Source organism: Pseudoalteromonas sp. NEC-BIFX-2020_015 (assembly GCF_012952265.1).
Taxonomy (GTDB): domain Bacteria; phylum Pseudomonadota; class Gammaproteobacteria; order Enterobacterales; family Alteromonadaceae; genus Pseudoalteromonas; species Pseudoalteromonas neustonica.
On record NZ_JABCJL010000006.1, the window covers coordinates 1 to 194,118 of the forward strand.

At 39.8% G+C, this 194,118-nt stretch carries 157 protein-coding genes, 28 tRNA genes and 2 pseudogenes; 90 read left to right on the top strand and 97 right to left on the bottom strand.

Going from position 1 to position 194,118, the window contains the following annotated elements:
- Window positions 1–29: 29 nt before the first annotated feature.
- From HH219_RS05825 to HH219_RS05840, 4 genes are all read right to left on the bottom strand, one after another.
- Window positions 30–105, bottom strand: a tRNA-Glu gene (locus HH219_RS05825).
- Between the two features lie 92 nt (window positions 106–197).
- Window positions 198–273, bottom strand: a tRNA-Glu gene (locus HH219_RS05830).
- 144 nt (window positions 274–417) lie between these two features.
- Window positions 418–493: transfer RNA gene (locus HH219_RS05835), tRNA-Glu, on the bottom strand.
- Window positions 494–532: 39 nt separating this feature from the next.
- Window positions 533–608, bottom strand: a tRNA-Ala gene (locus tag HH219_RS05840).
- An 836-nt stretch (window positions 609–1,444) separates the two neighbouring features.
- On the opposite strand from HH219_RS05840, the gene HH219_RS05845 reads away from it, so the two are divergent.
- From HH219_RS05845 to HH219_RS05890, 10 genes are all read left to right on the top strand, one after another.
- Window positions 1,445–1,520, top strand: a tRNA-Val gene (locus HH219_RS05845).
- 131 nt (window positions 1,521–1,651) lie between these two features.
- Window positions 1,652–1,727, top strand: a tRNA-Val gene (locus tag HH219_RS05850).
- A gap of 50 nt (window positions 1,728–1,777) precedes the next feature.
- A tRNA-Val gene (locus HH219_RS05855) sits at window positions 1,778–1,853 on the top strand.
- 35 nt (window positions 1,854–1,888) lie between these two features.
- Window positions 1,889–1,964 (top strand) — tRNA-Val (locus HH219_RS05860).
- A 19-nt stretch (window positions 1,965–1,983) separates the two neighbouring features.
- Window positions 1,984–2,059: transfer RNA gene (locus HH219_RS05865), tRNA-Val, on the top strand.
- A 43-nt stretch (window positions 2,060–2,102) separates the two neighbouring features.
- Window positions 2,103–2,178: transfer RNA gene (locus tag HH219_RS05870), tRNA-Val, on the top strand.
- A gap of 20 nt (window positions 2,179–2,198) precedes the next feature.
- Window positions 2,199–2,274 (top strand) — tRNA-Val (locus HH219_RS05875).
- A 296-nt stretch (window positions 2,275–2,570) separates the two neighbouring features.
- Window positions 2,571–4,208, top strand: coding sequence for a response regulator (locus tag HH219_RS05880; RefSeq protein ID WP_169326904.1), 1,638 nt, complete (start codon window positions 2,571–2,573; stop codon window positions 4,206–4,208).
- Between the two features lie 103 nt (window positions 4,209–4,311).
- Window positions 4,312–5,643, top strand: a complete 1,332-nt coding sequence (locus tag HH219_RS05885) for an extracellular solute-binding protein (RefSeq protein WP_211842020.1) — start codon at window positions 4,312–4,314, stop codon at window positions 5,641–5,643.
- Between the two features lie 3 nt (window positions 5,644–5,646).
- Complete coding sequence (locus tag HH219_RS05890; RefSeq protein WP_169326906.1) at window positions 5,647–7,602, top strand: ATP-binding protein; 1,956 nt, start codon at window positions 5,647–5,649, stop codon at window positions 7,600–7,602.
- Between the two features lie 91 nt (window positions 7,603–7,693).
- On the opposite strand, the gene msrB is transcribed toward HH219_RS05890, so the two are convergent.
- The 8 genes from msrB to HH219_RS05930 all read right to left on the bottom strand — a co-directional run bounded on the left by msrB (window position 7,694) and on the right by HH219_RS05930 (window position 17,164).
- Complete coding sequence (gene msrB / locus HH219_RS05895; RefSeq protein ID WP_054206433.1) at window positions 7,694–8,134, bottom strand: peptide-methionine (R)-S-oxide reductase MsrB; 441 nt, start codon at window positions 8,132–8,134, stop codon at window positions 7,694–7,696.
- Window positions 8,135–8,565: 431 nt separating this feature from the next.
- A complete protein-coding gene (locus HH219_RS05900) occupies window positions 8,566–8,916 on the bottom strand; it encodes a peptide-methionine (S)-S-oxide reductase (RefSeq protein WP_169326907.1) in 351 nt (116 codons plus the stop codon).
- A 66-nt stretch (window positions 8,917–8,982) separates the two neighbouring features.
- A complete protein-coding gene (locus tag HH219_RS05905; RefSeq protein ID WP_169326908.1) occupies window positions 8,983–9,423 on the bottom strand; it encodes a hypothetical protein in 441 nt (146 codons plus the stop codon).
- A gap of 28 nt (window positions 9,424–9,451) precedes the next feature.
- Window positions 9,452–9,949, bottom strand: a complete 498-nt coding sequence (locus tag HH219_RS05910; protein ID WP_054455365.1) for a DUF2919 domain-containing protein — start codon at window positions 9,947–9,949, stop codon at window positions 9,452–9,454.
- 96 nt (window positions 9,950–10,045) lie between these two features.
- Window positions 10,046–12,067 (bottom strand): NAD-dependent DNA ligase LigA, encoded by a 2,022-nt coding sequence (ligA, locus tag HH219_RS05915; protein ID WP_054455367.1) that lies wholly within the window; start codon window positions 12,065–12,067, stop codon window positions 10,046–10,048.
- A 91-nt stretch (window positions 12,068–12,158) separates the two neighbouring features.
- Window positions 12,159–12,917 carry a cell division protein ZipA gene (zipA, locus tag HH219_RS05920; RefSeq protein WP_169326909.1) on the bottom strand — a complete coding sequence of 253 codons (759 nt, stop codon included), beginning with the start codon at window positions 12,915–12,917 and terminating at the stop codon, window positions 12,159–12,161.
- Between the two features lie 39 nt (window positions 12,918–12,956).
- Entirely contained in the window at window positions 12,957–16,352 is a 3,396-nt protein-coding gene (locus tag HH219_RS05925) for an AAA family ATPase (protein ID WP_169326910.1), read from the bottom strand.
- A gap of 80 nt (window positions 16,353–16,432) precedes the next feature.
- Entirely contained in the window at window positions 16,433–17,164 is a 732-nt protein-coding gene (locus HH219_RS05930; protein ID WP_054206439.1) for an RNA methyltransferase, read from the bottom strand.
- Window positions 17,165–17,363: 199 nt separating this feature from the next.
- On the opposite strand from HH219_RS05930, the gene HH219_RS05935 reads away from it, so the two are divergent.
- On the top strand, window positions 17,364–18,452 hold the full coding sequence (locus tag HH219_RS05935) for a YjgN family protein (protein ID WP_169326911.1): 1,089 nt from the start codon (window positions 17,364–17,366) through the stop codon (window positions 18,450–18,452).
- A complete protein-coding gene (locus HH219_RS05940; RefSeq protein ID WP_169326912.1) occupies window positions 18,452–19,489 on the top strand; it encodes a M48 family metallopeptidase in 1,038 nt (345 codons plus the stop codon). Before HH219_RS05935 ends, HH219_RS05940 begins: the two co-directional genes overlap by 1 nt.
- Window positions 19,490–19,696: 207 nt before the next feature.
- On the opposite strand, the gene speB is transcribed toward HH219_RS05940, so the two are convergent.
- The 3 genes from speB to HH219_RS05955 all read right to left on the bottom strand — a co-directional run bounded on the left by speB (window position 19,697) and on the right by HH219_RS05955 (window position 23,633).
- Window positions 19,697–20,620 (bottom strand): agmatinase, encoded by a 924-nt coding sequence (gene speB, locus HH219_RS05945; protein ID WP_169326913.1) that lies wholly within the window; start codon window positions 20,618–20,620, stop codon window positions 19,697–19,699.
- A 1-nt stretch (window position 20,621) separates the two neighbouring features.
- Window positions 20,622–22,538 (bottom strand): biosynthetic arginine decarboxylase, encoded by a 1,917-nt coding sequence (speA, locus tag HH219_RS05950; protein ID WP_169326914.1) that lies wholly within the window; start codon window positions 22,536–22,538, stop codon window positions 20,622–20,624.
- 627 nt (window positions 22,539–23,165) lie between these two features.
- Window positions 23,166–23,633: a GNAT family N-acetyltransferase gene (locus tag HH219_RS05955; protein WP_169326915.1), complete on the bottom strand. Its 468-nt coding sequence runs from the start codon at window positions 23,631–23,633 to the stop codon at window positions 23,166–23,168.
- Between the two features lie 253 nt (window positions 23,634–23,886).
- On the opposite strand from HH219_RS05955, the gene HH219_RS05960 reads away from it, so the two are divergent.
- Complete coding sequence (locus HH219_RS05960; RefSeq protein ID WP_169326916.1) at window positions 23,887–25,269, top strand: hypothetical protein; 1,383 nt, start codon at window positions 23,887–23,889, stop codon at window positions 25,267–25,269.
- Between the two features lie 11 nt (window positions 25,270–25,280).
- Here the strand turns inward: HH219_RS05960 and HH219_RS05965 are convergent, their stop codons facing one another.
- From HH219_RS05965 to HH219_RS05990, 6 genes are all read right to left on the bottom strand, one after another.
- Window positions 25,281–25,901, bottom strand: coding sequence for a sulfotransferase (locus HH219_RS05965; RefSeq protein ID WP_169326917.1), 621 nt, complete (start codon window positions 25,899–25,901; stop codon window positions 25,281–25,283).
- A 92-nt stretch (window positions 25,902–25,993) separates the two neighbouring features.
- Window positions 25,994–26,146, bottom strand: coding sequence for a hypothetical protein (locus HH219_RS05970; RefSeq protein ID WP_169326918.1), 153 nt, complete (start codon window positions 26,144–26,146; stop codon window positions 25,994–25,996).
- Window positions 26,147–26,368: 222 nt separating this feature from the next.
- A complete protein-coding gene (locus HH219_RS05975; RefSeq protein ID WP_169326919.1) occupies window positions 26,369–27,343 on the bottom strand; it encodes a transposase in 975 nt (324 codons plus the stop codon).
- Between the two features lie 150 nt (window positions 27,344–27,493).
- Window positions 27,494–27,691 (bottom strand): hypothetical protein, encoded by a 198-nt coding sequence (locus tag HH219_RS05980; RefSeq protein WP_169326920.1) that lies wholly within the window; start codon window positions 27,689–27,691, stop codon window positions 27,494–27,496.
- Window positions 27,675–28,085 (bottom strand): SMI1/KNR4 family protein, encoded by a 411-nt coding sequence (locus HH219_RS05985; protein ID WP_169326921.1) that lies wholly within the window; start codon window positions 28,083–28,085, stop codon window positions 27,675–27,677. The genes HH219_RS05980 and HH219_RS05985 overlap by 17 nt, the downstream gene beginning before the upstream one ends.
- Window positions 28,086–28,087: 2 nt before the next feature.
- The gene (locus HH219_RS05990) at window positions 28,088–34,924 is read right to left on the bottom strand and encodes an RHS repeat-associated core domain-containing protein (RefSeq protein ID WP_169326922.1); all 6,837 of its coding nucleotides are present in this window, start codon (window positions 34,922–34,924) and stop codon (window positions 28,088–28,090) included.
- 228 nt (window positions 34,925–35,152) lie between these two features.
- On the opposite strand from HH219_RS05990, the gene cysZ reads away from it, so the two are divergent.
- Window positions 35,153–35,878 (top strand): sulfate transporter CysZ, encoded by a 726-nt coding sequence (gene cysZ, locus HH219_RS05995; protein WP_054206449.1) that lies wholly within the window; start codon window positions 35,153–35,155, stop codon window positions 35,876–35,878.
- 44 nt (window positions 35,879–35,922) lie between these two features.
- Here the strand turns inward: cysZ and HH219_RS06000 are convergent, their stop codons facing one another.
- The 13 genes from HH219_RS06000 to hemA all read right to left on the bottom strand — a co-directional run bounded on the left by HH219_RS06000 (window position 35,923) and on the right by hemA (window position 48,269).
- Window positions 35,923–36,276 carry a YkgJ family cysteine cluster protein gene (locus tag HH219_RS06000; protein ID WP_169326923.1) on the bottom strand — a complete coding sequence of 118 codons (354 nt, stop codon included), beginning with the start codon at window positions 36,274–36,276 and terminating at the stop codon, window positions 35,923–35,925.
- Between the two features lie 177 nt (window positions 36,277–36,453).
- Window positions 36,454–37,539: a 23S rRNA (cytidine(2498)-2'-O)-methyltransferase RlmM gene (rlmM, locus tag HH219_RS06005; protein ID WP_054206451.1), complete on the bottom strand. Its 1,086-nt coding sequence runs from the start codon at window positions 37,537–37,539 to the stop codon at window positions 36,454–36,456.
- 64 nt (window positions 37,540–37,603) lie between these two features.
- Window positions 37,604–37,972, bottom strand: a complete 369-nt coding sequence (locus HH219_RS06010; protein ID WP_169326924.1) for a DUF423 domain-containing protein — start codon at window positions 37,970–37,972, stop codon at window positions 37,604–37,606.
- 33 nt (window positions 37,973–38,005) lie between these two features.
- Window positions 38,006–38,641, bottom strand: coding sequence for an alpha/beta family hydrolase (locus HH219_RS06015; RefSeq protein ID WP_169326925.1), 636 nt, complete (start codon window positions 38,639–38,641; stop codon window positions 38,006–38,008).
- A 1-nt stretch (window position 38,642) separates the two neighbouring features.
- Window positions 38,643–39,539: a transcriptional regulator GcvA gene (locus HH219_RS06020; protein WP_054206454.1), complete on the bottom strand. Its 897-nt coding sequence runs from the start codon at window positions 39,537–39,539 to the stop codon at window positions 38,643–38,645.
- A 121-nt stretch (window positions 39,540–39,660) separates the two neighbouring features.
- A complete protein-coding gene (gene kdsA, locus HH219_RS06025; RefSeq protein WP_054206455.1) occupies window positions 39,661–40,515 on the bottom strand; it encodes a 3-deoxy-8-phosphooctulonate synthase in 855 nt (284 codons plus the stop codon).
- 9 nt (window positions 40,516–40,524) lie between these two features.
- Window positions 40,525–41,778, bottom strand: coding sequence for a DUF819 family protein (locus tag HH219_RS06030; RefSeq protein ID WP_054206456.1), 1,254 nt, complete (start codon window positions 41,776–41,778; stop codon window positions 40,525–40,527).
- Between the two features lie 15 nt (window positions 41,779–41,793).
- Window positions 41,794–42,621, bottom strand: a complete 828-nt coding sequence (locus HH219_RS06035; protein WP_054206457.1) for a tetratricopeptide repeat protein — start codon at window positions 42,619–42,621, stop codon at window positions 41,794–41,796.
- A 176-nt stretch (window positions 42,622–42,797) separates the two neighbouring features.
- On the bottom strand, window positions 42,798–43,172 hold the full coding sequence (locus tag HH219_RS06040; protein ID WP_054206458.1) for a SirB2 family protein: 375 nt from the start codon (window positions 43,170–43,172) through the stop codon (window positions 42,798–42,800).
- Between the two features lie 310 nt (window positions 43,173–43,482).
- Entirely contained in the window at window positions 43,483–45,021 is a 1,539-nt protein-coding gene (locus tag HH219_RS06045; RefSeq protein WP_054206459.1) for a response regulator, read from the bottom strand.
- A 53-nt stretch (window positions 45,022–45,074) separates the two neighbouring features.
- Window positions 45,075–45,917: a peptide chain release factor N(5)-glutamine methyltransferase gene (gene prmC, locus HH219_RS06050; RefSeq protein ID WP_169326926.1), complete on the bottom strand. Its 843-nt coding sequence runs from the start codon at window positions 45,915–45,917 to the stop codon at window positions 45,075–45,077.
- A 2-nt stretch (window positions 45,918–45,919) separates the two neighbouring features.
- Window positions 45,920–47,005 (bottom strand): peptide chain release factor 1, encoded by a 1,086-nt coding sequence (prfA, locus tag HH219_RS06055; RefSeq protein ID WP_169326927.1) that lies wholly within the window; start codon window positions 47,003–47,005, stop codon window positions 45,920–45,922.
- Between the two features lie 7 nt (window positions 47,006–47,012).
- Window positions 47,013–48,269, bottom strand: coding sequence for a glutamyl-tRNA reductase (gene hemA, locus HH219_RS06060; RefSeq protein WP_054206462.1), 1,257 nt, complete (start codon window positions 48,267–48,269; stop codon window positions 47,013–47,015).
- A gap of 83 nt (window positions 48,270–48,352) precedes the next feature.
- On the opposite strand from hemA, the gene lolB reads away from it, so the two are divergent.
- The 16 genes from lolB (at window position 48,353) to HH219_RS06140 (ending at window position 54,950) form a co-directional block, all read left to right on the top strand.
- Window positions 48,353–48,940, top strand: coding sequence for a lipoprotein insertase outer membrane protein LolB (gene lolB / locus HH219_RS06065; RefSeq protein WP_169326928.1), 588 nt, complete (start codon window positions 48,353–48,355; stop codon window positions 48,938–48,940).
- A 1-nt stretch (window position 48,941) separates the two neighbouring features.
- The gene (gene ispE / locus HH219_RS06070; RefSeq protein WP_249118464.1) at window positions 48,942–49,799 is read left to right on the top strand and encodes a 4-(cytidine 5'-diphospho)-2-C-methyl-D-erythritol kinase; all 858 of its coding nucleotides are present in this window, start codon (window positions 48,942–48,944) and stop codon (window positions 49,797–49,799) included.
- 99 nt (window positions 49,800–49,898) lie between these two features.
- The gene (locus HH219_RS06075) at window positions 49,899–50,846 is read left to right on the top strand and encodes a ribose-phosphate pyrophosphokinase (RefSeq protein ID WP_054206464.1); all 948 of its coding nucleotides are present in this window, start codon (window positions 49,899–49,901) and stop codon (window positions 50,844–50,846) included.
- Window positions 50,847–51,006: 160 nt separating this feature from the next.
- The gene (locus tag HH219_RS06080; protein WP_054206465.1) at window positions 51,007–51,612 is read left to right on the top strand and encodes a 50S ribosomal protein L25/general stress protein Ctc; all 606 of its coding nucleotides are present in this window, start codon (window positions 51,007–51,009) and stop codon (window positions 51,610–51,612) included.
- Between the two features lie 16 nt (window positions 51,613–51,628).
- Window positions 51,629–52,213 (top strand): aminoacyl-tRNA hydrolase, encoded by a 585-nt coding sequence (gene pth / locus HH219_RS06085; RefSeq protein ID WP_054206466.1) that lies wholly within the window; start codon window positions 51,629–51,631, stop codon window positions 52,211–52,213.
- A gap of 54 nt (window positions 52,214–52,267) precedes the next feature.
- Window positions 52,268–53,359, top strand: a complete 1,092-nt coding sequence (gene ychF, locus HH219_RS06090; RefSeq protein WP_169326929.1) for a redox-regulated ATPase YchF — start codon at window positions 52,268–52,270, stop codon at window positions 53,357–53,359.
- 399 nt (window positions 53,360–53,758) lie between these two features.
- Window positions 53,759–53,835 (top strand) — tRNA-Met (locus HH219_RS06095).
- 64 nt (window positions 53,836–53,899) lie between these two features.
- Window positions 53,900–53,984, top strand: a tRNA-Leu gene (locus tag HH219_RS06100).
- Between the two features lie 38 nt (window positions 53,985–54,022).
- Window positions 54,023–54,097, top strand: a tRNA-Gln gene (locus HH219_RS06105).
- A 5-nt stretch (window positions 54,098–54,102) separates the two neighbouring features.
- Window positions 54,103–54,179, top strand: a tRNA-Met gene (locus HH219_RS06110).
- Between the two features lie 87 nt (window positions 54,180–54,266).
- Window positions 54,267–54,351: transfer RNA gene (locus tag HH219_RS06115), tRNA-Leu, on the top strand.
- A 40-nt stretch (window positions 54,352–54,391) separates the two neighbouring features.
- Window positions 54,392–54,466, top strand: a tRNA-Gln gene (locus HH219_RS06120).
- 44 nt (window positions 54,467–54,510) lie between these two features.
- Window positions 54,511–54,595, top strand: a tRNA-Leu gene (locus HH219_RS06125).
- Between the two features lie 40 nt (window positions 54,596–54,635).
- A tRNA-Gln gene (locus tag HH219_RS06130) sits at window positions 54,636–54,710 on the top strand.
- Between the two features lie 42 nt (window positions 54,711–54,752).
- Window positions 54,753–54,837, top strand: a tRNA-Leu gene (locus HH219_RS06135).
- Between the two features lie 38 nt (window positions 54,838–54,875).
- Window positions 54,876–54,950: transfer RNA gene (locus tag HH219_RS06140), tRNA-Gln, on the top strand.
- A 23-nt stretch (window positions 54,951–54,973) separates the two neighbouring features.
- On the opposite strand, the gene HH219_RS06145 is transcribed toward HH219_RS06140, so the two are convergent.
- Both HH219_RS06145 and HH219_RS06150 read right to left on the bottom strand, forming a co-directional pair.
- Complete coding sequence (locus HH219_RS06145) at window positions 54,974–56,542, bottom strand: bifunctional diguanylate cyclase/phosphodiesterase (protein ID WP_169326930.1); 1,569 nt, start codon at window positions 56,540–56,542, stop codon at window positions 54,974–54,976.
- 226 nt (window positions 56,543–56,768) lie between these two features.
- A complete protein-coding gene (locus HH219_RS06150) occupies window positions 56,769–57,938 on the bottom strand; it encodes an FAD-dependent oxidoreductase (RefSeq protein ID WP_169326931.1) in 1,170 nt (389 codons plus the stop codon).
- 268 nt (window positions 57,939–58,206) lie between these two features.
- Here HH219_RS06150 and miaB point away from each other — a divergent pair, with 268 nt between their 5' ends.
- From miaB to lnt, 5 genes are read left to right on the top strand one after another with little or no spacing between them, the layout of a single operon-like run.
- Window positions 58,207–59,652, top strand: coding sequence for a tRNA (N6-isopentenyl adenosine(37)-C2)-methylthiotransferase MiaB (miaB, locus tag HH219_RS06155; RefSeq protein WP_169326932.1), 1,446 nt, complete (start codon window positions 58,207–58,209; stop codon window positions 59,650–59,652).
- Between the two features lie 49 nt (window positions 59,653–59,701).
- Window positions 59,702–60,763: a PhoH family protein gene (locus HH219_RS06160; protein WP_169326933.1), complete on the top strand. Its 1,062-nt coding sequence runs from the start codon at window positions 59,702–59,704 to the stop codon at window positions 60,761–60,763.
- Between the two features lie 4 nt (window positions 60,764–60,767).
- Entirely contained in the window at window positions 60,768–61,226 is a 459-nt protein-coding gene (gene ybeY / locus HH219_RS06165; RefSeq protein ID WP_054206472.1) for an rRNA maturation RNase YbeY, read from the top strand.
- Window positions 61,227–61,248: 22 nt separating this feature from the next.
- A complete protein-coding gene (gene corC, locus HH219_RS06170) occupies window positions 61,249–62,133 on the top strand; it encodes a CNNM family magnesium/cobalt transport protein CorC (RefSeq protein ID WP_054206473.1) in 885 nt (294 codons plus the stop codon).
- Window positions 62,114–63,703 carry an apolipoprotein N-acyltransferase gene (gene lnt, locus HH219_RS06175; RefSeq protein ID WP_169326934.1) on the top strand — a complete coding sequence of 530 codons (1,590 nt, stop codon included), beginning with the start codon at window positions 62,114–62,116 and terminating at the stop codon, window positions 63,701–63,703. The genes corC and lnt overlap by 20 nt, the downstream gene beginning before the upstream one ends.
- A 49-nt stretch (window positions 63,704–63,752) precedes the next feature.
- Here lnt and HH219_RS06180 read toward each other — a convergent pair whose 3' ends face one another.
- Window positions 63,753–64,016 (bottom strand): hypothetical protein, encoded by a 264-nt coding sequence (locus HH219_RS06180; RefSeq protein ID WP_169326935.1) that lies wholly within the window; start codon window positions 64,014–64,016, stop codon window positions 63,753–63,755.
- Window positions 64,017–64,195: 179 nt separating this feature from the next.
- Window positions 64,196–64,912 carry an enoyl-CoA hydratase/isomerase family protein gene (locus HH219_RS06185; RefSeq protein ID WP_169326936.1) on the bottom strand — a complete coding sequence of 239 codons (717 nt, stop codon included), beginning with the start codon at window positions 64,910–64,912 and terminating at the stop codon, window positions 64,196–64,198.
- A 233-nt stretch (window positions 64,913–65,145) separates the two neighbouring features.
- On the opposite strand from HH219_RS06185, the gene HH219_RS06190 reads away from it, so the two are divergent.
- The 4 genes from HH219_RS06190 (at window position 65,146) to HH219_RS06205 (ending at window position 68,103) form a co-directional block, all read left to right on the top strand.
- Complete coding sequence (locus tag HH219_RS06190; RefSeq protein WP_169326937.1) at window positions 65,146–65,730, top strand: MalM family protein; 585 nt, start codon at window positions 65,146–65,148, stop codon at window positions 65,728–65,730.
- A gap of 27 nt (window positions 65,731–65,757) precedes the next feature.
- Complete coding sequence (locus tag HH219_RS06195) at window positions 65,758–66,501, top strand: hypothetical protein (RefSeq protein WP_249118465.1); 744 nt, start codon at window positions 65,758–65,760, stop codon at window positions 66,499–66,501.
- On the top strand, window positions 66,498–67,166 hold the full coding sequence (locus HH219_RS06200; RefSeq protein ID WP_169326938.1) for a hypothetical protein: 669 nt from the start codon (window positions 66,498–66,500) through the stop codon (window positions 67,164–67,166). The genes HH219_RS06195 and HH219_RS06200 overlap by 4 nt, the downstream gene beginning before the upstream one ends.
- Before the next feature lie 283 nt (window positions 67,167–67,449).
- Window positions 67,450–68,103 carry an NAD(P)H-binding protein gene (locus tag HH219_RS06205; RefSeq protein WP_169326939.1) on the top strand — a complete coding sequence of 218 codons (654 nt, stop codon included), beginning with the start codon at window positions 67,450–67,452 and terminating at the stop codon, window positions 68,101–68,103.
- A gap of 216 nt (window positions 68,104–68,319) precedes the next feature.
- On the opposite strand, the gene HH219_RS06210 is transcribed toward HH219_RS06205, so the two are convergent.
- Together HH219_RS06210 and HH219_RS06215 are read right to left on the bottom strand one after the other, a co-directional pair.
- Entirely contained in the window at window positions 68,320–71,565 is a 3,246-nt protein-coding gene (locus tag HH219_RS06210; RefSeq protein ID WP_169326940.1) for a S41 family peptidase, read from the bottom strand.
- 114 nt (window positions 71,566–71,679) lie between these two features.
- On the bottom strand, window positions 71,680–72,387 hold the full coding sequence (locus HH219_RS06215) for a hypothetical protein (protein WP_169326941.1): 708 nt from the start codon (window positions 72,385–72,387) through the stop codon (window positions 71,680–71,682).
- 127 nt (window positions 72,388–72,514) lie between these two features.
- On the opposite strand from HH219_RS06215, the gene HH219_RS06220 reads away from it, so the two are divergent.
- Window positions 72,515–73,042, top strand: a complete 528-nt coding sequence (locus tag HH219_RS06220; protein ID WP_054206480.1) for a CIA30 family protein — start codon at window positions 72,515–72,517, stop codon at window positions 73,040–73,042.
- 545 nt (window positions 73,043–73,587) lie between these two features.
- On the opposite strand, the gene HH219_RS06230 is transcribed toward HH219_RS06220, so the two are convergent.
- Window positions 73,588–75,096, bottom strand: coding sequence for a serine hydrolase domain-containing protein (locus HH219_RS06230; RefSeq protein WP_169326942.1), 1,509 nt, complete (start codon window positions 75,094–75,096; stop codon window positions 73,588–73,590).
- A gap of 53 nt (window positions 75,097–75,149) precedes the next feature.
- A complete protein-coding gene (locus HH219_RS06235; RefSeq protein ID WP_054206482.1) occupies window positions 75,150–75,983 on the bottom strand; it encodes an AraC family transcriptional regulator in 834 nt (277 codons plus the stop codon).
- A 562-nt stretch (window positions 75,984–76,545) separates the two neighbouring features.
- Here HH219_RS06235 and HH219_RS06240 point away from each other — a divergent pair.
- From HH219_RS06240 to HH219_RS06260, 5 genes are all read left to right on the top strand, one after another.
- A complete protein-coding gene (locus HH219_RS06240; protein ID WP_249118466.1) occupies window positions 76,546–78,012 on the top strand; it encodes a basic secretory protein-like protein in 1,467 nt (488 codons plus the stop codon).
- Between the two features lie 367 nt (window positions 78,013–78,379).
- A complete protein-coding gene (locus HH219_RS06245) occupies window positions 78,380–81,211 on the top strand; it encodes a TonB-dependent receptor (protein WP_064435952.1) in 2,832 nt (943 codons plus the stop codon).
- A 61-nt stretch (window positions 81,212–81,272) separates the two neighbouring features.
- A complete protein-coding gene (locus HH219_RS06250) occupies window positions 81,273–83,348 on the top strand; it encodes a basic secretory protein-like protein (protein WP_054206485.1) in 2,076 nt (691 codons plus the stop codon).
- Window positions 83,349–83,777: 429 nt separating this feature from the next.
- Window positions 83,778–84,896 (top strand): AAA family ATPase, encoded by a 1,119-nt coding sequence (locus HH219_RS06255; protein ID WP_169326943.1) that lies wholly within the window; start codon window positions 83,778–83,780, stop codon window positions 84,894–84,896.
- The gene (locus HH219_RS06260; protein ID WP_169326944.1) at window positions 84,886–85,617 is read left to right on the top strand and encodes a hypothetical protein; all 732 of its coding nucleotides are present in this window, start codon (window positions 84,886–84,888) and stop codon (window positions 85,615–85,617) included. Before HH219_RS06255 ends, HH219_RS06260 begins: the two co-directional genes overlap by 11 nt.
- Before the next feature lie 773 nt (window positions 85,618–86,390).
- Here the strand turns inward: HH219_RS06260 and HH219_RS22400 are convergent.
- The 5 genes and pseudogenes from HH219_RS22400 to HH219_RS06280 all read right to left on the bottom strand — a co-directional run.
- Window positions 86,391–86,626: pseudogene (locus tag HH219_RS22400) on the bottom strand (hypothetical protein); the annotation flags it as partial.
- A 412-nt stretch (window positions 86,627–87,038) separates the two neighbouring features.
- On the bottom strand, window positions 87,039–87,551 hold the full coding sequence (locus HH219_RS06265) for a hypothetical protein (RefSeq protein WP_054206347.1): 513 nt from the start codon (window positions 87,549–87,551) through the stop codon (window positions 87,039–87,041).
- Window positions 87,552–87,684: 133 nt separating this feature from the next.
- On the bottom strand, window positions 87,685–88,161 hold the full coding sequence (locus tag HH219_RS06270; RefSeq protein WP_169326945.1) for an FKBP-type peptidyl-prolyl cis-trans isomerase: 477 nt from the start codon (window positions 88,159–88,161) through the stop codon (window positions 87,685–87,687).
- Window positions 88,158–90,572 carry an AAA family ATPase gene (locus HH219_RS06275; protein WP_169326946.1) on the bottom strand — a complete coding sequence of 805 codons (2,415 nt, stop codon included), beginning with the start codon at window positions 90,570–90,572 and terminating at the stop codon, window positions 88,158–88,160. Before HH219_RS06275 ends, HH219_RS06270 begins: the two co-directional genes overlap by 4 nt.
- Before the next feature lie 79 nt (window positions 90,573–90,651).
- Complete coding sequence (locus HH219_RS06280) at window positions 90,652–91,110, bottom strand: hypothetical protein (RefSeq protein WP_054206344.1); 459 nt, start codon at window positions 91,108–91,110, stop codon at window positions 90,652–90,654.
- Window positions 91,111–91,294: 184 nt separating this feature from the next.
- On the opposite strand from HH219_RS06280, the gene leuS reads away from it, so the two are divergent.
- From leuS to lipA, 13 genes are all read left to right on the top strand, one after another.
- Window positions 91,295–93,883, top strand: a complete 2,589-nt coding sequence (leuS, locus tag HH219_RS06285) for a leucine--tRNA ligase (protein WP_054206343.1) — start codon at window positions 91,295–91,297, stop codon at window positions 93,881–93,883.
- Between the two features lie 2 nt (window positions 93,884–93,885).
- The gene (gene lptE, locus HH219_RS06290; RefSeq protein ID WP_169326947.1) at window positions 93,886–94,380 is read left to right on the top strand and encodes an LPS assembly lipoprotein LptE; all 495 of its coding nucleotides are present in this window, start codon (window positions 93,886–93,888) and stop codon (window positions 94,378–94,380) included.
- On the top strand, window positions 94,380–95,417 hold the full coding sequence (gene holA / locus HH219_RS06295) for a DNA polymerase III subunit delta (RefSeq protein ID WP_169326948.1): 1,038 nt from the start codon (window positions 94,380–94,382) through the stop codon (window positions 95,415–95,417). Before lptE ends, holA begins: the two co-directional genes overlap by 1 nt.
- A 16-nt stretch (window positions 95,418–95,433) precedes the next feature.
- Entirely contained in the window at window positions 95,434–96,069 is a 636-nt protein-coding gene (nadD, locus tag HH219_RS06300; RefSeq protein WP_054206340.1) for a nicotinate-nucleotide adenylyltransferase, read from the top strand.
- 53 nt (window positions 96,070–96,122) lie between these two features.
- The gene (rsfS, locus tag HH219_RS06305) at window positions 96,123–96,440 is read left to right on the top strand and encodes a ribosome silencing factor (RefSeq protein WP_054206339.1); all 318 of its coding nucleotides are present in this window, start codon (window positions 96,123–96,125) and stop codon (window positions 96,438–96,440) included.
- A gap of 36 nt (window positions 96,441–96,476) precedes the next feature.
- Window positions 96,477–96,947: a 23S rRNA (pseudouridine(1915)-N(3))-methyltransferase RlmH gene (gene rlmH, locus HH219_RS06310; RefSeq protein ID WP_169326949.1), complete on the top strand. Its 471-nt coding sequence runs from the start codon at window positions 96,477–96,479 to the stop codon at window positions 96,945–96,947.
- A gap of 9 nt (window positions 96,948–96,956) precedes the next feature.
- Entirely contained in the window at window positions 96,957–98,840 is a 1,884-nt protein-coding gene (gene mrdA / locus HH219_RS06315) for a penicillin-binding protein 2 (RefSeq protein ID WP_169326950.1), read from the top strand.
- On the top strand, window positions 98,837–99,940 hold the full coding sequence (rodA, locus tag HH219_RS06320; protein WP_054206336.1) for a rod shape-determining protein RodA: 1,104 nt from the start codon (window positions 98,837–98,839) through the stop codon (window positions 99,938–99,940). Before mrdA ends, rodA begins: the two co-directional genes overlap by 4 nt.
- Window positions 99,940–100,719: a septal ring lytic transglycosylase RlpA family protein gene (locus HH219_RS06325; RefSeq protein ID WP_169326951.1), complete on the top strand. Its 780-nt coding sequence runs from the start codon at window positions 99,940–99,942 to the stop codon at window positions 100,717–100,719. Before rodA ends, HH219_RS06325 begins: the two co-directional genes overlap by 1 nt.
- 52 nt (window positions 100,720–100,771) lie before the next feature.
- On the top strand, window positions 100,772–101,932 hold the full coding sequence (locus HH219_RS06330; RefSeq protein ID WP_054206334.1) for a serine hydrolase: 1,161 nt from the start codon (window positions 100,772–100,774) through the stop codon (window positions 101,930–101,932).
- A gap of 338 nt (window positions 101,933–102,270) precedes the next feature.
- Window positions 102,271–102,549, top strand: a complete 279-nt coding sequence (ybeD, locus tag HH219_RS06335) for a DUF493 family protein YbeD (protein ID WP_054206333.1) — start codon at window positions 102,271–102,273, stop codon at window positions 102,547–102,549.
- A 19-nt stretch (window positions 102,550–102,568) separates the two neighbouring features.
- Window positions 102,569–103,222 carry a lipoyl(octanoyl) transferase LipB gene (lipB, locus tag HH219_RS06340; protein WP_169326952.1) on the top strand — a complete coding sequence of 218 codons (654 nt, stop codon included), beginning with the start codon at window positions 102,569–102,571 and terminating at the stop codon, window positions 103,220–103,222.
- On the top strand, window positions 103,219–104,184 hold the full coding sequence (gene lipA, locus HH219_RS06345; RefSeq protein ID WP_054206332.1) for a lipoyl synthase: 966 nt from the start codon (window positions 103,219–103,221) through the stop codon (window positions 104,182–104,184). The genes lipB and lipA overlap by 4 nt, the downstream gene beginning before the upstream one ends.
- A gap of 45 nt (window positions 104,185–104,229) precedes the next feature.
- On the opposite strand, the gene HH219_RS06350 is transcribed toward lipA, so the two are convergent.
- The gene (locus HH219_RS06350) at window positions 104,230–104,772 is read right to left on the bottom strand and encodes a YdcF family protein (protein ID WP_211842026.1); all 543 of its coding nucleotides are present in this window, start codon (window positions 104,770–104,772) and stop codon (window positions 104,230–104,232) included.
- Window positions 104,773–104,907: 135 nt separating this feature from the next.
- Between HH219_RS06350 and HH219_RS06355 the strand changes: the two genes are divergently transcribed.
- A complete protein-coding gene (locus HH219_RS06355; RefSeq protein ID WP_054206331.1) occupies window positions 104,908–105,147 on the top strand; it encodes an RNA recognition motif containing protein in 240 nt (79 codons plus the stop codon).
- 81 nt (window positions 105,148–105,228) lie between these two features.
- Here the strand turns inward: HH219_RS06355 and HH219_RS06360 are convergent, their stop codons facing one another.
- The 3 genes from HH219_RS06360 to HH219_RS06370 form a co-directional block, all read right to left on the bottom strand.
- The gene (locus HH219_RS06360; protein WP_349251609.1) at window positions 105,229–105,828 is read right to left on the bottom strand and encodes a hypothetical protein; all 600 of its coding nucleotides are present in this window, start codon (window positions 105,826–105,828) and stop codon (window positions 105,229–105,231) included.
- 104 nt (window positions 105,829–105,932) lie between these two features.
- Window positions 105,933–106,250, bottom strand: a complete 318-nt coding sequence (locus HH219_RS06365; RefSeq protein ID WP_054206330.1) for a DUF6172 family protein — start codon at window positions 106,248–106,250, stop codon at window positions 105,933–105,935.
- Between the two features lie 146 nt (window positions 106,251–106,396).
- Window positions 106,397–106,918, bottom strand: a complete 522-nt coding sequence (locus tag HH219_RS06370) for a VC2046/SO_2500 family protein (RefSeq protein WP_054206329.1) — start codon at window positions 106,916–106,918, stop codon at window positions 106,397–106,399.
- Between the two features lie 112 nt (window positions 106,919–107,030).
- Between HH219_RS06370 and HH219_RS06375 the strand changes: the two genes are divergently transcribed.
- A tRNA-Tyr gene (locus HH219_RS06375) sits at window positions 107,031–107,115 on the top strand.
- Window positions 107,116–107,164: 49 nt separating this feature from the next.
- Window positions 107,165–107,249: transfer RNA gene (locus HH219_RS06380), tRNA-Tyr, on the top strand.
- Window positions 107,250–107,304: 55 nt separating this feature from the next.
- Here the strand turns inward: HH219_RS06380 and HH219_RS06385 are convergent.
- On the bottom strand, window positions 107,305–108,006 hold the full coding sequence (locus HH219_RS06385; RefSeq protein ID WP_169326953.1) for a SprT family zinc-dependent metalloprotease: 702 nt from the start codon (window positions 108,004–108,006) through the stop codon (window positions 107,305–107,307).
- 115 nt (window positions 108,007–108,121) lie between these two features.
- On the opposite strand from HH219_RS06385, the gene HH219_RS06390 reads away from it, so the two are divergent.
- From HH219_RS06390 to HH219_RS06400, 3 genes are all read left to right on the top strand, one after another.
- A complete protein-coding gene (locus tag HH219_RS06390; protein WP_054454944.1) occupies window positions 108,122–109,102 on the top strand; it encodes a pentapeptide repeat-containing protein in 981 nt (326 codons plus the stop codon).
- Window positions 109,103–109,288: 186 nt separating this feature from the next.
- On the top strand, window positions 109,289–112,630 hold the full coding sequence (locus HH219_RS06395) for an MHYT domain-containing protein (protein ID WP_169326954.1): 3,342 nt from the start codon (window positions 109,289–109,291) through the stop codon (window positions 112,628–112,630).
- Window positions 112,630–113,619, top strand: coding sequence for a two-component system response regulator (locus HH219_RS06400; RefSeq protein WP_169326994.1), 990 nt, complete (start codon window positions 112,630–112,632; stop codon window positions 113,617–113,619). The genes HH219_RS06395 and HH219_RS06400 overlap by 1 nt, the downstream gene beginning before the upstream one ends.
- Here HH219_RS06400 and HH219_RS06405 read toward each other — a convergent pair.
- The gene (locus HH219_RS06405; protein WP_169326955.1) at window positions 113,616–114,011 is read right to left on the bottom strand and encodes a VOC family protein; all 396 of its coding nucleotides are present in this window, start codon (window positions 114,009–114,011) and stop codon (window positions 113,616–113,618) included. The two genes, HH219_RS06400 and HH219_RS06405, sit on opposite strands and share 4 nt — an antisense overlap.
- Window positions 114,008–114,673: an HD domain-containing protein gene (locus HH219_RS06410; RefSeq protein ID WP_169326956.1), complete on the bottom strand. Its 666-nt coding sequence runs from the start codon at window positions 114,671–114,673 to the stop codon at window positions 114,008–114,010. The genes HH219_RS06405 and HH219_RS06410 overlap by 4 nt, the downstream gene beginning before the upstream one ends.
- Before the next feature lie 138 nt (window positions 114,674–114,811).
- Between HH219_RS06410 and HH219_RS06415 the strand changes: the two genes are divergently transcribed.
- Entirely contained in the window at window positions 114,812–116,002 is a 1,191-nt protein-coding gene (locus tag HH219_RS06415) for a class I SAM-dependent methyltransferase (protein ID WP_054206322.1), read from the top strand.
- Between the two features lie 3 nt (window positions 116,003–116,005).
- Here the strand turns inward: HH219_RS06415 and HH219_RS06420 are convergent, their stop codons facing one another.
- From HH219_RS06420 to hrpA, 3 genes are all read right to left on the bottom strand, one after another.
- A complete protein-coding gene (locus HH219_RS06420; RefSeq protein ID WP_169326957.1) occupies window positions 116,006–116,302 on the bottom strand; it encodes a PilZ domain-containing protein in 297 nt (98 codons plus the stop codon).
- A gap of 9 nt (window positions 116,303–116,311) precedes the next feature.
- Window positions 116,312–116,710 (bottom strand): response regulator, encoded by a 399-nt coding sequence (locus tag HH219_RS06425; protein WP_235575787.1) that lies wholly within the window; start codon window positions 116,708–116,710, stop codon window positions 116,312–116,314.
- 67 nt (window positions 116,711–116,777) lie between these two features.
- Window positions 116,778–120,665 (bottom strand): ATP-dependent RNA helicase HrpA, encoded by a 3,888-nt coding sequence (hrpA, locus tag HH219_RS06430; RefSeq protein ID WP_169326958.1) that lies wholly within the window; start codon window positions 120,663–120,665, stop codon window positions 116,778–116,780.
- A gap of 951 nt (window positions 120,666–121,616) precedes the next feature.
- Here hrpA and HH219_RS06435 point away from each other — a divergent pair.
- Entirely contained in the window at window positions 121,617–121,910 is a 294-nt protein-coding gene (locus HH219_RS06435; protein ID WP_169326959.1) for a hypothetical protein, read from the top strand.
- Between the two features lie 56 nt (window positions 121,911–121,966).
- Here the strand turns inward: HH219_RS06435 and HH219_RS06440 are convergent, their stop codons facing one another.
- The 8 genes from HH219_RS06440 to pspA all read right to left on the bottom strand — a co-directional run bounded on the left by HH219_RS06440 (window position 121,967) and on the right by pspA (window position 128,498).
- Window positions 121,967–122,311 carry a 4a-hydroxytetrahydrobiopterin dehydratase gene (locus tag HH219_RS06440; protein WP_169326960.1) on the bottom strand — a complete coding sequence of 115 codons (345 nt, stop codon included), beginning with the start codon at window positions 122,309–122,311 and terminating at the stop codon, window positions 121,967–121,969.
- A 9-nt stretch (window positions 122,312–122,320) separates the two neighbouring features.
- The gene (gene phhA, locus HH219_RS06445; RefSeq protein ID WP_054206317.1) at window positions 122,321–123,118 is read right to left on the bottom strand and encodes a phenylalanine 4-monooxygenase; all 798 of its coding nucleotides are present in this window, start codon (window positions 123,116–123,118) and stop codon (window positions 122,321–122,323) included.
- A gap of 202 nt (window positions 123,119–123,320) precedes the next feature.
- Window positions 123,321–124,502, bottom strand: coding sequence for a methionine gamma-lyase (megL, locus tag HH219_RS06450; protein WP_169326961.1), 1,182 nt, complete (start codon window positions 124,500–124,502; stop codon window positions 123,321–123,323).
- A gap of 147 nt (window positions 124,503–124,649) precedes the next feature.
- Window positions 124,650–125,675 (bottom strand): TIGR01620 family protein, encoded by a 1,026-nt coding sequence (locus tag HH219_RS06455; protein ID WP_169326962.1) that lies wholly within the window; start codon window positions 125,673–125,675, stop codon window positions 124,650–124,652.
- Window positions 125,672–127,087 (bottom strand): YcjX family protein, encoded by a 1,416-nt coding sequence (locus tag HH219_RS06460; protein ID WP_197279086.1) that lies wholly within the window; start codon window positions 127,085–127,087, stop codon window positions 125,672–125,674. The genes HH219_RS06455 and HH219_RS06460 overlap by 4 nt, the downstream gene beginning before the upstream one ends.
- Before the next feature lie 57 nt (window positions 127,088–127,144).
- A complete protein-coding gene (pspC, locus tag HH219_RS06465; protein ID WP_169326963.1) occupies window positions 127,145–127,546 on the bottom strand; it encodes an envelope stress response membrane protein PspC in 402 nt (133 codons plus the stop codon).
- A complete protein-coding gene (gene pspB, locus HH219_RS06470) occupies window positions 127,543–127,776 on the bottom strand; it encodes an envelope stress response membrane protein PspB (RefSeq protein WP_054206313.1) in 234 nt (77 codons plus the stop codon). Before pspB ends, pspC begins: the two co-directional genes overlap by 4 nt.
- 62 nt (window positions 127,777–127,838) lie before the next feature.
- The gene (gene pspA / locus HH219_RS06475) at window positions 127,839–128,498 is read right to left on the bottom strand and encodes a phage shock protein PspA (protein WP_054206312.1); all 660 of its coding nucleotides are present in this window, start codon (window positions 128,496–128,498) and stop codon (window positions 127,839–127,841) included.
- A 187-nt stretch (window positions 128,499–128,685) separates the two neighbouring features.
- Between pspA and pspF the strand changes: the two genes are divergently transcribed.
- The 6 genes from pspF to HH219_RS06505 are packed head-to-tail and all read left to right on the top strand — an operon-like array spanning window position 128,686 to window position 135,035.
- Window positions 128,686–129,744, top strand: a complete 1,059-nt coding sequence (gene pspF / locus HH219_RS06480) for a phage shock protein operon transcriptional activator (RefSeq protein WP_169326964.1) — start codon at window positions 128,686–128,688, stop codon at window positions 129,742–129,744.
- A 15-nt stretch (window positions 129,745–129,759) separates the two neighbouring features.
- Entirely contained in the window at window positions 129,760–131,367 is a 1,608-nt protein-coding gene (locus tag HH219_RS06485; RefSeq protein WP_169326965.1) for an ABC transporter substrate-binding protein, read from the top strand.
- Entirely contained in the window at window positions 131,367–132,401 is a 1,035-nt protein-coding gene (locus HH219_RS06490) for an ABC transporter permease (protein WP_054206309.1), read from the top strand. Before HH219_RS06485 ends, HH219_RS06490 begins: the two co-directional genes overlap by 1 nt.
- Window positions 132,388–133,281: an ABC transporter permease subunit gene (locus HH219_RS06495; protein ID WP_054206308.1), complete on the top strand. Its 894-nt coding sequence runs from the start codon at window positions 132,388–132,390 to the stop codon at window positions 133,279–133,281. Before HH219_RS06490 ends, HH219_RS06495 begins: the two co-directional genes overlap by 14 nt.
- Window positions 133,282–134,274 (top strand): oligopeptide/dipeptide ABC transporter ATP-binding protein, encoded by a 993-nt coding sequence (locus HH219_RS06500; RefSeq protein WP_054206307.1) that lies wholly within the window; start codon window positions 133,282–133,284, stop codon window positions 134,272–134,274.
- The gene (locus HH219_RS06505; protein WP_054206306.1) at window positions 134,274–135,035 is read left to right on the top strand and encodes an ABC transporter ATP-binding protein; all 762 of its coding nucleotides are present in this window, start codon (window positions 134,274–134,276) and stop codon (window positions 135,033–135,035) included. The genes HH219_RS06500 and HH219_RS06505 overlap by 1 nt, the downstream gene beginning before the upstream one ends.
- Before the next feature lie 44 nt (window positions 135,036–135,079).
- Here the strand turns inward: HH219_RS06505 and HH219_RS06510 are convergent, their stop codons facing one another.
- From HH219_RS06510 to HH219_RS06565, 12 genes are all read right to left on the bottom strand, one after another.
- Window positions 135,080–135,481 (bottom strand): hypothetical protein, encoded by a 402-nt coding sequence (locus HH219_RS06510; RefSeq protein WP_169326966.1) that lies wholly within the window; start codon window positions 135,479–135,481, stop codon window positions 135,080–135,082.
- 635 nt (window positions 135,482–136,116) lie between these two features.
- Window positions 136,117–138,021, bottom strand: coding sequence for a SurA N-terminal domain-containing protein (locus HH219_RS06515; RefSeq protein WP_169326967.1), 1,905 nt, complete (start codon window positions 138,019–138,021; stop codon window positions 136,117–136,119).
- Window positions 138,022–138,189: 168 nt separating this feature from the next.
- Window positions 138,190–138,492 (bottom strand): HU family DNA-binding protein, encoded by a 303-nt coding sequence (locus HH219_RS06520; protein ID WP_305777735.1) that lies wholly within the window; start codon window positions 138,490–138,492, stop codon window positions 138,190–138,192.
- Between the two features lie 185 nt (window positions 138,493–138,677).
- Complete coding sequence (lon, locus tag HH219_RS06525) at window positions 138,678–141,038, bottom strand: endopeptidase La (RefSeq protein WP_054206304.1); 2,361 nt, start codon at window positions 141,036–141,038, stop codon at window positions 138,678–138,680.
- 148 nt (window positions 141,039–141,186) lie between these two features.
- A complete protein-coding gene (clpX, locus tag HH219_RS06530) occupies window positions 141,187–142,470 on the bottom strand; it encodes an ATP-dependent protease ATP-binding subunit ClpX (RefSeq protein ID WP_054206303.1) in 1,284 nt (427 codons plus the stop codon).
- Between the two features lie 134 nt (window positions 142,471–142,604).
- Window positions 142,605–143,222 carry an ATP-dependent Clp endopeptidase proteolytic subunit ClpP gene (clpP, locus tag HH219_RS06535; protein WP_054206302.1) on the bottom strand — a complete coding sequence of 206 codons (618 nt, stop codon included), beginning with the start codon at window positions 143,220–143,222 and terminating at the stop codon, window positions 142,605–142,607.
- 164 nt (window positions 143,223–143,386) lie between these two features.
- Window positions 143,387–144,691 carry a trigger factor gene (gene tig / locus HH219_RS06540; RefSeq protein WP_169326968.1) on the bottom strand — a complete coding sequence of 435 codons (1,305 nt, stop codon included), beginning with the start codon at window positions 144,689–144,691 and terminating at the stop codon, window positions 143,387–143,389.
- 415 nt (window positions 144,692–145,106) lie between these two features.
- Window positions 145,107–145,183, bottom strand: a tRNA-Pro gene (locus tag HH219_RS06545).
- A gap of 73 nt (window positions 145,184–145,256) precedes the next feature.
- Window positions 145,257–145,333, bottom strand: a tRNA-Pro gene (locus HH219_RS06550).
- Window positions 145,334–145,350: 17 nt separating this feature from the next.
- Window positions 145,351–145,426, bottom strand: a tRNA-His gene (locus tag HH219_RS06555).
- Window positions 145,427–145,449: 23 nt separating this feature from the next.
- Window positions 145,450–145,526 (bottom strand) — tRNA-Arg (locus HH219_RS06560).
- A 125-nt stretch (window positions 145,527–145,651) separates the two neighbouring features.
- Window positions 145,652–145,728: transfer RNA gene (locus HH219_RS06565), tRNA-Pro, on the bottom strand.
- A gap of 350 nt (window positions 145,729–146,078) precedes the next feature.
- Here HH219_RS06565 and folD point away from each other — a divergent pair.
- Window positions 146,079–146,933: a bifunctional methylenetetrahydrofolate dehydrogenase/methenyltetrahydrofolate cyclohydrolase FolD gene (folD, locus tag HH219_RS06570; protein WP_169326969.1), complete on the top strand. Its 855-nt coding sequence runs from the start codon at window positions 146,079–146,081 to the stop codon at window positions 146,931–146,933.
- Between the two features lie 339 nt (window positions 146,934–147,272).
- Here folD and cysS read toward each other — a convergent pair whose 3' ends face one another.
- Entirely contained in the window at window positions 147,273–148,652 is a 1,380-nt protein-coding gene (gene cysS / locus HH219_RS06575; protein ID WP_054206299.1) for a cysteine--tRNA ligase, read from the bottom strand.
- A gap of 150 nt (window positions 148,653–148,802) precedes the next feature.
- Between cysS and HH219_RS06580 the strand changes: the two genes are divergently transcribed.
- Window positions 148,803–149,294 carry a peptidylprolyl isomerase gene (locus HH219_RS06580; protein WP_054206298.1) on the top strand — a complete coding sequence of 164 codons (492 nt, stop codon included), beginning with the start codon at window positions 148,803–148,805 and terminating at the stop codon, window positions 149,292–149,294.
- A gap of 66 nt (window positions 149,295–149,360) precedes the next feature.
- The gene (locus HH219_RS06585) at window positions 149,361–150,101 is read left to right on the top strand and encodes a UDP-2,3-diacylglucosamine diphosphatase (protein ID WP_054206297.1); all 741 of its coding nucleotides are present in this window, start codon (window positions 149,361–149,363) and stop codon (window positions 150,099–150,101) included.
- Between the two features lie 28 nt (window positions 150,102–150,129).
- Here HH219_RS06585 and miaE read toward each other — a convergent pair whose 3' ends face one another.
- A complete protein-coding gene (gene miaE / locus HH219_RS06590) occupies window positions 150,130–150,903 on the bottom strand; it encodes a tRNA isopentenyl-2-thiomethyl-A-37 hydroxylase MiaE (protein ID WP_169326970.1) in 774 nt (257 codons plus the stop codon).
- Window positions 150,904–151,512: 609 nt separating this feature from the next.
- Here miaE and HH219_RS06595 point away from each other — a divergent pair.
- Together HH219_RS06595 and HH219_RS06600 are read left to right on the top strand one after the other, a co-directional pair.
- Complete coding sequence (locus HH219_RS06595) at window positions 151,513–152,241, top strand: transporter substrate-binding domain-containing protein (protein ID WP_169326971.1); 729 nt, start codon at window positions 151,513–151,515, stop codon at window positions 152,239–152,241.
- A 160-nt stretch (window positions 152,242–152,401) separates the two neighbouring features.
- On the top strand, window positions 152,402–153,001 hold the full coding sequence (locus HH219_RS06600; RefSeq protein ID WP_054206294.1) for a Yip1 family protein: 600 nt from the start codon (window positions 152,402–152,404) through the stop codon (window positions 152,999–153,001).
- Between the two features lie 142 nt (window positions 153,002–153,143).
- On the opposite strand, the gene purF is transcribed toward HH219_RS06600, so the two are convergent.
- The 10 genes from purF to fabB form a co-directional block, all read right to left on the bottom strand.
- Window positions 153,144–154,670: an amidophosphoribosyltransferase gene (gene purF / locus HH219_RS06605; protein ID WP_054206293.1), complete on the bottom strand. Its 1,527-nt coding sequence runs from the start codon at window positions 154,668–154,670 to the stop codon at window positions 153,144–153,146.
- Between the two features lie 18 nt (window positions 154,671–154,688).
- Window positions 154,689–155,183 carry a CvpA family protein gene (locus tag HH219_RS06610; protein ID WP_054206292.1) on the bottom strand — a complete coding sequence of 165 codons (495 nt, stop codon included), beginning with the start codon at window positions 155,181–155,183 and terminating at the stop codon, window positions 154,689–154,691.
- A 61-nt stretch (window positions 155,184–155,244) separates the two neighbouring features.
- Entirely contained in the window at window positions 155,245–155,922 is a 678-nt protein-coding gene (locus HH219_RS06615) for an SPOR domain-containing protein (RefSeq protein WP_169326972.1), read from the bottom strand.
- An 11-nt stretch (window positions 155,923–155,933) separates the two neighbouring features.
- The gene (gene folC, locus HH219_RS06620) at window positions 155,934–157,199 is read right to left on the bottom strand and encodes a bifunctional tetrahydrofolate synthase/dihydrofolate synthase (protein ID WP_169326973.1); all 1,266 of its coding nucleotides are present in this window, start codon (window positions 157,197–157,199) and stop codon (window positions 155,934–155,936) included.
- Window positions 157,200–157,222: 23 nt separating this feature from the next.
- Entirely contained in the window at window positions 157,223–158,098 is an 876-nt protein-coding gene (accD, locus tag HH219_RS06625) for an acetyl-CoA carboxylase, carboxyltransferase subunit beta (protein WP_054206289.1), read from the bottom strand.
- A 159-nt stretch (window positions 158,099–158,257) separates the two neighbouring features.
- Window positions 158,258–159,052: a tRNA pseudouridine(38-40) synthase TruA gene (gene truA / locus HH219_RS06630; RefSeq protein WP_169326974.1), complete on the bottom strand. Its 795-nt coding sequence runs from the start codon at window positions 159,050–159,052 to the stop codon at window positions 158,258–158,260.
- A 345-nt stretch (window positions 159,053–159,397) separates the two neighbouring features.
- Entirely contained in the window at window positions 159,398–163,831 is a 4,434-nt protein-coding gene (locus HH219_RS06635; protein WP_169326975.1) for a FimV/HubP family polar landmark protein, read from the bottom strand.
- Between the two features lie 318 nt (window positions 163,832–164,149).
- Window positions 164,150–165,166 (bottom strand): aspartate-semialdehyde dehydrogenase, encoded by a 1,017-nt coding sequence (locus HH219_RS06640; protein WP_054203196.1) that lies wholly within the window; start codon window positions 165,164–165,166, stop codon window positions 164,150–164,152.
- A gap of 44 nt (window positions 165,167–165,210) precedes the next feature.
- Window positions 165,211–166,329: a 4-phosphoerythronate dehydrogenase gene (locus tag HH219_RS06645; RefSeq protein ID WP_169326976.1), complete on the bottom strand. Its 1,119-nt coding sequence runs from the start codon at window positions 166,327–166,329 to the stop codon at window positions 165,211–165,213.
- Window positions 166,330–166,440: 111 nt separating this feature from the next.
- The gene (gene fabB / locus HH219_RS06650; protein WP_169326977.1) at window positions 166,441–167,652 is read right to left on the bottom strand and encodes a beta-ketoacyl-ACP synthase I; all 1,212 of its coding nucleotides are present in this window, start codon (window positions 167,650–167,652) and stop codon (window positions 166,441–166,443) included.
- A gap of 177 nt (window positions 167,653–167,829) precedes the next feature.
- Here fabB and mnmC point away from each other — a divergent pair, with 177 nt between their 5' ends.
- Both mnmC and HH219_RS06660 read left to right on the top strand, forming a co-directional pair.
- Window positions 167,830–169,854, top strand: coding sequence for a bifunctional tRNA (5-methylaminomethyl-2-thiouridine)(34)-methyltransferase MnmD/FAD-dependent 5-carboxymethylaminomethyl-2-thiouridine(34) oxidoreductase MnmC (mnmC, locus tag HH219_RS06655; RefSeq protein WP_169326978.1), 2,025 nt, complete (start codon window positions 167,830–167,832; stop codon window positions 169,852–169,854).
- 71 nt (window positions 169,855–169,925) lie between these two features.
- The gene (locus HH219_RS06660; RefSeq protein ID WP_054203200.1) at window positions 169,926–170,264 is read left to right on the top strand and encodes a hypothetical protein; all 339 of its coding nucleotides are present in this window, start codon (window positions 169,926–169,928) and stop codon (window positions 170,262–170,264) included.
- Window positions 170,265–170,277: 13 nt separating this feature from the next.
- On the opposite strand, the gene HH219_RS06665 is transcribed toward HH219_RS06660, so the two are convergent.
- From HH219_RS06665 to fadI, 3 genes are all read right to left on the bottom strand, one after another.
- Window positions 170,278–172,050, bottom strand: a complete 1,773-nt coding sequence (locus HH219_RS06665) for a GGDEF domain-containing phosphodiesterase (protein ID WP_054203201.1) — start codon at window positions 172,048–172,050, stop codon at window positions 170,278–170,280.
- Window positions 172,051–172,521: 471 nt separating this feature from the next.
- Window positions 172,522–174,819, bottom strand: a complete 2,298-nt coding sequence (fadJ, locus tag HH219_RS06670; RefSeq protein WP_169326979.1) for a fatty acid oxidation complex subunit alpha FadJ — start codon at window positions 174,817–174,819, stop codon at window positions 172,522–172,524.
- Window positions 174,819–176,129, bottom strand: coding sequence for an acetyl-CoA C-acyltransferase FadI (fadI, locus tag HH219_RS06675; RefSeq protein ID WP_054203203.1), 1,311 nt, complete (start codon window positions 176,127–176,129; stop codon window positions 174,819–174,821). Before fadI ends, fadJ begins: the two co-directional genes overlap by 1 nt.
- A gap of 285 nt (window positions 176,130–176,414) precedes the next feature.
- Between fadI and HH219_RS06680 the strand changes: the two genes are divergently transcribed.
- The 9 genes from HH219_RS06680 (at window position 176,415) to HH219_RS06720 (ending at window position 185,760) form a co-directional block, all read left to right on the top strand.
- Window positions 176,415–177,371 carry a MoxR family ATPase gene (locus tag HH219_RS06680; RefSeq protein WP_054203204.1) on the top strand — a complete coding sequence of 319 codons (957 nt, stop codon included), beginning with the start codon at window positions 176,415–176,417 and terminating at the stop codon, window positions 177,369–177,371.
- Window positions 177,372–177,374: 3 nt separating this feature from the next.
- Window positions 177,375–178,319, top strand: a complete 945-nt coding sequence (locus HH219_RS06685) for a DUF58 domain-containing protein (protein ID WP_169326980.1) — start codon at window positions 177,375–177,377, stop codon at window positions 178,317–178,319.
- Window position 178,320: 1 nt separating this feature from the next.
- Window positions 178,321–178,758: a DUF4381 domain-containing protein gene (locus HH219_RS06690; protein WP_054203206.1), complete on the top strand. Its 438-nt coding sequence runs from the start codon at window positions 178,321–178,323 to the stop codon at window positions 178,756–178,758.
- The gene (locus HH219_RS06695) at window positions 178,751–179,737 is read left to right on the top strand and encodes a VWA domain-containing protein (RefSeq protein ID WP_169326981.1); all 987 of its coding nucleotides are present in this window, start codon (window positions 178,751–178,753) and stop codon (window positions 179,735–179,737) included. Before HH219_RS06690 ends, HH219_RS06695 begins: the two co-directional genes overlap by 8 nt.
- The gene (locus tag HH219_RS06700) at window positions 179,737–181,659 is read left to right on the top strand and encodes a VWA domain-containing protein (protein ID WP_169326982.1); all 1,923 of its coding nucleotides are present in this window, start codon (window positions 179,737–179,739) and stop codon (window positions 181,657–181,659) included. The genes HH219_RS06695 and HH219_RS06700 overlap by 1 nt, the downstream gene beginning before the upstream one ends.
- The gene (locus HH219_RS06705; protein WP_169326983.1) at window positions 181,653–183,293 is read left to right on the top strand and encodes a BatD family protein; all 1,641 of its coding nucleotides are present in this window, start codon (window positions 181,653–181,655) and stop codon (window positions 183,291–183,293) included. Before HH219_RS06700 ends, HH219_RS06705 begins: the two co-directional genes overlap by 7 nt.
- A 64-nt stretch (window positions 183,294–183,357) precedes the next feature.
- Window positions 183,358–183,915 (top strand): sigma-70 family RNA polymerase sigma factor, encoded by a 558-nt coding sequence (locus tag HH219_RS06710; RefSeq protein ID WP_054454983.1) that lies wholly within the window; start codon window positions 183,358–183,360, stop codon window positions 183,913–183,915.
- Window positions 183,915–184,715, top strand: a complete 801-nt coding sequence (locus tag HH219_RS06715) for a DUF3379 family protein (RefSeq protein ID WP_169326984.1) — start codon at window positions 183,915–183,917, stop codon at window positions 184,713–184,715. Before HH219_RS06710 ends, HH219_RS06715 begins: the two co-directional genes overlap by 1 nt.
- 205 nt (window positions 184,716–184,920) lie before the next feature.
- On the top strand, window positions 184,921–185,760 hold the full coding sequence (locus HH219_RS06720; protein WP_169326985.1) for a Tim44-like domain-containing protein: 840 nt from the start codon (window positions 184,921–184,923) through the stop codon (window positions 185,758–185,760).
- Window positions 185,761–185,862: 102 nt separating this feature from the next.
- On the opposite strand, the gene HH219_RS06725 is transcribed toward HH219_RS06720, so the two are convergent.
- From HH219_RS06725 to HH219_RS06740, 4 genes are all read right to left on the bottom strand, one after another.
- Entirely contained in the window at window positions 185,863–187,053 is a 1,191-nt protein-coding gene (locus tag HH219_RS06725) for an amino acid aminotransferase (RefSeq protein ID WP_054205179.1), read from the bottom strand.
- A 79-nt stretch (window positions 187,054–187,132) separates the two neighbouring features.
- Window positions 187,133–187,798 carry a GAF domain-containing protein gene (locus HH219_RS06730; RefSeq protein ID WP_054205178.1) on the bottom strand — a complete coding sequence of 222 codons (666 nt, stop codon included), beginning with the start codon at window positions 187,796–187,798 and terminating at the stop codon, window positions 187,133–187,135.
- Between the two features lie 53 nt (window positions 187,799–187,851).
- Window positions 187,852–189,513, bottom strand: coding sequence for a fused response regulator/phosphatase (locus HH219_RS06735; RefSeq protein WP_170174112.1), 1,662 nt, complete (start codon window positions 189,511–189,513; stop codon window positions 187,852–187,854).
- Window positions 189,513–189,818, bottom strand: a complete 306-nt coding sequence (locus HH219_RS06740; RefSeq protein WP_054205177.1) for an STAS domain-containing protein — start codon at window positions 189,816–189,818, stop codon at window positions 189,513–189,515. Before HH219_RS06740 ends, HH219_RS06735 begins: the two co-directional genes overlap by 1 nt.
- Before the next feature lie 155 nt (window positions 189,819–189,973).
- Here HH219_RS06740 and HH219_RS06745 point away from each other — a divergent pair, with 155 nt between their 5' ends.
- On the top strand, window positions 189,974–190,303 hold the full coding sequence (locus HH219_RS06745; RefSeq protein ID WP_169326986.1) for a stress response translation initiation inhibitor YciH: 330 nt from the start codon (window positions 189,974–189,976) through the stop codon (window positions 190,301–190,303).
- A gap of 1,315 nt (window positions 190,304–191,618) precedes the next feature.
- A pseudogene (locus tag HH219_RS06750) lies at window positions 191,619–192,206 on the top strand (transposase); the annotation flags it as partial.
- A 304-nt stretch (window positions 192,207–192,510) separates the two neighbouring features.
- Here HH219_RS06750 and HH219_RS06755 read toward each other — a convergent pair.
- Window positions 192,511–193,488, bottom strand: a complete 978-nt coding sequence (locus HH219_RS06755) for an alpha/beta fold hydrolase (protein WP_169326988.1) — start codon at window positions 193,486–193,488, stop codon at window positions 192,511–192,513.
- Window positions 193,489–194,118 lie beyond the last annotated feature (630 nt).

A 194,118-nucleotide genomic window follows, 5' to 3' on the forward strand; every position in this document is an offset into this window, starting at 1 on the left:
CACTGCACTTCCCTATTAAAATAAGTAAGTGGCGTCCCCAAGGGGATTCGAACCCCTGTTACCGCCGTGAAAGGGCGGTGTCCTAGGCCTCTAGACGATGGGGACACATAAATGTGTCACTAGGACAACTGAATAGTTAAACTCGTTTCAGGCGAGCTTTCTTAATAACACTGCACTTCCCTATTAAAATAAGTAAGTGGCGTCCCCAAGGGGATTCGAACCCCTGTTACCGCCGTGAAAGGGCGGTGTCCTAGGCCTCTAGACGATGGGGACACATAAATGTGTCACTAGGACAGTTGATTAGTTAAACTCACATCCTGAGCTGTTTAAGGTATTGCGATATATACAAATTAAGACTCGAGCTTAATCTGTTCGCTATTCTCTCGGTAAAACCGCCTTTAACTAATAAAAGCTAAGTGGCGTCCCCAAGGGGATTCGAACCCCTGTTACCGCCGTGAAAGGGCGGTGTCCTAGGCCTCTAGACGATGGGGACACAGAAAACTGCTACCCTAGGACATACACTAAAATAAATTGGTGGAGCTATGCGGGATCGAACCGCAGACCTCTTCACTGCCAGCGAAGCGCTCTCCCAGCTGAGCTATAGCCCCAATTTATTCTGCTAAACACTTACTCGGTAAACCGTGTGGTGTATTGCTTAGTGCGGGGCGCATTCTATGCAGCACCCCAAATAAAGTCAACAGTTTTTTATGTAACTTTATTTAAATGATTTAAATTTCAACAAACTGGATACTGAATAAACAACAGATTCAAATATACAATACATTTTCCCTTAAAACGCGTTTAAATCATAAATAAACGAGCGCTAAAGAGAAAGGATTGCCGTTAAATAATCATAATGACTCTAACTTATAGGGTATACATCTATATGCAAATCAAATTATGAAAGAATCACTCTTGCAATTAAGATCCTGCTGATATTTTTTATATTGAATAAATAAACCAAGCACACGTTATTAGAGCTCACTAAACTTCAAGGCCCCCTCACTTTCGTATCGCAATGAAATAACCATTCTAAAAATGGCTGTTCTGCAACGTAAAAAAGTGCAATTACACCACGGTGTGTTGGGTGATTATTAGATCACGCATACCTGCTGTTTATAATTACAATAAAATAGCTTCCCTGCCTGGCCATTATTTAATAATTAGCTAATATTATTTCGGCTCATTAAGGACAAGGGTAATTTATTGGCCTTTACCTGGTTAATAAACCAATCATTTAGCTTATGCACTAATGAGTTATGCGAGTAACTTTACGTAAACACGGCTTCAAATACAGAGGAATGTTTATTTATTAGCCTCAAAAACGATTGTTTGCTTATAAAACCCGCATCTAAAACATTTTTCACATTCAAGTGTTGACACATTTGGAACTCTATCTATAATAGCGCCCCACAACAACGCAGCAATGTGTTGTATTAGATGTGGGTGATTAGCTCAGTTGGGAGAGCATCGCCCTTACAAGGCGAGGGTCACTGGTTCAAGTCCAGTATCACCCACCACATCTAATTCTATATGAGTTGTTAGCTCAATTAGAAAAAAAGAGCATCACCGCTATTTAGAAATAACGGCGAAGTTCACTGGTTAAAGTCCAGTACTATTTATTTTGATAGTAGCGTTTTAATTTATATGTGGGTGATTAGCTCAGTTGGGAGAGCATCGCCCTTACAAGGCGAGGGTCACTGGTTCAAGTCCAGTATCACCCACCACATATAAAACCTATTATTTTATTAATAGTCGCGTTTTAAAATTGTAATATGGGTCGTTAGCTCAGTTGGGAGAGCATCGCCCTTACAAGGCGAGGGTCACTGGTTCAAGTCCAGTACGACCCACCATTTTTTAAATGGTGCATATTACAATATATCTAAATGGGTGATTAGCTCAGTTGGGAGAGCATCGCCCTTACAAGGCGAGGGTCACTGGTTCAAGTCCAGTATCACCCACCATTTAGATATAAAACTTTACGGGTCGTTAGCTCAGTTGGGAGAGCATCGCCCTTACAAGGCGAGGGTCACTGGTTCAAGTCCAGTACGACCCACCATTTATAAAATGGTTATCGTAAAGTTTAGTTAATTGATTATTTGGGGTCGTTAGCTCAGTTGGGAGAGCATCGCCCTTACAAGGCGAGGGTCACTGGTTCAAGTCCAGTACGACCCACCATTTAATCAAAAATTATATGTGGGTGATTAGCTCAGTTGGGAGAGCATCGCCCTTACAAGGCGAGGGTCACTGGTTCAAGTCCAGTATCACCCACCACATATAATTCAATTCAATTCAATTCAATTAAAAGTATCACCACCTCCATACAAACATATAAATAGGTTAAAAATTTTAATTACTTATTCATACACGTTAAGAGTTTTATCTTTATGATATCTAAGACAAACTAACTACTAAACAGTTTATATAATACGTAACGATTACTTATTGCTCGTATTTTCTTATATATCCGAAATAAACCCACTACTTACAATGATTAAATTTTAAATTCCCTTGTCAGCGACTAGACTGTTTATTATAGTCACTGATACGTTTAATTGGTCGCAAGTTTAATGCCAACAAAGATTTTTTCTAAAGCCAAAATACTCATAGTTGAAGAGCAACCACTTGCCCAAAGCTATATGAAGCAATCTCTCGAAAAACTTGGCTTTGAGCAACTTAGCTTTGCTGAGCATGCTAGCTCGGCTAAAGAACAGTGCCTCTCAGAATCATTTGACCTTATAGTATGTTCTTTTAATTTAAGTAAAAATCAAGATGGCTACCAGCTATATGAAGAACTGCGTGTAAAAAGATTAATTAAGCACTCTACTGGTTTTATATTCATTTCAGCTGAAACAACAGGATCTTTAGTTCATAGTATGCTTGAACTACAGCCTGATGACTTTCTTGTGAAACCTTTCACTATTCACGAACTAAAAACACGAATAGAACGGATTTTATTGAGAAAGCATAAACTACAAAAAATTTATAGCCTAATAGATGATAATAACGATTCTAAGGCGCTCAAGTTCATTAATGCTGCTTTAAATGAAAAAGGCAGCGCTAATAGCGCAATTTTACTAAGGTTAAAAGGTGATCTTTTAATTCGATTAAAAAGAAATGAAGAAGCAAAAAGCTACTTTAAATCGGTTTTAAATATTCAAAAGTTCACATGGGCTAAAGTAGGTTTAGTAGAAGCCCTTATTGCTAACAATGAGCATATTTTGGCTCAACGTATGCTTAAAACAATGCTAGAACGACATGAAACTAGGCTAGTGGCATTAGATTTACTTGGCCGCTTAGAAATAAAACTAAATAAATTTGAACAAGCACAAGATTTTTTAAGTAAAGCAGTAGAGATTGCACCGCGAAATATCGATCGTCAAAAATCATTAAGTCATGTCACACAGTTAAATCACGATTATGAAAAAAACTACGCAACACAAAAAGATATTGCAAACTTTGCAAAGCACTCCATACACGATCATCCCGATATATATTTAAATGCAGCGCGAGCTGGTATTGATTTCGCCCTGACTACAGATCAAAGCGATCAGGTTCAACGTATTTCGAGACAAACAAATAAATATTTAAACGACTTAAAAAGTCAATTTCCAAATAGCCATAACCAAGCACAAATTGATGTATTAAATGCTCGTTTACATTACCTTAAAGATGAGCACCAAAAAGCTAAAAAACTTATAGAACAGCTTGATGTCGATGACACTCAAATTCGCTCCGTCGACGGTGCACTCGACAAAGCGAAAGCATTTCATGAACTCGGGTTTCATCACAAGGCACAATCATTATTCTCCCAAATTATTACACATTGCGAACGTCACCCAAACATCAGTGATCCTATTTATCTGCAATATATCCAACAGCAGCAAAGAGAACGCCGAGATATTAAAATGGGGCCTAAAGAACTAAATAATCATGCTGTTACACAATTTAACCGTGGACAACTCAATACGGCCCTGGAAGCTTTCACACAGGCATTTAGGATCATGCCTCGCAATGCTAGCATTGCTTTAAATTTATTACAGTGTCAGTTTGATAACAGCAAAGAAAGTAGCCAAACAATGAATCTATCAATCGCTAAAAAATGCTTTGCACTTCTGTCTTCGACACAATTAGATGATGAGCAACAACAGCGGTTTGAAAAAATATCACAGCAAGCGAATGCCATGGGGTTAATTTTAACTAAATAAAAATAATTTCCCTATTTACGCGCTAGCGCATTCTATACTCGTATAAACCATCAATAAGGAAGTCCTATTGCAACATATTGCCTCTCACTTAATATATTTGTTAATGGCTAGCCTATCATTGAGCTTTACGTGTGCTTTAGCAGCTAAAACTAAGCTCTCAAACTGGCAAGAAGCTGATATTGATTGGCGTGCCTTTGAGGGTACGCATATTAATGTTTTGGCAGATCAACAGCCTGCATTCATGGCTTTAAAACCGTACTTGCCTGTTTTTAAAGAATTAACAGGTATTAATGTTGGCTTTCATGCATTAGAACAGTCAAAAATGCGCCGCAGACGAAGTAAAGACTTAGAGAAAGGATTAGGCTTATATGATGTATTACCCATGGGTGTTACATTTTTAGGTCAAGCATATGAAAAAAATTATATCGACCCCATTGCCCCTTACATAAATAATCCCGCCTTAACCGATAAAAATTGGTATAAAATTGATGATATTAGCCCTAACAGCTTAGCGTTGTGTCAGATAAACGGTACATTATTATCACTGCCCTTTGACTTTTCGGCACCAATATTTTTTTACCGTAAAGACCTCTTCGATAAGTTTGAATTACAAGTGCCCAATACTTATGAAGAACTTATACAAACCAAAATTGCACTTCAAAAAGCAATTGATTTAAACCCTGAGTTAGCAGGAATGAGTGCATTCGCATCTCGTACATTACCAGGCGCTGGATTAAATACTTGGACTGTTTTACCTGTGATGCGCGCATATGGCGCGCAAATATTAACACAAGAAGGAGAAGCGCTTAGTAACTCGCGTGAGGCTCAAAAAGGTATTAAAGCCTATCGAGATCTAGTTGTTGGCTATGGTAATCCATCAAATAGCCGTACATTACATTTTTATGATATTAGAAAGCTATTTAAAGAAGGTAAATTGGCATCAGCTTTTATCGCATCTCATTTTTATAATGAAATAGATACACCTAAAGAGTCAGACATATGGGATAAATGGGAGGCAGCCCCCTTACCTAAGGGTCCACAAGCACGTGAGACCTCTCCTTGGGCGTGGGCATTTGCTATTAATTCAAAATCATCTAAAAAATCTGCGGCTTGGCTTTTTATTCAATGGGCAACAAGTGCCCAAACAGCGAGTTTATTAAGTACCGGAGGCTCACCACCACGGCAACAAATATGGCAAGAACAGCTTTTTACGCTGGTAAATAAGCCCGGATTTAACGCGACAATGCTGTGGGTTTTTGAACACGCAACACCTGCTCACATTCAATCTGGGATCGCGCAATTTCCAGCCATTGGTGAAATTATATCTCATGCCTATAGCCAAATTTTTTATGGTGCAGATATTCACCAAACGTTAAATAATAGCAACGATAAAATTACCGTTGTACTTGAGACTAATAATTTAAAGCAGAAGTAGCCTATGTATATAAGCATTGCTCATAAAATACTATTAATTATCGGCTTTACTATCAGCTTAGTATTAGGTGTTAGTACAGCTTTGCATGTTATTGAACTAAAAAATCAAACTTTATTAAATATGAGTGAGAAAGCATCTGCGATCGTCTCACCGATGCTAGGTGAAATAAAAAAATTAAGCAAAGATGGTAATGTTGGTAACTGGGTGATGCAAATTCAAACCATCGCGATTGACCAGCTACTAGAGCAAAATAGCTTTAATGACCTCACTAATGTTTTTTTTATAGATAACGAAGCACATATAGTGGCGCATCACGATATTGAACAAGTATCGAGTGATGTTATTAATCAAACATTGTTACAAGCCCTCGATCAACAACAAAGTATTATTATCAATGATGATAATATTTATCACGTTGTTATTCCCGTTAAAGGACATCAAAATGACAATCTAGGCTTTGTTGTTGTTAGCTTTTCTGATGATGGACTCGCTGAAAAAATTGCCTCTATTATCACCAATGCCGTCTCATTATTTGCATTATATTTATTAGCCGCACTCGTAATTGCTTATATCGTTATTCGTAAAATAATCCTGCAACCTATTGAGCAACTCGTTGAATTTTCACACTCGATCACCACAGGCGATCTTGATTGCCCCATTAATATTGCTAGTCAAGATGAAATTGGTACACTTGCAAGTGGTTTTAAAATGATGCGAGCAGCAGTGCGACAACAAATAAACAACATGCATCAGCAACAGTCTATTTTAGAAGAAATGGTCGCAACACGCACACAAGAATATTTAGCAGCCAAAGATCAGGCTGAACATTCAAATCAAGCTAAAAGTGTTTTCTTAGCTAATATGTCCCATGAACTAAGAACACCGCTTAATGCAGTGCTTGGTTTTAGTCAATTGCTGCAAGACAGCGAGTATGACAAAACAAAGCTTCGATATCTGGAGGCTATTTCCGTTTCAGGTAACTCTTTATTAGGTATTTTGAATGGTATTTTAGACCTATCGAAAATTGATGCGGGAAAAATGCAGCTTGAGCTCGAAGACGCTGATTTAAATTTAATGTGTAATGAATTATCGATGATGTTTATGCAGCAATGTGCGCAAAAAGATCTAGCACTGACAATTCGATGCTCTGAGCTCATTCACACCGCCCTACACCTTGATGGTAATAAATTACGACAAGTAATGATCAACCTAATTAGTAATGCCATAAAGTTTACTGAGCAAGGTCACGTGTGTGCATTGTTTGATTGTGAGCAAGGCTCAACAAATCAACATATCAATTTAGTGATCAGTGTCCAAGACTCCGGCAAAGGGATCCCAGATGATCAACAAAAATGTATTTTTAATGCGTTTGAGCAAGTGGAAGGACAAAAAAGTTCTGAGTTTGGCGGTACTGGATTAGGTTTGGCTATCTCACTAAAATTCATTAAGTTAATGGGTGGCACATTACAAGTAAATAGTTGTGAAGGTCAAGGCAGTGAATTTATTGTTCGTATCCCCGACATTAAATTAACTCATTCAATCAGAAGGACTAAAAAAGCCTATTATCCCCCTATTAATAGTTACCAATTTAATCCTGCTCGAATATTAATTGTTGATGACATTGCTTATAACCGAGATTTTTTAATTTCATTTTTATCTCGTTGGTCTTTTGACATTGAAACGGCTGAAAATGGTCAAACAGCAATAAAAAGTGTCAGTCAAAAAATCCCAGATTTAATCATAATGGATATGAAGATGCCAATTATGGGAGGCCTTGAAACAACTCAGTTTCTACGCAATGACGCTAAATATAAACATATTCCAATCATTGCGGTAACAGCCTCAGCCCTGCAAAATGAAAAAATGAAATTCACACAATTAACTGATTACTGCATAACAAAGCCTATTTGCAGAGAGCATTTAATTTTTGCTATTGCACAATTTATTGACCCAATTTAGCGTATCTATAAACCATACTTAATGCCTATGTAACCACTTTAAGTCAGCTTTTATAAAGTGGTTATGGCGTTCGTTTTTTACATAAAGCTGCTTACAGCTTTTTCAGGGATACCGCATTGATACAATAACGCAGTCCACTGGGCATTGGCCCATCAGGGAATACGTGACCTAAGTGCGCATCGCATACATTACAAACCGTTTCAACTCTTTGCATACCGTGGGTTTTGTCACCATTGTAAGCGATGGAATTTATCTCTGCTGGTTGCGTGAACGATGGCCAACCGGTGCCACTATCAAATTTCTCGTCGCCATCAAATAATAAGTTATCACAGCATATACAGGCATACTTTCCAGGTTCAAACAACGTGCAACTATCTGAGCTATGTGGGCGCTCAGTGCCTTTATTACGCGTCACATAAAATGCCTCTTCTGATAGCATCTCTTGCCATTGTTGCATGGTTTTCTCTACTTTACGGCTTGGCTCTGGGTTACCTTTACTGGCAAAATTTAAAATATCATTCCAGTTCAACATAATTGACCTCATTTATACAAGATGGGTTAATTTACTGCTATCCACATTATCATGGTAGTGCGTTAATAACATTGCGAGTTTTGGATTTATCCGTACCTCACAAAATGGTTTGTTAGGATTTGAAAAATAGTAATTTTGATACTGGCTCGGTGAATGTTTAAACTCCCCTGCCAGTAAAATTTGTGTAATTAATGGCTTGTTATAATCTGCTTGCTTTAAATCTAACGCGTGCTGTGCAGCTTTACATTGCGCGCTCGTATACCCAAACCACCTCAAGATGCGAGTTTCAGTTGGAATTAAAAGCGATTTAGGCAAGGCATTGATTGCAAGTAATAGTGGTTCTATTATTAAAATCAATAACGCAGTATAAATCGCTTTTAAACCAACCCGTTGGGCGTTTCACAGAGACTTACTCTCATCGTTGTTCCTTCTTAAAAGGGATGGCCATTCCTACAAAGTAACGCCTTGATATTAAGCCTCTGTGAAACGCTGAATTCTGCATCTTGAGGTGGCTTGGGTATATAAGCATAAATTGCAGAACGATATTTCTCACGCATGCTATGTTCACTCGTTGCACTGTGGGTATCGATATGGATTGCAATTAAATCAGTTAAGCTTATTTTATGAGGATCAAAGCGCAATCGAATCGCTTCACTAAATTGGCTGCTGTTCTCTGAGCTTTTAAACCAACCTTGCTCAACACTCTCAACACCTTTTAATGAACTGAAAATAGCTTCGGTGCACCAATGGCAGCTTCCACCTAAACCGATCTGTTGTTTCATGATACCTCCAAAAAGCAACGACTAACTTGATGCGTTTAAGTATACCGCTGTTTTAAAGGTTATATTTCATTGTATCAAAATAGATTGCTTTTCACGGGCAGTAAAAAGTGAATCTAAATACGCTAAAATCTCAGCTTTCGTTGCCGGCAAGCTGACAGATAATTGTCGCTCTTTACTAGAGTAAACATACAATAAATCATCATGGCATTGTATTTTTTCAATCGTATTTATAACCAGCCATTGCGGTCCGTGTGTGCGATCAAAAAAGCCTGTCAGTGTAAATAATAATAAGTTTTCTTGATCGCGTTGGATGAATTTATCAAGGCTATTACGTGTTTTAAAAAATGACGTTAACCGATAGCAGCACGAGCTAAATACGAACACCCATAAAGCTATTAAAAATACAAACCAAGGCTGCTGAAATAGCCCAGTAAATAAGCTCAGCAATAATAGTACGCTGCCAAAACAAGCGACGATCAGCGCCAGTCGTTGATTAATTTTTTGCATTGATAGTCCTTACTAACCAAGATTGATGTTAGTGCTTCTTGTCATCCGTTTCAGGATCGGGCCAGTCATTAAAAAATACCGTTAAATAACGGCTTTTGGCTAAATACAGAAGCACCCATAACACTGTTACCATTTGTAGCGCTAAAAACATCGAAAATTGATAATAACTATGTGCTGCTTGAATAACTAACCAAGCTAAATCAGCGGCTGCGCAAACAAGTAATGGCCAGCGCATGAAGCGCCAAATTCGTGCTAATTTCGCAGCACCAGCAGTGCTTTTTTGTGGCCTGCGTAAACAAAATATAACCGCTGGAATAATTGCAATTGCGCCGATGGCCAAAGCACTAAAAAAATCATTTTTTGATCTAAAAACCAACGACATTATATCCAATTCAGGGCGACGGCTTAGTGCTGCAATAATCCAAATAAAATAAGCACGTAATAATACAAGTAAACTCAAATGAAATGCGATTGGCGTACGGTATGTACCGTATTTATCCCAATACTCCGGTCCGTAACGCATCAGCATTTCCTATCTTTATTAAACTCACTATAAGTACAGCGGCACTTATAGTGATCAATAATGGACTGCTGTTGAGCTTTAACTGCATTGGCAGTTAAGTTACCCATTATGCTGCGCCAAAAGTGCAATTAAATCATCTTCGGTTAGTATCTCAATGCCTAAATCTTGCGCTTTAGTGAGCTTAGAACCTGCTTTTTCGCCCGCGATCAACGCATCTGTTTTAGCTGACACACTACCTGACACTTTCGCGCCTAATTGCTGTAGTCGTGCTTTCGCATCATTACGATTAAGTACACTTAAAGTACCTGTTAGTACATAGGTTAAACCTGCCAATGGCTGCGATTCTTCACTCGGTGGTATTAGTTCAGGCCAATGTATTCCTTGTGCAATTAATGCTTCTACTACGTCTAAATTGTGCTGCTCTGCAAAAAAACCTCGCACATGTTTTGCAACGATCTCACCAACATCACTTACCTCAACTAAGGCTTCTGCCGTTGCTGTTGTCACCATTTCAAGTGTTAAAAAATGGTTCGCTAAATTTTGCGCCGTTGCTTCGCCAACTTCGCGAATACCGAGCGAATATAAAAACTTAGCAAGCGTTGTTTGCTTTGCATCATCAAGCGCTGCAACAAGGTTTTTAGCTGACTTAGGTCCCATGCGCTCTAATGACTCAAAATGCCCTTGTTTTAAAATAAACAAATCTGCAGGCGTTTTAATAAGCTCTCTGTCCACCAGCTGCTCTACAATTTTATCGCCAAGCCCATCAATATCAAATGCTTTGCGAGAGGCAAAATGTTTAATCGCTTCTTTACGTTGTGCTTGGCATACTAAGCCTCCTGTACAACGCGCTACAGCCTCGCCTTCAATACGCTCTACATGCGAGTCACAGATTGGGCAAGTCGCTGGAAACTCAATATCCTTTGCATCAGCTGGACGGCGATCTAGCACCACTTGAGTAATTTGTGGGATCACATCACCTGCACGGCGAATAATGACTGTATCGCCTACTTTTACGCCTAATCGCTCTATTTCATCGCGATTATGCAGTGTTGCATTTGATACTGTTACGCCACCAACAAATACAGGCTCTAAACGTGCAACAGGTGTAATTGCACCAGTACGCCCTACTTGAAATTCAACGTCGAGTAATTGGGTTATTTCTTCTTGAGCAGGAAACTTATAAGCAATTGCCCATCGCGGTGCTCGTGCAACAAAGCCTAAACGTTCTTGCATGGCTTTATTATTTATTTTTATTACAACGCCATCTATTTCATATTTTAAGTTGCTGCGCCGCTGTAAAATATCGTGATAATACTCAAGCGCGGCTTGCTGGCCTTCAACTAACTTAGTTTCTGGACACAGCGGCAAGCCCCAATCTGTTAATTTAGCAAGCTGTTGATAATGATCGCTAGGAAGCTCGCCGTCCGCAACCATGCCTGTGCTGTATGCATAAAACATCAATGGGCGCTTAGCTGTTATTTTAGAATCGAGCTGGCGTAAGCTGCCGGCAGCGGCATTACGCGGGTTTACAAATACTTTTTCGCCACGCTTTTCGGCTTCAACATTAAGCTTGTCAAACCCTGCGCTATCCATAAAAACTTCACCACGAATTTCAATTTCGCCGGGGTAATCATCACCACGTAATTTTAATGGCACATTACGAATTGTTTTTACATTCTCTGTGATATTCTCGCCAGTATGCCCGTCACCGCGAGTAGCAGCCTGCACTAATACACCATTACGATATAAAATAGACACAGCTAAGCCATCAAGCTTTGGTTCGCAGCAAAAGGTCAGTTCGTTGGTGTCCATTAAACGTTCTTTAACACGGCGGTTAAATGCGGTAAATTCATCTTCGCTAAAAGCATTATCTAACGACAGCATCGGCACTTGGTGGGCTACTTGCTCAAATTTAGCAAGCGCAGCCCCGCCTACCTTTTGTGTTGGTGAATCCGCGCTTGCATACTGCGGGTTTTCGCTCTCTAAAGCACTTAGCTGTTGTAATAAACGGTCATATTCCGCATCAGGGATACTAGGGTTATCGAGTACATAATAGTTGTGATTATGATCTTCTAATTGCTGACGTAGCTGCGTTATTTGCGCAAGCACTAAAGTGGACATACTGACCTCAAAAATATAAAAAGCCACTTAAACGAATCATCGCCAAGTGGCTTATAAAAATCTTAACTAATTAATTTTACATAGCAGGTAATTAAACTGAAAAACGTCTCACTTTTTCAACGTAATCACGTACGCTATCAACCGTCATCTCTTCGCGCTGTGAGTCTAATATAGCGGCGCCAAATTCATCCGCCAGTTTCTTCGCTGCGCTATGGAGCATATTAAATGCGGCAAGCCCATCGCCATCACAGGGTAAGGTCATAAATAAACTAATCCCTGCAGTACTAAATTGTTCCATGTTATCAACATCGAACGTTCCAGGGTTGTACATATTCACTAACCTAAACAGTACTGGACCATGGCCAGCAGGGTCTAAGTGGCGATTAAAAAAGCCTTCTTCAGAATATTTAAAACCAAGCGTATTTACAGCGGGTAGTAATTTACTACCTTCCATTGTTAAGCCTTCAGGCATTTGGATGTGCACAATAATAAAATCTTCTGCTGCTGGCGCTTCATCAATTGTTTTTGTGCATTCTTCGCTATGTGTATCTTCTTGCAGTTCAGATTGCTCAGCCACTGTACTCTCAACTACATCATCTAGCTTAGGCTGCTCATCTGATGCGCTAAAACTAAGATCACCAAACTGCGGCTCATCACGCTGCGAGGTATGTGTTGCTGTTGGTTCTGATATTGGTTGGCGTTGCACTGGGGGCTGCTCAGTTGGTTCAACCCGCTCATTTGTTGCAATAGGTGCATCTTTTTTACGAACTGACCACAGGCCATGTATTAATAATCCACCAATGACAACTACACTGATAATGATTAAAACCCATCTTAATTCTTCGGCCATCCCCTCACCTTTATTATTTATCTACTTAACTATTAATAATTATGCATGTGCCATTTGCACTGCTTGTTCGATATCAACAGCAACCATACGCGATACGCCTGGCTCTGCCATTGTAACACCCGTTAACCTTCCCGCCATTTCCATGGCAATCTTGTTATGACTGATATAAATAAATTGCACCGATTGTGACATTTCCTCCACTAATCGGCAAAACCTGCCAACATTCGCATCATCAAGTGGTGCATCTACTTCATCCAGCATACAGAAAGGAGCTGGATTGAGCCTGAATATTGAAAACACTAATGATAATGCGGTCAGCGCTTTTTCTCCACCACTTAAAAGGTGAATTGTTGAATTTTTCTTACCTGGTGGTCGTGCCATTATACTAACACCACTTTCTAGTAAGTCATCACTGGTTAATTCAAGATATGCACTGCCTCCACCAAATACTTTAGGGAATAACTCACCAAAATCATGGTTTACCTGATCAAATGTCGTTTTAAAACGATTTTTTGTTTCTCGGTCGATTTTTGCAATGGCACCCTCTAGGGTTGATAACGCTTTAGTTAAATCTTCAAGTTGCTGCTCTAAATACTGACTGCGTTGCTGAGCTTGTTCAAATTCATCAATCGCGGCTAAATTTACGGCTCCTAATTCACTTAAACTTTGTGTAACTTTATTTAAATGTCCCTGATACGTTGTTGCATTGGCCTGCTCTGGTAATTGCGCCAAAATATCTTTCAGGTTTTGCTGCAACTCATCTAGCGGCTCTAACGCCAGCTGTGCTTTAACTAACAAGCTTTGCTCTTCCAGAGCATGTTGTTGCAACTGTTCTTGTAAAATAACAAGTTCTTCTTGCGAACCTTTAAGCATCACTTGTTTATCTGCTAAAGCTGTTTTAGCCTCACCTAATGCTATTTGCAAGTTTTTAAGTTCAATTTCACCTTGCTGATTTTGCTTTAATAACAATACTATTTGTTCTGCGGCCTCTTCTAATGGCATGACCAAATCTTCTAATTGTATTGTTAATTCAGTTACAGCTTCACTCGCAGTGTCACAGGCTGTAATGGCATGCTGTAATTTAGCAACACTGAGCTGACAATCACCGCGCGCTTTTTGCTCAGCCAAAGTCGCTTGATTTGAAATAGTTTTGTAGCGTTCAAGTTCAGCGTTAATGTGTTTAAATTGCTCATCACTTTGCTGCTGAACTATTTTTGCCTGTTCAAGCCTTGCACTTATTAATGCCTTTTGCTTCGTTAAATCAATTATGAGCTGTTCTTGTAACGTAACTTTACCTGCCACAACACTAAATTCATCATCCAATAATTGCAACTTCCCTTGTAACTTATGCTGTTGATTTTTAAAATGCAATTGTTGTTCTTTTAGCATATCTCTACGCGTACTCGCCGCAGCTATTTGCTGTGCCAACTGATGCACTGCGCCTTTAAGCTCTTCCATTTGAGCGCAAAGTTGATCGCATGTTTGTTGCTGCGTGTTTAATACATCGCTGTGACTAATTAAATCAGCCGTTAATTTTGATTCTAATAACTGAGCGTCAGCAAGTTGCTTATGTTTAATCAGTAATGAATTATCAGCATTCTTATTCGTATTTTGGTGCCAGTTACGGCCATACATATTACCTTGCGCATCTATAACAGCTAACCAAAAATCATCGATTAAATCATCTACTGTAAAACTATTTTTATAAGCAATACGGTGTAATAATTCAGGGTAAACACCATTTTCGATTAATGCAGCTAATGAGCCTTTGCGCGCGACTAACGAAATAGGCCAAACGGCATTGCTTTGAGCACCCTTCGTCACATTTAAATGTTCAAGCCCCTGCAAAGCATGCTCAATTAAATGCTCATAACCCGTTTTGACACACAGCTGAGCAAGCATATTATGCTTACTTTGCGCATCGTCACCAACTAGCATTGAGTTTAAGCCAACTACTTTGGCTTTATTCTCATTTAATTGCTGAGTAATGTCGTCATGTCTTTGTTGGCTGTCGGCTAAACTGGCTTTAGCCTGCTGCAAACTAACGTGTACTTTATTTAACGTCGTTTGTTTTGAGGCAAGCTCTTGCGTGAGGGACTGCATTAATTGCTGTTGCTGCGCCACTTGTTGCTCAACTGGGTTGGTGCTCAACTCGACCAACTCGATTTTAAGGGTATCTTGCTGCTTTTTTATATATTGCTGGCTTTGAATATGTTGAGTGAGTACATTTTGCTGATTATTGTGATCGGTGTTTATCGATTGAAATTGCTCATAAATACTTTGCCACGCACTGCTACTTTGCGCTTTACTCTTATCTAACAGCGCAACTTGCGACGCCACTTCGTTCACCTGCTCGGTGCATAGTAACGTGTGTTCAATCGCGCTTTGCAGTACGTTTTCCAGCTCTTGCGCATGATTGCTTTGATATCGCTGTGATTCCTGGCTTTGCAGTTGTATTTGTTGTTGTTTGATCAGGTTTTGGCTTAAAACCTGCTGTTGCTGTTTTAACCCTATTTGTTGCTGCTCAACACGTGTAAGTGTTGTATGAATTTGATGCTGCTTTTGTTGGGCTTCGTTGAGGCGCTCAATACGCAATTGGACTTGGCTTTCAAGGGTTGCCAATACATCATCATGACCTGAGTGAGCCGTTTTAAAAAAACTAATTTGCTCATTCAATTTAGCCATTTTATAGGCTTTAGTCACTTGTTGCTGATGCAGTTTTTGCCATTTCAAAACAGCAAGTTGACCTTTTAATGTGCGTTCTTGCGTTTTTAACTCGCGATATTTTTTGGCCTCAACTGATTGCACTGCCAGCTTATCAACCTGTGCTTGCAGCTCTTTTCGTACATCAAGTAAACGTTCTAAGTTTTCGCGGGTACTTTTAATACGAGTTTGCGTTTCACGGCGGCGCTCTTTGTATTTAGACACACCAGCAGCTTCTTCTAAAAACACGCGCAAATCAGCCGGTTTACTCTCGATTAAACGTGAGATCATGCCCTGCTCTATAATTGCGTAACTGCGCGGGCCAAGGCCTGTGCCTAAAAATATATCAGTGATATCACGTTTACGGCATTTACTGCCATTGAGAAAATACAACGATTGCCCGTCGCGTGTTACTAAGCGTTTAATTGCCACTTGGTTACGATCAGCAAAGGTATTAGGTAAATGGCCTTGAGTGTTATCAAAAATCAGTTCAACTGATGCTTGCGAAATAGGTTTACGATTAGTTGAGCCATTAAAAATAACATCCGTCATGGCATCGCCACGCAGATTTTTGGCCGAGCTTTCGCCAAGCACCCAACGCACGGCATCAATCACATTGGATTTACCGCAACCGTTCGGGCCAACGACACAAGTCATTTGATCAGGAAATGGAATTTTAGTCGGCTCTACAAAGGATTTAAAGCCCGCTAATTTTATGGTGCTCAAACGCATCTAGTTGGTTTACCGACTCTTATTGTTATAGCTTCAGTATTTAATTTAACCGTTATGGGCGGCAAAAGTAAGTACAAAGGTTACGCTTGGCGTTTAAAGTTATCTAAAATAATACCCGTTGCCATGGCTACATTTAACGATTCAGCCTCGCCAAATGCCGGAATAGTTATTTTATTAGTGACCAACGCTGCACATTGGGTGCGAATACCATGAGATTCACTGCCCATCAATAACACGCCTGATTGGGCTAATTTAGTATGGTGCAAATTTTCACCTTCTAAAAAAGCACCATAAATAGGTAGGTTAAGCGCAACTAAATAATCAGCTAAATCAACTTGGCTGACAGCAACACGTACAAATGAACCCATTGTCGCGCTAATGGTTTTTGGATTGTAAGGATCGGCGCTATCAAGACTGGTTACTATATGTTTAATACCGTACCAGTCAGCAACGCGGATAATTGTGCCTAAATTACCGGGGTCTGACACACCGTCCAACGCTAAAATTAATCCCTCAGCTTTGGGGGCATTTACCTGTGGCATTTCAACAATCGCAATTGCGGCATTATTTGAAACTAGCGTACTGGCTTTAGTGAGGCTTTCTTCATCGGCTGGCGTTACTTTTACGTAACCAATTTGCTGTTGATACTGCTCAATAAAAGCGGGGGTAGCAAACAGCTCTACCATTGTTAAACCACTTGCCAATAACTCAAGTACGTTTTTTTCACCCTGTACAAGGTATTGATTATGTTGCTTTCGGTATTTTTTTTGACCTAATGCACGAATTAACTTGAGTTGGTTTTTTGAAATCATAGCTGCCCCATAAAATGATGGCCAGAGTATAGCAGATTTAATCCTAAATCCTGAACTTGAAAAAAACAGAAAAACATTAAAACACCTTTATAAACATCTATATTTAATATGAACATGGGATGACTGTGTCGTGTTTTTTATTGCTTAATATAGCGGAATTTAGTAAATTCCAGTCTAATTTAGGAAAACGGAATTTCATATGGAACCCACAATACAGACTACACCACCATCAACTGATAACATTCTTTTCAAAGGAAAAATACAATTTAACGGTAAAGCCGGAGAGTTTTTTGGCATTTGGATCGTTAATATTGTGTTAAGTATTTTAACCCTTGGTATTTACTCTGCTTGGGCAAAAGTACGTACTTATCGTTACTTTTATGGCAACACACATGTCGATAACCATAGCTTTGATTATTTAGCAACACCTATGCAAATACTCAAAGGCCGTATTTTAGCGGTAATAGTTTTTATTATTTATAGCTTAGTCGTACAATTTTTGCCTGTCATCGGGTTATTATTTGCACTCGGTTTTTTGTTTTTAATGCCATGGATAATCAATCAAGGCCTGCGCTTTAATATGCGTATGACGCGCCATCGTAATGTACGCTTTGCCTTTTCTGGTAACTACGGCGATGCCTTAATTAACTTTGTATTACTCCCTATTGCAAGTGTATTCACACTGTACTTATTAATGCCTTATGCATTAAAGCGCATTGATCAATACATACATGAGAATATCAGCTATGGTGGCAAACCATTATCTGTAAATCTTAAAGGCGAAACTTATTATATGGCTGCATTGATTACCATCGGTGTTACCTTTGCTGGTTTAATTGGCTTTGGTATTTTAGCTGGGATTGCAGGTGTAGCGATGAGTTTTAATGGTTTAGATACCAACAGCTTGAATTTTTCCACTTTACTTTTCCCTGTGCTAATGGCTGTAATGTATATTGGGATGCTCACGTTAGTTAGCGGAATTTATCAATCTATTATTCGTAACCATATTTTGAATAGTAGCGAGTTTGAAGACATAGCCAGTTTCAAATCAGACCTTAAACCCGCAGCTTACGGTTTCCTTTTATTTACTAATGCAGTAGCAATTATTTTCACTTTAGGCCTTGCTTATCCGTGGACAAAAATACGTAAAGCACATTTACTTGCCGCTGCCACAGAGGTCACTATTTATACAGGCGCGCTTACGCTTATGGATACTGTACAACAGCAGCAATCATCATTTGCTGAAGAAGCCGCAAATGTGTTTGACATCGATATTTCACTCACTTGATGAAAGCACTTCATGTAACAGGCTGCTATTACTTCCCCAATAGCAGCCAGCATCAATATTGCACGGCTCAAGTCAATAATGAGCAAGTGCAACTGCTTAATCAAAATAATGACTTAATCCATAGCGCATCAACCATAGATTGCATATTAGAAAGCGCGATCCCGGGGGTAGCGGCACAACTTAGTTTTTGTAATGGCGGGCGCTTTATTCCTGATGATGTGGATTTTCGTTGGCCGTTTGGCAATAAAGTATATTCAATCAGTGAGCGTTTAGAGAAAAATAAACTCCTTATTTTGCTCAGCGTTGTTGTCGCACCTTTATTGCTTTGGCTTATTCTCTATAGAGGGATCCCTGCAATTGCCGTATACAGCGTTAATGTAGCATCTCCTGCGGTGGTTGAAAGTATGGGCGAGCAAAGCCTTGCTGTGATTGAAAAAATAGCGCTAGAGCCAACTCAACTTTCAATAGATCAACAAGCTGATTTACAAAGTAAATGGGCCCAAATGCTCACAGCACTCGAATTAGACAACACAAAGTTCAGGCTGTCATTTTATCAATCTGATTATCTTGCAGCGAATGCATTTGCCCTACCACATGGCCGAGTAGTTGTTACTGATGAGCTCGTTACGTTACTGGCAGATAAACCCGATGCACTACGCGCTATTTTATTACATGAAATTGGCCATGTTGAGCATCATCATGGTGTGCGCCTATCTGCGCAAGCGGTTGCAAGTACCGTTGTCTTGGCTGTAATTTTTGGTGACTTGGAAGGTATTACAGAAGTAGTACTTGGCTCTGGTTCTTCATTTTTGCAACAAGCATTTTCACGCGATATGGAAAGAGAAGCCGATAATTATGCAATTGAAAAGCTGGTTAAATTGGGCTATTCCAATCACGATTTTGCAGATGCTATTGAAGCATTACAACAAAGCTTAGAAGAACAACATGCTGAACTTGAAGATAATTGGTTGAAGTATTTATCAACCCACCCAAGCAGCCAAGAACGAATTGAGCATGCAAGGCAATATAAACCATGACCCCTACTGATCTTAGCTATCACGGTCATCAGCCTAGGATATGGTTTTATTTACCCACGCTTTGCTGGGAATGACTTTAAAAAAGTATCAATGCAAGATTTATTTGCCACTGGGGTGACTTTACTTATCGCTGATAGCCTGTTTCCATAATTTATCGACAACGACAAAAAAGCGCCTAGATGGCGCTTTTTATTTTACATGAAAATATCAGTACTTATGCTTTAACGTCCATAAGTGCAATAATTCACTGGCAATGGTTGCTGCAGCGATTGCTGTTAATTCACTTTGATCGTACGAGGGAGATACTTCAACCACGTCCATACCAATCATATTTATGCCCTTAATCGCACGTAATATTTTAAGCACTTTGTCGCTGGTTAAACCGCCACACACAGGCGTACCAGTACCTGGGGCAAACGCGGGATCTAAACAATCTATATCAAAGGTGATATACACAGGTAAATCACCCACGCGCGCTAAAATTTGCTCAGCAATGCTTTGCGCTGATAAATCATTAGCCGCCATAGCATCAATCACGGCAAACTCATGTTTACTTTGATCAAAATCAGTACGTATACCAATTTGAATACTATGATCAACATCAATCAGTCCTTCCATCGGTGCATGATAAAACATGGTACCGTGGTCATAGCGTGAACCATTACTATAAGTATCTGTATGAGCATCAAAATGTACTAGCGCCATTTTACCAAAGCGTTTAGCATGCGCTCGTAATAACGGTAAGGTGACAAAATGATCGCCACCTAGACCTAAAATAGCTTTACCTTGGTTTAAAATGCCCGCAGCTGCCTGTTCAAGCTTTGCAGTAAAATATTCAGCATCGCCGACTGGGTACGTAAAATCCCCAGCATCCGCTAACTTTAAACGTTCAAACAACTTGAATGTCCATGGGTATTTAGTCTCTTCCCATGCTAAATGCACTGATGCTCTGCGAATAGCATCTGGGCCTAAACGAGCGCCCGGGCGCCCTGAGGTTGCCATATCAAATGGCAATCCCAGTACGACAACATCAGCATTAATGTCTGTGATATTTTGTACCATTGGCTGACGTAAAAACGTCATGCCATTGGAATACAATGAGTGATCAGGGTGATCAAACAAAGTGGTCATATTAAAGCTCTTCTAAATAAGTATAACCGTCTAAACCCGCTTGTAATTCATCAAGCACGCTTTGTTGCTCAGCCTGTGGTAATTTTGCAGTCACCAGCTGTGCATATGAAGATTGAAAACCTTCTACATCAAGATGAACATAACGCATCATGTCGGCTACCGTGTCACCTTGGTTTATTTCTACAATACTTGCCTCACCTTGCTCGTCCATGTGCACCATAGCGCTGTGAGTGTCGCCAAACAGGTTATGCATGTCACCTAAAATTTCTTGGTACGCACCCACTAAGAAAAAGCCCATCAAATAAGGTGTGTCAGCACTAAATTCAGGCACTGGTAACGTACTTTCAATACCTTGGCCATCAACATAATGATCAAGCGCGCCGTCTGAATCACACGTAATATCTAACAATACAGCACGCTTTTTAGGTGCCTCTGTTAAGCCGCTTAATGGCAATACCGGAAACACTTGATCAATACCCCATGCATCAGGCAATGACTGAAACAAAGAGAAATTAACAAAAAATTTATCCGCTAAACGAGCATTTAGTTCATCAATAATCGGGCGATGAAAACGATTTTTGTTATCCATGTGTTTATTAAGTTCATAACATACACGTAAATTTATTTGCTCAGCCCATGCGCGTTGCGTTAAATCAAGTAAACCCATTGCAAACTGGTTATGCGCTTCAGCTAAGTCACCTTGGCTGTCGTGATAAATTTCAATTAATGCACGATCATCCGTTAATACATGAAGTTGCTGCCACGACATCCACATATTTTTCAAAAGGATTGGTGCATCTTCTGCCGGTGCTTGAATATCTTCAGGCACGTAGCTTTCTGTACCAATAACATTTGAAATAAGCACTGCATGATGCGCAGTTAACGCACGCCCTGACTCTGAAATAATCGTCGGGAATGGCTGCTCGTATTGCTTACAAATATCACCAATGGTGTAAACAATATTATTTGCGTATTCTGCCAAGCTGTAATTCATTGAGTTATGTGATTGGCTGCGTGTGCCATCATAATCAACCGCTAAACCGCCGCCTACGTCAAGACAATCAATTTGTGCACCTAATTTACGTAACTCACAGTAAAAGCGCGCAGCTTCGCTTACACCTAGACGGACATCGCGAATATTAGCCATTTGCGAGCCTAAGTGAAAATGCACCAACTCAATTAAATCAAGTTGATCGGTTTCTTTTAAACGATTTACTACATGTAATACTTGTGACGCTGATAAACCAAATTTTGACTTTTCGCCGCCACTCGCTTGCCATTTACCTTTACCTTGTGATGCTAAACGCACACGTATACCAATACGCGGTTTTACGTTTAGCTCTTTAGCTTGGCTAAGTACCATATCCAGCTCAGAGAGTTTCTCAAGCACGATATACACTTTATGACCTAGCTTTTCGCCAATCAGTGCTAAGCGCACATATTCTTTATCTTTATAGCCATTACAGACAATCACTGCACTGGTTTTTTCAGCTAATGCTAATACGGTCAATAACTCAGGTTTACTACCAGCTTCTAAGCCAAGCTGTTTCTTTTCTATATTCGCTTGACTGGCAACTATCTCTTCTACAACTTCACGCTGTTGATTTACTTTAATTGGGTAGACTAATAAATAGTCTTTTGGATACCCATAGCTTTCTATTGCGGTATTAAATGCAGCACATAAACTGTGAACGCGATGATGCAATATTTGCGGAAAACGTACCAAAGCAGGTAAGCTCAAGCCTTTATCTTCAAGTTGTTTAGCGATATCTATAAGTGCGATGGTTTGCTCTGGGGCATCAGCCTTTGGCGCAACATACACATCACCTTGATCATTAATACCAAAAAAACCTTGGCTCCAATGACGAACATTGTAACTCGTACGAGCTTGTTCTAGTGATGATGTTGTCTCTTTCATTTATCTTTCTCTTTTATTTAATGAGTGCCGTATCGGCTAATTGCGCGCATTAAAAGAAAAATAAGCCCCTAAGTCCAACAAGTATTTTTACTCGTAACGAATAAATTTTAATATCAATAATTTTAGGTCGAGCAACATGGCATACAAGACGATAATTATGAGCTAAAAATCATTAATAATGCGGTGTTTTACTCATCGGTAGCGTGGTGATATTCGGTATTTGCAGGAAGTATACCCAAACCACCTCAAGATACGAGTTTCAGTTGGAATTAAAAGCGATTTAGGCAAGGCATGGATTGCAGGTAATGGTTATTCCCTTATCAAAATCAATAACGCAGTATAAATCGCTTTTAAACCAACCCGTTGGGCGTTTCACAGGCACTTACTCTCTGCGTTGTTACTTCTTAAAAGGGACCGCCATTATTGCCAAGTAACGCCCTTGATATTAAGCCCCTGTGGAACGCTGAATCCTGCATTTTGAGGTGGCTTGGGTATATTTGTGTAGTTTTACAGATAAAATCAATGTCAGACTTATGAAGCGTTTTCACTGCATCTTGTCGAGGCGACCTATAATAGGGTAGATAGATCGTCTTTGTTATTAAGTTATCTTAATAAAAATTTCATATTTTAGGAAGATTGACTAAGCCCTAATTCCATAAATAAACTTTGTGGATTATCTTTATATTTACCAAAGCTTAAACAGCGTTGAAACCCTAGATTTTCATACAAGCTGATTGACTCAGCTTGTTTAGGGCCTGTTTCTAATCTGATCAATGGAATTTCTTCTTCTCCTGCATGATGCAATAAAATTTGCATAATACGACGAGATAAACCCTTTCCACGATAACTTGGTTTAACATATAAGCGTCTAATTTCACCATAAACCTTATCGTCAAATTGTTTTACAATGGCACCACACGCTACTATCCCGTCCTCGTTTTTTAATCCAATGGCATAAACATTGGGTTTATTTAAATCATTTACCGTAAGGGACTGAGCAGTTGCAATGGGGTACAAAGTGTTCATTAGTCGGTCGATATCAGCAAAAACATTAATCACATCCTGGTCATTTGGTTTTAAATCAACTAACTGCATAGAACATCTCAATTTATATTAATAATTTGTTGGCAAACTATACCGAATTGTAACAAATGAACAACCGCGTTTAGCCTATTTTTAATGTATTTAAACTTTTATATGCGTATCAGCCACTATTTTACGGGTAAAAATCTTTTAAAAATTCACTCTTTATTTGTGTACTACCACTCACTTTGCTCTGTTTGACCTAAAGATCTGTCATTACAGGTCGATATATAAACAAGTGCATTGGCAATGTTAAGGAGCAACAGTGAAAATACCAAGCCTACCCCAAGCTCAGCGTCTATTTACGCAACCGATAAAACCCCACCTAGGGGATAAATTTAAAGCCGCTATTGAGGTCTTTACCTCTTCACCTGTAAACAAAGAACTAAACACGATAGAAAATGCCCCTGTTATTGCTGTTGATGACCCATTTAAAGGTCGAAAGCTTAATCATGATGATCTCCCTCATTACTTTGGTATGGACCTTTATGGGCTAAGCAGTAGTGCTATAGAAATGAATAAGCCATTTACAGAGCGAACCTATCGCTATGGCGAGTTTACTGATCCCGACGATATTAATGCTTTTTTGGATCAACTAGACAGGCTCGACGGCGAGCATCGAAGAATGTTTCAACATATAAAACCCACACAAGAACTACTCGATTTAGCACAAAAGATGAGTGATGAAGAATTAAGCCAGTTCGCTGAGTTTGCAGTCACAACATCAAGCCTACGGTTTGGTATGCAAAACAAAGATATTAGCGAGCAGTTAATTTCATCATTAAGTAAGCTCTCTGATGAGGCGTTAAGCAGTACCGTTAACACGATGGCGGCAATACTTAAACAAGGCGATGATTATAAAAAACCAACGTCCCCCATTGGCGATGACATCAATGGCAATGAGCCATTAGTAATGCAAAGCAGCGACGAAAATATCGATTGGTTTAAATCAAACTATAAAGCCAACAATGAAAAGACTGAGTTGGCAATAAGCTACGCGAATTTATTGATGAATAAAAACCAAAGTGATGAACAACTAACGCAACTAAATTCCCATTTAGCTGATACAAACCTGCAACAAAGCAGCGGTATTATCGATATGATGAGCCTTATAAAAACACATCAAAACGATGAAATGTTAGCTATGTTGAGTGAAGTAGACAAAGATAATCAAAATGATGTATTTACTTACCTTGCACAACAAACTAATTACCAAGCAAATAAGCAGTATTATCAACTTGGTAATGGTAAACATGTTGCTCAACAAGACAATATTAGTGATCCATCAAGTCGCCGAATACTCTATGATAATATTTTAGAAGCATACAATGACATAGGCTTGGGCTGGATAAACGATACCCTAGACGAGATAAAAGAATCACCTGCCCAAATACAAAACCAAATATGGGAAAAGCTTTTAGCCGATAAAGAAAAATCACCTGATCAATTCATTCATTCTGACTCCGTACAAAAGTGGGTTACAACGAATTTACCGAGTATGCAAATGAACTTTCACACACAACAAATAAATAAAATTTATGATTATAATAGTGAACGACTAATACCTGATTTAATCGCCAAACTCAGTTTTTTTAGTAGTGGTAATATTCACAGTTCAGCTGATAGTAAAGAGCCCAAAACTGACTAATTCTAAATCAATCAACTGTAGTCAAAGAACTTGCGATGCTCTGCTCCGGCTAAGTTGGCATTCACCTTATTAGGGTGTTTATACTCACGCCAGTTTGCCACATTACGGCCAACATTTAATTTCGCAAAATTAGTATCGCCATCTGTCGGCATACCCAAAAACTGCTTTAGTGTAAAAAGGGCGCCCTGCTCGCTTACATCAAGGGATAAAAAATCATCACGATCTTTAAAATACTCCAATACTGCCTGTTGATGTTGTGTATAACAAGCAGTCAATTCACACTCATTCAGAGGGTGAATATTAGGAAAAGTTTGTTGAAAGCTGCGTTTTAATACTGGATTAAAATGGCCTGTTTTAAGACACAGATGCGGCGCCATTTTTTCAAGCAACATGGTGATGGATGGCAACCATGCTTTTAGGTCCCGGTTTAAATAAATAAATTTCGCATTGGGGAATAAAACATCTAACTGTTTATAATCGCTAAAACATGGCGCGTCTGATACAGCGTCAGCTACCTCAAATGCTTTTTTAGTAAACGCGGTATGCGCAACGAGCAAGCCCATGTCTAATAGGGCAACACTAATGCTGGTAGTGCCCGTTCTTGGTAAGCCAATAATAAAAATCTTAGACATTACAAACGCTCATGTAAAAAGGCTGGTTAGTATACCTCAATAACATCACCACCACGCCCTTTTAGTGCAAAACAAACTGCCTGCGTTTTAAGTTATTTGCTGCCTGTATTGCCGCGGTGTCCGTAACTTAATACTCGGGTAATTTCTAATTTATCGCCTAAATCATGCCAAAGCATAACAAAGTCGGCTTTTCCTTCACATTTATTTGCATTGCTTTGGCAAAAGGTGTGTGTACCTTTAGTCATTACACCAAAGTCTTTGATAAAGAAATAAACTAGACAGCCACTTTAATTAGTAAATAAAACTGTGCTACTTAGTTAACTTTTTTGAACTAAAAACTTATCTCTTTTTCTATCATCACTTGCACATTATTCCTTAAGCGAGCGTTTATTAATGTTAAACCTAAATTACACGCATAAAAATAACTGCATGATGTAGTTTTAACTATTTACTGAGGAACTTTATTTTTATGCAAGTAACTTTTCGCTGTTGCTGACGTTGCTAGGTCGTTTTCTGTTCAAGCTTTCACAGTAACTCTCTTGTGAGATCGTCCTACCTACTGCACCATGAAATACGCGCGTAAATTGCGTGGTCAGTTTTAACCAGTTTTCTGGGGATATATTTACTCTTTCTAGTAAAGGTAAATGTGTGCTTTCAATATACCCGCGTTTGCCTTCTCGTATACAACGTCCTTTTAATTCAACCAGTTCAAGGTAGGATTTAAGTTCAAACGGTAATGCTTTTGGCATAATTTGACGTGGCATACCGGCAAAACGCAATAGTTTTTTTGGTTGCTTGCCTTCTGTTGCGCTTTCTAATCGTGTTTGCACACTCGTATATGATGACTCTTCTCGCGTGTTTGCCATTTTAGCCCTGATAGGATTTAAATCAACGTATGCCATACAGGCTGCCAATGCCGCTTCATCAAGAAGCGCTTGTGACTTGAACCTTCCTTCCCAGAACCTGCCTGTGCAGTTATCTTCTTTATTCGCTTGACGAGCAATATCTTCATTTAATAGCCGCATAAACCAGCTAATACTTGCTAACCGTTCACGATATTGCTTGACTGTTTGATTAAAAAAGAGAAGCTCTGCTTTACTTAGCTTCTCACCTTGTAAGTATCTTTGCGTAAGTACGGTGCCTTTACACAGCTTGTGCCAGCGAATAACAATCGCTTTATCATTTAGCCGATCCGCTTTTTTATCATCTACATACAGCACTAAATGAGTGTGGTTACTCATTACGGCAAAAGCACACACATCAATACAAAATACCTTGGCTAAATCTATCAGTTTATCTTCAACCCAGCCCCTGCGGTGCTCGTAGGATTGACCAGTAAAGTGATCTTCTCCACATAAAAATGCACGGCGAACGCAACGTGAGATACAGTGATAGTATTTTGTATCAGCCAAACTTACTTGACGCTTTCTTGCAATTGCCATGTGACACCCTGATTATATTTTTCACTAATTAAAAGTTAGTGCAAAATATAAAAAATACAAACATTAGGATGGGTGTCTTCTTTAATTGTCCTCAAGATGCGAGCGTCGTTGGAATTAAAAGCGATTTAGGCAAGGCATTGATCGCTACAATTACTTCTGTTGGGTTCGAAGCTCTCTAATTACGTTATTCCAATAACGGCACGCTTCAATATGTTGCTGGCGAGTTAACAATGTTTTGTTCTCAGGATCTTCAGGACTCCCTCCAACAATAACTGGAGTTATCTCAAATATTTCTAGCCCAGTAAGCTTGTCTCGCTCTTGCTTTCTGATATCAAAATAACGAGCCATCAGACACCTTCATCCTTTCTAACAAATGCGTGAAGCTCTCAGCCACAAGAGTTGCATACTGGAGATCCATCCCGATAAATGGAATTTCAACAATTTTATATGGTTTACTTCGAGTATCAAATCCAAATCCTTCACCACCTCCATTTGATCCAAACAAAAATATTCCCGGCGCATATTTATCGACCTCGTATTCGATATTGAAAGGTAATAATTCTTCAGCTTTCCAAAGAATTAAATATTCTTCTCCGACAAAACCTTCACCACCATTTAACTCATCAAAAATAGATAGAAAATCATCTGATAAGCCGAGATACTCTAACTCGGCAAGTGTATCCTTTGATGCACCTCCATCAAAGGAAAAGTCATCAAGTACAGCTTTTAAGTTTTCATTCATAGTTATTTATCCCCAACATCTTTCTGTAATTTATTCCAAAATGGGGTTACTTGCTGTCTATGTAGGGTTCTATCAAGAATTACCTTATTCGCAGCATCAGTTGGTGAACCACCAAACTTCACAGGTTGTACTTCATGAACATCAACTGATTGACCAATGAGGTTGTTTTGTTGTCGTATATTCCTATTCGCTGCATTAGCCGTTTTTCTTGCGGCTTTATACTCATCACCTTCAATCAATCTGACTGGAGCATTAGGTTTCGGAACCTCATTAGGATAGCCTTTCCAGTCAACAATATTAAATTCGCCAAGCTTTACATTCTTTGTAATATCTGAAACAGCATCTGAAATATTTTCGCCTACTTTCGCTACTGCTTTTATTTTCTTAGTGGCAATACCTGCAATTGCTACTACGGATTCAGTATAATTACCTTTTGACAATTCAGTCAACCCATCAACTAATGGAGGTATTGGGTTTATTGCATCAACAATAAAGTCTCGAGCATCATCTAAAGGACTATGTAACAAGTTTGGGATTGATTTTCCTTGCGCCCCATCCGCACTATTTATTTTATTATTACTTGCATTGGCGCTGTCAACTTCTGCATTCGCTGAATTTCCTGCATTCCCTGTCGAAGCTGCTGCGGTTTCTTTTTGTAACTTATCCATTGCCGCAGCACACACTGGGGCATTTTCATTTACACAATCATACCCTGTTGGATCGGTATAACTTAACGGGTTGTTAAATACATAAGAGTAACGGTTAATGCTTTGTGCATCACGTACATCCTGAATAATTGGATCTGCTTGCATAAAACGGCCAAGCTCAGGGTCATATATTCGCCCTCCCATATGAATTACATTGGCGTGGTCTACTTGAACATGCCCTGTAAAGCCTTTTTGGGTGATCTCCCTTAACTGAGCAAGATCGCTTAGTTGTGTATATGGCGCTTGATAACTCGCCCATGTTAATGCATTTCGTCGTTTGCCAAATGCATCAAAGCTCATTTTTGCCTTAATATTGCCACGTTCATCGGTAATAATATTACCTGAGCCTAAATGGTCTTTAAAGGTGTATAATAATTCTTCAGTCCCTGTGCTTTTTATACTATGTATGGCAATGTCTTTAATATAGCGTTTGATTTCACTGGTATTATCAGAATGAAAAATAATTTCTTGCCCGCCCACATAATAGGTTGTTGTGGTTTTACCTGATTCTTTATCAACACGCTTATATCGCGAATTAGTGGCATCATAATTAAATGCACTCTCGCCATTTTTTGACCAAATGCGTACTGCTTTATCAAAGAGTGAGTACTCTATATCTCTAGTAAGTAGTGAACCTTGGTACTCTTTTACTTGGTTGCCTTTAACATCATAGCAATAACGCCTGTTGCCTACAGAGCTAACAGCATGTGCCCCCGGTGTTGTACTGCAACCTGACACTTTCGTACCATAACCATAGAGGCTATTGTTTCCCACATTAGTCTTTTGTTTAATATTACCATTTTCATAATAACGGATTGATTGGGTATTAATGCCGTTAAAATATACTTCCGTTAAGCGATTTAAGTCATCATACCTAAACGTTTCAGTAAGCGTTTCAGTAGCACCATGATAATTAGTACGATGCCGTAAATTACCTAACTGGTCATAGCCATATGTTTCATTTTGAATAAGCCCATGTGCAGCATGAAGTGATTTTAATCGACCCGTAATAGCCTCATAACTTTTTTCTATATCGATATTTTTAGCCACACTCGCTTTAACTACATTTTGATGTGCATCCATTTTACTTGCACGGTAATATGCTTTACCTGTTGCTACTTCAAAAAGACGATTAAAATGACCATATGCGTATTGATATTGTAACCCTCTGCCATACCCGCTTATATCCATTTCTCTAAAAACTCGGCCAACATCATCATAAAAAATTTGGCTCTCCCATATTTTACCGTCCAGTTGGTACGCTGTTTTTTCTAAGCGATTAAATGAATCATAAAAAAATGTTTTGCTGGTATTTTGACTTACTTCGGATTTTAGCAAGGCGCCGTCATAATTGAATCGATTCGTTATGACTTGCGCACTTTTTTTATATGTAGTTTTTACTATTTGGCCAGCAGAATTTCGGTAGTCACTCTTCACAGTGTTATCTGGCAACGTCTTTGTGATTTCTTCACCTAATGCATTAACACCATAGCGTATATCACCTTTATCCACATCCAAGAGTCTTGTACGACGACCTAACGTATCATATTCAATCACCGTATCATGATTATCAACACTCGTTACTTTGGCAATTAAATTAAGTGCATTATAGTGATACGTTGTAGAGTTATTATCCGGGTCGATTGTTTCAATTATTTCTGCAAAACCGTTGCGAACTTCACTTCTTGTTCTGCTCATATCTGCGGTTACTTCACCGTAGTACGTACCTGTTGTTTCTTGCGAAATACTGCCTTGTTGGTAATCAAATTGCGTAATTAATCCGTGCGAATTGTTCACTTTAACCTTTCTATCAAATACATCCATTTGCGTGATAGTCCACCCTGGGATGTTTTGCCCAGTTTTGTAAGGAGCAGACATTTTAAAAGCACGTCCACGATTATCATAAATCGTATCCGTGTTGGTCCACGAACCATCTAATAATTGACTTATAACCCTGATTTGGTTACCTGAAAAATCATAATACGTGATTTCTTTTGGCTTATCTGTGTGGCTTATTTCAATTAAATAACTTGCGTTATTTGGGCAATCTGAACGACTTGAGTCACATTTGTATTTTGTAATTGTGCTGCTGGCACCACTATTTTGATATGTGTAGTATAACTGACCGAATGCATCATAACGCAGTGTTTGCTTTTTACCTGTTTGAGATGCCGACGAGTAGTTATCATATATCTCTTGTGCTTGCCCCAGTGAGTTATACGTTTGATACTGATTAATATTGAACACACCATTATTCGTGCTTAATAAGTAACGTTGATTTGCATCGTACTCATATTTCATTATCCTTATGAAATTTGATAAATTATTGTTTGTATCTGGTGGGGTATCCGTCCGATGACACAAACTTTTACTACCGAAAGAGCAAAGCGTTTCTTGGGCTACATTACCCACATTGTCATACTTATAGTGCTTTTGTAAGTACAGTGATTTATCATCTGAATTAGGCTCAATGATTTCAGTTTCTTTTGCGCCTGTATTTTCATAATAACTAAAGCTTGTTGTTTGAGTTACTTGATCTGAGTTCGTTCTATTGAACACTTTAACTACATTAGTTGGCCTTTTTATAAACCAACCATCTAAGTTCTCATCATCATAACTATATGTTTTAGTTAAAGATTGAGTCGTACTATCTAGTTTATCTCTACTCGTGACTGTTTTTGCATTTAATATTGGGTAACCACCATAACTCAAAGAGTAGTCATTCACCTGCGTTTCTTCTAGCGATAAAGTACTATTTATAAAATGACCATTTATAGTATTGGGAAAATATGTTTTTGTTATGGTCTGCTTAGGAAGGACTACACGGCTTTTTCCGCTATTAACGTTAAAGTTATACCATTGTGTGATATTTCTTTCAGAGAGGTTGATACCATCTTTTGACGTGCGCAATGACTGTAATTGACCATTATATGGAGCATCTTGCCTAAATTGCTTTTCAGTCTTAATTCCAGTGCTCGATTGGATTGAAACAACACGTTTAAAACCAAGAGTGCCTCGGCCACCAGCTTGTGACTTTAGACCTTCGTATTGGTAAGATGTCGTATCGTATAGAGTAGAGCCAGTTTCACTTAATGCTATAGATTCTTTATATTCAGCAACAACAGCCATCGATGAAGTAATGTCTCTAACTTTTGACCCATTACCCCAGCTTTTAGTATTAGCATCATTAGCTGGTGTGTAAACGCTAGGATCATTTAAACGCTTATAATTAAATTCATACGTTTTACCCAAGCCTGTAGAAACATTAGTTAGTTTATCTTGTACAACATTGTGAGTATTTGCATCAAATCTCACCCGTACTTTTTGAGCCGCAGAATCATAATAAATTAATTCAGGTTGCTCATCACCATCAATATCAGCATATTGATACTTCGCATTTTCGCTAAAACTTCCCCAATTAACAAAAGAAGCTAACCTCTCATACCCTGCAAAAGAGTCTTTTAATGATCTGTTCCAGTATAAATTCTTTCCTACAGCGTATACAGCATCACTTTTACCATCACCATTTAGGTCACTCCACCCAAAAAAACGTCGATTTTTATTGGTAGAGTACAAGCTTGTAGACGAGTAATTATGTTTTAAAAAAGAGATCCCTTTACCAGTATTCAGACGCTCATCATCAACATATTTAATTGCATATTCAGTCAAACCATCACCATTAATATCACCTGGTGTAGTCCATTTACCTATACTTTTAAAAATGCCAAGCTCATTAAATTTATCTGTACTTGTTCCAGATGGTTGGTTTGGTGGAGACAATACATCAGCTGAAAATGTATCATTCTCAGACCTATTTACTTCTAAAAGCCAATAGGTTGCGCCAAACTCTACGGCTGAATCACCATCTCCCGTATTCCTCTCAATCCATGTCCCCATAGGAACTAATCTATCTATTAAGCCATCTTGGTTAAAATCAATTAACGTATCAGTAGTATATGGGCCTGAATGCGCTTTAAGTTCAATATCAACATAATTATTTATAGGATATGTATAAGCACTCTCATAAGCACTAACGCCTGATGAATTAAATGGCCGCAGTTCGTCAATACCATCGCCATCCCAATCATAATATTGCTTTCTTCCACTCAATATTTCAAAGTGTCCGTCTCCATTTAGATCTGCTAAATACCAAGGGTATTCTCTCTGGATCATCTGACCTACACCATTTTTATTATAGATAGCCCCATTTAAATTACTCAAGCGACTGTTATATTCAAAAGTATTCTCTTTATACTCAAATACAAGTGCTTTGCCAGTTTTATTTCCTTTTCGTGTAGATACGATGATATCTCTTGAACCATCATTATTCATATCTACTACTTTTAATGCATAAACTAAACAATTATTGTCCCCATTATATTTAGGACAATCACCCCACCCATCAACGTTAGTATAATCACTTAGCTTGATCATATGCTCAATACTGCTAAAGCCAACAACATCGCTGTCAGAATACTCAAACTCAGTTAATAAAGCACACAGCCCAGAGGTAGAGCCATCACACATTTCTACTTTTTCTAGTAGATCTTTATCACTAAATCGACTTTGGCGATAGCCCAAGTGATAACTTTTAATACTCAAACCCTGATGATTTTTAATCGTAATTTCATTTAAACGATAAGAATCATCACGCCTGTTACCCATTGAGTATTTTAAATATTGATGCTTTCTTAGCTCATAATCAAGAATTACACGATTTCCTCCATAATTGATCTCATTTAACAAAGGCACATGATTCGAGAAATGGCTATAACCATAAACAATCGATTGTGAAAATTGATTACTCCTCTCTGACAGCAACCAACTTATAGGCTGGTTATAATTACTATCAATTATTTTGGTATTATTTGTTTTCCCAAAAAAGCTAATTCGGCCATCGCCATGGCGCATTTCAAAATAGCTATAACGATTGCTATTATGCTGAATCACAATTACATTGGGAGCCTGTTCAAGTCTGTACTCTGCACCTGCCGACAAATTGTTACCGGCAACAAGCCTCAATCTCTGGTCTCCATAACAAAGTAAATCTTCGTTATTGAATTCAATACCTTTGAATTGCCCATCAATTTCTAAAGAACCTTTACATCGATTTATAAATCCTGCTCCATTTAAGCTCCAACCAAAGCCAGCTAAGTTTGATGTTGATAAACTTGAATATGTCAACCCCAATTCTGGTTTTTGATTTGCATAGCCGTTAGGCAAGTCAAGAGGAATTAAATAAGTAGCCGCCCCTTGATGAGTTATAGAAGCCTCACCTTTAATTGTTGTTAACTCAGCTGAACTCTTAACTGCACTTGGTATTGAAATCGGTCTAATTAATGCTCGCTCTGGTATAAAGTCTGAATCTGGGTCAAATTTATTCGTTATACTGTAATCTTTAAATACAACTTCACTTTCTCGCCAACCGCTTCGTGTTGCTTTAGTACATAAACGCTTATCTGAATTAATTGTTACGGGCGAGTTGTAGCTAAGCCATGATGAATTTGTACAGCTGCTACCCTTGTTGATTAATTTGTATTTTATCGCGGCTCCAGATGATGCAGAAATAGAAATAGCAGTGCCTTTAAGAATATCTTGCTGTGTATTTGATAACACAGGTTTAGCTAATTTAGAGCTGACAGTTATCAAAGGGCTGACAATCGCCAAGCTATAAGCATAAGCGTTATAACCAACCTCCTCTCGCGTTTTTACTCTAAACTTATAAGATGTAGCATAGGTTAAATTATACTTGTAACTTTGGCTGAATGCGGGACCAACTAAGCGATAGGGGGTGTTGTTTTCTGATACCTCAATAATAAAATCGACACTTGGAGTATTAAACGTTGTACAGTCAACACAGCAAGTCGTTCCGGAACGAACTGACATAAGACCTGAGTCACATCCCCCTTGCGAAGGCGCATTCCACTGCCAAGAAATTGTAATTGTAGCTGAATCTTTTTGGTAACTTAAATTATAAGGGGGAGCAGGGCTGAGACTAATAGCACCTCCACCTGGCGACACACTTCCATTTATACTGCTCAGAGCAAAACTCGTACTAGAGGTTAAAAGTACCATTAAATAAATTAAAGCACCTAAAATTTTCAGTCCTTTGGAAAATTGCGCTGCACTCATATTGGTCATTCCTTAAACTATTGCGTACCTATAATTATCTAACAATTTGAAAATAAAACCATCCTCCAATAGCATGAATTTCACATCGCAAACCTTAATAATTTACAATACCTACACTTTTTAAACTTTATTCGTTATTACAAAAACACTTTGTTACCTAAAAATGCTGTTCAAAATACCTGAGCAATTTATACTAAAACCAATATAGCTAGGATCTGAGGTTTTAACGTGCAGTTTACGCAAGGTATGGAATATTTTTTTTCGGGTTTTAAATTGATCACGCAAAAAGGCTTAAAGCGTTTTGTATTTATTCCTTTGTTAATCAATATAGTGCTTTTTGGTAGTTCATTGTTTTTTTTATACGGCTGGCTGACTGATGGGTTTGCATATTTAAATAACCTATTACCTACATGGTTAAGTTGGCTCGAGTGGCTAATGTGGCCGATAGCAGTATTAGTCATTTTATTTAGTTACAGCATGCTCTTTACAGTAATAACTAATTTTATTGCAGCGCCCTTTAATGGTTTACTCAGTGAGAAAGTGGAACTGTACCTTACTGGCCAAACAGTCAATGATGATGGCTTAATGGATACACTAAAAGATGTTCCTCGTATGCTCTCTCGTGAATGGATTAAACTGTGTTACTTTTTACCCCGCGCAATTGGCTTTTTTATTCTTTTGTGGGTACTCCCAGTGATTGGGCAGCTAATCTGGGTGATGTTCACCTGTTGGATGTACGCAGTGCAATATAAAGATTATGCTTTTGATAATCATAAAATTTGTTTTAAACAAATGAGGCAAGATCTGAAGCAAAAACAAGGTCTGTCGTATGGGTTTGGTTTTGCGGTAATGTTACTGACGGCCATACCAGTGGTAAATTTAATCGTTATGCCAGTTGCTGTTTGTGGGGCAACCCGCTTATGGGTAGATAACTACCGCCCTAACTATCGCTAATACTCAATGGGGAGCTCAATACACACTGTTATTAACTCCCCTTTTTATACTAATACTTGGCGTGTATTGGCAATAAAATGATGTACTTCACGCTCAATCTTAGGATCTACAGGTTCTTCTGGCGCACGATCGTTCGGACAAGGCATTCGCGGAGTAGTACCAAAAAGGCGGCAAATCAATGGGCGCTCGTCATACACAGTGCAGCCCTTTGGACCAAGATGCACACAATTAAATTCATTTAACGCCGCTTCATGTTCTGCATCTGTTTTTACCGGTAACCGCGACATTTCTTCAGATGATGTTGTCACCGGCCCGCAGCAATCATGGCAACCTTCAACACATTTAAATGATGGAATATTAGTCCGCAATCGCAATATGACTTTTTGATTTTTATACATCTATATCTACTCTTTATTTTTCAGTGCGCTTATACAGCAACTTCACTCATTCCCTATTAACCGTATGTTACGTGTTATACGCAGCAATTTGCAAGGTTACGTTAGTGCTTATTTACGCCATAGTAGCTAAAAGCACAGCAAATACTGTGCTTTTTAATCACTGTAATTTACAAACTTTTAGCTATATAAGTTTTGTGGCACTTTAGTCACGTTTAAGTGCACCGTCACTTCTTCACGATCGTGGTATAAGTGCTTTGCTTGAAGCTCATAACTAATACCATACTTTGCAAGCTCTTCTCTGATCATGGTTAAACACTCATACACACTGTCAAAGCGTTTTTTCATCGGTAACTTTAGGTTGAAGATCAGCTCAGTTGCATAAGCATTAACCGCCCAATCAATCATTAGGCTAGTAACTTTAGTTGGTTTTTCAACCATGTCACAGACTAACCATTGAATATTGCGCTTTTCTGGGCGGTATTTAAAACCATCGGCTCTAAAGTGCTTAACTTGCCCCGTTTCCATTAAATCATCGTTCATTGGGCCATTATCAATCGCGCTTACAAACATACCGCGGCGAACTAATTGATACGTCCAACCACCTGGACACGCGCCAAGATCAACGCTGCGCATTCCAGCTTGAACACGGCTTTCGCGCTCTTTTTCTGGGATAAACACATTAAACGCTTCATCAAGTTTAAGTGTTGAACGACTCGGCGCATCGCTTGGCATACGCAAACGTAAAATACCCATAAAAAATGGCGAATTATTATAGCTATACGAGTGGCCAACATAAGCCGTATTGTTGGTTAAAAACATGATATGCATTACTGGGCGATTTGCTTTTGGCTCACGTAAAACCGTATTTTGTTTTTCAAGTGCTTTTTTAAGCGGCGTTGATATTTTTTTGCAAAAGGTTAAAAGCTCTTTACCTTCATTTGTATCTGGCGTTTCTACTCGTAGCTCTGAGCATAAAGGAAAATCGATAGCGGCTTTAACTATCTCACCGACGCGATCTTCAACGGGCATATTTTCAAGTAAAGTACCCGCAAACCATTGGCGAGCAAACACCATATTTTTAAAATCGACTTTTTTAATAATTTCGTCACTGTGTGATGCATCAAAGCATTCATAAATAACATAGCCGGTGTTAGGCTTTGCTTTTACATACCCTGCAAAACCTTGCTCTGCGGCATGGAAAGTTATTTCAGCAGCGGCATCATTTTCAAAACCACTACGACAGTAAATTACTACACTTGACATAAAAACCCTTTGATAGCTTACTTTTAATCCAAACTGAAGAACGCAAAGCTAAGCTTATTCATTATTAAAATTTAAATCGTGCAACTTGCACTAAAACAATAGCCCAGGCGACGATAAAACACACGCCACCAATAGGTGTAATTGGTCCAAGCCACTTAAAGCCTGTTATTGCTAATAAATACAAACTACCACTGAATAACACCGTACCTGCGATAAAAAACCAACCAGCAACGGTTAAATTTAGCCCCCATTTAATTAAAATGGCCGTGGCTATCAGTGCTAAGCCATGCATCATTTGATAATCAGCAGCTGTTTTAAACACCCCAAGCGCATACTCTGATAATCGGCTTTTTAAACCATGTGCTGCAAAAGCCCCCAGTACAACCGACAACATACAAAATAAACTGCCAGCCATTAAAAATAATTTAATCATGTATTCCCCTTAGAAAAACGACTACACCAAAATTTACTGTACAGCGAGTTTGATCATAAAGTTTGCAGCGTTTTCTGCCGCTTCACTTAAGTTTTGTTCAACAGTGAAACCGCTACGCTTACGCGGATTTAAAGAATGATCTCCATCATTTAACCACACAAATTCTGGGCGCTTTGCAAGCTCAAGTGTTGCGAGCTCTTCACGTGTGCCAAAGGTGTCTCGCTCACCTTGCAGTACTATAAATGGGCATGCAATATCCCCAAAATGATCTATGCGTAACTTTTCAGGCTTACCTGGGGGATGAAATGGGTAACCAAATGCGACTACACCGAGAATTGGCTCTTTGCTTTGGCATGCAAGCATTGAAGCCATCCGTCCACCCATTGACTTGCCACCGATAAATAAAGGTAAGTTTGGCTGCGCTAGGGTCAGTATATGTGCATAATAATCGAGTAATTTAGGGGCGCGATCAGGTGGCCTGCGCTTATTCGTTTGCTTCGCTATTTGCATGTATTCAAAATCAAATAACCCAACATCAATCCCTTTTTTACCAAGTAATGCCGCCATATGCTGCATAAACTCGGAGTCACTGCCAGCACCCGCTCCATGCGCAAATATAAATTGTGCCTGTGCAGGCTGCTGCGTACTTTTAAACCATTGTATTGTCATATTAGTATTCTTGCTCTTGTTCTACTAAGCTAAGCATCCACTGTTTAAAGGAGACAATTTTACCCAGTTCTGATTGTGACTCTCGGCTTACTAAATAATAAGCATTTTTACTCTCTAGGCTGTGGTTAAAAGGGATCACTAATCGCCCCGCATCAATATCTGGCTTTGCCAATACGCTGTTACCTATTGCCACGCCCTGCCCATGTACTGCCGCTTGTAAGACCATCGATGAGTGACTAAAAATAGGCCCTTGGTTTACCTGTATATTACGCACGCCAGCTGTTTTCATCCATGTTTTCCAATTTTTTCGCGTTGTATCATGCAATAACGTGTGATTGGCTAAATCACTCGGCTGGTTAAGTGGTTTTAAACCCGTAAGTAACATGGGGCTACATAACGGCACTAAGTATTCAGTATGAAGCTTATGTGTTTGCACACCACTCCAATGACCACGACCATAATAAATAGCAACATCAACGTCATCGGTAAGCGAGTTTTCATCTTGATCTTGGGCTTTTATTCGCACATCGATTTCAGGGTGTAACTCATTAAACAAACTTAATCGTGGCACAAGCCATTGAATTGCAAAACTTGGGGTTAAACTTACCGTTAATGAGCCCTTAGCACCTCGGGCTAATAGCTTTTCGGTTGCATCAATAAGCTGTGTAAAAATTTCTTTAATATCGAGGAAGTAACCTTGCCCTTCTTCGGTTAACAATAACGAGCGATTTTTACGTAAAAACAACTTCAACCCTAAATGTTCTTCAAGTGTTTTTATTTGATGGCTGACAGCCGCTTGCGTTACATAAAGCTCTTCTGCTGCTTTTGTAAAACTTAAATGACGCGCAGCCGCTTCAAAAGCTTTTAGTGCGTTTAATGGAGGTACCCGTCTTGACATGATAACCAAGCTTAGAATTAGTTTTTCTTATGCGGTGAATTATATACCTATGCTAAGAAAGAGTATATTTAAGGCGTAAAAAAAGCGACCTTAGTCGCTTTTTAAATATAGACGTCGCTAATTATAAATCGCTTGCACTGGTATCCAGTGGTGCAAAGCTTTTAATTAAATCATCAACCGCTTTCATTTGGCTCAAGTAGCCTTCAAGTTTACTCAATGCTAACGCGCATGGGCCGTCACATCTAGCTTCGTTTGGATTAGGGTGAGCTTCAATAAATAGTCCTGCAAGCCCGAGCGCCATTCCACTGCGAGCAAGTTCTGCCGCTTGAGCACGGCGTCCATCAGCAGAGTCTGCACGTCCACCAGGGCGTTGTAATGCATGGGTTGCATCAAAAATAACAGGAGCCATTGGCTTCATGTCATCCATACCAAGCATATCGACAACAAGATTATTATAACCAAAACTAGAACCACGCTCACACAACGCTATGTTGTTATTACCCGCTTCATTAAATTTAGTAATGATATGGCGCATTTCGTGTGGAGCTAAAAACTGTGGTTTTTTAACATTAATAACAGCGCCCGTTTTAGCCATTGCTACAACGAGATCCGTTTGACGTGCTAAAAATGCAGGTAGTTGGATAACATCAACGACTTCAGCCACAGGCGCAGCTTGATGAGGTTCATGAACGTCTGTGATAAGCGGAACATTAAACGTTTTTTTGATCTCTTCAAAAATTCTCAGCCCTTCTTCCATACCTGGTCCACGGTATGAATTTATTGATGATCGGTTTGCTTTATCAAATGACGCTTTAAATACATAAGGAATATTAAGCTTGCTGGTCACTTCCACGTAATGCTCAGCAATTCGCATCGCCAGATCGCGAGACTCAAGTACATTCATGCCACCGAACAACACAAACGGTTTATCATTGGCCAGTTCAATATTACTAATTTTAATCAAATGGTTATTCATTATTATTCCTCAAGGTGCAACTGCTTGCATCATTAATCCACAAATATACGCCATGTACGTACCTACTCCGTAGCCCATAACCGCCAATAGCACACCAACGGGCGCAAGCGATGGGTGAAAAGCAGATGCCACAACAGGGGCAGATGCGGCGCCGCCGACGTTAGCCTGAGAACCAACGGCCATATAAAATAGCGGCGCTTTTATAATTTTAGCCACAATTAGCATTAAACTAGCATGCGTTAACATCCAGATTAAACCAATTACAAAATACATAGGCGACTCAAAAATAGCCGTTATATTCATATGTAAGCCAATCGATGCCACTAAGATATACAAGAAACTTGACGCAACCTTCGACGCGCCAAACGCTTCAATATGTCGCACTTTGGTAAATGACAGGCTAATGCCGATCGTGGTAGAAATAACGATTAACCAAAAAAACTTGCTGTTTAAGCTGTACTCTTGCGCCCATGGGAAATTAGCCCCAAAGAAAGGCCCTAAAAAGTCAGCGCAAAAATGCGCAAGGCCTGTAATACCAAAGGCGATTGCGATTATCATCATATAATCGTTTAACGTGGGTGTGCGCGCATGCTCAGCTTGGTATTTTTCAACACGATTTTTTAAGTCTTCGATTGCACTGGTATCTGCGCCCGTTTTTGCATCAATCGCTTTATGATTGGCGGCCATTAATAACAACACAGCCATCCACAAATTAGCGACAATCACATCAACGGTTACCATAGCAGAGAAAATATCACCGCCGACTTCAAACATTTCTTTCATAGACGCCTGGTTTGCACCACCGCCAATCCAACTACCTGCGATTGTTGTCATTCCGCGCCATACGGCATCAGGACCATGACCACCGACAGCTTCTGGATACACCGCACTCATGATCAAAATAGCTAAAGGGCCACCAATCACAATACCCACTGTCCCCGTCAAAAACATAATGAGTGCTTTGGGGCCAAGATTAATAATGGCACGTAAATCAATACTGATTGTCAGTAAAATTAAACACGCTGGTAGTAAATAGCGCGACGCCACATAATAAACATTAGAGGCGCTGCCATCGACAATACCAAATGTATTAAGCAGTGACGGTAAAAAATAGCAAAGGAGTAATGCGGGGACATATTTGTAAAACTTTTTTAGTGCACTGTGCTCACTATGAGATGTTTTAAAAATAAAACCTAATATTACAGCCAACAAACCAAATACAACGGCATCGTTGGTAATTAATGCGGTATTAGTATCAACCATTGGAATTCCTTAAAATTAATGGTGCGTTTTATTATTATCTTCGAGTTCTTCTAATTGGTGCTGAATTATTTCTATTGCTGGATCATCTGGACATTCATCAATAAAAAATTGCAAGTCGTCACGCGCCATTTGCGGGCAATCTAGCTGGTTTAATAAATAACCTCGATCACGTCTTTCATATGGATCATCACCAATGAGTTCCATGAGCATTTCGACGCAGTTCAAAGCATGACCAAATTTATTACCGCTGATAAATGCCCATTTTTGTTGCGCTAAATAAAGTTTATAAACATCTTCATCAAAAATAAGCTCTAACGGTTCTTGTTCGTCACCATTTTCTTCACTGGCGTTTTCAGGAATGATATACCAGCTTTGCTGACCAGTACTGGGTTCGAGTAAATACCCTTCCTCATCACTGATTGCAATATGTACGTTTACTTCACTATTGTTAATAGTCACATTAGCATCAAAATCAGCATGATTGAGTAAATGACATAATAATATTGCCAACGTCGTTTCTGAACCACTGCGCATACTGAGCATATAGCTAAAACTATTCAGAGTGTATTCTGGTACTTTTAGACTTGAGACACTAAATAGCCACTGCGTGAAAAACATATCAACTAATGCGTCAAAGCGCTCGTGAGTATCAATATGTTGCTGGCATAGCTCAGTTACCTGACTTTCAAAATCGCTCAATGTAGCAAAGCTATCGCTTAGATCTGCTTGAGGGTCCCACTTTGCTTCAGCGCTGATACAGCGATACAACGCTTGAGGAACGAATGTGTCAAAAGCCTCATCTTGATAGGACTCATTTTGATCTTCAAACCAAGGGGTGGTCATTAATACTGCAACATCTTTTTTAGAAAACGAATCACTAGTTTACCTAGTTTTTAGGCGAGATACCAACGCCGCGCGTTAGTTTATACCCGCGTATTCTCAAATCACTTGATTAAATGTTTTGAGATCACGCGGATATTTAGTGCAAAGACTCAATATGTCTTTGCACATTCAGAGAGTTAAAGAAACAAAGCTGTCTTAGTAACTGCTAATTTACCTATTAATGCGATTACAGCTGTTGTAACAACCAATAGGACTACTTTAATGCTGGTTTTTTGCTGCTTACTTGCAATAACGCCCAGTACAATATAAGCCACAACTAAAATAATTTTTTCAAGTAGCCACATCTGCTCCAATGGGTTCATTTTTGCAATGGCCATTAACGCAAACGCTGAAATAAGTAAGAATGTATCTGTAGCGTGGCTACCAATAAATACCACCTTATTCTTTGCGATTGTGCCACTTCCCATTCGTGAAAATGAACGTACATAAAATAAAACGATGCTTAAAACGGCGATTGCCATGTGAGTGTGTTTTACTGCTAAATATTCCATATGCCCCTGTACTACTTTGTTTTATAAAATTAAACCGCGCCCCCTAGGGCGTGTTGACCTTTCGTGATTGATTTTGCAGCAGTCTATTTGGTATTTAGGCAAGGCAGCGCCTATGCAGTGTGGTTGTTCCCCATAAATAGGCGATAACGCAGTATAAATGCCAAATATGCTCTGCCCAAAGGGTTCTTCCTAGGGGCGATTGACTCTTTGTTGCTCGGTTTTTACTTAGCCCGCTAGGTTACAAACCTCGCGCCGCGATTAAATCGCCCCTAGATTGAACAAATTTCAATCCACAAAGGTCAACGCGCCCCTAGTCAGGATAACGCGCTAATACTTGCTCTAATTCATCAAGATTGTCATTAAATATATCAACTAATTTAGGCTCAAAGTGTTTACCTTTTTGTTGATTAATTTCTTCGACTACTTTCTCACATGTCCACGCCTCTTTATAACAACGCTTGTGTCGTAGTGCATCATAAACGTCAGCAAGTGCGACTATTCTGCCAAAAATGTGGATGTTTTTTTCTTTTAGCCCCAGAGGATACCCAGAGCCATCCCATTTTTCATGATGATCACGGGCAATTAATGCACCTGCATTCACAATTTCACGTGTTGAATCTTTTAAAATTGCATGCCCTTTTTGAGTATGCGTTTTCATGACTTCCCATTCAGCATCTGTCAGTTTAGATGGCTTATTAAGTATCGCATCTGGAATACCGACTTTACCTACATCATGTAAAGGCGATGCTAAACGAATAAGTTCTGCTTCACGTTTTGATAAACCATAACCCAGCGCTAAAATATGACAAATATGAGAAACCCGTTTTACATGGTTTCCCGTTTCTGTTGAGCGTTGTTCAAGCGCTTCACTTAAACGAAGCATCAATTCTTGTTGTGTCGCTTCTATTTCTGATTGTAATTGCACATTTTCATACGCTAGTTGCACGTTTTGTGAAAAAATCTTAATTAGATGACGTTGTGTATCCGTCAAATGTTGCGGAATACCTGAAATGAACAACATTGAATTATGGTTATACTCACTACAACAATACGCAAATAAATAATTATCTTTATAAATAATTGTTTTACCTTGTAATGCTTCTTTGCATGCGAGTAATTGATCAGTACTTAATACTTCTTCAATCGCTTTACCCTCACTGCGTTCAAAATCGCCGCGACCAGAAAAAACAACCAGCTTTTTTTGGTTATCTTGTGGGTTACCTGCAACTAAACTGGTTGCATACATTGCTTGATCTACGGTGCCTATCAAAGAAGTTAATTGTTGCATAACGCCCTCAATAAAACTCTCAATTGAGTGAGCTGAAAAAATATCTCGCGATGCTTTAATTATTTTTTCAAGACCTTGGCGAGATTGCTCAATCGATAATATATCGCGATAAGAACGTAAGCTCGACATCACAACGGTGAATAGCTTTTGTGCCGTCAGTTCAGTCTTCGATTTATAATCGTTGATATCATAATTAACGATAACTTGACGCTCTGGTGCTTGCCCTGGTTGACCTGTACGCAGAATAATACGGATATGATTATTTTTAGCGACTTCACGAATATACTGTGCAACTTTAAGCCCGGCGTCATCCGTTTCCATCACTACATCTAGAAGTACAATTGCGGCATCTGGATTATTGTCTATTACTTTTTTTGCTTCCGCACCTGAATAAGCACTAATAAACTCTAAGCGCTTATTTTGAAATTCAAAGTCACTCAACGCTAATTTAGTTACTGCATGAACTTCAGATTCATCATCAACAATGATGACTTTCCAGGTCCCCTTAATTACTTCTACTTCTTCTTCTTGCGGTTCATCCGAAAATAAAAAATCATCCATTCACTTAGTCCTCAAAGGCGGTTTTCGTTGCTCTCGCACTGCAATTTTTATAATTATCCAGGCCACTGTGCAAGCGTTACACGATCGTTATTTGCTAAATCTTTAACTGTAAGTATATTTGTATACGCCATTTGTGCAAAAAAACTATGCACTTTAGTACTTTGTTGATAACCATGCTCTATCAGAAGATAGCCATTTGTCGTTAAATAATCACGCGCTTGAGTAATAATGTACTTGATATCGGCCATACCGTCATCGTCAGCTACTAATGCTGACAGCGGTTCAAAACGAACATCACCTTGATTTAAGTGGATATCATCTTGTTCAATATAAGGCGGATTACTAACAATTAAATCAAACTGTTGCATTGCTACTTCACTAAACCAATCACTTTGCACAAAGCCTACATTCGTAAACCCTAAGCGCTGCTTATTCGTATTAGCAAGTGCGACAGCCTCGCTCACTCTATCAACACCCGTTATCTGCCAATGTGGCATTTCGCTGGCAAGCGCAAGTGCAATTGCACCTGTGCCCGTGCCCAAATCAAGCACATTAGCAACTGTCGGTAACTGTAAACCTAAGGCATGTTCAACCAATGTTTCTGTATCTGGGCGTGGGATCAAAGTGCTTGCATTAACTTGTAATGGTAAACTCCAAAACTCTCGCAAACCTGTTATATGGGCAACAGGTTCACCATTTAAACGTCGCTGACAATACTCATCAAATTGCAACTCTTGAGCTGCACTAAGCTGCTTTTCAGGCCAACTAAATAAATAGCTATGTGGTTTTTGGAGCACATCAAGTAATAAAACTTGCGCATCTAGTTTTGCACTGTCGGTGCTACTTTGCAATAGCAAAGCAGCCCGTTTAATTGCTGAGTCAACCGTGTCTGTCACGATTATTCATCACCCATTGCGGCTAATAAATCAGCTTGATATTCTTGCATAAGCGGCTCAACCACACAGCCTAAATCACCTGCTACTACTTCATTTAAGCGATATAAAGTGAGATTGATACGATGATCTGTAATACGTCCTTGCGGGTAGTTGTAAGTACGAATTCGCTCTGAACGATCACCGCTTCCCACTAAGTTACGACGCTCTGATGCTTCTGCTGCATGGCGTTTCTCATCTTCGGCTTGCTGTAATCTAGCTGCAAGTACTGACATCGCTTTAGCGCGGTTTTTATGCTGTGAACGTTGATCCTGACACTCAACCACAACACCAGTAGGTATATGCGTAAGTCGAATAGCTGAATCTGTTTTATTAACGTGCTGACCACCGGCACCTGATGCACGAAAGGTATCAACTTTTAAATCCGCGGTGTTAATTTGTATCGCTTCGGCCTCTGGTACTTCCGCCATCACCGCTACAGTACACGCTGACGTATGCACGCGCCCCTGAGACTCAGTTTCTGGCACACGTTGTACGCGATGTACACCTGATTCAAACTTTAATTGCCCGTAAACACCTTCACCACTGATATTCGCAATCACTTCTTTGTAACCACCGTGCTCACCTTCATTGGTGCTCACAACTTCTACTTTCCATTTTTTAGTTTCTGCGTAACGGCTGTACATACGGAATAAGTCACCTGCAAAAATAGCCGCTTCATCACCGCCCGTCCCAGCGCGTACTTCAACAAACACGTTGTTATTATCTCGCGGGTCTTTTGGCAACATTAATACTTGTATTTGATCTTCAATTACCAGAATTTGTGCTTTTGCTTCTTTATATTCTTCTTGCGCCATTTCACGCATATCTGGGTCTGAATCTTTCAGCATTTCTTCTGCAGCAACAACATCACTTTGTGTTTCTTGATAGCCTAAAAATGCTTTAACGATTTCTTCCAGCTCAGAATATTCTTTAGAAAGAGCACGAAAGCGGTTTTGATCGCTAATAACCGACGGGTCACTTAGTAACGCTTGGACTTCTTCATAACGCTCAACTAAGGTTTCTAATTTATGATAAACGGACTCTTTCATGTAACTGTTATTCCTGATCAATACCTAACATTTTCTTTAATTGGCTTAACTGAGCAACTTCACCTTTTTTAGCCGCATCTTGAATTGCACGGGTAGGCGCGTGCATCAAACGGTTGGTTAATTTGTTGGCCAGCTCTAAAATAATTTTTTCTGCGTCTTTACCAGTATTTAATTGGCTAATTGCCTTATCAACCAATTCAGACTTTATATCATGTACATCTTGACGATATGTACGAATCAAATCGACTGAGTCGAGTGAACGCATCCACATTACAAATTCAGCACAGCGCTGAGTAATAATAACTTGCGCCTCGTCAGCGGCTTGTTCTCTTGAGGCGATATTTTCGCTTACTATTGCCTGTAAGTCATCAACCGAATACAAATAGGCGGCATCTAATTCACCAACTTGACTTTCAATGTCACGCGGCACAGCAATATCAATAAATAACATTGGCTTATTACGACGTTGTTTTAGTGCTTGTTCAACCACACCTTTACCAATAATAGGGAGTGTACTCGCAGTCGAACTAATAACGATATCTGCTTGATGTAATCGCTCAGGTAACTGTGCTAATGCAATAACATCCGCATTAACGTCTTGTGCTAATAATTTAGCGCGTTCAATAGTACGGTTTGCGACTGTAATTTGCTGTGGCTCATTTTGGTATAAATGTTTAGCGACTAGCTCTATTGTTTCCCCTGCACCTATTAATAGCACATTTGTTTTATCTAACTTTCCATAAATATGCTTTGCTAAATTAACTGCAGCGTACGCAACTGAAACAGCGCTTGCGCCTATCTCGGTCTCTGTTCTGACTTGCTTTGCCACTGAAAATGTTTTTTGAAATAAACGATCAAAAATCAAGTTAACCGAATTATGGTTTTTAGCGCTGTTATAAGCCTGCTTAATTTGCCCTAAAATTTGCGGCTCCCCCAACACCAATGAATCGAGCCCACACGATACGCGCATTAAATGATTGATAGCGTCTTGGTCTTCATGACAATATATATTGTCACTCAGCTCTTGTTCATCTAAACCATGGAAACTTGCAAGCCACTGTAACAGTGTTTGGGAATTTTGCTGAGCAAGGCTACAATAGATTTCGGTGCGGTTACAGGTTGATACTATAACGGCTTCATTAAACTGTTCATGATCACTTAGTTGCTGTAACGCCTCTGATAATTGCTCAGGCGAAAAGGCGACCTTTTCTCGTAATTCTACGGATGCGGTTTTGTGATTAATACCAAGTGCTACTATGGTCATATTTGCCAAATATTGCTAAGCCATGCTCGAAAGGCAATAATTTTACCAAAAATCAGCTGAATATGGAAAGTAAGGAACGACATTTGATTCGACTATATTTGATTTTACTCACATTTTTTTTATTTTTAAGCGGTTGCGCTCACCGAATTGATCAACAAACAGCCCTTTATGCCAATTGGAAGGACCAATTATCGCAACAAAGTAACTGGCAAGTTGAAGGTAAGATGGCATTTATCAGTTCACAAGAACGTCAATCTGCTAATTTAAACTGGCAGCAAAAGGAAGAGTTAAATCAACTTATTCTCACAACATTTATTGGAACACGAGTATTAGCGTTAAAACAATCGGCTGAAGGGGCTGAGCTTGAGTATGACGACCAGGTTTTTTATGATCAAAACGCCTCAGCGTTATTGCATCGATTAACTGGCTTTACTATTCCTCTTGAAAATGCTGAGCACTGGCTAAAAGGAACGGCTACAGATGAGTCACTGCAAGTAGATGAATTAGGTCGAGCGAAAAGTATTACCTGGCAAGATATTGATGGCAGCCGATGGGATATTAGCTACGGCGATTATCAACAACATGCTGGGTTTTGGTTACCAAAAAAATTAACATTAAAACATCAAGACATTAAAATAAAAATTCAACTCTACGAGTGGCACTTTAATTAATATGACTAAGCAAACTATGACTTCTTTTTCATTACTGGCACCAGCCAAACTTAACTTATTTTTACACATTAATGGTCGCCGTGAAGATGGCTACCATGAACTGGAAACCCTATTTACTTTTTTAAATTATGGCGACGAACTCACCTTCACTTTAACAAATACAGCAAGCATTGAAGTCACAGGTGACACCCAAGGAATCCCCTTAAATGATAATTTGATCTATAAAGCAGCCATTTTGTTACAAAACCACTGTCAAATATCGTTTGGTGTAAAAATAAATTTAATTAAAATATTACCTATGGGGGGCGGAGTCGGTGGCGGTTCATCCGATGCTGCAAGCACGCTTTTAGCACTTAATAAATTATGGAAATGTCACTTATCATTGGATGAATTAGCCCAATTAGGAATAAAACTTGGAGCCGATGTGCCCGTGTTCATAAATGGTAGAAGCGCCTTAGCACAAGGCATTGGTGAGAAGTTAGTCGATGTTGAGCTAGAAAAAAAGTGGTTTTGCGTCGTTCATCCAAACGAACATATAAGTACGGCTAAAATATTTACTCACCCCGATTTAAAACGTGATACTCCTAAGCTCAAAGGCGATTGGCAGCAACAGACTTTACGCAACGATTGTGAGTCATTAGTTAAAAAGCTTTGTCCTGAGGTTGAAAAGACCCTCCAGTGGTTGCTAAAATACGCTCCGTCAAAGATGACTGGCACAGGTTCATGTTGTTTTGCTGAATTTGCAACGCAAAAAGAAGCGCAACTTGTTCTTGAAAACCTCCCCAAAACATGGAGTGGTTTTATTGCCAGTAGCGTTAATATCTCTCCTGCCCATACGCAGTTGAACGCTATACATTGAAGCAATGAAGTAACGTACAAGTAAATAAAATTAAAGTTAACATGCGACGCGTTTGCATCGCTTGTTAGTCCAAAAATTCAGTGCCTGAGGAACCCTACCGTGCCTGACATGAAGCTCTTCGCTGGTAACGCAACACCTGACTTAGCTCAAAAAGTTGCAAAACGTTTATATATTGAAGTTGGCGATGCTGTTGTTGGCCGTTTTAGCGACGGTGAGATCAGTGTTCAAATTAATGAAAATGTTCGTGGCTCGGATGTTTTTATTGTGCAATCAACCTGCGCCCCTACTAACGATAACTTAATGGAGCTTATTGTTATGGTTGATGCATTACGTCGTGCATCAGCAGGTCGCATTACAGCCGTCATTCCTTATTTTGGTTATGCACGTCAAGACCGTCGTGTACGTTCTGCCCGTGTTCCAATCACAGCTAAAGTTGTTGCAGACTTCTTATCAAGTGTTGGTGTTGACCGCGTTCTTACGGTTGACTTACATGCTGAGCAAATTCAAGGTTTCTTTGATGTGCCAGTAGATAACGTATTTGGTAGCCCTGTATTACTAGAAGACATGAAAGAACGTAAGTTTGATGATGTTGTTGTTGTATCACCTGATATTGGTGGTGTAGTACGTGCTCGCGCAATTGCAAAATTATTAAACGACACAGATTTAGCTATCATCGATAAACGTCGCCCACAAGCGAACGTTTCTCAAGTAATGCATATCATTGGTGATGTTGAAGGTCGTGACTGTATTATTGTTGATGACATGATCGACACCGGTGGTACATTGTGCAAAGCTGCAGAAGCACTTAAAGAACATGGCGCAAAACGCGTGTTTGCTTATGCAACCCATCCTGTATTATCAGGACAAGCGGTAGAAAACATCCGTAATTCTGTCATTGATGAAGTCATTGTTACTGACTCAATTCCACTGTCTGCTGAATTACAAGCAATTGATAAAATCAAAGTGTTAACTCTTGCAGACATGCTAGCTGAAACAATTCGCCGTATCAGCAACGAAGAATCTATTTCAGCAATGTTTGAACACTAAACTTATTAGTTACAGACACACTGATTATAATAAAGCACCTTTAAGGTGCTTTTTTTATACCCGTTGTTTATTTTAGTTAGGGGTGGTGTTATGATAGCGCGCCTTTTGGCTAGGGACCTTGGTCGCAAAGGCCCTAACTCTTTTAATTATTGGAGACATCATGTCTAACGAAACATATACATTTAATGCAGAACTACGCACAGAAACTGGTACAGGTGCGAGCCGCCGCCTACGTCGCGAAGACAAAGTTCCTGCTATCCTTTACGGTGCAGATAAAGAAGCTACGACTCTTACTTTTGAACATAAAGATATGATCAAAGCACAAGAAAGTGAAGGTTTCTACACTCACATTCTTACTCTTGATATCGCTGGTGAAAAAGTTGAAGCTATCCTTAAAGATATTCAACGTCACCCGTTCAAGCCTAAGATCACTCACCTTGATTTCCAACGTGTAGATGCTGCTCACAAACTTCACACTAAAGTGCCTGTTCACTTTATCGGTGAAGACGTAGTAACTAAAGCTGGTAACACGGTTGTTCACCAATTAACTGAAATCGAAATCACGTGTCTTCCAAAAGCACTTCCTGAGTTCGTTGAAGTTAACGTTGCTGCTTTAGTAGCCGGTGATTCAATCCACATTTCTGACGTTAAACTTCCTGCAGGTGTTTCATCTGTTGATTTAGCGAAAGGTGCTGATCACGACCAGTCTATCGTAACTATCAAAGCTAACAAAGCTGCGCCAGTTGAAGACGAAGCTGCAGAATAATTTCTAGGTTTGCACCTTGAATTCTATTCAAATGCTTGTGGGCCTGGCTAATCCAGGCCCCGAATACGCAAACACACGCCACAATGCAGGTGCTTGGTTCATTGAGCAACTCGCTGCACGCTATAACTGCACGCTAAAACACGATCCTAAGTATCACGGCCTTACAGGTAAAGTGATCATCCAAGGTCAAGAATTCAAATTACTGATCCCCACTACTTATATGAATTTAAGTGGTAAAGCAGTCGGTAGTTTAGCCAACTTTTTCAAAATCCCCGTTGAGAGCATTTTAGTTGCTCACGATGAATTGGATCTCGATCCCGGTGTTGCCAAATTAAAAAAAGGTGGCGGACACGGTGGCCATAATGGGTTAAAAGACATTATTGCAAAGATGGCAAATCAAAAAGATTTCATGCGTTTACGAATAGGTGTAGGTCATCCTGGACATCGTGAAATGGTGACTGGTTGGGTGCTTGGAAAAGCAGCCAAAGCAGACCAAGAAAAAATGGATGCCGCAGTTGATGAAGCAGTTCGCTGTATGGAAATACTTGCAAAAGACGGTGTGTTAAAAGCACAAAACAGACTACATTCGTTTAAACCCTAGTAGCTTAGGTATTAAGTAAAACCGTTTAAACGAATCTAAACAAGGTATCTTACTATGGGTTTCAAATGTGGCATCGTCGGTTTGCCTAATGTTGGTAAATCAACACTTTTCAATGCATTAACCAAAGCGGGTATTGAAGCCGCTAACTTTCCTTTTTGTACCATTGAGCCTAATACGGGTGTGGTACCGGTGCCAGATCCTCGCCTAGACGAACTTGCAAAAATTGTAAATCCACAGCGCATCCTTACAACAAGTATGGAATTTGTGGATATTGCAGGTCTTGTAAAAGGCGCTTCAAAAGGTGAAGGTTTAGGTAACCAATTTTTAGCTAACATTCGTGAAACCGATGCTATTGGCCACGTAGTTCGCTGCTTTGAAGATGAAAACATTATTCACGTTGCAGGTACTATTGATCCTGCAGATGATATTGATGTGATCAACACCGAGTTAGTACTTGCTGATATGGATAGCGCTGATAAAGCACTTTTCCGTAATGCGAAAAAAGCCAAAGGTGGCGATAAAGACGCTAAAGAACAAAATGCCGTACTTGAAAAAGTAAAAGTACACCTTGATGAAGGCCTAACTTTACGTTCTTTAACATTAACTAAAGAAGAAAAAGCAGCTATTGCCTCAGTTAACTTCTTAACCATCAAACCAACGATGTATATTGCAAACGTTGCTGAAGATGGGTTTGAAAATAATCCATATCTTGATCGCGTTCGTGAAATTGCCGCAGCAGAAGATGCTGTCGTGGTTCCTGTATGTGCCGCAATCGAATCTGAGCTTTCTGAACTTGATGACGAAGACAAGCTTGAGTTTATGGCCGATCTAGGTCTTGATGAGCCTGGTTTGAATTTAGTGATCCGTGGTGGCTATGAACTACTGCATTTACAAACCTACTTTACTGCAGGTGTAAAAGAAGTACGTGCATGGACAATCCCTGTAGGCGCAACAGCACCACAAGCCGCAGGTAAAATTCATACTGACTTTGAGCGTGGCTTTATCCGTGCACAAACTATCGCTTTTGATGACTTTGTTGCCTTCAAGGGTGAAAGTGGTGCAAAAGAAGCAGGTAAAATGCGTCAAGAAGGTAAAGAATACATAGTTAAAGATGGCGACGTAATGAACTTCTTGTTCAACGTTTAATAATCTCTTCTTTTATTAGTATTTAAAAGGCTCATTTACGAGCCTTTTTTATTTTTAGCCCCAAAATTCTATTTAATACTTTCAATATCGATTACATCATTACACTCTTGGTCGATTAAACAAGCCCAAACGTCTATTTTATTCACCAACACAGCAAACTCTTCTATATAAGATCCAACTAAAAGATATTCTTTTCTCAACCTAGTTCCTAAAAAATGCAAAATGAACTTAATACAGCAGTCAAAAAACCATCATTTTTATTAAATTTTAGCCGCTTAGCTTATTTTTCCTGCAAACAAACAAAGATACGTGTTTTTTTGCAAAAAAGGTGTTGACGAATTTGGGTCATATCAGCATAATACGCCCCGCACTCAACGATGAAGTGCAAACAAAAAAGATGGCTAAGTAGCTCAGCTGGTTAGAGCACATCACTCATAATGATGGGGTCACAGGTTCAAATCCCGTCTTAGCCACCATTTATTTTTTGTTGCTCAATAAAGAGTTTAAAATAACTACCAAGTGTTTAATTACACAAAGTATGCGGGAGTGGCGGAATTGGTAGACGCGCTGGATTTAGGTTCCAGTAACTTAGGTTGTGAGAGTTCAAGTCTCTCCTTCCGCACCATGTTCTGATAAGAACTAAAATTATCACTTGTTTATTGTTGGGATATCGCCAAGCGGTAAGGCACCAGGTTTTGATCCTGGCATTCCCAGGTTCAAATCCTGGTATCCCAGCCAACAATGGCTAAGTAGCTCAGCTGGTTAGAGCACATCACTCATAATGATGGGGTCACAGGTTCAAATCCCGTCTTAGCCACCATTTCTTTTGAAATGGCTCTGCAAGAGTTAAATTGCGGCTCAATAAAGAGTTTAAAATAACTACCAAGTGTTTTATAACACAAAGTATGCGGGAGTGGCGGAATTGGTAGACGCGCTGGATTTAGGTTCCAGTAACTTAGGTTGTGAGAGTTCAAGTCTCTCCTTCCGCACCATGTTCTTGATAGGAACTAAAATTATCAAATAATTCTTTGTTGGGATATCGCCAAGCGGTAAGGCACCAGGTTTTGATCCTGGCATTCCCAGGTTCAAATCCTGGTATCCCAGCCAACTTTCTCTACCAAGAAAAGTTGTAAAAGAATGAAAAATAGTATGCGGGAGTGGCGGAATTGGTAGACGCGCTGGATTTAGGTTCCAGTAACTTAGGTTGTGAGAGTTCAAGTCTCTCCTTCCGCACCATGTTCTTGATAAGAACTAAAATTATCAAATAATTCTTTGTTGGGATATCGCCAAGCGGTAAGGCACCAGGTTTTGATCCTGGCATTCCCAGGTTCAAATCCTGGTATCCCAGCCAACTTCCTCTACCAAGGAAAGTTGTTAAAGAATGAATTAGTATGCGGGAGTGGCGGAATTGGTAGACGCGCTGGATTTAGGTTCCAGTAACTTAGGTTGTGAGAGTTCAAGTCTCTCCTTCCGCACCATGTTCTTACTTAGAACTAAAACTAGTAAAATTTAGAGTTGGGATATCGCCAAGCGGTAAGGCACCAGGTTTTGATCCTGGCATTCCCAGGTTCAAATCCTGGTATCCCAGCCAATTTTATATCTTCTTAGTATTACCTATCTTAAATACCGCTTTCTAAAGCAATCTATACTCAATGCTTTACTGTAGAAAAAACCTTGAACATAATCACAGTTTAACTTAATTAATGCCTGTTCAACTTTCTTTTCTTCGATACCTTCAGCAACCACATTACAATTAAGCCTACTCGCTAAAAATATTGTAGATTCAACGATTGCATATGCAGCTGGCTCATTGAGCATGTTTTTTATAAATGATTGATCTATTTTTATTTGGTCTATTGGCAATTCTCTTAATAAGACCAGTGAAGAGAAACCAGTACCGAAATCGTCCACACTGAACTTAAAACCCATCTTACTCAATTTAGACATCATTTTACGCGCAGCATTTAAATTGGTCATCATCGCGTTTTCAGTGATCTCAAAAATAATTGATTTACTCACACTTGGATCCAATTCAACTAGCATTTCAATAAAATAATAAAACTCCTCGCTTTCCAAATCTTTAGGTGACAGATTTATATGAAGAAAACCATAAAACCCGTGCGCCTTTAGCTTTTTCAACTGTTTGAACGAATTTAATACAATCCATTGAGATAAAGGTAAAATCAACCCTGTTTGTTCTGCCACAGATATCAATTTATTTGGTGGTATAAACTCCCCATTTTTTTGAGGCCAGCGTATAAGGACTTCAGCACCATGTAACTGCCCACCAAAAGCCGATAATATAGGCTGCAAGTGCAACTCAAATTCATTATCTTGCAATGCTTTTTCTATCCGTGTAGACATCTCACTTAATTCACGCGCCCTGTGTCCTAATTCCGGAAAGTAAGCAACAACTTGCTGAGCCGTCCTTTTTGCTTCATACATAGCCAAATCAGCTTGTATCAGCAGCTCATGCTGGTGTTGGCTACTATCTGGAAACCGACTCACACCAATACTCAGCATGACCGTTATTTTTTGCTCCCTGATTGAAAAAGGTAAACTGATTGCTGTATTAATAGCAGTGACACAATTGACATATTTTTTTTCTGTTCGTGAAAATAAAATAAGCGCGAATTCGTCGCCACCGATTCTATATACCTTAGCAATTCCGGATAAGTGCTGGCGCAAGCTTTGAGAGAGTAAACTTAATAGCTCATCACCGTATTGATGGCCGAACCTGTCATTTACCTGCTTAAATCCATTCAAATCTATGAAAAATAGCGTAAATGAATTATTGAGACTGATTTGCTTTTTAAGAATGCGGAAAAACTTATTTCTATTTGGTAGGCGAGTGAGGACATCATGCTCAGCTAAAAAACGTTGCTGTGCGCTTACTCTTTCTATTTTAATAATACTGCTTAAACTTAATCGAGTAACTAGTACAACAAAACCACTGCCACCAAATAAGATCAATGACACACTAGAAGCAACAAAGGTATCCACACCCTGAGTAAAGAAATAATAAATCACCCACCAATAAGCCATTATAAAAAATATAATTAACAGCAATAGTAAGCCCCACTGCGAGCTATTTGTCTTTTTATAAATCAAAAAGGTAGGCTTTAAACTCACACCTAAAAGAAAAGTACCTGCTAAAATTATGAAAATAAAAAAATTATTCACATTTACGCTTCTATAATCAGGTTGCGTGCAATTTAAAGATGATTAATGAACTCGTAAATTTCCGAACGCTTTAAAATGCAAACAAGTGGCAAAAGTTAGCAAAAAAGCTTTTTATGCTCGGGTATGAGAAGGTCAATTTTTTGTGTCTATAATAAAATGCACGAAGTGATTCGTGCATTTATAAAATTGAAGTTCAGACTAAAGCTTTCTTACCGATAACTTTAATCTAGTTCAATTGTCCACTTATTGCGTATTTTAAAAGCTGATTTTTTAAAAAGCCTGAGTCATTCGCCATTTTTAAAAATTGGCTACGTGCCCATTTTAATGGCGCAACTTGATTTGAAAAACCAAAGTAGCACGCGTCCATCATGCTCATCATGAGTAAATTTGCCTTTCTACGTGTTTGCTCATAATGCTTTAATTGTATTTTAGCTCCAACATCATTGCAGTTGTGCAGGATTTTTGCCAAGGCAACAACATCTTGAAAACCTAAATTAACCCCCTGCCCAGCTAATGGGTTTATGGTATGTGCCGCATCACCCACTAAAACAATTCGCCCGTGCGAATAGCTATTTGCATGTTGACGCGCTAACGGAAAAACAGCGTGGTCAATCACGTCAAAATCCCCAGCTAAAGGTGGAAAATGTTTAAGGATTTGTTGCTTTAGTTCGACCGCTGAAAGTTGTTGCCATTGTTTTAGTTGCTTTGCATCGTGGTAACAAATTAAATTAGCGTAAGGTGCTTGCATGGGTAGAAATGCGACGGGGCCAGAGGGTTTAAATTGCTGCCATGTTTTAACTTGCTGGGGGGCATCTAACTTTATTAAAACCCCCATACAATGCTGCCCATACTGCCAACCTGTTACACCTATACCTGCTTTTTTACGTAGTAATGATTGCCCGCCATCGGCTGCAACCACTAGATCTGCACTAAATTGCTGCTCGCCATAATGTAACGTGACGTACTGATCCGTTTCTTCAATTTTTGACAGTGGCTGGGTTATTTCAATCACCTCAATATTATGCTCAGCAAACTGTTGCCAAATGCTTGCTTGAATTAAATTATTTTCAATTAAATGACCTAAATGCGTGGTATTGATATCGTGACAATCAAACAATAAGTTATCGCCTGAACGCTCAAATGCTTCTAATTGTTGGTAAGGGGCATGACGATGCGCTTTTAAAATAGGCATTGCACCTAATTCATCTAATAAATGCTCTGAAAAGCGATTGATTGCAGAAACACGAATATCAACCCTTGTACTTGCTAAAACAGTCTCAGGGTTTATTACACGGTGCTCAATTACTCGAACCTGACACCCTTGTTTAGCAAGCTTAACAGCCGTGGCAGCACCAACCATGCCGCCGCCGACAACAATAACCTTATTTTTCATCATTTTTAAATCGCTAATTTGGCTATTTTCAGTACGTTTGATTGTATCGTATTTCTATTTACAAGTGCCAATGAGTTTACTGTTAATACATCGCAAATAAGGCTTTGTTTGATTTCAAATCACAAAGATAAAAACTATACTTGGATCTGGGCGGGTATCCAGATAAAATACGCGTCCTTTAAGTTCGCGAACAGTAAAATTTCGCATCACTTAATCCTGTTTCTAGCACATTTTTGTGCCACTACCGAATTGAAAACGAGGCTATATTTCAATGAGTAAAAAGCTGCATATTAAAACCTGGGGTTGTCAGATGAATGAATACGACTCTCAGAAAATGGCTGATCTTCTCGATGCAACTAACGGTTACCAGTTAACCGATGAAGCTAAAGACGCAGATGTAATCTTACTCAATACCTGTTCAATTCGCGAAAAAGCACAGGAAAAAGTATTTCATCAGCTTGGCCGCTGGAAATTATTAAAAGATGATAAACCTGAACTTATTATCGGCGTTGGTGGCTGTGTTGCATCGCAAGAAGGTGATTCAATTCGCCAACGTGCGCCATTTGTCGACGTTATTTTTGGCCCGCAAACTCTGCACCGCTTACCTGAAATGATCAAACAAGTGCAAGGTAACAAAGGCAGCTCAGTGGTTGATATTTCATTTCCAGAAATTGAGAAGTTTGACCGTTTACCAGAGCCAAAAGCGGATGGCCCGTCAGCGTTTGTATCTATCATGGAAGGCTGCTCTAAATACTGTACCTTTTGCGTAGTACCTTATACTCGTGGCGAAGAAGTAAGCCGCCCGCTTGATGATGTATTATTAGAAATCGCCCAATTAGCAGAACAAAACGTACGTGAAGTAAACTTACTGGGTCAAAACGTAAATGCATATCGCGGTGAAACTCACGATGGCGAAATTTGTTACTTCTCTGATTTAATTCGTTATGTTGCAGCGATTGATGGTATTGACCGTATTCGTTACACCACATCGCACCCGGTAGAATTTACACCAGATATCATTGAAGTTTATGCCGATGTACCTGAACTTGTCGATCACTTACATTTACCAGTACAAAGTGGCTCGGATCGTATTCTTAATCTAATGAAGCGTGGACATACCGCGCTTGAGTACAAATCGACAATTCGTAAATTACGTAAAATTCGTCCTAATTTAAGTATGTCATCTGACTTTATCATTGGGTTCCCTGGTGAAAGCAAAATGGATTTTGAAGCGACAATGAACCTTATCAACGATATTGGTTTTGATATGAGCTTTAGCTTTATCTACAGTGCGCGCCCAGGTACACCTGCCGCGGACTTGCCTGATGATGTATCTGAGCAAGAGAAAAAAGAACGTTTATACTTGTTACAAAACCGTATTACTCAAATGGCGCAGCAAATTAGCCGTCAAATGTTTGATACCGAACAACGTATTTTAGTGGAAGGCCCATCAAAGAAAAACCCGATGGAATTGCGTGGACGTACTGAAAATAACCGCGTTGTTAACTTTGTAGGCCCACACACGGTGATCGGCCAGTTCGTTGATGTACGTATCACAGAGGCGCTGCCTAACTCTTTACGTGGTGACCTAATTCGAACAGAATCAGAAATGAACTTGCGCCGCGATGTTGCACCTGCTGATATTTTAAGCAAAGCTGCACAACCTGAACCGCAAGTAACACCTGACGAATTAGGTGTGGCAACTTTCGTTCCTTAGGCGATATTGACGTGCCAGCCTCGCTGGCACATTAAAATAGGAAGCAATTTTGAGTAATCAATTAAAAAAATTAGAGATTTATTTAGAACCCTCCGACAACAAGCGTCTTTGTGCTTTATGTGGCCCGTTTGACGAAAATATCAAACATATTGAGCGCCGTTTAGGTGTTGAAATTACTCACCGCGACAACTACTTTAAAATCACAGGTAAAACAACCAGTGCCTTTGCAGCCATGGAAATCGTTAAAGATTTGTATGTCGAGACCCAGCCTGTACGCGGTGTTATTACTGACATTGAAGCTAACGCAGTACATCTAGCAATTAGTGAATCAAAAGCATTAGAGCAAGACGAGCTAAGTGAATATGGCAAAGAAGTTGTCATCAAAACGCGTCGTGGCGTTATAAAACCACGCAATGATAACCAAGGTCATTACGTCTCAAATATTTTTCGTCACGATATCACTTTTGGTATTGGTCCGGCAGGAACGGGGAAAACCTATTTAGCCGTAGCCGCCGCCGTTGATGCCTTAGAACGTCAAGAAATTCGCCGTATTTTACTAACCCGCCCTGCTGTTGAAGCAGGTGAGAAATTGGGGTTTTTACCGGGTGATTTAAGTCAAAAAATAGACCCATACCTGCGCCCGCTTTACGATGCACTATTTGAAATGCTTGGTTTTGAAAAAGTAGAAAAACTACTTGAGCAAAACATCATTGAAGTTGCACCACTGGCTTTTATGCGCGGTCGTACACTTAACGATGCCTTTATTATTTTAGACGAGAGCCAAAATACCACGGTTGAACAAATGAAAATGTTCTTAACTCGTATTGGTTTTAATTCAAAGGCAGTGATCACCGGCGATATCACTCAAGTAGATTTACCTCGTGGGGCACGTTCAGGACTTCGCCACGCCATTGAAGTACTTAGCGATGTAGAAGAAATAAGCTTTAACTTTTTCCAGTCCCATGATGTAGTTCGCCATCCTGTTGTTGCGCGCATAGTTGAAGCGTATGAGCGTAATGATGAAGCGGATCGCCTAAAGCGTGCAGAAAAACAGCGCGCCAAAGATTTGCTAGCAAATAAAGAGCAAGATCAACTTGCTACTAAAGAGTAATGCCGTGAACACTGAACTTGATTTACAAATAGCCTGTGAGTTTGACAACTTGCCTACCCTTGAGCAATTTGCGCTATGGGCGAATAAAGCATTAAGCCAATACCGTGATGAATCAGAACTAAGCATTGTTATTGCTGATGAAGCACAAAGCCAGCAACTCAATAATGACTACCGTGGTAAAGATAAACCAACCAATGTGTTGTCGTTTGAATTTGAAGCACCACCTGGCATAGATATACCTTTAGTCGGTGATTTAATTATTTGCCCAGCCATCGTATTGGCTGAAGCAATTGAGCAAGAAAAGACATTTCATGACCATTTTGCCCATATGGTGATCCACGGATGCTTGCATTTACTTGGATTTGACCATATAAAGGATGAAGATGCGAATGAGATGGAAAGCATAGAAAAGCAATTACTAGCTGATCTAGGCATAGCAGACCCATATCGGGACGATATTTAAATTTACGGAGCAAATAGACGCAATGAGCGACGATAACTCGCAGACTAGCCAGGGTTCTTCTGGCAAGACCTGGTTGGGTAAAATTACCCAAATGTTGCAAGGGGAACCCCAGAATAGAGAAGAGCTGGTTGAGGTAATTGCCGACGCGCAAGAACGGGATGTAATTGATCCTGAAACCAAAGAGATGATTGAAGGTGTGCTTGGCGTGTCTGAGCTTAAAGTGCGAGACATCATGATCCCGCGCTCACAAATGATCACCCTTGAAGTTGACGCTCCACTGGAAGAACTAATTCCAATGATGGTTCATTCAACACATTCACGCTTTCCGGTGGTATGTGAAGATAAAGATCATATAGAAGGTATTTTACTAGCAAAAGATTTACTGCCGTTAATTTTAAATAAAGATGATCAACTGCCATCACTGCGCGATTATTTACGCCCAGCGGTAGTTGTACCTGAAAGTAAACGTGTTGATACATTGCTTAATGAATTTCGCCAACAACGCTATCATATGGCACTTGTTATTGATGAATATGGCGGTGTATCCGGTTTAGTTACCATTGAAGATATTCTTGAACTCATCGTTGGTGAGATTGAAGATGAACATGATGAAGAAGAAGAGCAACAAGATATTCGTCAAGTTGCAAAACATGTGTTTATTGTTCAAGCGCTAACACCCGTTGATGACTTTAATGAAAAATTTAAAAGTGGCTATAGCAGTCAAGACGCCGACACAATAGGTGGTACAGTGCTACATGCCTTTGGTCATATGCCTGGACGCGGCGAAACCATTTTAATCGATGGTCTACAATTTAAAGTCACTAATGCAGATAGCCGACGCTTACTGCAATTACAAGTGACCGTACCAAAGGCTGATGACAGCGATAGTGAAGACAATACTGACTAATTGCCTAAACTTAGCAAAAGATAAAAAAGCATGGCTCGCATTATTTGCGGGCCTCTTTTTAACGCTAAGCTATGCTCCTTTTGAGATTTGGCCCCTCACCTTTGCCTGCATAGCAGTAGCAATCCATAGTACACATACATCAAAAAACCAATATGGTAAATTAGCCAGCAAACATGCCGCTAAATATGGGTTTATATTCGGCCTTGGCTGGTTTGGTGCAGGAATAAGCTGGGTGCATGTATCTATCGCCACCTTTGGCGGAATGCCATTAGTAGCCTCATTGCTATTGATGGTGCTGTTATGCGCTTATTTAGCTATCTATCCGGCACTTGCCTTTGCGCTCTCTGCACGCTTTGCCAGTGGGCCTAATAGCTACGGTTTATTACTTATTAGCACCTTTGCTATAACTGAGTACCTACGTGGTGTAGTACTTACAGGTTTTCCTTGGTTAAGTTTTGGCTATACCCAAACCGACAGCCCACTTAATTATTTAGCCCCTATAGTTGGTGAGTTTGGCTTAACATTAATATGTATAACCATTGGTTTTTCGCTGTATCGCTTAATCTTTGATAAAGAAATAAAAACCACGTTGATCAGCACTGCGATCATTGGACTTATCAGCGTTATAGGTGTTGTAGGCCATGATAATAAATACAGTGATAAAACGATTAATACACTGCTCGTACAAGGTAATATCAAACAAAACCTACGTTTTGAACCCAGTGAATTTTGGGCCACCATGAGCAAATATCAAGACATGACTCGGCCAAATTGGAATACTGATTTAATCGTTTGGCCAGAGGCCGCAGTCCCCGAAATAGAAGCCCTCGCTGATAGTTTTTTAGCGGGTCTTGATAGTGCTGCATCCTTTAATAATACAGCGCTCATAACGGGTATTGTTGACTATCAGCGCCATACTCGCGCTATTTTCAATACTCTTATAGTACTTGGTAATAAAGAGCGTGATGATGAGCATGGCCATTATCAATACCTAGGCAATAACCGCTATCAAAAGCATCAATTACTCCCTATTGGTGAATTCGTACCGTTTGAAGAGATATTGCGCCCTATCGCACCATTATTTGATTTACCCATGTCATCATTCACTCGCGGCGATGAAGTGCAAAATAACCTACGTGCTAACGGTTTAAATATCCTGCCAGCCATTTGCTACGAGATAGCCTTTGCCAATTTAGTCCGAGGTAATTATCGCAATGACTCTGATATTTTATTTACCGTCAGCAATGATGCATGGTTTGGTGCCTCACACGGACCCCACCAGCATATGCAAATAGCACGAATGCGTGCCCTTGAGTTACAACGCCCACTTATTCGTGTTACTAACAACGGTATCAGCGGCGTGTACGATCCTATTAGTAACACTCAATTAAACATGCCACAGTTTAAAGCTGACGTACTTAAAGCTGAAATTAAATTAATCGAAGGCGACAGTATTTATAGTCAATATGGTAATTTGCCAGTGTGGATTGCAGTGGTATTGATGGGGGTTGGTGGGTGCCTGCTAATGTTCAGTAAAGCCTACTCTGAAACCAAGCCTTCTAACAATTAAAAAATAGCATCACCTAAAGATGATGCTATTAACAATCAAAAGTTTATTATTATTGTTGTGTTTGACCAATTGCATTGCAATACAAAGTACCTGAATACATATCAAAACTAGGGCGTAATCTTACCTCAGTAACATCACTGTACTGTGCTCTTAAGCTGCTCTCTGCACGCGCACATACTTCATTGTGATCTGCAGGAGTGCTTGCAGATGCCTGAACCGACACAGTACGCCACCAACCAGTAGAGGTTGCAGCTATTGAGCTTACAGAGATAAAACCAAGTGCCAATGTCATTACTATAATTTTATTTTTCATTTTCGTTCCTTTGAGTTACACAATATATACATAGCAACAAAATGTTAACTACACGGAGAGTGTACAGGTACAAAAACCTGATGCAATTGAATAAATTTAATACAACCATATTAGTTTTTCACTAGGGCGTATTGACCTTTGTGGATTGAAATTTGTTCAATCTAGGGGCGATTTATAACTTAAACCATCAAGGCTAGCTTATCGATGAATGGTTTATTTTCTTCATCAATGATCTGAATAATGTCTTTGTGTAAGCGCTTTTTGTGCTCGGCAAAAATAGTGCGCTTTTTATCAAACGTGGCTGCAAACTGCATTGCATCGGCTAATAAGTTTTCTTGGTCAGTTGAGGCTTTCTCAATAACGTGATCAATAGCCAGCTCGGCTCCAGATACTCGGCGCCCTGTTAGCTTCATTTCGTTAAAACGATAATAAGGTATCGCTTTTTTTACAAAAGCTATCATCCCCGGTAAAAATGGAATAGATAAATCCACTTCAGGGAAACAAAAGAACCCACGATCGCCGCGCATAAATCTAAAATCACAGGCGCAAGCTAAAATTGCACCGTTACCAAAAGCATGGCCATTAATAGCAGCAATCACTGGCATTGGGAAAAGTAGTAACGTTTTAAATACATCGTCCATATCGTACATAAAAGTACGAATTTCATCGGCGTTTTTTGCCTTCATTGCAGGTAATAGCCAGTCAGTGTCAATACCTAAGCTCCAGCACTTTTCATCGTTTGAAGTGATCACGAGCGCTTTGTGGTTTTGATTTTCAACAACCTTTGCAAGCATCTGTTTGAGTTGCTGCGCAAATTGTGGGTTCTGACGATTTTCACCATTTGTTAAAGTTAAAATCGCAATATTATTGTGAGTCGTTAAAGTTATGATACTCATAAAGTGCCTTTTCAATTTTATAGTTATTTTTAAATACGTTTATGCATATTTGCAAGTATGCTTCACTTTGTTTCTTGTGTAGTTAAATACCACCGATTATTTGGAGTAACACAGCTTCCCCCCCATAATTTGTTTAATTTCATTTACATTGTGTCACATATTCAAGTTTTATATATTTTAGTCTTGTTCCAGATTAGGTATTATTTACACATAAATAATACCTAATAAAAGTTATGAAAAAATTAGCGACCGCATTGCTCTTACCTCTGTTCTTATCTTCTTGCGCTAATTCGCCTGGAAGTGATCTAATCAAGTTAAATAACCGTACTGCATGCTGCTCGGACTTAAAATCGATTAAATTCGTAGCACAACAACCAAAGCAGCTTACTTACTTTGATTTAGAAAAGCAGGCAGTCAGGCTTTTTAACGAGGCTAAAAGCCCGTTCATTGCGATTGAAAAACCACACAATAGTCGTTTTGCTCAAGTTTTTAGTCACGCCAATGGTGCTTTTATTCAAACTGCAACACTGGTTTATCCACAGTTACTGATTTTAGATAAATCAAAGCAGGTTATTAAACACCTTAAACCTTATGAAGCATGGGAATATGGCTTACCAACAACCTTAGACTTGGATGGTAATCTATATTACAAAACACAATTTACTCTACCAGAGGAAGCCAAATACTTAATTTTTTATACTGATAGCAGCTTGAATAATAAAAAAGCCAAAATTAACTGGCGCTCGCAAGTCGGAGGAAGTGAATACAGGCACCTTACCCTCACTTCGTTCGCTAAAATTGGTATCAAATTACTTTAATTTTACACTCATTTTTCAGGAATTATTATGAGATATATTTTTACTATTATTATCCTTATCACACTTAGTGGCTGTAACTCTTCACCTAATTACATGAATACGGCACAATTAAAATCAAACCATCAGGTACTCGGATTTGGCGGTTTTTATGTTGAAGAAGATCTCACTTACTTTGAACAACAATTAGAAAGTCATTATAAGACACCTATAAAAAAAGCACTTGAAGAGCGTGGGTTTAAAGTAGTCGATGCCAGCGAAGTTTATACTGTATTTCATCAATTATTAGACAACGCTGACAACTTATATGACCCGCTTACTGGTCAAGAAAATGAAAACCTACGTAATGAACTCTGGAAAAAAGCCCTTTTCACAACAAAAACTAAGCTAGGTATAAATGCATTTGTATTTGCAGGTGTTGATACCGTACGCGCACATTTTACTAACAGTATTTTATTAGGCCACGTAGCCAAATGGTATGGCCAAGAAGAGTCTTACCTTGAAGGTGGTGCCGATGGTGGTGATATATTTGTATCACTATTTCAAAACGAACAAGGTTATGTGCCAGGCAGCAGAGTGTATATCCGTATTCGAGATGAGTATGACACACTTTTAACTATGGGCTCTGGAGGCATTGAGTTAGTAGCGCAATTTAATAGCGATGAAGAAATTATTGTTAAAGATGCCGACAAATTATTTAAAGACCCTGCAAAATTGGATAGCGCGTTACAATTCGCATTAGAGACAATTGACACTTGGAAGACGAAAAAATGATTAAGCACATTTTTATCATCATCGCTTTGCTAAATTTAGTCGGTTGCAAACTAATTCAATACAATAGCGACCCCAACGTGACAGCGAATACAATTACATTCGCTAAGCCCGCAACCCATCGCAATCTAGCCTATATATGGTTACCAACAGCCAATACCGGTAACAAAGTACTCTACCGAGAAGCATTTGATAATAACGTTGCCAATTTCTCAAAAAAACATACATTGACCAACTTAAACCCTCAAGCACAAACAGTGTTTAATGACTTTATTATTGAGCAAGGCGGCGCTTTTGATACCAACACAGGTAAGCTCAACGCTGAGTTAATACAAACAGCAATGCAGCACACGTTTAATAACATTACAGCGGAATACCCAAGCGTTGACACTCTGTTAGTTATTCATCCAAAAGAAACCGCTATCAAAGTGGTTGATGGCACTGCTAATTGGCATGGGGTTGAACAACATATCGCGACTATAAAATCAGTTGAATTCAGGTCTGTTATAAGCCTTGCCATACAATACTATGCTCCAGAGAGTAAAACTTACAATCTCGAGATTGGCTTAGATCTGCATACGCCAGATTTAACCGACAATAGTAAATATGAGCAAGTCCTCACACATATTTTAGAACCTATCGTTATTTTAAATACAGCAACAAAATAGCTAACCTGAACTCGGGTTAAGATATTTACAAACGTATTGATTTAAAATTATAAAAACTTACTCAACTCTCCTGTCGGTGATTTTCAGGGATAACAAGGCGAATTTACGCGTCGAAGCTTGTCTATTGCAAGTAAATTCAACGTAGTTAGCGTTGCAAATAGCCACTGGAAATAGGTTTATTATTCCGAGTTTGGGTTAACTAACAACCTGCGAGTAAGCTAAATAGTTAGCTCACTCGCAGGTTATTAGCAACTACATATCAAATTTATACCTAAGGATACCTATGCTAAATAAAGTCGCGGTTGTTGTAGGTGCAACGGGGTTAGTTGGCCATCATTTAGTTGAGCAATTAACCGCTGCAAGTCACATAGAAAAAGTGATAACGCTAACGCGTCGCCCGGTTACTTATAACAATGACAAAGTAGTTAACTACGTGGTTGATTTTAATAATTTAACGCAACATGCAGACCTACTCAAAGCAGATGTATTATTTTCATGTTTAGGCACAACTAAAAAAGCCGCAGGCTCTATTAGTGCACAACGCAAAGTTGATTTTAATTACCAATTACAAATAGCAAAGCTGGCAGCAAATATGGATGTTAAACATTATGTATTAGTGTCATCCAGTGGGGCAAATGCTCACAGTAATAACGCCTATTTAAAAATGAAAGGTGAGCTTGAAGATGCAGTAAAAACACTGACTATTAAGCGTATTAGTATTATTCAACCTTCGTTGTTATTAGGGAAGCGTGACAACGACTTTCGCATTGGTGAAAAGCTAGGCAGCGTGCTTTTACCTATATTATGTATGCTACCGGGGCTTAAAAAATTTAAGCCAATTACAGGCCAACAAGTCGCAAAAAAGATGAGTAATATCAGCAAACAATCCGGTGATGGTGTTGAATATTTTAAATTAGATGAGCTGTTTGAATGTTAAACTTTAGCACGTATTTATACCGTCCTTTTCGCCATAAAAAGCGTTCTACAATATTTAATATCAGTTCCTCTAAGCTTGAGTTTAACTCGCACTTGTATTGTAAAACCTCATATTTGCTTGGCATAAAGCCCCGCCTACAGTAAATTTAAACACGCCCTACCGTAAAAACATAAAAAAGCCAGCAAATGCTGGCTCAATTATTAATGCCTATTAACCTTACGACTTGCCAAACTCAGTTGGTGCCGGTGGCACAACAAGTGGCTTTTTCGGGTTCGCTTTAAGCTCTTTTAATAGCTCTTGAACGGCGCGCTCAATCGATGGATCTTGGCCTGCCTGAATAAGCTCTGGACGATCAATCACTTCGATATCAGGGCTGACGCCTTCATCTTCTATGATCCAGTTACCGTCGTTATCAAGTATTCTAAAGGTCGCTGCAATTACTGAGCCGCCATCAACAAGACTTGGATTACCTGAAATACCAATTAAGCCACCCCACGTACGTGTACCAATCAGTTTACCTAAGCCTGCTTGGCGGAAGTAATACGGTAACGCATCACCACCTGAGCTTGAGTAGCCATTGATCAACATCGCTTTTGGACCATCGTGAGCAAATTGTGGTGTTTTAGTTGGCTCAACACCACGGCGCTTCCAATAGTTTAGCGGTTTACGCGCCAGCCAAGTGATCATGTGCTCTGGAATAAATCCGCCACCGTTATAACGATCATCGATGATCATTGCATCTTTGGTTGTTTGCGGTAAAAAGTTTTTAAATAACGAACGATTTCCCTCGTAATGCGTGTTTGGCAAGTGTACATAGCCAATACGCCCATTTGAGAGTTTATTAACGTAATCAGCACGTGATTGCGCCCATTGTAAATAACGCAGGCCTGTTTCGCTTGCAATTGGTTCTACGGTTACTTTCCAGCTTTTTTTCAAACTTGGTGATTTACTAAGCAATAACTCAACCGGTTTGCCTTGCGTGTTTTCGAGTAATTCATAAAAGTTGACAACATCTTTTACTGAACGACCATTCACCTCAACAATATAGTCACCAACGCTTGCGTTAATACCTGTTTCGTTAAGTGGTGAACGGAAGTTTTCGTGCCAGTTTTCACCTTTAAAAATGTTTTCTATTTTTACAAAACCCGATTTATGCGCACTAATTTCAGCACCTAATAAACCATGTTGTAAACGTGTTGCTCTTGGCATATCCCCAGAGTTTACATAGATATGACCAGAGTTAATTTCACCAGCTATTTCACTTAATACGTGATCAAGGTCTGCACGGTGTGCAACGGCATCTGCCATTGGTTGATAGCGTTTTAAAATTGCGTCCCAATCTTGGCCATGATGATTTTCATCATAGAACCAATCGCGCAAAGTACGCCAACCTTCACGGTACATTTGCGCCCATTCTGTTTGTGGATCAATTTTAAGTACCATGTCTTGCAGGTTTAATGCGGTGGCTTTTAAGTCTTGCTTAGGCGCTGGTTTTATAACACTAAAACTATCACCTGCTCGCGCAATAATATGCTCTGCGTTGGCTGATATTTTATAACTATTAACACCCGCTGCAACGCTCGCTATTTCACCATCAACCGCAATCGGGATTAATTTAAGCTCACCAGATGAAAGTGTTAGTACGCCCTCTTTAACACCGGTGAGTGCGCGGTAATTGCCAGCAGGCGCATTTAGTGCAACAACACGGTCCATAAAGCCGTCACTTTCAATGTGATTGCTTGGCGTGTTTGCTGATTTTTCATCGTCTTTATCCGCTTTAAGATCAACGATGCTTGTTTCATCAGTAAGTGGGGCATTAAGTGGCTTAATGTTACTGTTTACCGCAACCGAATAAAGGCGCGTTGCGTTGTTAAACATGTAATCAAATTCGTAGCTACTAAAGGTTAAATTAAAGTCTCGCTCTGAGGTAAAATATAGCTGTTGTCCATCAGGCGAAAACGCCGGATTTGTTTCACTGCTCATATCGTCTGTTAGGCGAGTAACTCGCTTACCTTTAATATTGTAATGCCACAGCGACGCATAGCGGTTTTCATTATTTTTAACAAAAACAATGTCTTTACTATTAGGTGACCAAATATACGTGGTTAAGCTATCTTCTTCATATTTTGCGGTATCAATTTTGTGCTGTTTACCCGTTTTGATATCAAGCCACCAAAGCGTATGATTTTGATCAGCAAACAATAGCTTTTTATTATCTGGCGACCAAATAGGGTCAAAACGCCAAATACTGCCATTACTGGTAAGTTGCTTAACCTTATTGTTGTTGGCTCTGTCTTGTATGTAAATTTCATACTCGCCGCTTTCATCACTCATATATGCAATGTAACGGCCATTTGGTGACCAAGATGCCGCTATTTCACGCCCTTTAGGCGTATGGCTTAAATTACGTGTTGGGCCATTTTTAACTGGCACAGAGAATAATTCGCCACGCGCACTAAACACTACACGCTTACCATCATGAGATACATCCATTGAATCAATGAAATCGCTGACATTTTTGCTGTAAGGCATGGCATATTCACGACTGCCTTGTACATTGATGGTCAGTTTTTCTTCGCGCTGGGTTGCATCATCAAAGCGATACAAGTAACCGCCATTTTCATACACTATGGCGTCAGGCCCAGCTGATGGCCAAAGTACGTCAAAATCTTTGTGATGGGTGACTTTTACTGGCTTTTTACCGTCTTGATGCTTGTACAAGTTTAACGTGTACTCTCGATCCGACACATAATAAATGTTGTCGTTCACCCATGTAGGTTGTTGATCGGTTGCCCTGTCAGTGGTCAATTGCGTTGATTTATTATTTTCTAAATCGTATACCCATACATCTTGAGCACGCCCGCCACGCGAACGTTTCCACGTACGAAATTCACGATCAATTGGGGTATATACATACTGTTTTCCATCTGGCGATAACATACCACCGCCAGTTTCAGGAATTGCTAATGGTTGTTCTAAGCCTCCCTCAGCGGGTACCATATATGGGCGACCCACACGTTTGCCATGCGGTGTACGATTCGCTCTAAATACGATATGTTTACCATCGGGTGTCCAATCAAGTACACGGTAGTCAAACCCACCTCGAGGTGGCATAACACCTACGTCGTTATAGTAAGTCAGCTGCTTTAGTTCGCTGCCATCGCGGTTCATAACATACACTTGGCGGCTGCCATTGTATTGCGCCGAAAAAGCAATTTTTGACCCATCAGGAGAAAATTTAGGAAAGGTTTCAAAACCAATATGATCAGTTAAACGCGTGCTTTTACCGGTTTTTGTATTGGCGATATAAATGTCACCGGCATAAACAAACGTCACTGACTCTTTATGAATATCAGGAAAACGTAATAAACGCGTATCTTGTGTGTCATAAGCAAAAGCCATTGGCGATATTGCAGGTGCAACTGCGACGGCTACTGCTGTTAATAAAGTACGTAATTTCAACTTTACTATCCTTATATTGTTATTTTATATCATCATAACAACATAAATACGGATTGCAGCTTTGTTCGACAAATTACTGTAACAGAGTGTAAATATTGCTATGTATTTTAATAATTACATTCCCCCGACTTTAGGAAGTTGCTTTTTATTCGTTATTTTAAACGTTGTTAAATCAACTAGCATTGAAAACACGTCACTATTATCTATAAATAGTACAAATAAATTGCCATCTTCATTTACATCATACTCAAGGACACTATCGTAGCCTGTAATAATCTCGTTATAGTCACTCCCATCCGTTTTACTTAATGCAAAAGTGCTTTTGTCATCGCTGTTTAAAAGGCCATCGTTATTTGTGTCGTTTTTAATAACATCATAGGCAATACCAGCCGCACTTGATTGCGAGTCAAATTCAGATAAATAGAGTGGCTGAATATCAATAATCAATTGATCTGTCGTACTAAAAAGCCAATTTGAATGGTTTGTTTTGCCATTTATAAACATCACATTCTTTGAGCGTGTTGCATTGTATTTATAATAAGAAGAACCATTAAAATTTTCTGTAACCTGGCCAAACTCACGTTCTGTTTCCGCTTCAATCGTTAACTTTTCAGATTCAAGTTCTATAAAGTAAAAGTCCGTTTTTCCTATTCTTTGCGGGTAGCCCAAGCGCCATTTTTCTTCTTCGTTTTTGTCATCGGCTAAATTTAACGTCGGTGGCTCAATATAATTATCGCTAAATATTGTTTGGCGAGTTGATATGAGATTAACAAAGTTCCTATTACAATTCCTAACAATATAATAAGCCCATTTAGGTTCCATACCCATTTAAAAAATGTCTCTGATTTCATGTTTTTCCCAACATATTAAAAAATAATTGAACAATTTTAGTAAATATACGTATTGATAGGTTTGTATACCTAAACCACTATACCGCTGAGGCGTACCAATGAAAATACATAATATTGCATCCGTAGTTGCCGTAAGTTTGCTTTTGCCGTCGGGGTTTGTAAGCGCAAATCAAAGTTGGTATATAGTCAATGACTCTGTAATGGGTGGATTATCAACAAGCCAAGTGTATGAAAAAGATGACGCATTAGTTTTTTCAGGTACTGTATCACTTGAAAACAACGGCGGGTTTGCATCGGTTCGCACAGCCATTAACACCAATGAGCAAGCCGCTAACCAAATTTCATTACGCGTTAAAGGTGATGGCCAAACTTACCAACTTAGATTAAGAACAACACAATATTTAGATGGTCCAGCCTATACAACTTCATTTAAAACCACCAAAGATGAATGGCACCTAGTGAACTTTACACCTTCGGATTTTAGCCTAACTTTTCGCGGGCGCATACTTGAGCAAAACCCTAACTTTTACTTTAAAGATATTAGGCAGCTAGGCATCATGATAGCTAAAAAACAACAAGGCGACTTTAAACTCGAAATAAACCAAATAGCCTTTAATAATAGTTAATCACAACAAAATTCTATCCCTGAAAAGTGTGTGGGAGTAATTCAATTAAGCATGGGCTAAAACGTATTACATATCACACTAACAGGCTTTATTAGTCACTTGTTAGCGATTTGTGTAATCACCCACAACCTCCAAAATAGATCTGAGATAACTCGTAGTTTTATCTGCTATTTCCTGTCTAAATATAAATAAAATAAAAAAGGACTGGCATATATTTTGTCAGAAAATCCCTGCACGAACTTAAGCGTATTAACAGTAAATACGGGCTAGTCACTATGTGTACAAGCGGCAGGCAAGGCATAGCTGCTACTTTTGAAGCACTTTAATTTATAGAGTGTTTTTGGAGCATTGGCCAAAAGTAGCAGCGTAATAGTTGAACTAAAACAAAATAAGGAACATGACGCTTAAAAGTGTGTTCCTTTTCTTGATTTTAATCTTAAGTCCCTGCTTTAAAATATATTTTAACTTAAAGTTTGATACACTCAGAGCTACAACAATTTAAGTTATTGATTTACCTTAAATAAAGTAACTTTAGATAAGTAAGGTCAGAGTTTATTTTCTACGATTTTGTTAAAAACTATCCCGCCATAAGACAATGAATTTACATTTTCAGTCACATCAAAACGAATCACTGTTCCTGAAGTCGGCTCCATTTGAACCCTTATTTGCTCTACTTTATCCATCCCTGTAGATCTAGAGTGCATAACACCCCACGTGACATCAAACCGACCCTCAATGTTCAATTTAACCGTCATTGTGCCAAGCAAACGATGAGTATATTCCCCGACATAATTTTCTTTTGGTAGGCTAAGTAAAAACTCTCTTTTATTTAATTTACTTTGCTGCTTCGCTAACATTGTATCTATTGCGCTTAGTTTACCTTTGAGCGATGCAATTCTTTGCGCTATAGACTCTTTAATGCCTGTCTCTTGTAAAAGTGAGCCATATACGTAATCAGCAATAACACTGGTTAAACGACTACTTAAAAAATCTTCATTATTTAAAATTACAAGGCCAATTTTCTTTTCAGGCATAAATGAAACATGTGCATGGGCTCCTGCAAAGCCACCAAAATGATGTAACATTCTCTGGTTTTTATAATCACCAGTGTACCAGCCCCATGCATAGCCATCGCGCTTAAAATCTAAAAAAGCAGTATCTGTAGTTACTTGCTGAGTATGGGATTTTGCAATTACCTCTGACGGAAAAACGCCTTTACCATCAATATACCCCTGATTTAATTGAGCAATTAAAAACCGCCCTAGATTTTTAGAGGTCGCGTACATCCCCCCAGCAGCATGCATAGTGCTATCTTGCTTTTCTAAATAAAGTGGTTCACTACTTTTGGGGTTAGTTAAAGAATAGGGTTTAGCAATGCGCGATTTATCTTTAATGTGGGAGGATTTAGCACTGGTTGAAAGCATTTTAGCGGGCTCAAAAATTTGATTTTGTAACTTTTCCTGCCAGCTTTGCTTAAAATAACGATCTGCAAAAACACTGTAAATATTGTAACCAACATTTGTATATTTAAACTCACCCACCGCTTCTTTTGATAAGCTTGACTCTTGTATTACCAGCTGTTCAATAGACTGCGCTGTGTGCTCACCGCTAAAAGCCGTTGCTAATACCAATGGTAGATTATTAATTGAAGCCGTATGAGTCAGTAAGTCTTTAGCCACAATATTTTCTCGCCCTGGTAATATTAACTCAGGAAACATCGCCTCTAAGGTAGTGCTCTTTAACGTTGTATTACTCGAAGCATCAAGTAGATGATTAAGTGCTAGAAATGGCTTGGTTACAGATGCAATGTAAAAGCGAGTATCAGCATCAGTTTTTAACCCTTCTTGAATATTACGATAACCCCAATAGCCTTCATATATTATTTTATCTTCATAAACAACAGCAACCGCAGTCCCTGACGGTAATTGTGCTGTTTCTTTAATATTATTTACAAATGAGTTTAAAAACTCACTATCAAATTGATTTTGCTTTGCCTCTATACCAAATGACGATATTAAAATAATAAAACTTAACGCCTGTATTATATAATTCATTTATTTATCTACCTTGATTAGTTTTGTTTATTTCATCATGGATATAAGCCTATTTATAGAATAGATGTAACATCACCTCGCTTTGATGAAAAAAGTTTTGCTAGCTGGCGTGGTGTTATATTAAATTGGTTTTTAAGTGTTCGCGTAAAGTGACTTTGATCTGAAAAACCGCCAAAAGCACTCGCTGAACTAATACTATTTTGGTCACATAAAATAGCCGAAATGCTTTTTTGCAAGGCTAATCGTTGTCGATATTGTGAAATTGACATACCAAAATAGGTTTGAAAAATACGACTCAGGTGTACTCTGTGCACCCCCACACTCACTGCTATTTGCTCGATGCTCATATCACTTTCGTTTAAGGCCTGCTCTGCGAGTTTTAGCCACGTAGGCGGATACCTTAACTTTTTGGCGTAAGGGATGGTGGCGCTAAAAATGCCAAGCACACGCTCTTCATAATCAATGTGTTGTGAACAACTTGGTTGCATCAACATACCGCTCATACCATGCCATTGCGCTGACATTTGACTTAGTTCACTAAAGCGATGATTTAACGCGCCATATTCATCAAAAAAAGCCGATTGCTCCGAGTCAATATTGACTGATAGAAAAAAAGCGCCATAGGGACCAATAACGTTACTGTGCCTATGCGACAACGGTTTATACTCAACAACACCTATTTGGTTTTCTACTTCTGAGGATCTACTTTTTTCTATTGCTTGACCTGATACAAGCGAAGAAAATTGGCTCACTTTATGGCTATGCATAGGCATAAAAACATGAGGAAAATAATACACCAATTTGACTGTTTTAATTACCTCACTGTTGGCAGGAACAACTGTAATAGCACGATGTTCTTCATCCTCGCTAAATTTAAACGTATTCATTATTAATATTCCCATACAAAACTCGAAGCTTGACAAAAACAGCATTATTGGTGCTATTTAAGAGTCAGTAATACGTTATACAATGAGCGGTCATTTATTGGTTCAGAGCCACCAGCATTTTAAATAACTGTTAATAAGAAATGCATGATGCATTGTGTAAGAGGCTTAAGGTTAAAAAGTTCATACTACCCAACTATAGGTCGATGTCGAGAGCAATAGTATCACCCTTATTACCCGACAAGATCCTAAATAAACGACCAAGTGTACGGAAAAACCATATGATAAATTCAATAAGAAACTTAACAGGTCAATAAACTGGACAGCCACTTTAATTGAGTAAATAAAGCTGTGCTACCAAACATTAGGGTGGGTGTCATCTTTGTTATCCCATCTTTGTTATCCCATCTTTGTTATCATCTTTTATCTTCATCTATAAAGGTCAACACGCCCTAATACTTTCAGCAAAATTTAATTATAAAAGGAATACTCTGAGGTTAATTAACCTTGCTATTTTTGGAACGTTACAATAAATTACTATAAAAACCACACTAAATTTAAAATAATGATGAAAAAACGACTTTCTATACTGCCTATTTTTTTACTAACTGGCTGTAGCTTCACACCTACAATAAATAATAATGACCTTGTACTGATTGATATCACTGATCCCCTTTCAACGACAAGTAAAGTGTCTAGTCAATACCCTGATGAAATAGCCGGTGAAGGGTTAACCCAATTATTTGATGATTCAAAAAGTAGTAAATACCTATCAAAACAAAGTAGCACTTGGGTTCAGTTTGATTATGGCGCGCCTATCTCAGTAAAAAAATACCGATTAACCTCAGCGCAAGATGCACCAATGCGCGACCCAAGCAATTGGACGCTTCGTGGCTCAAATAATCAGACTGACTGGCAAACACTGCAAATAATCAGTGATTTTAAATTTGCACAGAGGGGTTTTACCGCAGAATTTGAGCTTGATAATGAAAGTAGCTATCAGTTTTACCGCCTTGAAATGACCCAACGCGGTAAAACACAATGGGGAGATAATTATCTTCAGTTGGCGGACTTGCAGCTTTTAGCCCCTACTAAGTTACCTGTTGTTGACTTTTTGGTATCAAAACAGATTGTAAAACCAAATGAAAATGTACAACTACAAAGCAATACGCTCAACAAACCAACCAGTTATGTATGGCGCGCTAATAAAACCATACTCGCTAAAAATACACCATCCCCAACAGTGAGTTTTGCTGAACCTGGCAGTTATAATTTATCTTTAAAAGCGATTAATAATTATGGTTCAGACACCTTAACCAAATATAATGCAATAAAAGTACTCGATAAAAGTAAACCATGGCAAGGGTTTAAAACTCCAACTGTAAAGCTGAATTTTATTGATAAAAAATCACCGGGGTATCATCGCCTAATTGCACTATTTCCTGATTTATCCCAAACAATTGATGATGTTACATATCAATTAGTTAAAGAATTATATAAAAATTTTGCAGAAGTACCAGAGTTTCGCCAAGTAGAATTTAAATTAGAGTGGATGGATACATTAGCGTATCGCAGTGGTGATGAAACCAATATGGTTATTGCCTTTAGCTCAAAATATATTACCGAAAAACTCAAAGATCAACCTGATGAAGTAGTCAAATATGAGCTACTTGGTGTGCTTTGGCATGAGCTTACCCATGGTTACCAGCTGTTTCCTGCAAACACCAGTTATGCATCTGACGACACTCACGCCTTTATTGAAGGCATGGCCGACTTAATCAGAATTGAAGCTGGCTATCATAAAACACGCTCACCTAAAACCTCACAAACATGGCTTGGTGGTTACACTAATACAGGGTTTTTCTTAAAGTGGTTATCTGACAACAAAGTGGATGATTTTGCATACCGATTTAATCAAACTGCAAAAAATATTGAACCGTGGTCGTTTCAAACTGCCATAGAATCACTCACTGACGAGCCTCTTACTTCACTTTGGGAACAATACCAGCAGAGCCTAATCACTACTCAATAAACTAAATAATAAAAAGCATATAGCCAATTATATGCTTTTTATTAATAAATATGCATATCCCCACCCTCTTTGTTCGCCAAGTAGCCCTCCAACCCCCCTAAATTACTGCCTCAAAGTTACCTGCCCTTACATTTTAAATCGACCTTAAAATAGAAAACTTTGTGAACTAAATGTAATTTTTGTTTGACATTGTTTATTTTCTAGCTGATTATTGGATCGTTCCTATTTCTGGGTTTGTTTTTAATAAATAAAATTGATATACGAATAAAATATAAATATTTATTAGCCTGTAGCTATGCAAATTTAGTTTTTTTTAGCTTTAAATTGGAACGTTCTAAATTATATAAATAATAAAATGGGTGGGGATATGAATAAGTTACCAAAAAGATATTTTTTTTCTAAAATCTGCATAGCGCTGTCATGCGCCTTGTCAATTCCGGTTATTGCGGCTGAACAAAATACTGAAAATAACGTCGCAGAGACTGAAATTGAACGTATAGTAACAACTGGTTCGCGTATTAAACGTACCGAACTTGAAGGGGTTGTGAACGTATTTTCGATCACCTCTGATGATATGATCAAAAATGGATTTTCATCTGTTTATGATGCGCTGGCAAATAATACAGCAGCAACGGGCGCTGTTTTAGGTGAAGTTAACACAGGCTCTTATACACCTGGTGCAAAAGAGCTCAACCTACGAGGTTTAGGCCCTGAGTACACTTTGATCCTCGTTAACGGTAAGCGTCTAGCATATTACCCTATGCCTTTTGGCGGCCAAACAAACTTTGTTAATTTAGATATGATACCAACTGCAATGGTTGATCGTATTGATATTCAAACGGGCGGCGCGTCAGCTATTTACGGCTCAGAAGCAATGGGTGGCGTTGTTAATATCATCACCAAAAAAGGAATTGAAGGTCAATATATCGATATTGACGGTGGTGTAGATACGTATGGCTCAAATCGCCGTAAAAGCGTTAGTTTTGTAGGTGGCTATAGCAAAGATGCATGGACCCTTGATTACGCACTAGAATACAAAGATAACGCGGGGCTTTTTTCAAGTGATCGTCCTTATCACGACAGTCTGTGGGATAACCCTGCGCCAAATGGAAACCGCGAATTAAACCGATCTATTACTGTTTACTCGCTTGATACACCAACAATCAATAACTACAGTACACAATATTGCAACACCGAAACTAACCCTCACCCAAAGGCTGTGCAACACTTTATTCAGCGTAATAATTATGGCATGAGCTGTGGCTGGGATGAAACAGGCGACAACCATTTAATAAACAAAAATCAAACATTTAGTGGTTACTTAAATTCAGAGTATGAATTAAGTAATGACCTTACCTTATTTGCAAATGGCTTTTATATCAGCCAAGAAAAGAAAGGTAGCCGTGGCACATTATTCTTTAACGATACTGAGTTTTGGGATCCTGATCTAGCAAACAAAGACGGCAGTCAAGGCGCTAGTGTAAAATACATGTGGCGTAAAGTGCTCGACAATGAGTACACCAATGATGGTTATGGTCGTACATTTAAAGACACTTCTTATTCATTTAACTTTGGTGTTATGGGCCAAGTTGCTGACTTAGATTACTCACTAGGCTTTTCACGCTCAGAGTATGACTTTTCTGACCGCTATTTGCATAACACCAAAACAGGTCTGTCATCTGTTCTTGGTGCGAAACTCGGCGAAGTTAATAACCTACCAATACACCGCCCAAATTACGGGTTGTGGTTTGGTGAGCTAACCCCTGATTCAGCACTGCAAATTGCTGACTGGGCAACTTACCAAGGTAACTCATTCAATAACACGTTTACTGCGGATATCACAGGCGATTTATTCGAACTTCCAGCTGGGCCAGTGGCGTTTTCAGCCTATATAGAATTTATGAATGAAGGGACAGAAGCAATCCCTGATGAACGAGTTCTAAATAAAGAGTTTGAAGGTCTGACAGGGGTAACAACAAAAGGCGAGCGGGATCGTTATGCCGCGGCAATTGAAGTGTTAGTTCCTGTGACTGATACGCTTGATATCGAATCCGCTGTACGTTATGACTATTATGATGATGACTCTAACGTAGGCGGCGCATTTTCCACACAATTAGGTTTAAGCTACCGCCCTGTTGAAGAAGTCGTTTTTAGAACAGCAATGGGCACAACATTCCGTGGGCCTGATTTAGCGGCTGTTTATAAAGGCTTTAGTGGTAACTTTGGCGCAGGCAACGACCGCATCCTTGCAGATGCATGTAAACAATTAGCCAACTCAGACGAAGCACTAGAATATGACGCCAGTGCTCTGGCAACTAGTTGCGCAAACGCAGACCTTCAAAGCAACCCTGATCAACCCAGCTTACAAGTAAACTTTGAAAGTGTATCAACTGGTGATAAAAGCTTAAAAGAAGAAACCGGAAGCACCTTTACTGCGGGTATCGTCTATGAGTTTAACGAATACCTTTCGTTTAATATCGACTACTACGACATTACAATCAAAGACAAAATTCAAGTCCTCAGTGCAGGCTACATTATGTCGATTGACTATGACTGCCAAACAGGCGTATTTGATAGTAACTCTGAGCGCTGTAAAAATATGGCTTCGCGCATTCAACGCTACGACGGCGCAGGCAATGGCACTGACCGACTAGGTAACCCAATATCTGGCGACCCTTACACACCGCATACAATTACTGAAGGCTATATTAATGCATCTGAACGTCAAGATGCTGGTGTTGATATTGGCGTTAAAGGCCTAGCTGAAACTGACCTTGGCTCGTTCAAGTATCAGTTTAACTTAACTCGCACACTGAAAAAGAAAGAGCGTTTGCGTGCTGGCGATGAGTTACTTGATTTACTTGATGACCAAAACAACATGGATTTTCGCACCTTAGCGAATGCGAGCGTTACCTGGGAGCACGATAACACTGCTATTTCTGTATTAGCGAATTACAAAGGCGCCCTGTGGAATAACGCCAATTATGGTGATCGCGTAAAATTGCCCGCATGGACCCGCTACAACCTAACTTTAGGTCAACAGCTAAATGAAGATGCACGCGTTATTTTCACTATTAATAACCTATTTAATGCGATGCCTCCACAAGATGAAACGTTTACAGGCTACCCATTTTATCGCATGGGCGCATACGACACACTTGGCCGCCAATTCTCGCTGCGCTTAACTTACGCCTTTTAAAATACCACAGGTGCTTAATATTAATTAAGCACCTAATAATAATTAAAAATCAGGTAATATCATGAAAAAATTACATTTATCAACAATCGCTTTGTGTGTAACAAGTCTGCTAGTCGGGTGCAATGACGGCTCTGGGTTTGTTTCAACAGCAAAACCAAAAACAGATACCCCTGCGGTTGTAACAGAAACCGCGGTTAGAAACATGAGCACTGATGCAGGCCGTGAAATCTCAGCGATTGATGCAGACTCGCCACCAGCTGAAACAGTTAGCAATTTATTTGATGGTAATAAAGGCACTAAATTTTTAACGTTTTCAAAAAATGCGACCGTCATATTTAAAGCCAGCCAGGCTTATGAGCTCGTGTCGTATAACTTCATTTCAGCAGATGACGAACCCAACAGAGATCCAAAAAACTGGGTACTCAAAGCCTCAAACGATGCTAACGAATGGCTTGAAATTGATAGCCAAGCTAACCAAGTATTTGCTAAACGTGGGCAATTAAATAGTTATGAGATTGAAGGCGAATTAAGTGCTTATCAATATTATAAATTTGAACTCGTTCACGGTGGCACTGATAGCTATGGGAACGATATTTTGCAACTTGCTGAAATTGAGCTTCAAGTAAAAGCAAAAGCCCCGATAGTTAGCTATAACGTCAATGATAAAACGCCAGAAGTTGACCAATTTATCATTTTTAAAGACACCTCTTTAGCTGGCGCTACAAGCTGGGAATGGCAATTTGAAGATGGAACACCAGCAACAAGTACAGCGCTAAGCCCTCTAGTCAAATTTAGTTCGTTAGGGCCTAAAACAGTTACACTCACGGCAAGTAATGATAAAGGCAGCACGACGTTAGTAGATAAAAATGCGATTCGTGTTTGGGACCCTGCTACACCATGGGCTGGCTTTCCAAAACCTGCGGTTAGTTACACTAAAAACTTAGCAGATCACCCTGGGCAACTCGCATTAGAGCGTGTAATGCCTGACTTAACAGACATTATCCATCAAATTTCATTAGGCGTTGCGCAAATTCTTTATACTAACGTAACTGAAATCAATGTATTCGAAACACTGAATTTTGAAACAGGTGAATATGACTTTCCCGCAGCAAAAAGCGGCACAGATAAAAATATGATTTTATATTTTGATCTAAACCACTTAGCTAACCTAGAAAGTAAAGGCGATGAAGCATTACGTCAAGAGATCATGGGTATACTGTGGCACGAATTAACCCATGGCTACAATAACACGCCAGCAAACGGCGAATATAAACCCGGCGCAGAGCTTCACAGCTACCTGGAAGGCTTAGCTAATTATGTGCGTATTAAAGCAGGCTTTTTAGAACATCAACGCCCACAAATTAGCTGGATCGATAGCTGGAATGAAGATGCCTACAATCAAACATCGTTCTTTTTAGAATGGGTGGCGAATACAAATCAAAATACTGATTTTATACGTTTATTTAATGCCTCAGCCAATGAAATTGAAGAATGGAGTTTTGACGCTGCATTTAAATCAATTTTTTCAGCGCAACGCGGTATAGATGTTGTTTTCGCGCAGTATCAGCAGTATTTAAAAAATGACTTAGGGTTAACTCCCTCTTACCCAACACCGGTAGAAGGTTACCGTAACTTTGCACAAGATGCCGGCATGACAGTAACGGGCTACGCCACTGATGTAGGTATTTGGGGAGAAGGGGTTGATAAAACAACAGATAATAACGTTAAAAATAAATATAACGCGATCATTGAAGCGCCGTGGTGGGTAGCAGAGCACGCACCTACACTACTGCCAATACAAGTCGTCTCCAGTGTTGATGTTGATTTTAGTTTTGAACAAACTCAGCTACTTAACCGCTACAGTATTGCAACGGGTAACGATAACCCACAACGCGATCCAACTAGCTGGCAAGTATTTGGCTCAACCGATGGTGCCAACTGGCAACTTATTGATACCGCCATGTTCCCCGATAACCCTGCGCGCTTAGTTACCTATCAATTTGAAGTACCGAGTAATACAACAGCTTATGCATATTACCGGTTCAGCTTTTTAAATGAGCAAACAGGCGATGGTGTTGGAGGCGATGAAGGCCGCCTAGTTCAACTTGGCGAAATTGCATTACTAACTAAAGAATAAATTTTTGTGAAACCCCGGGTAAACAAAAAGCCTTAACGTCAATGTTAAGGCTTTTTTATTTTAAAGCTAAAGTAGCCACCTCAATAAAAAGGAAAGTAAAAATAAGACCAAGTTGATACAAATGATTATTAATAATAATTTGTAAAAGAAAGATCGCTCTCAGTAGCACCTGACCAACGCCATCCTACACAGTAAAATACCTTACCAATTATTATCAACATCTTATGTTATCGAGTGGCTGGAGAGTGCCATGAGCAGACACTCATGATTAACTCGTTTCTACCCTATTACCAGACAGATCAAGTACTCATTCACACCCTGTTAATGGGCATTTCCCCTATAAAGAACTGCCGTATTTTTTTTACGGCAGTTCTTAGTTTCCTATGTTAGACTGTCTTCAGGTAATTATTTATAGTACTGGGGCATTTCATGTTAGCCAATTTTGCTGTATCCAACTTCAGAAACTTCTCTGAAAGATTTAACTTTAGCTTTGAAACAGAAAAGCATTATGAATTCAATACTAACAATGTACAAGATTGCATAATCAAGCATTCAATAGCCTATGGCCACAATGGGTGCGGCAAATCAAACCTTGGTATAGCCATTCTTGATTTAACTTGCCATATCAACGATGTAAACATAATGCATTCATTGAAGACCAACTACTTAAACGGCGATGCACGTAAAGATGATCTAGCCGTTTTTGAATATAAGTTTAAGTTTGGAAATGATATCGTTGAGTATCAGTACGGAAAAAGTGATGTTGCAAACACTAGATACGAAAAGTTAGTAATAAATAATGAGCTTGTAGTTTCATTTAACCGTGATGAAAGCGAAAAACTTATCGTTAAATTGGCAGGTACCGAAAGCCTTCGCTCTGAAATTACAAACCCCAACATATCAGCTATAAAATACATTAAATCCAATTCTATTTTAGATATGGAAGATAAAAACGCTCAGCTTTTTACTAAGTTTATCGATTTTGTTTCTGGGATGATTTTCTTCCGTACCCTCACACAGAATGCTGACTACTTTGGTCAAATTATTGATACGAATAAGCGCCTATCTCGTGCAATCATAGAAGCGAATAAACTAGGTGATTTTGAGAAGTTTCTCAATGAATCAGGTGTTAGATGTAAGCTAACTGTTATCGGTGAAGAAGAAGATCAACGCATTGCATTCGAGTATAAAAATAAGAATATAGAATTTTCATACGCAGCATCTACCGGAACAATGTCTCTAGGGATTTTTTATTACTGGTGGTTAAAAGTTGATTCAGGTGAATTAACTTTCGCATATATTGATGAATTTGATGCGTATTACCATTATTCACTATCTCAAGCCATTGTAACTAAAATGAATCAGAGTTCAGGTCAAACAATTCTGACGAGTCACAATCTAAGTATCCTTTCAAATGATTTACTAAGACCTGATTGCTACTTCGTCGTGGCTGATAAACAGTATCCACTCTATAAACTTGTAGATAAAGACTTAAGAAAAGCTCATAACTTGGAGAAAATATTCAAGGGTTTAACCTATGAATATTAAAAGTTTCATTCTTTGCGTTTTTGAAGGTGAAGTAAGGGAACCGCTATATTTCAATGGTCTCAAACAGTGCTTCTTTGGTGAACAAAGTATAGTTTACTGCTGTTTTGGTAATAATATTTACGAACTACACAGTAAGATGCTAGAAGATGAAGACTTAGATATTTTTGAAATTATTAAAGATAATAATACTGTCGATAGCAATAAGGGCTTGTTTGAAAAATTTAGTCGAGATGATTTCAATCAAGTTTTTCTCTTCTTCGATTTTGAGTTCCATGATGATAAATTCAGCTCTGAAGACTTAACTAAAATGGTTGAAACATTTGATGAGGAAACTGAATCCGGTAAGCTATTCGTAAGCTATCCGATGGTTGAAGCGATCAGGGATGTTCCATGCCACAACTCATTTATAGAGCACAAGATAAAGACTGAACAATCCAAAGGTAAAGTTTATAAAAACTTGTCTACAAAAGGTATGACCGACTATCTTGATCCTAGAAAGATAGGCGGAGAGAGGTGGACAGACTTAGTTCGCCTAAATGTCGAAAAAGGTAACTTTATTCTAGGTGGGATTCGAAATAACTTTGAAAACCCAGAACAATCTGACCTTTTGGATTGTCAGCTCAAGTTGGTTGAAGGCTCAAACGAGGTGTATGTCCTTAGCGCATTTCCTCTTTTTGTCTATCATCAAAAGGGAAGCCAATTTAACTTTGCTAAACAATAGAGGGCTTGGAGCCTTCTATTTGTCTCACTCCAAATTGGCAATTTATCTTCTAGTAGCCACCTCTTTAAACCAACATCTTCGAAAGACACCTAGCATATCTGAGTAAGCGAGATGCAGCAGCAGTTTCTAATTCTGAGTGTATCTCTAGCCAAGAAAAACTTGTAGCGCTGTGACTAAATTACCCGTTGGTAGTTCACACACCACTCTGCATGCGGCTCCTCACTGGGAGGTTCATTTGAAAAGCCTAATTTAACTATATGGTTAGGATAATGAACGGCGTCCGATCTATTTATTTATGAATAATAAATCCGCTTTCTTAAGATAGTCATTATTTATAATAATGCGAATAGTGAGTATTAGAGCTTAACTACTAATTCGCTTTTGTTCAGAACCTTCACAGTTAGCACTTCGTAACTCAGAAGAGTCCAAAAATGATTTTGATCGACCGTCGTCTAATCGCTCATACCCGAATTTTTTGTAGCAAGCTAAGCTTAAAACTCCATAAACACCGGAGTACAACTAATGCACCAGTTAACTATATATCAGCCTAAAGAGCCTTGGAATAAAAAAAGCAAAAAATTAGACAGCCACTCTAATTGAAGCAGCAAAGCTATTCCACTAAATTTAATTTTTAGGTTATGAATTTACCTTTTATTATTGGGTTACTTTCATTTTACCCATTAAATAAGTTATTAGTACTCTTAAGCCTAAATTACGCGCATAAAAATAACTGCATAATTGCAGTTCTAACTTTTTACTGGGGACTTTTAACTTTATACCAGCAGCTTTTCGCTGTTACTGACGTTGCTACACCGTTTTCTGTTCAAGTGTTCACAGTAACTCTCTTGTGAGGTCGTCCTACGCACTGCGCCATGAAATACGCGCGTAAATTGCGTGCTCAGTTTTAACCAGTTTTCTGGTGAAATATTGACTCTTTCTAGTAAAGGTAAATGTGTGTGCTTTCAATATACCCGCGCTTGCCTTCTCATATACAACGCCCTGTTAATTCATGACCTCGAAAAATAATCTGGCTAATAGGATCTCCACATACCCATCATACGCGTTTAATTTATAGACATTGCAATAGTGGACATATACTAATTACGCCCTAGGGCGTGTTGACCTTTGTGGATTGAAATTTGTTCAACCTAGGGGCGATTTAATCGCGGCGCGAGGTTTGTAACCTAGTGGGCTAAGTAAAAATCGAGCAAAGCTTCCGCGTCCTGCTCACGCCCCTTACCTACATCCGTGTAGGCAACAAAGAGTTAATCGCCCCTAGAAAGAACCCTTTGGGCAGCGCATGTTTGGCATTTATACTACGTTATCGCCTATTTATGGGGAACAACCACACTGCATAGGCGCTGCCTTGCCTAAATACCAAACATACTGCTGCAAAATCAATCACGAAAGATCAACACGCCCTAGTCATTGTCTCGTTTTTTCATTTCAGTGACGATCATTTCTATCATCTGTCGCTTTATAGCCGCTTGCTCAGTTTGCATTTCGCCCAACTGCTTTACCAATAAGTCTATTTGCGCTTGCTGTTGGCTATTTTTATATTTTTTAGCGCCAATGTGCTCTACTTCAACAGTAAGGCTTTGCTCTGATGAGCTTACTTGTACGTCTGTAAATTGGGCTTGTGAGCTTTCAAGTTGTAAGTGGCGCTGAATGGGGTTTTGGTTTAATTTATTAATTTGCTCTTGGAGCACAGTAATTTTTTGGGCGAAATTTTCATAGATTTTTTCGAGATTTTTATATTGCTCACCAAAGCTAACATCGTCATCGCTGTACTCTTGCGCTTTATCATCTAAAAATTCAGATAAAATATACGCTGGCTCTTCTTCGTCTTGCTGTTCTTTCTTTTCGAGGTGCATTTCGTAGCGGCTTTTGTAACCTTGCGCTTCAGGGGGGGTGATTACGGGTAATATTTTCATTATTTCATCCTTAAAATAACCAGAGTGTTAGTTGGTTTTATATCGGCATAAAATAAAAAGACTTGAGGAAAAAGAGCCCGGCTTGGTAATGTCACCAAGCCTAGGGCGTATTTTATGTAAAGGGATAATTATCCTAAGACTCTATTTTCAGTAACTCTACTTCAAATATTAGTAACGAAGCGGGTGGAATGCTGCCAACTCGCTTTTCGCCATACGCTAATTGGTGTGGAATAAAAAAGGTGTATTTATCCCCCTCACCCATCAACTGCAGGCCTTCTGTCCAGCCTTTAATAACTTGGTGTAAACCAAAACTAATTGGACTATTGCGATCAACCGATCTATCAAAAACACTGCCATCAATTAAAGTGCCGTGATAATGCACATTTACCATACTAGTTGGGCTTGGTTTTGTTTCGCTACCACTGCTATGAATTACTTTATATTGCAAGCCAGAGGCCGTTTGTTGCACCCCTTCCACTTTGCTGTTGGCAACTAAGAAATCCGCTTCAATTTGCGCATTAACGATTGCTTGTTGCTTAGTTTTTTTACTGTTTCTAAAAATAAAAAAGCAGAGTGTGACGATCATCATCGCCAGTATAATGTTGATCATGATTCTTCTTTCTCGTCTTCTTTTTCGTCACTGTCGCCATTAACAATATCAGCAATATCATTTAAACGAGCTAAAGCAATGCCGTTAACTGAGTTTTCAGGGTATTGCCCATCTCGTAGGTCACCCGCTTCCATATTCATTAATACATTAAGCGCTTGATCAACGGTCTCTACAGCATAAATATGAAACTTACCCAACTCAACAGCAGCCAATATTTCATCATCTAACACCAAGTTAACTTGGTTTGATTTTGGAATAATAACGCCCTGTCCAGATGTTAAACCACGCATTTTGCACAGCTTAAAAAAGCCTTCGATTTTTTCGTTCACGCCACCAATGGCTTGCACATCACCATGTTGGTTTATTGAGCCAGTAAGCGCAATTGATTGACTAAGAGGCAAACTAGTAATAGCCGATATAAGTGCGCATAGCTCAGCTAACGATGCGCTGTCGCCGTCAATGTAGCCGTAGCTTTGCTCAATAGCGATATTTGCACTGAGCGTTAGGCTAAATTGTTGCGCGTATTTATTACCTAAGTAACCGGTTAAAAGCATTACACCTTTAGAGTGAATAGCTTTGCCCAGTTCAGCTTCGCGTTCTACGTCAATTACACCATCGGCACCGGCGTAAACCGTTGCCGTAATACGTGCTGGTGTACCAAATGAAGTATCGCCAATATGTAATACCGTTAAACCATTTACTTTACCCACGGCTTGGCCGTCGGTTGCAATTAATGTGTGGCCTTCTTTGATATCGCTGAGCATATTTTCACTGATCTGCCCGGTGCGGTATTGCTTGCCTTCAATAGCTTCATCAATATGGTGCGCGTCAATTAAGGTTAAATTATCTTGTTTGGTATAAAAGCTTGCTTCAGCCACCAGCTCCAGTACATCAGCAAAACGCGCAGATAGTTTATTATGATGCTCTGCTTGGCGATAACTAAATTTAAGTAATCGTGCCATTGCCTCATCTGTTAATGTGCATTTTAACGTACCTTTACAATATTCAATTACCTTGGTAATAAATTGGTATTGCAACTTATCACTGCTTGGCAAGTAATAATCAAAGTCTGCAAGCACCCTAAATAACTCAGCAAATTCTTCATCGTATTCACCTATGGTGTAATACAAATCACGTGAGCCTAACAGAATAATTTTTACATCAAGCGGAATAAGCTGCGGGCGCAGTGTAAAACTACTGCCTACAGCGTTATCTTGGTATGGTAAATCATTTTTAATTTGGTGGGTTTTAAGTGATAGCTTTAAGCCATCCCACACCAATGGATTTGCCATCACTTTTTCAGCGTCCATAATTAAATAGCCGCCATTAGCGCGATGCAATGCCCCAGGCTGAATTGAACGGTAACTGGTTATAAGTGAACCTTGCGACGCTGCATATTCTATTTTGCCAAAAATGTTGCCAAAGGTTGGGTTGGGTTCGTACACCACTGGTGCAGCATCCCCTTCTTTAAACTCGACTAAAATATTGGGCGCAAAAAAGTCAGTAAGCATGCCTTTACGGTCAAAGTCTTCTTTGTTTTCGTCGCTTTCGTCTTCATCATCGAGCCACTCAAGCACCGCGTCGATAATTTCTACGCGAATATCTTTTAAGTAACGCAGTACACCTATGTGGGCTGCGTATTTATGCTCTAGGTCTTTTAATAATGGTTTTGTAGCAAGCTCTGCCGTAGACTTTTTCAAGTTACGTAATTTTTCAGACGACTCGCGTTTCCAACGTGGCAACTCTATAAGCGCTTCTATTAAAGCATCTTCAAGTTTTTCAATTTTTTCGTAAAACTGTTCTCGTAGTTCGTCATCCAGCGCGGCAAACTCAGCGTCACTGAGCTGTTTTCCATCTACAAGTGGTGCAAAACCAACAACACTTTTCTCTTCAATTAAGGCAACACTTTGCTCAAGCGCAGCAACTTCCACTTCGGTAATGGCGGCATCGTATGCATCGTTAAATTCACGATCGATTTTCTTCTTCTTACGTTGATACGCAGGATTATCAAATGCAGCCGGAAAGGTATCAAGTACTTCGTCGATAAATGAGTCAATGTCGTCAGCTAACTGCTTGCTTTGCCCAGCTTGTAAAAACATAGCAATGGGTTCACGGTGATCATCGTAATTATTAACATATAACCATTCATTTGGTGTCGGGCGACCTTTACTGTGCGCTTGAAGCTTATCTTTTACAAGCGTGAAACGCCCATGGGCGGCCTCCCCCATTACATATACGTTATAGCCGGGAAGCTCCATTCCTAATGAAAAGTCTAACGCACTTTGAGCACGTTGCTGACCTATAAAAGTCAACGTTTCGGGATATGGATTGCTCATGCACGTTTGTACATGATTAAGTGAAATGGTCGGCGCAAGGGCAGACACAGGTAATGGCAACAGTTTCTTCGTCATTCTAACTTCTTTTTATACCAACATATTCGCTGATTTTTAGGTTCTACACAGGGCCAACATTCACCCTATATAAATGTATTTAGGGCTGTAGTGCCTTACGGCTAAAGTAGATACCATCACACTTTGTACACGCGCTAATTTGCGTTGCATGGTAAATATCATAACTATGGTTACAATTCTTACATACTAATGTGCCCATTGCTATCCATTCACCTTGGTGATAAACCCCATTGTGCTTAAAATCTTGATTTAATGCTTGCCATTCAAGCTGAGTTTTATCTTCAATATGTGAAAGTTCATACCAAAAAGACTCTTTAAGCTCTTGCCATGCGAGAGAGTCGTAGTGTTTTTCGTGCTGTTGAATGTGATCAATATCGCGCTTTAGGTATTCACGATACAAAATGAGTTTTTCTTGACCTAATTGCTTAAGCGCTTGTTCGGATTCTACAAAGCGGTTAATTGCGGCTTTAACTTCATGCTCATTGACGTCTTTTAACCAGGCACTTAAATCAGTTAACCATGCTTTATAATCAGCCATAATTTACTCCTGCAAAATTGTGTTTAGCGAGCCTATACCCTATACGAGTATAGGTTAACCTGCCCTGAAAACTAATTTAGTGATGATTTTATAAAATCCGCCGATTTGACGCTGTAATTAGTGTTTTTTTTGGGGTATCCTAACGACAATTTTTTATTAATTTGCAAGAAGTCTGGAATCGTAGATGCAAGAGCAATATAACCCGCAAGATATAGAGTCAAAAGTCCAAGCCTACTGGGAAGAAAACCAAGTATTTAAAGCCACTGAAGACGAGAGCAAAGAAAAGTATTACTGCCTTTCTATGTTCCCATACCCAAGCGGCCGACTCCACATGGGTCATGTGCGTAACTACACCATTGGTGATGTTGTTTCTCGCTTCCAACGCTTACAAGGCAAAAACGTAATGCAACCTATGGGTTGGGATGCGTTTGGTCTTCCTGCAGAAAATGCGGCAATTAAAAATAAAACAGCCCCTGCAAAATGGACTTACGAAAACATTGATTACATGCGTACTCAACTTAAGCAGTTAGGTTTTGGCTATGACTGGGATCGCGAAATTGCAACTTGTCACCCAGATTATTACAAATGGGAACAATGGTTTTTCACTAAGCTATACGAAAAAGGCTTAGTATATAAAAAAATGTCAACGGTTAACTGGGATCCAGTAGATCAAACAGTACTTGCTAACGAGCAGGTTATTGATGGTCGCGGTTGGCGCTCTGGTGCAGTTGTTGAGCAAAAAGAAATTCCACAGTGGTTTATTAAAATCACTGACTACGCACAAGAATTACTTGACGATTTAGATAAGCTAGAAGACTGGCCTGAGCAAGTTAAAACGATGCAACGTAACTGGATTGGCCGCTCTGAAGGGCTAGACATCGAGTTTACACGCACGGATAACAACGAAAAATTCAGCGTTTATACGACTCGTCCAGATACATTTATGGGTGTAACTTACCTTGCAGTTGCAGGCGCACACCCAATAGCACAAGAAGCGGCTAAAAACAGCGATGCTATCGCTATGTTTGTTGATGAATGTAAAAACACCAAAGTTGCTGAAGCAGATATGGCAACAATGGAGAAAAAAGGCATCGCAACAGGTTTTTTTGCCACTCATCCATTAACAGGCGAACAAGTGCCTATTTGGGTTGCTAACTTTGTATTAATGCATTACGGCTCAGGCGCAGTAATGGCAGTACCGGCGCACGACCAACGTGATTTCGAATTTGCGACTGCTTATGGCTTAGATATCAAGCAAGTTATCGCACCTGCAACAGGGTCAGATCTTGACGTTAATTTAAAAGAAGCCGCTTTCACTGAAAAAGGCGTACTTGTTAACTCTGGTGAATTTGACGGCCTTGATTTTGAAGGCGCATTTAACGCTGTTGCCGATAAACTTGAAGCACTGGGTGTGGGTGAGCGTAAAGTAAACTTCCGTCTGCGTGATTGGGGCGTTAGCCGCCAACGTTATTGGGGCTCTCCAATCCCCATGCTAAGCGACGAAGAAGGTAACGAATTAGCTGCAACTGAAGAGATGCTACCGGTACGCTTACCAGAGGACGTAGTAATGAATGGTGTTACATCACCAATCAAAGCTGATCCTAACTGGGCAAAAACCACCGTTAATGGTAAACCTGCATTTCATGAAACAGATACCTTTGACACCTTTATGGAATCATCATGGTACTACGCTCGTTACTGTAGCCCACGCCACGACGAAGGCATGCTTGATCCCGCGGCTGCAAACTACTGGTTACCAGTAAACCAATATATTGGTGGTATTGAGCACGCAATTTTGCACTTATTATATTCGCGCTTTTTCCACAAATTATTACGTGACTTTGGCTTGGTAAACTCAGATGAGCCATTTGATCGCTTACTATGTCAAGGCATGGTGCTTGCTGAAACTTTCTATCGTAAGGATGAAAAAGGCGGCGATATTTGGATATCTCCAAGTGATGTAAATACTGAAACCGATGAAAAAGGCCGCGTTACTAAAGCATGGCATAAAGAAGACGGCGAGCCAGTATTCTCATCAGGCATGAGCAAAATGTCTAAGTCAAAAAACAACGGTATTGACCCACAGCAAGTTATTGCTCAATATGGCGCAGATACGGTACGTTTGTTTATGATGTTTACCGCACCACCTGAGCAAACACTTGAATGGTCTGATACGGGTGTTGAGGGCGCACATCGTTTTATTAAACGTGTGTGGAAATACGCGGTTGATGTAAACACGGTAGGTTTCCAAGCACTCGATAAAGCAGCCTTAAACAACGAGCAAAAAGTGCTACGTCGTGAACTACATAAAGCCATTGCAAAAGTGACTGATGATGTTTCACGTCGTCAAACTTTCAATACGGCCATTGCTGCAATCATGGAAATTTCCAACAAATTGTTAAAAGCGCCATTAACTGACACCCAAGATGTTGCGATTGCTAATGAAGCACTTGAAGCATTGCTAATTATGCTTGCGCCAATCACTCCGCATTTGTCACATCAATTATGGCAAGAGCTTGGTAAAGAAGGCGATATTTTAGATGCATCTTGGCCTGTTGTGGATGAGTTAGCACTTGTTGAAGATGAAAAATTAATCATCGTACAAGTAAACGGCAAACTACGCGCTAAATTAACCGTCCCAGCAGATGCAACTAAAGAACAAGTAGAAGCACTTGCTTTTGCCGAATCAAACGTGACTAAGTTTACTGATGGCGTAACTATCCGCAAGGTTATTTATGTACCAGGTAAACTACTTAACGTGGTTGCTAACTAATTATGGCAGCATTTAATGCCATTAAAAACGGACTAGCCTTAGCGCTAGTCTGTTTTTTGTTATCAGGCTGTGGTTTCCACTTAAAAAAAGCATCTAGTTTACCTGATGACCTAACCACCTTAACATTAAGCGGTGATGACGAAAGATCTGCGTTATTTGCCATGCTTGATAAAGAACTCACCCTAAGTAAAGTTGAGTTACTGTCTGCCCCTAAAAAAAATGTTGCTCAGCTGTATTTATTTAAAGATAGTTTATCGCGTCAAACGTTATCGCTATTTAAAAATGGTCAAGTAGCTGAGTATGAATTAGCTTACAGTGTACATTATTTAGTTAAACGTCCAGGTCAGCAAGCAATTGAAAAAAGCTTTGAACTTTATCGTAATTATCAGGACGACCCTGATAACGCGTTAGCTAAAGCAAAAGAATTCGATTTGCTGCTCAACGAAATTCGCAAACAAGCGAGCCGTAGAATTGTCAGAGAGCTTGCTCAACTGTAATGCGACTTTACGCTAATCAACTCTCTGGCCAATTAAACAAAAACCTACACCCATTTTATTTGGTGTTTGGTGAAGAGCCATTTCAAGTTGCACAATGTGCGCAACAAATTCGTACTGCTGCAAAACAGCAAGGTTTTGATGAAGTAATTAAACTCACCTTAATGCAGGGCTTTGATTGGCAAGAATTAGTAGCTCAATACCAAAGTATGTCGTTATTTAGTGCCCGCACGTTAATTGAACTTGATCTTAATTTTCAAAAGCCTGGTATTGTTGGCAGCCAAACATTTAAACGTTTGGTTGAATTGAGTAACCCCGATACGGTATTAATAGTGACTGGCGCTAAAGCCAGCCAAGATATTCAACGCAGTGCGTGGTTTAAAGCATTAGATAAACAAGGCGCATTTGTACCCTGTTACCCGCTTACGGGAAACCACTTATCGCGCTGGCTTGATGATCAATGCTATCGCTTAAAAGTAAATATGCAGGCCGATGCAAAAAAAACACTACTTGATGCCACTGAAGGTAATTTATTAGCCTGTTTTCAAGAGCTCGAAAAGCTGTCGTTACTATATTCAAGTGAGCCAATAAGCCAACAACAGGTATTACAAGGGCTACTTAATCAAGCCAAATTTGATATTTTTGATTTAAGTGATGCACTCTTACAAGGTAATGCTCAGCAAGCAATTAAAGTACTCAACAAACTTGCAAGCGATAATACTGAAGCTGTGAGCATTTTATGGACTTTAAACAAAGAAGCGAATACTTTACTCAGCTTGCAATTAGGCTTACAACAGGGTGAACAACTGGCAGCCTTATTTAAACAAAAAGCTATTTGGAAAAATCAACAAGTTCCCGTTCAACAAGCACTTAATCGCTTATCAATTCAAACGCTTGAGCATATTATCTTGTTACTTGCGCAATTTGATGCCAGTTATAAACAAGGTCACTTAGTAAGGCCTTATCAAGCACTTGCTCATATTTGTTTGGTATTTTGCCAACCATTGGCAATGCCTCTGCCAGCACATCCACTCAATTAATCATTAGGATATAAAGATGATTGCGCTGTTTGGCGGTACTTTTGACCCTATTCATTTAGGCCATATTAATATGGCAAAACACTGTATTGAAGAATTTAATTTAGATACTTTGTATTTTATGCCATGCGCACTGCCTGCTCATAAAGCCGCACCAGGTATCAGCACTGAACATCGTATTGCAATGCTAAATGCGGCTATTGCGCCCTACCCTTTTTTTGAACTTGATTTACGCGAGTTAAATCGCACTGGGCCTTCTTACACTTTATTAAGTCTGCAAGAATTACGCGCAGAATACCCAAATAAACCATTGCTATTTTTAATTGGTATGGATTCATTTAATAGCTTAGATAAATGGTTTGAATGGCAAACCATTACCACACTTTGCCACATTGTGGTGTTCCAACGTCCAGATCTTACGTGTAGCGCAAGCGACGCGCTATTGGCTTACAAAAAATCAGCACTTTGCACCGATATTAAAGAGCTTACAACACAGCTTGGCGGAAAATTATACTTTTTACCCGGTGAGGAGCATGCAATTTCATCAAGTGACATTCGCAGCGCCATTAAAAATAATAAACATTTCAATGAACTTCTTCCCCATAGCGTGTGTCAGTATATTCAATCACATCAGCTTTATCTAAGTGATGAATAAATACCAGTTGCGTGATAAAATAACAGCTATTCACTTTTAAATGAGATAACACCTTGGATACGAAACAACTACTCGCCTTTGCAATAGATAAAATTGACGATATGAAAGCACGTGACATAGTTAATATTGATGTAAGCGAAAAATCAGATATCACAGACTACATGGTTGTGTGCTCTGGTACTTCTAAGCGCCATGTATTGTCAATTGCTGATCATTTAGCAAAAGAAGCTCGTCACGCAGGTCAAGAGCCTTTAGGTTATGAAGGCCAAAGCGATGGTGAATGGGCTCTGATTGATTTAGGCGATGTAATCGTACACGTTATGCAAGATCAAGCACGTAGCTATTACGACCTCGAAAAACTATGGGGCTAAGTGCCACTTAATTTTAACTGAGCTTGGATGTAACACGTGAAAATACAAATGATTGCAGTTGGCACTAAAATGCCAGCATGGGTAGAAACTGGCTTTGTACAATACCAACGTCGTTTTCCTAAAGATATGGCCTTAGAACTTATTGAGATCCCAGCTGGAAAACGTGGCAAAAATGCCGATATCAAGCGTATCTTGCATATTGAAGGTGAAAAAACCTTAGCTGCTATTCCCAAAGGCAATCGTATTGTCACCCTTGAAGTAACAGGTAAAGCACTTGATACTCACCAATTAGCAAAAAGCATGGAAAAGTGGCAACTGGATGGCCGCGATGTGAGTTTGCTAATTGGCGGCCCTGAAGGTTTGGCGCCAGAATGTATCGCAGCCTCGGAGCAAAAATGGTCACTATCAAATTTGACCCTACCGCATCCGCTGGTAAGAATTATTGTTGCAGAAAGCTTATATAGAGGCTGGAGCTTAAACAATAACCACCCATATCACCGCGAGTAACATTTACTCATGCTCAAAAAAAGGCCCACGATCCGAGACCACTCAGCAGAAGCTAATCTGTTTGCTCGTCGCGCATTTGTGGGTTTTGTTTTTGTAACTCTACTGGTCGCGGTTTTACTTTCTAATTTATACACTATTCAAGTTGATGATCATCAAGATTATCAAACGCGTTCAAACGATAACCGTATTAAAGTTATCCCTATCGCCCCAAATCGTGGCTTAATTTATGACCGTAACGGTGTATTACTCGCAGAAAATAAACCGGTCTATAATTTAGAGGTCATACCTGAAGACGTTGATGACCTTGATGCGTCACTGGCAGCTTTAACACAATTTATAGATATTTCAGAGCAACAAAAAAATGATTTTCTCGATGATATAAAAAATAATCGTCGCTTTAAAAGCCAAGTGCTCAAGGCGCGTTTAAATGAAGAGGAAGTCGCTAAGTTTTCAGTTAATCAACACAAATACCCCGGTTTTAGTATCGAAGCTCGCTTAGCGCGTTACTACCCCTTTGGCGATACTCTTACGCATGCACTCGGTTATGTTGCAAAGCTTAATAAAAAAGAACTTTCTAAACTTATATCTGAAGATCAAGGCACTAACTATCGCGCAACTCACGATATTGGCAAGCTTGGCATTGAAAAATATTATGAGCGTTTATTACACGGCCAAGTAGGTTCACAGCGCGTTGAAGTTAATAACCGTGGTCGTATTATTCGCACATTAAGTATGACTGCACCTGAACCGGGCCACGATCTTGTACTAACGCTTGATATAGGTTTACAACAAATAGCTCAACATACTTTAAAAGATATGCGTGGCGCTGTTGTTGTTATGGATGCAAAAGATGGTGGAATACTCGCACTGTATTCAAACCCTAGCTATGACCCTAATTTATTTGTACACGGTATCAGTAGTAAAAATTATAAAGCACTATTAAACCCTGATCGCCCTTTAATAAACCGCACGACTCAAGGACGTTACGCCCCAGCTTCAACTGTCAAACCTCATATGGCAATTTTAGCCTTAGAGGAAGGCTTAGTCACTGAGCACACAAAAATGTGGGACCCTGGTTTTTTCCAAATACCTAATGTTGAGCACAAATGGCGAGATTGGAAGCGCTGGGGTCATGGCCATGTTGATGTCTATAAAGCCATTGAAGAATCATGCGATACTTATTTTTATGATGCTGCTTATCGTTTAGGGATCACAAAAATTAGTGATTTTATGGCGCAGTTTGGTTTTGGTGATTTAACGGGCATAGATATCCATGAAGAAACCACCGCTATTTTACCATCTAAAGAGTGGAAAGAAGACCGTTTTAAAGAGTCATGGTGGCGTGGTGATACAATTTCTGTTGGTATTGGTCAGGGCTATTGGACAGCAACCCCCATTCAAATTGCTAACGCAACAAATATACTTGTTAATAAAGGCGAACATCGCCCACCTCACTTGGTACAAGTGGCAAAACAAGAAGACCAAGTAACACCGATTATAAATGAAGAAAAACCACCTGTTATCCTCAAGGATGCAAAGCATTGGCAAATAGCATTAGATGCAATGCATAACACGGTTCATAAAACGACAGGCACAGCTCATAAAGCATTCAAAGGTGTAAATTACGATCCTGCTGGTAAAACAGGCACCGCGCAATTAGTGAGCATTGCTCAAGGTGAGCGTTACGATGCTGACGCGATAAAAGAACGCCACCGCGACAACGCTATTTATATCGGCTTTGCCCCATATAATGATCCACAAATTGTCGTATCCATTGTGGTTGAAAACACTGGCGGTGGCAGTAGCGTTGGCGCACCGATCGCTCGGCAATTAATGGATTACTATTTTTCAGCTAACCCCGTTAACCTCCTTAGCAATACAGGCCAGCAATGAAATTAAATGACAAGCGCTCTATTTGGGACAAATTGCATTTAGACTTGCCGTTATTGCTTGCCTTAATAGCTATGATGGTCGCCAGTTTAACAATTGTTTACAGCGCCAGCGGTCAAGACATGGCAATGATGGTTCGCCATGCTACACGTATGGCGGGCGCTATTATTGGCATGTTTATTTTAGCCCAATTCTCCCCCGCTACACTTAAACGCCTCGTCATCCCCTTATATTGTTTAGGTCTATTGATGCTTGTAGGTGTACTACTTTTTGGCGTCAGTTCAAAAGGCGCACAGCGCTGGCTTGATTTAGGCATTACGCGCTTCCAACCATCTGAACTAATGAAAATAGCAGTGCCTATGATGGTTGCGTGGTACATAGGTCGAAATCACTTACCACCGAGAGCATTGCATTTAGTTGTCGGCTTTACCATCGTGATGCTTCCAACATTACTTATTAAAGAGCAACCGGATTTAGGCACCTCTATATTAATCGCCAGCTCTGGTGTGTTTGTGTTATTTTTATCTGGATTAAGTTGGCGGCTTATCGGTTTTTTAACCGCTTTAGTCGCACTTGCGGCATGGCCATTTTGGCATTACGGCATGCACGCTTATCAAAAACAACGCGTGTTAACGCTGTTTAATCCTGAGAGCGATCCGCTTGGTTCTGGTTATCATATTATTCAATCAAAAATAGCCATTGGTTCAGGCGGCATTGAAGGCAAAGGCTGGTTGCAAGGAACTCAATCACAATTAGAATTTTTACCAGAGCGCCACACTGACTTTATTTTTTCAGTACTCAGTGAGGAGTTTGGTTTATTTGGCGTGTGCTTGCTGTTATGTATGTACCTATTTATAATTGGTCGAGGCTTATACATTGCCGTTAATGCGCAAGATGCTTTTGGCAAGCTATTAGCTGGTGCACTAACATTAACATTCTTTGTTTATATATTTGTTAACATTGGTATGGTCTCGGGCTTATTACCTGTTGTTGGCGTACCTCTGCCATTAATAAGTTATGGCGGAACATCCATGGTCACACTCATGGCTGGATTTGGTATTATTATGTCAATCGCCACGGATAAAAGGATGCTATTAAAATAATGCTTACGACGATTAAATTCTTTAGCATATCGCTTATCATTATAACCTTAACGGCTTGTAGTAGTTCAGGCAGTAAAACGGACCACAGCAGCCGTTATAGTATGCGTCATGACTCAGCACCTTTGCGCCCGCCTACACAACTTGAAATGCAAAATGCAGTCGTCACAGCTGTGACTAAAAGTGCCAGTGCAGGACGGCCATACACTGTTCGTGGGAAAGGTTATACGCCGATGCTTGATGAAACAGGTTACAGCGAAGAAGGCATCGCGTCATGGTATGGCCGTAAATTTCACGGCTACCATACCTCAAACGGCGAAGTCTATGATATGTTTGCTATGACAGCTGCGCACAAAACATTACCCTTACCAAGCTTTGTCAAAGTCACCAATACCAGCAATGGTAAGTCGGTTATTGTTCGTGTAAACGATCGTGGCCCTTTTCATGATCACCGCCTAATTGATTTATCTTATTCAGCCGCCTATAAATTAGGGTATTATCGTCAGGGTACAGCGAGGGTTAAGATTGAAGCGATTACTATGGCGGATTCGACTCTTCGCTTAAGTTATATTCAAGTGGCTGCGGGAAGTACATTAAAAAATATTGAAGCGTTAGCATATATGCTGCGCCAGCAGTACGCTTTACCAACGAGTATTGTAGAAAAAGATAATATTTATCGACTTCGCTTAGGTCCAATTAAGGATGCAGAGCAAGCTCAGCAAGTACTTGATAAATTAAAACAGAATCAATTTCAAAACGCGTTCTTGCTTTACAGTCAATAAGACCTTTAGAATGAGAAACGCGAATCTTTAACTTTAACCATTAATGAGTATGATGAAATCTATTAAATACAAAATTATAAGCGGAATGTGTGGCTTGGTTTGCTCAGCTGCCATTTTCTCAGCGACCGCTCAGGTCATGCCTGCACCTCCTCAAATTAATGCAAAAGGTTATTTCCTTGTTGATTTTACTACCGGTAAAGTAATCGCTGAGGGCGAACCTGATACACGTCTTGCGCCTGCTAGCTTAACAAAAATGATGACCAGTTATGTGATCGGCACTGAAATTAAAGCCGGTAACATCGCCCCAACGGACATGGTTACTGTTAGTGAAAAAGCATGGGCTAAAAACTTCCCTGAATCATCAAAAATGTTTATAGAAGTCGGTAAACAAATCAGCGTTGAAGATTTAAACCGTGGCATTATTATTCAATCGGGTAACGATGCCTGTGTTGCAATGGCTGAACACATTGCTGGCAGCGAAAGTGCCTTTGCTGATCTAATGAATGCGCATTCTGAAAAATTAGGTATGAGCAACACGCATTTTATCAATAGCCATGGTTTAGACACCAACGAGCATTTTACAACACCACGCGATATGGCCACACTAGGTGCTGCACTTATTCGTGATGTACCAGATGAATATGCTTTTTATGCTGAAAAATCATTTACCTTTAATGGTATAAAGCAATATAACCGTAACTCACTGTTATGGGACGAAAGTTTAGATGTAGACGGCATTAAAACGGGGCATACATCAGAAGCAGGTTATAGCTTAGTAACCTCAGCGACTAAAGATGAAATGCGCTTAATTGCTGTTGTTATGGGTACTTCAAGTGAACGTGCTCGCAAAGTAGAAAGTAAAAAATTACTTAACTACGGATTTCGATTTTTTGAAACAATCACACCATATAAAGCCGGCGATAGTTTTGCTGAACAACGCATTTGGATGGGTAATAAAGAAAATGTATCGCTGGGTATTTTAGTTGATACACCGATCACAATTCCACGTGGCCAACGTAAAAATTTAAAAGCAGACTTTAAACTTGATAAAGTTCTAGAAGCACCACTGGCTAAAGGGTCTACAGTAGGCACTTTATCTTTAAAGCTTGAAGGCGAAGAAATTGCACAGTATCCTCTTGTAACACTTGAAGAAGTTGAAGAAGGTAGCTTCTTTAGCAAAATCTATGATTACTTACGTTTACAAATCATGTAAAACGTAACGAAAGAATATAAGCGCCTTGCACTGCAAGGCGTTTTTTTTTACTTTAAAAATGGTAGAATGCGCCTCATATCTAACCCGCAAGTAACCTGTAAGTAAATTGTATTGCGTAAATAGCCATTGATGGCGTCAAAAAATAATTTTTCACACCAAAATTTTTTAATGATAGCTTTGTTATAATTAAAATTATTGTGTAATACATGATTTTTTGCTACTTCGGATCAGTAATGTCTTAATACAATTATTATAAGGTCGATAATAGGTTATCTAATCTGATTATTGTTTAGTTATTTAAAGTACTAAACACACATTAAGTATGAGGAGTCAACGTCGTGGCTACACCTGTAAAAGATACTAAATTTGATGAATATTTAGAGTACCCTTGCCCATTTACGTTTAGAGTAATGGGTTTAGCGAACGTAAACTTAACTGATCAAATTCTAACTAAGTTACAACCAATTGCACCTGGCGATTACGCGCCAAAAGTAAAACCGAGCAGTAAAGGTAATTACGAGTCAGTTAGCTTAGTAGTAACGGTTACCAGTGGCGCTCATATTGAAGAAATCTATAACGTGATCAGTAATATTGATGACGTGCGTCATATGCTTTAAGCCATAATAGAGATTTATTGTGAACGAAAACACGTTAATAGTACGCCAACTTGGTCGAGCTCGCTACATGCCGATATGGCAGAAAATGCAAGCGTTTACCGATACGCGTGATGATGCAGTTGCTGATGAAATTTGGCTTGTTGAACATGATCCCGTATTCACGCAAGGCCAAGCAGGTAAAGACGAGCATGTACTTGCCCCTGGCGACATTGAAGTGATCAAAGTTGATCGTGGTGGTCAAGTGACTTACCACGGACCAGGTCAACAAATGATGTATGTACTATTTAACTTACGCCGCTTAAAAATAGGCGTGCGTGAACTGGTGACATGGCTTGAAGAGTGTATTATAGATACACTCAATGACTACGGCATTAGTGCTTATGCTAAAGCGGATGCACCAGGTGTGTATGTGAACGATAGTAAAATTGCTTCACTAGGGCTTCGCGTTCGTCGCGGTTGCTCTTTTCATGGCCTTGCACTAAACGTAAGTATGGACATGAGCCCATTTTTACGTATAAACCCTTGTGGTTATGCGGGTATGAATATGGTGCAAACAACCGATTTAAACGGCCCACTAAACCTTCAACAAGCAGGTAATGGACTCGTTAAACACATGATAAAAAAGCTTAATGCAACAGAAGTTAAGTTTACTGAAGGGTTTGAAAACGAATGAATAAGCCAGTCAAGATGGAACCAGGGGTAAAACTGCGCGACGCTGAAAAAATGGCGTTGATCCCAGTAAAAGTATTACCGACTGAAAAAAATGAAATGCTACGTAAGCCCGAGTGGCTAAAAATTCGTTTGCCTAAATCAACTGAACGGATCGATGGCATTAAACAGGCAATGCGCAAACACGGTCTTCACTCAGTCTGTGAAGAAGCATCATGCCCAAACTTATCAGAGTGCTTTAACCACGGTACAGCAACCTTTATGATCTTAGGTGCTATCTGTACACGTCGTTGCCCATTTTGTGACGTTGCACACGGCCGTCCATTAACACCAGACGCCGCAGAACCTGAAAAATTAGCGCTGACAATCAGAGATATGAAGCTAAGCTATGTGGTAATCACCTCAGTTGACCGTGATGATTTACGTGATGGTGGCGCGCAACATTTTGCTGATTGTATTCGTGAAATTCGTAAATACAACCCGACTATCACTATCGAAATTTTAGTGCCTGATTTTCGTGGTCGTATGGACCGCGCGCTTGAAATTCTAATCGAAACACCACCGGATGTGTTTAACCACAACTTAGAAACTGCGCCGCGTTTGTATAAACTTGCGCGCCCTGGTGCTGATTACAAATGGTCATTAGAATTATTGCGTCGTTTTAAAGAAGCACACCCAGAAGTTAAAACTAAATCTGGTTTAATGGTAGGTCTTGGCGAAGAAATTAGCGAAATCGAGGAAGTGCTTCGCGATTTACGTGCTCACAACGTAGATATGCTAACTGTCGGTCAATATTTACAGCCTTCAAAGCACCATTTACCAGTAAAACGTTACGTACCACCAGCAGAGTTTGATGCACTTAAAGTGTACGCCGATGAAATTGGTTTTACTCACGCAGCCTCTGGCCCATTTGTTCGTTCAAGTTATCACGCTGATCAGCAAGCTGCAGGTAAAGAAGTGAAATAATCATTTCTACACAATTGAAAAAGCCGTTAGTAATGAGTTAAGCAACTAACGGCTTTTTTGTGACTGTAATGCAATAAACTGCTGCACATTTTTTACTTCTCTAGGCATGACTGCACGCTCGTGGGCATATAATTGCGCTAATTTAATCTCTGATAATGGCGTTTTAGCACTGACTAAAGTTAGCTCTAGATTAGGTTGCACATGACTAAATACATAGTGAACTCGTGCAATATGGAACTCTGAGCTGACCAAAGTGGCCGCAGTTATATTTTCCGCTGCGAGTAGTGGCTTAGTGAGTAATGCATCCTCAAAGGTAAAGCGGCTTAGCGCCACCGGTAAAAAAGCAGATTCAGGTATGCCAAGTTCAATTAAATAACGTTCAGTATATTCACCATGAGCATGCTTAGTGGTATTAAAATGCGCTCCAAATCCACCTGTACACAAAATCTTAGCGGGCATTTTTAAATAAGTTTGATAAGCCTGCTCACAACGGCTTTTTGCTATCAATGATAAACTGCCGTCATTATTATTTGGCCCACCTAAAACAATTATTGCTGTTTTAATTACGCTATTCGTCACTGCTTTCATTTCGCCACTCTCAATTGTTCTTTTTTCTTTGGCTATCAGCTTAAAACTATTTTTGCTGTTTGTAATTAATCATTAGGTCAAACTGCTTTTCCTTGAGACAATCACATTAGTTATTTTTAAACCATGGTTCATATAATGAAACTATTAGTTAGAAACTTATCTCGCACTATTACTGAGCATGAAATTCGCACTCTTTTTACTGAGCACGGTAAAGTAGCCGATTGTAATTTAGTACTTGATAAAGAAACAGGCCAATCAAAAGGCTTTGCCTTTGTTGAAATGCCTAATGATGCTGAAGCTTCTGTAGCAATTAAAGCATTAAATCAAAGCACTGTAGATAAAAGTAAAATCCGAGTAAAAAAAGCTGACGCTTAACTCGTAAAGTGACATACCAGCTTTATAATGTACGGGAGTTTAGCTTGCTAAAATACAGTATTTTATTTAATTGGTATGCCATTATTTTAATGGTAATAATGTAATAGACTTTACTTGAATGACCGCGCTACCACCTTCATCATCTTTTAAATCAGGCACTAAATAAACCGCACTTACATGCGCTTTAATAATACCTAAATCCTTTGAATTCGTTGGCGTCCAGCTAGGTCGATTAAAATCAGCAACATTAATACATGCGCTTATCCACTTTTTGGCTTTAGGCAAAATATGTTGATAGTGCGCATAACTTTTATCTCCCTTCCCACCATATTCTTTTTGAGATAATTTTACTACTAAATCACGACTGCTTTGATAGGTAAGCTGTATTGTCTCAGCGCCATTTAAGTCACCTTTTGGTAGATCATAAATCAGCTCCACCCACGAGTTATTTTTGACATCCAAGCGAGGCACTCGCGAGAAATTAACCCAAATTACCCCCTCTGACAGCAAACTCGCTTTTGTTAGTGCTTTACTTCCATGCGGATCGGTGGCGTAACGCCAGTCTTGCTCAGTTAAAGTGTTTTTCGTTAAGCTAGTTTCATCTTGCAAGCATGTGTTTGTTGCATGAACAGACAGTGAGAATAAGCTAAAAAATAAAATACGTAGTGATCGGTTAAACACGCAAAATCCTTATTAAGAGTTTTTTTGAGTATACCTTAAAGTTGGATTAATTAAAGGCACAAAAAATGGGCAGTTAAGCCCATTCTTTTAGCGAAAAGATGCAATTATGCTTCAGATTCGTCTTCTTCTTCCTCATCAACAGGCTCTTGACGCTGTGCAGCGCGTGCGATGATTTCAACGTAGAAGGACGTTAAGCCTTGCTTTTCAATTTCACTGATAGAATTATTTATCTCAGCAACATGGACTACTTGTGCATCGTCTGCTGTATTACCAAACTTACAATCAAATGCCCAGTAGTCAGCATCAAATGGTAAGGTTTTGTTACGCTCTCTTTTCAAATATTTTTTTACTTCATGCTTTGCAGCATCAACCATACGTGGATATTTGATTTTCTCGTGATTCAGCGTGAATGTTTTCTTCATTACGTTCCTAATTACCTTTATTAAATGATAATGGTATTTATGAAACACCATTTGAGGTCATTATAGCAATTGCATTTAATTTTTGGATGCTTTTTTTACACTAAAGTAAATTAATTAGTCTAGTGTCAAAATATGACACATTAATGTCAAGCTTGAGATAAGTGCAACGGCTGATGAAGTGCTTCATTATTAAGGCTGTCGTAAAAAGCTGCCGCATCCATTTGTGGGTTATCGAGCTGAGTTTCTTTATGTTGGTGGCGTTTACGGGTGACTAATTCACAGTTATCAATAATATTTAGTGGGATATGAATTTTATCATCACGAATAGCTAACGGTTCTGGCGCTAGACATGCACGTAATCGAAGGTCACTCATCCCACCATCATTAAGGCGTTGCGCATTATGTTGGCCAATCAACATATCAAACTCTGTTGGTGCAAGTACTTGTTTTGGCCCTGCTCCTAATTTTTTACGCAATTGATCTTCATCTTCAACAACAACATTCGCATCTATGGGCGTTTTAGGAAGATGAAACTGACTAAAATCTAACGCATCATGAGAAAGCATTGCCAATAACAAAGCAAACTCGCCACGACGTGATTCACTCACACTTATGGCAAGACGATTGTTAAGTTGACTCTCTGTGATTAACAAATCATCGATTTGCATAGACTTTAGCCGATTAAAGTAGGTAATAGATATTTATCGGCTTTATTTCATTTTTCTTTAGCTTTTTTCTTTACTTAAATGCTGATTTTGCTATTATCAGCGCCGTTGCATTGGAGGGGTTCCCGAGCGGCCAAAGGGATCAGACTGTAAATCTGACGGCTCAGCCTTCGCTGGTTCGAATCCAGCTCCCTCCACCACTTTTCTTACCGCTAAGTTAAGTGGGGCCAAATGCGACAAAATTAGTGTGGAGGGGTTCCCGAGCGGCCAAAGGGATCAGACTGTAAATCTGACGGCTCAGCCTTCGCTGGTTCGAATCCAGCTCCCTCCACCACTTTTCTTTCTAGCTTTGCTAGTTCTAGACTTAATTTTTCTAATTTTATTCCTTATTATTCAAATACCCATTGTAAACTTGCACCGTGTTGTTTTAACCACTTTGTTGCTTGCTTATAGTCCGGGTAAAATTCACTAACGCGTAGCCAAAATGGCGCACTGTGATTTAAGTACTTCAAGTGTGCAAGCTCATGCACAATTACATAATCAATAATGTACTGTGGTGCACTGACTAACAATAAATTAAAGGTAAGTTCCCTGCGTCGATTACAACTACCCCAACGTCGTTTATAAGTTTGGATCCGAATGCTGCTAGGCAGCGCTTCTGCCATTTTCAAACAGTAATCATTAACCCGCATTTCAATGTAACTTTCTAACTGTTCGTGTAAAAAGGTTTCTAATAATGTTTGATACATTAATTGTTGATGCTTAACTCGACCAGAAATACTGAGTTGCAAAGTGGTCACAGGCTGATTTTTCACTAACAACCAATGGCTGCGATTACTTACAGCAAAAGTTAATTGTACAACATCATCAAAAACAACCACCCGATTATTTTTTAATGGGTATTGCCTTGTGTCTAATTGCTGGCTTTGCTTGGTAATTTGCACATTGATCCAATCTGTTTTACTCAACAACCAACTCTCAAGCTCTTTTTTAGCAACACCTATAGGTGCATAAACTGTCACAGCCTGCTGATGAACTTTAATTGCCACGGTTTTACGACGGCGACTGCGCTTTAGTGTGTATTCAAACAAATTTAACTCTTAGTGCTACGGTGAGCAATATGGAATAATTTTCGAGTTATTATATTACCTTGCAAAAAAACTGCTAACCTATAATTAAGAATAATTTAAAAAGCAGCATCCGATTATGCCTGATAAGCCTTGTTGTAAGTATACCTCCCCCGATGGGCATCAATGCCAAGAAATAGATATGGGCTCAGGTTTTTGTTTTTGGCATGATAATAAGTTTGATAAATCGGGCCTTGAGCTGAGTCACAAATTAGAACGTTATGCTAAAAAAGGAGGTTTATTGCAAGGTCTTCAGTTACAGCGTGCAAACTTAACAGGCTTAAGCCTAATAAAGCATGATGATGAGGAAGGATTTGATTTATCTTACAGTAATTTTTATCGAGCAAATTTAAGTGGTGCTCACCTATTTAATAATACAATCGCACACAGCTCATTAATGAAAGCAAATTTACGTGAGGCTAACCTGCACTACTGTAACTTGCAACATACTAATTTATTAGGAATTAAGCTAGACAATACGCGCATTGATAAAATTGATTTAGGTGTTGAATTATTACAAGAGAGCCAAGCTAAAACAGCCCTTAAACAATCAGATCGCAACACTGCGCTAGACCTATTTGAGCAATCTGAAGAAATATTTAGAAACCTACGTAAAGCATCGGAACAACAAGGTCTTTTCGAGCTCGCTGGTAACTTTACCTATAAAGAATTAAGAATGCGCCATGCGCAATACCCCAAAGGCTCTAAAAAACAATTAGCATCCAGTGCTATCAACTTATTGTGTGGGTATGGCGAAAAACCTGAAAACGTCATTAGGTTTAGCTTAGGCTTAATCATTTTTTGTGCATTTTGCTACTTTATCTTTGGCGTTGTATATGCCGGAGAAACGCTCCAACTAAATTTATCCGCTTCTTTCAATGATAATTTATCAGCATTACTCAATAGTTTTTATTTTAGTGTTGTTACATTTACGACGTTAGGCTACGGCGATATTACGCCAACCGGATTTTCTCGTTTTATCGCCGCTGTAGAAGCATTTTGCGGTAGTTTCTCATTAGCTTTATTCGTAGTTGTCTTTGTAAAACGTATGACTCGCTAGGCTTCTTTCAAGTTGAAAGAATAATAAATTACAGGTTTGAGCAAAACTCGCTATAAAAAAAACTGTTAATAATGCTAAAGTTATAACCTATATAATGTAGTGCACTGATTTTAAGTGCTTTGCTTTTGTTAATTTCTGTCGCATTCCATGAGTGAACTTATTGGATAAGCCATATTTTGAGCCATTATGCTTGCAACGTTTTTTATTACGAATCAAGACCCTCGTTTAATTATAAATGGTGTTTTTAACCCTTTTTTGGTGACGCTATCAATTTTAACGGCCATTTTTGCGGCCTATTTCTCTGCATATTTAATTGATCTGGCAAAAGAAACACGCTTTAAGAGCTATCAAAGGCTCGCAAACTCAACCGCAGCGCTCGTGCTCTCTGGTGGTATTTGGAGTATGCACTTTATTGGTATGTTAGCTTTTTCTTTGTGTACTAATATTAGCTACAACCCTGCAATCACTTTCCTCTCTTTTATTCCTGCTTTTTTGGCTTGTTTAACGGCTATTTCTTTATTAGTTAAAAGTAATAAAAAATTCATAGATTTACTCTTACCATCCGTTTTGTTAGGCGCAGGTATCGGGACCATGCATTATAGTGGGATGGCAGCAATGGAGTTGAGCCCGCTACTTAGGTATGACCCACTCATGTTTGGTTTATCAATTATTGTGGCTGTCGTACTTGCGTTTATATCCTTGTACACACGTTTTAATATCAGCCAGCATTTCCCTAAATTTACAGTTATTCAAGCAAGGCTGATCAGTGCGATTATTCTCGGGTTTGCCGTTGCGGGCATGCACTATATGGGAATGGCCGCCACACGATTTGTTGCAACATCCCCATTATTAAATGACAGTAGCAAAGATTCACAACTTACCTTTGTGGCCATCAGTGTCGTTTTTTCTACCATGCTTTTAACGGCAATTGTAGCTATTATAAACGGCATGGTTCGCTACCGGATGTTGTTAGAAGAAAAAACAGGTAACGAATCACGCTTAGAAGCCATTTTATCCACTGCGATTGATGGCATAGTTACAATTGATCACCTCGGTCATATTCTAAGTTTTAATAATGCTGCAGTCGGGATTTTTGGATGGAGTGAGGCTGAAGTTCGAGGAAAAAATGTTAAAATGCTGATGGCTGATGACATTGCTAAACATCATGATGATTATCTTTCTAAAGCAGACCAAATTGATTTTACGAAAGTTATTGGCGTCAATCGTGATGTATTTGCAAAACATAAAGATGACCATTTATTCCCTATCCGACTTGGCATAGGTGAAGTCAACCAACCTGGTCATAATTCCTTGTTCGTTGGCTTTATCACAGACTTAAGCGAACAACGAGCCCTACAACAAAATCTAGTCGAAAAGGAACAACAATATCGCTCTTTAATGGACAATATGCCTGGTGTTGTTTTTCGCTGCCATATAAATGAACAATGGAGCATGATTTTTATCAGCCCCAGTATTCATGAACTAACTGGTTACATACCCTCTGAGTTTATTAATAAAAATATCGAGTTTGGTAATTTACTTTATAAAGACGATATTCCACATATTAACGAAGCAATTGATCAGGCGATTACAGATAAATCGCAATATTCAATTGAATATCGAGTACGCCACCGTAACGGAAATCTAATTTGGGTACTTGAAAAAGGCAGTGTTGGATTTGATGAACATGGCAAAGCTATTTGGATTGACGGTGTGCTCGTTGATATTAGCGAACGAAAAAAATATGAAGACAAGCTTAAGCTCGCCAAAATAGCCGCTGAAGATGCAGCGCAAGCTAAACAGTCGTTTATGGCAAATATGAGTCATGAAATTCGTACACCAATGAATTCAATCATTGGTTTTAGTGACTTATTGATGGACACTCCGCTTGCTCAAGAGCAGCAAAAACATTTAATTACCATAAATAATGCAGCATGCTCGCTACTGCGCTTACTTAACGAGATCCTCGATTCAGCAAAACTTGAAAAAGGGAAACTGACTATTGAGCCTGTGCATTTTAACCTCCAACCTATGCTCGACAGCATTATTTCAACGTTCTGGTTGGATGCCAAAAAGAAAGATTTAGCGTTGAACCTTACCATCAAAGAGTCAGTGCATACTGCCTACTATGGGGATCCCGATAGAATCAGACAAGTACTCACAAACTTAATTGGCAACGCGATTAAATTTACAGAAAAAGGAGCTGTTGATGTAACCGTGAGTATGGCTCAAAACAGTTATTTATTTTTTGAAGTGCAAGATACTGGTATTGGTATTGCCAAAGATCGCCTTAAAGCTGTATTCCAGCCATTTGAACAGGCTGATGGCACCACGACACGTCGCTTTGGTGGAACAGGCCTTGGCACTACTATTAGCAAACAACTCGTCGAATTAATGGGCGGTTCAATTAATCTAGTCAGCGAAGAACATAAAGGCAGCTGTTTTTTCTTTTCACTCCCACTTAGTGAAGGAGATGAAAGTTTAATTAACTACTTTGATGGCCTACATACACAATTACCTCCTTTGCGTATTTTAGTGGTTGACGATATTGAGCAAAATGTTGAGCTACTGCGTTTATTACTTTCTCGAGATAAGCATACCGTCAGCACCGCGTGTAATGGTTTAGAGGCACTAGCCATTTTTGAGCTACAAGACTTTGATGTTATTTTGATGGATATTCATATGCCTGAATGTGATGGCATCACAGCAACGCAAAAAATACGTAAAATAGAGCAGCAACGACAGTTAAAAAACGTGCCTATTATTGCGCTAACAGCCAGTGTTTTACAGCAAGATAAGCTTACAGCGAAAAAAGCAGGAATGAACGGATTTGCGAATAAACCGGTTGATATAAACCAGCTAAACCAAGAAATTTCGCAAGTTTTGGGTTTTGGACTGAAAAAAGAAACCTTGATTGCCCAAAATGATCCAAGAGCACTGCACATAGATTTCAAAAAAGGGCAGCTGCTTTGGGGCAGTAAATGTAAGCAGTTAACGCAAATCCAGCGTTTTTTAAAAGAACAACACCCACTTTACGACACTATGTTTAAAAATGGCTTAGCTGCATTAAAAAATGCTAATAGCACATTACACACCCTTAAAGGCTTATCGGGTAATTTAGGTTTACCAACCATGATGAAGCTTTTCTCCGAAATAGAAAAAAGCCAAACATTACAGCAACAAACTCAACTCATTAGACAATTACAAACAGAGTTAAATACGGTGAGTCAGCTTTTAATCGAGAAGACATCATCTTGCATGCCACACCATGAACCTGAAAAAAACACACGCGTGTTATCACTCAGTGAACTTAAGTCAATGTGTGAACTACTTTTCAAAGACGCTGAAAACGCCGAGTTTAACGATGAGTTATTAGCAAAAATAGCCGCTGGTGCACCACAGATTTATCAAAGTGAAGTTACTGCCTTAGTAGAATCTTTTGACCTATTTGATTTTGATAATGCCCAAAGTAACCTTAAATTATTAATTGAACGACTTAATCAGACTGATAATATGGAAATACAATGATGGACTTAATAACTGAGCGCCCAAGAATCCTTATTGTTGACGATGAACCCGCCAACTTAAAAGTAATGCGTGAAGTCTTAAGCAAACATTATCGTCTATCGTTTGCTAAATCGGGAGATGCCGCACTCGCATTAGTTGAAAAAGAACCTCCGAAGCTTATATTACTTGATATCATGATGCCTGATATGAATGGCTTTGAAGTATGCCAACGCCTTAAAAACAACCCTACAACTGCACATATCCCGATTATTTTTGTTACTGCATTGAGTGATCAAACCGATGAGTTCAAAGGTTTTGAATTAGGCGCTGTTGATTACATAACCAAACCAATCAGCCCTGCAATCGTTCGTGCAAGAGTAAAAACACACTTATCACTCATTCAGGCTGAGCAATTAAAATTAGCCCATGTAGATTTAGTTCACCGTTTAGGGCGAGCCGCAGAATATAAAGACACCGATACCGGTAACCACGTTATTCGAATGAGTAAATACAGTAAAATTTTAGCGCTTGCCAACAATATGAGTGAAGAACATGCTGAGCTGTTAAAACAAGCGGCACCGATGCATGACATTGGGAAAATCGGTATCCCTGATGCAATATTACTTAAACCCGGAAAGCTAACCGAAAATGAATTTGAGCATATGAAGGAACATGCTCAGATTGGTGCGCAAATTCTTGAAAACTCTTCATCCCCTTTATTACAGCTTGCGTATTTAGTTGCAATGGAGCATCACGAGAAATGGGATGGTTCAGGTTACCCTAACGGTTTAAAAGGCGAAAACATATCAATTGAAGGCCGTATTGTTGCAATTGCCGATGTATTTGATGCATTGACCTCAAAACGCCCCTATAAAGAGCCATGGCCTATTGAAGATGCACTAAATTTTTTGCAAGAACAAGCCGGCGTTCATTTTGACCCTGAGCTTGTCCATTTATTTACAGCGCAAATTGATGCGATTATGGATATTTACTCAACCTATCAAAACTAATTGTTGAGGTGGCCTGCAATATACTGATAGTCATGTGTTGTGATCTCATGGCTATTACCGCTATTATCTTTAAAATACACCGAAAAAGTTACTTTATGATCAGCCAGCACCGTTTTTATATTTAAGTCTTTCAGATGTTTCAACCACGCCAAAAACTGCTCTCCTGTCGCACCAAAAGCAATCCCTTTACTTGTGCCCTCACCTTCAAAAAGAGCAAGTCTGACAGTTGCCCCTCGATCCTCTAACGTTAATGGGCCTGTGCCTTCATTCCAAAAAGCCAGCTCTGGGATCACTGTAAAACCCAACACTGATTCGTACCAAATAAGCGACTCGGCAAGGTTTGCCACATTTAAATGGCAATGATCGACCCCAACTAACAATGGACACGTCATAGTTCTTTCCCCACTTCTGACTTTAACTGCTCTATAAACGCCAACATATAATCAGTGCGGCGCTTTGCTTCCGTTTTCGCTGAAGGCGTGTTCATACTTTTTGCGATGTGAAGTAACTTAATAAAAAAATGATCGAGTGTATATAGTGTGTCATCCGCTTTACGCTGTTGGCAAAATGGATCTTGCGGGTGATATAAATGTCGGCTGATTGACCCACCAACCTTCATACAACGGCTGACGCCTATTGCACCTAATGCATCCATACGGTCAGCATCTTGCACAATCTGTGCTTCTACCGATTGTATTTGTATATTAGCGCTAAAACTGTGGGCAACAATCGCATGATGAATGGCAGCAAAAAATTGCTGGTCATACCCTATTGAAGCTAAGAAAGAAATCGCTTTATCTGCTGCCATCGTTGACGCTTTCGCACGATCAGGGTGGTTTTTCGCAACGGCTACACAATCATGTAGCCATGCAGCAGGAAGTACCACTGCCATATTGGCTTGCTCTGCAATGCAAAGCTGCTTTGCTACGCGTACGACTCTTTCAATATGGGTAATATCGTGAGCAACATCGGCACAAACAACTTCAGTAATAAACCCTTTACAAGCAATTTCGAGTTGTTGTAATGACACCGGTAATGGAATTTCTTGGTTCATAAATAACGTCGTTTCAAATTAAAACAATCAATTGCAGTTACTTTACCGTGCTTATAGGGGCTTGTGCAAAACATTCATTGTATGTTCGCCCTTGCTTCACTAAAATAGCCTGCTAATTTATCTGTAATGAGAAGCCCAATGTCATCTGCCGTATACCTACAAGCTGGTCGTGAAAAATCACTAAAAAGAAAACACCCATGGTTGTTTTCAAAAGCCATAAAAAAAATAAAAGGTAAACCTGGGTTAGGTGATACGGTAACTATCCATGATAACGATGGTAAATTTTTAGCAACTGCCGCCTACAGCCCACACTCACAAATTAGAGCCCGAGTATGGAGCTTTGACGAAAAAGAAATCATTGATCAGGCATTTTTTGAGCGTCGTTTACGTCGTGCATTCGACGCACGCGAACAAGTAATCATTGAAGGTGGTTTAACGGGGTTTCGCTTATGTGCTGCGGAGTCTGATTTTCTGCCAGGCGTTACTATTGATAAATTTGATAATGTACTCGTTTGTCAGTTATTAAGTGCTGGCGCTGAGCGTCATAAAGGTGAAATTGTAGGCGCATTAATCAGTATTTTCCCTGGTTGTGATGTGTATGAGCGCTCAGATGTTGAAGTACGCACCAAAGAAGGTTTAGAACCTACGATGGGTGTATTATGGGGTAATAAACCTGAGCAACCTGTATTAATAGAAGAAAACGGTTTTAAAATCGAAGTTGATATTCTTGAAGGTCACAAAACTGGTTTTTACCTTGACCAACGCGACAGCCGTGCAGCCCTTGAACGTTTTTCTAAAGATAAAAAAGTGCTTAACTGCTTTAGCTACACAGGTACATTTTCATTGTACGCATTACGTGGTGGCTGTGAGCATGTTACTAATGTTGATGTATCACAACCAGCCCTAGATACTGCTAAACGCAATATTGAGCATAATAATCTTGATCTCAGTAAAGTGGACTTTGTTAAGCAAGACGTATTTAAATTATTACGTCAATACCGTGAAGACGGCGTGCTTTTTGATACAGTCGTTATGGATCCACCAAAATTTGCGGATAATAAAGCCCAGCTTACTGGTGCGTGTCGGGGTTATAAAGATATCAACATGATTGCAATGCAAATACTTAAACCTGGCGGCACATTGCTCACTTTTTCATGTTCAGGGTTAATGGAACAAAACTTGTTTCAAAAAGTAGTTGCTGATGCAGCTCTTGATGCTGGTAAAGACTTATTGATTATGGAACGTTTAAACCAAGCAGCCGATCACCCTATTGCTGGCAGCTACCCTGAAGGTTTTTACTTAAAAGGCTTGATCTGTAAAGTTTACTAATCGCTAGTTAAAATGCATGATTTCAAGTCCTGCTGTGACCGTGCCATCGTTTTCTTTGCTGGCGCGGATCACTTTAGCGGTCGCATCAAGCGGCGCTATATTTGCGCTTGTCGAATTAATATTCACTCTTACAATTGTGCCCACTTCAAGTAACTCATCTAAATGTACTGACAATCCTGTCGCACTTAAATCCACACACATCGCATCAAAATGCTGATCTGAAATTGGCTCTATTGTTACTAATTTTGCTTGTGCGTTGATCTGCATACGTTTGAAATTACGTTGTTCTTCATTAAGCATACTGTTCTCCTAAACGACCGTGTTTATTTTTTCTAATAATCCACCCACTGAAAAGGGTTTTACGACATAAGCGTCACAACCCGCTTCAAAGCCGGCTTTTTGCTCTTGTTCTGACTCTAATCCCGATACCATAACAACAGGTATATGACGCGTTTCTGGCGTATTTTTCAACATCCTACATGTATCATAACCATCTAATCCCGGCATACACACGTCAAGCAAAATTACATCTGGTGGATTGGCTATCGCTGATGATAAACAGTGAGTTCCAGAATCAGCATAACTTAGTTCAAAACTTGCTGATAGTGCGCCTTTAAGCATTTCAAAATTAAAGTACTCATCATCAACAACAAGCAAACGTAGATTTTTTTTATCTGCTGAGGGCATAGTAAATATTTGTTCCTTCATTATGTTCAAAAATAAATCCTTCCTTTAAGGTACTCAGCTTGCAATAAAATGCAAGCTTAAATATTGATCAATCATGCTCTTTTAATGCATTCAGAACCCTCTTTCCTGATATCGGGTAAGGTGTCCCTAACGTTTGTGCAAATAAGGACACTCTCAGTTCTTGCTGCATCCAAAAAATTGTCTGTAACGACTCTGGAATAGGCATCCCTTGTGGTATCTTTTTAAGGTACTTCTGGTACTCTTGCGCTACTTTATCTAATTCAAGCACGCATAACCTGTCACGGTTTGGGTCAACGGGTAGTTTCTCTAAACGCTTTTCTATTGCTTTTAAATAACGGATTAAATCACTTAATTTATCTGCCCCATGATTGGATACAAACCCCTTAAACACTAGAGATTCTAATTGGCTTTTAATATCACCGTGCGCCGTTATCATAGTTAAATCTACACGCCCTTTCATCTTTTTATGCAACGCATGCGCAATACTTAATACTTGCTCCACTTGCGTTGCAATAGCAACGACAGTATCGCCTAACTCTCCACGGACCTGTTCCTTTACTTGTTCAAACGCATGCTCTGTTCGTACATCACCGAGTTTTACAAGCAAACTATCTACCCCTGCTGCAATACAATCATCAATTAAATCAGCGACTTTACCGAATGGATTGAAATATAGACCTAATTTAGCTTTGTTGGGTAAGTTTTGTTGTAAATATTTTATCGGCGAAGGAACATTAAGTAACACTAATCGACGTAAACCTTGCTGATGAGCAGCGTGTGCTTTGATCTCATTATCGAACAACTCAACTGCCGCAGATGATTTTTTATCCACCAGTGCTGGGTATGCTTTTATCTCATACTGGCCTTGTTTTTTCACATACGAGAGCGGTAATTTACCAAAATCCCATGTCAGTAAATCGCTCTTTTCAATGCCTTTGTCAGCCACTTTTGATAGGGTTTGTGTCACTTTACCTTGCAGCTGTGCTTTTAATTTAGCTAAATCCATACCATGTGCTAACACCCCCCCTTTTTCATCGCGTACTTCAAACTGCAAACGTAAATGAGTGGCAAGGGTTGTTAAATCCCATGCATCAGGCTCAACCTTAACGCTGGTCATACGCAACAATCGTGTGCTTAACGCTTCCAGTAAGTTCCCCTGCATAGGCTCTATAGCAGCCAATACCGCATCTGCATAGTTGGGTGCGGGTACAAAGTTACGACGCAACGATTTAGGAAGTGACTTAATTAAGCCACAAATTAATTCATGACGAAATGCAGGTATATGCCAGTCAAAACCGCTTTCTTGCACTTGGTTTAATAGTGCGACAGGAATTTGCACTGCTACACCATCAACTGCTTGGCCTGGATCAAAGTGGTAATTCAGCGGTAACATTAAATTACCTTGCTGCCATACATCGGGATAATCAAACTCAGTAATGCTGTCTGCACCGTGCTGCATCAAATCATCACGGGTCATTTGTAAATAATGTTTGTTTTGCTGCTTTTGCGTTTTATACCATTTGTTAAATGCCGTTCGATTATTAATATCGCTCGGAATTTTTTTATCGTAAAACGTATATAAAGTTTGTTCGTCGACTAAAATATCGCGGCGTCGGCTTTTATTCTCAAGTGTTTGAATATCTTCAATCAACTCGCGGTTGAATTGTAAAAAACCTTCGTTTTGGCCTAAGTCCTGTTCAACAAGCGCGCTACGAATAAATAACTCGCGACTCACTTTAGGATCTATATTGCTGTACACACAGCGGCGCTTTGAAACAATGATCAACCCATATAATACTTGCTGTTCAAATGCGATGACTGCGCCTGGTTTTTTCTCCCAGTGCGGTTCACTGTAACTACGTTTTACTAAATGTTGTGCTAACGGCTCAACCCAATCAATATTTATTTTGGCATTGACGCGCGCATATAATTTACTGGTTTCAACAAGCTCAGCCGACATTAACCACTTAGGGCTCTTTTTAAACAATCCTGAACCTGGGAAAATATGAAATTGACTGTTTCGTGCGCCTTTATACAGTTGCTTTTCATCTTTAAAACCAATGTGACTAAGCATGCCACTGAGTAATGCTTGATGCACTTTATCGCCATCAGCCACGTTTGTTGTGGCTTTCATGCCCATTTCGTTGCATACCGTACTTAGCTGATAAACAATGTCTTGCCATTCGCGAATACGCATATACGCGAGCATATCTTTTTGACACAACTTCCTAAACTGGCTATTACTTAGTTCACTTTGCTGCTCTTCTAGGTAATTCCATAAATTTAAAAAGGCAATAAAATCTGAATCAGGGTCGTCAAATCGGCCATGTTTTTCGTTGGCCGCTGCACGTTTTTCTTGCGGCCGCTCTCGTGGGTCTTGTATCGATAGCGCCGCAACAATAACAATCACTTCACGTAATGCACCTAACTTATGCGCCGTTAACACCATTTTAGCCAACCGTGGATCAACGGGTAAACGGCTCAATTCTAAGCCTGACTTAGTTAGCTGAGTGTCGCGATTACTCTTGGTCGGTTTAACGGCTTCGAGCTCTTCTAATAATGTTAAGCCATCGTTGATATTACGGCTGTCCGGCGCTTGTACAAACGGAAATTGCGCCATGTCACCTAGGCCTAATCCCAACATTTTTAAAATAACAGACGCTAAGTTAGTACGTAGTATTTCTGGGTCAGTAAATTCTGGACGCGAATTAAAATCATCTTCAGCGTATAAGCGAATACAAATACCGGCTTCAACACGCCCGCAACGCCCTTTACGCTGGTTTGCACTGGCTTGTGATATTGGCTCAATTGGTAAACGCTGCACTTTAGTGCGGTAGCTGTAACGACTAATACGCGCCGTGCCTGGGTCAATTACATAACGAATACCCGGTACAGTTAATGATGTTTCAGCCACGTTAGTTGATAAAATTATATGACGACGGCTATGCGGAGCGAAAATTCTGTTTTGCTCTGCATTTGATAATCGCGAATAAAGTGGGAGCACATCAGCCCCTTTTAAATTACGTTTACTCAATGCATCAGCAGTATCTCGAATCTCCCGTTCACCATTTAAAAAGATTAATATGTCACCAGGGCCTTCTTGGCACAACTCATCAACGGCATCAAAAATACCTTGTAGCTGATCGCCTTCGGCTTCCATATTCTCTTTGTCAATTTCAATCAATGGCCTATAACGTACATCAACTGGGAATGTCCGCCCTGAAACCTCAATAATTGGCGCATCATTAAAATGTTTTGAAAAGCGCTGTGGATCAATGGTTGCAGATGTAATAATAACTTTTAAGTCTGGGCGCTTTGGTAATAAGTTTTTTAAATAGCCTAAAATAAAATCGATATTTAAACTGCGTTCGTGAGCTTCATCTATGATGATAGTATCGTATTGATTTAAAAATCGATCTTGCTGAATTTCGGCAAGTAAAATACCGTCAGTCATCAATTTTATATAACTATTATTAGACACTTGATCACTAAAACGGATTTTAAAACCTACTTGCTGACCAAGCTCACATTGCATTTCATGGGCAATACGATCCGCAACTGTTCGCGCGGCTAAACGCCGTGGCTGGGTATGCCCGATGTAACCATCAACACCACGACCCAGCTCTAAACACATTTTAGGTATCTGTGTGGTTTTACCTGAACCGGTTTCACCAGCGATGATCACCACTTGGTTATTCGCTATCGCCTGTTTAATATCATCTTTTTTCTGACTAACAGGCAGCTGCTCTGGGTAAGTAACTTTTGGCAATTGAGCTAAACGCACCTCACGCAATTGTTGACTGCGCGCAATGTCAGCGGTGATCTTTTCAAGCACTGCAATTTGTTTTGTTTCATCAGTTATTTTTTTTATGCCATGAAGGCGTTTTTTAAAGATGAATTGATCTTTTCTTAAGCACGTTTTGAGTTCACCAAATAATTGACCTAGGTTTACCACCCCGACTACCTTATAAATTTGAATTAAAGACGCGCAATTATAGCAAACTTCACCGCTGTGGTTAACTTTGCCGCAATATTAAATTTTATAATATATGCCCAAATCAGCTCAAGCTGAAATCGATACCCTCTCTAGAGCGTGTTGACCTTTCGTGATTGATTTTGCAGCAGTATGTTTGGTATTTAGGCAAGGCAGCGCCTATGGTGTGTGGTGTTCCCCATAAATAGGCGATAACGCAGTATAAATGCCAAACATGCGCTGCCCAAAGGGTTCTTCCTAGGGGCGATTGACTCTTTGTTACCTACATGGAGGTAGATAAAGGGCGTGAGCAGGACGCGGAAGCTTTGCTTGGTTTTTACTTATTCTCACATGGATGTGATCCAGTAGAATAACGCAGGAGCAGTTATCGAGCCCGCTAGGTTACAAACCTCGCGCCGCGATTGAATCGCCCCTAGATTGAACAAATTTCAATCCACAAAGGTCAACACGCCCTAGCTTCTAATTAGGATCACTGCTTGAGTGGCTTGAGTATACACATCATTTTTAAATTGATGATGGTATTAGTCTAACGTCTATACTTACCTCTAACTTTTTAATTCCTTTATGTGCAATTCACAGGGTCATGTAAAATTAACGAGGTAATCTGTTTAAACACCTGTTCAGGCACATAGCGTGAGAGCTGAAGCACTATGTAATTGAATTCATAAAAATAAAAGTCATCTTAAAGTGAAAATAAACACAACCTAATATAAAACTGACTTAAATCACTACTGAATAATAATTACTAAAAAACCATGATCTCACATTGAATTTATCTATTTTTAGTTCAATATTATTATAAGTAAAAATAACAACATACATCAGATAATTTCACTTTGAACATTAATGTGGTTAGTATGATAATTCTGTAAGTTAATTTCACTGGATTCTTTAAGTGCCATGGGAAGTTTTATGTCGGAAAAACCTTGGATCAAGATTTATAACGAAGTCGATACAGATTGTATTTTAGGTAATAAAGAAGGACTTATAACACTTAGAAATGCGATTGATTATACTTTGGAAAACCGTATATATGCTGTGGATGATAACTTTCAAGCTGATTTCAAATCGATAATTCTTGTTAACAAAAACTGGCAAGAATCTAAGCCAGAAACATTTGCCTCCTGGAAAACAACGTTACTTTTTGTTGCTTTAACTGGCTGGGCTGTTGTTTTACCAATATATGCTATTTGGACACTTGTTTAATGAAAAAAGGCGCATTAAGCGCCTTTTATGTCCTTTGGGCAGAACTGTGTATTGACTTATAGTGCAGCGAATACTTCATCTGTTTTTGCAGCACAGATAAAATCATTCTTATGTAGCCCTTTAATAGAGTGGCTCCACCATGTAACTGTTACTTTGCCCCACTCAGTTAATAAACCAGGGTGATGGCCTTCTATCTCTGCCATATCACCTACTTTGTTTGTAAATGCGATGGCTTGTTTAAAGTTTTTAAATTTATAAACTCGCTCTAATTGCATAATACCATCACGTACTTCAGGCACCCAGTCTGGGATCATTTTAATTAACTCTGCCAGCTCTTCATCCGATACTTTTGGAGCATCAACGTGACAGGCTTCGCATTTTTGTGCGCTTAATGATGACATCTTAAATCCTTAACTTGCTAATTTTTCTTTAGGAGGAAATTTTGGGTCGTGTAACCCTAATTCTTTTGCTTGCTCTACTAATGCCATAATATCCAATTGTGAAATATCAAACAAATCATGGATAGAATTAATGGTGTAGTACAAAGGCTGCATAATATCAATTCGGTACGGCGTACGTAATACGTCAAGTACATTCATTGCGTTGATTTCAGGCGTATCTGAATACACATACTGTGTTTCGCCAGGGCTTGATAAAATACCACCGCCATAAATGCGCAGTCCATCGTCTGTTTGCATAAGTCCAAACTCAACGGTAAACCAGTACATACGTGCTAAATAAACACGGTCTTTCTTTTGCGCTGCATAACCTAGCTGTCCATATTTATGCGTAAATTCAGCAAAATCTGGGTTTGTCAGCATAGCGCAATGACCAAATATTTCATGAAAAATATCAGGTTCTTGTAAATAATCAAACTCTTCGCGACTACGGATAAATGTCGCAACTGGAAATTGCTTGTTCGCTAATAAACGAAAAAACTCGTCGAAGTCAATTAACGCAGGTACTGGCGCTACTTGCCAACCTGTTGTGGCTAGCAGCACTTCGTTGAGTTCACTTAATTGTGGAATACGATCATGGGGCAAGTTTATTTTTTTTAGGCCTTCCATGTATTCATTACAGGCTTTGCCTTCAATGCATTTAAGCTGACGCGCGACCAGTTCTGACCATATTTTATTTTCTTCATCGCTCCAATGTATCACACCATTTTCATCTGGTGTTCTGGAGGTGTATTTACTTGCTTTAGCCATTATAACCTTCTTGGTGTTAAACCGAACCTGTTGCAGTGATACTAAGCAAATGTAAGCCAAAGTTTAATAGCAGAGCCAATATCTGCGCAGGCCATTAACACGCCTTTTGTATACATTTACATACACTAAAAAACAGTTAAGTTTACACACCAAGTAGATTAAAGGCTAAAAGCGATAATTACCGTAAACATTTAATTACAAATCAAGTTATACAAGTAAAGGCGCGGTTAAGATCACTTATAATATCGTTAACATCCTCTAAGCCAACTGAAAGTCTAATTAATCCATCACTAATACCAGCCGCTGCACGCTCTTCTAGAGTATAAGGTGAGTGCGTCATCGATGCAGGATGTTGAATAAGTGTTTCCGCATCCCCTAAGCTTACTGCTAGCGTGCAAAGCTCAGTGCTATTAATAAACTGCTCGCCATCTTTAAGGCTGCCTTTAAGCTCAAATGCAATAACACCACCAGCCGCCTTCATTTGATTACCAATAAACTTAAACCCAGGGTGTGACTCTAGACCCGGGTAATAAACCGTATTCACTTGTGGGTGTTGCTCTAAGAACTCGGCAATTATTTGCGCACTTTCACAATGGCGCTGTATTCTGATCGCCAACGTTTTTAAGCCACGATTAATCAACCAAGCGTCATGGGGGCTGATGGTCGCCCCAATATCTTTGAGCACCGTCATCTTAATTAATGTAATGTGCTCTTGACTACCACACACAAGCCCTGCCACAACATCACCATGACCATTTAAGTATTTAGTCGCGCTGTGAACAATTAAATCTATGCCATAATCAATGGGCTTTTGCAGTAACGGTGTGAGAAAGGTGTTATCGATCACACTGATTAAACTATGTCGTTTTGCAACTTGCCCTATTAGTGCTAAATCAATTATTGCCATTGTTGGGTTTACAGGTGTTTCAGCAAAAATCATTTTTGAATTAGGTTTTATAGCATCACGCAATGCCTGCTCATCAGTCATATCTACAAATGTGACGTCAATTCCCCAGCGCGGCAACATGTGAGCAAAAAAGGCAAACGTACAGCCATATAAGGCACTTGATGCCACTAAATGATCACCTTGCGATAAGAAGCTTAATACCGACGCCGAGACAGCCCCCATACCGGTCGCTGTTGCAGCTGCCGCTTCGCAGCTTTCTAACTGCGCCACTTTTTGTTCCAGTTCGGTTGTTGTTGGGTTGCCTAATCGAGTATAAATATACCCCGGCTCTTCACCTGCAAAGCGTGCAGCTCCTTGTGCGGCGCTGCTAAAATGAAACGTTGAAGTTTGATATAAAGGTGATGTGAGTGCACCATGAGGATCGTTGGCTTTTTCAGGACCATGGATGCACTGGCTGTCGATGTGGAGTGTATTCATTGTTATTGCTCATTTTAATTATTATCAATAGGTCATAATTAAACGTATCGCGCTCTAAAGCACAAGCATGCCGGATGCTCAGATGGCTAGAGTATGTACAGGATCTTAGGGAGACTGTACATATATGTTGTCAGTCCCCCTTTTTTGTTACTCATCTTTTGATACAGACGGCTTTCGGCCCATGATTTTACTGGCAATTAATTGCGCTGTTCCTTTAAGCAAACTGCGCTTATGCTCAAGTCGCGGTAACGGACGACTTAGCTCCATAGCTTTATAACCGATCCGTGCGGTAAATATCCCAGCACTTAAGCCCTGTGCTGCACGCCCTGATAATTTGCCTAAAAGCTCAGCACTCAGCGCCGTTGCAGCTAAATCAGATACTAACTCTGCACTACCAACAAACATCACTTGTTTGATCAACATACGATAAAGTTTAATACGACTGGCGTAACCAAAACCGATACCGTAGATTTTGCCTATTTGCTCAATCAATTTAGTGCCACGCCACAACACTGCCATCATATCCACCAACGCCAGAGGGCTCAATGCCACTAACAAACCCGACTCAGTAGCAAAGCGGTTAATGAGCTTTTTAGCTTGCGTATCTTGCTTCACTAGTAAACTATCTGCGTACAAAGTCATAATTTCTTTATCACTATGATGACTATCAATACTTGCTTTAAATTCATCAAATCCTGTTAACTGCTGATGCTTATTAAGCTTTTCAAGCCAAGGCAATGCCCCGCCTACTTGCTCACTATTGAGTAAACGGTCTGCTTCATGGCGATGTAATTGATTGCGTTTTAAGCTACGTAACATTCTATACTCACGCCACAGTAAACGCCCTAATAACAATACACCGCTGAGCACAGCTATTAAATATACGCAACCAAAGATGATTGATTGCTGGAAGGTAATAACCATTGAAAATATAAACTCAAGGAGCACCAAGCCAATAAAGCTCACAGCAAATACCCCTTTGAGGGTTTGCCATTTTGACTTTTTATACACTGGGGCTAAATCAATATCAGCTTCAGGTAGATCATCAACACTGTGCTCATACTCACCTTGATCAATCACTTTTGCAGTGGTTAATTCGGGCTCTTTTTCTAATGGCTCTGGCGCAGTATCAATACGTCGGCCAGCTTGAAAACGTGAAGCTGTCTCGCTCATGTTAGTTTATCTCCTAAAAGGTACTGCATGACATGATCTAAACGTATATGTTTTAGCTGCTTGTCAGGGCTTGGCATCGGCGAGAATGATAAAAACTCAAAACCATGGCTTGGCCATTCATCTTTATTAAGCATTCGCATTGGTGGTTGTGGCGGTAAATAAGTTAACCATTGCGACTCTAATAACGGCAAGCCATAAATACAATTAAGTGTTTTGCCTTGTTCCGTCACTTGTTTTGGCATGGTGGCAGTGATTGATGACATTGCCATTGTTTCAATTTTTACACCATCAAACTTTAAGTGGTTACTTTGCTCATGAACTAATGAATCCAGCAGTAGGGCCAAATCTTTATGATGAACACCACTTATATGGTCTGATTTATTGGCCGCAAAAAGTAACTTATCTATATTCGGTTTAAATAAACGTTTTAAAAAGCCTGTTTCACCATAATTAAAATGTGCGAGTAATTGCTTTATTACATCGCCCTGCTCTTGCAGTGTTTCAGGTCCTTCATTCAGCGCGCTCAGTACATCTACTAATACAATCTGCCTATCAAAATGTCGAAAATGTTGGCTATAAAAAGGCTTTACCACTTCTTTTACATACGCATCAAAGCGTTTTTGTAAATGCGCTAAATTAGAACCCGCAATCGCGTCCTCTGTATAGCCTGCAACTGGAAAAAACAGTAACAGTGGTGCGCCTTGAAGTTCTCCAGGCATTAACATCCGCCCAGGTTGCAACATGGCAAGTTTAGTGTCTTTTTTAAGGCCAACAAGCAAAGCTTGATATTGTGTGGCAATGTCACTTAACGCGCTCTCATCTACTGGCGCATGTAAATCAAGGGCTGCAAGTGCAGTTAAAAATGCCTGTGACTTTTCCACTCGTGGAGGCTGTTGCAATAACGCGTATTGTTGCTCACTCCATTGCCGATAACTTTGCTGTAGCATAGGTAAATCCAGCAACCACTCACCGGGGTAATCAATGATATCTAGATACAAAGTTGACTGCGGTGAAAAGTGCCCTCGTAAACCGCTATCGCTACGATACTTGATTGCAAGGCGCAGGGTATTAATACGCTCAGTAGATGACGGCCACCTTGGTTGCCCTTCTGTAGGCAGTAATGCACTCAAAGCTTTAGGATAATCAAAAGTAGGAATTGTCAGGGCTTCTTGTGGAACTATTCTTGTAGCGATATGACGCTGCTGTTGCATAACATCAAAAAACGGTAAGTTTTTTTCATTCGCCTGGCTAGTCAAATGTTTCACTAAAGCTGTAATGAACGCAGTTTTACCACTGCCACTTAAGCCTGTAACCGCTAATTTTACATGCTGATCTAAACTGCGATGTACGGCTTTTTGCGCTCCGCCCTTTATTTTTTTTAATGTGCTTTTTGCAAATGAAGTGTTAATCATAATGATTGAGCACCTCAGCGGCATAAGTATTAGGCAGCTAAAGTGCTATTGAATCCTTTAAAGCTTATTAATTTCACGGCTAACCGTAAACTCGGTTGAAGTAACGTAGCGTTCCATATCTTGTAAACGTATATCAACACGATTTAAACGATCTTTCAAATCTTGTAAAGCGCGACGAGGCGGCTCACCTTTTTGCCATACTTTAAATTTTACTTCTAACGGATCGTCATGCTTACTTGAATGGTCTTTAAACTGTGTCGACGAGTCTTTTTTGTCTAAAATAAACCAGGCTGCAATATACGCCACTACAAATAATGGACCGCCAGTCAATAAGACTGCACTGACAAATATAATGCGAACTAACCATAACTCCATATTGAAGTAATCACTTAGCCCTGCACATACACCCGCTATTTTTCCACGTTGTGGGTCTCTTAATAATTCGCGTTTGGTACTCATACTTTACGCCTCCACTGTGGTGCCTCTTGATCAAGCAATGCTTCTAATGTTTCAACTCTGTCGGCCATTTTTTCAGCTTTTTGTGCAAGTTCCAGCAGCTGGCGATGTTCGTGTTCGCTCAAGCCTTGGCTTACTTGTTTTTTACTACGATAATGTAAAATCAACCACAGTGGCGCGACAAAAATCGTAAACATAACAAATGGTACAATTATTACCTCTGAATCAAACATAACCCTCTCCTGACAATCCGTATTTGATAGTTTAAGCAGGGGCACACGGGCCCCATATATTTTTATTTATCAGCTAACTTCTTTTTGAGTGCTGCTAACTCGTCATCAATTTGCTCATTTTGTTGCAAGTCTGCAATCTCATCAGCCAATGACTTTTTACCTAAATCGTACGATTCTACTTGTGATTCTAGACCATCAATCTTCGTTTCGTAACGTTCAAAGCGATTAAGGGCATCTTCAACTTTAGAGCTATCCAATGCTTTTTTCACTTCAAGGCGTGACTCTGCAGAGCGTTGACGTAAGATAATCGCTTTTTGACGCGCTTTTGCATCTGCAAGCTTATCTTGTAACGTACTCACTTCTTGCTGTAATTTGTCAATGTGTGTTTCAACATGACTTAATTCACTTTCAACGGCTGCTACCGCTTCAGCAGATTTTTGCTTCTCAAGTAATGCTGCACGAGCTAAATCATCACGATCTTTACTCAATGCGAGTTCAGCTTTATCTTGCCACTGAGCTACTTGCGCTTTTAATGTATCTACACGACGCACTAATTCTTTTTTCTCTGCTAACGTTTTAGCTGAGGTTGAACGAACTTCAACTAACGTGTCTTCCATTTCTTGAATGATAAGACGTACCATTTTTTCAGGATCTTCTGCTTTATCTAAAATGGCATTGATATTAGAATTAACGATATCTGCAAAACGCGAAAAAATTCCCATAATATTTACCTCTGTGATGTTTAACTTAATTGGTCTACTGCTACTGTTACAATATGCTTGCCAACTTTATAAAATATAAAATACATTAATACTTTCAAAAAGTTAAACTAAAAATACAAATTCCTTTAGTTCTCTGCAATTATGAAATACACTAACAGTTAGTAAAAATGACTAAGAGTTAGGGAATATGAGCCAATTTCGCCAACAAGACAATTTACTCGGTCAATCAGACAGCTTTTTAGCTGTGCTTGATCAGGTTTCGCAGCTAGCAAGTTTAGATAAGCCGGTCCTTATTATTGGTGAGCGAGGCACAGGTAAAGAACTAATAGCAGCCCGCTTGCACTTCTTGTCAAAACGTTGGGAGCAAAGCTATATTAAACTTAACTGCGCTGCATTGAACGAAAACCTACTTGAAAGTGAGCTGTTTGGTCATGAAACAGGTGCATTTACAGGGGCGAGCAAACGCCATGAAGGACGATTTGAACGCGCAAACGCGGGTACACTTTTTTTAGACGAACTCGCAAACACTTCTGCGATGGTTCAGGAAAAGCTGCTGCGTGTCATTGAATATGGTGAGTTTGAGCGAGTCGGTGGTAAACAAACCATAAAAGTCGACACCCGGTTAGTATGCGCTACCAATGAAGATTTACCTTACCTAGCTGAACAAGGCGAATTTAGAAGCGATTTACTTGATCGCCTAGCATTTGATGTTATTACACTGCCACCGCTGCGAGAACGCCAAGAAGATATTATGCTGTTAGCTGAGCAGTTTGCAATCAACATGGCGCGTGATCTTGAATGGCAATTATTCAGTGGTTTTACTCGCAGTGCTGTTGATGTTTTACAGTCATATGAGTGGCCCGGTAATATTCGTGAGCTTAAAAATGTAGTGGAGCGAAGTCTGTATCGCCACGGCAATGAACATATCCCCATTCACCAGATTATTTTAGACCCTTTTGAAAGCAAGTTCAGACCAAAACATCGTATTAAAGCACCTGTAAAAACACTCGAAGCCGCGCCTGTTTTAACTGCGCCAAATGAGAGTGTGATCACACATAGCGCTGCCCCCATTCAATTTCCGTGTAGTTTAAAAGATCTTTCCAATGAATTCGAAATCGATTTAATCAATAAAGCGCTTGAGCACAGCCAGTTTAATCAAAAGAAAACTGCAGAAATACTCGGTTTAACGTATCATCAATTACGAGGTTATTTAAAAAAATATAATTTACTAGATCAACAGTCATAGTCAGGGGCTAAGCAAGTGTATAAATTGTTACTTGGTATTATTACGCTATGCCTTACAGGCTGCCTAGATACCAAAGAAAAAACACTCGAAGAAAAAAATCAAGGCTTAGTCTATTGCGCTGAGGCAAACCCCGTATCGTTTAATCCTCAGGTTACAACCACAGGCTCAACCATTGATATCATTGCAAATCAGTTATATGACCGTTTGATCAGTATTGACCCTATTACGGCAGAGTTTAAAAGTGAGCTGGCAACTGATTGGAAAATAAGTCCAGATGGAAAGTCGGTCACTTTTACCTTGCGTAAAGATGTAAAATTTCATACTACGTCTTACTTTACCCCCAGCAGAGATTTTAACGCTGACGATGTGATATTCACCTTTAGCCGTTTATTTGATGTCTATAATCCATATCATTTTGTTGGCGATGCCAATTACCCTTATTTTCAAAGCGTGGGGATAGATCAGCTAATTCGGCAAATTGTCCGTGTATCTGATCACCAAGTCCGGTTTGAATTATTTAATGCAGAGAGTAGCTTTTTAGCCAATATGGCAACAGACTTTGCTGTTTTGCTGTCTCGTGAATATGCCCTGCAGTTAAAAGAACGCGAGCAAACCAACTTATTTGATCAATATCCGGTTGGCACTGGCCCTTATATTTATAAAGAATACAGACGTGATCATTTGGTTCGTTACTATCGTAACCCTGACTATTGGAAGCACAAAGTTGTTCTAGAGCAATTGGTTTATGACATTACACCTAATGGCACAACCCGCATTGCAAAAATGCTCACTAAAGAATGTGATATCACCGCCCACCCAAGCAGTACACAACTGAGTATTCTTGCTCAACGTGATGACATTGTCGTACAAAAAGAGACTAACCTTAATATCGGGTACTGGGCGTTTAATACGCAGCGTCCACCATTTGATGACTTAAGAGTACGTAAAGCCCTTGCTCATGCCATTGATATTGAAAAAATTATGCAAGCTGTGTATTACAGTAATGGCATTCGTGCAAAGTCTATTCTGCCGCCAACATCATGGGCATTTCAAGCACAAACTAAATTACCGGGATTTGACCCTGATTTGGCAAAAAAACTATTGGCCGATGCAGGATTACCCAACGGCTTTGATATGACTATTTGGGCAATGCCTGTGAGCCGTATTTATAATCCCAATGCACGAAAAATGGCTGAGCTTATGCAAAGTGATTTACGACAAATTGGTATAAACGTGAGCATTATAGAGTACGAATGGAACACATTTATTCAACGTATTGGTGAACACCGCCACGACAGCGTCTTACTTGGTTGGGCAGCTGACACCCCAGACCCCGATAACTTTTTTAGTCCATTGCTCAGTTGCACAGCAACCTTTAGTGGTAAAAATCCAGCAAATTGGTGCAACCCTGAGTTTGACTTATTACTCACTCAAGCCCTCGACACAACTGATTTAGCAATGCGCAAAACATATTATCAACAAGCTCAAACTATGATTGTCCAAGAGTTACCATTGCTCCCACTGGCACATGGTATGCGCTTCCAAGCACGCAGTGCTGACGTTGAAGGGGTTCAACTTGGTCCGTTTGGGGCTATTTCCTTAGCAAATGCGAGGAAAAAATAATGATACTTGATTATATAATGCGCCGCTTAGGTTTATTACTTTTTATGATGGTAACGCTCAGTGTGTTTACCTTCTCCTTGAGCTATTTATTTCCAGGTGACCCTTTAAGTAATTTAAGTGGCATTACTAATACAAGCTTTTCACAAACGAGCGAACTACAAGATAAGTATCAATTTAACGACAATTATTTAATGCAATATTTTGCTTTTTTAGGACGTATTTTGCAAGGTGACTGGGGGCTTTCATTTGCCTCTGGAGACAGTGTTTTTAGTCATATTATCGATTTATTTCCAGCCACATTAGAGTTAAGTATTTACGCCTTAGTTATTTCTGTCACCTTTGGCGTACCTGCAGGGATTATTGCTGCGGCATACCAAAAAAGCTGGCCTGATAAACTGATAAATTCAACGACTCTTATTGGTTATTCAATGCCTGTTTTTTGGCTAGCCTTACTCCTTATTATGGTGTTCTCACTGCAACTAGGGTGGTTTCCGATGTCTGGAAGAATGGGGCTGCTCTATGAAATCCCCTCGCAAACCGGCTTTATTTTACTTGATATAGCGCTGGCTGACTTTCCATATTCAGGCATGGCTATGCTAGATGCATTGCATCATTTAACACTGCCCACAATTGTATTAGCCATGTACCCAACTACCGTGTTAGTTCGTTTCACCCGAGACTCAATGCTCAATGTACTCGAACAGAGTTATATTAAAACCGCACGAGCCAAAGGCCTAAACCGTGCCCAACTCATAATGCACCATGCACTGCGTAATGCACTGCTGCCTGTAATAAAACAAATTGGTTTACAGTTTAGTACCTTGATCACCCTGGCGATGATCACTGAAGTTATATTCTCGTGGCCAGGCGTTGGTCGCTGGCTAATAGATAGCATTTACCAACGAGACTACCCTGCTATACAGGGTGGCTTATTGGCCGTATCAATGTTTGTGATCCTTGCAACCATTGTTGCCGAACTCACCTATACCTTATTCGACCCGCTGTCACGGAACCAAGCGCATGGCAAAGTTTAATTTATTTTCAGAAGAGTCGAATAAGTCGCCATTAGCGCGGTTTTGGCGCAAATTCAAATCCAATCACCCGGCAGTTGTTGGGTTATGGCTTTTTAGTGCTTTTGCAGTTCTCGCTGCTGCCGCTCCATTGATTGCCCCCTATGGCGTGAATCAGCAGCACAGTGAAGCACTGCTGATCCCTCCTTCATGGCATGAAATGGGCGATGTGCGTTTTATACTTGGTACAGATGACCTAGGCCGAGATGTGTTATCAAGGTTAATGAATGGCGCAACCTATACATTTGGACTCTCAATTGTCGCAGCATTACTAACAACGGTCATTGGTGTGGTAGTTGGCACGTTTGCAGGGATAAGCCGTGGCATTCGCTCTAGCTTTTTAAATCACCTTCTTGATATTACATTATCAATCCCATCTCTGTTATTAGCTATTATCATTATCGCAATTTTAGGCCCTGGGTTAATGAACACAGTGTGGGCGATTATTCTCGCGCTGCTACCACAGTTTATTCATTCTGTGCGCAATCTTATAGTGACTGAGCTAAATAAAGATTACATCACTGCATTTAAACTTGATGGCGCCTCTAATTGGCATATTCTCTCGCGTGGGATTTTTCCAAATATTTATGAACACATTGTGGTTATTTTTACTATGGCTTTATCAACCGCTATTTTAGATATTGCCGCATTAGGATTTTTAAAGCTAGGTGCTCAACCCCCCACCACTGAGTGGGGCGCTATCTTAGCAGAAAACTTAGGTTTAATTTACCTAGCGCCATGGACTGTGGGCTTACCGGGTGTATTACTCTTTTTAGCGGTCCTATCTACTAACTTAGTTGGTGATGGGCTGCGACAAGTACTAAAAGCACGAAAGGCAGACTAAATGCAATTACTCGACATTAGAAATCTAACCATAGAGCTGCGTACATCTGATACCGTAATACGTGCCGTCGACAGAGTGAGCCTGAGCCTCAAAGAAGGTGAAGTGCATGCATTAGTTGGTGAGTCTGGATCCGGAAAAAGCTTAATAGCAAAAGCTATTGTTGGAGTTTTAAATGAACGCTGGCATATCACCGCTGACCGAATGCACTGGCGCGGTGTTGATTTAATGCGCTTATCAAGCCAACAACGTAGAAAAATTGTTGGCCAAGACATTGCTATGATCTACCAAGATCCAAGTCGTTGCCTTGATCCAACGGCAAAAATATTTGACCAAATAGCTGAAACCTTACCGGCAGTGCACAGTTCAGGCTTTTTCTTAAAGCGAAATCGAGAACGTAAAGATAGAGTCAAAGCATTAATCCATAAGGTCGGTATAAAAGATCATGAAAAAGTACTTACCAGCTACCCGCATGAACTTTCTGAAGGTGTCTGTCAAAAAGTAATGATTGCGATGGCTATTGCACGAACGCCAAAATTACTCATTGCGGATGAACCAACAACGGCACTTGAGAGTACGACTCGGGCACAGGTTTTTCGATTATTAAAAAGTTTAAACCAACTTAAGAACATGTCGATTTTAATGATTTCCCATGAGCTAGAGGAAATTGTAGACTGGTCTCACGGAATACACGTTCTATATTGTGGACAGATGGTTGAAGCTGGCCCTACACAACGTATATTCTCCCATCCTCGCCACCCTTATACACAAGCATTGTTAAAAAGCTTACCTGATTATGAGCATGGCCTTGCTCATAAAGAACCGTTTTACGCACTCAAAGGCACAATACCTACTTTGCAGCATTTACCAATTGGTTGCCGCCTTGGTCCTCGTTGTCCACAAGCACAAAAAGCCTGTGTAGTGACTCCCCCATCAACAAAACAGCATGGTCATAGCTATGCGTGTCATTTTCCATTAATTAAGGCTATGAAATAATGCAGCCACTATTAAAGGTGCAAGCCTTATCTAAAAGCTTTAATTTACGTGCAAGCTTATTTTCACGTAAACAATTTAGTGTCCTAAAAAATATTTCGTTTTGCTTAGAAAAGGGGGAAACTCTGGCAATCATTGGCGAAACAGGCTCTGGGAAAAGTACTTTAGCAAAACTTTTAGCAGGCGCAGGCACCGCCGATAGCGGGCAAATATATTTAGACGGTAATATTATCGAAGACAATGGCGTAAGAGATACACAATGTCGCCATATTCGTATGATATTTCAAGATTCAGAAGCTTCTCTTAATCCTGGTTTAACCATTGGTGACATGCTTGATGATTGCTTACAATACAACACATCATTAGATAAAGAGACGCGGGTTGAAAAAATTAAGGTCACTCTGGCTAAGGTTGGCTTATTAAACGATCACCAACATTATTACCCTCATATGTTCAGTGGCGGTCAATTACAGCGTGTTGCATTAGCAAGGGCGTTGATTCTTGATCCAAAGGTTGTGGTGCTTGATGAAGCGTTATCATCTTTAGACCCTTCTGTACGAGCTCAAACCGTAAATTTACTACTTAAATTACAACAAGAAACTGGCTTAAGCTATATTTTAATAACACATCATTTAAGTCTAGTGCGCCACATTAGCGATCAATTAGTCGTACTTGAGCATGGTGAGATTGTTGAATATGGAAGAACTGAAGATGTTTTCCAAGCACCTAAGTCGCGCGTAACACAAAAATTATTTAACTGCTGACCCTCAATATATGCGCGAGGCGACCCGCGCATAAAATATACCCATTAAGCAGGTTGAATTAATGATTCAACAATTTTTAACGCTTTAATTTCATTTTCATCAGTAATGCCGTCAGCTTCAATAACTTGTTTAAGTAATTCTAATACAAACACCCTCATTGATTGATCTACAATATGCGTCATTCGATGCTGAATAAATGACTCAATGTCATCACTTTGTACAGCCAAAACACATTTACTTGTCATATCAATAATGTAGTTATCAAGGTTAATCGCTGAATTCCACTCAATCTTATGCGCCCATGTTTCAACAACAGCTAATTCTTCCTCTGCAATCGAACCATCAACAGCGACAAATAGTAATGCAAGATCTAACAGTGATTCTTTTTGTAACTGTTCAATACAGATACCCATATCAAAATTATTTAATAGCTGCTCGAATTTCATAACGATCCTTTGATAAAATTTGCGTTTAAGCACTGAGCTTATAACAAAGTACATTAAAAAGTAACCTAAACAAGTTTGCTAAATTTAAGTAGTTGATACCAATTTGCATAAGTATTTGAACAATTTAACAAATAAAATCACTCTGTAACGTCGCAGCAAATACTCGGTTGGAAACTAGGGCGTGCTGACCTTTATGGGTTGAAATTTAATGAACTACCCCGCGCCAAGGCTTTTCGCTTAGGCTCAAATTCGCTTCGCGAAGAGGGGTATCTTAATTAGTCTAAGGTAAAAAACCTTTACGCCGCAAGCGACGGGGAATAAACCCGAAGAGATTTAATCTAGGGGCGATTTAATCGCGGCGCGAGGTTTGAAATCGAGTGAGCTAAGTGGAAATTGAGCAAAGCTTCCGCGTCCTGCTCACGCCTCTAGGAAGAACCCTTTGGCAGCGCATGTTTGGCATTTATACTGCGTTATCGCCTATTTATGGGGAACACCACACACCATAGACGCTGCCTTGCCTAAATACCAAATAGACTGCTGCAAAATCAATCACGAAAGGTCAACACGCCCTAGCATACTGTCAGTGAAAAACAAAAAAGGCGCCATTGGCGCCTTTTTATTTATTAGAATAAAACTTATTCTGCGGCTTGTGGTGCTACCGGCAAGTTTAACTCAGCGTTTGCTTTTAAAGCTTCAATGAATACCATGTAGTTTTTGTTAACTTGGGCCATTGTAATATTTTGCTTAAGCTGCGCTTCGATTTCGCCCTCAATAGCTGCATCTGTCACTGTTTTAAGAGCAACAATTGCTGCATCGCCGTTATTTAACTCAACCTTTTCAACTACTGGAGCAGTACTAGGATGAGCCATTTTAAAGGCGTGTTGAACGATTGCTGGAGAAACCGTATATGCTTGACGTGTCAGTGTAGCCTCTTGGCGTAGTTCTAAGCTTTGCTCAGTTGCTACGTTTGTTAAGCTCTTACCTGCTTTAATTTCTGCGTATAAGGTAGTTGCTTTCTCTTTAGCAAGTTCTGATGCTTTTTGGCTCACTAAACGCGCTTTTATCTGTTCAGACACATCTACAAGTGGTTTTGTCATTGCAGGCACATATTCGCTAACTCGAACCACAATAACGTGCTCATCACCGATTTCAAGTACTTCTGAATTCATTTTATCTTCAAGCACGTCTGGCGAGAATAATGCTCTCATCACTGCGGGTGTGTTAAGTGGTGCTGGTAATGCGTTGCGTTCAACTAGCGCCGTTGTTTGTACTTCAACACCGGCAACTTCAGCTGCATCAACTAAAGTATCTGAAATCTCAAATGCAATTCCAGCCATTTCTGTTTGCTTTTCATAAAACGCATTTACTTTTTCAGTACGCTCTAGTTCCGCACGTAAATCAGCTTTAACCGCATCATACGCTTTTACTTGTTGGCTTTGGATATCTGTTAACTGAATTATATGGTAACCGAACTCCGATTGTACAACCTCTGAAAAGTCACCTTTTGCAGCAAGTGCAAACGCAGCGTCTTCAAATGCAGGATCCATCATATCGCGTTCGATCCAATCTAAATCACCGCCCATTTCAGCACTAACAATATCATCAGATGATGATTCAGCTAATTTAGCAAACTCAGCGCCTTGTTGTAATTGCGCTAATAAATCTTCAGCTTTACTTTTAGCTGCATCATCGTTTTCACTGCTATCAATTAAGATATGTGATACACGGCGTTTTTCCGGTTCTATATATTGCGCACTGCTTTGCTCATAATACGCTTTAACGTCATCTTCAGTCACATTCGTTTCAAGGTTTAAGTTCGCAGCATTTAAATCAATATAGCTTACTGATACCTGTTCTGGAGCTAAAAACTGTGATGTATTTAAATCGTAGTAATCTGCAATTTCTTGCTCATTAACAACGATACTGTCTTGTAGGCTTTCTTTGCTAACTACAATGTAATCAATACTACGAGTTTGTTGTTGTAGTGCAATCGCGCTTGTTAATTCGTTTTTCAAAGCAAAATCGCTGCCTGCAACAGCTGATACAAGCTGGCTACGAGTCATTTCTTCACGAAGGTATTCACGAAATGCTTCTGGTTGAAAATTCATTTGACGAATAACTTGTAAATAGCGATCGTTATTAAATTTTCCACCAATTTGAAAGTAAGGCAGTTCTAAAATTGATTTTTTAACACTATCATCACTTACACGAAGGCCTAACTCTGCAGCCAGTTGCGTTTGTAATTCTTGTTGTACTAAACGATCAACCACACCTTGGCGAATTTGCGCCATATAATTTGGATCTGCAGCAATTTGCGCGAAATATTCACCAAATTGTTGTTCCAAGCGTGAACGTTCATTTTGTAGTGCTCGGCTAAATTCGGTTTGGCTGATTTTAACTCCATTTACTTCAGCAACGGGTTGTTCTGCGGTTTGACCTAGGTAACCACCGATCCCTGCTAAGGCAAAAGATAAAATTACCGCGCCTAAAATAACTTTTGCTACTGGTCCTTGCGAACCCTCTCTTATTTTCTCAAGCATTTATTTATCTCTATTCTATTCGAGGCAGAAATCGCCTTGCTCATGTAAAAAAAGCGTATCTTACCAGATACGCTTTTTTTCTTGAAGCAGTTGGCGATAAAGATAGTTAATTGTGCTAAAAAGCGACTAACTTCTTACACTGCCAAAACTAACCTACTAAAACAGTGATTAGCTATTACATGCATCTTTTAGCGCTTTACCAGCTTTGAAAGCTGGAATAGTCGCTGCAGCGATTTGAATTGTTTCGCCAGTTTGTGGGTTGCGGCCTGAACGAGCGGCACGATCGCGTACTGAGAAAGTACCGAAACCAACTAGAGCAACTGAATCGCCATCTTTAAGAGCGCCTGAAACAGACTCGATGAATGAATCTAGTGCACGACCCGCAGCCGCTTTAGAAATGTCAGCGTCAGCTGCGATTTGATCGATTAATTGAGATTTATTCACAATATCATCCTCTTTCATTGTTATTATCAAGAGCGATTGTTTTTTAAACTAACATCACTATTTTGAAAATTTTAGAGCAAACTTTTTCATGCTCATACGATTGTATTTTTTCTTCAGCCTAGGCCACATAAGGCCTAGGCTTGAAAACCAGTGCTTAACTTATCATACCATCTAGATTTGAAAAGCCCTTTCAAGCACTTTTTTTCGCTTTTTTACTGGTTTTTTGGTGTTTCGACTGAAAAACTCTCAACTGGGTGTACTAAAGCAAGTTTTAAAACCTCATCAATCCAAGTAACAGGGTGAATATCAAGGCCTGCCAATACGTTGTCAGGGATCTCTTTTAAGTCACGTTCGTTAATTTTTGGAATAATAACGGTTTTAATACCACCTCGGTGGGCCGCTAGTAACTTCTCTTTTAAGCCACCTATTGGTAATACTTCACCACGCAACGTAATTTCACCCGTCATTGCAACATCAGCACGAACAGGATTACCCGTAAGACTTGAAACCAAACCAGTTACCATAGCAGCACCTGCACTTGGTCCATCTTTTGGTGTTGCTCCCTCAGGCACATGTACATGAATGTCACGTTTTTCATAAAAATCACTGTTAATACGAAATTCATCTGCTCGATTACGCACAACAGTCATAGCAGCTTGAATCGACTCTTGCATGACATCGCCAAGTGAACCGGTGTAACTTAGCTTCCCTTTACCAGGCATCGCAGCACATTCGATCGTCAGTAAATCACCACCTACTTCAGTCCAAGCAAGGCCTGTTACTTGACCAATACGATCGCCGTCTTCTGCTTTACCGTAATCAAAGCGTTGCACACCTAAGAAATCTTCAAGGTTCTGTGCATTGATAGTGACGGTTTTAGTGCCTTTTTCAAGCAAGATATTCTTAACGGCTTTGCGACATAACTTAGATATTTCGCGCTCTAAATTACGTACGCCAGCTTCGCGGGTATAATAGCGAATAATGCCAATTATAGCGCTGTCTTCTAAAACAAGTTCGTCGTCTTTTAAGCCATTGCGTTTAACTTGCTTAACAATTAAATGCTCTTTTGCAATATTTAGCTTTTCATCTTCGGTGTAACCCGACAAACGAATAACTTCCATCCGATCTAATAATGGACCAGGAATGTTAAAGCTGTTAGATGTTGCAACAAACATTACATCCGACAAATCGTAATCAACTTCTAAGTAATGATCAGCAAAATGACTATTTTGCTCAGGATCGAGTACTTCTAATAAAGCCGATGCTGGATCACCACGCATATCCGAAGACATTTTGTCAATTTCATCTAATAAGAATAATGGATTTTTAACACCCACTTTACTCATATTTTGGATTAGCTTACCTGGCATTGAGCCAATATAAGTACGGCGATGACCACGAATTTCAGCTTCGTCGCGTACGCCACCCAGCGCCATACGTATGTACTTACGACCCGTAGAGCGTGCAATCGATTGGCCTAATGACGTTTTACCAACACCTGGAGGCCCAACTAAACATAAAATTGGCCCTTTTAGTTTATTAGTACGTTGCTGAACCGCAAGATATTCAATGATACGCTCTTTTACTTTATCAAGACCGTGGTGATCGCTATCAAGGATTTTTTGCGCACCGGCTAAATCTTTTTTCACTTTTGAGCGTTTTTTCCACGGTACATTAATTAATGTATCTATGTATGAACGCACTACTGTCGCTTCTGCCGACATTGGTGACATCATTTTTAGCTTGGCAAGCTCTGAATTTGCTTTTTCTTGTGCATCAGTGCTCATACCCGACTCTTCAATACGTTTTTTCAACGCTTCGAATTCATCTGGTACATCATCAAGTTCACCCAATTCTTTTTGGATGGCTTTCATTTGCTCATTGAGGTAGTACTCACGCTGCGATTTTTCCATCTGCTTTTTAACGCGGGTACGAATTTTCTTCTCAATTTGCAATAAATCGATTTCACCTTCCATCAACGCCATTAAATATTCAAGACGTTCCGTTACACTGGCAATCTCAAGTACTTTTTGCTTTTCTGGCACCTTAAGCGGCATGTGTGCTGCCATCGTATCAGCAAGGCGTGGCGCTTCATCAATCCCACTGACTGATGTTAATACCTCTGGTGGGATTTTTTTATTGAGCTTTACATAGCCTTCAAACTGACTTATTGCGCTGCTGATGAAAATATCTTGCTCTTGCTCATCGATTTCCTCAGAGCTAATAAACTGCGCGTTAGCAACAAAGAAGTCTTCATTTTCAATGAAGCTTTCAAGCTTTGCTCGTTGCGTACCTTCTACCAATACCTTTACTGTACCATCTGGTAATTTTAGTAATTGAAGTACGGTGGCAATAGTACCAACACGATAAATATCATCTTGTTCTGGTTCATCGACTGTTGCGTCTTTTTGCGCAACAAGGAAAATTTGTTTGTCTTTATCCATTGCCGCTTCAAGGCATTTTATTGATTTTTCACGGCCTACAAAAAGCGGGATCACCATGTGCGGATATACCACGACATCGCGCAGTGCTAACACTGGGATTTCGACTCGATCTGTTCTCTCAAGCGTCATTATTTTTCTCTTCGCTCTTCATTTATTTTAAAGATTACTCAAGTATATGGGGATAACCTAAGTAAAGTTCAACAATTTTACGTAATTGGATTAAATAAATTATAAAAAAAGGAGCCTAAGGCTCCTTTTTTATCAAAGTGAGTATATATTACTCGGCGGCCACTTTATCTTGAGTCGCGCTTTGATAGATCAAAATAGGATCTGATTCACCTTTAATAACGGTTTCATCAATCACTACTTTGCTAACATCTTCCATTGATGGGAGTTCGTACATGGTATCAAGTAATACAGCCTCAACAATTGAGCGAAGACCACGTGCACCCGTTTTACGCTCCATTGCTTTGTGGGCAATAGCGCGAAGCGCATCATCACGAAACTCAAGTTCAACGTCTTCCATACCAAATAATGCGCCGTACTGTTTAGTTAAGGCGTTTTTAGGCTCATTTAGAATTTGTACTAAAGCCGACTCATCTAATTCAGTTAACGTTGCAACCACTGGTAAGCGGCCAATAAACTCTGGAATTAAACCATACTTTACTAAATCTTCAGGTTCAACATCTTTAAATGTTTCACTTAAAGAACGACTCGCCGCTGATTCTTTGACTTGTACGCCAAAACCGATACCAGTATTTTTCTGGCTTCGCTGCTCAATTACTTTATCAAGGCCAGAGAATGCACCACCACAGATAAATAAGATTTTAGAGGTATCGACCTGTAAAAATTCTTGCTGTGGGTGTTTGCGCCCGCCTTGTGGTGGAACCGATGCAACTGTACCTTCAATTAATTTAAGCAATGCTTGTTGCACGCCTTCACCCGATACATCGCGTGTAATCGAAGGATTATCCGATTTACGTGAAATCTTATCAATTTCATCAATGTAAACAATACCGCGCTGGGCTTTTTCTACATCGTAATCGCACTTTTGTAATAGCTTTTGGATGATGTTTTCAACATCTTCACCTACATAACCGGCTTCAGTTAGTGTTGTTGCATCTGCCATCGTAAATGGCACATCTAATAAGCGTGCAAGTGTTTCGGCTAATAATGTTTTACCGCTACCCGTTGGGCCAATTAGTAGAATATTACTTTTGCCTAACTCAATATCAGATTTACCATTTTGATTACGCAAGCGTTTATAATGATTATAAACCGCTACAGAAAGTACTTTTTTAGCGTGATCTTGACCAATTACATAATCATCTAAGTGATTACGAATTTCTTTTGGTGCAGGTAGTTTATCAGACGTGTTGTGCTTAGGCGCAATGTCTTTGATTTCTTCCCTGATGATATCGTTACACAGCTCTACACATTCATCACAAATGTATACTGAAGGACCTGCAATTAGCTTACGAACTTCGTGTTGGCTTTTGCCACAAAAAGAGCAGTATAACAATTTATTACTTTTGTCGCCGTCTGTAGGAGTGTCAGACATTCAGCTACCTCATCTTATACGTTGGCTGCCAAACTACTTAGCAGCTATTTCAATACGCTCAACTATACCAAATTATATTGGTTTTCACATAGTAAAGGACAAAGCTAGTAACAATTAACTACTAGCTTGTGTAATTACTTGCTCTCGCGATTAGTAAATACGGCGTCAACTAAACCATAATCAACAGCTTGGGCTGCACTCATAAAGTTATCACGGTCGGTATCTTTTGAAATCACATCTAATGGTTGGCCAGTATGCTCTGCCATTAAACGGTTTAATTTGTCTTTAATAGACAGGATTTCTTTGGCGTGTATTTCAAAGTCAGATGCTTGACCTTGGAAACCGCCTAATGGTTGGTGGATCATTACCCGTGAATTAGGTAAACAATAGCGTTTGCCTTTTGCACCAGCTGTTAATAAGAATGCACCCATGCTAGCCGCTTGGCCAACACAAATTGTACTTACATCTGGCTTAATAAAATTCATGGTGTCATAAATTGCCATGCCCGCAGTGACTGAACCGCCTGGTGAATTGATATATAAAAAGATATCTTTTTCTGGGTTTTCTGACTCTAAAAATAGCATTTGCGCTAAAATTAGGTTAGCCATGTTGTCTTCAACCGGGCCAGTTAAAAAAATGATTCGCTCTTTTAATAGTCTCGAATAAATATCATACGAGCGCTCGCCTTTCGCTGTTTGTTCAACAACCATAGGTACTAATGCATTGAGTGGATCTGTAATACCAGTGTTCATATTTATCTAATTCCTTATGCGCTTATACTTATCCTTATTATAAGGAAGCATAGTTATTTTTTGGCGAAATTGAAGGCCACAAACTAAAATGGCTCGGGCACGCTGCATAATACAGTGTAACACGAGCCATTTAATCGTTAGCGAGGGCTTAAGTCAATGACTTATTATGCACCTTGCTGTGGATTCATGATGTCATCAAATGCTTTTTCAACGTCAGTTACATTTGCTTTAGCTAAAATAGCTTCAACAGCTTGCTCTTCCATTGCTACATTACGCATTTGCTGCATAAGTTGATCATTTGCTTTGTAATATTCTACAACTTCAGTTGGATCTTCATATGCAGAAGCCACTGTTGCAATTAATGCTTCAACTTTAGCATCATCAACTTTGATCTCGTTCGCTTTAATTACTTCACCTAATAATAGGCCAGTTTTAACGCGAGTTACAGCTTGTTCGTGGAACAATTCAGCTGGAAGCTCAGGCATGTTTTTAGCGTCGCCACCAAAACGTTGTGCTGCTTGTTGACGTAGTGCATCAATTTCTTGATCTACTAGCGCTTTAGGCACATCGATTTCGTTGTTAGCTAAAAGACCTTTGATTGCTTGGTCTTTCACGTTAGCTTTAACCGCTTGGTCAAGTTCACGTGTCATGTTCTTTTTCACTTCTTCTTTAAGTGCGTCAACGCCGCCTTCAGTTACACCGAATTTAGTTGCGAATTCTTCGCTTAATTCAGGTAGCTCTTGCGCTTCAACTTTCTTCACTGTGATAGTGAATTGAGCTGCTTTGCCTTTAAGATTTTCAGCATGGTAATCATCAGGGAATGTTACATCAGCAACAACTTCTTCGCCTGCTTTTTTACCTACGATATTATCTTCAAAACCTGGGATCATACGACCTTGGCCAAGTTCTAATGGGAAGTCTTCAGCTTTTCCGCCTTCAAATACTTCACCGTCGATAGTACCTACGAAGTCAACTGTTACGCGATCGTTCTCGCCAGCAGCTGTATCTACGTCAGCCCAACCTGCGTGTTGCTTACGAAGAGTTTCTAGCATGTTAGCTAGATCTTCGTCAGTAACCGTTACAGCAGGTTTTTCAACAGCAATTTTGTCTAAACCTTGAACTTCTACTTCAGGGTAAACTTCAAATGTTGCTGAAAACTCTAAATCTTTACCCGCTTCAAGTGCTTTAGGAGCAAATGTTGGTGCGCCAGCTGGGTTAATTTTTTCAGCTATAATAGCTTCATAAAAATTACGTTGCATTACTTCGCCAGCTACTTCTTGACGAACTGCGCCACCGTAACGTTTGTTGATTACAGACGTTGGTACTTTACCAGGACGGAAACCATCAATACGCTGGGTTTTAGACAGTTGTTGTAAGCGTTTTTTTACTTCGGTCTCAACGTTCTCTGCAGGAACGGTGATGGTCAGACGGCGCTCAAGGCCTTGAGTCGTCTCAACAGAAACTTGCATGATATACCTCAATCTTCAATTTTGGCGACTGTTCGCCTTCCTTACAAACACGGTGATCACTATGCGTTTTGGCACGTTCAAAGTCATTTAATGACTTATCAACCCCATCTCCACTATAAGATACCAATGCTGCTCTGCCCTTCGGGCACTATGTTAAACAATAGACGCGGCATTATAACCTAATATTTATGATAGTCGAGTCTAGGGGGCAATTATTTGGTTAGATAGCGCATTATAGAAGGTGATAGGATAAAAAACAGGCGTTTTAGATAGCAATTTTTAAGAGCATTCGCTTTTTTGAATAAAAATGATGAAATGGTTTTATAAAATATATTATGAAGAATTTTTATTGTTCGTGTTTGTGTTTTGAAGAAATTATAAATTTAATATCACTTAACTTTAGAGGTAAAGAAAGTGGTCGGCGATGCAGGATTTGAACCTGCGACCCCTTGGACCCAAACCAAGTGCGCTACCAAACTGCGCTAATCGCCGACATATGAAGAATTAACTTCTATTTTTCTGTGAACACTTAAACTGAGAATTTAAGACCATTTCCTAAAGAAAATGGTCGGCGATGCAGGATTTGAACCTGCGACCCCTTGGACCCAAACCAAGTGCGCTACCAAACTGCGCTAATCGCCGATATTCTTTGTGTAAATTGGGGTGACTGATGGGGCTCGAACCCACGACAACCGGAATCACAATCCGGGGCTCTACCAACTGAGCTACAATCACCACGGCATTTACTTGTTTTCAAATGGTGCACCCAGAAGGATTCGAACCTTCGACCGACGCCTTAGAAGGGCGTTGCTCTATCCAGCTGAGCTATGGGCGCATCGAAAACTTCATAGCGAACCAATAAGCTACTTTAATTAAGAGGTGGTCGCGATACAGAATTTTAATCTGCGACTGAATTGAATATACTCAAATCAATCTTGCTACACTTTAACTTTAAAAAAGTGGTCGGCGATGCAGGATTTGAACCTGCGACCCCTTGGACCCAAACCAAGTGCGCTACCAAACTGCGCTAATCGCCGATGCCTATTATTGTTAGCGAGTGACCTCGTTGACAACGGGGTGCATAATAGTGATTTGACCGGGTTAGGTCAAACCTTTTTTTAAGAAAATAAATCAATCGCTCACTTTTAGTTCATAATGGCTAAATATTGTAAAACTAAGCTAAAATTTCAGCACTTTTATATAATTCGAAGGTGAATATAAGAAAAGCAACTTGGCGCTTTAATGCTTTTCTGCGAAAATAGCTTCTAGAATAAAGACAAGACTATAATGAGATTGGTTATTACCAACTGCGTTTACCCCATTAAAAACGTTTATAGTCTTGCTAAGTATCAGTTTCAAGTTAACTAACCCCAATTAAAGGTCACCCATGACGGCAAACATCATCGATGGTAAGGCAATAGCTAAACAAGTACGAAGTGCAGTAGCACAACGAGTAAGTGAACGTGTTGCAAATGGTTTACGCGCACCAGGCCTTGCTGTTGTACTTGTAGGACAAGACCCAGCGAGCCAAGTTTACGTAGGCTCAAAGCGTAAAGCCTGTGAAGAGGTTGGTTTTGTATCAAAATCATTTGATTTACCGGCAGACACAAATGAACAAGCATTATTAGATTTAATAGATGAGCTTAACAACGATGCCCAAGTCGATGGGATTTTAGTCCAGTTGCCTTTGCCTGCAGGGCTTAATGTTGAAAAGATCCTTGAGCATATTACGCCGCTTAAAGACGTTGATGGTTTTCATCCATACAATATCGGTCGTTTAGCGCAACGCATGCCAGCTCTTCGCCCTTGTACACCAAAAGGGATTATTACATTGCTTGATTCAACGGGCGTAAGATACAAAGGAATGCATGCAGTTGTTGTAGGCGCCTCAAATATTGTTGGTCGCCCTATGGCATTAGAGTTATTGCTGGCTGGTTGTACAACTACTGTATGTCATAAATTTACGCAAGATTTAGAAACTCATGTACGCCGCGCCGATTTGTTGGTTGTCGCAGTAGGTAAACCTGAGTTTATTCCAGGAGACTGGGTTAAAGAAGGCGCTATTGTAATTGATGTAGGTATCAACCGTTTAGATACCGGTAAATTAGTGGGTGATGTTCAATATGATATCGCTGAGAAAAAAGCACATTTCATCACGCCAGTCCCTGGTGGTGTAGGCCCAATGACGGTTGCAAGCTTAATTGAAAATACACTTGAAGCGTGCGAAAAATATCACAGTTGATACAACTCATAAAATTATTTCATATAAAAAAGGGTTGCCAGTTGGCAACCCTTTTTTATATGCCCAAGTCACCTCAAGATGTGAGTTTTAGTTGGAATTAAAAGCGATTTAGGCAAGGCATTGATTGCAGGTAATGGTTATTCCCTTATCAAAATCTATAACACAGTATAAATCGCTTTTAAACCAACCCGTTGGGCGTTTCACAGGCACTTACTCTCTGCGTTGTTACTCCTTAAAAGGGACCGCCATTTTTGCGAAGTAACGCCTTGATATTAAGCCCCTGTGAAACGCTGAATCCTGCATCTTGAGGTAACCTGGGTATATACGGTTAATTGCTTATTACGCTTTTCGCCACGTCGTTTTACCCGCTGAATCTTCAAGTATTACACCAAGTGCATTCAACGCATCACGTGCTTCATCTGCTGCGGCCCAATCTTTACTGGCACGTGCATCATTACGTTTTACGATTAACGCTTCAATTTGTGCAACTTCATCATCTGCTTGAGCGCCTTGTAAAAATGCTTCTGGTGTTTGCTGTGCAACACCCAACACTTCACCTAAACTGCGCAGCACAAATGCTAACTGCCCTGCTTGCGCAGTCTCACTATCTTTTACGCGGTTAAGCTCTTTAGCAAGCTCAAACAATACTGGCAATGCCTCTGGGGTATTGAAGTCATCATCCATTGCTTTTCTAAATTTAGCCACGTATTCATTTCCTGCTAAATCACAATTGATAGGCTCAACGCCACGTAAGGCTGTATAAATGCGCTCTAGTGACGAGCGCGCTTGATCTAAATTTTCTTGCGAGTAGTTTAACTGGCTACGGTAGTGACCCGATATTAAAAAGTAACGCACTGATTCAGGATCATACTGTTTTAATACTTCACGTACCGTAAAAAAGTTATCGAGCGATTTAGACATCTTCTCTTTATTAACTTGTACCATTCCGGTGTGGATCCAGGTATTTACGTATTTACCGTTATTTGCACAGCATGATTGTGCTATTTCATTTTCATGGTGCGGAAACTGTAAATCAGAACCACCACCATGAATATCAAAATGCTCACCTAAATGCTTAGAACTCATTGCAGAACATTCAATATGCCAACCAGGACGACCCTCACCCCAAGGTGATGTCCATGATGGCTCACCCGCTTTGGCTTTTTTCCATAATACAAAGTCAAGCGGATCGTCTTTATCTTGCGCAACTTCAACACGTGAACCCGCTTGTAGCATTGTTAGGTCTTGTTGTGACAATGCACCGTACTGCTCAAACGTTGATACATCAAACAATACATCGCCATCAGCTGCAACATAAGCATGGCCTTTGTGTACTAAGCGCTCAACCATTTCGATGATTTCATCCATATGGCCTGTTACTGTTGGTTCAACATCCGGGCGCAACATGTTTAAACTATCAAAATCTTCATGCATTGCTTTAGTCATACGTACGGTTAAATCATTAATCGCTTCGCCATTTTCATTGGCGCGCTTGATAATTTTATCATCAACATCGGTGATGTTACGTACATACTTTAAATCATAACCAATATGGCGAAGATAACGTACGATCACGTCAAAACTTACGAATGTACGTGCATGACCAATATGGCAGTAATCATAAATGGTGATACCACACACATACATGTCGATTTTACCGTCGACCATTGGTTTAAATTGCTCTTTTTGACGTGTCAGTGTGTTGTATATATTTACCATTTATTTTGAGTCCTTGACTATTTACTTGAATTACTATGTTAACACTTGAAAAGCCCCTGCTCTAGCGCTTTATCAATTGAATAAGCACTTTGTTTATCTTAGCTAACTAAGATAAAATAGTGCCAAATAAATCAGCTAATAGGAAACCTCATGGTTGTTCTACACACAAATTTTGGTGATATCACCATTAACATGCACAAAGATGACGCGCCAAACACAGTTAAAAATTTTTTACAGTATGCAAATGCTGGTTTTTATGACGGTACTATTTTTCACCGTGTAATTGATGGTTTTATGGTACAAGGCGGCGGCTTTGAGCCTGGCATGACACAAAAAGAAGTGCATGACCCGATTCAAAATGAAGCAAATAACGGCCTTTCAAATAAGGTTGGTACACTTGCAATGGCACGTACTCCTGATCCACATTCAGCAACTGCGCAGTTTTTCATTAACGTCAATAACAACGATTTTTTAAATTTCAGCAGTGAAACATCACAAGGCTGGGGTTACTGTGTGTTTGCTGAAGTTGTTGAAGGCATGGACATAGTTGAAAAGATCAAAAACGTTGCGACTGGAAGTGCTGGTCACCACCAAGATGTTCCGCTTGATGACGTTATCATCAAAAGCGTAACTGTTAGCTAAGTTACCTTTCATTTAAAGCGGATGTTTCATCCGCTTTTTATTCTCCGTTAACGTTTACGAGTCACAATGCGCCAAACTTATTTTATTGCCGACCTTCATTTAAGTGAAAACCGCCCAGATATCAGCGCTGCTTTTTATCAATTTTTAGATTCTCACATTCTTAATAAAGACATTGACGCTCTGTATATCCTCGGTGATTTTTTTGAAGTATGGGTTGGGGATGATTACGTTACAGCGCTCTCTACGGAAGTGGCTAAACGCTTAAAGGTTGTAAGTGACAACGGGACACCCGTGTATTTTGTACATGGCAACCGTGATTTTATTATGCGTGAAAAATACGCCCAGCAAGCTGGTATGACTTTATTGCCTGAACAAATTGTTATTGATTTATATGGTACACCCACCGTCATTTTGCATGGCGATGAAATGTGCACACAAGATATCGAATATCAAAAGTTTCGTAAGAAAGGTCGCGGTTGGTGGTGGCCACGTTTAATGCTCGCTATGCCACTGTGGTACCGCCGAAAGGTAGCACAAAATGCTCGAGAAAAATCAAAACAAAATCAAGCTGGTAAAGCATTAGAAATTCTAGATGTAACTGAAAAAGCTGTGCTAGAAACTTTTGATAAACACCAAGTACAGCATATGATTCACGGCCATACTCATCGTCCTAATGTGCACCACTATAAAGTGGATAATCAAACTCTCACACGAACAGTGTTAGGCGATTGGTACACACAAGGATCATATTTAGTGGTCACAGCCAAAAAACAAATGTTGAAAAGTGAGCCATTCGCACAAAATTAAATAGTTAGTTAGGGCTATTATTCTCTCTTTATAAATGTGTAGTTAGCGTTGGCACACCGCTATGGAATTTAAAATCAATGTCTGGCGTGGCAATTAGTTCAGCTTCTTTATCACCAAAAAATGCTACACGCTCAGCAATATCAAAGTCTGCAATTTCTTGCGCCAACGTTAAATAATCTTGGTAATGACGCGCTTCTGAGCGTAATAAAGAGATATAAAAATCGCCTAAACGTTTATCAACATGCGGAGCAAGCTTTGCAAACCGTTCACATGATCGCGCTTCAATGTAAGCACCCACTATTAGCTTATCCACCAAAGCATCTGGTTCAAAAGTCTTAACATGACGTAACATGCCTTTTGCATAACGACATGGCGTAATACTTTGATATTCTATACCGTACTCATCCATAATTTCTAACACTTGATAAAAGTGGTGCAACTCTTCTTTAATCAACATCACCATTTTATCAATCAAATCTTGCCCGTAAGGTGAATCAGATTTGGGGATCACTGATTTAGTCAGTTTATTTTTAACAGCTAAATCGCGCCAGTTACCCTCGCGCTTATAAATAAGCGTTTCAAATGGTTTTAGCCATTCTAATAACGCATCACTGCCCTCTTTATCAACTGCATATTTACGAATTAAAAACATTGCAGATTGTGCGGCTTTTAATTCACAAATTAAATGATCAATTAAAATAACGGTTAGATTTTCTTTTTTTGTCGCTTCTATAATCCACTCTTGCGGAGTTTCACATTGAAGAAAAGATAATATTGGGGCGAGCAACTCTTGATTTGACATGGTAAAAATTCATTATCGTAAACTTTAAATGAGCCAAAATTATACCATACACATAACAATAGTATCGATAAAATACGGGTAGTAAAAATAGAAATAAATCTGAGTTTATCAAGATAAAGCCTATTTTTTAATATTAAAATCATTAGGGCCTGTTGACCTTTGTGGATTAAAATTCGTTCAATTTAGGGGCGATTTAATCGCGGCGCGAGATTTGTAATCGAGTGGGCTAAGTAAAAATCGAGTAACAAAGAGTTAATCGCTCCTAGACAGAACCCTTCGGGCAGCGCATGTTTGGTTTTTATGCTTCGTTATCGCCTATTTATTGGGAATAACCACACATCATAGGCTCTGCCTTGCCTAAAAACCAAACACACTGCTGCAAATTCAACCTCGAAAGATAAACAGGCCCTAAAGCTGTTCAATAAATTTAAACCAACATAAACTTATCAAAAATCAGATCCTGCCTTGAAATCCTCCTATCACACGTTATTCTTAAAAATAGTGTTGCCGTCGTTATTAATAGGATCTCAATTGATTAGAAATGGTGTTAACCAGAATAACAAACCTAGCTTGAGCGCTAATAACACACTAAAATCGCCTCCTTTAAATATGTTATCACTGTTCTTTTTTACATGGATACTGGCTTTTCCTGCTTGTGCTCAAACCAAAAAACTTAAAATAGCCATTGGTGATGATCTAGCACCGTGGATCCATAACGACGGGCAATCAGGTATTTTAATTGATATGGTGAAAGACTGCTTGAAGCCAACCAATTATAAACTTGAGTTTATTTCCTTCCCCTATGCCAGACGCCTTACTGCATATAAAATGAATGAAGTTGATGCGGTAATAGATATCAATTCGATTGTTATTGCCAGTGAATCATTAAATGGTTTTTTTACAGGTAACATATATGCCTATGAAAATTTTGCTTTTTCCCTCTCTGAAAACAATTTTTTGGTAAAAAGCATCCCTGATTTAGAGCGCTACTCTTTACTGTCATGGCAAGGTGCAATTGATCGCCTGGGTAGTGAGTATGAAAAAATGGCTAAAGCAAACCCAAAATACCTTGAAACTAGTCGTCAAAATAATCAAGTAAGAATGCTCTTTAAAAAGCGTGTTGACTTTATCCAACTCGACTATCAGATTTACAATTACTACAAAGCAGAATTAATACAAGAAAATGAAATTGACGCTAAGCTCGATGTTTCTTCATTTGCGCTATTTGGTAAAAGTTCGAATGGGCTGCTGTTTAAAAATGAAACATTAAAAGATATCTGCAAAAGCCAGCTAGAAAAACCTATGATGAAACGTAAATATAAAGATGTATCACCGTGAGGCTCGCTTTGCTAATGCCTATTGATAAGGAGTACCACACCGTACTTTGCTTAAAACCCATTTAACCGTTTCTTGACAAGTATCAGTTACTGACCCATAACTTAATACAAGCTGTATAAAAATAAAACAGTGAACTAATTCAGTTTATGGGGCACACATTATGATATTAAACCATTTATGGGGCATTTATGCTCACCCACTCGAAGAGTGGCAAACTATTGATAACCGCCATGAAAGCTTAACTTATAGCTTATCGCATATACTACTAATTGCACTATTCCCATCCGCTATGGGGTATTACTCTTCCGTTTATTTAGGTTGGAGTATTGGTGCGGGTAACCCGGTATTTTTAACGCATGATAGTGCTATATTAATTGCAGGAGCTATGTATATCGCATTAATCATTGGTGTGTTTGCGCTTGCTTATTTAGCTCATTGGATGGCGGTCACTTTTGGGTCAAAACCAACATTTACCCAAACGCTAGAGCTTGCAGCATACACATCAACTCCCGTATTCATGTCTGCATTAGCCGCATTTTGGCCTGTCCTGTGGTTTGTTGTTTGTATAGGAATGATTGCATTAGCATATTCAGTTTACCTGTTGTATACGGGTGTACCTATTTTAATGCATATACCGCAAGAGCGTGGCTTTATTTACGCAAGCTCAGTCGTAACGTGTGGTTTGATTTTACTGGTAATTATTTTAGCCGTGACAGCAATATTATGGACAAATGGCATTGTTGCTCCTATGTTTACATAGAATAAGCGATGTAAAAAAGCATGCTATCTACATAAAACAGGTGTAATACTAAGTAGTAGATTTATTATTTAAATTCCCTTTCCTTCGCAAAAAAGGAGCTAATTTAGCTCCTTTTTTTATGCTTGCAGATTTAACGAGTTAACTAATCTGAACCATTTTCTTCTTGATTGTGTAACTCTAAGCCTGAAGACATCGCACTTTCACGCGTATTTTTTGCTGAATCATTACGCAGTTTTTCAATACGATCTAAATACGCTTGATCTATACCACCGGTAATATATTGACCATCAAATACCGAGGTTTCAAATTTAGTTATCTCTGGATTCTCTTGTGCAACTGCAGCAATCAAATCAGGTAACGATTGGAAAATCAAACCATCTGAACCAATACTTGCATTGATATCTTCAACTTCACGGCCGTGCGCAATAAGCTCTGCCGCTGATGGCATATCAATACCATATACATTAGGGAAACGAATTTCCGGCGCGGCTGAGGCAAAATAAACGTTTTTAGCGCCAGACTCACGCGCCATTTCAACGATTTGCGCTGACGTAGTACCACGTACAATAGAGTCATCAACTAACAATACGTTTTTACCTTTAAACTCACGGTCAATGGCATTAAGCTTTTGACGTACTGACTTTTTACGCATTTCTTGACCAGGCATAATAAATGTACGCCCAATATAGCGGTTTTTAACAAAGCCTTGACGATAAGGTAAATTAAGTACACGGGCGATTTCTAACGCCACATCACATGATGTTTCTGGGATTGGGATAACCACATCAATGTCTTTATCAGCCCACTCTCGTGCTATTTTCTCCCCCAATTTTGTGCCCATATTAACGCGCGTTGCGTAAACAGACATATTATCAATGTTTGAATCTGGACGAGCAAAATATACAAACTCAAAAATACACGGTGAGTACGATGCTTTATCGGCACATGCTTGCGAATAAAACTCGCCAGCTTCAGTTACATAAATAGCCTCACCGGGTGCTACATCACGTACAAACTCAAAACCATCTGTTTTTAGTGCAACACTTTCAGAAGCAAACATATACTCTGTGCCATTTGCAGCTTCACGCTTGCCAAATACCAATGGACGAATACCATTTGGATCGCGAAATGCAACAATACCATGGCCAATAACCATTGCGATGGTTGCATAACCACCTTGAACTTTATTATTAACTTCAGTGACACCATTAAAAATGTCTTCTGGGTCAAGTTTTAGCTTATTTGGTTTGCTGAATTCATGTGCCATAACATTAAGCAGAATTTCAGAATCCGATGTGGTATTTACGTGACGACGAGCCTCTGAGAACAATTGTTCTTTAAGCTGCTCAGCGTTCGTTAAGTTACCATTATGCGCTAAAGCAATACCGAACGGTGAGTTAACATAAAAAGGCTGTGCTTCAGATGAGCTAGACGAGCCAGCTGTAGGATAGCGCACATGACCGATACCAATTGTGCCTTGTAAACGCTTCATATGACGGGTGTGAAATACATCTTTCACTAAGCCATTTGCTTTACGTAAACTAAAGGTGTTGTTTTCAATGGTAATGATGCCCGCAGCATCTTGGCCACGGTGTTGCAAAACAGTTAAGCCATCATAAATCGCCTGATTTACAGGAGATGTTCCGACTATTCCAACGATACCACACATGAAATTTTTCCTCGCCGATTAACGGTTGACCGAATTTAAAAAGCTTGAATTGTTTTCGAGGTATGAAAAAAACCACTCAACAACAAAGCCAAATTCTGGGATCAAAATAGAGTTACCCCACCAGTGCGTATTAGGTGCACCAGTAAAAGCATCAAGAAAGAAGAGTAACGCGCTCACGACCAACACGCCACGAAGTGCACCAAAGACAATGCCAAAGACACGGTCAGTACCAGACAGACCTGTACGTTGTACAAGTTCACCTAGCAGGTAGTTTAACAGTCCGCCTAACAGTAGCGTCGCAAAGAATAATATGGCTATGGCCGCTGCATTTCTTAAAAGGGGTTCAGAAATACTGGTTAGGAAGGATGCTAAATATTGGTAAAACAAACTTGAGATGATAAATGCACCAGCCCATACAGCTAAAGACATTGCTTCTTTTATAAAGCCACGAATCAAACCGATAATAGTAGACAGTGCAATAATGCCAAAAATGGCGTAATCAACCCAGATCATATGAACCAACTAGTCGTTAATTTGGGGCGCATTCTATAAGAGGTTAGCCCTAAATGCCAGATCATTTTGTTACTTCAAACTGTGTCACTTTACCGTTTAGTTTAGTAAGCGCTTTCAATTGTGGTAATTTGCTCTCAAGCTGCGCTTTATCGAGCGACGGGCCCACAAAAACTTTAGTTAAAGTACCATTAGGGGTTTTAACTGGGCGGGTAAACGTTTTAAATCCGTTTGCAGTAAGTTTGGCTTGTAGTGATTTCACATTAGCTGCATGAGAAAAACTACCCAGCTGGATAACATAAGCCATTTTTGAAAGGTTTTCATCTTCAGCACGTTTAGGTTCAGGTTGTTTTACGACAACTTGAGGTTGCTGTTTTATTTCACTGATTGTAGTTTGCTCTGTACTTGCCTCGACCATTTTCCTGTCATTGCCACTATCAATATTCTCTTGCTCGACAGTTTCGACAGTTTCGACAGTTTCGACAGTTTCGACAGCACTCGTAATATCATCATCCGCGATAATGTTTTCAATTTGTGGTTCTTTAGGCTGTTCAGCACTTGCAACACGTTGGTCTAGAGTATCTTGTAGATCAATGGTTTTGAACTCAGGGCGTTCAGGAATAGCTTTAAAGCCTTCTTTGTAATGTACTTTTTCACCATCGAGAATATTTGGAATAAACACGATTGCTGCAATCACCACAATGCTTGTGCCGACTAAACGATTTATAAAACCTGAGTTCATCGGATTTCTCTCTATTTTTTCCAATAATTAATGGCTGCTGCAACAGTTATAAATGAACCAAAAACAATCAATAAAGTTTGCTCATCTAAGCGAGGCAAGACACTATCAAGTGCTATATCAACACTGTCAAATCGTTCAATAGGTGCGTTTGTATTCACAGCATCCATTGATTTTGCAATATTATCTACTGTATCACCCCTAAAACAATCAAGTCCAGCTAATGACCAAGCATCAACCAAAGGGCTAACTTCTTTTAAAACAGCAACTTTGTCTTTATCCGCAAGCATAGCTGCTAACGCATGAATTTTAAAGCCTTTATCTTTGTACTGGGCTAACTTACGCGATAAGTAACGTGCCGACTCAGGGTTATGTGCCACATCAGTATAGACCAGTGGAGATTTACTTAGCTTTTGAAAACGCCCTTCTACAACTAAATCATTTAAACAGCGACGAATAACAGCCTCACTGGGTAATAAACCCAAGACTTTTAAGGTAGTTAAAGCTGTTGCGACGTTTTGACATGGTATTGCAGGCTTATCAAACTCATAGTTAAACTCTTTACACTGCCAACTAAAACGAGTTGCATGCTCAACAAACTTAAAGTCACGTCCTGATAAATGCATCTGTGCATTAATTTTTTTCCCGTAATCAGTTACTGTGTGAGGTATTGCTAAATCACCCACTATCGCTGGTGTATTGGTTCTGAAAATACCCGCTTTGTCATACCCAACTAACTCTCGGGTGTCACCAAGGTATTCTTTATGATCTAAGTCAACTGTGGTGATAACACTAGCAAACGGGGTAACAATATTGGTGGCATCAAAGCGCCCACCTAAACCAACCTCTAGCAGCACGTAATCAACCGCATGGCGTTTAAATATTGCTAAAGCCCCTAAAGTCGCGTATTCAAAATAAGTCAGTGGTGTATCGCTACGGCCCTTTTCGAGCAAATCAAAAGCATCAACATGAAATTGATCATCAAGCTCTGCGCCATTTATACGCACACGTTCGTTATAACGAATTAAGTGAGGGGATGCATAGGTACCAACAGTATGGCCCTGTGCCAAAAGAAGTGATTCTAAACAACGGGCTGTTGTGCCTTTACCATTAGTGCCGGCAATAAGAATAATTTTACTTGAAGTACCAAGTAAACCTACATCGTCGGCAACTTGGGCAACGCGTTCTAAACCCATTGCAATATTTGCAGGGTGAACACTTTCTAAATAACAAAGCCAATCATCAAGGCTTGATGATTGGCTAGGAATATTTTTTGTCATAGCGTGATCAGTAAAGCTGAAATTTACGCTACTCTATGCTCTTGTTCCGTAGAAGGCAAGTTCATAAATTTAGCTAACACGCGCGCAAGTGTGTCACGCATTTCACGACGGTCAACAATCATATCGATTGCACCGTGCTCTAGTAAGAATTCACTGCGTTGGAAGCCTTCAGGTAAAGTTTCGCGCACTGTCTGTTCTATAACACGCGGACCCGCAAAACCAATTAATGCTTTTGGCTCAGCAACGTTTATATCGCCTAGCATCGCTAATGAAGCTGATACACCACCCATTGTAGGGTCGGTCATTACGGAAATAAACGGTAGGCCTTTTTCACTCATTTTAGCAAGTGCAGCACTTGTTTTTGCCATTTGCATAAGCGACATAAGAGCTTCTTGCATACGTGCACCACCTGACGCTGAAAAACAAATAAGCGGCATGTTATGCTCTAAACATTGATCAACAGCATCAACAAAACGTGCCCCTACTACCGATGCCATTGAACCGCCCATAAATGAGAATTCGAATGCAACTGCTGCAACTGGAATACCTTTTAGACGCCCTTTAATTGCGACTAACGCATCTTTCTCACCGCTTGATTTTTGCGCTGCAGTGATACGATCAGAATATTTTTTTGAGTCTTTAAACTTTAAAATATCTTTTGGCTCGTGTTGTGTCCCTAATTCTTGACGTTCACCTTCATCTAAAAAGTGTTCAAGACGTTTACGGCCACTAATACGCATGTGATGATCACACTTAGGACATACATGGAGTGATTTCTCTAATTCAGCTTTATATAGAATTGAATCACAGTCTGTACATTTTGCCCAAACACCTTCAGGGATCTCTTTACGACCTGAAGATTTTGTTGTTTTAGGTAAGATTTTTTCTAGCCAACTCATTTGCAACTCTCTTAATACTATTCGGTGCTTTGCTGCGTTCCTGCCAAGTTATGATGACAGACAAATTTTATCAATTAAAACATGAATTCCACACAGGCGGTATAAAAAACTGGTCTTAGTAGTGAAACCCCTGCAATTAATCGTTTAAATTAACGACAACTAACTGTGTGTCTCAGGCAAAAATAAAGGGCCTAACGGCGTTGACGGTATTTCAAACTCGTCTGGATAATCTACATCGACTAAATATAAACCAGCAGCTTTTGCTGTTGCACTTGCTTTAGCGCGTTCTTTTAAATCAAGAAGCTCTTTAAGCCATACCGGCTCTTGCTTGTGAATACCTATATCAGTTAAACAACCCGTAATATTACGAACCATGTGATGTAAGAATGCATTTGCTTTTATATCAATGATGACATAACTGCCTTGACGCTCAACAGATAAATGATGAATAGTGCGAATAGCCGTATTTGCTTGGCAATGTATCGCGCGAAATGAAGTGAAATCATGCTTACCTATTAAGTACTGACATGCCTCTTGCATTTTTGTCTCATCAAGTGCGTGATGGTAATGGGTAACACCTTCATTAAGGACCGCACCACGAAGTGGATTATTATAAATAACATAGCGATAACGACGTGCAGTAGCACTAAAACGAGCATGAAAATCATCATTAACAGGCTTTGCGAAACGAATAGCGATGTCTTTTGGCAGTAAAGTGTTCATACCTAGGGTAAATGCAACCATATCGCGATCTGCATCAGTGTTAAAATGTATTACTTGCCCTGTCCCGTGCACCCCTGCATCAGTGCGTCCGGCGCAGATGATTTCAACTGGGTGATTACAAATGCGCGATAACGCAGTTTCTACTTCTTGTTGTACACTATTTACATGAGATTGACGTTGCCAACCACTGTAACGGGCGCCATTGTATTCAACTCCAAGTGCTACTCGCATAATAACTGCTTTACCTACTGTGCTAATGAACGGGGCATTTTATGCTATCTCACGCTGCAATAAAAGCGACTCAATGCAAATAAACCTATGGCTGTGGGATGCTGAGTTTTCGATTGCAATAAAAATGGAGGGGAAACTAAGTTTGCCCTCCATTTTTTGTTATGTGGATACTATACCCAAGTCACCTCAAGATGCAGAATTCGCGTTTTAAAGCGATTTATACTGTGATACTTTTATAAGGGATTGATTTTAACAATAGAACCACTATTACTTGCAATCAATGCCTTCTCTAAACCGATTTAAATTCCAACGACGCTCGCATCTCGAGGTGGCTTGGGTATATATTTATATTAATTTTGCTTTAAGACTTTGCGCCTCTTCTTGTACTTCTTCAGGGCCATTTTCAATAACATCATCGATCGCCTCAAGCGCTGCATCCATATCATCTATTTCAATATAAGCACGTGCTAAGTCTAGCTTTGCAGAGTAGCCACCACTTTCAGCATCTACGTCTGTTGGGTTGTCGCCTGCAAGCAAAGCATCAAATTCACTTAAACCGACATCTATATTCACATCATTATAAGGTTCATGATCACTATTTAGATCATCACTTTGCTCAATCAATGAATCAATATCAACGAACTCTTCACCTAACGCACCATCATCAACATTTGTGCTTTTTTCTGGAAGCGATTCTTCTATTTCGGATAGCTCTTCAATTGCGTCTAAATCGTCACTTAATAACGCATTAAAATCAACATCAAATTCAGAGCTATCATCTATCTCTAAATCCTCAGGTTCTCCTAATTCACTTAAAAGTGAATCAAAGTCAGTTTGGGTGAGATCTGCCATGAAATCATCATCAAGCTCCTCATCTGAGAAAGAGCTAAGATCTGACTTCATTTGAGTGTCGTCAGAGTGATCAAATGTGTTATCAAGCTCTGCTGCAAAATCGCTATTTAAATCATCAGCACTTAATTCACTGCCAATAGATTCATCTGCCGGCTTATTTACAGATTCTTTTTCCTGTGTATCAGCTACAGGCTCTTGCTCTTGAACCTCACCACTGAGTAATTCATCTTCAATCAATAATTCATCATCAAAATCATGATCTAAGCTATTTAAATCTTCACCACCTGCCATAGCATTAGCAAGATCTTGTTCTGCTTGACTTAACAGCAGATCAGAAGAGTCATTCTCTTCAATTAAGCTATCATCTTCATCATCAAGCTCGAGATCCGGATACTCACTTAGCTCTTTGCTAGGTGTCACTATCTCATTATTTAAATCTTCATCATCTACAGCTAAATCAATTTCATCGGCAAGTGGATCATCACCTAAATCAATTTCAACTTCTTCTATATCATCATCTAGTTCATCAATGTCAGACCATTGTGGTGTTTCCACATAGTCGTCTTCCTCTTGCAACTCACTAAGGAGCTCATCAACACTTTTTAATGATGGATCGTTATATTCTTCTAATAAATCGTCTTCATCCAATAAATCATCTGCAGAATCCTCACTTACTTCATCCAGCAAGCTATCATCTAAAAGATCTATCTCTGGCTCTGGTTCAACCTCAAACTCTGGTTCAAGCTCTGGTTCAACTTCAAGCTCTGGTTCAACTTCAAGCTCTGGTTCAACTTCTGGCTCTGATTCAACTTCTGGCTCTGGTTCAACTTCAAGCTCTGGTTCAACTTCAGGCTCTGGTTCAACTTCAGGCTCTGGTTCAGCTTCAGGCTCTGGTTCAGCTTCTGGCTCTGGTTCAACTTCAGGCTCTGATTCTTCTTCAAGCTCTGATTCAACTTCTGGCTCTGATTCAACTTCAAGCTCTGGTTCAACTTCTGGCTCTGGTTCAAACTCAGGCTCTGGTTCAACTTCAAGCTCTGGTTCAACTTCAGGCTCTGGTTCAACTTCAAGCTCTGGTTCAACTTCAGGCTCTAGTTCAGCTTCAGGCTCTGGTTCAGCTTCTGGCTCTGATTCAACTTCAGGCTCTGATTCAACTTCAGGCTCTGGTTCAACTTCAAGCTCTGGTTCAACTTCTGGCTCTGGTTCAACTTCAGGCTCTGATTCTTCTTCAAGCTCTGATTCAACTTCTGGCTCTGGTTCAACTTCAAGCTCTGGTTCAACTTCAGGCTCTGGTTCAACTTCAGGCTCTGGTTCAGCCTCTGGCTCTGGTTCAGCTTCTGGCTCTGGTTCAACCTCAAGCTCTGGTTCAACCTCAAGCTCTGGTTCAACCTCAAGCTCTGGTTCAACTTCAGGCTCTGGTTCAACTTCTGGCTCTGGTTCAGCTTCTGGCTCTGGTTCAACTTCTGGCTCTGGTTCAACTTCTGGCTCTGGTTCAACTTCTGGCTCTGGTTCAACTTCTGGCTCTGGTTCAACTTCAGGCTCTGGTTCAACTTCTGGCTCATCGGCTAAGCTCGATACTAGTGATTCTACTTCATCTAGATTAAGCTCATCTTCAACACCTGATAATTCATTCATTGAATCAGAAAGGGCTTCATCTAAATCAGTATTGTGATCAACATCATCGATTAAACTATCAATATCGTCTAAGTCAAAATCAGTGTCGTCTTCATCGACCAGCTCTGTTGGTTTTTCAGGCTCTGCGGCTGCGTCATCAATTAAGCTGTCAATGTCGTCTAAATCAAAATCAGTATCGTCTTCATCGACTAACTCTGCTGGTTTTTCAGGCTCTGCGGCTGCGTCATCAATTAAGCTGTCAATGTCGTCTAAATCAAAATCAGTGCCGTCTTCATCGACTAACTCTGTTGGTTTTTCAGGCTCTGCGGCTGCGTCATCAATTAAGCTGTCAATGTCGTCTAAATCAAAATCAGTGTCGTCTTCATCGACTAACTCTGTTGGTTTTTCAGGCTCTGCGGCTGCGTCATCAATTAAGCTGTCAATGTCGTCTAAATCAAAATCAGTGTCGTCTTCATCGACTAACTCGGCTGGTTTTTCAGGCTCCGCGGCAGCATCATCAATAAGGCTATCAATGTCGTCCAAGTCAAAATCAGTGTCGTCTTGATCGACTAACTCGGCTGGTTTTTCAGGCTCTGCGGCAGCGTCATCGATTAAGCTGTCAATGTCGTCCAAGTCAAAATCAGTGTCGTCTTCATCGACTAACTCTGTTGGTTTTTCAGGCTCTGCGGCAGCATCATCAATAAGGCTATCAATGTCGTCCAAATCAAAATCAGTGTCGTCTTCATCAACTAACTCGGCTGGTTTTTCAGGCTCCGCGGCAGCATCATCGATTAAGCTGTCAATGTCGTCTAAGTCAAAATCCTCATCGTTATTATTAAGTACATCAAGTTCTGGCTCTTCGTTAACAGAACTTTGTGCATCGATGAGTTCATCTATATCAAAGTCATCATCTTCACTAGCAAGTTCTTCACTGAGCGCAGCAAGGGCATCATCTGATTCTAACTCATCGAGGGAATCATCAATTTCCCCGTTTGCAGGCGCAGAAGAGCTGTCAACGGCATCTTCTGCAAATAAGTCATCTAGGTCTTCTGCACTTAAAATATCCCCGTCACCTTTTTCGGCATCAAGATCCAAGTCGATATCATCGCCTAAACTATCATCGTCTTGTTGGTCAAAATCTTGCTGCATGAAGATATCTAACTCATCATCTTCTTTGACTTCATCATCAAATACAATGTCATCACTTAATAGACCATCGAGTTCGTCTTGATTTAATAGACTGTCGCCATCTTCAAAATCGTCATCAATACTGTCATCAAAAATAATGTCATCATCAGGCAGCATATCGCTGTCTAAGTTATCATCGAGTTGGACACTTAAATCATCTTGTACTGGATCAGGAATGATAGGATCTATTGAGGGGCCTAAATCAATATCTTCGTCTGGAACATAACTAGGGCTTTGTGGTAAAAACTCATCGTCGTCAATTACTTCATCTTCTTTATTACGTTTACGTAAAAACATCACCACTGCAAAAACAATTAATAAAGCCGGTATCGTCATTAGTAAAATAAGAACAAACGGATTTGCCAATAACGCGGCAAAATCAAACTCACTCTCCTCTTGTTGCTTTTTTACCTTTTGCTGCTCTATAAACTCATTTTGCTTTGCAATTAACTCTTTTAGTTGCTGCTGAATTTCACTATCTTGTCCTAGCTGATTTCGCACTTTTTCGAGCTCTTTAGAAATACCGGTTAGCTGCTTTTTTAAATTATTATTTTCAACTAAGATCTCTTCAACATTTTCAACTGATGATTTAAATTGCTTTTGCAACTCAACAAGTTGCGTACCTTGCTCGGTTTTTATCGTGTTGATTTCTTGTTTTAATTCTTTTTTTGCTTCGTCAACATCAACTTTTCGCGCTTGTGTTACTTTTGTTTTGGAGCTTTCGATATCACTTTGGGTTAATGTTCCGTTTTTCTTTTTATCCCATAAGTCATCATCTTGCTCAGATCGTTGTTTTGCTAATTGAGGGCTAATGTTACGAATTTCGCGTAGTGTAGGTATTTTGAGGTACGCGCCATCACGCATATGATTTAGATTTTGATCTAAAAATGAATTGGGGTTTTTCTCATATAATGCCTGCATCACCTGATAAATACTTACTGAGTTATCTGGTCGCACTTTCGCTGCAATACGCCATAACGTATCGGTTGGCTTTATTGGTCCAATTGAACGCCCTTGAACGCCGTAATCAACGCCTTTAGGCCCTTTTAGTTGGGTGCCGTCTTGGGAGTATATTGGTGTTGCCACCAATGCAGACGCTAATAAGAGGAGTGTAGCTAAACCGCGCATGCTGATCCTTTAATGTTTAAATGTTAACGCAGCACCTAAAAAACAGGCGCTTAAACATTGATTATTTCTTGCAGAAATAACTGACATAAATAAAATAGTTAATTCAATTTTCCTGCAAGCTCTATTCCAGTTGCAAACTATAAACCAGTTGCGTCTTTATATCTATCGCAACACTTTGATACTTAATAGCTTAAATTTTATCAGCCGGAAGAGTTTTTATAGTTATTGTTAAGTTTATACGCTTTTAGCCATCATGCGGCAATTATTTGGCAGTTTAAAAATAAAAAAGCGGCAATTTGCCGCTATTTCTACTTATTCTTAAAGATAATTTGCAATAAGCTCTTCAGCTATTTGTACACTATTAGTAGCTGCGCCTTTTCGGGTATTATCGCTAACAACCCACATATTTAAACCATGCGGGTGCGAAATATCTTGACGTAAACGCCCTACATAAACAGTATCATTACCGCTTGCATCTGATACTGGCGTTGGATAATCACCTTCATCTTCAATAAGTTCAAGGCCCGGGGCATCTTTGAGTAACTGCTTAACATGTTCAAAATCATATGGCATGCGTGTTTCAATGTTTATCGCTTCAGAATGACCAAAAAACACAGGTACTCGCACACATGTTGGGTTTACTGCAATAGTAGTGTCACCCAATATTTTATGGGTTTCATTAACCATTTTCATTTCTTCGCGCGTATAGCCGTTATCTTCAAACACATCAATTTGTGGGATTACATTGAATGCCATCTGCTTTGGAAATACTTGGCTATCAACTGGGCGCGCATTCATTAGATTTGCAGTTTGTTTTGCAAGCTCATCAACGGCTTCTTTGCCAGCACCCGATACTGCTTGATAGGTCGATACATTAATACGGTCAATACCGTACGCATCGTATATCGGCTTTAATGCCACCATCATTTGAATCGTTGAGCAGTTAGGATTGGCAATAATATTGCGGTTTCTGAAATCAGCCAAACTTGCAGCATTAACTTCAGGCACAATCAATGGTACTTCAAAGTCATTTCTAAAATGTGATGTGTTATCAATAACTATACAGCCCGCATCAGCTGCAATCGGTGCATATTTTTCTGACACACTGCCACCAGCTGAAAACAAGCCAATATGCGCTTGACTAAAGTCAAAACCTTCAACATCTTGCACTTCTATAGTTTCACCACGAAACTTAATATCTTCACCGGCACTGCGGCTGCTTGCCAATAAAAATAATTGATCAACAGGAAACTTACGATCTTCTAACGTTTCAATAATTTGGCGGCCAACAAGACCTGTAGCACCAAGTACGGCAACATTATATTTTTGTGACATGTGTATTCCTCTATTAACAACCGCCCTTATGGCCATTGTCTAAATTATATTAAGTTAAACCCGAGCGCCGCTAGTACATCTGCATGCTGATTTGCGCCTGTGATATTTAGCGTGCTGAATTCACGCCTAATTGGATAGTTTTTTCTAAGGCTATCAAAACCTTGATTTACCAAATCTCGTCGTAAAATACCGTCATCTCGGCGCACATCATAGATAAGATGAATAAGTTGACCAAGATCAGGTATATCAAATGTTTCCTGCAGGTTAATATCCGTAATACTTGGTACAGGTAAAAAATCAGCTAAGGATTTCTTCGCTTCGACCTTTTCAAGTTCACATAGCTTTTGATACAGCATTTGTGTACCACGTGCTTTACCTTCAAGTGTGTGCCCTGCAATATGCACACTTGCCAATCGTGTATATTCAAGAAGCTCAGTTAATATTGTGGGTTCGTTTTCCCATACGTCAATAACTAAATCAAGTTGTGCACCATCTTGCATTACCTCAAGCAAGGCTTGATTATCAATAACGTCGCCTCTGCTGGCATTGATGATAATAGTACCGGCTTTGAGCGCTAACAAACGTGCTTTATTCAGCAAATGCAACGTGCTGTGTTTGCCTGTTTTTATCAAAGGAACATGAAATGTTACGATGTCAGATTGAGTTAGTAGCAACTCTAGATCTTGATGTTCATCAAGCTGCCCGGCTTCATATTTAGGTGGATCGCACACTAATACGGTGACATTTAGCGCTTTTAACTTTTCACGCAAACAACTACCTATGCTTCCAACCCCAACAATACCAATTGTCTTGCCTTCAATACTACTTGCATTTTCTTGGCACAAAGCAAAAATACTACTAATTACATATTCAGCAACTGCTATTGCATTACACCCAGGCGCACTTGTAAATGCGATATTACGATCTTTTAAAAGTGCGGTGTCTATATGATCGATACCAATGGTTGCAGTACCTACAAACTTCAATTTATTTGCACTGTGAAGCAATGTGCTATTAACCTGCGTAACTGAACGCGTAAGTAATACATCAACATCGATTAACTGTTCACTTTGTAAAGTACGCCCATCGAAACGCGTTACTTCACCAAAATCAGCAAAGTATTGCTCAACAAGTGGCATATTTTGATCAGCAAGTATTTTCATTAACAAATCCTGTTGGCACGAAGAGCCGCCATTGTAACGAACATAGCCGGCTTTGAAAACGAAAAAGCCGAGCAAGTTGCTCGGCTTCTAAACTAACTAACTTTTGACTAATTAGCCTTTATATTTACTCATCACTAGCGTGGCGTTAGTGCCACCAAAACCAAAGCTGTTAGACATAACAGTATTTAGCTCAACATCTTTACGCTCAGTGATAATGTTTAAGCCAGCAGCTTGTTCATCAAGTTCATCAATATTGATTGAAGGTGCAACAAAACTGTGCTCTAACATCAGTAGTGAGAAAATAGCTTCATGCACACCAGCAGCGCCCAGTGCATGCCCGGTCATTGCTTTAGTTGCACTGATCATTGGTGAATTACCACCGAATACTTCTTGAATTGCACCTAATTCTTTCACATCACCTACAGGTGTCGATGTACCATGAGTGTTTAGGTAATCAATGCTATCTACATCTTGCATTGCTTGACGCATACAACGTGCCGCACCTTCACCTGATGGAGCAACCATGTCATAGCCATCAGATGTTGCACCGTAACCAACAATCTCAGCATAAATATGTGCGCCACGAGCAAGTGCATGTTCTAACTCTTCAACAACAACAATACCGCCACCGCCAGATATAACAAACCCATCGCGGTTTGCATCATATGTGCGTGACGCTTTTTCAGGCGTTTCGTTATATTTAGTAGAAAGTGCGCCCATTGCGTCAAATTCCATTGCTAGCGTCCAATGTAACTCTTCACCGCCACCTGCAAAAACAACGTCTTGCTTGCCTAATTGGATTTGCTCTACGGCATTACCAATACAGTGTGCAGAAGTTGCACATGCTGAGCTGATTGAGTAGTTAACACCTTTGATTTTAAACGGTGTTGCTAAACATGCTGACGTTGTACTTGCCATTGTACGCGGCACCATGTAAGGGCCTACACGTTTTACGCCTTTTTCACGTAAAATATCGGCCGCTTCTACTTGCCATTTAGATGAACCACCACCAGAACCTACAATAATACCAGTGCGTTCATTTGATACTTGCTCATCAGATAAACCTGAATCATCTATTGCTTGTGCCATCGAAATATACGAATAAGCAGCAGCATCACCCATAAAGCGCATTGCTTTACGGTCAACAAACTCTTTAACGTCAATATCAATTTTGCCTGATACATTACTACGTAATTTATATTCAGCAAATTCTGGGTTAAAAGCGATGCCGCTTTTACCTGTTTTTAACGATTCTAATACTTCTTCTTTGTTGTTACCGATGCTTGATACAACACCGATGCCCGTAATAACGGCTCTTCTCATGGGTAATTACCTTAGCTTAATACTAAATTGTGTTCTATTTTACGCTGAAATGTACAACGAAGTGGTCAGCTTTCTAGCGTACACCTGTACTCTGAACCTCTAGCTTATAAATAACGCCAGACTATTTCAAAGAAAACACGTAAAATAATGAAAAAAAGTACTCATTAATTGCATACCATGATCAAAAACGCTGAAATTCACTTTAATCACTTAGGTACACCTATTGCAGACAACTTTAATGATGTCTATTTTTCAAACGATGATGGCCAAGCAGAGTCTGATTATGTTTTCTATCAGCAAAATAATATGCCTCATCGATTACAAAATCATGACCGACCTCATTTTGTTATTGGTGAAACAGGTTTTGGCACTGGGCTTAACTTTTTAAATACATGGCTGCAATTTAAAAATTATCTAACCAGTAGGCAACATCATAATCTAGAAGTTCACAACTCAGTACAACAAAATGTCCAGCGCTTACATTTTATTTCCTTTGAAAAGTACCCTATTAAAGCTGACGATCTAAAAAAAGCGCTGCAAGTATGGCCGACTTTAGCGTTACAGAGTAAACAGTTACTCGCAAAATACCCTATAAATTTAGCCGGCTGTCACCGTCTTGAATTTGAAAATGGTCAAGTTGTACTCGATTTATACTTTGGCGATGTTCTAGATTCACTTGCTGGCATAAGTTACCCGCAAACAGGTATTATAGATGCCTGGTACCTAGATGGTTTTGCACCAAGTAAAAACCCCGAGATGTGGCAACCAGCCTTATTTAATGCAATGGCAGATATTTCTCGCACTAATGCCACATTAGCAACATTTACAGTTGCCGGCGTTGTACGCAGAGGCCTTTCAGACGCTGGGTTTTCAGTACAAAAGGCGAAAGGACATGGCTGTAAAAATGAAATGTTGATTGGCCATTTGCCTCATGCTAATAAAGCACAATCTGCTCCAGCTTACTTTACTCACCAGCAGAGCTCGCTTAAAAATGTAGCTGTTATTGGCGGAGGCATTGCCAGCAGTGCTGTTTTATATAGCTTGGCTAAACGCGGCTGTAACAGCCAACTATTTTGCCAAGATCCGCAACTTGCAATGGGCGCCTCTCATAACGTACAAGGTGCGATTTACCCACATTTACAAGCAAAGAACTCCCCACACAGTGAGCTTTTTGCACACAGTTTTTTATACGCTAAACGACTCTACCAACAGCTCATAGACAATGGCTTTAATTATGACCATCAATGGTGTGGCGTATTACAACATGCGATAAAACAGCCATTAGCTGAGCGTCATCAAAATATTGAAAATAAGCAGCTATGGCCAAATGAATTAATGCACAGTGTGACCCCAGGTCAAGGCGATAAAATTGCAGGTGTCAGCACTGGCTACTCTGGCGTGTACTTTGAATTAGGAGGCTGGGTTAATCCCCCCCAGTTAGTCAATGCCCTTTACCAACAAGCTCATGCACTAACTCCGATCCAAAGCCATTTTAATTGTGATATCGACAAGCTTGAAAAAACACCACAAGGTTGGCTATTACAGAGCCAAGGGCAACAATTTGGCCCATTTAGTGACGTTATTATTTGTGCCGGTGAGCACAGTGACCGATTTGAACAAACTAAGTCACTGCCTATTGTTGGTGTGCGAGGTCAAGTCTCGCACGTACAAGCAAGTGCAGCCTCAACAAAACTCAAAACTGTACTCTGTCATAAGGGTTATTTTACCCCTGCGTATTTAGACCACCATTGTATGGGCGCAACCTTTGAAAAAAACACCAAAAGCCGTGCCGTTACAGAGCAAGACAACACCACCAATCGCGAGCAGTTACTTAACTTTTATGGGCAAACAGAGTTTGCTAGTAGCTTAGGTGCTATCACGGCCGCCAAAGCCGCTGTACGCTGTAGTTTTATTGATCACCTTCCAATGGCTGGGGAATGGGCACAGCAAAGTGATTATATACATGCGTTTGCCAACTTACGCTCAGGAAAGCGCTATCAATACCAGCCATTACAAAAGCCGCTACAAGGCTTACATATACTTACAGGCTTTGGTGCTAGAGGTTTATGCAGCGCGCCACTGTGTGCGGAGCAATTAGTGGCTGTACTTAACGATGAACCACACCCTTTAAGTGAACGAGTAAGTCAGGCAATTCACCCTGCCCGTTTTATTGTAAGAGACTTAATTCGTAATAAAATTTAAGTTAGGTGACAACAAGCTAAAATTTAGACACAATCAGATAAAAGACTGGGATAAATTTTTTAAGGGATCTAATGACTAAAATTATAACGCCATTATTATTAGCTATAAGTTTGAGTTCGTTTACGTGTGCAGCAAACCTAGAAAGCGTACCGTTACCTGCTGACTTTAAACTCTCATTAACAGTTGCTGATGACTACCCGTTAGTACAAACAGGCTATGTGGCACAATCAGTGAGTGAAGTAAGTGCATTTTATCAAAAAACACTTGGTAACCCTGATCTTATAAAAGGCGATAGCTTGCGCCGTACTTTATTTTATACATTAGAGAGTAAAAAAATACGAATTAGCTTATACACCCAAACCACTCAAAATTACGTTACAGAGGTTGCCATTATGGTAAGCAAACCATAGCGCCTTACAAAGGTCAACACGCCCTGAGTAACGCTGTAAAATCTTCAGCACTGAGAGGCTTTGAAAAAAAGTACCCCTGATACAATTGACACCCCTCTTGTTTCAGTAATGCTAATTGCTCTGGTGTTTCAACGCCTTCTGCGATAGTGCCCATCCCTAAGTTTTGCGCAAGTTGAATTATAGTTCGCACCACCATGTGGTCTCGTCGATTGGTCGTACAATCATCGATAAAGCGCTTATCTATTTTTAAAATATCCAGAGGTAACAAGCTCAGCTGACATAGTGAAGAATAAGCAGTACCAAAATCATCAAGCGACAGGGTTAAACCAGCATTTTTCAACGCAGTCAGTACACGAATGTTGTCATTCGCATTTGCCATCAAAGCAGTTTCTGTTTGCTCTATTTCTAAGCAGCTTGTAGTGCAATTATTACGTGCTAATGCGCTTGTTAGCTTATCTAAAAACAGTGGGTCTTGTAGTTGTATCGCTGACACGTTAATTGCAACACTTTCAATGTTAAACTGTTTTTTCCAATGAGCTATTTGCTGGCAGGCTGTTTCGGTGATCCACTCACCAATCGGGTTTATTAAACCAGTTTGTTCTGCTATTGGAATAAATTCAACAGGGCTAATAAACCCCAATTGAGGGTGGAACCAACGAATTAAGGCTTCAGCCGATTTGATTTCACCCGTCGTGATACACACTTTAGGCTGATAATGAAGAGCGAGTTCACCACGCTCCGTCGCAAACTTTAAATCGTTCTCTAACCGGTAGCGTCGTAGCGTTTGCTTTGTAAGCTGGCTTTGATAAAACGAAAAATCATTCTTGCCCACTGCTTTTGCATGGTACATGGCCATGTCAGCATTGCTACATAAAATTTCTATTTCAGTCGCATCTTCAGGAAAGATTGCGATACCGATACTTGCCGTTAACTGGTAGTTTTTTGCTTTTAATAAGTAGCTCGGTTTACTCAATGTGTGAATCGCATTGGCTAATGCACGAGCAACCTGTTTGGAGTTATTACTTGGTGTTGTGATAAAAGCGAACTCATCGCCACCTATACGAAATAATAGCGAATCTTCATCTATCAATTGACTAAAACGATCTGTCACCATTTTTAATGCACTATCACCAGTCAGGTGACCTAGCTGATCATTTACTTTTTTAAAGCCGTCTAAATCAATTATTAGTAATGAAAAGTTTAGCGTTGCATCTTCTCGGCATTGCTCTTTAAAAAACAGCAATACCTCAAAAAACTTTTTTCGATTACCCAACCCCGTTAAGTAGTCCGTATAGCTCTCAGTACGAAACAACTCCATTTGCGAGTGAGTTTTACGCTGAAAATAGGTCATGATTGTCGCAAATGAGGTGATAACTATCATCTCGACCCCATCTTCAATAATGTCTAAAAATTCAGCCGCATTAATAGAGGAGACATACGCACTTAATAGTAAAACAGCAATAGGGATAGGAAGCATGGAACCCGGGAAAACCATTAAATATAATAATGGGATCAATAAGTACACTTCTTCTATTACTTCTATATCAAGATGGAATAATAAGCCCACCATAAAAATAAATAAAAAGGATATTGCAGCTAAACCTTGTTTATAGCGCACATTAGAAAGAGCAAAAGCTAAGCCAAGAGTTACTAAAAACACCACGTAAGAAAGCTGTGCAATTAAAGGCTGATCAAACCGTAAAATAACAAAAGCGACTGTTGCTAAAGTAAGCGAAAAGCCAACTGCTAATAATTTTTTTGATTTAAGAAAGCCCATTTTAAACATTTAATATTCCACGATTAATTACTTTGTAAGTATACCCAAACCACCTCAAGATGCGAGTTTCAGTTGGAATTAAAAGCGATTTAGGCAAGGCATTGATTGCAAATAATAGTGGTTCTATTATTAAAATCAATAACGCAGTATAAACCGCTTTTAAACCAACCCTTTGGGCGTTTCACAGGCACTTACTCTCATCGTTGTTACTTCTTAAAAGGGATGGCCATTCTTGCAAAGTAACGCCTTGATATTAAGCCCCTGTGAAACGCTGAATTCTGCATCTTGAGGTGGCTTGGGTATATATGTGAAAAATAGAACTTTTTATTATTTTTTATTCTCCTGTCTGTGTTCCTTAAAATAGTTCGCTATATCCTTAATTGTACAAACTTTTTTAGTGGTTTTTTGAGCTGTCATTTTAAAAAGACATAAAAAAACGCACTAATACTAAAGTGCGTTTTTATAAATAAAAATTAAAGATTAAGACTTTTTATCGGTACCTTCACACGCTGAGTGCACGACATTAGTGTCAGTTTCACTATTTTCAGCGTCCTCTCTTTCAGCGTTAGTAACAGTCGCTTCTGAGCTCTCAATGTCAGTAGCTTCATCTTTGCTAATTGCGTCATCAACTACGGTTGTTTCAACAATATTTTGCTGTGTTTGAGCTGGTACTACTTGATAAAAACGCCCACCAGCATCAGCCATTGCAACCAAGGGTGCACACGGCGCAAATACCGGATTAAAATTAGCAAACGTCGCCATTTCTGAGCTTACTTTATCCGCACCAAGCTTATCCATATAACTAAATGGACCACCTAAAAATGGTGGGAAGCCAATGCCAAATATAGCACCAATATCACCATCGCGAGGACTGGCGATAATGCCTTCATCTAAACAGCGCGCTGCTTCGTTAAGCATTTGTGCAACGCAACGCTGAGCTATCTCACTCTTGTTTAAACGTGGTGATGGGCTCACGCCAAGTAATTCGTAAACTGACTCGTCTACTTTTTTGCTCTTTTTATCGTATAGATAAAAACCACGACCCGTTTTACGGCCTAAGCGTTTCGCATCAATTAAACGCGAAAATGCATCTGGCGCTTTAAAACGATCGCCCAGTTCTTTTTCAAGAATTGGGGCAATTTTAGAGCCTATATCAATCCCTACTTCATCAAGTAAAGCGAGCGGCCCAACAGGGAAACCAAACTCAACAAGCGCAGCATCAATTTTTTCAATTGGCTCGCCTGCAAGTAATAAATTTGCAGCTTCATTCACATAAGGGGCAAGAATACGGTTTACATAAAAACCCGCTTTATCTTTTACCACAATCGGCGTTTTACCTTGCTTACGGGCAAAGTTAACAATCCGCGCAATGGTCTCTTGCGACGTACCTTCATGTGGAATGATTTCAACCAATGGCATTTTCTCAACCGGTGAGAAGTAATGTAAGCCAATCACATTCTCTGGACGGGCCGCTTCTGCCGCTATTTGTGAGATAGGCAATGATGACGTGTTACTAGCAAAAATAGTGTTTGCTTGGCATTCACGTTCAACATCAGCAACCATGCCCTGTTTAAGGCTTAAATCTTCAAATACCGCTTCAATCACTAAATCAATGTGCTTAAAACCACTGTAATTAGTTGTGCCAGTAATGCGATTCATTGTTTGTTGCAGTTCAGCTGTAGATAAAATGCGACGCTTTTGCTTTTTATCTAAAATTTTATAGCTGTAATTCATGGCATTACTAATGCCCTGCTCTGCTACATCTTTAATGCGCACTAATACACCCGCTTTTACAGCACTGACATGGGCAATGCCTGCGCCCATTAAACCGCCACCTAACACTGCTGTTTTGGTGATCGCTGGTGCGTCATCGTTACGCCATTCTTTTTTCATTTCGGTGGTAGCAAAAAAGATCCCACGTAATGCTTTAGACTCGCTACTCATCACTAACGTAGCAAACCCTTCGGCTTCTGTTTTATAAGCTTTTAGCTCATCAAGCTCTACACTGGCGCGTATTGCTTTAATGATAGCCAGTGGCGCCGGGTAATGACCACCGGTTTTCTTCAGTACGTTTTCTTGTGCTTTTTTAAAAATGATATTGCGACCAAATGGATTTGACTCAAGCAATTGGCTAACACGATCAAGCTTGGGCTTACTCGCTTTTGCCTTGCCTTTTAACGCAAACTCTTTGGCCACTTTTAGCAATACAGTTTGAGGGACACAATCATTCACTAAGCCTGACTTTTTAGCTTGTTTAGCGCGTATTTGTTTACCTGTTAGTGTCCACTCTAGGGCTTTTTGCAAACCAACTAATTTCGGTAAGCGCTGAGTACCACCACCACCAGGTAATAGACCAAGCTGCACTTCAGGTAAGCCTAGCTTGGTAATATCGCTGTCAGTACACACGCGGTAATCACACGCTAAAGCAAACTCCAAACCACCACCAAGCGCTGCACCATGAATAGCACTGACGGTTGGAAACGGCAGTTTTTTCATATCAAAAAAGGCACGGTGACATAGCTCGCTGATCGCTAATGCATCTTCGCGACGCTCTACGCTATCCAGCATTTTCACATCGGCGCCGGCGATAAAGTTATCGCTTTTACCACTGATAAATACCATGCCTTTAACTGACTGCTGTTTCGCGTCATCAAGCAACGTTTTTAAATCATCGGCAAAGGTATCGCGCAGGGTGTTCATTTTTTCACCCGGCACATCAATAGTAACTACGGCAATACCGTTATCATCAACATCTAAACTAAATACAGACTGTGTCATTACGCACTCTCCAATACAAAAGCTGCACCTAACCCACCTGCGGCGCATGCAGTTGTTAGTGCTAAGCCACCACCTCGGCGGTTAAGTTCGTGTAAACTTTGGGTGATAAGTCGTGCGCCAGTTGCTGCAAATGGATGCCCATATGCAAGCGAGCCGCCCATAACATTAAACTTATCCATGTTAATCTCACCAATCGCTTTACTGCGACCGAGTTTTTCTTGTGCAAATTTATCAGAGGCGAACATTTTCATATTTGCTAGCGTTTGCGCTGCAAATGCTTCATGCATTTCAATTAAATCAAGATCTGCAAGCGTAATACCTGCTCTTGCTAATGCGATAGGCGTAGAATGTGCAGGCCCCATTAACATGTCTTCATTTACGCCAATAGCAGAGAACGCAAAACTACGCACATACCCTAAAATGTTATAGCCTAATGCTTTAGCTTTGCTTTCGCTCATCATCAGTACCGCAGCCGCACCATCTGTTAGTGGTGTTGAGTTTGCAGCGGTTACAGAGCCATGTTGACGGTCAAATGCAGGCTTTAATTTAGCATACCCTTCAACCGTTGAGTTATGACGAATATTATTATCTTGCTCGATAAAACTTTTATACGGCGGTAAATGCGCAGTCATAACTTCATCGGCAAGCTTGCCATCTGCCCATGATTGGCTAGCAAGTGTGTGTGAGCGATGCGCAAGCGCATCTTGATCTTCACGGCTAATATTATGAGTTTTTGCCATTTGCTCAGCAGTCTGACCCATAGATAAACCCGTCGAGTATTCTGCAACAGCAGGTGGTACAGGAAGTAAATCTTTTAAACGCAATTTTGAGAATATTTTTAAGCGTTGTCCAAGTGTGCGCGCTTTATTTAAATCAACAAGGCTGCCAGCTAGTTTTTTGCTTACGCCAATTGGCAATACCGATGACGAATCAGCGCCCCCCGCAATACCCACTTGTACAGAGCCTGCCATAATCGACTCAGCTACATTAGCTATTGCCTGAAAACTAGTTGCACAGGCGCGTGATACTGAGTAAGCATCAACGGATACTGGCATACCAGTACCTAATACGATTTCGCGGGCAATATTTGGCGCTTCTGGCATTTGCACTACTTGGCCAAATACTAATTGATCAATTTCAGATTTATCAAAGTTAAGGCGTTCAAGCATTTCGTTAACCACTAACTTGCCCATATCAAGGGCTGGTACATGGTGAAATGCAGTTGCTTGTTTAGCAAATGGTGTACGTAGACCACTGACGATGGCAATACGATCGCCCTTTGCTGTTTTTAGTATGTTTTGCTCAGACATTAATGCTCTCCCGCTGACAGGTCTGACCTGTTTATTTTCCTCGATTCTAAACAACCCGTGTACTAAAGCCAATAGAGAAATTGAAAATAGTATAATTAGTTACCAACAATAGGCTTTTTTTAGCGTATTTACAAAAAATACCTGTATTTCTATGCTAGGGTAAAAACCGTTAAAAAATAACGAACTATTTTGTAAAATAGGGTCTAACACTTGTGTTATAGAACAATAATCCCAATAACCAATAAAGCTTTTTATAAACCTTGCTAACCAGGACAGTCTTTTATTATGGCCGCTAACGTATTTTCACAATTAAAAACTTATTTAGACAGCCAAATTATTGGCCAGCCAGAATTAACTCAAGCGCTACTTATCGCTATTTTAGCCGATGGTCACTTATTAGTAGAAGGCCCTCCAGGGCTTGCTAAAACCCGAGCAGTAAATGCACTTGCCAAAGGCGTTGAAGGTTCATTCCAACGCGTGCAGTTCACTCCTGATTTATTACCTGCGGATGTCACTGGCACAGATATTTACCGCCAACAGACCAGTGAGTTCGTGTTTGAGAAAGGCCCATTATTTCATAACCTAATTTTAGCCGATGAAATTAACCGTGCCCCAGCTAAAGTCCAATCAGCCTTATTAGAAGCGATGGCAGAACGCCAAGTTACGGTAGGCAAAAATACTTACCCGCTATCTGATTTATTTATGGTGATGGCGACGCAGAATCCGCTTGAGCAAGAAGGCACCTACCCGCTACCTGAAGCACAACTTGATCGCTTTTTATTGCACCTAAGTATTGGTTACCCTGGCGCAGAGCATGAGCTTGACATTTTACGTCTGACTCGCGGCGAAGCACTGAGCGAACATCAAGCCCCTGCACAACAAATTAGTCAAAACGACTTATTTGCTTCACGCAAAGCGATTTTAGGCTTGCATCTAGCTGAGCCACTTGAACAGTATTTAGTACAGCTAATTATTGCCACGCGTGAAGGCGCTAAATTAGATGCTCAACTAGGCAGCTGGATTGAGTATGGCGCAAGCCCACGTGCCACGATTGCCCTTGATAAATGTGCCCGCGCACATGCTTGGTTACAAGGCCGTGACTTTGTTGCACCTGATGACATTCAAGCGGTACTGCATAATGTGCTGCGCCACCGCATTATCTTAAGTTACGAAGCACAAGCTGATGGTGTGACTAAAGATCAGGTTATTAGCCGTATCCTAGAACTTGTTGCCGTGCCATAAACTATGCAAAGCCAATTAGATAATCAACAATGGCTTAGCTTAAGTCATAGTCATGGGGTCGACTTAGGGCTTAAAGAGCTGATGTATTACAAAGCTAAAGCCCGCTTGCTTGAGCTTGCCCCAAAAGCTAAAATTAAAAACAGCCTAACTGGCCAATATCTTGCACCTCATAAAGGCCGAGGTATGGAGTTTGCCGAAGTACGCCATTATCAACAAGGCGATGATATTCGCTCAATTGATTGGCGTGTTACCGCGCGCACTGGTGAAACCCACACCAAACTTTTTCAAGAAGAAAAAGAACGCCCAGTGTTTGTGTTTACCGACTTTTCTAATTCGATGCTGTTTGGCTCCAAGCTGTTACTTAAGTCTGTGCAAGCAGCGCATATTAGCGCATTAGTTGCATGGTCTGCATGTCAACGTGGTGATCGTATCGGCGGTATTGTATTTAATCAACATGGTCATTTAGAACTAAAACCCACCGCCCGTGAGAAAGCAGTATTAAAACTGTGTCACAATTTATGCGATAACCACCAGCAAGCACTGACACGCATTGACGAGCCCACCGAAAATAAACTCAGCGATAACCTCAAGCGCTTAAACCATTTAGCCAAGCCAGGTAGTTTAGTGTATTTGGTGTCTGATTTTAGCACCCTTGATGATGCCAGCTTTAAGCAATTAGAAATACTGAGTCGTCACTGTGAGCTAATTGGCTGCCATATTAGCGACCCATTTGAGCACCAGCTCCCTGCGTTTAAACAAACGGTAACAGTCAGTGCCAATGGCAGTGATTTTGCCCTGCCGCTTATGGACAAAGGCTTTCGTGATAAGTTTGCTAAAACTGCTGAGCAAGCATTTGCTTCACGTTTAGAGCGTTTAACTAAATCGGGTCTTAATTTAATATCATTCAATGCAGCTACACCCCTTGAGCTACAATTAGTGAGAAAGTAACATGCAAACCTCTCCATTAGATGGCCTACATGATGTAATTGTACCAACCCACGTTTCTTGGTGGCCATTAGCACCTATTTGGTGGGTTATAATGGCTATACTGCTACTGACTATTAGTTTTATCAGTTACAAGTTGTATCAGACTTACCAATTTAAAAAAGCCAAACGTCAGGCTATTTTACTAAGTAACCAATGCGATAATGATGCCCAGCAATTACATATTTTAATTAAACGTCTGGCATTACATTACTATCAACAACGCGTGGCATCGCAAGGCACGCAGCAATGGTGTAACACACTAAATAAGCTGACCGGTCAACAATTCACTGAACTTGAACTCATGAGCCTATATCAACCGCAAACCAATCAAGCGGCGCTAGCGAATAAATTAAAACTCGCCATTGTGCAATTTAAAGTAAAGGAGCCGTTAAATGTTTGAATTTAGCTGGCCTTGGTTATTTTTATTATTGCCACTGCCTTGGTTGTTACGCTTGTTTAAACCCGTACACAGCGAAGGTAACACCCGATTACGTATTCCCAGTTTTGCCAAACACAATTTGGCCACGCAAGTTGCCCAGCAGCAAACTCGCGGTATTAGTTTATTTGAATGGTTAATTTGGGCTTTATTAGTCACCGCACTGGCAAACCCCACTTGGCTCGATGACCCAATTACATTACCTAATGAAGGTCGCGATATTATGCTTGCCGTGGATTTATCTGGGTCGATGACCGAGCAAGATATGGCATATCAAGGCCAATATGTTGATCGTCTAACCATGGTAAAAGCAGTATTGAGTGACTTTATAGAGCAACGCCAAGGTGACCGATTAGGGCTGATTTTATTTGGCGACACGGCTTTTTTACAAACCCCACTCACCCGGGACGTAAAAACCGTGAGTCAAATGCTCTCAGAGGCACAAATTGGCTTAGTTGGCCGCGCCACTGCAATTGGTGACGCTCTGGGTTTATCGGTAAAACGTTTTGCCAGCAAAGATGAAAGTAACCGCATTGTGGTGCTATTGACTGATGGTCAAAATACCGCCGGTAATTTAGATCCAGAAGAAGCCCTATTACTTGCCCGCGAAGAAGGCATTAAAGTGTATACCATAGGTGTGGGCTCTGATAATCCGCGCGGTTTTAGCTTATTCAATATGGGTGGCATGAGCGGTGGAAGTTTAGATGAAACCTTACTTAAACGTATTGCTGAACAAACTGGCGGACTCTACTTTCGCGCAAAAGACGTGGCCGGCTTGCAACAAATTTATCAAGAGCTTGATAAACTCGAGCCTATCAGCGCCGATGAGCAAACTTTTCGCCCGCAAAGTGCATTATTTTATTACCCGTTATTAATTGCATTGGCCTTGATTGGCCTGCGCGTTATGTTCATTACGGCAAAAACACTAAGACAGGAGGCCTAATGGACTTTGAATTTATCCGCCCAGCCGTTTTGTGGCTATTAATCCCTGTGTGCTTAGTGTTTATGATTGCAATGATCAAAAACAAAAAAACGAGCCAAAGTGAACTAATCGCACCGCACCTTGCAAAATTTGTGATCAACACCAATAGCAAAGAACAGTCGCAACCTATGTGGCTAATTGCCCTTTTTACTATTTTAGCCGTTGTTTTTAGCGCTGGCCCTAGCTTTGAAGAAAAGCAAGTACCGGTATTTCAAAGTAAAAACGCCCGTGTAATTGTAATGGATATGTCGCTGTCAATGTACAGTACCGACATTGCCCCAAGTCGCATAGTGCAAGCCCGTTTCAAAGCGCTTGATATGATTGAACTGTTTAAAGAAGGCGACACCGCACTTGTTGCTTACGCTGGCACTGCTTATACTATTTCTCCTTTAACCAATGATGCTGCAACACTTGAGAATCTGATCCCAAGTTTAAGCCCTGATATTATGCCCGACAAAGGCTCAAACGTACTTGCCGGACTCGATGTAGCCAAAGAGCTATTAACACAAGCAGGCTACCTTGAAGGCGACATTATTTTAATTACAGATGGCGTGGAGCAAAGTGAGCAACAAGACATTAGTCAATTTACTGCAGCAAATAACTATCGGTTGAATATTTATGGTGTGGGTACAGAGCAAGGCGCGCCCATTAAGCTCCCTGAAGGTGGTTTTTTAAAAGACAGCTACGGCCAAATTGTGATCCCAACCATCAACACAAGCATGCTTAATAGCTTAGCCAAAAACAGTGGTGGCAAGTTTGCAACTTACCAACCTAGTGCTGGTGACATTCAAATTTTTGCACCCAGTGCCAACAGCGAAATGTTAAAAAATGAAAAACAAAGCCAAGCATTATGGCGTATTGATGCCGGTATTTATGGCCTGTTTATTTTACTGCCAATGATGATGTGGATTTTTCGCCGTGGTGCATTTGCCGCTGCATTTTTAGTCATATGCTTTTTACCACAACAAAATGCATATGCTGTAGAGGTGCCGCGTGTATTTAAAAATCAAGATCAACGCGCATTAGATGCCTATCAACAAGGTGAGTACGAACAAGCAGCAACTGCAGATTCTAGTCAACTAAAAGGCGCGGCGCTTTACCAGCAAGGCAATTTTGATGCTGCTTTGGCACAGTTCAGTCAAGATAAAACCGCAACGGGTTTATATAACTATGGCAACGCCCTTGCCAAAGCTGGAAAGTTAGAAGAAGCAACACAAGCTTATAAAAAAGTCCTTGAAATAGACCCCGACTTTACCCAAGCAAAAGATAACAAAGCACTTGTTGAGCAATTAAAGGATCAGCAGCAACAGCAAGAAGATCAGGACTCAGATCAAGAGCAACAAAGCCAAGATGGCGAGCAAGGCCAAGATCAGCCAAACAAAGAAAATAAAGATAAATCACAACAAGGGGACAAACCATCTGAGGATCAACAACCTCAACAAGGTGATGAATCCAAGCAAAGTGATGAACAGCAAGCTGATGACAAGCAAAAAGATGGTAAACCTTCTGATCAAAAAACGAATGAGCAAAATGATCCAAAAATGGAAGCTCAACCAGATGACACCGATAAAAGTAGCGAAGAACAGCAGCAAAATGCGCAGAACGAATCAAAGGATGACGCCGCTAAAGAAGATGACAAGCAAGCACAACCGCAAATGACCTCTGAGCAACAGCAACAAGCAGAAGAAGCTGCAAAGCAACAAGCTATGCAAGCGCAAACTGCAGAGCTCACTAATGAAGAAAAAGAAAAAGCACAGCAATTAAATCAACTGTTGCGCAAAGTCCCCGATGACCCTGCTATTTTATTACGCAATAAAATGCAATTAGAAGCCCAAAAACGAAACCGTCAACGCCGTCCACAAGGAGTCGAAAAATCATGGTAATGCGATTAATCTGTTGTTTGTTGCTTATCAGCGCTATGCCCCTGTGGGCTGTTACTCAATTACAAGCCAGTGTTGATAAAAACCCGGTACTCGCGGGTGAATTTTTTACCCTCAGTATCAGTGCTGACGACACCATAAAAAACGAACAACCAGACACCTCTGCGCTGTTAAAGGATTTTGTCGTTGGGCCAACCAGTGTTAGTACTCGTACTAATATTGTCAATGGCAGTATTTCAAAGCAAACGACGTGGTCAGTTAAGCTAATGACCCGAAGTGCGGGTGAATATACAATACCTGCATTTAGTATTGCTGGCGTAAACTCTATTCCCATCACTTTAAAAGTGGCACAGCGCAGCAAGGATACTGAGCAAAGTAGTGATGCATTTATTAAAGCGTCGCTTTCTAGTGAAAGTTTATTCGTGCAAGAAGCTGGCCTATACACGATTAAGCTCTACCTTGCTAAAGAACTGTTAGATGGCAATTTAACGGCACCAAGCATGCCTGATGCACAATTGAGTCAAATCGGTAAGCAAACGGAAAACTATGAACTTATAGATGGAAAACGTTACTTAGTTATCACCCGAGAGTATTTAGTCCAGCCACAAAAAAGTGGCAGTTATACTATTGAAGCGCCTGCGTTTCAGGGCCGCGTTCGCCAGAATTACCGCCAACTAGAAATCTCCGCACTAGGTGAAAGCGTCAATGTAGAGATAAAGCCAATACCGAGTGATTACCAAGGTTCATGGTTACCAAGTGAGTTAGTCAATTTAGATGAACAGTGGCAACCAACTGACGATACTGTTGAAGTTGGTACACCGATTACACGGACTTTAACTTTAACAGCCCTTGGTATTACTAAAGAGCAATTACCTGACATTAAATTACCTGAAATACAAGGCATTCGCAGCTACCCTGATGAAAAAGAGAATAACCACCTAGTTCGTGATGGTCGAGTAATATCACAACAAACAGCCTCATACGCACTATTACCACAAACACCAGGCACATACACATTACCTGAGGTAAGCGTGCCTTGGTATAACACCAAAATAAATCGAATTAGCTATGCTACGCTACCTGCCCGTACAATCACTGTGATACCTAGCAGCACAACGCTAAACCCACCCTTGCCTGCACAATCAGATCAAGGCGTATCGGCAGATTCACGTACACCAATATCTACCTCATCAGTGTATATAAACTCATATCCGTTATGGCTCGTGATTATCAGTGTAATTGGTTACTTATTATGGCTTATAACACTTATTTTATGGTGGCGGAGTAAATCTCATCGTGAGCTGATAAATGCCCCCGCTAAAAAAGTAACAAATAAATCGTCACTATTTTTGGATGAATTAAAACGCCACAGTAAAAATAACAATGTAAGCGCTTTTTATCAGGCTCTAAATCGTTACGCGGTACAAACAACAAAACAATCTCATAGTGCGATAGACAAGCTAGAACTGCACGCTGATAATGCTTTGCTTAGCCAGCACATTGCTAAATTGCGGGCTGCGCTCTATAGTCCTAACAATACAGATGTTGATATGGTTGCTATTGTAAACCTATTACAAGAGCAACATAAAATACAAAAAACGTCACAAGAATCGGTGTTAAAAGGACTTTATAAATAGAGTTTGAGTAATGAGGTGTTATTCTCGACTTAAACAAAGAATTACTTAAAATAAAAAAGTGCTTATGCTTGGAAATAAAAATTCTAATGATCAGGTCTTAGTAAATATGGCAGAGAAACAAAAACGCTATGAGAAACTTGTTCATGTTTATCATAGTGAACTATATCGCTTTGCTTATTGGTTATGTCGTGACCCTAATATTGCCGAAGATCTTGTTCAAGAAACGTTTTTACGTGCTTGGCGCGCTCTTGACTCACTATTAGATCAAAAAGCAGCTAAACCATGGCTATTGACGATTTTACGCCGGGAAAATGCCCGCCGTTTTGAACGCAAACAATTTGATTATAGTGATGTTGAAAATGACACCTTAGTTGACGAAAAAAGCGTCACTTTGGATGACGAAATGGAACAAACAGTGATCCAACGTCAAATTGCTAAATTATCCGATGAATACCGCGAACCATTACTGCTGCAAGTTGTAATGGGTTGCTCAGGCGAAGAGATAGCAGAAATATTAGATTTAAATAAGAACACGGTTATGACACGTTTATACCGTGCGAGAAACCAGTTAAAAGAGGCATTAAGCCGTGATGATGAACAACTTAAAGGGGCATCAAAATAATGGATGATCTCGAGTTTCGTCGCCGAGTTTTTGCACAACCAAGTAGCACCGATGAGGAGCTATTGGAATTTGCAGAGCAACACCCTGAGCGACAAGAGCTAATCAATGAAATGCAAGCTTTTGATTTAGAGCTTTCAGGCGCACTTGATATACCTGTACCAAAAGGGCTCTCAGAGCGTATTCTAGCGAATACCGCTGCGCATACTCAAGATGAGTCTACTGCTACACAGCACACAAAATCTGAGCAAGCTAACGCAGTAACGCAAACACAGCAACCTACTAATAATGTTGTTGATGCCAGTTCGCGCTTTAAACGTAATCGTTTACCGTTAGCAATGGCCGCCTCATTATTAGTAGCGGTCAGTGCATTTTTCTTTAGTAGTGAACAAAGTGTAGCCTATGGTGCTGGCGAACATGCACTTGCTCACGTTTACTATGAAATTAATGCATTAGAAAAAACTGCCGAAATCAGCTTACAAACGGTCAACGAAAAATTTGCCGTATTAGGAGGTCATTTAGATGAGTTACCCGGCAAAGTCACCTATTTGATGTTTTGCGACTTCAAAGGTCAAAAAGGGTTACATTTAATATTTGAGTCTGATCACGGACCTATGACTGTATTTATTGTGCCATCGAAGCAACAATCATTTGGTCTTGGTCAAGATGACTTCCAAGATGACCGTTTTGAAGGCCATATTAATCGTGGCCCGGATGCTGATACTATTTTAGTCGCCAGCCTCGGTGCACCACTACAAAACTACAATGATCGTATTAACCATGCAATTCGCTGGTTAAACTAATAACTAAGTGCATAGGCGTTTTATCTACGCCAATGCACTTCCCCACGGTCATAATCCTATGGCTGTAATTTAAAAGTACGCATTGCTGTTAAATCAAGCTATCAACATACGTAACGGGTATTTTAATCCGAATTCACTTTGTACCTATTTATATGATTCCTAAACTGATTTAGAATCGCTACTCTAATCTGTTTTAAGGAATTTCATGAAAAACCTGATTGTTATATTTTCATTACTTGCTCTGTTATGTACTGCAAGTTTTGATGCTGAAGCACGTAAAAAGTTCGGTAGTAAAAAGCGCGGAAAAACCCCTGAAACCCAACAAACTGCACAAAAACAACAAACCGACACCAATACTGTCGCTCCAGCAGCTAAGCCAAAATCAAGCAAAAAAGGCATGATGGCGGGCATCTTTGGTGGTTTGTTAGCCGGAGGCTTAATCGCCTCAATGATGGGTGATGATTTCGAAGGTATGCAAATTTTAGAAATGATCGTAATGGCCGGTATTGCCTTTATCATCTTTAAACTTGTAATGGGCATGATCCGCCGTAAAAATGCCCCAGCCATGGCGCATGCGCAAGGTACATTTAACGCGCCACAAATGAAACAAGCCGCACCAGAGCAAGCGACTGCTACAGGTTTTAGTCAAACGAATAACGTGCCTTTTAACCTGCCACCTAATTTTGATACTAATGGCTTTTTACAAGGCGCTCGTACTCATTACCACACTTTACAAACAGCGTGGAATGAAGCTGATTACAGCACGATGGCTGAGTATTTAAGCCCTGAGCTAGTGGCAGAGTTTAAAGCTGAACGCGAAACAATCCAAAGCGTAGCGACTGAGGTCATGTTTATTGATGCCGAGCTTGTTCGCGCTGATACAAACGCACAAAAATGGCAAGTGAGTGTTCGCTTTAAAGGTAAATATCGGGATTTAGGTGATAATAAAGAAGAGCCTATCCTAGAAATTTGGCACTTAGAGCGCGGCACTGATAATGACGCACCTTGGTTAATAGTTGGCGTAGAAGATTTAATTGATTCATAAAATCTAATCACTAAAAACAAAAAACCGCACAACATAATGTTAGTGCGGTTTTTTATTATTTAAATAAACGCTATTTATATAAACGATGTAATGTAAATATAATTACTTACAAACGTCTGCAACAGCATTTGCAAAGTACTCAATGTTTGTATCACTGATACCTGCCACGTTTACACGACTTGAACCAACAATATAGATTGAATACTCTTTTTGTAAACGATCGATTTGCGCTTTATTAATACCTAAGAACGAGAACATACCGTTTTGGCGATCAATAAAAGAGAAGTCTTGTGCAATCCCTTTCGTCGCTAGGTTATCTTTAATAAGCGTACGTAAACCATTAATACGGTTACGCATTTCATCAAGTTCGCCATGCCACATTTGTGTAAGCTCTGTGCTACTTAAAATAGTATTTACAATGTCAGCACCGTGCGCTGGTGGCATTGAATAAATACCACGCACCACACTTAACAGTACTGAATTTGAAATATCAGCCGTTGCAGCATCTTTAGCGATAATAGAACATGCGCCAATACGTTCACGGTATAAACCAAAGTTTTTAGAACATGAAGAACAAATAATTAGCTCATCAACCGCATTCGCTAAAATACGTAAGCCGTTTGCATCTTCTTCAAGGCTTGAACCAAACCCTTGGTACGCAATATCTACAAGTGGTGTAAAACCAACATCTTTAGCAAGCTGCGCTACAGTGTTCCACTGTGTTTCGTTTAAATCCATACCACTTGGGTTGTGGCAGCATGCGTGCAATAAAACAACATCACCTTTAGGCACTTGCGTAAGGGTCTCTATCATTTCATCAAATAATAAATCTTTATTTTCGTAATCGTAGTACGGGTATTCTTTAACTGTCAGACCAGCGGCTTCAAACAAGCTGATATGATTAGCCCAAGTAGGATTAGTAACCCATACTGTTGCCCCTGGATTACAACGAACAATAAACTCAGCAGCAACACGCAGTGCACCTGTACCGCCGGGCGCTTGTGCTGTACGAACACGGTTAGCTAATAACGCTTGGTGCTCACCTAATAATAGGTTTTCCATTTGCTGACAGTAATCTAAATTACCTGCCAAACCAATGTATGATTTACTGGTTTCATTTTCTAGACGAAAGGCTTCGGCTTTTTTTACTGATTTTAATACTGGCGTATTACCTTGTTCATCTTTATAAACACCCACCCCTAAGTCAATCTTATTTGGGTTAGTATCTTGCTTATAGGCCGCCATAAGGCCAAGAATAGGATCTGTTGGTAATGGTTTTAATACTGAGAACATTGACTATCTCTTTCATTATTTAGGGGTTAGCTGTTGCACTTAGCTTAACATAAAAGGTCACTAGATTGACTAGTGTTATTTACACTAAAAAGTGAGGAATTTTAATACAGCAAGCAATTAATAGCGCTAATGTTTGTTGATTAAAAAATTCGTTATTGAAGGCCTCACCGTCAACAATACCCACACAACGATTTTCACTGTCAAAAAGCGGTAAACACGCTTCTGATTTAACTTTAGGATCACAAGTATAATACTCTCCACCTGCAGCCAAATATTGCTCAACATTGTTTATTACACGGCCTTTACTGCTCAGTGCAACCTGTACATTATTACTACCCGCTGCAAATGCTTCGGTAAGTGGAAAAAGAGGCCTACTTGGTGCGCCAAAATAAGCCAATTTCAGAAGCTGGGCGCCCTCTTGCGTTTGCGTATTTTGATAGATACCGTACCAATCAACATTCGTTTGACTTACAACATAATCAACGATGAGTTGTAATGTTGCCAACTTATTAGTGGTGTGCTGATCTTGGCTTACATAATCAGTTAACTTAAATGGCTCATCTTGTAAGTAACCAAATAAACTGCACGTCCCACCTTCGCCTAATTCAGGTATTTGATATTGCCAACGTACAGAGGGCAACTGTACCTGATGCCCAGCCAAATGCTTTTCAAGCTTGATAAGTTCCGCAGAGACTAATTGAGGTGACACATCTAATTGTGCCAGCGATAAATAAGAAGAAGCCATTTAGCCGTCCAAACATCTAAAAAACAAATCATAGCATGACAAATGGCGTTCGACTAGGCTTGTAGCGATGTTAATCTATAACACATTTCTATTTGATTCCCAGATGCGTTATATGACACCTGTTCGGCTATTTCTTCAAGTAGTGATAACCCACGACCATGTTCACGCGTTAAACTATGTCCGTTGTTATTATCGGCGCTAAAACCATTACCTGAGTCACATATAGTAAAATAAACACACAAGGTTTCCGGACAATAACGCATATCAACAATGATCATCGCACCTGTTAATTTTTCTAGAGCGACTTCTCTTTGTTGGTAATACTCCATAAAGCCATCTTCTTGATTTTTAATATCGGAATCTAATCCCAAAACACCATGATCGAGCGCATTGTTATACGCCTCAGATAATAATAAAAAGATGTTTGACCGGTGCGCTTTCAACCCCCCTACTCGGGTAATTACATCGACTATCTCTAGTACCGGATCGGTTTGCTTTATTTGCGTTGAGTTTAAACTTAATGAAAAGTTAAAAGGTAGTGGAGAGTAGCTTTCTATTTCTTTTTTTGGTGCAGGCACAGCTAAACAGTTAAACAAAACTAAACTTAAATCATCTTGCTGTTTAGTGCCATGTGCAAAGTTTGTCACATGTTTAATCACCTCATTACTTGAGATTTGCGCTTTACTTGCTAATACCTCTATAAAGCGCTGCTCACCAAAATAGTCGTCGTATTCATTGGTGGTTTCAATAATCCCATCCGTCGATAAAACCAGCCGCATGCTGGGGTCAACTTCAAAATGAATCAACTCGCGTTCAAACTCATCGGTTTCTAATATACCTAAAGCCATATGTTGCGATTCTAATGTTTTTAAAACATCTCCTTGTTGGTTAATTAAATACGCATCAGGTAAGCCACCTAACCAAGCCGAAATGCTTTTTCCTGAGCTACTTAACTCAATAATATTTGCAGCACAAAACATATGACCAGGTAATAGTTTAGCTAAAACTGTGTTTACTTCATTGGCAATATCGCTTACAGCCATGCCTTTACCGACCATGGTATAAAATACTCTAGAAGCAGGTAAGGCACCCACGGCAGCCGCTAAACCATGGCCAGTAAAATCTCCCAACATACAATATAAACTACCAATCGGGCTTTGTGCCACTAAACACATATCACCATTAAACATTGATGCAGGCGAAAGGTGAAAATCTATATTTTCAGTAAATGCATGTTGATTTTCGAGCGCATTATTAAATATATGCTCAACTATTTCATGCTCTCGTTCAGTTTGATTATAGTGGTATTCTAATAACTTATTTTGCTCGTGGGCCTTCAAGCTCAGTTGTCGAGTACGGCTATGAGCTTTGATTTTTGCACTTAAAATAGCCTTATCAAAAGGCTTATTAATAAAATCATCCCCTCCCACCGCTAAGCAACGTTCAAAACTGCCTTTTTCTTCTAATGCCGTAATAAAAATAATAGGTAAATAAACATCACTACTTAATTTTTTTATCCTTGCTGCTGTTTCATAACCGTCCATTATTGGCATTAAAACATCCAACAAAACAATGTCTATTGCTTCTTTTTCTAATAGCGCTAATGCTTCTACACCGTTACCTGCTAATAAAACATTGTAACCCTGCTGCTCCAGCATAACTTTTAATAGTGTGCAATTTATGGGTTGATCATCAACAACAAGAACGCGCATCATCAGTCAATATCAAATTTTTTATCAAAACGAGATATTTGCAGAATTTTTTTCAATTGCGGTTGGCAATTACTAATATGAATCGCGTTAACAGATGTCCCCAATGTTTTTTTCATGTTAAGTAACATACCCAACGCCGAGCTATCCATATAGTCGGTTTCGCGTAGGTCTACAACCACCCTCACTGTAGTATCATTTATACCAGCGTAGGCTTGGCGAAACGATTGAACCAAATTAAAATCAAACTTCCCTTTAATTTGAATCGTTAGTGTAGTGCCATCCGCTGAGGCACTCTTACTTAAACTCATACTCAACTCCTGATCAGATTATCCGTTCTTATTGCTTTAAATATAACTGCTTAAAAATAATTAGCCAAAAATAAAACCACCTAAGCGCAAATTTGTTATTAGATTTGATATTATAAACGTTATTGTTATTTAACTTTTTTCACCGCAGGCTAAGCATGAGTGATAGTAATCTCGTTTATTCAACCGAAACAGGGCGCATCAGCCAACCAAAACCAACTAAAGAAATTGAGAGCAGAATCTTTAAAGATGGCGCCCTGCGCATCGAACGCCAAACAAAAGGCCGTAAGGGCAAAGGCGTTATGTTGGTCACCGGCATTGATAGCGAACAACACGACTTAAAAAAACTCGCTAAAACCATTAAAAGCAAAATGGGCCAAGGCGGCGCAGTAAAAGACGGCATCATAGAAGTACAAGGCGACGACCGCGACAAACTTAAAGCCATCCTAGAGGCACTTAAATTTAAAGTAAAAATTGCCGGGGGATGAGCCGCTGGGTTTATAAATGCGCTGCTGATATACAAAAATACGCAGCGATTGCCCCTGTTACCCAACGCAGTGGTAAGAAAGAATGAATACATTGGCGATACTCGTGCACTAAATTTTTAAGGCAAAAATTTGTGGAATGGGCAGGGTTATCTGTGCGTTATTCATTTTGGGCTAAAGCATATTATCGGCAGCAAGAAACCAAAGAAAAACCCCATAATACCATCATCAGATCATTGGCATTTATCTGGATACAGATCCTATTTAGGTGCTGGAAAACACATACGCCCTACGATGAATCAACTTACTTAACTGTATTGAAAAGTAAGGGTGCACCGCTGTTAAAATTTGCGGTGGAAAATGAGCTTTAGCGCTTGCTGTCCACATCAGGGCGTGTTGTTATACGTATTTTACACAAACCGTAAACTTTTGAGCTAATTTTACAAGCATGTAACTGACAATAGGAAATAGCGGTGTAAATAATATAAATATTAAGAAGAGTCCACCATCCATTAGACCTGCTTCAGTATTCCTTAATGGAGTTATATAAATAACTATCAACACAAGCGCAAAAGTAAGTGGCCCTGTAAATAAGGTAATTACTAATTTAGATACAGTATTAAGTTGTTGCTCATATGACTTTGCATAATATTTACACACTAAAAAAGAAATATAGAAATGAACAAAAAGAAAAACACCTAAAACTAGATAACCCACCAAACCTCCCTATACGTATAACGAGGCTGTAGAATAACTCGTTTTTTAATTTATTTTTATTGATGCTTCAACCATAGCTGAGTTCCTATTTGGGTTCAATCGGTTACTTCAATTTTACATAAATTTAAAAAAGGATTTGGTGTTGTTTTAATGGGCGTTTTGGAAGGGATTGCAGGTGTGTGAGTGGTTTATTTGAGGTGTAAGAGTTTACCCTATTTGGGACTGTTGAACTTTGTAGTATGTATATTAACGCCAGTATTGGTAGCCAAAGCGAGAAATACAATGATAATACTTTATATCAAGCAAACTTACTTGACGCTTTCTTACCGTTGCCATACATCACTCTGTTTGCTTTTCACACTAATTTAAAGCAAGTAAAAAATATGGAAAATACAAAATTTAGGATTGATGTCATCTTTGTTATTTATCGGCGTACACAGCGAGAAATACAATGATAGTATTTTGTATCAACCAAACTTATTTGACGTTTTCTTGCGATAGCCATATGACATCCTGTTTATTTTTTGCACTAATTAAAAGTTAGTGCGAAATATAGAAAATACAAACTTTAGGATGAGTGTCATTTTTATTTCTCAAAATAGCTAATCGTCGAGGTGGGATCATTTCATCAATTGAAGCCGTATTAGAAGATGCAACCAATGAACTCTCAACGGAGTGTAGGCGTGCCATTTACCTAGCAAAAGAACATTTGAAAGTATTGTTTGAAGCAATTCGGCATTATGATGACTGCATGGAAAAATCGGTGGCGGCTCATCCTGAATGTAAAAAACTCATGCGACTGGAAGGCGTTGGTGCGATGAACGCCATCAATCTTTATATTGCGCTTGGTTGTTCAGAAATAGGAACGTTTAGCAAAGGAAAAGATGCGGCTGCCTGTATTGGAGTAACGCCTATCCAGCATTCTTCTGGAGGAACAGTGGCATTAGGCTCCATGGGAAAATCAAAAAACAGCATCCTAAGAAGTCAGTTAATCTGTGGTGCCACAGCCGCCGTTCAGCATGCAGTTAAAAGAAAGGCCAAAACCAAAAAAGACCTTTGGATACAAGGGTTGGTCGAGCGTCGAGGAAAAAAATGTGCCGCGGTAGCACTCGCCAATAAAACGGTTAGAACGGCGTTTTCCATGTTAACAAAAGGCACAGAATACAAAGCTGAATTACTCGCAGCCTAAAAAGAGTTCAAACAACAAAAATGCACTAACGAAGATAAAAATCAACTGGTTTAGTCAGTAGCCAACTAAGAGCTTTTAGCTCGCTTTATAGATTTGACAACCAGTTCGCGTAAATATCAAAGAGCCAGAGATAGCTTCTCAGTTTAGAGCTCGTACATAAGTATGCATTTATTTCTTTGTGTTAAAAGTTTTTGTTGTTGACAAGAGGGAGTCCACATAAGTTGGCTAAAATTAGCGACGACGGAGCAAAAGCCAACTATATTTAGTCCTTGTTTAACAGCTTGTTAGCTGCCACTGTAATAATTTAAAGCTCAAATAGCCATTTTTCTATTTTACTGGAGTCTTCTTTATTGAAGACCATCAAGCTTGAATGAGCGCGATTTTCAAATGTAAATTTTGTTATCTGTTTATTTTTAACGGACGAAAAGTAATCCGGTGGTGAAACCGAATCAATATTTGAGTTTACTAACAAGGTTGGTTTACTGCTTTCATTTAAATTAATTAATAAATCTGTGTCTTCTAATGTAACTGATGCATCTTCCATTGTCTGAGTAACAATTTCATGTACGTGATCAGAAAACATACTGTTTAACATAGGAGCTTTATTTGGTAAATATTCTTTTGCTGCAAGGTCGAATCTCATCATAGGGGCTAGTAAAATAGCTGCATCTACATGATCAGATGACAATAAGTTACTTGCAGCTAAAGTTCCCATTGAGTGTCCAACAACAACAGTTAATTCTTTATTTTCTCTTTTATTTGTCAATTTACTGAGGAGTTGGGAAAGCGCTTGATGTTCCCTCGTACCAAAAGCAAACTTTTCATTTGATTCGCCATGACCAAATAAATCAGGGATGACCACGTTCATGCCGAGAGCTCTAAAATAGATCGCCGTAGCCATCATAACCTCTTTACTACCTCCATATCCATGCAGCAATAGAGCAGTTCCCTTTAAACGATTAAATGTATCAGGTGTCATTGTATGAGATATCGTATTTTCTACTCCATTGCCTATTGCGTGAAGGTTGTAATAAACAGAACTACCCGCCGGAAAATCCTCAGAAAGGTAAGGAGGCGCTGTTAAATATGGAATACACTCTTTTGTGGTATGTGAACAAAATTCATGTTTTGTGAAACCGATTTCTTCAGGCTCAGCTTTGATAAATTCAGCCTCTGATAGATAAACATCAGGATTTGATATTATGTAGCTCCCAATTGAAGTGCAGCCAGATACAAGCACAGCAAAAACAATATAGAAAATTAGTTTAATTTCATTCTTCATTTTTAATACAACACGTTAAGTTATTCACGGGACTCTACTTAGGCAGCTAACGCCCATATTAAGCGGACTAAAATTGTTGGTTATAATGTGGAGCGAAGCGGAACCTAACCAACTGTTTTAGTTCCGTTTAAATTGACTTGTGTACGCCCGACATGGGCATTGACTTATGAGGTGAAAGTCCTCTGTAGGAAGATCACCGTTTAAATAACACACTGTTATTAAACGATAGACACTCGCAAATGGCAAGGGCTAAATCGTGAGAGATAGTCTGGAGGAAGCCGCTAGCAAATCTGCGAGCTGATGAACAAAAACATCATATGAGGCGTAGGCTGGAGACGAGCTAGCACAAGATAGCGAAGTCATGTGATCTAACGGCCACCGTAAATGATGCAGTTGTGCAGAGAAAGTCGATGCACCTTATTCGGGGAGATCTGATAAACACGCATCCGCGCTAACGCTTGAAGATTACCAGTTAGGGACTGGTTGTTCAACCCTTGGCGCTTTGGTTGCTGCGACCTACAGCGAGCGAAATAGCAGTAAACAAGCGTTAGTTTAGACGCGCTTTATCGAGTAATCGCTAGAGTGATCTATCAGAAGTCAGCAGATGGCATACGACTGCATGGATGCAGA

Excerpts from the sequence above, each read along its gene's own strand:
- HH219_RS06080 (WP_054206465.1), top strand. The coding sequence starts at position 51,007 with ATGTCTAACGAAACATATACATTTAATGCAGAACTACGCACAGAAACT.
- HH219_RS06405 (WP_169326955.1), bottom strand. The coding sequence starts at position 114,011 with ATGACGTGTCCATTGTTAGTTGGGGTCGATCATTGCCATTTAAATGTG.
- msrB (WP_054206433.1), bottom strand. The coding sequence starts at position 8,134 with ATGTTGAACTGGAATGATATTTTAAATTTTGCCAGTAAAGGTAACCCA.
- HH219_RS06730 (WP_054205178.1), bottom strand. The coding sequence starts at position 187,798 with ATGGCTTCTTCTTATTTATCGCTGGCACAATTAGATGTGTCACCTCAA.
- HH219_RS06455 (WP_169326962.1), bottom strand. The coding sequence starts at position 125,675 with ATGAGCGAGACAGCTTCACGTTTTCAAGCTGGCCGACGTATTGATACT.
- HH219_RS05890 (WP_169326906.1), top strand. The coding sequence starts at position 5,647 with ATGTATATAAGCATTGCTCATAAAATACTATTAATTATCGGCTTTACT.
- HH219_RS06425 (WP_235575787.1), bottom strand. The coding sequence starts at position 116,710 with ATGAAGGAACAAATATTTACTATGCCCTCAGCAGATAAAAAAAATCTA.
- holA (WP_169326948.1), top strand. The coding sequence starts at position 94,380 with ATGCGACTTTACGCTAATCAACTCTCTGGCCAATTAAACAAAAACCTA.
- HH219_RS06680 (WP_054203204.1), top strand. The coding sequence starts at position 176,415 with ATGGCCGCTAACGTATTTTCACAATTAAAAACTTATTTAGACAGCCAA.
- HH219_RS06240 (WP_249118466.1), top strand. The coding sequence starts at position 76,546 with ATGATGAAAAAACGACTTTCTATACTGCCTATTTTTTTACTAACTGGC.
- HH219_RS06640 (WP_054203196.1), bottom strand. The coding sequence starts at position 165,166 with ATGTCACAAAAATATAATGTTGCCGTACTTGGTGCTACAGGTCTTGTT.
- HH219_RS05985 (WP_169326921.1), bottom strand. The coding sequence starts at position 28,085 with ATGAATGAAAACTTAAAAGCTGTACTTGATGACTTTTCCTTTGATGGA.
- miaB (WP_169326932.1), top strand. The coding sequence starts at position 58,207 with ATGAGTAAAAAGCTGCATATTAAAACCTGGGGTTGTCAGATGAATGAA.
- leuS (WP_054206343.1), top strand. The coding sequence starts at position 91,295 with ATGCAAGAGCAATATAACCCGCAAGATATAGAGTCAAAAGTCCAAGCC.
- purF (WP_054206293.1), bottom strand. The coding sequence starts at position 154,670 with ATGTGTGGTATCGTTGGAATAGTCGGAACATCTCCTGTAAATCAGGCG.
- ispE (WP_249118464.1), top strand. The coding sequence starts at position 48,942 with ATGACTAAGCAAACTATGACTTCTTTTTCATTACTGGCACCAGCCAAA.
- HH219_RS06695 (WP_169326981.1), top strand. The coding sequence starts at position 178,751 with ATGTTTGAATTTAGCTGGCCTTGGTTATTTTTATTATTGCCACTGCCT.
- tig (WP_169326968.1), bottom strand. The coding sequence starts at position 144,691 with ATGCAAGTTTCTGTTGAGACGACTCAAGGCCTTGAGCGCCGTCTGACC.
- corC (WP_054206473.1), top strand. The coding sequence starts at position 61,249 with ATGAGCGACGATAACTCGCAGACTAGCCAGGGTTCTTCTGGCAAGACC.
- HH219_RS06735 (WP_170174112.1), bottom strand. The coding sequence starts at position 189,513 with ATGATGCGCGTTCTTGTTGTTGATGATCAACCCATAAATTGCACACTA.
- pspB (WP_054206313.1), bottom strand. The coding sequence starts at position 127,776 with ATGTTTGATTCAGAGGTAATAATTGTACCATTTGTTATGTTTACGATT.
- cysS (WP_054206299.1), bottom strand. The coding sequence starts at position 148,652 with ATGGTAAATATATACAACACACTGACACGTCAAAAAGAGCAATTTAAA.
- HH219_RS05935 (WP_169326911.1), top strand. The coding sequence starts at position 17,364 with ATGGAACCCACAATACAGACTACACCACCATCAACTGATAACATTCTT.
- megL (WP_169326961.1), bottom strand. The coding sequence starts at position 124,502 with ATGAATACACTCCACATCGACAGCCAGTGCATCCATGGTCCTGAAAAA.
- HH219_RS06015 (WP_169326925.1), bottom strand. The coding sequence starts at position 38,641 with ATGACAATACAATGGTTTAAAAGTACGCAGCAGCCTGCACAGGCACAA.
- HH219_RS06235 (WP_054206482.1), bottom strand. The coding sequence starts at position 75,983 with ATGAATACGTTTAAATTTAGCGAGGATGAAGAACATCGTGCTATTACA.
- HH219_RS06665 (WP_054203201.1), bottom strand. The coding sequence starts at position 172,050 with ATGTTTAAAATGGGCTTTCTTAAATCAAAAAAATTATTAGCAGTTGGC.
- mrdA (WP_169326950.1), top strand. The coding sequence starts at position 96,957 with ATGCTCAAAAAAAGGCCCACGATCCGAGACCACTCAGCAGAAGCTAAT.
- clpP (WP_054206302.1), bottom strand. The coding sequence starts at position 143,222 with ATGAACACTGGTATTACAGATCCACTCAATGCATTAGTACCTATGGTT.
- rlmM (WP_054206451.1), bottom strand. The coding sequence starts at position 37,539 with ATGTCAAGTGTAGTAATTTACTGTCGTAGTGGTTTTGAAAATGATGCC.
- HH219_RS06365 (WP_054206330.1), bottom strand. The coding sequence starts at position 106,250 with ATGAAGAAAACATTCACGCTGAATCACGAGAAAATCAAATATCCACGT.
- HH219_RS06415 (WP_054206322.1), top strand. The coding sequence starts at position 114,812 with ATGTCATCTGCCGTATACCTACAAGCTGGTCGTGAAAAATCACTAAAA.
- HH219_RS06330 (WP_054206334.1), top strand. The coding sequence starts at position 100,772 with ATGAAATCTATTAAATACAAAATTATAAGCGGAATGTGTGGCTTGGTT.
- nadD (WP_054206340.1), top strand. The coding sequence starts at position 95,434 with ATGATTGCGCTGTTTGGCGGTACTTTTGACCCTATTCATTTAGGCCAT.
- HH219_RS06710 (WP_054454983.1), top strand. The coding sequence starts at position 183,358 with ATGCTTGGAAATAAAAATTCTAATGATCAGGTCTTAGTAAATATGGCA.
- HH219_RS06440 (WP_169326960.1), bottom strand. The coding sequence starts at position 122,311 with ATGTCATCATTAAGCGCACAAAAATGCGAAGCCTGTCACGTTGATGCT.
- HH219_RS05880 (WP_169326904.1), top strand. The coding sequence starts at position 2,571 with ATGCCAACAAAGATTTTTTCTAAAGCCAAAATACTCATAGTTGAAGAG.
- HH219_RS06185 (WP_169326936.1), bottom strand. The coding sequence starts at position 64,912 with ATGAGTATCATAACTTTAACGACTCACAATAATATTGCGATTTTAACT.
- HH219_RS06355 (WP_054206331.1), top strand. The coding sequence starts at position 104,908 with ATGAAACTATTAGTTAGAAACTTATCTCGCACTATTACTGAGCATGAA.
- HH219_RS06490 (WP_054206309.1), top strand. The coding sequence starts at position 131,367 with ATGATACTTGATTATATAATGCGCCGCTTAGGTTTATTACTTTTTATG.
- HH219_RS06230 (WP_169326942.1), bottom strand. The coding sequence starts at position 75,096 with ATGAATTATATAATACAGGCGTTAAGTTTTATTATTTTAATATCGTCA.
- HH219_RS06745 (WP_169326986.1), top strand. The coding sequence starts at position 189,974 with ATGAGTGATAGTAATCTCGTTTATTCAACCGAAACAGGGCGCATCAGC.
- HH219_RS05930 (WP_054206439.1), bottom strand. The coding sequence starts at position 17,164 with ATGATTTCAAAAAACCAACTCAAGTTAATTCGTGCATTAGGTCAAAAA.
- pspF (WP_169326964.1), top strand. The coding sequence starts at position 128,686 with ATGAGCCAATTTCGCCAACAAGACAATTTACTCGGTCAATCAGACAGC.
- HH219_RS05925 (WP_169326910.1), bottom strand. The coding sequence starts at position 16,352 with ATGCGTTTGAGCACCATAAAATTAGCGGGCTTTAAATCCTTTGTAGAG.
- HH219_RS06715 (WP_169326984.1), top strand. The coding sequence starts at position 183,915 with ATGGATGATCTCGAGTTTCGTCGCCGAGTTTTTGCACAACCAAGTAGC.
- HH219_RS06245 (WP_064435952.1), top strand. The coding sequence starts at position 78,380 with ATGAATAAGTTACCAAAAAGATATTTTTTTTCTAAAATCTGCATAGCG.
- HH219_RS06500 (WP_054206307.1), top strand. The coding sequence starts at position 133,282 with ATGCAATTACTCGACATTAGAAATCTAACCATAGAGCTGCGTACATCT.
- HH219_RS05885 (WP_211842020.1), top strand. The coding sequence starts at position 4,312 with ATGGCTAGCCTATCATTGAGCTTTACGTGTGCTTTAGCAGCTAAAACT.
- HH219_RS06390 (WP_054454944.1), top strand. The coding sequence starts at position 108,122 with ATGCCTGATAAGCCTTGTTGTAAGTATACCTCCCCCGATGGGCATCAA.
- HH219_RS06420 (WP_169326957.1), bottom strand. The coding sequence starts at position 116,302 with ATGCTTAATGAAGAACAACGTAATTTCAAACGTATGCAGATCAACGCA.
- accD (WP_054206289.1), bottom strand. The coding sequence starts at position 158,098 with ATGAGTTGGCTAGAAAAAATCTTACCTAAAACAACAAAATCTTCAGGT.
- HH219_RS06495 (WP_054206308.1), top strand. The coding sequence starts at position 132,388 with ATGGCAAAGTTTAATTTATTTTCAGAAGAGTCGAATAAGTCGCCATTA.
- HH219_RS05975 (WP_169326919.1), bottom strand. The coding sequence starts at position 27,343 with ATGGCAATTGCAAGAAAGCGTCAAGTAAGTTTGGCTGATACAAAATAC.
- HH219_RS06740 (WP_054205177.1), bottom strand. The coding sequence starts at position 189,818 with ATGAGTTTAAGTAAGAGTGCCTCAGCGGATGGCACTACACTAACGATT.
- HH219_RS06350 (WP_211842026.1), bottom strand. The coding sequence starts at position 104,772 with ATGAAAGCAGTGACGAATAGCGTAATTAAAACAGCAATAATTGTTTTA.
- HH219_RS06220 (WP_054206480.1), top strand. The coding sequence starts at position 72,515 with ATGAAAATACATAATATTGCATCCGTAGTTGCCGTAAGTTTGCTTTTG.
- lipA (WP_054206332.1), top strand. The coding sequence starts at position 103,219 with ATGAATAAGCCAGTCAAGATGGAACCAGGGGTAAAACTGCGCGACGCT.
- miaE (WP_169326970.1), bottom strand. The coding sequence starts at position 150,903 with ATGTCAAATCAAGAGTTGCTCGCCCCAATATTATCTTTTCTTCAATGT.
- lptE (WP_169326947.1), top strand. The coding sequence starts at position 93,886 with ATGGCAGCATTTAATGCCATTAAAAACGGACTAGCCTTAGCGCTAGTC.
- HH219_RS06585 (WP_054206297.1), top strand. The coding sequence starts at position 149,361 with ATGCGCCAAACTTATTTTATTGCCGACCTTCATTTAAGTGAAAACCGC.
- HH219_RS05980 (WP_169326920.1), bottom strand. The coding sequence starts at position 27,691 with ATGGCTCGTTATTTTGATATCAGAAAGCAAGAGCGAGACAAGCTTACT.
- HH219_RS06265 (WP_054206347.1), bottom strand. The coding sequence starts at position 87,551 with ATGAAAATATTACCCGTAATCACCCCCCCTGAAGCGCAAGGTTACAAA.
- HH219_RS06205 (WP_169326939.1), top strand. The coding sequence starts at position 67,450 with ATGCTAAATAAAGTCGCGGTTGTTGTAGGTGCAACGGGGTTAGTTGGC.
- HH219_RS06615 (WP_169326972.1), bottom strand. The coding sequence starts at position 155,922 with ATGAACTCAGGTTTTATAAATCGTTTAGTCGGCACAAGCATTGTGGTG.
- HH219_RS05990 (WP_169326922.1), bottom strand. The coding sequence starts at position 34,924 with ATGAGTGCAGCGCAATTTTCCAAAGGACTGAAAATTTTAGGTGCTTTA.
- HH219_RS05970 (WP_169326918.1), bottom strand. The coding sequence starts at position 26,146 with ATGACTAAAGGTACACACACCTTTTGCCAAAGCAATGCAAATAAATGT.
- HH219_RS05955 (WP_169326915.1), bottom strand. The coding sequence starts at position 23,633 with ATGCAGTTAGTTGATTTAAAACCAAATGACCAGGATGTGATTAATGTT.
- HH219_RS06705 (WP_169326983.1), top strand. The coding sequence starts at position 181,653 with ATGGTAATGCGATTAATCTGTTGTTTGTTGCTTATCAGCGCTATGCCC.
- HH219_RS05900 (WP_169326907.1), bottom strand. The coding sequence starts at position 8,916 with ATGAAACAACAGATCGGTTTAGGTGGAAGCTGCCATTGGTGCACCGAA.
- prfA (WP_169326927.1), bottom strand. The coding sequence starts at position 47,005 with ATGAAAGAGTCCGTTTATCATAAATTAGAAACCTTAGTTGAGCGTTAT.
- HH219_RS06725 (WP_054205179.1), bottom strand. The coding sequence starts at position 187,053 with ATGTTCTCAGTATTAAAACCATTACCAACAGATCCTATTCTTGGCCTT.
- HH219_RS06410 (WP_169326956.1), bottom strand. The coding sequence starts at position 114,673 with ATGAACCAAGAAATTCCATTACCGGTGTCATTACAACAACTCGAAATT.
- HH219_RS06035 (WP_054206457.1), bottom strand. The coding sequence starts at position 42,621 with ATGACCACCCCTTGGTTTGAAGATCAAAATGAGTCCTATCAAGATGAG.
- HH219_RS06755 (WP_169326988.1), bottom strand. The coding sequence starts at position 193,488 with ATGAAGAATGAAATTAAACTAATTTTCTATATTGTTTTTGCTGTGCTT.
- HH219_RS06255 (WP_169326943.1), top strand. The coding sequence starts at position 83,778 with ATGTTAGCCAATTTTGCTGTATCCAACTTCAGAAACTTCTCTGAAAGA.
- HH219_RS06195 (WP_249118465.1), top strand. The coding sequence starts at position 65,758 with ATGAGATATATTTTTACTATTATTATCCTTATCACACTTAGTGGCTGT.
- HH219_RS06260 (WP_169326944.1), top strand. The coding sequence starts at position 84,886 with ATGAATATTAAAAGTTTCATTCTTTGCGTTTTTGAAGGTGAAGTAAGG.
- HH219_RS06400 (WP_169326994.1), top strand. The coding sequence starts at position 112,630 with ATGGACTTAATAACTGAGCGCCCAAGAATCCTTATTGTTGACGATGAA.
- HH219_RS06275 (WP_169326946.1), bottom strand. The coding sequence starts at position 90,572 with ATGACGAAGAAACTGTTGCCATTACCTGTGTCTGCCCTTGCGCCGACC.
- HH219_RS06325 (WP_169326951.1), top strand. The coding sequence starts at position 99,940 with ATGCTTACGACGATTAAATTCTTTAGCATATCGCTTATCATTATAACC.
- clpX (WP_054206303.1), bottom strand. The coding sequence starts at position 142,470 with ATGTCTGACACTCCTACAGACGGCGACAAAAGTAATAAATTGTTATAC.
- HH219_RS06600 (WP_054206294.1), top strand. The coding sequence starts at position 152,402 with ATGATATTAAACCATTTATGGGGCATTTATGCTCACCCACTCGAAGAG.
- hemA (WP_054206462.1), bottom strand. The coding sequence starts at position 48,269 with ATGACCATAGTAGCACTTGGTATTAATCACAAAACCGCATCCGTAGAA.
- pspC (WP_169326963.1), bottom strand. The coding sequence starts at position 127,546 with ATGAGTACCAAACGCGAATTATTAAGAGACCCACAACGTGGAAAAATA.
- HH219_RS05965 (WP_169326917.1), bottom strand. The coding sequence starts at position 25,901 with ATGTCTAAGATTTTTATTATTGGCTTACCAAGAACGGGCACTACCAGC.
- HH219_RS06000 (WP_169326923.1), bottom strand. The coding sequence starts at position 36,276 with ATGTATAAAAATCAAAAAGTCATATTGCGATTGCGGACTAATATTCCA.
- HH219_RS06270 (WP_169326945.1), bottom strand. The coding sequence starts at position 88,161 with ATGATCAACATTATACTGGCGATGATGATCGTCACACTCTGCTTTTTT.
- ychF (WP_169326929.1), top strand. The coding sequence starts at position 52,268 with ATGGGTTTCAAATGTGGCATCGTCGGTTTGCCTAATGTTGGTAAATCA.
- HH219_RS06180 (WP_169326935.1), bottom strand. The coding sequence starts at position 64,016 with ATGAAAAATAAAATTATAGTAATGACATTGGCACTTGGTTTTATCTCT.
- folD (WP_169326969.1), top strand. The coding sequence starts at position 146,079 with ATGACGGCAAACATCATCGATGGTAAGGCAATAGCTAAACAAGTACGA.
- HH219_RS05905 (WP_169326908.1), bottom strand. The coding sequence starts at position 9,423 with ATGCAAAAAATTAATCAACGACTGGCGCTGATCGTCGCTTGTTTTGGC.
- HH219_RS06610 (WP_054206292.1), bottom strand. The coding sequence starts at position 155,183 with ATGATCTGGGTTGATTACGCCATTTTTGGCATTATTGCACTGTCTACT.
- truA (WP_169326974.1), bottom strand. The coding sequence starts at position 159,052 with ATGCGAGTAGCACTTGGAGTTGAATACAATGGCGCCCGTTACAGTGGT.
- HH219_RS06580 (WP_054206298.1), top strand. The coding sequence starts at position 148,803 with ATGGTTGTTCTACACACAAATTTTGGTGATATCACCATTAACATGCAC.
- ligA (WP_054455367.1), bottom strand. The coding sequence starts at position 12,067 with ATGTCCACTTTAGTGCTTGCGCAAATAACGCAGCTACGTCAGCAATTA.
- HH219_RS06720 (WP_169326985.1), top strand. The coding sequence starts at position 184,921 with ATGAAAAACCTGATTGTTATATTTTCATTACTTGCTCTGTTATGTACT.
- phhA (WP_054206317.1), bottom strand. The coding sequence starts at position 123,118 with ATGGCTAAAGCAAGTAAATACACCTCCAGAACACCAGATGAAAATGGT.
- HH219_RS06660 (WP_054203200.1), top strand. The coding sequence starts at position 169,926 with ATGACTAAAATTATAACGCCATTATTATTAGCTATAAGTTTGAGTTCG.
- HH219_RS06435 (WP_169326959.1), top strand. The coding sequence starts at position 121,617 with ATGTCGGAAAAACCTTGGATCAAGATTTATAACGAAGTCGATACAGAT.
- fabB (WP_169326977.1), bottom strand. The coding sequence starts at position 167,652 with ATGAGAAGAGCCGTTATTACGGGCATCGGTGTTGTATCAAGCATCGGT.
- HH219_RS06020 (WP_054206454.1), bottom strand. The coding sequence starts at position 39,539 with ATGTCAAGACGGGTACCTCCATTAAACGCACTAAAAGCTTTTGAAGCG.
- folC (WP_169326973.1), bottom strand. The coding sequence starts at position 157,199 with ATGACAAAAAATATTCCTAGCCAATCATCAAGCCTTGATGATTGGCTT.
- speB (WP_169326913.1), bottom strand. The coding sequence starts at position 20,620 with ATGACCACTTTGTTTGATCACCCTGATCACTCATTGTATTCCAATGGC.
- HH219_RS06700 (WP_169326982.1), top strand. The coding sequence starts at position 179,737 with ATGGACTTTGAATTTATCCGCCCAGCCGTTTTGTGGCTATTAATCCCT.
- HH219_RS06040 (WP_054206458.1), bottom strand. The coding sequence starts at position 43,172 with ATGGAATATTTAGCAGTAAAACACACTCACATGGCAATCGCCGTTTTA.
- HH219_RS06045 (WP_054206459.1), bottom strand. The coding sequence starts at position 45,021 with ATGGATGATTTTTTATTTTCGGATGAACCGCAAGAAGAAGAAGTAGAA.
- kdsA (WP_054206455.1), bottom strand. The coding sequence starts at position 40,515 with ATGAATAACCATTTGATTAAAATTAGTAATATTGAACTGGCCAATGAT.
- HH219_RS06685 (WP_169326980.1), top strand. The coding sequence starts at position 177,375 with ATGCAAAGCCAATTAGATAATCAACAATGGCTTAGCTTAAGTCATAGT.
- HH219_RS06280 (WP_054206344.1), bottom strand. The coding sequence starts at position 91,110 with ATGGCTGATTATAAAGCATGGTTAACTGATTTAAGTGCCTGGTTAAAA.
- rodA (WP_054206336.1), top strand. The coding sequence starts at position 98,837 with ATGAAATTAAATGACAAGCGCTCTATTTGGGACAAATTGCATTTAGAC.
- HH219_RS06635 (WP_169326975.1), bottom strand. The coding sequence starts at position 163,831 with ATGCGCGGTTTAGCTACACTCCTCTTATTAGCGTCTGCATTGGTGGCA.
- HH219_RS06505 (WP_054206306.1), top strand. The coding sequence starts at position 134,274 with ATGCAGCCACTATTAAAGGTGCAAGCCTTATCTAAAAGCTTTAATTTA.
- HH219_RS06030 (WP_054206456.1), bottom strand. The coding sequence starts at position 41,778 with ATGGTTGATACTAATACCGCATTAATTACCAACGATGCCGTTGTATTT.
- HH219_RS06460 (WP_197279086.1), bottom strand. The coding sequence starts at position 127,087 with ATGATTAACACTTCATTTGCAAAAAGCACATTAAAAAAAATAAAGGGC.
- mnmC (WP_169326978.1), top strand. The coding sequence starts at position 167,830 with ATGATCAAAAACGCTGAAATTCACTTTAATCACTTAGGTACACCTATT.
- speA (WP_169326914.1), bottom strand. The coding sequence starts at position 22,538 with ATGAAAGAGACAACATCATCACTAGAACAAGCTCGTACGAGTTACAAT.
- fadJ (WP_169326979.1), bottom strand. The coding sequence starts at position 174,819 with ATGACACAGTCTGTATTTAGTTTAGATGTTGATGATAACGGTATTGCC.
- HH219_RS06645 (WP_169326976.1), bottom strand. The coding sequence starts at position 166,329 with ATGAAAATACTTGCTGATCAAAATATGCCACTTGTTGAGCAATACTTT.
- HH219_RS06395 (WP_169326954.1), top strand. The coding sequence starts at position 109,289 with ATGCTTGCAACGTTTTTTATTACGAATCAAGACCCTCGTTTAATTATA.
- HH219_RS06510 (WP_169326966.1), bottom strand. The coding sequence starts at position 135,481 with ATGAAATTCGAGCAGCTATTAAATAATTTTGATATGGGTATCTGTATT.
- HH219_RS05940 (WP_169326912.1), top strand. The coding sequence starts at position 18,452 with ATGAAAGCACTTCATGTAACAGGCTGCTATTACTTCCCCAATAGCAGC.
- zipA (WP_169326909.1), bottom strand. The coding sequence starts at position 12,917 with ATGGCCGAAGAATTAAGATGGGTTTTAATCATTATCAGTGTAGTTGTC.
- pspA (WP_054206312.1), bottom strand. The coding sequence starts at position 128,498 with ATGGGAATTTTTTCGCGTTTTGCAGATATCGTTAATTCTAATATCAAT.
- HH219_RS06250 (WP_054206485.1), top strand. The coding sequence starts at position 81,273 with ATGAAAAAATTACATTTATCAACAATCGCTTTGTGTGTAACAAGTCTG.
- HH219_RS06190 (WP_169326937.1), top strand. The coding sequence starts at position 65,146 with ATGAAAAAATTAGCGACCGCATTGCTCTTACCTCTGTTCTTATCTTCT.
- HH219_RS06690 (WP_054203206.1), top strand. The coding sequence starts at position 178,321 with ATGCAAACCTCTCCATTAGATGGCCTACATGATGTAATTGTACCAACC.
- HH219_RS06595 (WP_169326971.1), top strand. The coding sequence starts at position 151,513 with ATGTTATCACTGTTCTTTTTTACATGGATACTGGCTTTTCCTGCTTGT.
- HH219_RS06370 (WP_054206329.1), bottom strand. The coding sequence starts at position 106,918 with ATGCAAATCGATGATTTGTTAATCACAGAGAGTCAACTTAACAATCGT.
- HH219_RS06200 (WP_169326938.1), top strand. The coding sequence starts at position 66,498 with ATGATTAAGCACATTTTTATCATCATCGCTTTGCTAAATTTAGTCGGT.
- HH219_RS06150 (WP_169326931.1), bottom strand. The coding sequence starts at position 57,938 with ATGATGAAAAATAAGGTTATTGTTGTCGGCGGCGGCATGGTTGGTGCT.
- fadI (WP_054203203.1), bottom strand. The coding sequence starts at position 176,129 with ATGTCTGAGCAAAACATACTAAAAACAGCAAAGGGCGATCGTATTGCC.
- HH219_RS06515 (WP_169326967.1), bottom strand. The coding sequence starts at position 138,021 with ATGCTTGAGAAAATAAGAGAGGGTTCGCAAGGACCAGTAGCAAAAGTT.
- HH219_RS06010 (WP_169326924.1), bottom strand. The coding sequence starts at position 37,972 with ATGATTAAATTATTTTTAATGGCTGGCAGTTTATTTTGTATGTTGTCG.
- HH219_RS06215 (WP_169326941.1), bottom strand. The coding sequence starts at position 72,387 with ATGGAACCTAAATGGGCTTATTATATTGTTAGGAATTGTAATAGGAAC.
- lon (WP_054206304.1), bottom strand. The coding sequence starts at position 141,038 with ATGACGCTTGAGAGAACAGATCGAGTCGAAATCCCAGTGTTAGCACTG.